Origin of the sequence: Novipirellula aureliae (genome assembly GCF_007860185.1) — a bacterium.
GTDB lineage: Bacteria > Planctomycetota > Planctomycetia > Pirellulales > Pirellulaceae > Novipirellula_A > Novipirellula_A aureliae.
In genome coordinates, this window is sequence record NZ_SJPY01000003.1 from 230,687 (window position 1) to 461,372 (window position 230,686).

General features: G+C 52.8%; 170 protein-coding genes, 1 tRNA gene and 1 pseudogene (2 of these 172 cut by a window edge). 94 read left to right on the plus strand and 78 right to left on the minus strand.

Annotated features, from left to right (window positions below; all coding sequences use genetic code 11):
- From infB to Q31b_RS10200, 7 genes are all read left to right on the plus strand, one after another.
- A protein-coding gene (gene infB / locus Q31b_RS10170) for a translation initiation factor IF-2 (protein WP_146599585.1) crosses the window boundary here: on the plus strand, positions 1 to 1,014 show its final stretch. The gene continues 2,154 nt to the left of window position 1, outside the view; only the last 1,014 of its 3,168 coding nucleotides appear in the window; its start codon lies beyond the left edge, outside the window; it ends in the stop codon at positions 1,012 to 1,014.
- A gap of 55 nt (positions 1,015 to 1,069) precedes the next feature.
- On the plus strand, positions 1,070 to 1,504 hold the full coding sequence (gene rbfA / locus Q31b_RS10175) for a 30S ribosome-binding factor RbfA (RefSeq protein WP_146599586.1): 435 nt from the start codon (positions 1,070 to 1,072) through the stop codon (positions 1,502 to 1,504).
- Between the two features lie 114 nt (positions 1,505 to 1,618).
- The gene (locus Q31b_RS10180; protein WP_146599587.1) at positions 1,619 to 2,722 is read left to right on the plus strand and encodes a hypothetical protein; all 1,104 of its coding nucleotides are present in this window, start codon (positions 1,619 to 1,621) and stop codon (positions 2,720 to 2,722) included.
- 17 nt (positions 2,723 to 2,739) lie between these two features.
- Positions 2,740 to 3,483 (plus strand): YebC/PmpR family DNA-binding transcriptional regulator, encoded by a 744-nt coding sequence (locus Q31b_RS10185; RefSeq protein ID WP_146599588.1) that lies wholly within the window; start codon positions 2,740 to 2,742, stop codon positions 3,481 to 3,483.
- 302 nt (positions 3,484 to 3,785) lie between these two features.
- A complete protein-coding gene (locus tag Q31b_RS10190) occupies positions 3,786 to 5,096 on the plus strand; it encodes a putative sugar nucleotidyl transferase (protein ID WP_146599589.1) in 1,311 nt (436 codons plus the stop codon).
- A 46-nt stretch (positions 5,097 to 5,142) separates the two neighbouring features.
- The gene (argC, locus tag Q31b_RS10195; protein WP_146599590.1) at positions 5,143 to 6,159 is read left to right on the plus strand and encodes an N-acetyl-gamma-glutamyl-phosphate reductase; all 1,017 of its coding nucleotides are present in this window, start codon (positions 5,143 to 5,145) and stop codon (positions 6,157 to 6,159) included.
- A 38-nt stretch (positions 6,160 to 6,197) separates the two neighbouring features.
- Positions 6,198 to 6,653, plus strand: a complete 456-nt coding sequence (locus tag Q31b_RS10200) for a YaiI/YqxD family protein (protein ID WP_146599591.1) — start codon at positions 6,198 to 6,200, stop codon at positions 6,651 to 6,653.
- A gap of 67 nt (positions 6,654 to 6,720) precedes the next feature.
- Here the strand turns inward: Q31b_RS10200 and Q31b_RS10205 are convergent, their stop codons facing one another.
- A complete protein-coding gene (locus Q31b_RS10205; protein ID WP_146599592.1) occupies positions 6,721 to 6,984 on the minus strand; it encodes a hypothetical protein in 264 nt (87 codons plus the stop codon).
- Between the two features lie 137 nt (positions 6,985 to 7,121).
- On the opposite strand from Q31b_RS10205, the gene Q31b_RS10210 reads away from it, so the two are divergent.
- Both Q31b_RS10210 and Q31b_RS10215 read left to right on the plus strand, forming a co-directional pair.
- The gene (locus Q31b_RS10210) at positions 7,122 to 7,946 is read left to right on the plus strand and encodes a hypothetical protein (RefSeq protein ID WP_146599593.1); all 825 of its coding nucleotides are present in this window, start codon (positions 7,122 to 7,124) and stop codon (positions 7,944 to 7,946) included.
- Positions 7,947 to 8,114: 168 nt separating this feature from the next.
- Positions 8,115 to 9,203 carry a methyltransferase domain-containing protein gene (locus Q31b_RS10215; protein WP_146599594.1) on the plus strand — a complete coding sequence of 363 codons (1,089 nt, stop codon included), beginning with the start codon at positions 8,115 to 8,117 and terminating at the stop codon, positions 9,201 to 9,203.
- 91 nt (positions 9,204 to 9,294) lie between these two features.
- Here Q31b_RS10215 and Q31b_RS10220 read toward each other — a convergent pair whose 3' ends face one another.
- Positions 9,295 to 10,437 carry an EAL domain-containing protein gene (locus tag Q31b_RS10220; RefSeq protein WP_146599595.1) on the minus strand — a complete coding sequence of 381 codons (1,143 nt, stop codon included), beginning with the start codon at positions 10,435 to 10,437 and terminating at the stop codon, positions 9,295 to 9,297.
- 696 nt (positions 10,438 to 11,133) lie between these two features.
- Between Q31b_RS10220 and Q31b_RS10230 the strand changes: the two genes are divergently transcribed.
- The 4 genes from Q31b_RS10230 to Q31b_RS10245 all read left to right on the plus strand — a co-directional run bounded on the left by Q31b_RS10230 (position 11,134) and on the right by Q31b_RS10245 (position 17,466).
- Positions 11,134 to 12,459: an AAA family ATPase gene (locus tag Q31b_RS10230; protein WP_146599596.1), complete on the plus strand. Its 1,326-nt coding sequence runs from the start codon at positions 11,134 to 11,136 to the stop codon at positions 12,457 to 12,459.
- A gap of 67 nt (positions 12,460 to 12,526) precedes the next feature.
- Positions 12,527 to 15,811: a protein kinase domain-containing protein gene (locus Q31b_RS10235; RefSeq protein WP_146599597.1), complete on the plus strand. Its 3,285-nt coding sequence runs from the start codon at positions 12,527 to 12,529 to the stop codon at positions 15,809 to 15,811.
- A gap of 145 nt (positions 15,812 to 15,956) precedes the next feature.
- The gene (locus tag Q31b_RS29485; RefSeq protein ID WP_315860388.1) at positions 15,957 to 17,051 is read left to right on the plus strand and encodes a hypothetical protein; all 1,095 of its coding nucleotides are present in this window, start codon (positions 15,957 to 15,959) and stop codon (positions 17,049 to 17,051) included.
- Between the two features lie 25 nt (positions 17,052 to 17,076).
- Entirely contained in the window at positions 17,077 to 17,466 is a 390-nt protein-coding gene (locus Q31b_RS10245) for a DUF3859 domain-containing protein (protein ID WP_146599598.1), read from the plus strand.
- Positions 17,467 to 17,723: 257 nt separating this feature from the next.
- Here Q31b_RS10245 and Q31b_RS10250 read toward each other — a convergent pair whose 3' ends face one another.
- On the minus strand, positions 17,724 to 18,281 hold the full coding sequence (locus Q31b_RS10250) for a hypothetical protein (protein WP_146599599.1): 558 nt from the start codon (positions 18,279 to 18,281) through the stop codon (positions 17,724 to 17,726).
- A 496-nt stretch (positions 18,282 to 18,777) separates the two neighbouring features.
- On the opposite strand from Q31b_RS10250, the gene Q31b_RS10255 reads away from it, so the two are divergent.
- The 4 genes from Q31b_RS10255 to Q31b_RS10270 all read left to right on the plus strand — a co-directional run bounded on the left by Q31b_RS10255 (position 18,778) and on the right by Q31b_RS10270 (position 28,182).
- On the plus strand, positions 18,778 to 19,806 hold the full coding sequence (locus Q31b_RS10255; RefSeq protein WP_146599600.1) for a glutamine synthetase beta-grasp domain-containing protein: 1,029 nt from the start codon (positions 18,778 to 18,780) through the stop codon (positions 19,804 to 19,806).
- Between the two features lie 498 nt (positions 19,807 to 20,304).
- Entirely contained in the window at positions 20,305 to 25,533 is a 5,229-nt protein-coding gene (locus Q31b_RS10260) for an Ig-like domain-containing protein (protein ID WP_146599601.1), read from the plus strand.
- A 233-nt stretch (positions 25,534 to 25,766) separates the two neighbouring features.
- Positions 25,767 to 26,087, plus strand: coding sequence for an HU family DNA-binding protein (locus tag Q31b_RS10265; protein WP_146599602.1), 321 nt, complete (start codon positions 25,767 to 25,769; stop codon positions 26,085 to 26,087).
- Between the two features lie 235 nt (positions 26,088 to 26,322).
- Positions 26,323 to 28,182 (plus strand): Xaa-Pro dipeptidyl-peptidase, encoded by a 1,860-nt coding sequence (locus Q31b_RS10270; RefSeq protein WP_146599603.1) that lies wholly within the window; start codon positions 26,323 to 26,325, stop codon positions 28,180 to 28,182.
- A gap of 233 nt (positions 28,183 to 28,415) precedes the next feature.
- Here the strand turns inward: Q31b_RS10270 and Q31b_RS10275 are convergent, their stop codons facing one another.
- Positions 28,416 to 29,462: a transaldolase family protein gene (locus Q31b_RS10275; protein ID WP_146599604.1), complete on the minus strand. Its 1,047-nt coding sequence runs from the start codon at positions 29,460 to 29,462 to the stop codon at positions 28,416 to 28,418.
- A 193-nt stretch (positions 29,463 to 29,655) separates the two neighbouring features.
- Between Q31b_RS10275 and Q31b_RS10280 the strand changes: the two genes are divergently transcribed.
- Positions 29,656 to 29,744, plus strand: a tRNA-Ser gene (locus Q31b_RS10280).
- 134 nt (positions 29,745 to 29,878) lie between these two features.
- A complete protein-coding gene (locus Q31b_RS10285) occupies positions 29,879 to 31,165 on the plus strand; it encodes a leucine-rich repeat domain-containing protein (RefSeq protein ID WP_197171314.1) in 1,287 nt (428 codons plus the stop codon).
- 46 nt (positions 31,166 to 31,211) lie between these two features.
- Here Q31b_RS10285 and Q31b_RS10290 read toward each other — a convergent pair whose 3' ends face one another.
- Positions 31,212 to 32,180, minus strand: coding sequence for an AEC family transporter (locus Q31b_RS10290; RefSeq protein WP_146599606.1), 969 nt, complete (start codon positions 32,178 to 32,180; stop codon positions 31,212 to 31,214).
- A 165-nt stretch (positions 32,181 to 32,345) separates the two neighbouring features.
- Between Q31b_RS10290 and Q31b_RS10295 the strand changes: the two genes are divergently transcribed.
- The 3 genes from Q31b_RS10295 to Q31b_RS10305 all read left to right on the plus strand — a co-directional run bounded on the left by Q31b_RS10295 (position 32,346) and on the right by Q31b_RS10305 (position 36,944).
- Complete coding sequence (locus tag Q31b_RS10295; protein ID WP_146599607.1) at positions 32,346 to 33,524, plus strand: tRNA-uridine aminocarboxypropyltransferase; 1,179 nt, start codon at positions 32,346 to 32,348, stop codon at positions 33,522 to 33,524.
- A gap of 69 nt (positions 33,525 to 33,593) precedes the next feature.
- Positions 33,594 to 36,062 carry a family 78 glycoside hydrolase catalytic domain gene (locus Q31b_RS10300; protein ID WP_146599608.1) on the plus strand — a complete coding sequence of 823 codons (2,469 nt, stop codon included), beginning with the start codon at positions 33,594 to 33,596 and terminating at the stop codon, positions 36,060 to 36,062.
- A 225-nt stretch (positions 36,063 to 36,287) separates the two neighbouring features.
- Positions 36,288 to 36,944, plus strand: coding sequence for an RsmD family RNA methyltransferase (locus tag Q31b_RS10305; RefSeq protein ID WP_231617453.1), 657 nt, complete (start codon positions 36,288 to 36,290; stop codon positions 36,942 to 36,944).
- Between the two features lie 42 nt (positions 36,945 to 36,986).
- On the opposite strand, the gene Q31b_RS10310 is transcribed toward Q31b_RS10305, so the two are convergent.
- The 4 genes from Q31b_RS10310 to Q31b_RS28125 form a co-directional block, all read right to left on the minus strand.
- Entirely contained in the window at positions 36,987 to 38,408 is a 1,422-nt protein-coding gene (locus Q31b_RS10310; protein ID WP_146599610.1) for an aldehyde dehydrogenase family protein, read from the minus strand.
- Positions 38,409 to 38,412: 4 nt separating this feature from the next.
- Positions 38,413 to 39,546: a hypothetical protein gene (locus tag Q31b_RS10315; RefSeq protein ID WP_146599611.1), complete on the minus strand. Its 1,134-nt coding sequence runs from the start codon at positions 39,544 to 39,546 to the stop codon at positions 38,413 to 38,415.
- Positions 39,547 to 39,824: 278 nt separating this feature from the next.
- The gene (locus Q31b_RS28120) at positions 39,825 to 41,066 is read right to left on the minus strand and encodes a carboxypeptidase-like regulatory domain-containing protein (RefSeq protein WP_197171316.1); all 1,242 of its coding nucleotides are present in this window, start codon (positions 41,064 to 41,066) and stop codon (positions 39,825 to 39,827) included.
- 688 nt (positions 41,067 to 41,754) lie between these two features.
- Complete coding sequence (locus Q31b_RS28125; protein ID WP_197171318.1) at positions 41,755 to 43,083, minus strand: MSCRAMM family protein; 1,329 nt, start codon at positions 43,081 to 43,083, stop codon at positions 41,755 to 41,757.
- A gap of 418 nt (positions 43,084 to 43,501) precedes the next feature.
- Between Q31b_RS28125 and Q31b_RS10335 the strand changes: the two genes are divergently transcribed.
- From Q31b_RS10335 to Q31b_RS10345, 3 genes are all read left to right on the plus strand, one after another.
- The gene (locus Q31b_RS10335; protein ID WP_146599612.1) at positions 43,502 to 44,827 is read left to right on the plus strand and encodes a beta-ketoacyl-[acyl-carrier-protein] synthase family protein; all 1,326 of its coding nucleotides are present in this window, start codon (positions 43,502 to 43,504) and stop codon (positions 44,825 to 44,827) included.
- 117 nt (positions 44,828 to 44,944) lie between these two features.
- Positions 44,945 to 45,202: an acyl carrier protein gene (locus Q31b_RS10340; RefSeq protein ID WP_146599613.1), complete on the plus strand. Its 258-nt coding sequence runs from the start codon at positions 44,945 to 44,947 to the stop codon at positions 45,200 to 45,202.
- A gap of 6 nt (positions 45,203 to 45,208) precedes the next feature.
- Complete coding sequence (locus tag Q31b_RS10345; protein ID WP_146599614.1) at positions 45,209 to 46,603, plus strand: phytoene desaturase family protein; 1,395 nt, start codon at positions 45,209 to 45,211, stop codon at positions 46,601 to 46,603.
- Positions 46,604 to 46,859: 256 nt separating this feature from the next.
- Here Q31b_RS10345 and Q31b_RS10350 read toward each other — a convergent pair whose 3' ends face one another.
- The 6 genes from Q31b_RS10350 to Q31b_RS10375 all read right to left on the minus strand — a co-directional run bounded on the left by Q31b_RS10350 (position 46,860) and on the right by Q31b_RS10375 (position 55,881).
- On the minus strand, positions 46,860 to 47,093 hold the full coding sequence (locus tag Q31b_RS10350) for a hypothetical protein (RefSeq protein WP_146599615.1): 234 nt from the start codon (positions 47,091 to 47,093) through the stop codon (positions 46,860 to 46,862).
- Positions 47,094 to 47,126: 33 nt separating this feature from the next.
- Positions 47,127 to 49,904, minus strand: a complete 2,778-nt coding sequence (locus Q31b_RS28940) for a TlpA family protein disulfide reductase (protein WP_231617454.1) — start codon at positions 49,902 to 49,904, stop codon at positions 47,127 to 47,129.
- Positions 49,901 to 50,962 (minus strand): squalene--hopene cyclase, encoded by a 1,062-nt coding sequence (locus Q31b_RS10360; RefSeq protein ID WP_231617455.1) that lies wholly within the window; start codon positions 50,960 to 50,962, stop codon positions 49,901 to 49,903. Before Q31b_RS10360 ends, Q31b_RS28940 begins: the two co-directional genes overlap by 4 nt.
- Positions 50,955 to 51,743 carry a hypothetical protein gene (locus Q31b_RS10365; protein ID WP_146599616.1) on the minus strand — a complete coding sequence of 263 codons (789 nt, stop codon included), beginning with the start codon at positions 51,741 to 51,743 and terminating at the stop codon, positions 50,955 to 50,957. Before Q31b_RS10365 ends, Q31b_RS10360 begins: the two co-directional genes overlap by 8 nt.
- Positions 51,740 to 52,540, minus strand: a complete 801-nt coding sequence (locus Q31b_RS10370; RefSeq protein ID WP_146599617.1) for a hypothetical protein — start codon at positions 52,538 to 52,540, stop codon at positions 51,740 to 51,742. The genes Q31b_RS10365 and Q31b_RS10370 overlap by 4 nt, the downstream gene beginning before the upstream one ends.
- 128 nt (positions 52,541 to 52,668) lie before the next feature.
- Positions 52,669 to 55,881 (minus strand): hypothetical protein, encoded by a 3,213-nt coding sequence (locus tag Q31b_RS10375; protein ID WP_146599618.1) that lies wholly within the window; start codon positions 55,879 to 55,881, stop codon positions 52,669 to 52,671.
- A 568-nt stretch (positions 55,882 to 56,449) separates the two neighbouring features.
- Between Q31b_RS10375 and Q31b_RS10380 the strand changes: the two genes are divergently transcribed.
- A complete protein-coding gene (locus Q31b_RS10380; RefSeq protein ID WP_146599619.1) occupies positions 56,450 to 56,698 on the plus strand; it encodes a hypothetical protein in 249 nt (82 codons plus the stop codon).
- Positions 56,699 to 56,768: 70 nt separating this feature from the next.
- Here the strand turns inward: Q31b_RS10380 and rfbA are convergent, their stop codons facing one another.
- From rfbA to nusG, 5 genes are all read right to left on the minus strand, one after another.
- Positions 56,769 to 57,632 (minus strand): glucose-1-phosphate thymidylyltransferase RfbA, encoded by an 864-nt coding sequence (rfbA, locus tag Q31b_RS10385; RefSeq protein WP_146599620.1) that lies wholly within the window; start codon positions 57,630 to 57,632, stop codon positions 56,769 to 56,771.
- A gap of 48 nt (positions 57,633 to 57,680) precedes the next feature.
- Positions 57,681 to 58,559 carry a sugar nucleotide-binding protein gene (locus Q31b_RS10390; protein WP_146599621.1) on the minus strand — a complete coding sequence of 293 codons (879 nt, stop codon included), beginning with the start codon at positions 58,557 to 58,559 and terminating at the stop codon, positions 57,681 to 57,683.
- Complete coding sequence (locus tag Q31b_RS10395; RefSeq protein ID WP_146599622.1) at positions 58,556 to 59,956, minus strand: nucleotide sugar dehydrogenase; 1,401 nt, start codon at positions 59,954 to 59,956, stop codon at positions 58,556 to 58,558. Before Q31b_RS10395 ends, Q31b_RS10390 begins: the two co-directional genes overlap by 4 nt.
- Before the next feature lie 177 nt (positions 59,957 to 60,133).
- Positions 60,134 to 61,177 carry a GDP-mannose 4,6-dehydratase gene (locus tag Q31b_RS10400; protein ID WP_146599623.1) on the minus strand — a complete coding sequence of 348 codons (1,044 nt, stop codon included), beginning with the start codon at positions 61,175 to 61,177 and terminating at the stop codon, positions 60,134 to 60,136.
- Between the two features lie 38 nt (positions 61,178 to 61,215).
- Entirely contained in the window at positions 61,216 to 61,782 is a 567-nt protein-coding gene (gene nusG, locus Q31b_RS10405; RefSeq protein WP_146599624.1) for a transcription termination/antitermination protein NusG, read from the minus strand.
- Positions 61,783 to 61,868: 86 nt separating this feature from the next.
- Here nusG and yidD point away from each other — a divergent pair, with 86 nt between their 5' ends.
- From yidD to Q31b_RS10425, 4 genes are all read left to right on the plus strand, one after another.
- Positions 61,869 to 62,180, plus strand: a complete 312-nt coding sequence (gene yidD, locus Q31b_RS29795; protein WP_146599625.1) for a membrane protein insertion efficiency factor YidD — start codon at positions 61,869 to 61,871, stop codon at positions 62,178 to 62,180.
- A 103-nt stretch (positions 62,181 to 62,283) separates the two neighbouring features.
- The gene (locus tag Q31b_RS10415) at positions 62,284 to 64,758 is read left to right on the plus strand and encodes a DEAD/DEAH box helicase (protein ID WP_146599626.1); all 2,475 of its coding nucleotides are present in this window, start codon (positions 62,284 to 62,286) and stop codon (positions 64,756 to 64,758) included.
- A gap of 1 nt (position 64,759) precedes the next feature.
- Positions 64,760 to 65,824: a tetraacyldisaccharide 4'-kinase gene (gene lpxK / locus Q31b_RS10420; RefSeq protein ID WP_146599627.1), complete on the plus strand. Its 1,065-nt coding sequence runs from the start codon at positions 64,760 to 64,762 to the stop codon at positions 65,822 to 65,824.
- A complete protein-coding gene (locus Q31b_RS10425) occupies positions 65,808 to 66,515 on the plus strand; it encodes a tRNA (adenine(22)-N(1))-methyltransferase (protein ID WP_146599628.1) in 708 nt (235 codons plus the stop codon). The genes lpxK and Q31b_RS10425 overlap by 17 nt, the downstream gene beginning before the upstream one ends.
- Here the strand turns inward: Q31b_RS10425 and Q31b_RS10430 are convergent.
- Both Q31b_RS10430 and Q31b_RS10435 read right to left on the minus strand, forming a co-directional pair.
- On the minus strand, positions 66,494 to 66,826 hold the full coding sequence (locus tag Q31b_RS10430; protein ID WP_146599629.1) for a Uma2 family endonuclease: 333 nt from the start codon (positions 66,824 to 66,826) through the stop codon (positions 66,494 to 66,496). The two genes, Q31b_RS10425 and Q31b_RS10430, sit on opposite strands and share 22 nt — an antisense overlap.
- Before the next feature lie 115 nt (positions 66,827 to 66,941).
- Positions 66,942 to 67,544: a hypothetical protein gene (locus tag Q31b_RS10435; RefSeq protein ID WP_146599630.1), complete on the minus strand. Its 603-nt coding sequence runs from the start codon at positions 67,542 to 67,544 to the stop codon at positions 66,942 to 66,944.
- A 256-nt stretch (positions 67,545 to 67,800) separates the two neighbouring features.
- Here Q31b_RS10435 and Q31b_RS10440 point away from each other — a divergent pair, with 256 nt between their 5' ends.
- Positions 67,801 to 68,784, plus strand: coding sequence for a Gfo/Idh/MocA family protein (locus Q31b_RS10440; RefSeq protein WP_231617456.1), 984 nt, complete (start codon positions 67,801 to 67,803; stop codon positions 68,782 to 68,784).
- Positions 68,785 to 68,795: 11 nt separating this feature from the next.
- On the opposite strand, the gene Q31b_RS10445 is transcribed toward Q31b_RS10440, so the two are convergent.
- The gene (locus Q31b_RS10445; protein ID WP_146599632.1) at positions 68,796 to 70,937 is read right to left on the minus strand and encodes a sulfatase-like hydrolase/transferase; all 2,142 of its coding nucleotides are present in this window, start codon (positions 70,935 to 70,937) and stop codon (positions 68,796 to 68,798) included.
- 352 nt (positions 70,938 to 71,289) lie between these two features.
- The gene (locus Q31b_RS10450; protein WP_146599633.1) at positions 71,290 to 72,027 is read right to left on the minus strand and encodes a hypothetical protein; all 738 of its coding nucleotides are present in this window, start codon (positions 72,025 to 72,027) and stop codon (positions 71,290 to 71,292) included.
- Between the two features lie 313 nt (positions 72,028 to 72,340).
- Here Q31b_RS10450 and Q31b_RS10455 point away from each other — a divergent pair, with 313 nt between their 5' ends.
- From Q31b_RS10455 to Q31b_RS10475, 4 genes are all read left to right on the plus strand, one after another.
- Complete coding sequence (locus Q31b_RS10455) at positions 72,341 to 73,480, plus strand: type IV pilus twitching motility protein PilT (RefSeq protein ID WP_197171424.1); 1,140 nt, start codon at positions 72,341 to 72,343, stop codon at positions 73,478 to 73,480.
- A gap of 98 nt (positions 73,481 to 73,578) precedes the next feature.
- A complete protein-coding gene (locus Q31b_RS10460; RefSeq protein ID WP_146599635.1) occupies positions 73,579 to 74,913 on the plus strand; it encodes an ATPase, T2SS/T4P/T4SS family in 1,335 nt (444 codons plus the stop codon).
- Between the two features lie 1,445 nt (positions 74,914 to 76,358).
- Complete coding sequence (locus Q31b_RS10470) at positions 76,359 to 77,777, plus strand: efflux RND transporter periplasmic adaptor subunit (protein ID WP_146599636.1); 1,419 nt, start codon at positions 76,359 to 76,361, stop codon at positions 77,775 to 77,777.
- A 118-nt stretch (positions 77,778 to 77,895) separates the two neighbouring features.
- Complete coding sequence (locus Q31b_RS10475; RefSeq protein ID WP_146599637.1) at positions 77,896 to 81,015, plus strand: efflux RND transporter permease subunit; 3,120 nt, start codon at positions 77,896 to 77,898, stop codon at positions 81,013 to 81,015.
- Between the two features lie 275 nt (positions 81,016 to 81,290).
- Here Q31b_RS10475 and Q31b_RS10480 read toward each other — a convergent pair whose 3' ends face one another.
- The 3 genes from Q31b_RS10480 to Q31b_RS10490 form a co-directional block, all read right to left on the minus strand.
- Complete coding sequence (locus tag Q31b_RS10480; RefSeq protein ID WP_231617457.1) at positions 81,291 to 82,457, minus strand: RNase H family protein; 1,167 nt, start codon at positions 82,455 to 82,457, stop codon at positions 81,291 to 81,293.
- Between the two features lie 112 nt (positions 82,458 to 82,569).
- The gene (locus tag Q31b_RS10485; protein ID WP_146599638.1) at positions 82,570 to 83,280 is read right to left on the minus strand and encodes a carboxylesterase family protein; all 711 of its coding nucleotides are present in this window, start codon (positions 83,278 to 83,280) and stop codon (positions 82,570 to 82,572) included.
- A 551-nt stretch (positions 83,281 to 83,831) separates the two neighbouring features.
- Positions 83,832 to 85,136 carry a hypothetical protein gene (locus Q31b_RS10490; RefSeq protein WP_146599639.1) on the minus strand — a complete coding sequence of 435 codons (1,305 nt, stop codon included), beginning with the start codon at positions 85,134 to 85,136 and terminating at the stop codon, positions 83,832 to 83,834.
- Positions 85,137 to 85,165: 29 nt separating this feature from the next.
- Here Q31b_RS10490 and Q31b_RS10495 point away from each other — a divergent pair, with 29 nt between their 5' ends.
- Positions 85,166 to 86,212 (plus strand): extracellular solute-binding protein, encoded by a 1,047-nt coding sequence (locus Q31b_RS10495; protein WP_146599976.1) that lies wholly within the window; start codon positions 85,166 to 85,168, stop codon positions 86,210 to 86,212.
- 265 nt (positions 86,213 to 86,477) lie between these two features.
- On the opposite strand, the gene Q31b_RS28130 is transcribed toward Q31b_RS10495, so the two are convergent.
- Positions 86,478 to 86,621 (minus strand): hypothetical protein, encoded by a 144-nt coding sequence (locus tag Q31b_RS28130; RefSeq protein ID WP_197171322.1) that lies wholly within the window; start codon positions 86,619 to 86,621, stop codon positions 86,478 to 86,480.
- On the opposite strand from Q31b_RS28130, the gene pgsB reads away from it, so the two are divergent.
- The 5 genes from pgsB to Q31b_RS10520 all read left to right on the plus strand — a co-directional run bounded on the left by pgsB (position 86,620) and on the right by Q31b_RS10520 (position 91,406).
- Positions 86,620 to 87,870: a poly-gamma-glutamate synthase PgsB gene (gene pgsB / locus Q31b_RS10500; RefSeq protein ID WP_146599640.1), complete on the plus strand. Its 1,251-nt coding sequence runs from the start codon at positions 86,620 to 86,622 to the stop codon at positions 87,868 to 87,870. The two genes, Q31b_RS28130 and pgsB, sit on opposite strands and share 2 nt — an antisense overlap.
- Entirely contained in the window at positions 87,870 to 88,334 is a 465-nt protein-coding gene (gene pgsC / locus Q31b_RS10505) for a poly-gamma-glutamate biosynthesis protein PgsC (protein ID WP_146599641.1), read from the plus strand. Before pgsB ends, pgsC begins: the two co-directional genes overlap by 1 nt.
- Positions 88,331 to 89,530, plus strand: coding sequence for a poly-gamma-glutamate system protein (pgsW, locus tag Q31b_RS10510; protein WP_197171324.1), 1,200 nt, complete (start codon positions 88,331 to 88,333; stop codon positions 89,528 to 89,530). The genes pgsC and pgsW overlap by 4 nt, the downstream gene beginning before the upstream one ends.
- A 198-nt stretch (positions 89,531 to 89,728) precedes the next feature.
- Complete coding sequence (locus tag Q31b_RS10515) at positions 89,729 to 90,847, plus strand: hypothetical protein (RefSeq protein WP_146599643.1); 1,119 nt, start codon at positions 89,729 to 89,731, stop codon at positions 90,845 to 90,847.
- 19 nt (positions 90,848 to 90,866) lie between these two features.
- Positions 90,867 to 91,406 (plus strand): hypothetical protein, encoded by a 540-nt coding sequence (locus tag Q31b_RS10520; protein WP_146599644.1) that lies wholly within the window; start codon positions 90,867 to 90,869, stop codon positions 91,404 to 91,406.
- 56 nt (positions 91,407 to 91,462) lie between these two features.
- Here Q31b_RS10520 and Q31b_RS10525 read toward each other — a convergent pair whose 3' ends face one another.
- The gene (locus tag Q31b_RS10525) at positions 91,463 to 91,879 is read right to left on the minus strand and encodes an ExbD/TolR family protein (RefSeq protein ID WP_146599645.1); all 417 of its coding nucleotides are present in this window, start codon (positions 91,877 to 91,879) and stop codon (positions 91,463 to 91,465) included.
- Positions 91,880 to 91,894: 15 nt separating this feature from the next.
- Entirely contained in the window at positions 91,895 to 93,958 is a 2,064-nt protein-coding gene (locus tag Q31b_RS10530) for a S46 family peptidase (RefSeq protein WP_390622316.1), read from the minus strand.
- 199 nt (positions 93,959 to 94,157) lie between these two features.
- On the opposite strand from Q31b_RS10530, the gene Q31b_RS10535 reads away from it, so the two are divergent.
- The 3 genes from Q31b_RS10535 (at position 94,158) to Q31b_RS10545 (ending at position 98,472) form a co-directional block, all read left to right on the plus strand.
- A complete protein-coding gene (locus Q31b_RS10535) occupies positions 94,158 to 95,993 on the plus strand; it encodes a hypothetical protein (protein WP_146599646.1) in 1,836 nt (611 codons plus the stop codon).
- A gap of 287 nt (positions 95,994 to 96,280) precedes the next feature.
- Positions 96,281 to 97,513: an HD domain-containing phosphohydrolase gene (locus Q31b_RS10540; protein ID WP_146599647.1), complete on the plus strand. Its 1,233-nt coding sequence runs from the start codon at positions 96,281 to 96,283 to the stop codon at positions 97,511 to 97,513.
- The gene (locus Q31b_RS10545) at positions 97,504 to 98,472 is read left to right on the plus strand and encodes a hypothetical protein (protein WP_146599648.1); all 969 of its coding nucleotides are present in this window, start codon (positions 97,504 to 97,506) and stop codon (positions 98,470 to 98,472) included. The genes Q31b_RS10540 and Q31b_RS10545 overlap by 10 nt, the downstream gene beginning before the upstream one ends.
- 172 nt (positions 98,473 to 98,644) lie before the next feature.
- On the opposite strand, the gene Q31b_RS10550 is transcribed toward Q31b_RS10545, so the two are convergent.
- Positions 98,645 to 99,487, minus strand: a complete 843-nt coding sequence (locus Q31b_RS10550; protein ID WP_146599649.1) for a PPK2 family polyphosphate kinase — start codon at positions 99,485 to 99,487, stop codon at positions 98,645 to 98,647.
- Between the two features lie 214 nt (positions 99,488 to 99,701).
- On the opposite strand from Q31b_RS10550, the gene Q31b_RS10555 reads away from it, so the two are divergent.
- The 18 genes from Q31b_RS10555 (at position 99,702) to rpsI (ending at position 119,035) form a co-directional block, all read left to right on the plus strand.
- Complete coding sequence (locus Q31b_RS10555) at positions 99,702 to 100,130, plus strand: type II secretion system protein GspG (protein ID WP_231617459.1); 429 nt, start codon at positions 99,702 to 99,704, stop codon at positions 100,128 to 100,130.
- Positions 100,131 to 100,301: 171 nt separating this feature from the next.
- Positions 100,302 to 100,928, plus strand: coding sequence for a pilus assembly FimT family protein (locus tag Q31b_RS10560; protein WP_231617460.1), 627 nt, complete (start codon positions 100,302 to 100,304; stop codon positions 100,926 to 100,928).
- The gene (locus Q31b_RS10565; RefSeq protein ID WP_146599652.1) at positions 100,925 to 101,410 is read left to right on the plus strand and encodes a prepilin-type N-terminal cleavage/methylation domain-containing protein; all 486 of its coding nucleotides are present in this window, start codon (positions 100,925 to 100,927) and stop codon (positions 101,408 to 101,410) included. The genes Q31b_RS10560 and Q31b_RS10565 overlap by 4 nt, the downstream gene beginning before the upstream one ends.
- A 2-nt stretch (positions 101,411 to 101,412) precedes the next feature.
- Positions 101,413 to 102,414, plus strand: a complete 1,002-nt coding sequence (locus Q31b_RS10570; protein WP_146599653.1) for a prepilin-type cleavage/methylation domain-containing protein — start codon at positions 101,413 to 101,415, stop codon at positions 102,412 to 102,414.
- A complete protein-coding gene (locus Q31b_RS10575; RefSeq protein ID WP_146599654.1) occupies positions 102,411 to 104,051 on the plus strand; it encodes a type II secretion system protein GspK in 1,641 nt (546 codons plus the stop codon). The genes Q31b_RS10570 and Q31b_RS10575 overlap by 4 nt, the downstream gene beginning before the upstream one ends.
- Before the next feature lie 131 nt (positions 104,052 to 104,182).
- The gene (pilM, locus tag Q31b_RS10580; RefSeq protein WP_146599655.1) at positions 104,183 to 105,727 is read left to right on the plus strand and encodes a type IV pilus biogenesis protein PilM; all 1,545 of its coding nucleotides are present in this window, start codon (positions 104,183 to 104,185) and stop codon (positions 105,725 to 105,727) included.
- On the plus strand, positions 105,724 to 107,088 hold the full coding sequence (locus Q31b_RS10585) for a cadherin repeat domain-containing protein (RefSeq protein ID WP_146599656.1): 1,365 nt from the start codon (positions 105,724 to 105,726) through the stop codon (positions 107,086 to 107,088). Before pilM ends, Q31b_RS10585 begins: the two co-directional genes overlap by 4 nt.
- The gene (locus Q31b_RS10590) at positions 107,088 to 107,873 is read left to right on the plus strand and encodes a lipoate--protein ligase family protein (protein ID WP_146599657.1); all 786 of its coding nucleotides are present in this window, start codon (positions 107,088 to 107,090) and stop codon (positions 107,871 to 107,873) included. Before Q31b_RS10585 ends, Q31b_RS10590 begins: the two co-directional genes overlap by 1 nt.
- Before the next feature lie 76 nt (positions 107,874 to 107,949).
- The gene (locus Q31b_RS10595) at positions 107,950 to 109,224 is read left to right on the plus strand and encodes a PDZ domain-containing protein (protein ID WP_146599658.1); all 1,275 of its coding nucleotides are present in this window, start codon (positions 107,950 to 107,952) and stop codon (positions 109,222 to 109,224) included.
- Between the two features lie 91 nt (positions 109,225 to 109,315).
- Positions 109,316 to 109,588: a DNA gyrase inhibitor YacG gene (locus Q31b_RS10600; protein ID WP_261343850.1), complete on the plus strand. Its 273-nt coding sequence runs from the start codon at positions 109,316 to 109,318 to the stop codon at positions 109,586 to 109,588.
- Between the two features lie 155 nt (positions 109,589 to 109,743).
- Positions 109,744 to 110,223 carry a transcription elongation factor GreA gene (gene greA, locus Q31b_RS10605; protein ID WP_146599659.1) on the plus strand — a complete coding sequence of 160 codons (480 nt, stop codon included), beginning with the start codon at positions 109,744 to 109,746 and terminating at the stop codon, positions 110,221 to 110,223.
- An 11-nt stretch (positions 110,224 to 110,234) separates the two neighbouring features.
- Entirely contained in the window at positions 110,235 to 110,933 is a 699-nt protein-coding gene (locus Q31b_RS10610) for a hypothetical protein (protein WP_146599660.1), read from the plus strand.
- A 95-nt stretch (positions 110,934 to 111,028) separates the two neighbouring features.
- The gene (locus Q31b_RS10615; protein ID WP_315860392.1) at positions 111,029 to 112,576 is read left to right on the plus strand and encodes a phytoene desaturase; all 1,548 of its coding nucleotides are present in this window, start codon (positions 111,029 to 111,031) and stop codon (positions 112,574 to 112,576) included.
- 87 nt (positions 112,577 to 112,663) lie between these two features.
- Entirely contained in the window at positions 112,664 to 115,078 is a 2,415-nt protein-coding gene (locus tag Q31b_RS10620; RefSeq protein ID WP_146599661.1) for a polyketide synthase, read from the plus strand.
- A gap of 59 nt (positions 115,079 to 115,137) precedes the next feature.
- Positions 115,138 to 116,712 carry a hypothetical protein gene (locus tag Q31b_RS10625; protein WP_231617462.1) on the plus strand — a complete coding sequence of 525 codons (1,575 nt, stop codon included), beginning with the start codon at positions 115,138 to 115,140 and terminating at the stop codon, positions 116,710 to 116,712.
- Between the two features lie 18 nt (positions 116,713 to 116,730).
- Entirely contained in the window at positions 116,731 to 117,897 is a 1,167-nt protein-coding gene (locus tag Q31b_RS10630; RefSeq protein WP_231617463.1) for a hypothetical protein, read from the plus strand.
- 171 nt (positions 117,898 to 118,068) lie between these two features.
- Positions 118,069 to 118,506 (plus strand): 50S ribosomal protein L13, encoded by a 438-nt coding sequence (gene rplM, locus Q31b_RS10635; RefSeq protein WP_146599662.1) that lies wholly within the window; start codon positions 118,069 to 118,071, stop codon positions 118,504 to 118,506.
- A 115-nt stretch (positions 118,507 to 118,621) separates the two neighbouring features.
- On the plus strand, positions 118,622 to 119,035 hold the full coding sequence (gene rpsI, locus Q31b_RS10640; RefSeq protein WP_146599663.1) for a 30S ribosomal protein S9: 414 nt from the start codon (positions 118,622 to 118,624) through the stop codon (positions 119,033 to 119,035).
- A 28-nt stretch (positions 119,036 to 119,063) separates the two neighbouring features.
- Here the strand turns inward: rpsI and Q31b_RS10645 are convergent, their stop codons facing one another.
- The 7 genes from Q31b_RS10645 to Q31b_RS10680 form a co-directional block, all read right to left on the minus strand.
- Entirely contained in the window at positions 119,064 to 119,288 is a 225-nt protein-coding gene (locus Q31b_RS10645; RefSeq protein WP_146599664.1) for a hypothetical protein, read from the minus strand.
- Between the two features lie 59 nt (positions 119,289 to 119,347).
- On the minus strand, positions 119,348 to 120,916 hold the full coding sequence (locus Q31b_RS10650) for a proprotein convertase P-domain-containing protein (protein WP_231617464.1): 1,569 nt from the start codon (positions 120,914 to 120,916) through the stop codon (positions 119,348 to 119,350).
- Positions 120,917 to 120,934: 18 nt separating this feature from the next.
- Positions 120,935 to 123,814, minus strand: a complete 2,880-nt coding sequence (locus Q31b_RS10655; RefSeq protein WP_231617465.1) for a secretin N-terminal domain-containing protein — start codon at positions 123,812 to 123,814, stop codon at positions 120,935 to 120,937.
- 630 nt (positions 123,815 to 124,444) lie between these two features.
- Positions 124,445 to 126,937 (minus strand): sodium-translocating pyrophosphatase, encoded by a 2,493-nt coding sequence (locus Q31b_RS10665; RefSeq protein ID WP_146599667.1) that lies wholly within the window; start codon positions 126,935 to 126,937, stop codon positions 124,445 to 124,447.
- Between the two features lie 241 nt (positions 126,938 to 127,178).
- Positions 127,179 to 127,997: a hypothetical protein gene (locus Q31b_RS10670; protein WP_231617466.1), complete on the minus strand. Its 819-nt coding sequence runs from the start codon at positions 127,995 to 127,997 to the stop codon at positions 127,179 to 127,181.
- A gap of 411 nt (positions 127,998 to 128,408) precedes the next feature.
- Positions 128,409 to 129,236: a ParA family protein gene (locus Q31b_RS10675; protein ID WP_146599668.1), complete on the minus strand. Its 828-nt coding sequence runs from the start codon at positions 129,234 to 129,236 to the stop codon at positions 128,409 to 128,411.
- Positions 129,237 to 129,265: 29 nt separating this feature from the next.
- Positions 129,266 to 129,661 carry a hypothetical protein gene (locus Q31b_RS10680; protein ID WP_231617467.1) on the minus strand — a complete coding sequence of 132 codons (396 nt, stop codon included), beginning with the start codon at positions 129,659 to 129,661 and terminating at the stop codon, positions 129,266 to 129,268.
- Between the two features lie 728 nt (positions 129,662 to 130,389).
- On the opposite strand from Q31b_RS10680, the gene Q31b_RS10685 reads away from it, so the two are divergent.
- Both Q31b_RS10685 and Q31b_RS10690 read left to right on the plus strand, forming a co-directional pair.
- Positions 130,390 to 134,274 carry a S1 RNA-binding domain-containing protein gene (locus Q31b_RS10685; protein ID WP_146599669.1) on the plus strand — a complete coding sequence of 1,295 codons (3,885 nt, stop codon included), beginning with the start codon at positions 130,390 to 130,392 and terminating at the stop codon, positions 134,272 to 134,274.
- Positions 134,275 to 134,277: 3 nt separating this feature from the next.
- Positions 134,278 to 134,769: a hypothetical protein gene (locus Q31b_RS10690; RefSeq protein ID WP_146599670.1), complete on the plus strand. Its 492-nt coding sequence runs from the start codon at positions 134,278 to 134,280 to the stop codon at positions 134,767 to 134,769.
- A gap of 304 nt (positions 134,770 to 135,073) precedes the next feature.
- On the opposite strand, the gene Q31b_RS10695 is transcribed toward Q31b_RS10690, so the two are convergent.
- Positions 135,074 to 136,342, minus strand: coding sequence for a S1C family serine protease (locus Q31b_RS10695; RefSeq protein WP_231617468.1), 1,269 nt, complete (start codon positions 136,340 to 136,342; stop codon positions 135,074 to 135,076).
- A 262-nt stretch (positions 136,343 to 136,604) separates the two neighbouring features.
- Here Q31b_RS10695 and Q31b_RS10700 point away from each other — a divergent pair, with 262 nt between their 5' ends.
- Positions 136,605 to 137,885 (plus strand): thymidine phosphorylase, encoded by a 1,281-nt coding sequence (locus tag Q31b_RS10700; protein ID WP_146599672.1) that lies wholly within the window; start codon positions 136,605 to 136,607, stop codon positions 137,883 to 137,885.
- A 302-nt stretch (positions 137,886 to 138,187) separates the two neighbouring features.
- On the opposite strand, the gene Q31b_RS10705 is transcribed toward Q31b_RS10700, so the two are convergent.
- Entirely contained in the window at positions 138,188 to 138,667 is a 480-nt protein-coding gene (locus tag Q31b_RS10705) for a DUF1569 domain-containing protein (RefSeq protein WP_197171328.1), read from the minus strand.
- A 217-nt stretch (positions 138,668 to 138,884) separates the two neighbouring features.
- Between Q31b_RS10705 and Q31b_RS10710 the strand changes: the two genes are divergently transcribed.
- Complete coding sequence (locus Q31b_RS10710; RefSeq protein ID WP_146599674.1) at positions 138,885 to 141,059, plus strand: Tex family protein; 2,175 nt, start codon at positions 138,885 to 138,887, stop codon at positions 141,057 to 141,059.
- Here the strand turns inward: Q31b_RS10710 and thiL are convergent.
- The gene (gene thiL, locus Q31b_RS10715) at positions 141,056 to 141,970 is read right to left on the minus strand and encodes a thiamine-phosphate kinase (protein ID WP_146599675.1); all 915 of its coding nucleotides are present in this window, start codon (positions 141,968 to 141,970) and stop codon (positions 141,056 to 141,058) included. The two genes, Q31b_RS10710 and thiL, sit on opposite strands and share 4 nt — an antisense overlap.
- 316 nt (positions 141,971 to 142,286) lie before the next feature.
- On the opposite strand from thiL, the pseudogene Q31b_RS10720 reads away from it, so the two are divergent.
- Positions 142,287 to 142,445, plus strand: a pseudogene (locus tag Q31b_RS10720) (aldehyde dehydrogenase family protein); the annotation flags it as partial.
- A 230-nt stretch (positions 142,446 to 142,675) separates the two neighbouring features.
- Positions 142,676 to 144,109: a DUF58 domain-containing protein gene (locus Q31b_RS10725; RefSeq protein WP_146599677.1), complete on the plus strand. Its 1,434-nt coding sequence runs from the start codon at positions 142,676 to 142,678 to the stop codon at positions 144,107 to 144,109.
- A 4-nt stretch (positions 144,110 to 144,113) separates the two neighbouring features.
- On the opposite strand, the gene Q31b_RS10730 is transcribed toward Q31b_RS10725, so the two are convergent.
- From Q31b_RS10730 to Q31b_RS28135, 4 genes are all read right to left on the minus strand, one after another.
- Positions 144,114 to 144,980, minus strand: a complete 867-nt coding sequence (locus tag Q31b_RS10730) for a hypothetical protein (protein ID WP_146599678.1) — start codon at positions 144,978 to 144,980, stop codon at positions 144,114 to 144,116.
- A gap of 285 nt (positions 144,981 to 145,265) precedes the next feature.
- Positions 145,266 to 146,957: an outer membrane protein assembly factor BamB family protein gene (locus Q31b_RS10735; protein ID WP_146599679.1), complete on the minus strand. Its 1,692-nt coding sequence runs from the start codon at positions 146,955 to 146,957 to the stop codon at positions 145,266 to 145,268.
- 43 nt (positions 146,958 to 147,000) lie between these two features.
- Positions 147,001 to 147,921: a diacylglycerol/lipid kinase family protein gene (locus Q31b_RS10740; protein ID WP_231617469.1), complete on the minus strand. Its 921-nt coding sequence runs from the start codon at positions 147,919 to 147,921 to the stop codon at positions 147,001 to 147,003.
- Between the two features lie 34 nt (positions 147,922 to 147,955).
- Positions 147,956 to 148,159 carry a hypothetical protein gene (locus tag Q31b_RS28135; protein WP_197171434.1) on the minus strand — a complete coding sequence of 68 codons (204 nt, stop codon included), beginning with the start codon at positions 148,157 to 148,159 and terminating at the stop codon, positions 147,956 to 147,958.
- Between Q31b_RS28135 and Q31b_RS10745 the strand changes: the two genes are divergently transcribed.
- Positions 148,158 to 148,562, plus strand: coding sequence for a hypothetical protein (locus tag Q31b_RS10745; RefSeq protein ID WP_231617470.1), 405 nt, complete (start codon positions 148,158 to 148,160; stop codon positions 148,560 to 148,562). The two genes, Q31b_RS28135 and Q31b_RS10745, sit on opposite strands and share 2 nt — an antisense overlap.
- 28 nt (positions 148,563 to 148,590) lie before the next feature.
- Here the strand turns inward: Q31b_RS10745 and Q31b_RS10750 are convergent, their stop codons facing one another.
- The 8 genes from Q31b_RS10750 to Q31b_RS10785 all read right to left on the minus strand — a co-directional run bounded on the left by Q31b_RS10750 (position 148,591) and on the right by Q31b_RS10785 (position 156,954).
- A complete protein-coding gene (locus Q31b_RS10750) occupies positions 148,591 to 149,826 on the minus strand; it encodes a sensor histidine kinase (RefSeq protein ID WP_146599681.1) in 1,236 nt (411 codons plus the stop codon).
- A 69-nt stretch (positions 149,827 to 149,895) separates the two neighbouring features.
- Positions 149,896 to 150,480: a response regulator gene (locus tag Q31b_RS10755; protein WP_197171330.1), complete on the minus strand. Its 585-nt coding sequence runs from the start codon at positions 150,478 to 150,480 to the stop codon at positions 149,896 to 149,898.
- 538 nt (positions 150,481 to 151,018) lie between these two features.
- Positions 151,019 to 152,200 carry a DUF1559 domain-containing protein gene (locus Q31b_RS10760; protein WP_146599683.1) on the minus strand — a complete coding sequence of 394 codons (1,182 nt, stop codon included), beginning with the start codon at positions 152,198 to 152,200 and terminating at the stop codon, positions 151,019 to 151,021.
- Between the two features lie 14 nt (positions 152,201 to 152,214).
- Positions 152,215 to 152,394: a hypothetical protein gene (locus Q31b_RS10765; protein WP_146599684.1), complete on the minus strand. Its 180-nt coding sequence runs from the start codon at positions 152,392 to 152,394 to the stop codon at positions 152,215 to 152,217.
- Between the two features lie 81 nt (positions 152,395 to 152,475).
- Positions 152,476 to 153,144 (minus strand): DUF2306 domain-containing protein, encoded by a 669-nt coding sequence (locus tag Q31b_RS10770; RefSeq protein WP_146599685.1) that lies wholly within the window; start codon positions 153,142 to 153,144, stop codon positions 152,476 to 152,478.
- A gap of 21 nt (positions 153,145 to 153,165) precedes the next feature.
- Positions 153,166 to 154,449, minus strand: coding sequence for a prepilin peptidase (locus Q31b_RS10775; protein ID WP_197171332.1), 1,284 nt, complete (start codon positions 154,447 to 154,449; stop codon positions 153,166 to 153,168).
- 238 nt (positions 154,450 to 154,687) lie between these two features.
- Positions 154,688 to 155,197 carry a hypothetical protein gene (locus tag Q31b_RS10780; protein ID WP_146599686.1) on the minus strand — a complete coding sequence of 170 codons (510 nt, stop codon included), beginning with the start codon at positions 155,195 to 155,197 and terminating at the stop codon, positions 154,688 to 154,690.
- A gap of 104 nt (positions 155,198 to 155,301) precedes the next feature.
- A complete protein-coding gene (locus Q31b_RS10785; RefSeq protein WP_146599687.1) occupies positions 155,302 to 156,954 on the minus strand; it encodes a serine/threonine-protein kinase in 1,653 nt (550 codons plus the stop codon).
- A 60-nt stretch (positions 156,955 to 157,014) separates the two neighbouring features.
- Between Q31b_RS10785 and Q31b_RS10790 the strand changes: the two genes are divergently transcribed.
- Genes Q31b_RS10790 through Q31b_RS10805 form a run of 4 tightly spaced genes read left to right on the plus strand, consistent with a single transcriptional unit; the run spans position 157,015 to position 161,613 of the window.
- Positions 157,015 to 158,082, plus strand: a complete 1,068-nt coding sequence (locus tag Q31b_RS10790) for a glycosyltransferase family 2 protein (protein WP_146599688.1) — start codon at positions 157,015 to 157,017, stop codon at positions 158,080 to 158,082.
- 6 nt (positions 158,083 to 158,088) lie between these two features.
- On the plus strand, positions 158,089 to 159,774 hold the full coding sequence (locus tag Q31b_RS10795; protein ID WP_146599689.1) for an ArnT family glycosyltransferase: 1,686 nt from the start codon (positions 158,089 to 158,091) through the stop codon (positions 159,772 to 159,774).
- A 31-nt stretch (positions 159,775 to 159,805) separates the two neighbouring features.
- Positions 159,806 to 160,945 carry an LptF/LptG family permease gene (locus tag Q31b_RS10800; protein ID WP_146599690.1) on the plus strand — a complete coding sequence of 380 codons (1,140 nt, stop codon included), beginning with the start codon at positions 159,806 to 159,808 and terminating at the stop codon, positions 160,943 to 160,945.
- Entirely contained in the window at positions 160,942 to 161,613 is a 672-nt protein-coding gene (locus Q31b_RS10805) for a TIGR04283 family arsenosugar biosynthesis glycosyltransferase (protein ID WP_146599691.1), read from the plus strand. The genes Q31b_RS10800 and Q31b_RS10805 overlap by 4 nt, the downstream gene beginning before the upstream one ends.
- A gap of 110 nt (positions 161,614 to 161,723) precedes the next feature.
- Here Q31b_RS10805 and Q31b_RS10810 read toward each other — a convergent pair whose 3' ends face one another.
- Together Q31b_RS10810 and Q31b_RS10815 are read right to left on the minus strand one after the other, a co-directional pair.
- Entirely contained in the window at positions 161,724 to 162,971 is a 1,248-nt protein-coding gene (locus Q31b_RS10810; RefSeq protein WP_146599692.1) for a glycosyltransferase 87 family protein, read from the minus strand.
- Between the two features lie 68 nt (positions 162,972 to 163,039).
- On the minus strand, positions 163,040 to 164,050 hold the full coding sequence (locus Q31b_RS10815; RefSeq protein WP_146599693.1) for a glycosyltransferase: 1,011 nt from the start codon (positions 164,048 to 164,050) through the stop codon (positions 163,040 to 163,042).
- 89 nt (positions 164,051 to 164,139) lie between these two features.
- Here Q31b_RS10815 and Q31b_RS10820 point away from each other — a divergent pair, with 89 nt between their 5' ends.
- Entirely contained in the window at positions 164,140 to 164,355 is a 216-nt protein-coding gene (locus tag Q31b_RS10820) for a hypothetical protein (RefSeq protein ID WP_146599694.1), read from the plus strand.
- Positions 164,356 to 164,367: 12 nt separating this feature from the next.
- Here the strand turns inward: Q31b_RS10820 and Q31b_RS10825 are convergent, their stop codons facing one another.
- Positions 164,368 to 166,002: a DUF1559 family PulG-like putative transporter gene (locus Q31b_RS10825; RefSeq protein WP_197171334.1), complete on the minus strand. Its 1,635-nt coding sequence runs from the start codon at positions 166,000 to 166,002 to the stop codon at positions 164,368 to 164,370.
- Positions 166,003 to 166,127: 125 nt separating this feature from the next.
- Between Q31b_RS10825 and Q31b_RS10830 the strand changes: the two genes are divergently transcribed.
- The 8 genes from Q31b_RS10830 to Q31b_RS10865 all read left to right on the plus strand — a co-directional run bounded on the left by Q31b_RS10830 (position 166,128) and on the right by Q31b_RS10865 (position 178,328).
- Complete coding sequence (locus Q31b_RS10830; protein WP_146599696.1) at positions 166,128 to 167,144, plus strand: AAA family ATPase; 1,017 nt, start codon at positions 166,128 to 166,130, stop codon at positions 167,142 to 167,144.
- 6 nt (positions 167,145 to 167,150) lie between these two features.
- A complete protein-coding gene (locus Q31b_RS10835) occupies positions 167,151 to 168,062 on the plus strand; it encodes a DUF58 domain-containing protein (protein WP_146599697.1) in 912 nt (303 codons plus the stop codon).
- A complete protein-coding gene (locus Q31b_RS10840; protein WP_146599698.1) occupies positions 168,059 to 170,164 on the plus strand; it encodes a BatA domain-containing protein in 2,106 nt (701 codons plus the stop codon). The genes Q31b_RS10835 and Q31b_RS10840 overlap by 4 nt, the downstream gene beginning before the upstream one ends.
- A 56-nt stretch (positions 170,165 to 170,220) precedes the next feature.
- A complete protein-coding gene (locus Q31b_RS10845; protein ID WP_231617521.1) occupies positions 170,221 to 172,431 on the plus strand; it encodes a hypothetical protein in 2,211 nt (736 codons plus the stop codon).
- A 211-nt stretch (positions 172,432 to 172,642) separates the two neighbouring features.
- Entirely contained in the window at positions 172,643 to 173,488 is an 846-nt protein-coding gene (locus tag Q31b_RS10850; protein ID WP_146599699.1) for a hypothetical protein, read from the plus strand.
- Positions 173,489 to 174,357: 869 nt separating this feature from the next.
- Entirely contained in the window at positions 174,358 to 175,572 is a 1,215-nt protein-coding gene (locus Q31b_RS10855; RefSeq protein ID WP_231617471.1) for a DUF1559 family PulG-like putative transporter, read from the plus strand.
- Positions 175,573 to 175,716: 144 nt separating this feature from the next.
- The gene (locus Q31b_RS10860; protein WP_146599701.1) at positions 175,717 to 176,976 is read left to right on the plus strand and encodes a DUF1559 family PulG-like putative transporter; all 1,260 of its coding nucleotides are present in this window, start codon (positions 175,717 to 175,719) and stop codon (positions 176,974 to 176,976) included.
- A gap of 149 nt (positions 176,977 to 177,125) precedes the next feature.
- Entirely contained in the window at positions 177,126 to 178,328 is a 1,203-nt protein-coding gene (locus Q31b_RS10865; RefSeq protein WP_146599702.1) for a DUF1573 domain-containing protein, read from the plus strand.
- 30 nt (positions 178,329 to 178,358) lie between these two features.
- Here the strand turns inward: Q31b_RS10865 and Q31b_RS10870 are convergent, their stop codons facing one another.
- Entirely contained in the window at positions 178,359 to 178,772 is a 414-nt protein-coding gene (locus tag Q31b_RS10870) for a hypothetical protein (protein ID WP_146599703.1), read from the minus strand.
- Between the two features lie 89 nt (positions 178,773 to 178,861).
- Here Q31b_RS10870 and Q31b_RS10875 point away from each other — a divergent pair, with 89 nt between their 5' ends.
- Complete coding sequence (locus Q31b_RS10875) at positions 178,862 to 179,728, plus strand: alpha/beta hydrolase (protein ID WP_146599704.1); 867 nt, start codon at positions 178,862 to 178,864, stop codon at positions 179,726 to 179,728.
- A 306-nt stretch (positions 179,729 to 180,034) separates the two neighbouring features.
- On the opposite strand, the gene Q31b_RS10880 is transcribed toward Q31b_RS10875, so the two are convergent.
- The 5 genes from Q31b_RS10880 to Q31b_RS10900 form a co-directional block, all read right to left on the minus strand.
- Positions 180,035 to 180,607, minus strand: coding sequence for a thioredoxin family protein (locus Q31b_RS10880; protein WP_146599705.1), 573 nt, complete (start codon positions 180,605 to 180,607; stop codon positions 180,035 to 180,037).
- A 274-nt stretch (positions 180,608 to 180,881) separates the two neighbouring features.
- Entirely contained in the window at positions 180,882 to 184,217 is a 3,336-nt protein-coding gene (locus Q31b_RS10885; RefSeq protein WP_146599706.1) for an efflux RND transporter permease subunit, read from the minus strand.
- A complete protein-coding gene (locus Q31b_RS10890; protein ID WP_146599707.1) occupies positions 184,207 to 185,316 on the minus strand; it encodes an efflux RND transporter periplasmic adaptor subunit in 1,110 nt (369 codons plus the stop codon). The genes Q31b_RS10885 and Q31b_RS10890 overlap by 11 nt, the downstream gene beginning before the upstream one ends.
- Positions 185,317 to 185,322: 6 nt before the next feature.
- Positions 185,323 to 186,444, minus strand: coding sequence for an FAD-dependent oxidoreductase (locus tag Q31b_RS10895; RefSeq protein WP_146599708.1), 1,122 nt, complete (start codon positions 186,442 to 186,444; stop codon positions 185,323 to 185,325).
- A gap of 17 nt (positions 186,445 to 186,461) precedes the next feature.
- On the minus strand, positions 186,462 to 187,058 hold the full coding sequence (locus tag Q31b_RS10900) for a rhodanese-like domain-containing protein (RefSeq protein ID WP_231617472.1): 597 nt from the start codon (positions 187,056 to 187,058) through the stop codon (positions 186,462 to 186,464).
- Positions 187,059 to 187,264: 206 nt separating this feature from the next.
- On the opposite strand from Q31b_RS10900, the gene Q31b_RS10905 reads away from it, so the two are divergent.
- Positions 187,265 to 188,770, plus strand: coding sequence for a serine/threonine-protein kinase (locus tag Q31b_RS10905; protein ID WP_146599709.1), 1,506 nt, complete (start codon positions 187,265 to 187,267; stop codon positions 188,768 to 188,770).
- A gap of 96 nt (positions 188,771 to 188,866) precedes the next feature.
- Here Q31b_RS10905 and Q31b_RS10910 read toward each other — a convergent pair whose 3' ends face one another.
- The 3 genes from Q31b_RS10910 to Q31b_RS10920 form a co-directional block, all read right to left on the minus strand.
- Positions 188,867 to 189,133 (minus strand): hypothetical protein, encoded by a 267-nt coding sequence (locus tag Q31b_RS10910; RefSeq protein WP_146599710.1) that lies wholly within the window; start codon positions 189,131 to 189,133, stop codon positions 188,867 to 188,869.
- 116 nt (positions 189,134 to 189,249) lie between these two features.
- Complete coding sequence (locus Q31b_RS10915; RefSeq protein WP_146599711.1) at positions 189,250 to 191,739, minus strand: UvrD-helicase domain-containing protein; 2,490 nt, start codon at positions 191,737 to 191,739, stop codon at positions 189,250 to 189,252.
- Positions 191,740 to 191,920: 181 nt separating this feature from the next.
- Positions 191,921 to 194,848 (minus strand): PD-(D/E)XK nuclease family protein, encoded by a 2,928-nt coding sequence (locus Q31b_RS10920; RefSeq protein WP_146599712.1) that lies wholly within the window; start codon positions 194,846 to 194,848, stop codon positions 191,921 to 191,923.
- 525 nt (positions 194,849 to 195,373) lie between these two features.
- Here Q31b_RS10920 and Q31b_RS10925 point away from each other — a divergent pair.
- The 4 genes from Q31b_RS10925 (at position 195,374) to Q31b_RS10940 (ending at position 201,154) form a co-directional block, all read left to right on the plus strand.
- A complete protein-coding gene (locus Q31b_RS10925; protein WP_146599713.1) occupies positions 195,374 to 196,189 on the plus strand; it encodes a TIGR03546 family protein in 816 nt (271 codons plus the stop codon).
- Positions 196,186 to 197,943, plus strand: a complete 1,758-nt coding sequence (locus Q31b_RS10930; protein WP_146599714.1) for a TIGR03545 family protein — start codon at positions 196,186 to 196,188, stop codon at positions 197,941 to 197,943. The genes Q31b_RS10925 and Q31b_RS10930 overlap by 4 nt, the downstream gene beginning before the upstream one ends.
- Before the next feature lie 301 nt (positions 197,944 to 198,244).
- Positions 198,245 to 198,580 (plus strand): hypothetical protein, encoded by a 336-nt coding sequence (locus tag Q31b_RS10935; RefSeq protein ID WP_146599715.1) that lies wholly within the window; start codon positions 198,245 to 198,247, stop codon positions 198,578 to 198,580.
- Positions 198,581 to 198,853: 273 nt separating this feature from the next.
- Positions 198,854 to 201,154 carry a SulP family inorganic anion transporter gene (locus Q31b_RS10940; protein ID WP_146599716.1) on the plus strand — a complete coding sequence of 767 codons (2,301 nt, stop codon included), beginning with the start codon at positions 198,854 to 198,856 and terminating at the stop codon, positions 201,152 to 201,154.
- Between the two features lie 71 nt (positions 201,155 to 201,225).
- Here the strand turns inward: Q31b_RS10940 and Q31b_RS10945 are convergent, their stop codons facing one another.
- On the minus strand, positions 201,226 to 201,732 hold the full coding sequence (locus Q31b_RS10945) for a cell division protein FtsH (protein ID WP_146599717.1): 507 nt from the start codon (positions 201,730 to 201,732) through the stop codon (positions 201,226 to 201,228).
- 292 nt (positions 201,733 to 202,024) lie between these two features.
- Between Q31b_RS10945 and Q31b_RS10950 the strand changes: the two genes are divergently transcribed.
- A complete protein-coding gene (locus Q31b_RS10950; RefSeq protein WP_146599718.1) occupies positions 202,025 to 202,792 on the plus strand; it encodes a hypothetical protein in 768 nt (255 codons plus the stop codon).
- Between the two features lie 297 nt (positions 202,793 to 203,089).
- Complete coding sequence (locus Q31b_RS10955; protein WP_146599719.1) at positions 203,090 to 204,157, plus strand: glycosyltransferase family 9 protein; 1,068 nt, start codon at positions 203,090 to 203,092, stop codon at positions 204,155 to 204,157.
- A gap of 47 nt (positions 204,158 to 204,204) precedes the next feature.
- Here Q31b_RS10955 and Q31b_RS10960 read toward each other — a convergent pair whose 3' ends face one another.
- Complete coding sequence (locus Q31b_RS10960) at positions 204,205 to 204,975, minus strand: FkbM family methyltransferase (protein WP_146599720.1); 771 nt, start codon at positions 204,973 to 204,975, stop codon at positions 204,205 to 204,207.
- Positions 204,976 to 205,076: 101 nt separating this feature from the next.
- Here Q31b_RS10960 and Q31b_RS10965 point away from each other — a divergent pair, with 101 nt between their 5' ends.
- The gene (locus Q31b_RS10965; RefSeq protein ID WP_146599721.1) at positions 205,077 to 206,252 is read left to right on the plus strand and encodes a hypothetical protein; all 1,176 of its coding nucleotides are present in this window, start codon (positions 205,077 to 205,079) and stop codon (positions 206,250 to 206,252) included.
- A 73-nt stretch (positions 206,253 to 206,325) separates the two neighbouring features.
- On the opposite strand, the gene Q31b_RS10970 is transcribed toward Q31b_RS10965, so the two are convergent.
- Together Q31b_RS10970 and Q31b_RS10975 are read right to left on the minus strand one after the other, a co-directional pair.
- Positions 206,326 to 213,291: a DUF1275 domain-containing protein gene (locus Q31b_RS10970; protein ID WP_146599722.1), complete on the minus strand. Its 6,966-nt coding sequence runs from the start codon at positions 213,289 to 213,291 to the stop codon at positions 206,326 to 206,328.
- Positions 213,288 to 216,869 (minus strand): hypothetical protein, encoded by a 3,582-nt coding sequence (locus Q31b_RS10975; RefSeq protein WP_146599723.1) that lies wholly within the window; start codon positions 216,867 to 216,869, stop codon positions 213,288 to 213,290. The genes Q31b_RS10970 and Q31b_RS10975 overlap by 4 nt, the downstream gene beginning before the upstream one ends.
- Positions 216,870 to 217,268: 399 nt before the next feature.
- Here Q31b_RS10975 and Q31b_RS10980 point away from each other — a divergent pair, with 399 nt between their 5' ends.
- From Q31b_RS10980 to Q31b_RS10990, 3 genes are all read left to right on the plus strand, one after another.
- Positions 217,269 to 218,387 carry a DUF1207 domain-containing protein gene (locus Q31b_RS10980; RefSeq protein ID WP_146599724.1) on the plus strand — a complete coding sequence of 373 codons (1,119 nt, stop codon included), beginning with the start codon at positions 217,269 to 217,271 and terminating at the stop codon, positions 218,385 to 218,387.
- Positions 218,388 to 218,830: 443 nt separating this feature from the next.
- Entirely contained in the window at positions 218,831 to 220,258 is a 1,428-nt protein-coding gene (locus tag Q31b_RS10985; RefSeq protein WP_146599725.1) for a 4Fe-4S dicluster domain-containing protein, read from the plus strand.
- Complete coding sequence (locus Q31b_RS10990) at positions 220,258 to 220,812, plus strand: BMC domain-containing protein (RefSeq protein ID WP_146599726.1); 555 nt, start codon at positions 220,258 to 220,260, stop codon at positions 220,810 to 220,812. The genes Q31b_RS10985 and Q31b_RS10990 overlap by 1 nt, the downstream gene beginning before the upstream one ends.
- Positions 220,813 to 221,093: 281 nt before the next feature.
- On the opposite strand, the gene Q31b_RS10995 is transcribed toward Q31b_RS10990, so the two are convergent.
- The 9 genes from Q31b_RS10995 to Q31b_RS11035 all read right to left on the minus strand — a co-directional run.
- A complete protein-coding gene (locus tag Q31b_RS10995) occupies positions 221,094 to 223,919 on the minus strand; it encodes a tetratricopeptide repeat protein (RefSeq protein WP_146599727.1) in 2,826 nt (941 codons plus the stop codon).
- Positions 223,920 to 224,318: 399 nt separating this feature from the next.
- Positions 224,319 to 224,966, minus strand: a complete 648-nt coding sequence (locus Q31b_RS11000) for a bL17 family ribosomal protein (RefSeq protein WP_146599728.1) — start codon at positions 224,964 to 224,966, stop codon at positions 224,319 to 224,321.
- A gap of 70 nt (positions 224,967 to 225,036) precedes the next feature.
- Positions 225,037 to 226,032, minus strand: a complete 996-nt coding sequence (locus Q31b_RS11005; protein ID WP_146599729.1) for a DNA-directed RNA polymerase subunit alpha — start codon at positions 226,030 to 226,032, stop codon at positions 225,037 to 225,039.
- Between the two features lie 169 nt (positions 226,033 to 226,201).
- Positions 226,202 to 226,585: a 30S ribosomal protein S11 gene (gene rpsK / locus Q31b_RS11010; RefSeq protein WP_146599730.1), complete on the minus strand. Its 384-nt coding sequence runs from the start codon at positions 226,583 to 226,585 to the stop codon at positions 226,202 to 226,204.
- A 60-nt stretch (positions 226,586 to 226,645) separates the two neighbouring features.
- Positions 226,646 to 227,017 (minus strand): 30S ribosomal protein S13, encoded by a 372-nt coding sequence (gene rpsM, locus Q31b_RS11015; protein WP_146599989.1) that lies wholly within the window; start codon positions 227,015 to 227,017, stop codon positions 226,646 to 226,648.
- Positions 227,018 to 227,200: 183 nt separating this feature from the next.
- Positions 227,201 to 227,698 carry a dihydrofolate reductase gene (locus tag Q31b_RS11020; RefSeq protein ID WP_146599731.1) on the minus strand — a complete coding sequence of 166 codons (498 nt, stop codon included), beginning with the start codon at positions 227,696 to 227,698 and terminating at the stop codon, positions 227,201 to 227,203.
- Positions 227,695 to 228,489, minus strand: a complete 795-nt coding sequence (locus Q31b_RS11025) for a thymidylate synthase (protein ID WP_146599732.1) — start codon at positions 228,487 to 228,489, stop codon at positions 227,695 to 227,697. The genes Q31b_RS11020 and Q31b_RS11025 overlap by 4 nt, the downstream gene beginning before the upstream one ends.
- Positions 228,490 to 228,608: 119 nt before the next feature.
- Entirely contained in the window at positions 228,609 to 229,913 is a 1,305-nt protein-coding gene (locus Q31b_RS11030) for a cytochrome c (RefSeq protein ID WP_146599733.1), read from the minus strand.
- Positions 229,914 to 230,150: 237 nt separating this feature from the next.
- On the minus strand, positions 230,151 to 230,686 hold the 3' portion of the coding sequence (locus Q31b_RS11035) for a TIGR00282 family metallophosphoesterase (RefSeq protein ID WP_146599990.1). Its footprint extends 250 nt past the window's final position; only the last 536 of its 786 coding nucleotides appear in the window; the start codon falls outside the window, past its right edge — the gene reads right to left on this strand; its stop codon occupies positions 230,151 to 230,153.

Here is a 230,686-nt window from a genome sequence, read left to right on the forward strand (position 1 = left end):
AACCGCCACGCGATGGGTGTTTGCATTGAAGCGGAACAACAAGGCGACCGCGGTGTCGTTTCGAAGTTTGTCGTTCAAAATGGAACCCTGCGTGTCGGCGACGTCGTCGTCTGCGGACCGGCTCATGGCCGAGTCCGAGCGATGCGAGACACGCTGACAGACAAGGAAATCAAGGAAGCGGGTCCAAGTACCCCGGTCAACATCATTGGTCTCGACCAAGTGCCAGGTGCCGGGGACCGTTTTCACGTCCTCGACGATATCACCAAAGCACGTGAAATCGCCGAAAGCCGCGAAGCGACCAGCAACCGCGAAAGTCTATCGGGTTCGTCGACCAAGGTATCGTTTGAGAATTTCCAGGAATTGTTGGCGGGCGGGACGCTCGGGAAATCCGAAGACAAAGTACGCTTAAACGTCATTGTGCGTGCAGACGTCAAAGGTTCGCTCGAGGCCATCGACAAAGAATTGGCGAAGTTCGAGCACCCCGAGGTCGATATCCGCGTCTTGCAGCGAAGTGTTGGCGGTGTGACGTTGGCCGATACAACCCTCGCGTCTGCATCGGATGCAGTCATCTTGGCGTTCAACGTCATCCCCGACGAACAAGCCCGGGCGATGGCAGATGAGCGAGGTGTGCAGATCCGTCGCTATGAAGTGATCTATAAGATGACCGACGACATCAAAGCGATGATCGAAGGACGGTTAAAACCTGAAGAAAGAATCGTCGAACTTGGTCGCGCCTTGGTCAAACAAGTCTTCTCGATCAGTCGAGTCGGTACGATCGCCGGTTGCTATGTCGCTCAAGGCGTTTTCCAACGGGGTTGCCGAGTCCGTATCAACCGAGATGGCCGGAAAATTGGTGACTACCCACTCGATTCACTCAAACGGGTCAAGGAAGATGTGAAAGAGGTGCCGCGTGGTATGGAATGCGGCATTCGGTTGTACGGGTTCAACGACATCAAACAAGATGATGTCTTGGAAGCGTACAAAATTGAAGAGGTCGCCCGAACGTTAGATTAACGGACGTGTCGGATTCCTGTGTTCACTCAATACCTTTCACCTTTTCTTTTTTCGAATGTCAAACCGACGATTACTTAAAGCCGCCGAAGCAATCCGCGAGGTTGTTGCTTCGGCCATCCTGACGGAGATTCGTGACCCGCGTGTTCACGATGTGACGGTCATCAATGTCCAGGTCACTCCCGATATGCGCGAAGCCAAGGTCGCCGTGAGCGTGATGGGCAATGAAGCCCAGCAACAATTGGCGATTCGTGGCCTACAGAATTCGGCTGGCTTCTTGCAGAGCAAGATCGCCAAGCGGATCGAGGCTCGCTACACGCCCAAGTTGTCATTTACACTCGATAAAGGTATTCAAAATGCCCTGGTCGTTGGTGAGCTATTGGCGCAGATTAAACGTGAAAAAGAGGAAAACGGGCAGCCGAGCGACCCGGTAGATGTAAGCATGGATGAGAACCGCACCGACGAGACCGAAGGTGAAAACGTTGATACGTAATCGCCATCGCGGTTCGCTAGCGAACTCCCGTTCTCGATGCCATTGCCATCTCTAATTCTGCGACGAGTCTCGCTTGTCCCTTTAAACCACTTACATCCCATTGATGCACTTCCGATGTCAGCACCCAATCGTTCTACACTGATCAACAAACTTTTTACTGCCTTAAAAAAGCACTACACACCGACTCCTCCGCAACCGGCACGCCCACTTTTAGAGCACCTCATCTACGCATCGCTCCTGCAGGACGCTCCTGCGGATTTGGCCGATGAAGGGATGGCAAAGTGCGAGCAGGACTTTTTCGATTGGAACGAAGTGCGAGTGACGACGGTTAGTGAGTTGAGTCAAGTGCTCGGCCGTTTGCCCGATGCGAACAAGGCGGCTCAGCGGGTAAAAAGCAATTTGCAATCGGTGTTCGAAGAATTCTACACGTTCGACATCGATCATCTGAAGAAAGAAAATCTTGGTAAGGCGGTCGCCAAATTTGAAAAGATGCCAGGCGTGACCCCATTCGTCCTCAGCTACACCGTTCAGCACGGATTGGGTGGGCACTCGATCCCTGTTGATTATTCCGCAATGGTTATTTTGATGGTGACCGAGATTGCCTCCCAGCCCGAAGCAGCGGGTGGCAAGGTACCAGGGCTCGAACGTGCTATCTCCAAGAGTAAAGGGATTGAATTCTCCGACCTGCTTCATCAGGCCGCCGTCGAATTGAGCGTCAACACGAAGAGTAAAAAGGCACGCAGTTTGGTCGACGAAGTTGCTAAGGGATCCAGCAAAAGACTTGACGAATGGTTGAGTGGAAAAAAAGAGCAAAAGAAACGCGTTGCAGCGCGCAAAGCGGCTGCAGCCGAGGCAGCCGAAGAAGAAGCCGAACAAGTGCTCGCGGACGCAAAAACGGCGGGAAAAGCGGATCCGAAAGCCAAGACCAAGAAAAGCTCCAAGAGCTCCGCCAACCAAAAGACGGTCGCGCCCGCTTCCAAGACTGAAGCCCAAAAAACGAAGCCGCCAACTCCCCCGAGCGATAAAGTCACAACATCCACGTCGACAGCAAAAAAGAAAACGTCAAAGAAAAAACCGGTTGCTTCAGCAAAAGAAAAAAAACCGGCTAAGAAGTCGAGCAAAGCTGCGTCGAAGTCAATCAAGCCGGATACTTCTTCGGAAGCGAGTTCTAAGAAAAAAACCGGGAATCGAAAACTAACCAAACGTAAACCGCGATAAAGCAAACAGAAGAGTATATGGCAGGTCATTCAAAGTGGGCGAACATCCAACATCGCAAAGGACGCGTCGATGCCCAACGCGGAAAGCTGTGGAGCAAATTAAGCAAGGCGATCATCGTTGCTGCGAAGTCGGGTGGCGGTGACCCGGACGCTAATCTTCGTTTGCGGAAAGCAATCGACGATGCAAAATCGGTCAGTATGCCCAAAGACAATATCCAAAGGGCAATCAAACGGGGTACCGGTGAGATCGCTGGTGGTGACCTCGAAGAACTGCTCTACGAAGGCTACGGGCCAGGTGGTGTCGCCGTTATGTGCGAAGTCCTAACCGATAACCGAAATCGCACAGCGCCCGAACTGAGAACCATGTTCGGCAAATTTGGTGGCAATCTCGGTAGCTCCGGATGCGTTTCCTACCTCTTTGATCGCAAGGGACTTTTTGTCTTGGAAGCGGCATCGGTGGACGAAGAAAAAGTGACCGAGATCGCACTTGAAAATGGTGGCGATGATGTCGAAGTGACCGATGATGGGAAAATCCAAGTCACCTGCGCACCCGACGCGTTCGATGCGCTTCGCGATGCGTTTGAGGCGGCGGAGTTGACAACCGAAATGGCCGCCATTAACCAGATCCCTCAAACCACCGTCGAGGTCGAAGGGTCGGTCGCCAAGTCGGTACTGAGACTTCTCGAAGCTCTCGATGAGCATGATGACGTGCAAAACGTCAGCACCAATTTGGATATCACCGACGAAATGTTCGAGGATTGATGGGCTCGGCCCCTGCAACACCGACGTTAACCTTTCCAAACTTTGAGGTCGTGCCGTTCGTAACTCCAGCTAAGTCAACGACTGAACCACCTCCCACAAACGAAGAGGTCGTGCCGCTTTTCAGTGCAACATGGCTAACAACATACAACCTCCCTCAAGCGAAGCTTGGGAGAGGTCGAACGCGGCGTTAAACCACACAACCGCTTCGCCGGGAGGGTGAAGTCAATGCCTTCCGCTCAACGTGGCATACACGGTTCTGACGATCATGTCTCCTCCCTTATCCTCTTATTGAACCGATTTCTATGCAGATCATTTGCTTCGAAGATAACCGTGTCCTTCATCTCGCACCGATTACCCAATCGCGACCTGCATACGCAGTGACCTGTGCGAGCCTGAGGCTGATCGATCGCTTGAGTCTATTGGTGAAAGGGCCGTCGTCCGGTGGCGGACTATCCGGCAATACCTTATTGGGCGATGTCCGCGATTTTCTTGCGGACATTCAAAAACTTGACTATCAAATCGATCCCGTGGCAAAGCGAGTCGACGGAAGTTGGAAAATCGATGATGACGGTATCCTCCTAGTCAATGCTCGTTTGGTCCCGCGACTGGAATTGGACGAAATCTTAAAGGAAGTTGCTGCAGAAACGCGTTCCTTATGCATGGTCGACGATGCCGATGGATCGGTCTTGATCGCTCGCTGGACCGCAGCCGACTTGGCAGCAAAACGTTCGCTGCTGACGTCGGAAACCGATGAGTCGTTTACCGAGTTGCTCGTCAAAGAATCGGAACGACTGCAACGGTCGCCTTACTCTCCATCGGCATTTCATTGGCCGCATGAAATCGTATCGTGGCACATGAATGAAATGCGCGACTCCGTCGAGTGGCGAGTCGCCAACGGGAATTACAAACAATTGTCAGATGGCGTGTTTGTCGCTGACGGCGTTTCGCTTGGCGACTACCTTTCGATCAACGTTGAAAATGGTCCTATCGTCTTGGAATCTAACGTGAAAGTTGGGCCCTTCTGCTATCTCGAAGGACCGCTGTACGCAGGCGCAAACACCAAAGTGATCGAGCATTCGGCAATCAAAGATGGGGTCTCACTCGGGCACACCGTCAAAATTGGCGGCGAAGTGGAAGCATCGGTGATCGAACCGTACACCAATAAACAACATCATGGATTCCTGGGGCATAGCTACCTTGGTAGCTGGATCAACCTCGGTGCAGGTACATGCAACAGTGATCTAAAGAATACGTACGGCAAGATCAATATGGAGTATGGAAACGAAAAAATAGCAACCGGCATGCAGTTCGTCGGCTGTTTTATTGGCGACTATTCGAAATCGGCAATCAATACCAGTATCTTTACGGGAAAGACGATTGGTGTATGCAGCATGCTCTACGGTTTCGTCACTTCGAACGTTCCTAGTTTTGTCAATTACGCCCGCTTGTTTGGTCAAACGGCGTTATTACCCACCGATGTGATGATCGCCACCCAATCGAAAATGTTTGCACGGCGGAAGGTTCAACAACGAGAATGCGACAAACAGCTAATTCTTGACATGTACAATCTATCAGCGTTTGAAAGGGAAACTCCCGAAAACGAAATGCTTTAAAGCCTGAAAAACAATAACGTTTACATCTAACCACCAGTCCACAAATATGAAAATCAAAGTCGGCATCATTGGTGCGACCGGCTACACCGCTTTGGAAGTTGCTCGCCTACTACAGTCCCATCCAAACGCAGAGATTGTTGCCGCGACAAGTCGCGCGGAAGACGGGAAATCTTTGGCGGAAATTCATCCCTCTTTGGCTGGCCGGCTCGACGTGCCGATCGAAATGCTCGATGCTCAGCGGATCGCAAAGAAGTGCGATGTCGTGATGTCATGCTTGCCGCACGGTGCGTCCGCCGAAACCTGTAAACAATTGGTCGAACAGGGTACGAGAGTCGTCGATTTCAGTGCCGATTTTCGTTTGTCCAACCGCGAACTCTATGAAAAATGGTATGGCGTAACACATCCTTGGCCTGAGCGGATCGGCAAGACCGTTTACGGGTTACCCGAATTCTACGCCGACGCGATTCGTGATGCCGACTTGGTTGCCAACCCCGGGTGCTACCCGACGTCCGTCATCCTGCCACTGGCTCCGTTGATCGCGGACGGTTTGATCGAGGCCGATGACATCATTGTCGACAGCAAAAGTGGTGTCAGCGGCGCAGGACGTTCGGCGAAGGTCGCAACGTTGTACTGTGAAGTCAACGAATCGATCGCAGCTTACGGAGTTGGCGCACATCGTCATCAACCCGAGATGGCCGACTTGGTTCATCGGATTGGTGGCAAGGCCATCTCGTTATTATTCACGCCCCATTTGACGCCCATGGATCGAGGAATCTTGTCGACCATTTATGTGCGGCCAAGTGCAAAGGCAACGGCAGCGGATTTGCTGAAACGATGGGAATCACAATACGCGGATTGCCCCTTCGTCACGCCAGTGCCGCATCTACCTTCAACCAAGCATGTCGCAGGAACCAATTACGTCCAAATGACAGCTCGTGACGCAGGCGGCCGTATCGTGCTCGTTTGTGCGATCGACAACCTAGCGAAAGGAGCCAGCGGAGCGGCGATTCAAAACATGAACGTGATGTTCGGGCTCGATCAAACCACCGGTTTGCTGCAATAGTGGATCGTCATCCTCGCTGAGACACGGGATCATAAAAGATGAAGATTTGGGTCGACGCCGACGCGGCACCAACGGATGTCAAGGAAATTGTGTTTCGTGCCGCAAAGCGATTGAATGTCGCTACGGTATTGGTAGCGAATCGACCGATCGCAATCCCTCCATCGGCAACCACCGTCTCGGTCGTCGTCGTCCGCGAGGGTGCCGACCAAGCGGATCGTTACATTCACAACAAAAGTAACGCAGGCGATATCGCTATCACCGCTGATTTGCCGCTAGCTGGGCTGCTCGTTGAAAAAGGACTGTTCGTCATCGACCCACGCGGTGATGAGTATTCGCCCGATACGATTGCGACCCGACTATCGATGCGCAATTTCATGGATGATTTGCGTGGGGAGGGGATGGTCGTCGGCCGCAGCCATCCTTACAGCGACACGGATAAGAAAGCATTTGCATCAACTTTCGACCGCTTGTTGACCAAGGCGACCAGAAAGTAATTCGGTCAACACGCCAAGCAGCGCCAGCCGATAACATTCCGCGACCGCGAACGATACAGTTTGCCAATCAATGATCGTCAACCGCCGCGGTCGGGATAGCTTCCTCAGCGACCATGCTGACAATCCCACCTCGAATGGGATAGACCTCCGCCCCGTCACAAACCATCAAAGCGGCATCGATTGGCTGAGTAATCTTTTGGTCACCCAAGTCGCGTAGTTCACCACGTTTCACGGCTTCGTTAAGCTTGCTAACGAGCGATTCGGGTGCCAATTGCATCGTTCGGCGACTACGCGGGCAGCGTAGCAATTTCAGTAATTCCTTGTCGATCATTGAATTGTCTCAGCTAGAGGGGATAGGATTCCGAAATAAACAATAGGGGCATCGTATCGTACTAAGAATTCGAGTGCGGACGAAGCTAACTTTTTCGAAGTTCTTTTCGCTTATCCGCTAATCTGCGAGGAATTGCCGTGAAAACTCAATGCTTTTTTGAGTCGACCCAACTGGCTTTAGCAAAGTTTGCAGTATTCTTGTATTTTTTTCCCCTGCTCTTGTTTTACGCGTTTGATCCACTCGCCGCTGCAGCGCAAACGGGAAGCGGTTACTACACCAATCCTGAAACCGGCATCGTTTACCGTCAAGTCACCAAGACGATCGAGCGACCTGTGGTTGAAACCAAAGTCAACAAGCGAGAGCAGACGATCTATCGCCCCGAAACGGTAACCGAAACGAAGCCGGAGACACGAACCGTCTACACACCTGTCGTCGAATACGCTTGGGAGCCACGGATGGAAGGACGATGGAATCCGTTCAAACCACCCGTGGTTGCGTATCACCATGTCCCGCGAACGCGTTGGGAAAGTCGAAACGAAGTCGTTCACCGCCGTAGCAGCCGGACTCAATGGGTTGCCGAAACGCGAACCGTCGAAGTTCCTCAGCAAATCGTACGGATGGAGCGAGAGCAGAAGATTGATTACGAACCGATTGGCCGCGTCGCATCGCCGCCGACGAGCACCGAGTCAGCGATCGCATCGCGGCTTCGACCACTCGATCCCAACACTCCCATCACACCGTTAGCAAACGCGATTGCGCAATCGCCAACCTATTTGCCACCACGGATCGCGGCGTCGACGGTCGGGCAAATGCAAAGTGATCCGCCTCGCTCACCAAGCCAAATGGGTATGCCCGCTAGCGACATGTCAACGGGCTCGAGCGGCGGCTACCAATCCACGTTGCCGCCATCATCGAGCGGCAACGGAATCGCTAGCCTACCAAGCTTACCACTTTGGCGTTAAATTCTAGGGCGGTGTTTTCTAGTGTTAGAAACCTAAAGTTCCATCCGGTCGCATGCGACCGGAAAGTGAGCCGACAGCCCGCTAGCGCCATCGGCTCACATGCTATCATCTGCCGTCGCTTCGCGACGACCGAATCAACCAATAACACCGATAAGAACAATACTCTTCATGTCACCTGAAATCGAAAGCGTCGTCGCATCACGTTACTCGGCGGCCGCCGAGGCGGTCGAACCCGCCCTGTGTTGCCCTGTCGACTACGACACACGCTATTTGAAAGCGATACCTCAAGAAGTGATCGACCGGGATTACGGTTGCGGTGATCCTTCGCGGTACGTTCACGATGGTGAAACGGTACTAGATCTGGGTAGCGGTGGCGGGAAAATCTGCTTCATTGCCTCCCAGGTCGTTGGTCCATCCGGGCGTGTGATCGGCGTCGACATGAACGACAAAATGCTCACTCTCGCTCGAGAAAGTCAAAGTGCGGTTGTCAAGAATATCGGCTATGACAATGTAAAATTTCTGAAAGGCCGTATCCAGGATTTGGCAATCGACCGAGACAAGGTGGACGAATTTCTCAAAGCGAAGCCAATCAGCGATGAGGTATCGCTGCGCGAGTTTGAATCGCATATTAGTAAGATGCGTCGTGAAGCACCGATGATCGCGGACAACTCGATCGATGTCGTCGTATCGAATTGTGTTTTGAACTTGGTAGACACCCACGAGAAAGCACAGTTATTCGAAGAGATATTCCGAGTTTTGCGAATCGGTGGCCGGGCGGTCATCAGTGACATCGTCAGCGATCGAGAGATTCCCGATCACCTGCAAAAGGATCCGGATCTTTGGAGCGGATGTATCTCCGGCGCTTTTCAAGATACCGATTTTTTAAACGCGTTCACAAGTGCCGGTTTCTATGCTACGGAAATGGTCGTACTGCAACGGGAACCATGGCAAGTCGTCGAGGGAATCGAGTTTCGTTCGGCAACGGTCATCGCCTACAAACCAGACCTTTCCGAACCAAGCGACGAAGCATTGGATGAAGCAGAACCGTGCATGGTCATCTATCGAGGTCCCTTCGCGGCCGCACGTGACGAATTCGGAACCGAGTACTGGCGTGCGGAACCGGCCGAAGTGGATCGCCGAACGTTTGAGCGGATCGCAAACGGCCCTTATGCAGATCAGTTTGTCTGCATCGAGAGCGATGGAAAGCAGAGAATCAAGCAACCGCGTTCTTTGCCGGTGGCAACGAAATGCTGCTGAGAGAGAGCTCGAGTGAGCAGTACTTGTTGTGAGCAGTACTTGTTGTGAGCAGTACTTGTTGTGAGCAGTGCCTCTTGCCGAGCACCGGTCATCAGGCGGGCGTTGGACGTCCGTAATAATATCCTTGACCGAGATGGAATCCGAGATCGACACAAGCGTTGGACTCCGCTTCGGTTTCCACGCCTTCGGCCAATGCGAGAATATCGAGATCACAAACCATATTGACTAGGTTGGACAACATTTTTCGTCGGACCACGTCCGCTTGATCGATACCGCGAATCAGTGAAATGTCGAACTTGACAATATTGGGACGCGCTTCGATGAGTTCGGCTAGCCTGGCTTGGCCAGAACCAAAGTCGTCGTAAGCCAATTTGATATTAAGATCTTTGAGCGCCGCGACAAGGTTTTTCATCACCTTGGGGTCGGTCACGGTCGACTCGTGTATTTCTAAGACAATATTTGCATTGCCTGCCATTTCTCGCATTTGGCCAAGCGACTCGATGAGCCCCTCGTGGTGGTCGATTTCTTTAGGATGGGTGTTGACGAATAGTTGTGGGTTATCGCTGAATTCGCGTCCGATACGAATCCCTTCCCAACGCAAAAGTTGGCTCAATTCCACCTCCAAGCTGAGTTGCTCGGCAGCTTGAAACATTGCCCCGACCGACTCCAGTCCAAACACACTGCCACGGCCTAAAATTTCATGCCCAATGATCAAGCGTTGAGCCGACTCGTTCGCTTCACACGACAAATCAATGATGGTTTGAAAATGAGGTCTGACAAGTCGTTCAGCCATGAGGCGGTCGAATTGTACCAACGCCAATGCTTGGTCACAAATGTTTTCGGCGTAGGTCCCATTGGTCGCGGACGTGGCCGATTGGCGATAGATCCGAAAAGGGGCCTCGGCAAAATGGATCAATTCATCTTCGCTGATTTGCACGGACTCGTGAGGTGTAACCCGTCGACCATTGATATAGGTGCCGTTAGTGCTTCCAAGATCCTTCAGCCAAAGGCTTCCCTGATGGATACTGAGCGAGGCATGTTGTCCACTGACGGTGCGAAATTGAAGTCTCAACGAGACGCCTGGCTTTCGGCCGATCACGTAGGGTTCATCATCGATCGGCAGGTGGATAATCGTCTCGCCCGGCTGGGTCGGCCCAGACAAAAACCAAACGTCGTCCACAGGCGTGGAACTACGTCGCAAACGATTTAACGTTGAATTGTCGATCGGGGGCATGGGCTATGGACTCGCTAGACAAAAAGATGGTTTTCCAAACAAATCTAGGTTGTATTTGCGAGTATGTGAACAAAACATCCATTTTTTGGACACTTCTTCGTGAACGCCATCGCCGATTGCCGCAAAACGTTTGAAAAGGCTGCGTTTTCGTCCTTGTTCTTGAGTGTCTGGGAGTAGGGGTACGAGTACGGGTACGGGTACGGGTAGGGGTAGGGGTAGGAGTAGGGGTACGAGTAGGGGTACGAGTAGGAGTAGGAGTAGGAGTAGGAGTACGAGTACGAGTACGAGTACGGGTACGGGTACGGGTACGGGTACGGGTACGGGTACGGGTACGGGTAGGAGTAGGAGTAGGAGTAGGAGTAGGAGTAGGAGTAGGAGTAGGAGTAGGAGTACGAGTACGAGTACGAGTACGAGTACGAGTACGGGTACGGGTACGGGTACGGGTACGGGTACGGGTACGGGTACGGGTACGGGTACGGGTACTATTTCCTGGGGCGAGTGTTCATGAGGCGATTGGTTAGACAAACAACGTTCGACAAACGACTTTTGTTTCTCCTGGCAAAATTCTCGAAGATTGCTGAAGCTTGTATGAATTTGCAAGCTAGGTTTGGACGGAAGTCTACCAATCGAAATCCGTCTTCTGGTGGAGGTCGTGCTTCCGAACGTCAATCATTCCGCAAAACCAAATCAATCGTTATGAACGCTATCGCCACGGACACTCAATCGTTTGAGCCGAGCTTGTTTGGGGGACTCTTCTCCGATGACACGTTTTGGCCGACACAGCCTCGTGACATGGCTGAAACGGGGCTAAGCGAAGCCTTTGTCGAAGGCTTGCTTCTAAAGATTTTATTGGTGGCTGGAACCTTAAGTGGGCGGAACTGTTCTGAAAGGATTGGGATACCGTTTCGCATCATCGAACCTATGTTGGGCTTATTGCGAACTCGCAAAATGGTCGCCCACGTTCGTCCTGCCCCGTTCAACGATTATTACTATTCGCTCACGGACGCAGGTCAAAAAAATGCGCAAACTCAGATGCAGCAGTGCAGCTACGCCGGTGTTGCACCGGTGCCATTAACAGACTACGTCCTTAGCGTCGAAGCTCAAGCGGCCGGATTGGAGCCGATTGATCGCGACCAACTTCGTGCGGCGTTATGCGATATCTCTTATCAAGAAGAGCTGCTCGATCATCTCGGACCGGCCGTGAACAGCAATACGGGAATGTTCTTGTTCGGACCTCCTGGAAATGGAAAAACGACCATTGCACGCTGTTTGACGCAATGTCTTGGTCAAGAAATCTGGATTCCCCATGCCATTCTCGATGACGGCAACTTAATCAAACTTCAAGACGACGCCTTCCATCGCCCCGCACCGGTTCCAGACGTGGATGGAGAAATTTTAAAAGGTCAAGAATGGGACCATCGCTGGATTCGCATCCGGCGGCCGACCGTTGTTGTTGGTGGCGAATTGGTCATGGAAAACCTCGAGGTTCGTCATGACTCACGATCGAACATCTGTGAAGCACCCTTGCAGATGAAAAGCAATTGCGGATGTTTGCTGATTGACGACTTTGGAAGGCAACGCATTGCACCTGAGGAACTATTGAATCGATGGATCATACCACTCGAGAATAAAATTGATTACTTGACGCTTCCGACAGGAAAGAAAGTTCAAATCCCGTTCGAACAACTGATTATATTTTCTACCAATATCGACCCCAGTTCTTTAGTGGATGAAGCATTCTTGCGAAGAGTTCCCTACAAGATATTTGTATCGGATCCGACTCGCGAAGAGTACCGGAGATTGATGCAAGGCGTGATCGATAAGCTGGGGTTCCCCGAAACCCCGCAAGCCGCCGATTACCTGTTCGCCTTTTACGAAAAGAGTGGCCGCAACATGCGCCGTTGTCACCCTCGCGACTTGTTGACTCAAGTGGCAAATTTCTGCAAGTATCGAAGAATACCGTTCGTGCTCAGTCCCGAGTATCTCGACAAAGCCTGCAATAGCTATTTCAACAAGTTGTAGTTAGCGGTGTCGTCAATGACATTTCTCCATTTCTATTCCGTCCAATGTTCCCAAGTTGCTTGTAGCGATGACCACGACGAAACAACGAAGAATCTGCACCGGCTATGAACCGATCCCCGGATATCGTCTGGAGAAATTCATCGGGAAAGGCGGTTTTGGGGAGGTGTGGCGCAGCAACGCTCCGGGCGGGATTAAGAAAGCGGTCAAGTTTGTCTTTGGTGCGCATGATGAACAACGCGCGGAACGAGAGCTGAAGAGTCTCGAACGAATCAAGAGTGTTAGACACCCGTTTCTATTGACGCTCGAGCGTTTTGGGATTGTGGATGACCAATTGGTTGTCGTCACGGAATTAGCCGATGGTTCTTTGGAGGACGTGTTTCGTGAGCATCGTGATCGTGGTTCGTGTGGCATTCCACGCGATAAGTTGCTCTCTCATTTGCATGATGCCGCAGACGCCCTCGATTACTTGCACCAGGAGTACCAGCTCCAGCATTTAGACATCAAACCGGGCAATTTGCTAATCGTGGGTGGTCATGTAAAGGTCGCCGACTTTGGCCTATTGAAGGATCTCCGCGATGCCGATTGTAGCATCGTGGGTGGTTTGACTCCGGCATACGCACCGCCGGAAGTGTTCGATGGTCGCCCGAGTCTCCATAGTGATCAATACAGTTTGGCGGTGATGTACCAGGAACTGCTGACGGGAACTCGCCCCTTTACAGGCCGGACGATTGCCCAACTAGCGACCCAGCACGTTCACAATGCCCCCGACCTGGAGCCATTGCCTCCAAGTGATCGGCCAGCCGCCGCTCGTGCACTCGAGAAAAACCCAGACCGGCGATTTGCGAACTGCCGAAGTTTCATCGAAGCGATGATGGCATCGCCCAACAAGCCTATCACGATTCGAAGTCACGATAGCGAACTCGCGAGCGATGAAACCGATGCTAATTTTCACGCGGCGATGAACCCGAAATCGGTCGCGGACCTACCGTCGCTTGGTGACGGGAAAGTGGGCAGACGCGTTCAAACGATTTCGAAAGTACTGCTAGTTTCCCTGGGCGGAGTGGGTGCCGAGGTGCTTCAGGATCTGAGAGGTCGTATTGCGAGTTTACATTCCGCAAGTCCAATCGAGCTTCATTCGATCCTAATCGACACGGACTCGGCCACCATCGACGCAGGAAGGATTGCCAACAGTATCGATGCTCTGCCACGTTCCGAACTCGTCCACATCCCGCTTCGACCTCCGCAGCAGTATCGCGAATCCATTTCAAACCATCGCTTGCAGACATTGTCACGTCGTTGGATCTACAATATCCCGCGTTCGTTACAAACCGAGGGAATGCGTCCGCTTGGACGGCTGGCGCTCGTGGATCACGGATCCAAGGTGATCGAAGCGATAAGCCGAGCGGTAACCAGATTAAAAGCGGATGGAAACAATAACGAAAACCTAAAAGTCTTCGTTGTTGGATCGCTCTCGGGTGGCACAGGAGGCGGAATCTACATCGATGTTGTGCATTTGCTGCGTGACGTGCTCGACAAAAATGGGATGGAACAAGCGACGATATTGTCAATGTTGGCATTGAAAGGGCTCGTTCATCACCCCAGTCTATCCTTGGCCCATCACGATGCCCATTCCGCCTTGCTGGAGATCAATCACTTCATGCAGCCCGGAAATGGTTATCCAGGTGACATTGGTGCCGGTTGGCCAAGTGTTCCAGCCGCTCGAACGCCGCTGAAGGATGCTTACTTGATTGCCAGCAATGAGTTGGATAGCAACGCGCCATGCCCAGTTCAAATCATTGGGGACTACCTGTGGACCGATACCACCGGCGCGGGTGCACTCCTAGAGCAAGCAAGGCAAACCGATTTGGATCCATCCAAATCAACAATCGATCAACCGCAATTGCGTTCGGTAGGCATTGTTCCACTCGGCGTTTTACGTCGTCCGGAAGAAGAAATATTGACTCCGGCAACGGCTCGCCACTTGCTATTGACATGGTTGGGGCATCCTGCGGAAGCGAAACTCAAAGCGAACGATCTGTTCCGTCGCTTGCTACGGCGGTGCCGATTCGACAGCGACGACTTGATGAAGCTCCTATCGAGTGAGTTTGAGTCGGAGCAGTCCCCCGGTACGATGGAGATCGTTAGCCGATGTAGCCAGCTTCACACATCGGAGAATGAAGAAAGTGATCTTCTGCAATTGGGGGAGATGGTAACCGGGTGGGCTTTCGAGATACTCGACCGGCCTCACATCGCCGAGTGGATTAACGACATCACACTCCGATTGACGCGAGAATTATCAACTCGCTTTACCCATGAGCGGCTCGATGTAACAACAGCACTTGAAACGCTTCAATGCTTGAGGCAGTTCGTGGAAAGCGAAGTGAGTCGACTTCGCACCCATGCTGAATCGATGAATGAGAGCGTATTGGAGGCAGATTTGAAATTGCCTCCTGAAAGCACTTCCTACTATGAAATTGCGAATCGACTGATTGAGTCAATGGTCTACCGTTTGGCATCAGAATTGGCGAGCCAATTCGCCAAATCGATCATTCGCTTGAGCGAAAAACTACGCGATTTGGCGACGACCTTCGCCGTGGTCATTTCAACTCTTTCGGAAGGTCGCGACGCGACACAGAATCCATGGGATGCGATGCCAGAGCCGATCGCATCGCAGTATCACGACATCGTTTTGGAACTTCATAAAGAACTCGTATCATCCGTCATTGTTCGATCACTTCCCGAAGGTAGGATGTTGCCCGATCCAACGGCGTTAATGCAGCGGTTGACCGAAGCTGCATCGCCATTAATAGGACGGACCTTGGCGCTCGGTGGGGCATCGTCGGCAGCATCCTGCACGCTTGGATCACTTGAATCGTTCGACCAGGCAACCCAAATGATGGACCGAGGCACGAACGCCTCGCTCGAGAGGATCAACAACAGTCGGACCGAATCGGCTCCACTCTCCTCGACAACCGGGACCAGTCTTGGCATAAAAAAATGCGGAATTCAAGGCGAAGAACCACAACCTGTCACCTCGATGGCGACGGCAATGCAAATGGTCCGTCCTGGACTTTTGGATTATGGCGGAGTCCAACGATTGATATTGTCCGTCGGAACACATAGCGAACAAGTACGACTTGAAGCCGAACTAAGACAATATCATTCAGGCGAGTTGACCGTAATGGTCATTCCTGGAACAACCGCAAAATTGATTCACGAGGCACAGCAAATCGATTTATGTGAAGTCATTGCCAGACTATCGACACTGAATGCGAGCAATGCCCAGTTAAGCAGTCGGCTGATGACTCGGTCGGACATCCATTGGCGAAAATGCGAACGACCGAGAAGGTAGTTTCAGTAGGCGAGTCTTTCCGAGCTTCGCCTTTTTCAGTGTCTTGGAGAGACGTCAATGCGTTGGAGTTGCACTCGAAGCGAGAACGGTTCATATTATGAAGTGGTTTCGTGAATATTCCACTCCACCTCTCCGGACACTCACAATGAAATGGTTTCCCGGCGTTTTCGTACTCCTGATACTCACCGCTTTTCATGCAGACGTTCAAACTTGCATCGCCAACGAAGCGGCGGAAGATGCGAAGAAGACGACTGCAGAACCGCGTGAGCAGCGAATTGCAAACTATTTAACGGGCGCCAAATTTATTGGCCATTTCACGGTCGACGGTGCAACCGCAAAAGACTTAAAACCTGAACACTACACCATTTCAAAGTGCGAGAAATTACCAACCGGTTCGATGTACCGATTGACCGTTCGCATTAGGTACGGCAACATCGACAGCGAAGTCCCGATTGATCTGAAAATTGTCTGGGCTGAAAACACGCCGGTTATCTCTGTTGAAAGTCTCACCATCCCTGGCTTGGGAACCTTTGCGACTCGAGTCGTTATCCATCAAGGTCGCTATGCCGGCACGTGGCAACACGATGAAAAAGGAGGTCACTTGTTTGGGCGGATAGAAACGGCAAGCGAGCGAGAATCGAATGATACCGACTCGGAGGATGTGGTTGTCTTTGAAGAGGATTTCGAAGATGGCTTGGACGCTTGGGAAATTCTCGATCCCGACTCTTGGAAACAGTCAACAAAGAATGGCAACACAACATTCGAAATCACCGCGAGATATGGCAAATACAAGCCTCCCGTTCGCAGTCCTCTACATGTTGCATTGATCAAGGATTTGCAGCTTTCCGATTTTGACATCACGTTCAAAGTTCACAGCACATTGGACACAGGGAACCATCGTGACTGCTGCGTGTTCTTCGCTTATCAGGATGACCATCATTTCTATTATGTTCATCTGGGAGCTAGACCCGATCCCAATAGCGGTCAAATCATGATCGTCAACGAAGCGTCACGGCGAAATCTAACCAACAATGAAACGCCTACCCCGTGGGACAACCGTTGGCATGTCGTACGATTGGTACGCAATTCACAATCAGGTTTGATTGCTATCTACTTTGATGACATGCAGACCCCGCATATCCAGGTGACGGACAAGACATTTACAACCGGTCGCATCGGAATTGGTTCCTTTGATGACATGAATGAATTCGATGACATCGTTGTTCGAAAACGAAAATAGATTTCCGGGAAAGTGAACCAACAGCATGGCGAAACGAAAAGCGGAAGTGACGATGCGCACCTTTGGAATCTATTCGCACTGGGATCCGCAATCGAAAGAGCTACCCGCATTTCGTGAATCGACGACCCGCATCGAAGCGATCGTCGGCGTGGAATTTGGTTTCGTCATTCATCTCGAAGGAGCGAAGAATCAGCTTCTACAATACTGCATCGACCATCCGGGAATTCTAGATGCGGATGGCAACCGACGTCCACCGTTCGATGGCAGCATCTATGTCAAACAGAACGTTTGGAATTTCTATCTAGGTGACACCATCTGGGAACCGATCAAAGACAAAGTCGGTAATTGGCACTTGTCGGCAAGCCTGGACGGAAAGGTGGTAGCGGAAAAGACGTTCGAACTGTTTGAACGGTGATCCACCGGCTAGGCCGTGCTCGCCCGCAGGCGAGGTTGTTGTCACGATCAGTGATCGTTGTTGGTTGACGGTTTTGGTTTCTTCTCCGCATACGAATGGTGCGGCTACGATCAGTGTCTGCAATGCCTGACCGTCTCTATTTGGCCACCAATCAAAACGCGACGGGCAAACGCATGTTCCTACCGATGAGGAAAAAAACATATCGAAGTAGGTTGAGCTGTTTTTGAAGAGTTAGGCAACTACGCCAAGAACACTTCCTAAGATCCTTGCATTTCAAATTCTTCGACGATGGTCGGGTCGTCAATTGAACTTTCGATTGCGGCATCGGCGTTGTCCGCAGGGATCAGTTGGTGACGATCGCCGTTGGGCAAAATCAACTCAGCTGAACGCAGTGCGTAGGTTTCACCGGGAACCGACTTGTCTTGTTGGACCACCAAAACGCCAGTCCCTTTATCGCCTGCGATATCAAACGCAATCGCATCCGGTTTTTCCTCGATGGCTGCAGCCGTTTGCGAGTAGTTCATTTTAATCGAAGCGATCTCGCCAATATGTTCCTGGATCGTAGGATCCTCGGCCACCTGATTCTTAATTTGGTCACCGATCATGCCTTGGGCCATTTGGAACAGGTAGTACCCACCACCGCAGCAGACGAGACCACCGACGATGGTCAAAACGCCCAATGTCCCCAAGACCCAGAGCCATGGATTGCTTTTCTTTGGCGGCAATTGATGTGGCGGCAGTTGGCCGGAAGAGAAAGTGGATTGTGGATTGCGTGGAGCAGCGTTGGGATTGTGAAAAGGTTCGTCGGAATTCATCGAGAGACAACTATCCTGGGTTCAAAAGGGTGCAGACTAAGCCTAAACAATAGTAAAGCGTCCATCACGCATTGGCACTAGCTCCGTTCGCTCACAAAATCGAGAAAAGATGGTAGCAAAAACAGCGTCGGAGCATTTACCGACCGCTAGCTTACAAAAGAGCTCTGCGTAAAAAGCTAATTTGGGGGCAGATCCGTGCCAAGCCAGCAGGTAACGGGGCAAGTTCCCACGTAAAGAGGCTAGGGGGAAAGCCCGAAAAAGTGGTGTCTTTATATTTGCTGAATTTTTGGATATCCTAATGCGTAGTCTAAGGCGGGTGATACGGATTCCTTGTTTTGGATAAGGAAGCTCAGGAGCGGATTCGCGGTAGGATTGCCGCGTCTTTTCTTGATGCAGGGTGTGGTAGGTAGACACCGGTTGAAATGTTGAAGGGGCTGCGATTCGGTTTCGTTGTCCGTTCAAAACTCTCACGTGATTCACAAGGGGAATCGATTACATGACAAAGTGCAAGTTAGAGTACATCTGGCTCGACGGTTACCAACCCACCCAGAGCCTTCGTAGTAAAACGATGGTTGTTGAAGATTTTAGCGGCAAGGTCGAAGACGCAAAAATGTGGGCTTTCGACGGCTCCTCGACCGAGCAAGCCCCGGGCGGAAGCAGCGACTGCCTACTTCAGCCCGTATTCGCCTGTCCCGATCCGGGTCGAATTGGCGGAAACAGCTACCTCATCATGTGCGAGGTTCTCGATTCCGAGGGCAACCCACATCGCACCAACGGTCGCGCAACGATCAAAGACAAGGATGACGATTTCTGGTTCGGTTTTGAGCAAGAGTACACCATCTGGAACCCTGATCTCAATAAGCCGATCGGTTTCCCAGTCGAAGGCTTCCCCGGTCCGCAAGGGCCTTACTATTGCAGCGTCGGCCACGGCAAAGCGGTTGGGCGTGAAATCGTCGAAAAGCACTTGCAGATGTGCCTCGATGCCGGTTTGAACGTGGAAGGCATCAACGCCGAAGTCATGATGGGGCAGTGGGAATTTCAAATCTTCGCCAAGGGTGCCCAGCGTGCAGGCGATGAAATTTGGATTGCTCGCTATTTGCTAGAACGAGTCGCCGAAGAGTACGAAATGAGTATCAATTGGCACTGCAAACCGGTCCAAGGTGACTGGAACGGTAGCGGCATGCACGCCAACTTTAGCAACACCACGCTGCGGACTTGCGGCAGCCAAGAGGTCTACGAAACGATTTGCAAGGCGTTTGAACCTCGTATCAAGCACCATATCGACGTCTACGGTGCGGACAACGATCAACGATTGACGGGTCTTCACGAAACGCAATCGATCGACAAGTTCAGCTACGGCGTTTCTGACCGCGGTGCATCGATCCGTATCCCCATCACCACCGTTAAGAACGGATGGAAGGGCTGGTTGGAAGATCGTCGTCCTGCGTCGAACGCAGACCCCTACATGGTCGCCAGTGCCATCATCACGACGGTCAAGAGTGCAACGGTCCCTGCGTCCGCGTAAGCACACAGCAAACCAAGTTTTGAAAGAAGCCCACGACACGAAAGTGATCGTGGGTTTTTTTTCGTTTTTTCGTTTTTTCGATCTTTTTTCGTTTTTTTGATCCTCGCGTAGCAAATGTCGCTCGGCTCTCCGAGCGACATGACGCAAATTGCATCGATTCCCTCATTTCAGGGACTTCTCGTGATTTATTTTTTTGAAAATCCCGTGAATAGATATAATAGGGAACAAATCCGGCAAGTTTTCCGTCCTAGTTCAATAACGCATTTAACTCTTTTCTCAAGCACTCGCTTCGATTTCTGGCGATTTGGCCACTGGAGGCCTGCGTCTGTATGGGCTCCGCCCGTTTGAGGTCGACTTGGTAAACCTTGCGGGTTGTGCCGTTTTTATTTGTCGCAGCGTTTATAGGTGGTCGACGAAGGAGAGAAGACAGGCTGCCTTGTCGTTGATTTGATCAGAAATCCCATCAGATAACCCTCACGTTAAGTTTTGAGAGACCCCATGCCGCGCAATCCCGAGACCCCCTCGACTGCCGCTAATTCGCAAGGAAAATCGACCAAGAGCCGCCGTAGCGTGCTTGGCCGACTGATTCATCGGCTCGGTTTTAATGCCCAGATGCCGCAATCGGCGGACCGTGGACGACTGCTGCTCGAATCGCTCGAACCTCGGCAACTGATGGCAGGCGATACACCACTTCTGTTTACCGATGGTTCGGTGGCGGTCGACTCTTCACCGGCACTTGCCAGTATTAGCTCGATGACCGGTTCGCAGATCACGCAAGCGGGTGGTGCCGAAGGGGAACAGGTTGCGGAAGGGGAAGCCCAGCCTGATCTGGTGCAATTTGCGAAGGATTTAGCACAGTCGGGAGCCGTTTTTTATGGTGCCAGTTGGTGCAGTTCCTGTTCTTCCCAGAAGGCTCTTTTCGAAGACGGCAAAGACAACTTACCATTTGTCGAAGTCACCAACCCGGATCGTACGCCAAACAGCATCGCAACGACCGAGGGCATTACCGTCTATCCGACTTGGATTCTGGGCAACGACAAACGGCTCGAGGGAGTTCAAACGCTTGAAACGCTAAGCAGTGAGAGTGGCGTCCCGATCCCGCTGAGCGACCAGCCCATCTTTGAAGGGATTGGTAACCAAACGGTCCAAATTGGAGCGCCGTTGCATATCCCGGTCGACGCTTACGATCCCGATGGTGGCCCGCTAACCGTTTCGGTCTCGGTCGACAATCCCGACCTGCTTGAAGCGGTCGTCCTTCAAGGCAACCGATCGATTCGCATCGACATGGAAACCTACGGCGACATGGTATTCGAATTGTTCGAACAGCGAGCGCCGGCGGCCACCGGGCGTATCATCGAACTGGCGAATTCGAGTTTCTACGATGGAATCCTCTTTCACCGCGTGATCGACAATTTCGTGCTGCAAGCGGGCGATCCAGGTGCGGACAACCCTGCGACCGCTGGTACGGGCGGATCGGACCTGGGGGATTTCGATGACCAATTTCATTCCGAACTCGTTCACACCGGTTCCGGCGTCTTGTCATACGCCAAAGCGGGCGATGACACCAACGATTCTCAGTTCTTCATTACCGAAGGCGCTCAGCGGTTCCTCGATTTCAACCACATGGTTTTTGGACAATTGGTCGAAGGCGAGGATGTCCGCGAAGCGATTAGCAGTCATGCGACGAGCAGTAGTCGACCAACATCGGACATTCGAATCAACTCAATCGATGTTTTTGACGACACCGAGAACTCGGTGGTGATGCTCAAGGCCAAAGGTAACTCGACCGGAACCACCAATGTCACCATGACGGTTACCGATCAAGATGGCAACACGTATTCGGAGACGTTCGCCGTTGCGGTCACTCAAGACAACTCGAATAGCCAACCCTTCTTGGGCGCGGTTACCGATCCAGCCGTGACCCAGACGGGGAACGCTGCAAACCTTCAGCTAACGAGTACGGATGTTGAGGGGGATGTGGTCAATTACTTCATTGAATCCGTTAGCACTCCCAATGTTGGCACCATTTCGGTAACGCCCGACACGAACCAAAGTTCGAGCACGTATGGACAAAGCCAAGTTCTAATCAGCCCCTCAACCGGCTTCAGCGGTCCAGTTCAAATTCAGCTTCAAGCGATGGAAGCGGGAGCGACCTACTTTGCGAATTTGCAGACCAGTGCCACCGACGCATCGATCACGATCGATGCGGCTAGCGGATTACTGACCGTCACGCCGACCACCGGTTCGACGGCTTCCATCCGAGTTGCTGTCGGGGGCATCAGTAGCAGCAATAGTTTGGTCGATCTCTTTGCGACAGGGATCACGAACTCGTCGATGGGAAGCGCCACGGTCAATGCGACCTCAGGGTTGGTGACGACAAATGCTGCCTCTGGATTTACCGGAACGATGAGCGTCACCACAGGCGTAGCACCGGGTGTTGGTATCAGCGGCCATGCGTTTGCCGATCGAGACACGCAGCAGGTGGCGTTTGCTTTCCAAAACAATGTGGTCGCGCCGCCAACAGCGGTTGATTTGGCTGCAGCAAGTGATTCCGGCGTCAGCAATTCGGATAACATCACTTCGGCAGCCTCCTTGTCGTTTACGGTGAGTGGCACGATCGATGGGGCCACTGTCGAACTCGTCGACACGAATACAGGAGAGGTGATCGGGACGGGGGCAGGGACGGGCTCGACCATCACGATCGTGACAAGCAACATTGCCGCGCAGGTGGATGGAACCTACAACATTGCTGCACGACAACGTATCGGTTCGACCAATAGTGCGCAAACGACGCCTATCCTAGTAACCTACGACACGACCATGCCTGCCTCCGTTATCGCAACGGCGGTAACCCAAGCCAACGTCGGCCGGCAGTACACAACCGATTTGAGCAGCCCCGAAGAGGGCAATGGATTGGTTTACGGGTTAAGTGACTCGCCGACTGGAGCGACGATTAACGCGGCAACGGGTGAAATCACGTGGACACCGACAACCACTCAGACAGGCGTGCAGGCCTTTTCATTAACGCTGACCGACCTTGCGGGAAACACGCGGAATGAAACGCTGAACGTCACGGTCGCAGGCGAACCGGATGCGGAGATCAAATTGACGATCACCGATTTGCAGGGGCAGCCCGTTACGAAGTTGCAAGTTGGACAACAGTTCTTACTCAACCTGATCGGCGTTGATGCACGTGACGAAGAATCGCGAGCCGGGATCTTTGCGGCGTTTGCGGATATCTTGTATGACAACTCATTCATCCAGCCTGCATCAGGGGCGACAATAACGTTTACCGACCGTTTCCCGACCGTTCAGAACGGCGTCTTCTCCAACGGACTCATCGATGAGATTGGAGCGGCAACCGATCGCTTGACCCCCAGTGAATTGGAAGATAGCCTGATTGCGACGGTACGAATGGAGGCCCTCAAAACGGGATCGGTAACGATTCGGTCGGAACCAGCCGACGCGTCGGGTAGCGAAGTGCTGCTGTACGGCCAAAACGACCGGATCTCTGCGGACGCGGTCGCTTATGGATCGGTTACCGTCGCGATTGGACAGAACTTCACCGTCGCCAACGACACGTTTACGGTTGCCGAGGATTCGGCTCCGGGAACGTTTGATGTGCTTGCCAATGATCAAATCATTTCCGGCACTGGCACGCTGACGTTGATGTCAGTGACTCAGCCCACGAGTGGTGCCGCATTGAACATTACCAATGGCAAGGTCGGCTATCTGCTCGACCCAGACTTTAGTGGTGAATTCGAATTCACCTATCGGGTCCGCGATGACGAAGGGATTCAGGAAACGGCGACGGTGACCGTAACCGTCACACCAACCAACGATCCACCCGAAGGCGTGGACGACACGTTCAACGTCGACCAAGGATCGCGCAACAACACCTTTGATGTTCTTGCGAATGACACCAGTGGCGGTGAGCCAAGTGAGACATTAAGCGTATCGACCGTCAGTACATCGACTTCGGGCGCTACGATTACGATCGCTGCCGACGGCAAGTCGATCGTCTACACCCCTCCAGCGTCGTTCACAGGGACAGACACCTTTACTTACACCGTGTCGGACGGCAGCTTAACCGATGTGGTGGATGTGATCGTGACGGTTGCTCCGGCCGACCCACCGCCGACTGCAGTCGATGATTCGTTCACCGTCGTTGAAGATGCTGCCGAGGCTGCCTTTGATGTGCTCGCTAACGATACGCGTGATGCGTCAAATGAAGCATTCGTGATCGACTCGATTCAAACGCCTAGTCAGGGCGGAACGGTTCGCAAAAGCGATGACGGGACCCAGTTCTTTTATACACCCAAAGCGAACTTCAATGGCACCGAACAAGTAACCTACACCATCCGTGATACCGGCGGTGGTCTATCGGTCGCAACGGTCACGTTTACGGTAACAGCCGTTAACGATGCTCCGCCCGTTGCTAACTCAACGGTCAACATCAACCGTGGTGGTAGTGAAAAGGTGGTTTTGGAAATCGGCGATTTGCCAGCCAACGTCGACTCAGGGGAAACGCTAACGTTTTCGAATTTGGGAACACCGACCGCAGGTGGCACCGTGAGAATCGACTCCGCCACCGGATCGATTTTCTATACACCCTCGTCAGCGGACTTCACAGGTACCGACACCTTTACCTATACCGTCAACGACGGATCGTCGTTGACCAGCAGTGGAACGATTACGATCGAGGTATCGAACTTCACCGAACGTGATTTGACATTGCTTTTTGATGAAGCTGGTGTCCAGGCTGCACAGATCTCTGGGATTATGCTTCGCGGTACCGATGAACTCGGAGGGATCGTCGAATTGCCTTTGAGCGTGGTGGATGGAAAGGCAGTGTTCGAAAATATTTTGCCAGGCAACTACACCGTCGACCTGCCCTCCATTCCATTCTTCTCCAATACATCAAGTGCACAGCAGATAGCGGTCACGAGTTTACCCGAAGAGGGTGATGCTTCCGTCAACGTGTCGATCGGAACGTTACTACCAAGTTATATCTCGATTCGCGACTGGCTGGGGTCAACACCTCGAAAGTCATTGTTGCTAGCTGTCGAACCAGGTCAAACGAGCGTTTTGTCACTACCTTCTGCGGCAACCGACACCATCGTCGATGCTTCGGCTGATTTGGATAGCAGTGGCCAGGAATTGACGATTCGTGGAACTCGTACGGTCACGAATTCTTCGACGAGTGAGACCACAACGCAGTCGATCGAAACGACGTTACCGACGGAGAATGATCGCCGCGTGCAATCGCGAGGGCAGGCTGGCCAGATGCGGTTGTATCGAGTGAGTGTCGAAGCGGACGAGACAAGTTTCCAAACGGTCACCAGCGACTCGTCGACCGCCAGCACGGCAACCACGACGGCGGAGGGTGAAAGCGTTGATGCCGTGAGTGCGTTTGCCCCACAATCGGTCACACTTGGTGGCGTGCAGGCGGAGGGCGAATCTTTGGCCGCTTCCTCCGTTTCGCTAGCGGACGTGTTTGTGCCCGATGCGGTCAATCCCGAATGGGTCAAGACCTCGTCGTCGAGCGACCCTTCAGCAAGCGAGGGGGGGACGGACCGAGTGGCAGCGGTCGATGATGCGATGCAGGATGTGGCGTCCGAGTTGTCGAGCTACTCGAAGTCGGCAGACGCGGTGGCTGAGAACTCCATCACAGCCGACATGCTCTCGGGTGACGCGATTGACGCGGCAATTTCAGACGCGATTTAGGGGGATCGAGACTCCTAAACTGGGCAAAAAACGAGCAAAATGTCATCAAATCGGTGGCAAATCGGCTCGAGCGAGCTGTTTTTACGGAAAACACTGTAAAACGTTGCCTTTTTGCCCCAAAGGCGGGTTGCGTTTACGGTGGTTTGGACATAACACTTTGCCGATACGAAACTGCGAGCAACGAAGCTCGAAACCAAACCAGTCACACTTTCAAACGCAAAGGTTGTCGCACAATGGCAAAAGCCGCACCCGTAAAGGCTCCGACGAAGACTCAAATTTTGGCTAACATCGCTGAGCAAACTGAATTAACCAAGAAGGACGTTGCTGCTGTTTTCGATGCATTGACTGTCGAAATCGAGAAGTCCTTAGCAAAGGGAGGCCCTGGCCAATTCGCAATCCCGGGCCTTTGCAAGATTGTCTTGAAAGACGTTGAAGCGAAGCCCAAGCGAAAGGGTCGCAACCCTGCCAACGGAGAGGAAATCTGGCTCAACCCAAAGCCAGCGAGCAAGAAGCTTTCCATTCGTCCGTTGAAGGGCTTGAAAGAAATGATCTAACGATCTTTTCGGAAGCTCGGTTACTGCGATAACCGACTTGACTTACAGCGAAGCCTCGTGTGAAAGCACGAGGTTTTTTCGTTGATGTCCCACACGCCTCAACCCTAATCCCGTTTTGCTGGCTTCAATTCACTACCGTACGGAAACCAAGGCACTTATTTCTTGCATCGACCCGCCGTCTCATCTATCCTCTAGATGACAGGATCACAACAAATTTCAACTTGAAGACGCATCCATGAAAGACGGTTTCCTCCCAACCACGCATCAACGACTCGTTCTTGCCTTCCTCGCCTTGCCGCTTACTTTTTCCGCTCAGGTCATCGCCGCGGATGAGAAGCCGGCGGTCCCTGTGTTCAAAGATGGTGAAGCACAAATCGTCGAGGGATTTAAAGATCCCGACTATTGGATTCGTCATGATTTATGGGTGGAGACAGAATTCGATTCCGATGGCGATGGAAAGCTCGATCGGATGCACGTCGACGTGACGCGTCCTCGGCAAACCGAGAACGACGGATTGAAGTTGCCGGTTGTCTACAACAGTAGTCCTTACTTTGCGGGAACGGGCGCAGACGAGCCAGAGAATTTCTGGAATGTGCGACAAGAACTTGGCGAGAAACCGCCTGAGCGGAAACCTTTTCCTGCGACCAAGCGAACGGGGATGCGGCCAATCATCTCCAAAAGACACATCAAGGATTGGGTCCCGCGTGGTTACATCGTCGTGCACTCCTCTTCGCCTGGGACGGGCCTTTCCGAAGGCTGCCCAACGGTGGGTGGTGACAATGAATCGTTAGCTCCTAAGGCGGTTATCGATTGGCTTTGTGGGCGTGGCAAGGGCTTTACGACGCCCGATGGCGATCAACCCGTTACGGCCTATTGGTGTACCGGTAAAGTTGGCATGACCGGAACGTCCTACAATGGCACCATTCCATTAGCTGCAGCGACCACCGGTGTCGACGGGCTCGAAGCAATCATCCCAGTCGCCCCCAATACGTCCTATTACCACTACTACCGGTCGAATGGGTTGGTCCGACACCCATACGGTTATTTGGGCGAGGATATTGATTTCTTGTACGACTACATTCACAGCAGCAGCGGACCGCGCCGTAGCTATTGCGATTGCAACGTTCGAGATAAAGAGATGCTGGGACAGTTCGATCGCGAGAACGGTGACTACAATGAATTTTGGGCCGGCCGCGATTACCTAAACGACCTTGAACCTTTCAAGGCAGCGCTCTTGATGTCGCATGGCTTCAATGATTGGAACGTTGTGCCTGAGCATAGTTTTCGAATTTACGAAGCGGTGAAGGCCAAAGGTGTACCGGCACAAATTTTCTATCACCAGGGTGGCCATGGCGGACCGCCGCCGATAAAGCTCATGAACCGTTGGTTCACTCGCTATTTGCATGGCATTGAGAACGACGTCGAAAAGGATCCTCGGGCGTGGATTGTTCGCGAAGAGGACGAGCAAGATAAACCGACCGCCTACGACGACTATCCCAACCCAGCGGCATCGCCAGTGGACTTTCACCTCGGACGCGGCGCGCCGCAGCAAGGCACTTTGTGGACCACGAAGATCGAGAACCAAGGCACCGAAACCATTGTCGATAACTTTTCGTTCAGTGGTGCCTCGCTCGCACAAGCGGAGTTCACCGACCATCGTTTGATGTTTGTCACTCCAACGTTGACCAAGCCAGTCCATTTGTCGGGAACCCCTAAGATCACGATTAGATTGGCGTGTGATAAGCCTGCCGCTAACTTGTCGGTTTGGCTGGTTTCACTGCCGTGGAATGGAAAGGAGCATGCAAAGATTACCGACAACATTATCACTCGCGGATGGGCGGATCCACAAAACTACCGTTCGATGACCGAGAGTGAACCACTTGAACCAGGCCGATTTTATGAACTGACGTTTCCACTCCAACCTGATGATCAAGTGATTCCCGAAGGCCAGCAGATTGGGCTTATGATCTTTTCGAGTGATCGAGACTTTACGCTCCACCCCAATCCAGGTACCAAGCTAACGATCGACCTTGATGCCACGAAGATCATGCTGCCAATCGTCGGCGGCGTGGAAGAATTCAATCGTTCGTTGTAGATCGAATTAGCACTGGATCTTGCGGAAGATTCTTCCGCATCAGGGATCTTTAACAAGATCCACGACTGCCAACCCTCATTCTCAACCCTGACAAAGTACGAGACGCGAAAACGGTAACCTGAGCCAATCGGTGGGCGCTATCCAGTGGGCGCTATCAGCATCCAGTGGGCGCTATCAGCATCCAGTGGGCGCTATCAGCTCAGAGAGCTGGGCGACCTGGCAGCTTCGCCGTCTTACGCTAGTTCTTCACGTTTTTTGGCGATCAAACGGAGCAATGCCTGTTGCGGTTTGATAAACTTATCGACCCCTTCGGCCAACAGGAACTCGTGCATTGCTGCGACATCAAGCTTTTCATCAATTTCCGCTTGGACGGCTTGGCTTGGCATTTGATCGAGGGTGTGGGAAAACGTGATCCCACTTTTTTGCACCGCTTCGTTTAGTTCCGGTGGATTGGTTTGAATATCGCTACCAGCGATTGCTTCGACATATTTTGTCGGAGAATCGCTGGGGTCTTTCGTACCGGTACTAGCAAAGATCAGTTCCTGCTGCAGCGGCAACCCCTTATCGGCCCAAAACGACTGATTCAATTTCCAAATTCGTTTTGCGTTTAGCAGCCCAACTTGGCCTTGCGCCTCGCTGGACAACGATTCCAAATGTTTACTTGTGAAAACATCGATACGAGAGATAAAAATACTGTAAACGCTCTTAAAGCGATTGAGGTCCGAACGTCTCTGAGCCCCACGCCAAATGGCATCGCGGGATCGGGTGTATTGATCTTCGGTAAACATGAGCGTCACGTTAAGCGTCACGCCTGCGGCAGCGAGTTCTTCAAGGGCATCGATTCCAGCCTCGGTTGCTGGTACTTTGATCATCCGGTTTGTGTGACCTTTGGCCCAGCGTTTACCAAGTTCGATGTATTTCGCGGTTCGCTCGGCCGTCGAAAGCGGTCCGTCTGGATCTTCGAGCAGGGGATCGAGTTCAAAGCTAACCCAACCTTCATTTCCGCCGCTGCGTTTGTAGATTGGCAAAAACTTTTCTTCCGCTTCACTGACGAGTTGGTCTGTCAGTTGCCAGGCGATCGCTTCGTCATCGAGCCCGCTTTTTAACAAGCTTTCGACTTCGGCATTCCGGCTGCCCGAATCGATGATCGCGCTAATAATCGCAGGATTGCTGGTCGCCCCCGTTGCTCCCCACCCGAGACTCTTGTCGACCTCCGCTGGTTCGACGGAGTCGAGAAACAATTTAGTGCCAGTTTTGAGAAGTGTTTCGAGTGGTGACATATTTGTTATTGGGATAGAGGACAATTGGACGAGCCGTTTGGGCGATCGCCATCATTTTCAATGAAGCGGGCTGATGCTGCCGCCTCAACTGGTTGCGAAATCGATAGGACGCCCGCAGAACTTAGCTTAGCCGGAAAGATGCCGACTCACTACCAGTTGCATCGATTTAGAATTTGCTTAGAATTTCGGCAACGGACGGTTGGTCGAGTCTGGTTTAAGGCACCGGTTTTGAAAACCGGCGTGCGCGAAAGCGTACCGGGGGTTCGAATCCCTCACCGTCCGCCTTTAGCGTAAAGCGTTTCCCTCCTCAAGCTCTTGACTTGAAAATGAATACCACGCCCCGGCAATCGCAATATGTGGGCCACCTCCGCTCTCTTTCGAGCTCGTATCGATGGGTAACCCTTACCACCATTCTTGTGCTTTTCTGTAACGGCTGCGGCAAAAACGAGTCCGGCTCAAAAGTGGCCGACGAAGGAAAGCAGACAAGCCAACGCGTTCAGTCTGTTGCCCAAGTCCTCAACGACAATCCCGACGATGTCGCAGCTCTGCGTGAAGCAGGTCATCTCTTACAAACGAACAAGGTCGGTAATGTCACCGAGTTGACGATCGCTAGTAGTGAAAGCGTCGCGGATTTGCTTCCGCATTTATCGGGGCTTCCCAATGTGGAAGTGGCTCGTTTTACGGGACCGGGCATTGTAGATGAAGGCATGTCGGCGATCGAAGAATGGAAAAATATCAAACGGCTCGATTTGAGCGAATCAGCGATCACCGATAGGACTCTCGAATCAGTCGGAAAACTGGATTCGTTAGAAGTATTGATCCTGCGGCGAACCGCGGTTAGCCAGGCGGGGCTGGCAAAGTTAAGCAAGTTAAAAAAATTGCGCGCAATCGATTTACGAAACACCAACGTTGAAGACGAAGCGATGACCGAACTTGCAAAACTGACCTCGCTATCCGATATCCAATTGGAAAAATCGAAAATTACGGACAAAGGCGTTTTGGAATTATCAGAGTTGCCACTGAAGTCGTTCAATGCAAATGCATGCACACCCTTGAGCAACAAAACTCTCGAAGTCCTTGGCGGAATGGAAAGCCTTGAATCGATCCAACTCGACACCACCAGGATCGACGATCGAGGCATGCCTTCTTTGAAAAACCTTGCGAAACTGAAGCGACTTCGAATTCGCAACACCGATGTCACAGGAGCTGGTTTTCAGGCAATTGCCGGTCTGAAAAATATAGAGCGTTTCGAATTGCGAGACAGTTCGGTAGATGACGAGGCACTCGATGTGATCTCTTCGCTACCCAAAGTGACTTATCTCGACTTATCCGAATGCCGCCTCATCTCCGCCGAAGGCCTCAAAAGGATCGGCAAATTGACCGGCCTTGAGTACCTCGGCCTTTGGAGCACAGCCACGGATGACGAAGTAGTTGCTGCGTTTAGTGAGCTGTCCAATTTAAAGACACTCGACTTGAAGAGCACCCGGATTAGCGATGAGGCGATCGAGACGCTGCTAAAACTACAAAGCCTTGAAGACCTGAATGTCGCTGGAACTCGACTAACGGACGATGGATTCCGTCAACTTGCAGCATTACCAAATTTGAAGGTGCTGAATGTTGCGAACACTTCAATTGGTTTCGATGTCATTGATGACCTGATTGAAAAGTACCCCAACTTGCAAATCGCCGAATCGGACCTCTAGGCATTCCTCCAAACCTAAACGGAAACCTGAATTCAAGGCACTTATATCAAAGGGCCAAGCACCATTTTGCGACCCCTAGCCAAATTGGTACAAGAAGGATGCCTGCCAACGAAGTTGGTAGAACAACTCGCAATGCCGTGGAAGTGTCGCGGTTGTAGAGTCGCACAAGAACGATCGGAAAGACCGCGGCAGGCATCGCAGCCTCTAACATGACCACCATTCGCATGTCGTCCGTCATCTGCTTCGTCCACAAGCCCACGGCGATTGCAATCCCAAGCATGAGAAGAGGCAGCAACAGCTGGCGTACTGCAATGGCCGAAAGGATCACGGGTGTCGATCCCTTCCATTGGCAATCCTTCACGTAGTCGACAAGGATTGCACCGCTAAGAATCAAACCCATCGGGACTGCGCATCGACTGACCATGTGCAGTGCCCCGGTCAGTGACACAGGGATCCACTGATTGGCACCGAACGAGCAAACGAGGAAAGAGATGGCTACTGCAATTACCGGAGCCGTCAAAATGGCTTTGTGCCAACTCGTTGTCCCACCGATTACATAGATCCCCACGCTCCACAACGCCATGTCCACTCCGACATTGTGCAAAATAAGATCAACCACTGCTTCGGGATAGAATTGGGTTGCCAGGGGCAGCGGTATGAAACCGTAGTTGCAAATCCCCGCACACAATGCAAACGTCCGCTGTTTCGAATCGGTATCGAGGCCTACTCTCGCACCAAAGCGTCGCGCCAATTTCCATGACAAAACAAACCCCAATGTCGTAAAACCAAACCCAAATAGAGGCGGGAACCATGCCGACGAAATCGAATGCTCGGAACCACCGAGTAAAATCCGGTCAGCGAACAATGCAGGAATCAGTATTTTCGCAGTCAGATTCGCGAGTGACACGTCGGCTTCTTCGTTGACCCAGCCCAGCAGGCGGCAGATGCCGCCGATGCCAATCACAAGAAAGACGCCCAATAGACTTGCAATGATTGGCCAGAGCTCGGAAAACATGACAATGAATGATTGCGAATTGGAAATGAGTTAAATTCGTTTTCAAAAGTAGACCGCGAAATGACCTGGCCGACTAGCATACGCGTGGCACAGGCTTCTAGCCTATGATTCACTAGGCGGACAGCAGGATTTTTTAGACCCGACGCGTAAGCGAGGAACACTCCAATCGAATCACATGAACACTTATCGTCTACATCATCTCGTTGTTTTGTTTGCTTCCGTCCGCGCGACCAGTGTTTTTGCAAAACGATTCCTAGCATCGAGAACAAAACCAACGTCTTAATTCTCCAGCATCGTCGCGAACGATTCCACCGCTTCAATACGGCACGAATCGTCAAGGAGTCGCTTCAACGAGTTCGTTTGATTTGTGAGCACAATACCGATTTGGCCAGACACGTTGAATCGTTAACACTTTCGCAGCGAGCAGGGATTCTTTACCCGAGTGACGATGCGAGATTGCTTGAAAATCTATCACCGAGTGAGCGTCCCGATCAATTGATCATTCTCGACGGAACGTGGCATCACGCGAAAACGATGATGCGAGATATCCCCCGATTGAGAAGACTGCCACGATTTCGCCTAGCTCCTGCATCACCGGGACGCTACCGTATTCGCCGCGAACCGAACGCGTTTGCGCTCTCAACACTCGAAGCAACCCTATCAGCGTTACAAGCACTTGAGCCTGAACTCGAGAGACTTGATCAATTAATGATGGTGTTCGACAAAATGGTTGACCGCCAAATTCAATACACTCAACCCAACAGCCAAACGGATTGGCGACGCAATCAAAAACGTCGTGCTGGATCGGCAAACGTGCCACGGATATTAGCAGACGACTTGAAGAACGTGGTGGTTGCTTATGGTGAACAAGAGCGGGTTGAAAAGCTTCGCGGACGAGCAAGACGACTTCAAAAACCAAAACCCGTCTTTTGGACCGCTCAGCGATGTGTGACCGGCGAAGTGTTCCGAGTGGCGATCAGATCGAACTGTCTGAACGAGGCCGATTTTGCCGATCGCTTAGGCATTGGCAAAGAGCAACTTGAAAATGCGGTGTCGCTCGAAACCTTTATCTCGATGTGGCACTCTTTTTTACGGCCTTTGGACAAGGTTGCCGTTTACCATCCCTCAACGGCCAAGTTGTTGCGAAACGCGAGCAATGATTTGAATACAGATTACATTCTGAAATCGGTCCATCTTGCCGACCGTATCGCCGGAGGAACCTTGGATGACTTCATTGCTGCGCATCAATTGCCGACAAGTCCCCGCGATGATAGCCGAGCGTCACAGCGTCTTGCCAACCTTGTCGCATTTGCGGAGTATCTATCGAATCAATATGGCGGATGACTTCAAAGCCCAAGCCAGCTAGACTAGGTAGCTTCGTATTGTAGCCTTCCCGCCTCACGAGCATCTATCATGAACCCTCGCACCTTGCTTGCCTTTATTGCCTGTTCCTTCGCGTGCGCATCGTCCCATGCCTTGGACCCATCGATATCCTCGCTACTGCGTCCACAACTATCCGAAGACGGAAAAACAGAGTTTGAAGCAATGCTCAGTCGTGGTTACAAGCCACTCTTCAATGGTCAGGATTTATCAGGCTGGCGAAACCCCTATCCACACGGTGAAGCAGAGGTCGTCGATGGTGAAATTCATTTGAAGGGAAACAATAAGTTTTTCTTGGTTACTGACAAGACGTATTCGGACTTTCGGATCAGCGTTGAAATCCATCTCCCCGAGGGGCCTGCGAATTCGGGAGTGATGTTTCGATGTCATGTCGATCCCGAAAAAGAAAAGATGGTGTACGGCTACCAAGCCGAATGTGATGGATCGGAACGTCGCTGGTCAGGCGGCCTGTTTGACGAGTCGCGGCGTGGTTGGATATGGCCGAGTACCCCAGGGCGTTCGGAACCGAAATTCCTAAAACATGAAAAGGAATCGAAAGCTGCTTTTGCTACGCCCACGATTCGTGATGCTCTCAACCGCAATGGATGGAATCGTTTTGAGATCACTTGTTTTCAAAACCAAATAACGATTGAACTCAATGGTGTAAAAACGGTGCAGTGGAAAGATACAATGGATGCAAGCGGTTTCATTGCCATTCAGCACCACGGTGAAAAAGGACAGACGTATCGATTCCGCAATCTGTTCATTAAAGAACTACCCAACATCGTCGCCACCGAAGCGGTTGAAATTATTGAGCAATCGCCGGTTCACGTTACGAAGATCGATAAAGATTTCACGCTCGTCGATTTCGGCAAAGTGGCGTACGGCAACATCGCCGTCACGCTGCCCAAGTCAGCCCCCTTTCAAGGGACAATGCACTTTGGTGAAAAATTGAGCAAGGGTCGAATCGATCGTAATCCACCTGGAACGGTTCGCTATGGAAAAAGCGAATACACAACCGAAAAAGCAGAGTCGGATAAGTTCATCATCCCGGCACCCGTGAATGTGAAAAATATCGAACAAACGGGCAACCATCCTCCCGCGGTCTTGACGCCGAACGAATGGATGCCGGTCATGCCGTTTCGATGGGTGGAAGTTGAGGGCTGGCCCGAAGAATTGAAGCCTGAATCGATCGTTCGCAGGGCAGCGTTCGCGAAAGGATTTGATGACAATGCCAGCTCGTTTGAATGCTCTGAACCTCTTCTGAATCGGATTTGGGAACTATGTAAATACAGTATCAAAGCGACCACATTCGCGGGCGTATACGTCGATGGCGACCGCGAAAGGATTCCATACGAAGCCGATGCTTATTTAAATCAGCTAAGCCATTACGCGGTCGATGATGACGTACAAATGGCGGCTCGGACTTTTGATTGGCTGATCGAAAATAGCACATGGCCCACCGAATGGGCACCGCACATGGTCTTGATGGCTCATGCCGAGTGGATCGACAAAGCGGATGGAAAGTGGTTGTCTCAACGATACGAGTCATTGAAAATGAAGACGCTGCTCGACCGTAGCGGACCGGATGGGCTGGTTCGCAGCAATCAATCGCAGCAGCAGAGAGACGACATTGTTGATTGGCCTAGGGGTGAGCGTGATCATTACGTGTTCACGGAAATCAACACGGTCGTCAATGCGTTTCACATTGAAGCCATGAAGAAGATGGCTGTGATGGCCCGTGCGGTGGGTAAGGAAAAAGACGCAGAACGATTTGAAGGTCGTGTCGAGCTTGCGACATCAGCGTTCCAGAAAAATTTGTTCAATGAGTCGACCGGCCTTTTTCGCGATGGCGTGGGAACGGACCATAGCAGCGTTCATGCCAATTTCTTTCCTCTCGCATTTGGAATTGTCCCTGTCGACAAAGTCGATGGCATCGTCGATTGGCTTTCGAAACAGCCGATGCGATGCTCCGTTTATGCGGCTCAGTATCTACTCGATGCACTATTCACGCATGGTGCTGACCAAAAAGCGATCGACTTGATCTTGGCTCCAAACGACCGAAGCTGGAAACACATGGTTGAAAGCGGAACAACCATTACTTGGGAAGCATGGGATTTGAAGTACAAGCCCAATCAGGATTGGAATCACGCCTGGGGAGCCGCTCCAGCGAATCTGCTTCCGCGATATGTGCTCGGCGTTCAGCCTGCATCGCCGGGATGGACGCGGGCGACGATTCGTCCTCACGTGGGTAACCTCTCATATGCCAGAGGAAAAATCCCGACTCCGTTTGGTCCGATCACGCTGGATTGGAGGAACGAGTCAACGTTCCAACTTGATGTGAATCTGCCACCAGGAATCGAAGCGGATCTCGAGGTTCCTGCGCCGGAAAATTCGACACGGGTGCTCGTCAACGGCAAACGGGTAGAAGCGTCTCAGAGGAACGACCGTTGGATTCTCAATAAAGCCGTCACCGGGAATGTTCAAGTGAACGTCGAGTAGTTGAGGCTCCCTAGCGGTACGTCAAGGTCTCGTTTTAGGGTAGTGGACGACCAACCCTGACTTTTGATATGGACAAAGCACTAGCGTCGAATGGGAACAAGCGTTGGAAATATTCCGGAACGAGTTCCGACAACAAACGAATTTAGATGGATCGTGTTTTTCGCGATTGCTGGTTAAAATGTTGGCATGAACCATCAAGAACAGGGCAAACGCAAAAGGGCTTCCGTGAAACGTCCTAAAAATTCGGCGAAAAATGGCCGAGCAAAACCAACACCGACGAAGTTGCGGGTAATCGGCGGCGATATGCGCGGTCGGCCGATTGAGTATCACGGCGAAGAGTTCACTCGCCCAATGAAGGATAACATTCGCGAGAACCTCTTCAACATCCTCGGACGTGCCGTTCGCGGCGCAATCTGTTTTGACATGTTCGCGGGAACGGGGGCGTTGGCGATCGAATCGCTCAGCCGGGGAGCGATATCAGCGGTTGCGATTGAGCAATCCAACCGAGCGGCAAGCTACATCCGCAAGACGACAGAATCGCTTTCGATTGAATCGAAGGTCAAGATCTTGGTGGGCGATGCATTTCGTTGGAGCGAACAGGTGCTAATTCCACCCGCCGATCCCGATGACCCTTTGATTGGTGTTCCATGGATCGTGTTTGTCTGCCCGCCCTATATCCTCTGGGAAGAGGAACTGGGGAAGCTAAATCAGATCATCAATCGAGTTTTGACAAACGCGCCGCCTGGAAGCGTACTCGTGGTCGAAGCCGAAAAGAAGTTTGATATCGAGTCGCTGCCCAAGGGGGAGTGGGACGTGAGGGTCTACGGAAACACGCAGTTGGCCTTTATCGAGCCCGCAATGACCTGCGGCATGCGGTTATAAAATCAGCTAACATCGCGTCGCGGCAAAGGAACGATCGCACCCTCAAAACTCGGCGATTTGGTAGGCTCGAGAGCGGAACAAGAAATCAATCAAATTACCTTCATGTGGTTGCAACCAATTGAGCCGATTTGTTGGTATCGGGCCAACATTCAATCGATCGATATCGGTACTATTTCCCGCCGCTTTGATTAGCGACTCATCTCGGCTTAAAAGCGTGCCTACCAACGTCGAACCAATGCGGCCAAGCATTTCGGACTGCGGGCATTTGATGACCGAAACAAATGGGAACATGTATTCCTTGGTCGCGACTTGGCGATCAGGCGAATCAGCGTGCACGACCATTGGACGCAAATACGCACAATACTCTCGCTCGATTAATTTTTCCCCATACTCGGCCGTCATATCGATCACGCCGTTCTCCGCTAAATCCTGTTTGACCATCGCGTCGGTTCCTGTTGCCATGGCGGCGACGGTAAATGCGGCCAACTCTGCTTGCGGATCGCTTGGGGGGCGGACATCGATCGGTCCAATACGTTCGGCGATCGCTTTGGCAATCGCTTCGGTATGTCGACTCGCCCAAATCCCCGAGCAGTTGATACAACTTCGTCCAGAATTACTGAGGACACTTTCGACCATCATGTCGAGATGGGATTCCCAATCATCAACGACATCGTCCCCAATAAGGATTTTTGAGAACCCCGGCCCATGCGCTTGGACGCGAGGATTACCAGCATGCTGATCAACGGTATGGGCACTTCCAAAAATCATACTGCGTTTGGATTTCGCCATGATCGCACCCCCGACATCGTGATCACCAGGATAGAGCGAGAACGCTTCGGCGGGGATGCCGGCTTCGATAAACGCCGAGATCATGCGATAGGGGGTCCATGGTTCCTGGGAACCCGGCTTTAGGACGAGTCCGATTTGCAGTGGCACCGCGGGCAGCCAAAGTGTGTGTACGCCGGGCGAGTTATTGGGCAGAATGGCACCCAGGACAGGTGTCTGCACCTGATAGCTAACCGTCACGCCGCGTCCCTCTTCGCCGTAACCTTTCGATAAAATCGATAGGTCCAAGCCACGCGTCAAACACTCTAAAATATGTCCAATGTTCTTTAGAACGAAACTATTCTTGGCCATGTTCGAACGGCACATATGCTCGGGCAATCCCGTGCTAGCCGATTGCTGGTGAACAAAATCGTCAACACTCTGGGTGGAATCTCCAACCTTTAAGTCACCCTGTTCGAATAAATTGGCAGCTTTCTGACAGCGAGCAATCAAATCGTGCGGTGTTAGTTGAAGCAAAGCGTCGCGGGCCTTTTGCGCTTGGCGCATATCACGCCCCACGATACCACTACCAACGGTTCCAACCTTGGCAATCGGTTGGCCGGTGTCAAAATGAACAACTTCTTTGAAGTCAAGCGAATCATAGGGTTTCCCCCATCGCAAAGGGCTTAAAGTAATCATGGGCTTAGTAGACTCCGACCGTCGTGGCGCTGGCTAGTTGGTGGAACGGTCGTACGCCGCTAACCCCGTCCCAAGGATAGAGATCAAATGGTGCTTCTCGTTCGCCTTCGTCGCGTTCCATAAATCCAGGCACAAAGAACTCATCGGTCAAGGTATACAGCTTGACTCGCCCGGTCTCTCCATAGCCAACCACTTGATCATAATCATCAAACTGGACGACTTCGGTAGCGGCACGCGGTTGCGGGGCATAATAGGAAATCTTGTAACCGTCTTCAGCACGAATCGGCTTGCTGCAGGCCAATCCCATCAGCGTGTTTCCATAGGTTGGCGTCATGTAAATGCCGCTCTCTTGGGGAGCGCCACCAAAGAGTTCTTCGACACAAAACCGAGTCCATTGAGGTGTGAATTCGGTCCCGCCAGAGAAAATACCGGTGATCCCGACCTCGGAAATACTGGTCCCCTTTTCCTCGAGCGCTTCGCAGAGAGCTTCGAGTAGTTTTGGCGTCGCAAACATGCACTTCACATCGTGGCCAGCCGTCAGGATCGTAACCGCTTGATCGATGCAATGTTTTTTGTATTCCTCGAGATGCTCCATCCAGCCTTTCTTGATCAACTTGACGACCCAGCGTGGATCAAGATCGATACAGAAACAGATACCACCACGGTGCTGTGCTAAGTGTTCAACCGCCAACCTCAACCGCCGCGGACCGCTGGGACCAAGCATGAGCCAATTGGAGCCCGTTGGAAAATATGTTTCAGGTAGCGTGCTGCTAAACAGTTCGTAGTCCTTCCAATGGTCTTCGATAACCATACGGCTCTTGGGAACCCCGGTCGTGCCTCCTGTTTCGAAGACGTATACCGGCTTGCCAGCGTGCCCCTGCGGAACCCAGCGTTGAATTGGCCCTCCGCGAAGCCATTCATCCTCAAATAGCGGGAACTTCTTCAAATCATCAAACGATTTGATGTCCGTTAATGGATCAAAGTTCAATTCTCGTTTTTTCTCTAGCCAAAACGGGCTGCCGGTATCGTCATGGAAATGCCAATGGACGGTTCGCAGCGTATGCTCGTTTAGCGCATCCCTGGCAGCATCAACTTGCGGAATCATATCGGAATTGACTTTTTGATCGGCTTCGGGCATTGACGTGGTCTCGGAGTGATTCGGAAAAAGCGTTTGGATTTTCCAGTCTGTTTTAAACGTCGAAAACGGAAATTGGAAGACAGCGACCGTCACCTTTCACGATATCCCCAAAATTCGCTGCATCGACATAATACCGTATTGGCAAGCTTAGGGTGCTGCACCAAAAAAATCTCGCCATAAAAAAAACCACCGCGAAAACGCAGTGGCTTTTCAAAGTTGTCAAGCACGTTTAAAAGACCGCAAAGAAAGGCGATCGTCAAGGTGCGAGTGGATATTGGCTACAGTGACGAAGGGGATGCAGGAGGAGGAACAATGATCGTCTGGTTGTCATCGTCATCGTCGCTTGTCGCGGCAATGATCCCAGCAATTCCCGCTACACCCGCCAATGCACCGATTCCACCGCCGCCGAAACCACCACCACCGCCGCCACCGTAACCACCGCCGCCGCCGTAACCGCCACCACTCACGCCAAGTGGATCACCATATCCGACCGGGGCGGATTCAACCAATCCTTCATCGAGAAGGATCACACCATCGTCTTCGGTATCGTCAAATTGGATACCGTCTGGACTTGGTGCGACCTGCATCGAGAGCATCGGACTAGGTGCCTGCAGCAAACTGCTAGCAAGTCCGACAAGATGTTCCTGGTCGCTGCCTAGGTTCGCCCCATCGAATCGAAGACCGTTTGCCGGCGAGTTCGCCGCAAAGCCATCTTCCACTAGCTCAAAGCCAGCAAAACCGACGCCTGCAGCACCCACAGCCATGATCCCGTAATTCCCAGCTGGCAAATTCTCAACACGGAACAATCCTTGGTTGTCGGTAAGACTGCGAGCAAGCACTTCCTCGTTTCTGACGATGAAAACGTTCATCATCCCGGCGGGAACCAATTCATTTTTCCAAGTTCCAGCCGCCAAAACGAGTCCGGTTAACCCGCCGTCAACACGTTGCACCTGACTGTATTGATTGCTTACCACTCGCTGGGCCAACTTGCGAAATCCAGTAATGGGAAGCGATGCAGCCGGTTGGTTTTTTAACGGCGACATATAGCGGATCAGGGCCGACTTAAGCACGGTCCAATCAACATTTGCCGCAGCCAATTCGACCTTGCTCGGAAAGTCTGCACCTTCAACTTTGCTGGCATCGAGTACGTGCATGGCGCTGCAAGCATAAACGCCGTCAGCTTGTGCGGTCATCGAATAGACCCCCGCGCCAACATTCTCAATGGCAAACTCACCCATCTCATTTGCTTGAGCATGCACCACCTCACCCGATTGCCCACGCAACGCGATCATGGCATTCGACACACCCGTTATTTGATTGTTGCCCGATGGCAGAATCACCCGACCTACCAATAACCCAGGCTGCTTTGGACAAACCCATTGATTAAACGTCAATGGGGTTTCCATGCGAACACCAGCAGACAGCGTTTCGTCCGTTGGTGTTACATCTTGCGCCTGCGCAGACGACAGACAACCAAAGGAAACTGCCAAAAGCAGCCAACTGGAAAACAGAAGTCTCATAATAGTGGCCTTAGTTCTAGAGCGATCAAAAAATGATTGGGTGGTTATATTTGTTCGCGAAGTTCCGCGAATCTGTGACAAACAGGAAAGTTGGGCAATGCACCCGACCTAATGATAAGTGAACGAAGAACGAAACTCAAGCATTGATTCTCACATTTTAACTTGCATTTTTCTTTTTATGCTATCATCAACGTTTTCGCTAAGATTTGCCCCCATTTAGGGCCTGAAAGAGAAGCTTTAGGGCCTGAAAGAGAAGCGTCCTGGGCTTTGTCACCGCTTTATTTTAGCCCGGATGATTCATTAGCCGTTTTGGCGATAGCGGCCTGCTGATTTAATCGTTTAACGCTTAGCCGAAGGCGTCAGCTTTTCCAAAAGCGGTCGCCTATGGCTTGGCGTTAAATAATAAGTCGAGTCAAACCGATTAAATCAGCAGGCCGATAGCCACGGCTGCATGATTTGTCGTGTGAACCGTGGCTAACGGGCTGTCGATTTAATCGTTTAACGCTTAGCCGAAGGCGTCAGCTTTTCTATAAGCGGTCGCCTATGGCTTGGCGTTAAACAATCAGTCGAGTCAAACCGATTAAATCGACAGCCCGTGAACGAGCCGGCTTATGAACGAGCCGGCTTATGAACGAGACGGCTTATGAACGAGACGGCCACGGACTACGGGCGACTGCAAGGCGATCGTCTAGGGAGAAGCTGGGGATGCCGGTGGAGGAACAACAATCGGCCGATAGTCGTCGTCGTCATCGTCACTCGTTGCGGCGATAATGCCAGCGATACCGGCTAAACCAGCGAGTGCACCGAGCCCACCGCCGCCGCCGAATCCACCGCCACCTCCGCCACCGTAGCCGCCACCGCCGCCGCCATAGCCGCCACCGCCGTAGCCACCCGCTCCGAGCGGATCGCCGAAACCGCCTGCGAATGGATCGACAATGGAACCATCCGCAGCAATCGCGCCCTCTGCTCCGCAGCCACAATCGCATCCGTCCATCATCTGTTCGCCACCACAGCAATCGCCCGCAACCAAGGGTGCTTCTTCGACGATGATCTCATCGACACACTGAATGACTTCGGGGCAAGGAGCCACTTGCATCTGGAACGAGTGGCAATGGCGTCGCTGCAGATGTCGACCAAAAAGACCGACAAGTTGTTCCGACGGATCGCCTTCGGTCGTCTGGCCCAATGGTTGGTCTTCGAGCGGGGCAGCTTCGGTCAATTCGAAACCGGCGAGTCCAACGCCAGCGGAACCGACAGCTAACAGGGAATACTCACCCGCAGGCAAGTCGTTCACTTGAAATTCCCCTTCTTCGTCCGTCACGCTTCGAGCGACCGTTTCCCCATCTTTAACGATAAATACGTTGATCAGATCCGCGGCGGCCAAATCATTTTCCTGCGTTCCCGCCAACATGATCACGCCTTTCATACCACCATTGATGCGTTCGACGCGGAAGTATTCGCTGCTAACCACTCGCTTAGCCAGTGTGTCAAAATGCGAGTCCGGCAGGGCAGATGCCAATTGGTTGCTGGCCGGTGGGACGTAACGGACGATCGCCGTTTTCACCATGGTGTAGTCAACGTTTGCGGCGGACAGTTCGACCGAGTTGGGGAAGTTTGCACCATCCACCTTCTCCACATCGAGCACGTGCATTGCACAGCAGGCAAAGACGCCGTCGGCCTTGGCCGTCATCGAATAAACACCGGACGAGACGTTTTCGACGCGAAACTCTCCCGCCTCATTCGTCTGGCCGTGAATCGTCTCTCCCTCGTAGCGACGAAGAGCGATGGCTGCGTTCCCCACTGCCTTGGCATCGCCGTTGGCCGAGGGCAGAACCACGCGGCCAACCAAGACGCCTGGCTCATCTGGGCAAACCCATTGGCTTAAGGTGAGAGGGGTAACGACACCCGCACCTGTTGGCGACGCATCGCTTTGAATCTCGCCAACATCTGCCGATGCGGGCGACAAACAACACACGGATGCCAGTAGAAAAAGCCAACTTGCAAAAAGTAACCTCATGCTAAAACCTTGTTGTAAATGATTCGGTAGACAGCTTGGTGGAAATGTCGCATTCGGACCTGTTTTTAAGTGAACAAAATACTAACTGAACAAATAAAAAAACTCAACCATTTGACTTGGAAAAATCGGAATCTTCATCAAATCCAGTTCATTCTCTCTGAGAGAGGTGCGAAAAACCCCAGACGTGAACCGGCATCCTGGACGAGTGGCCTCAGCTTGGAAGGCGAAAAAGACGGGAAAGTTCCCGCAAAAGACAATCATGATTTCATAAAAAATCGCTGGATTTTGTTTTCCGTCTGCGGTTCCATGCCGAATCACTCACTCAACACCGATCATCCCGTTGCCAATTCTAGCTGAAATCGCTAGCCTTTTCGGAGCATGGCCTGCTGTTTCCCAATCGAGCGGACAGCGGTCCTTGATGACTATCTCTCACGCTCCTTCCCTTTCCATTTTTTCGGCCATTGCCAACGTGATTGCCTCGAACCAAATCGCTCCGAATCTTGCTTCCCAGTTGCCCGCGGAGCAGCGCATCGTCATTACGGGCATCGGCTTGACTTCGCCCAATGGCAATGATTGGGAGTCGTACCGCCAGGCGCTGCTAGAACATCGCAGCGGGGTTCAGCCCTACGAGATCCGCTATTTTGGCAAAACGTTGGCCGGGCTCTGTGATTTTGACACCAAACGTTATCAGACCAAGAAGGATTTGCGGCGGGGAACGCGAGCTGGCAGCGTCGGCATCTATGCTGCGAGTGAAGCGATTGCCCACAGCGGTCTCGATTGGGAGAACGTCGATCGTTCTCGAGTTGGCATCTATATCGGTGTGACCGAACATGGCAACGTCGAAACCGAGAACGAAATCTACATCATCAAAGGCTTTGATTACGACACCAGTTGTTGGTCGCATCACCACAATCCACGCACCGTAGCGAACAATCCGGCCGGTGAAATCGCATTGAGCTTAGGGATCACCGGGCCGCACTATACGATCGGTGCCGCCTGCGCCGCTGGCAACGCCGGACTGATCCAAGGTGCGCAAATGCTTCGGCTTGGCGAATGCGATCTGGCCATTGCGGGAGGCACGAGCGAAAGTGTTCATACGTTTGGAATCTTTGCAAGTTTTAATAGCCAAAATGCCTTGGCGACGCATGACGATCCGGCCCGCGCATCACGTCCATTTGACAAAGACCGAAATGGAATCGTGGTTTCCGAAGGGGGCTGCATCTACACGCTCGAACGATTGAGCGACGCCAAGGCTCGCGGTGCTGAAATCTATGGTGAATTGGTGGGCTACGCCATCAATACGGACGCGACCGATTTCGTGTTGCCCAACCCTGAGCGGCAAGCTCAATGCGTGCGGTTGGCCCTAAAGCGAGCCGGATTGGAAGCGAATCAAATCGATCTCATCAGCACTCACGCAACGGGAACCAATAGCGGAGATATTCAAGAGTGCAAGGCGCTGCGGGAAGTTTTCGGGCAAGTAAGCACGGTTCATATTAACAACACAAAGAGTTATATTGGCCACGCGATGGGGGCTGCTGGTGCCCTCGAACTCGCCGGTAACCTACCCTCTTTCAAGGACAAGGTCGTTCACCCGACAATCAACGTCGATGAACTCGACCCCGAATGTGACTTGCAAGGCTTGGTGATCAATGAAGCGAGACAGGTTCCCCGAGTCGACTATATTTTAAATAATTCATTCGGCATGCTGGGGATCAATTCGGTCGTCATTATCGGTCGATTTTGATTCTGCGGTCCACTTCCTACCACTAGACATCAACGATTCGTACTGGTTTGTCGCTAAACTGAGTGGACGTAACAATCCACGAATCGATCCTTTTTGAAATTTGAGTTAACTGAGCAAATGACGCCCGCTGAAATCCGAGAAGAAATCCTCGACATCCTCGAAGACATCTCGCCCGACGATGACATGGAAAACCTTGATGACGATCAATCATTCCGTGAACAACTCGAACTCGACAGCATGGACTTTCTGGATATTGTGATGGAGCTTCGTAAGCGCCACCGCGTACAAATTCCTGAAGAGGATTACGGGAATTTGGCTAGTATGAATTCGACGGTAGCTTACCTTGAACCAAAAATGAAGGACATCGTGAAGTAGTCCACTTTGTACGACACCATCATTATCGGCGCGGGAATGAGTGGCTTGGCAGCCGGTATTCGGTTGGCTCATTTCGATCAACGCGTCTGTATTCTCGAACGTCACTACACCATTGGTGGCCTTAACTCGTTCTATCGGCTTGGGGGTCGAGATTACGATGTGGGGCTTCACGCAATGACCAACTTTGCCAAAAAAGGGACGAAAAAGGGACCGCTCGCGAAACTCATTCGCCAACTTCGGTTTCGCTGGGAAGATTTTAAGATGGCAGAGCAAATCGGTTCCTCGATCCGATTTCCTGGCGTGTCCCTCGACTTCAATAACGATTTCGCACTGCTCGAACAAGAGATCACTGAAGCCTTTCCTGGCCAGATCGATGGGTTTCGCAAACTCTGTAGTGAACTGCTCGACTACAGCGACATGGACGGCCAAGACCCTAGCTTTATGCGCTCGGCTCGCGAAGTCATGGCGATTCACCTAAGTGATCCACTGCTGATCGAGATGCTGCTGTGCCCGTTGATGTGGTATGGAAATGCTCGCGAAGAGGATATGGATTTTGGCCAGTTTTCCATCATGTTTCGAGCCTGCTATCTAGAAGGTTTCGGACGCCCCTTCAAAGGCGTTCGGGTCATCTTGAAAAACCTGGTACGCAAGTTCCGAGGACTGGGGGGCGAACTAAAACTGCGGAGCGGGGTGTCTCGGATCCATGTCGAGAATGGCCAAGCGGTCGGAGTGGTACTCGATGATGGTACCGAAATCCAAGGCAAACGGATCTTGTCTTCAGCCGGAAACGTCGAAACGCTCCGACTGTGTGACGACATTAGTGAAGTGGATGTTGCCCGAGCAGGAAAATTATCATTCATCGAATCGATTTCGATCCTCGATCGGATGCCCAAAGATCTTGGCTTTGACCGCACGATTGTGTTTTACAACGATAGCAATCGTTTTCATTGGCAACGACCCGAACATTCACTTTGCGATGTGCGCACCGGCGTGATTTGCTCACCCAACAATTATGTGTTTGACGCTGAGGAAGGGGAACTACCGGATGGCGTGATTCGCATCACGACGTTAGCCAACCATGATCGGTGGTGCGAGCTTCCCGAAGCAAAATACAATGCGGAAAAAGCGATCCAGTACGATGCGGCAATCGAATCATCGGTCCGTTTCATGCCCGATTTCCGTCGCCACGTTATCGATACGGATGTCTTTACACCAAAAACGATTCGCCGGTTTACTTGGCATGACAACGGTGCTGTCTACGGTGCCCCGGACAAGCAACTCGACGGCACAACACACCTATCGAATCTGTTCTTGTGTGGAACCGATCAAGGCTTCGTCGGTATTGTCGGTGCAATTCTAAGCGGCATCAGCATGGCAAACCGTCACTGTATGCACCCTTAAAGTCGCTCCGTTGCCTCCCGTCCTCCATCAAGCGAAACTTGACGGGGAAACATTTTCAGTAACCGTTCACGCCCTTCGGCCATGAATGGCTACATTTTCTTTTAAGCCCTTTGTGCTCTTTTGTAGCAGCAATAAAGCTAGCCCGGATCTCGCCAACGAATGGCAAAAACGCGAACGCAAATGGTCGCGGAGAATTGCTTCCCAGCAGAGCCCTATCCGCCGGTCAAGTCTTTGCGTGGTAATCGGGTCAATTGCATCAAGCAACTGCTTGCTGACTTAATTCGGATCGCTTTCGGCGACGCTCTTCTCGATCCGCCGCGAGCTTCCTGTCACGCTCGGTAATAACCTTTTTCTCTTTCCCTGCGAGTTTTGCGTACGGCGTCACATACTCCGTCACTGCACGACGAGCGTCGTCGATGTTACAAATCCCAGTAAGGCGAATCCAATCACACTTGGTCGTTCGGTGGTAGCGTTCGATTTCACCGGCCATGCATCGTTAGCTGAAGACCTTTAGAGTGACAAATCATGTGCCGTCTGGCGAAGCCAAGCAATCAGTGATCGCGTTTTCGAGATTCTCGGCTAAGCCCGATCCACCACCCACAAACACTTTCTGAACGTTTCCGTTGCGGTCGATCACAACGGTTTGCGGAATCGCGTTGGCTTGATACCGCTGGCCCGCGACACCATCAATATCGAGAGCGACGAGCGGGTCGATTTTCAATCGTTCGAGTATCGGTTTAATCGTTGCTGGACTTTCTTGCAAATTGACCGCGACGAGTATGACTTCATCCGAATCGAATTTTGATGCGGTTGCTTCGATCGTGGGCATCGCTTGTAGGCAAGGACCGCACCACGTCGCCCAGAAATCGAGCACGACAACTTTTCCTTTTTGCTCTGACAACGCGAAAGTTGTTCCATCGAGAAGCTGTAGCTTAAACTCGGGGGCGGTTTCTCCTACCAAAGGACTGGCCGTTCCACGATCCCCTCCGCCGCCTTCAATGATCTCTGGCTCCGGTGCATCGGTTAGTTCCCAAAGTGAACTCGACTTTGGCAATGCCTCTTTCCAGGCAGCATCACCGAAAAACAATTCGTCGATTCGGGCAAATTGAATTCGCGTTTCATCAAGAAAGGGATTCGCTCCGACAATCTCCAACTCCGTCACCTGTTCAGGCACAATCCCCAATTGATGTCCATTGAACAATTTCGCTTTGACATACAAGCCATCGGGGCGTTGTTCAGTTTCACGGTCTTCTCCACGCGTCCCGAGCCAAATGATTTGGGCTACGTGTTGACGCTCGATCGTAATCGTTTCTAGTCGGGTTTCGATCGTCAACGTTTGTTCATCCAGCGCGATGAATCGGCATCGCAAGACATCGCCGTTGACGCCAATGAGTAGATGCGTCGGCGGGTTGCGTTTTCGCATCCTGGGAACCATCAATAAACGCTCTCGTTCGATCTCTTCGAGTGTCGGTTCGTATTGCCCGGATTGCAGGCGAACGCTTTCGATTATTTCGGATGGGATTTTTGTAACGGCTGACATTTCGGACTTGAAATGCACGTTTGTTTCATCGATCCGAGAAACCGACGCAGGGATGACTTCGCCCGTTCGTAGCGAGAGCGACGGCGGAGTTTTGGATTGAGTGGCCGGGTTGTTGCCAAATGCGCGTACAAAAAAGCCAAAGACTCCTTGAGGTGGACGAACGGGACGTGGCGGCGATTGCGGCGGCTCAGTCTTGACAATCGGCGTGGTCGAGCGAATGACGTAACGTCCTGAAAAATCGTCTAGCATGTCTGCGGGGCTTGCACCCATCGGCTCAAATCGCATCGCACCGGTTGAGTCATTGGCTGACTCGTTAGCTGACGTTGGGACGAACCGTCCCCGTAGATTGGTCCCTTCAGCGATCAAGCGGCGTCGTTCCAATCGCGAACTTGTGTTCGCATTCCGAGTCGTGACGGTTTGATTCAATGTGCGCAGATCCGATAGCGCTAAAGTCGTCGGATCGAGAGATACGTTGGGGTGGAATTGAAGGCGTCCATCGATCACACCAAGGTACCGCCCCGCTAATCGTTGCCCCTTGAACGTGCTCAGACGAAACGTGGTTTCCGACACCTCTGTACTGAGCTCGGGTGGTGTTTGACTTTGAGCGAATTCCACTTGGAGAATGTCGGACGACTTGATCCGCTGCTGTCTTTCTTCCTCCCCCTCTCGTTGGAACATCCAATATTCGTCGTCAACGCTGATCCAGTTGCCGATCAAGATCGAATCGTCTGTCAATGAAACCAACACGGGCACCGGGTTCAATGCAATATCGGGCCATGAATGGAGTGCGTGGGACTTAAACGTCGGTGACTTCAGGACTTGGATGGAATCAACCCGCACTTGACCACGAATGTTGTGGACGCGAAGCCCGGTACAACTTCGATCGGATGTGCTGTTTTGTTTCGGCAACGTAAGTTGTCCGAGCATCAAGCCAGCTTCGGAATAGATTTCCGCACGCTGGTTCGGTTGGTCGAGTCGTACCATCACTCTCAATTGCCCCGCCATCGATTCGACGTTTCCGAGTAAGACGATGTCGGCGACCGCGTCGGATTCCCAAAGGGCGACCACTTGATCTTGCCAAACTTCAATGCGAAACGCCTTTTTTGATGACTCGTCGGGTTTCTTTGGATCGACACCGAGTGCGATGACGAAGTTTGGTGTCTCTTGCCAAGACACTTCGAGTTGAATGTCGGCGATCTCTGGCAACGGAACATCGCCAACGATCGAAGCCCCCAACTCGCTCGTTGTGAGCGTCCCTCCCAAATCGGTCCAATTTCCCTCGGCTTTCCATGAAGCGATGTCACGAGGACCTTGATAGACCACCGCCTCACCGTTGTTCCATGCGGAAAGAGCGAGAATGTGTGATCGTTTAATGGAAAGGTCACCGATATCACTGGTTCGAATTTGAATCCATTCGTCGTCGATATCGATGATGTCGCCATATAGTCGCTCACCTTGGACCAGTTCGATGCCGAAGGCACCCTCGGCGATTTGCTTTTGGTCCGTGCGGGGCTGCGAAATCCGCTTGACCAATGCGGCTTCAAACTTGAATGGCTGCGCAAATCCGGGATGCTGCCACGCTAGGTTGGAAGCATCGGCATCGGCAAGCGAACCGGCAACCGTATCACCGCTGACCGTTTCCAGATTCCCGCCGGATCCGTGACACGGACCTGTACCGCAACCCAACCAGACCAGGCTGACCACCATCAGACGGGTGATCCGACGATTTAGGTTTCCAGCTATCCAAACCATGTTCATCATCGCTCGTAGATTGGAAGGAATCGGAAATTCAAGGCCATCGCCAACAGTGCCAACGGGGTGTCGACGCTAGGCCCCAAACCACCGTCAAAGCTGCCATTGTCACCCTGTGACGCTTTCAATTCACGGATGAGAAGTGTGTTCCATTTTTTCCACGCTTCGATATCGCCTTGAAAGAGTGCTTGGGCTTGGTAGTATTGCCCATACCTTAAGTAGGCATGTGAAGTTTCCTCCAGTTGGTTTGTCAGAGCATGGAGGGTGTTTTTGAACTCGGGCATATCCTTACGCCGCGCGACGGCATAGACGAGCGTTCCAATCGATATTCTGGCGATTGAGTTATCGAACCCGCCGAGTCCCGAGTAAGCGACTTGACCGGAATCGCTGGTCATCGATTTGAAATAGGCGACGCCGCGGTCGATCGCTTCGTCAGGAACTTCGATTCCAGCATTACGAGCGGCAAGCAGTCCCACCATCACCGCACCGCTAACCGAAGTGTCGGCATCGTTGGCATCGGGTCCATAACGCCATCCGCCATAACGATTTTTCTTCTGACTCGTCACGGCCGCTCGCACAGCCAACTCCAACGCTTGGCCTAGCGATCGCTGTTTTCCGCCGGCTGCGGCGGGCCAAAGGTTGCGTTCATCAATCGCACCGTACGCTTCGGCGAGTGCTAACATCGCGAAGCCATGATTGTACATACTGGTGTGACCCGCGTTACGTCCGGCCAGTATCCCGGTGCTCGCATCTTGACCATCGACAATGCTCCGTAGACCGCGACGAATATTGGAACTATAGATCCCGAAATTGGGATCCTCGCCCGACGCTAAAAACGCCATCACGCACATGCCCGTAATGCCGGTGCCCCCGTACCCGCCGTCGCCCCAATCGCCATCGGCGGTTTGGGATTTAGCCAAGTAACGAAGCCCCTTTTCATAGGTCTCGCGGACATCCCGAGGAACCGCCTCACCAAGTTGGATCGTCGGATACTGGGCCAACGAATACTGGGCCAAGGCAGGCAGCAAAAAAAACAACGACCATAGAATAAATCGGTATCTACTCATCGTTTAGCAACCCTTCTCTGATCAGCATCTGTTTGTTGCCGTCCGCACCGAACCGTTTGCCCCGCTCCAGTAACGCCTTTGCTTGGACTTCGTCAAAATAATCCTTGATCTGTTGTTCCGGAATTTGAGCAAAGTGGTACTCCAGCAGCATCGATGCTCGGTTGTGAGTGGTATCGAACGGGGGGATGTTTTCGAGGCAGTATTGCATGAGAAAGTCTCTTTGCTTCTCGCTAAATAGCAACGAGCGTCCCAAAGTAGCGATGTTCACTCGAATCACCGTTTCGGTATTTTGCTTGAGCAACCGCTGACGTTCGGCTTCGACTTTGGTCAATTGTTCAGCGTTTAAGGCGGTACTTACCACTTTTTGAACAAACGATTGATCACCGAACAGCCCCACACTCCATTCTCTACCGAGTGGGGACGCAATTTGATACGCTTCGTTGATGACTTGGTTGTCGTTGACGTCCGACGTTGACAAAGCCATGAACTTATCCCGAGCGAGATCCAATCGATCGAGGAAGCGTTTAATATCAACTTGGCCAGCGAGTCGGATTTTCTGTTTCTGAGCTTCGCTTAAAGGAATTTGCAGCTCAAGTCGAATCAACTCTGACTCAAGGCTATTCTCCAGCGACTTCATGCCCGCGTCCAATCCATTTTGACCTTGAAAAACCCATTGATAGAACAGTTGTAGCGTAATCTGGTTGCGTTGGGCCGATGCGTGCCGTGGCATCAACATCAAGCCAACCAGGACGAAAAGGAGAAACAATGCGAGCCTTCTCATTTGATCCATTGCTCCTTGATGGTCGCTTGCTGGCCTTGGCTGAGATGCGAACCGAGATTGGCCATCTGCTTTTTGAGTGTTACCCAAATCTTTTTTTGCATCACCGTCAGTTCGGGTAGCACATGGGCATCCGGGATTTCAGGAATATATCTGGGGTTCTGGGTATAGATTTGCAACGATACGACGTCGATAGCCTTCCAATCCTTCGCTAGATTGCCTTTGATTGCTTCGCGTTGGTCGTGGCTTAAGGGGAGCTTCTTCTCGATTAGGTCGACAACGAATTTAATCGCCGTATCCCGCTCGAATTTCGCCCGTGCATCGGCTTCGCGAACATAACGTTGGAATTGTTCATCGCTTAATACCTCTTCGGCATATCGCTTTGCATCACTGCGGACACGTTTATACGGATTGCCACGAATCATTTCTCCACTAGGCCCGTAAAACATTTCTTCGTTTGGAAAAAAACGGTTTTGGTCCCCGATCATGTCAGCCATTCCCAGATAGGCGTCTGTCGCCTTGGCGACCAAGTCGTTCATCGACTTTTCATCGAGCGAACCAACTCGCTGAATGAAAGACAATTCTTGATTGACGAGCGGCTTAAAGCATTCGACCTTGCGAGGATCAACCGCGTCGTTGTCCGGCTCGTTCGGCTCTGCCAACGGTGCTTCGGCTGCCATTTCGACGACTTCCACTTGAGCATGGAGTGCTTCGGTGAGTGAGAGCGATAGCACGATCGAAACCGTTGCGTTCGACAATAAACGTAGGACACGGATTGCCTCGGAGGATTTTATTGGCATGACTCGGGTGTCGAAATTTGGTTGCATGTAAAGTTGATTGTGTTGGAGCCCAGGCTTTGATTCACATATTTTTACGCTTATGGAACCTCCCCCCAGCTTCGCTTGGGAGAGGTGCATAAGTCGTATCACTAGCTTCCTCCCAAGCGATTGAAATACTGATCGAGTCCATGCCTGAATTCTTCTGGTAAGGCACTACCGGTTTCGCCGGTGGTTTGCGAGACGCCTTTATCCTCGCGGACCTCTTTGGCATTCCTACCTTGGCCGATCAATGCGAGTGCCGAATCGCTGGTTGTCCCAAAGCCGCCGCCGCCAGGACTCGACCCGCCACCGCCACCACCTTTGGGGTTGATTCGTTTGGATCTTAGCAGCAACTCAATCACTTCGGTTTCCGCCGCAATCGCATTTGCTCCGGTGTCGGGCGATCGGAGAATCCCCGTCGTCTCGCCCATGACCTGATCGACTTGAGCTAAGAGGCCCAATTCTTTGGCGAAGTGTTTTTCAGCATCCTCCAGCTCACCAATTCGCTCGATCACCTTCACCACTCGCTCGTTCAATACCGTTTGGTTGTCGGACAACATCTCCGCAGTCTCTCGATGTTCCTGCGGTTCAATGGCTGGTTTGGATTGTTCGGCCACTCGCGTTTCGTCGCGCAGACTGACTTCGCCTTCGAGAATTTGTAGCACTTCCAATACGATCGAGGGCGGCAAACTTTCGGGCGATTTACCGCCTGGGCACTGGCCGCTACAAGCGGGGTCGACGAGCGTTTCAGCCCAGCGGTCCATCGTGTCGGCCCAGTATTCGGTCTGGGCGATCGATACGCCCTGTTGAACCGGAATTTCGCCGGCAAGTTCTCGCAGCGAACCGAGCACGTCCGCTTCTTTCATCTCGTCAAGAACGAGCTTGAACTGAGCGAACCGACGTCGTTCGAAATAGGCGGCCAGGTCATCCATGATGTAGGAGATATTCAGTACGCCCGCTTCCTGGGTCTCGCTGAGTTGACCGAGGACTTCACGCGTTGGTTTCTCGACTTTGGCTTTCGATTGGCCAAATGCCGATTGAAGCTGGGTCGTCAACTTGCCAGCCATTTGGTTCTGCTCTCGCGAAGCTGCCTTGAGTCGCTTCACCAAAGTGCTGCCTTCGAGGTTGGCGAGGACCGAGTTGAGTTCGTCGGCGATCTTGTCAAACTCGGCCAGCAAGTCTTCTTGTTCCACGACCGCTTGATCGAGACTCTCTTGCTGATTCGCTGGCGGCGAGTCGTCGTCCGGCTTCTGCCCTTTCCCCATCACCGTCGTTACCGGCAAGCGAAGCGCGGGACTGCTTGGTTTTTTTGGCGATCCCGCCCCAGCGATTTCCTCGTCAGGTGAATTCATGGACGATTCCCGGTCGGCAAGCGAAGGAGCGGATCGCAATTTCGGAGGCTTGCCGTCCGCTGCTGGACTTGGCGATCCTGGTTTCGCATCACGCATTTGGCCAGCGATCGATTTGGCCGACTCGCTGAGTAAATCCGCGACCGAAGGCATGCGATGATTGGCAAGGTCATCGAGGATGCCGAGCATTTCGGCCCAACGTTCTAAATGTCCGACGCCGATTTCAGGATTCTTGGATGCCGTGCGAAGTAGATCGGCACCGGCGACCCCAAGCCGCTCCAAGCGGCGACCGTTTGCGTTTTCCGCTGCTGATTGACGCTGGACCTCACGACGCCGATCGCTGGTGGATAGCTCGTCACTTGAAAGCGATCGCAGCTCTTTATTCTTTTCAAACAGTTGGCGTTCGCGGTCTCGCACCTCCAATGCTTGGCGATGCCATTTGCTCAATTGTTCGGTCATCCAAATCGCGTGTTGGTCAGGCGTCAGAACATAGAGGATGTGGGGCGGCGAGTAGACTCGTTCACGCCCTGGTTTGTAGTCTTCCGCCCAAGCAAACAACTCGATCGGTTGCGGTTCGACTCCTAACGATTTCGCAGAAAACGTACCGATCGCATCAATGCTACCGGCGTGGTGGTCACCCGCGATTAGCGGTCGCTCACCCTGCGCCGGCTCCGCCACCACTCCCATCGGCAAACCACGCCACATCATACCGACCCGTCTCACTCCGAAATCGTCGCTGGCGCGAACCGTGAACGTGACCGTTTCCGAATCCAGGATCACCGCCATCCGCTCGAGTCCGTCACAGATCAAGGTCGGGCTTTCGTCATCGATCGCATTGATTGAAAGAGTGAACGGTTCACGGCCATCAAGTCCCTGCTCATCCTTCCAAGAGAATTCCAATTGAGGCGTCATGTCCACATTCACCGGATCGGAAGCCAGTTCCGCTCCGCGGGGGACACTCGGCGTTTGGTTCACGGTGCCCGACGCCAGCGGACGGTTGGCAATCGCGGTGAACGTCGCTTCGCTGCCGCGAACGATCGACACGTTACCCGAACGAGAATCCATTCGCTCGATCTCTTCATGGCCAAGGTATTGCGGTAGCGAAATCTCGGCCAAAACGGACGTCAATTCAGGACGCAAGGTCGGTTTGAGTGTCATCGTTTCGGTCACGTCGCCAACCATCAACGTCATCGGTGCATCGACAATTTGCGGTGGAACGACGAACCGATATTCGCGGTCCAACAAATCAGCCGTAATCGGTGGCTGGTTGCCAATTTGCAATTTCGCTCGCTCGGGATGCCAGACGGTTGACGAAGTCAATCGCACCGCCAACGGTGCCGCTTCGCCATGGGCAACGACCACGTTGGATGGCAGATCGTCAATGCGTGTGAACGTATAACGCGGCACGTCTCGCCACGGCATCAAAAGTCGGGCACCCGCATTGGCCGAAGCCGCCGGATAGAAACTCGCCACCGCCACACACACAGCCACAAGGATTGATGCGATGCCACCCCAAAGACGATGATGCGTCGTGGGAACGGCAGCACACAGATTACGTTTTTCCGCATCCGCAGCCACTTGTTGCATCGCAGCTTGGCAAAGCGCCGGTGAGCGGGCTTGTTCCGACTCGCTGTTGGACAGTTCGATCACACCAAGCAATTGATCGCCTACCGCTGGCATTTTTTTGCCGAGCAGTTTTGCCAGCGGTTCGAGCGTCCGGTTTTTCCACACCCAACGATAAAGTGTCCAAGGCACGATCGCCATCACCGCAATCGTTGCCAACAACGAAGCGAAACGTAAACCGCCCGGCATTCCACCCCAGCGATCGACCAGATAGACCGCCAAAAACGCCGTCGTGATTGCACATGCCGCAATCGCGAACGCTTCGATCAACTTCAAACTCCAGACCCGACCGCGAAAACGCAGCAGTTGTGCTTTCAGCGATGGAGGAATCGTTAACTGTTTCGAAATCATATCAAGCCAACTCCTTTACGACTGCTTAGAGCGTCAAAAAATACAACTTTCGCATCTGACTCACCTGAAATGAGAATGGCGTCGTCGGGAGAAAGTTCTGCAATCCAATCCTGTATTCGACGATACCGTTGTCTTCATGGGTGCTGCAACCAGCCTGCATTGATGTTTAGCGTAGCCGATAGTTCTTTTTCCATGCACGTTTTTCTTGCCAAGAATTCAGGAATTCTGAGATTTTTCTATAGTGGAACTGTACTTTGTTTCCCGTGAAGCGTTTCCCTTCGCCAGCAGACAGCTACCGCTCAAATTAGACAGAATGATGAGCAAGAGCAGTCCAAGATGGAACGGCACACAGAGCGAGGCGGGTCCGCATTGTCGGTTGGTGGTCCGTTTTACCGTCGCTTTTCATGATGTTTGATTCCCTTACCAACTAGGTCATCATGGATGAGAAGTGATTGGTGCTGCGTCCATCTCAAAAATTAGGGTTGGTCGTAGTGGACGAGACCTTGACGCACGACAAGCCTCACATTCCAGGATCACCAAACTGGCCCCTGAGGAACTTGAAGCGATTGTGGAAACAGGACCAGTATCGATTCGCATGAACGACGGACGTTCTTATGAAGTACCTAGCCGCGAGCCTGTTCGGATTGGTCAAATGTCTGCGATCATGCTTCACAAAGGCGAAGAGGGCAAGTGGCGAAACATCACCTTGCCGTTGGTCACGCTGAACCCAAACACTCCATTGGCCGCTGAAAGCCAATGTTGGAAAGCGAGTCGTCGATATGCCAGGTTATGGTTTCTGTCACACCGTTATGATTAGTGTCGATCATTCGGCCGCCCGCTTCAAAAGTCCAGATGTCGATGAACGCATTATTGAGCGCAGTCTGCGCTCAGGATCGGGCTACCGTTTCCAGGTAATTTCGATAATCATTTTGGTATTCCGCTGCGAGTGTAAGCAATTGCTCTTTGTCGATGAACTTGTTCAGATAGGCGATTTCTTCCAAGCAGGCGATCTTCAGGCCTTGGCGTTTCTCGACCGCAGCGACAAAATTACAGGCATCGAGCAGCGAATCTTTCGTTCCGGTATCAAGCCAAGCAAAGCCTCGAGAAAACAACTCGACTGTCAAATCACCTCGCTGCAAATACGCTCGATTGACATCGGAAATTTCCAATTCACCACGTGCGGAAGGCTTTAGTTGCTGCGCAATGCTGATAACCGTGTTGTCATAGAAATACAAACCGGGAATCGCATAAAACGACTTGGGATGCGTAGGTTTCTCTTCGATTGAAATCACTCGCCCGTCACGGTCAAACTCGACCACGCCGTAACGCTCGGGATCGGTCACACGATAGCCGAACACGGTCGCGCCCGTTTTTTTCTCAGCAGCGAGAGACAGCGTTTTTCGAAACCCTTGACCATAAAAAATATTATCTCCAAGCACCAATGCGACACGATCGTCGGCAACAAAATCCGCACCAATGAGAAACGCCTGGGCAAGTCCTTCTGGCTTTGGCTGCGCAGCATATTCCAGACGGATTCCCCATTGCGATCCATCGCCGAGCAACCGCTTGAAAGCGGGCACATCCTGAGGCGTCGAGATTAGCAAAACCTCTCGTATGCCCGCTAGCATCAGCGTCGAAAGCGGGTAGTAAACCATCGGCTTGTCATAGATCGGTATCAACTGCTTACTGACCGCACGGGTGATCGGATGCAACCGACTTCCCGAACCACCTGCCAAAATTATTCCCTTCATGATCGATCGTTCCTCGGAAGTTATTCGGGTCTATCCGTGACGAGGTGACTAAAATTCGGTGTCAGGCAGCCAAGCACGAAGCGAACTTTCAATCGCATCGGCTACCGGCGTGAGTTTGATTCCGGTCGCCAGTATTTTGCTGCTATCGAGAACACAATTCGAACGTGGTGTCTTAGCGGCGGCGCGCATGAAATGATCTTCGTCTTCGAAATATCGAAACGTCTTGTCAAGATGCCGTATTCGTTTGATCAATTCAACCACTTGGCGAGTCGTCACGCTGCCAGGGTTGGTGATGTGATAAATCCCTGGTTCCACTCGCTTTTCCCAGCATTGATAGGCGGCATTCGCAAACTCGCCTAAGTGCGATATCGAATTGGTCGCATCGAGTAATTGATTGTATCGCATCAACTTGCTGAGATAATTTCTTGGCGAATCACGATGGTCGAACGGAATGCGAAGTCGCCAGATGTAACAATTGGAGGCCCCCGCAAGAACTTCTTCGCCGAGTGCTTTGGAGCCGCTATAAAAGCTGCAATCGCCAGACCGAAAGCAGAAATTGGGCGGGTCGGTTTCCCGAAAACCGCTGCCGTCCTTGCGTGAACCGGAGTAGATACAGCCCGATGAAACGTGTCCCCATGTCGTCGCGGTCGCTTCACAAGCTTCGCGAATTATGCCTGGAAGAACCGCATTGCCCGCCAAACAATCGGCTTTAAAAAACTCGCAGGCATCCACATTTGGTTTGCCCGTGTAGCCCGCTGCATTGATCAAAAAATCAGGCTTCAAATCTCGCAGATAGCGAATCAACGTGTCACGGTTGGTGTAATCGACCTGGGTTCTCGAAACGCCCTGGAAATCAATTCCATTGGTTTCGAAGTAGCGTGCGAATTCGCTGCCCACATACCCGCTACTCCCAAGTAAGACTATCATCCCCCGATACCACTCTTTCCTATTCCAATCGTTTCAAAACCAACCTCATCTAGCATAGCACGGTTGAGGACGTTGCGTCCATCAAAGACAAAAGCCGGTGCTTTCATTGTTTCGATGATCTTCTTGAAATCGAGCGATTTAAACTCGTCCCATTCTGTCAAAACGGCAATCGCGTGCGCTTCCTCCGCAGCCGCCTCGGCGGAGTGGACAACCGTCACATTGTTTTCGACCAACTTACGATCGATGTCACTTACCGTGCCTGACAAGTCGCCCATTGCGGCGAGCAAATCGAATCGCATTTTGTCTTCGGGGACCTGGGGATCGTAGATCGCCAAGCGAGCTCGTTCGCGAAGTAGATCGCGGCATACGTAAATCGCAGCGCTTTCGCGAGTGTCGTTGGTGTCCTTCTTAAAAGCGAAACCCCAAATGGCAATTTTTTTGTCGCTGACGGTGCTGAACATCGTGCGACAAATGCCCTCGGCGAAGCGACGTTTTTGGTAGTCATTCATGATAACCACTTGCTCCCAATATGCAGCGACCTCACGAAGTCCAAAGTGTTCGCACAGATAGACCAAGTTGAGAATATCTTTTTGGAAACAGCTTCCTCCGAAACCGACCGACGCTTTCAAAAACTTGGGTCCAATGCGTGAGTCCATGCCAATCGCTCGAGCGACTTCATCGACATCCGCCTCGGTAGCCTCACAGAGTGCCGAAATGGCATTGATGCTCGAAACCCGCTGAGCCAAAAATGCGTTAGCCGTCAATTTCGACAGTTCGCTGCTCCAAAGATTCGTTTTCAGTATTTGTGTTTTGGGAACCCAGCGAGCGTAGACGTCCGACAAGGCTTCGATCGCGGCTTCCGATTCGCCACCAATCAGCACTCGGTCAGGGTTCAGCAGATCCTCGATGGCGGTTCCTTCTGCCAAAAACTCGGGATTACTGAGCACGTCAAAAGTCGCCCCCTGATTCGCGGAGCTAAGGATTCTCTTCACCGCTTCGGCCGTACGAACTGGCAACGTCGATTTTTCGACGACGATTTTGTGTCCTTGGGCCACCTCGGCGATTCGCCGAGCACACTTCTCAATAAACTCCAAGTTCGCAGCTCGTCCCGCTCCGACCCCAAACGTCTTTGTCGGCGTATTGACGGCAATAAAGATCATGTCGGCTTCGGCTATCGCTTTGTCGACATCGGTTGAAAAGGTCAAGTTTCGACCTCGAGCCTCTTTGACGACTTCGTCGAGGCCAGGCTCGTAGATCGGCAATTCGTCCGAGTTCCAAGCGTCAATTCGGGCCTGGTTCAAATCAACCACATGCACCGGGATATCGGGGCACTGCTTGGCAATCATCGCCATCGTCGGTCCGCCAACATAACCCGCTCCGATACAGCAAATCTTCATGAATCGTCCGTTTTTCTTTAATTTTGAATGTGAGTGATGGATCGCGTCGCCTGGGTTTCCAGCCTCGGGGCAATGTGCCTCCAGGAATGTGGCCCCAGGAATGTGGCCCCAGGCTGGAAGCCTAGGCTACGAAGGTAATCCAGTGCATCGATTTGTAAAGCGAAAGTGGTTATCGGGCTATAAGAATCTTTCGTTTTCATTGGGTTTTGACGTTAGCCGACTTAAATCGTGCTCTACCATTCGACGAGCCAACTCAGGCAACCGTGTCGTTGCCGTCCAGCCCAATTTTTCCCTCGCTTTGTCTGCGTTTCCAACCAATCGACTGACTTCCGAAGGCCGCATGAACGCTTTGTCCTGACGCAAATAGTCACGCCAATCGAGTTTGACGGCCTCAAACGAGGCGGCCAAAAAATCTTCCACTCGATGACTTTCCCCGGTTGCCAAGATGTAATCATCTGCGGAATCCTGTTGTAACATCCGCCACATGCCCTCGACGTAATCCGCTGCATATCCCCAGTCCCGCTGGGTCTCGATCGATCCAAGCGTCAAATGGTCTTGGATTCCCAGTGAGATTGCCGCTGCCGCCTTGGTGATCTTTCGCGTCACGAACGATTCACCTCGCCTTGGCGATTCGTGGTTGTAACAAATCGCGTTGCAGGCAAACAGTTCGAACGATTCGCGGTAGAGCGTTACCATCTGAGTCGCGAAGGCTTTGGCGATGCCATACGGGGTGACTGGCCGCATCGGCGTCAATTCGTTTTGCGGTGAATCATCAGGACGCCCGAAGATCTCGCTACTGCTGATGTGTAGCATACGGGGGCGTTTTTCCAGGTCACGCAGAATTTCAAGCAGTTTTAACGTTCCCATCGCCGTGAATTGGCAGGTCGTTTCAGGGATCTCGAAACTTGCCCCCACATGGCTCTGGCCCGCCAAATGGTAGACTTCGTCCGGTTTTGAGCGAGTCAGAATGCGGCGAATCGTGGTGATATCATCCAAGTCCGCATAGTGCAAAAACATCCGACGGTTGTAGATTTCAGCGTTGTGGTACAAGTGATCCAAACGCGTGCGGACGGTACTGCTATTGCGGCGTACCAACCCGTGAACCGTATAGCCTTTTTCGAGCAGCAATTCGGCTAAATACGAACCATCTTGCCCGGTAATCCCGGTGATCAGGGCCGATTTATTCCGTGTCGATTCGTTTGGAAACTGCTTCGATTCCATCGTTTTTCAAATGACTCTTCGAGGGACTAGACGAGGGACTAGACGATCAACTCGAGTTGGCAATCATCAAGTTTGACGCTCACACCTTGCTCCATAAACCGCACCGCGACAAGCAGTCGTGTTTCATTCTCGCGGCGGAGCACCGTGCCCTCATAGCCATTAAAAGCACCACTACGAATCCGAACATTTTGGCCTGATGTTAAGCGGCTTTCGATCGTCAGCGGGACGCCCATCGCCACGAGATCGCGAATTTGACGCAAGTCCGCTACCAGTTTATCCACTTCCGTAATCTCGGCTGCCTTGATGACACAACCGCTGCAAATCGATTGATAACGTGCTTCATCGTCCTGGTCGTGTTGGCAACAAACGAACACGTAGCTGGAAAACAGCATCGAAAAAGTCGTTCGAACGCGACCGGAGGGCGACCGTTTACGGTCGGGGATTTGAGGCCCATAATGCCAAACGCCGTGCTTGCGAAGATGTCGCATCAACATCTTTTCCTGCCGCGATTTGGTATACATCAACCACCACCGTTGCGACGAAACCTCCTCGCGATCGAGCAAGTCGAGGGGCAAACAATCCCCTTCGGGTGGTAAAATAGGCATCCAATTGGCTCTGATTTTCTCGGGAATTTAGCTAACAGCTCGCACCATTAAAGATTATGACGCCCCTAACCATAAAGTAAAATAGGATGATCGGCACCGACAACTGCGAAGATCGAGACAAAGTGGACCAAGAGGCTCAAAAAACCAGCAATACCGCCGAGGCGAAGCCCCGCTGGATCATTCACCGCTTTGCTATCGCGCTGGTTGTGGCAATGATTCGCTTCTATCAAACCGCGATTAGTCCCATGTTGGGCCCAAGTTGCCGATTCACGCCGACATGCAGCCAATATGCCAAGGAGGCCATCGAACGGTACGGCATCTTGCGTGGCGGTTACCGAGCGACTCGGCGTCTGTTGCGATGCCATCCCTTCCACCCAGGCGGGTACGACCCGCCATGACAGGACACCTGATGTTGGGACTCCCTGCTTTTCGGAAATTGCTAAGCCCCGACGGTGAGACGAAGTCGACCAACTCGTCCACGAGTGTTACAACATTGGCACTATGACGCAATCGAACGAAATACCTGACCGCGATACATTGGCATCCGAGTACTTTGAGCGGATCCCTTTTCAGCCTTACCCGGTTCAAGAAGAAGCATTGTTGGCTTTTTTCACCAACGAACAAGGGGTACTCGTGTGTGCTCCAACGGGAACCGGCAAAACGCTGATTGCCGAAGCCGCTGTCTACGAAGCGTTGCGGACGGGCAAGAGGATGTATTACACGACCCCTCTGATCGCATTGACCGATCAAAAGCTCGACGAGCTTCGTGAGTCAGCCGTGCGATGGGGATTCCCCGCCGACCAAGTCGGTTTGGTTACCGGAAATCGCCGCGTCAACCCCGATGCTCCGGTGTTGGTCGTTGTCGCCGAAATCCTGCTCAATCGATTATTGAATCCTGAGAACTTTGACTTCGCCGATGTCTCTTCGGTCGTGATGGATGAGTTTCATTGTTTCAACGATCCTGAACGCGGGATTGTTTGGGAATTGACACTCGGTATGTTGCCCGCCCACATCCGCACCATGCTACTGAGTGCGACCGTCGGCAACGCGGTCGAATTTACGTCTTGGTTGTATCGAGCCCACAACCGTCGGCTGCAGTTAGTGGTTGGGACGGAACGTAAAGTGCCGCTACAATACGAGTGGATCGAAGACGATATTTTGGCCGACTTTGCGGAAAAGATCGCGGCGGGCGACGAAGTCTCACGGCGGACGCCCGCATTACTGTTTTGCTTTAGCCGATCGCAGTGTTGGACCACTGCCGAACTGCTGAAAGGCAAAAAGCTCATCGATAAACATCGGCAAGCAGAACTGGCTGATTATTTGAACGATGCCGACATGAGCGAAGGGGCGGGACCGAAGTTAAAGGCGATTTTAATGCGCGGCGTCGGGGTCCACCACGCGGGCGTGCTGCCGCGTTACCGCCGAATCGTCGAAGAACTTTTCCAGCGCAAGTTGCTTAGCTTTTGTGTCTGTACCGAAACGCTGGCTGCGGGAATCAATTTGCCAGCACGAAGCGTGGTATTGCCGAGTTTGCTCAAAGGTCCACGTGACAAGAAAAAACTTGTCGATGCGGCATCGGCTCAGCAGATTTTTGGTCGCGCCGGCCGTCCCCAATTTGATGATCGTGGTTACGTTTTTTCACTCGCTCACGAAGACGATGTGAAGATCAATCGTTGGCGAGAAAAATTTGACTCGATCCCTGAAGACACGAAAGACCCAGGGTTGCTGAAGGCGAAAAAGCAACTCAAAAAGAAAATGCCCAAACGGCGTAGCGGTGAATCGTACTGGACCGCAGGCCAATTTGAGCAGTTGCAACAAGCTGCATCCGCGAACTTGTCGAGTCGTGGACGGTTGCCGTGGCGGTTGCTCGCCTACCTGCTCGGTGAAAACCCCGCACTCCAGCCGATCCGTGATTTGGTCGGGCGACGCCTTCTGCCTCCCAAGGGGATCGAGGAAGCCCAACGCGACTTGAATCGAATGTTGATTACGTTATGGTCAGCCGGCTATATCGAACTCGATCCCAAACCGCGAGCCGCGCAACCGAAACCAGTCGGTCCAAAGTCAAGGGAGCAAGAGGTTTCAAAACAAGCCGAAGTTCCGCCGCCGACTGCAGGCGTGTTCGGCGAATTGCTCGATCAAATGCGTGAGGACGATTCCGCGAAAAAGCCGGACGAGGAAGAAACGAACCAAGATCCTGAACTGATCGAAAGCCGCGGCTATGAAGTCGACGACTATCGCCCCGAGTTTGCTCGGCCAACCGACCGCTTGGAACGTTTGGTCCACCTTCGCAGCATCAATCCTCTGTTCGGCGTCTACATCGCCGATCAATTGGCCATCGCCGATCCGAACGAGCGGATTGCCGTCCTGGAAAGCGTTTTGGAAGTACCTGGAACCGTGGCCCGGTTTACAAGAATGCCATCCTACGAAGACATGCCTGCGGGCACCTTGGCGACGACGCGGCTTGATCCGATGCTACTACAATCCGGCCTGGCAACGGCGGAGGAACTCGGCGGCAAAAGCGACGAAGAGGAGGAAGAGGTCCGCGACCGAGGCTTTGGGCGGGTGATGTTCGAAGAACCCAAGGTGTGGCCGCTAACCATCGGTGAAAAATTGCTACGGTTGTTCCGCGACGCCTTTCCTCGCGTTCACAACGTCAACGTTCGGCCCGTTTGGATCGTTGGCGAACTATTGGAGTTCGGCGGCGATTTCAACAAGTATGTGACGGCTCGTAAACTGCAAAAAGAAGAAGGAATTCTGTTTCGTCACTGCTTGCGAATGATACTACTTCTCGACGAGATGGCGAACGTTCCTCCGCTCGAATCCACGGTGGAAACCTGGGAATATCCACTTGATGATCTGGCCGACCTGTTAACCGAAACCTGCCGGAAAATCGACCCGCAAAGCACCGATGAGATGTTGGCGGCCCCCAAGTCTCCCGTTGACGATCTGGTTGGGTTAGGACGTAGGAATTCATAGCATGGCATTCGATTTTCGATCGATCATGAGTGGAAAACGTAGAGATCCGTTGGCTATTTTGATCCGCAGCGGCCTGTCGATCGCCAGTGGTTTCTATGGGATCGCGACCTCGTTTCGCAACCGACGATTCGACCGCGGCAAGACAGAGATTCACCGCTGCGGTATTCCCGTGGTTAGCGTTGGCAATCTGACGACGGGAGGGACAGGAAAAACGCCCGCGGTTTGCTGCTTGGCAAAATGGTTTCGTGCCAAGGGAGTTCGCGTCGCGATTGTCAGCCGTGGCTACGGACGAGGCGAGAACGACTTTAACGATGAAGCGTTGGAACTTCATGCTAGGCTTCCCGATGTTCCGCACGTCCAAGATCCCGATCGAGTGGAAGCGGCCCGAATTGCAGTCGAAGAACTCGAAGCCGAGCTTGTCTTGATGGACGACGGGTTTCAACATCGCCGACTTCACCGCGATCTGGATGTTGTGCTCATCGATGCGACGGAGCCGTTTGGCTATGGCCGATTGCTGCCGCGAGGTCTGCTGCGTGAGTCGATCACAGGCCTACGCCGAGCCAACTTGGTTCTCCTCACGCGATCGGATTCCGTCGATTCACAAACACTCGATAACATTGAAAGGGATATCCGAAACGTGAATCCGTCGGTGCCGGTGATTCGTAGTTCGCATCGCCCCACGAAACTCCTTGAGTACCCCGATTGCGAACTTCCACTTTCGATGCTGGATGGGACCGAAATCGCAGTCGTCTCGGCGATTGGAAATCCAGCGGCATTCCATGAGTCGCTGCGGAAATGTGGAGCCGTGATCGTCGATACAATGGACCTTCCCGACCACGATGGCTTCTCGCCCGAGACCGTGCAATCGATCCGTCAATGGATAAGCGGACTTGGCGATTCCGCTACGATGGTTGTCTGTACCCATAAAGATCTCGTCAAGCTCAGTACCGACCGGCTCGCGGGCATTCAGGTGACTGCGTTAATTATCGAGCTCCGCATTGAATCGGAAATGCAGACTTTCGAAGCGATACTCGGCGGGGATTGGCGAGATGCCGCGACTAGATGATCGACTAAAGACCGTCGCTCGACAAATCGTCCATCAGGCGAACCAGCGAAATACGCATGTCGATATCGGATCCGACCATGGGCATCTGCTCAAAGCACTCCTAGCAGCTGGGCGCATCGATTATGGAATCGCCATCGAAAACAAGAGAGTCCCGTTTCAGAACTCGACGAAAACGCTTCGTGGAATGAAAGCGGATGTCCGCTTCGCTGATGGACTTTCCGGATTACAAGTCGATGAAGCGGATAGTTTGAGTATTTGTGGGATGGGAGGCGAATCGATGGTCAAGATACTGGCTTTCCATCCCGATCGTGTGCCCAAACTTGTCATCCTACAACCCAATCGACGAGCCGACTTGGTGCGGCGTTGGGCGATGCAAAATGGCTATGCTTTGATCGATGAGCAGATTGCCGTTGGGCATTGGCGGTATGTGATTTTGCGTTTTGAAAAAAACGATTCAGCCCGAGACGCTTGCTATGAAAGTGTCGATTTCGAAGCCGCTTTGCTATTTGGCCCGCATCTCATTGAACGCTGGCAGACGGAGTTTGTTGTCGGGTTACAGGAAGAGTATTCCTATCTGAAACAGCTCAAGCCGATCGCAGGCAATGCCAAGAAACGTCTCGATGCGATCGAGCGGATTTTATCGAGTTCGCCTGCCGTGGATTTGCCGCGTCAACCCAATCGTGCAAGGTGACGTGATGTCGAGCAGACCCCAAACAGACCAGCGACGTTGAAGGTTGCATCCGGCTTTGCGATGGGTGAGACGTTATCGCCGCCGTTCGCCGTGCGTTGCCAACCATAATGGCCGTCGGCAGCCACCTCACGCAGGATGTGGTTACATGGAACTTGAACATCGACAACCCAGTGCTCTTGGATGCCCGCTTCAGCGTACAGGTCGGCTTTCTTGATTCGATCGGATCGCAAGCTTGAATCCGACACCTCGATCGCCAGCAACGTGCCCTCGCCACTTGGATGTTGGTCATCCATTGTAGCTGAATCGTTCATCCTCCAACTCAGAGTAAAGCATACCCCAACGAAAAAAGCTCACTCCGAAAATTCGGAATGAGCTTTTTCGTTTTTTAGAAATCAACGCCTCGATCTCAAGAGACGAAGATTGTCGTTACGGAACCATCGATGGCGAGGCTGGCGTACCCGGCTCATCGTCATCATCGGAAATGGCCAAAGGAATTGCGATCGCTGCACCGAGGCCGGCAAGTAAACCCAATCGTGGTCCACCGCCTGCAATCGCTCCGCCACCGCCGCCACTCATGAATCCACTGCTGCCACCGCTCGACATTGGCGTGAAGCCAGATTCCGCCACGCCGACCATTCCCATATCCATCATGGGAGGGTCCATCACCGAACTCCCCATACAATCGGGGCAATTCGCCAACTGGTGGGCACTGCATTTGAGTGACCGACGAATCTCAAGCAGTTGATCGCGAACGACCAGAATGTCTGCTTGATTTTCGGGCTTCGCATCGAGCATCTCGTCCAGTTTCGCGATGGCCGAATCGATACGAGCGATTTTTTCTTCACAAGCAACCGACTCGTCGGCCGAGAATTCTCGTAATTCTGACACAATCGTTGCCAGATCGAAGCTCAATTCCGCTTCAACGGCCTCGCTCTTAGCTTCAACAGGAGTGTCCGCCTGTACAGACCCCGTTACGGACAATGCCATCAACGAAGCAAATGTAAGAGAGAAAAATCGGTGAATTCGCATGGAGTTAACCCTGAAGAGAGTGTTTATTGGCAATGAAATTGGCTCATCGCATTTTTCATTCTGTTAATGGACATCGATTCCCAAGAACCGGTTACCAAACGAAGTCTACTAGACAAGTTCCGACATTCAACCAAAAACTCCCCAGTTTGCCCATTTTACCTTGTCGGCAAGTGTCTTCGGTGATCGCGTTTGATCGGCTATCATCCATCTATCGGCAGTCGGAACCGATTTTCACGCACAATTAAAGGTTAAAACATTGAGTGACATATTGGATGAGGTTCGTTTTGGTGTGATCGGCACAGGCCGGATAACCCGCCGTTTGGTGGCTGACATACAGTCAACCGATGGGGCAAAGGTAACTGCGATTGCCAGCCGGACTTCGGAGCGTGCTCGCTGGTACGCCGACCAATACGGAATTCCCAACGGGATTGAGGGCTATGCAAAGATGCTCGCTCGAGACGATGTGGATGCCGTTTACATTTCGCTACCGCCTTCGATGCACGGCGAATGGTCGATCGCGTCAGCGAACGCTAAAAAGCATGTCCTGTGTGAAAAACCGCTGACGGTGTCGCTTGCCGAATCGGAGGCGATTGATCAAGCCTGCAGTGAAAACGGGGTTCGATGGCTTGATGCAACCGGTTGGTTGCACCATGAGCGGAGCGAAACGTTTGCGCGTTGGATCCAGGAAGAGAAGTTCGGAAAACTTGGGCACATCAGTGCATCGGTATCGTTTTACCAGCCGTTCCAATCGGGCGATCATCGGCTCGATCCAGCGCTCGGTGGTGGCTGCGTACTCGATTTGGGCTGGTATGCTGGAGGCTTCGCTCGCTTCGCGGCAGGCCAGCTGCCGGAGGCGGTATTTGCCGAACAAGTGGTCATCGATGGTGCTGCTCAAAAATTGACAGCACTGCTATGGTTTGCGAACAACCTGACCGCTACGCTCTCGTGCGGCTACGATACCGCAACACGAAAATGGTTCGAAGTTGCTGGCAGCGAGTCGTCATTGATCTGTGATGATTTCACCCGTCCTTGGAACGACCGGCCGGCCAGATGTTGGATTCACGATGCGGCAGGTTCCGTTGAGCAGCACTCGTTCGAGGGTCACCAAGAACGTCGCATGATTCGCAAGTTGATCGGTACCGAACCACTCGCTGCACTGCACCGACAAGCGCTCGACACCCAACAAATCATTGAAGCGATGCAAACGTCGATTGAGCAAAAAACAAAGGTGACGTTGTAGGCTGTTCCTCCTTACCGTTGTTTGCCACGGAACAGGGATGAATCTGGAATGCTCTGCTTCGACGTTCCTGGTCCCGACCATTGCAGCTTCAAGATTGGCTTGTCTTGTGCGGTTCGATAGTAGAGGGTAAACGGATGGAGCCCTTTCTTGAGTAAGATAGATCCGCTCGCTTCCGATCCGTCGTGATTGAAATCGTCATCAATCACTTGTGACTCATGGATGCGGAGGTGAGTTCCAGCATCCGAGGTGGCGTAGAAAGACCATTGACCATCGCTAGGAACCTTGAGAAGACCACGGTAACACAGCCCGGCGTCATAGGATCTTGGTAAATCGCTGGCCACATCGATCGTGGCAACCTGTTTTGTGCTAAGCGGTTTGAGTTCAGCAAATTGGGGAACCCAATTCCAGCGGCCTTCGTAGGCATCGACTTGGACGCCACTGGTCACCTCGAGCTTGACCGCAGGAACGAGCTCCGCATCGTAAGGGCGAGACTCCACCTTGTCAGAACTGGGGTCGAATGGATCATCTTTTTCAATTTGACGGGCGCCGAGGACACGGTCCTTCATCCTCTGTTGCAAGCTCGCAAAGTAAGCAGGTCGATCATTGTTCTCTTTGCGAAACAAATCGTTTGCTTCCGCCAAATCATTGTGGACATCGTAAATTTGAAAATCGTCTGCATGCGAGCGAATACCGTTGCGAATACCTTTGTAGCCATCGATGAAGATGACTTGTTGGTTCCCACGAGGATCCCCGGCATGGTGGGTGAATTCGGGATACTTCGGAGCCTGGCCGTTATGATTGAATTCGGTGTACACAATCCCGTCACGTTTTTCTCCGACACCGGTCAGTAGCGGCACGAGGGAAACACCGTCACACCGTGCGGGCGTCACATGCCCGGCCAAATCGCAGAAGGTCGCCATCCAGTCTTGGAACTGTGAGGGTGTGTTGTTCGTTTGCCCAGGTGCGATTTGGTTCGGCCACCACGCGAACGTGGGTTGCCGCATGCCACCTTCGTAGCAATCGCGTTTGGTACCCTCAAACGGTCCAAATGAATCAAATGCATTGGCTTCATACTTGCCTCCTGAAATGTAATTTTCGGCATGTGGCCCGTTGTCGGCGGTAAAGATGACGAGCGTGTTATCGTCGATCTTTAAATCCCGAAGCGTTGCAAGCAGGTCACCAACGCAATCGTCCATGCGGCGAACGAGTGTAGCGAAACGAACCTCTTCATCGGTCCAGCCCTTGCCGACATAATCGGGATGTCGCCACGAATCGACTTCCCCTCGCGCCGTATTGATCATCTGTCCCGGCTTGCCAATCCACTGAACCCCACCGCTCGTACCAACGCCTGGCGGATAGGATGACGTTGGCAATTGCAGAGCCGCGTGCGGGGTGTCATATGCAAGGAAAAGAAAAAATGCTTGTTCGGCCTTGGTTGCCTGGTGATCAACGAGCCATTTCTTCGCACGTGCAGTGAACAAGTCAGGGGTGAAACACTTGTCGAGATCGGCTGAAATCTCTTGATCGTTTTCGTAGAGCTCCCTGGGGCTCCGATGGTTTTTCGAATCGCCGATCGGCCAATTGTTGGCGGGGTAGTGTTGATGCCCATCAACATGGCGAACATAACCATGAAAGAAATCGAACCCGCGCTTGGTAGGATAGGCCGACCATTGGGTTGGAGATTTGCCAGAGCCCTGCATGCCATACTTCCCAATCAACGCCGTAGCATAGCCGGCTTGCGCCAGAGTCGTTGCGAGCGTGTGATTGTGCTCAAGAGCATTATCGAAATCGGTATTTCGAATGGTGCAGTGCCCCTGATGAACCCCGCTGAACAAGGAACCTCGTGCCGGTGCACACACAGGCGCAGCGGTGTAGTGCTGGTTCAGAATCAACCCTTCGTGGGCCATTCGATCCAAGTTGGGGGTAGCAAATCGTTTGCTTCCTGAGATCGAGTTTTGCCACAGGACGCCCAGGTCACCATAGCCGAGATCATCCGCCAAGATGAAGAGAAGGTTCGGGCGATCAGGTGGCGTCTCGGAGGCGGTATCCTCAGCAACGCCAAACCGAGTGAAACACGGTCCAAAACCGAAAAACGCGACGCAAAACGTCACCAAGAAAAAAGAAAATACTGGTTTGGAGTTTCGCTGGCTCATCGCTCTTTCCCGTTCGTAGCATTCGTTTCGACCGTCTGAGCAACATGGTAACTCGGTCGCCAACGCAATGCCACCATCGGCAATGCCACCATCGGCAATGCCACCATCAGCATCGACTCATTCTACTTTCGACGTCACGGATAGAGAGTTCTGATGGGGCGATGCTTTCGGTGACCAGGTGCCGCCAATACACTGCCGATACACTGCCTTGTCACCGCTTGATTTTAGGCTTGGCAGAATAGTGGCGGGGGCATCTTTCCCCAGTAAGGCAGCGGCTGGAAGCCACAGTCACGAAAGCTGCTTACCCTCCTTCTTCGTGGTCACAAAGCCAAGGCCTCCATAGCACGAGGCCTCAATAGGTTGTTCCAGGCCGACGCCATGGCAGATTGTCATCACCCATTGAAGGTGCATCGCCAACGGGCTCGGTAGAGGGGCCTGGCAGCGTCGATGTTGGTGGTTGCTCAAATCGCTGGGCGGCCTGGAAATTGGGGTTTGGAGCCATTTCAACCGCGGGGACCGGTGCATTGTAGCCTTGGCTTACCGTCGGCTGCACGGCTTGCATTGGGGGCGAATAAGTCGGCAACGTCGCTGTGGCCGAACCCGTCAAGTCGTTCACCTGCATCCCATTAAAGCGAAGGCCCGAAGCGACCGACTGATTTAAATTAGAAGCGTTACTGGTCGGCGAATTTGTATTCGTCTCGGTCCATCCCACCGTGGCGATGCCTGAACCGATTGGCGTTTGACTCCCCGCGAACCCCGAAGCGGACGAATTTCCGGCAAACGGTTGGCTGTTAAAACCATTCGAAGAAGAGGCTGGACCGATGCTTGAAGTTTGACCGTAGGGTACAAATGCTCCCGCTTGGGTATTCGCTGAATTACTTGGTGGCGGTGGAACACGCGTGGGAGCACTTAGTGACCCCATCGCGGCGGACGCATTCGCAGACGAGGCACCAATCGGGCTCAGGCCGACGGGGGCCAGCGGTCCGATAGGAGTTAAGGGGCTGCCAGCGGTCGAGCTGCTCGTTTGCCGGCAACCAGCAACGGCGAATACGAGCAGGAAGGTGCAGGCTGCGAAGCGTGTTTTTCGCATTTCGAGTACCGAAGAGTCGAAGGAAATCGGGCAAATTTGAATGGATACTCGAGCTTTAACAAAAATCTACAAATTTCGGAAATAGCGATCGCAACGTTATTTGCTAATTATTCTATCGTTTGTTCAAACATTCCTGCCTACACGGCGACCGTTTCTTCACGACGGTTTACAATGGTGCCAGCAGACCTAGCCTTCTCCTTTTTGACTTGCCAGGATTATCAAGGAATTATCGATGTCCAGTAGTAAAAAACCTTCTAAATCAAGCCCGATTCCGCCATCAGCGATCTCGGCGGCCGAGGACAATCGGTCCGTGATGATGGCTCGGCTCAAGGCGAGCTTGCTACATGAAAAGAAAGAACTCGAAGTCGACAAAATCTTCCGGGCACTCGTAAAACTCGAGGGCTCTGACTTGCACCTTAAGGTTGGCCAGCCACCGATGGTCCGTGTGGGGGGAGAGCTGAAAGCCCTCAACCGACCGCCAATCAATAACGAAGAAATGGTCGACCTGCTGATTCCAATGATGGACGAACGCAACCTAGCGATTTTCGAAGCCGAGGGGGGAGCTGACTTTTCACACCTGTGTCATGTGGATGGCACCCAGTGGCGTTTCCGTGTCAACACGCTCAAATCGCTTGGCAACATCGGCTTGGTGGCTCGACGCATCAGTAACTGGATCCCCGATTTCCGTGGTCTCTATCTTCCTGATTCCATCGAGACCCTTTGCCATTTCGATCAAGGCATGGTCCTATTGGCGGGGGTGACCGGTTCGGGGAAAAGTACGACGATCGGATCGATGCTGAACTATATCAATAGTATATACCGGAAACACATTTTGACGTTGGAAGATCCGATCGAGTTTATTTTTACCGAAGACAAGTGTTTGATTAATCAGCGAGAAGTTGGACAAGACGTCAAGGACTTTTCGATTGGCATGAAGCACGCGGTTCGTGAAGACCCCGACATCATTTTGGTCGGCGAACTTCGCGATGAAGAAACGTTTATGACCGCAATTCATGCCGCGGAAACGGGTCACCTGGTCTTTGGCACGATTCACGCGGCGAGTGCCGCGACAACCATCGGCCGTATTTTGGACTTGTTCCCCGAAGAGATGCACAATGCGATCCGCTCGGCGATCGCCTTCAATATGAAGGGGATCGTGGCTCAGAAACTGTTGCGCAGCATCAAGCCAGGCGTCTCGCGGGTACCCACTTGCGAGGTGATGACGTTCACCCCGATGATTCGAAAATTGGTGCTCGAAGGGCAAGACAACAAGTTGCCCGACGCCATTCGGATCGGTGCCGAGGATGGCATGCAAGATTTTACGATGAGCTTGAAAGGCTTGATTGATGACGAATTGATTGATCGCCCCACCGCGTTTGCGGTCGCCCCAAACAAAGACTTGCTCAAGATGGCACTCAAGGGCATCGACGTGAAAGCACCAGGAATCATCTAATGGTTCGCTGGTTTGGGTCTTGCTAAAGATCCTCGCAAACGTTTTGCATAGCAGATTACAATAAACAAAAACTTTACTTAGAGAACTGTGAAGCCCTGATGGCCGAAGAAATTGAACTCCAATTATGGCAAACCGTTCAGCCGGTTGAATTTATTCCCGAAGTCAAGGATCGAAACGAAGCGCAAGCTTTGCTGATCTCAACGAGACAAGGCGCCGGATACCAAATCGCTGGAGGACAACTCTCCCATGCGATCCAATCGCGAGCGACCCATGTGCTAATGGATTTTTCCCAAAATGCCTGTGCGATCCGTTACCAAGTCGACGGTAATTGGGAACAACTTCCGCCGCTCGACCGCGAAACGGGCGATGCGATGTTGTACGCTCTTAAACAATTGTGTTTGCTGAACCCTGCCGATCGACGTAGTGCTCAAACGGGCAAGATGAAACTAAAGTTGGCCAAGGACAAGTATCGGCTGACGATGCAATCGCAAGGGGTTCCAACCGGCGAGCGTGTCTTGACGAAGATCGAAGCCGAAAAGATTCCGTTTGAGAACTTGGCCGACCTTGGCATGAGAGATAAAATGATCTCCGAGCTGAAGGAACAACTCAATGCACCAGGCAATCTGGTCGTCATCACCGCCCCGAAGAGCGAAGGTTTGACCACGTCCTGGGATGTCGTCATGGGAGCAGCCGATAAGTTTGTACGCGACTTTCAAGCCATTGAAGATCAAGCGACACCCGAGCCCGAAATCATCAACGTTAGCTCAAACTATTACGGTGGCGATACCGGGATAACCCAACTCGATTTGCTAAAACGCATGATCTTGAAGGAACCCGACGTCTTCGTCTTTCCCGAATTGCCTCAGCCTGAATCGTTACAGTTGGCACTTCAGCAAGTTGCCAAGTTGGAAAAGAGTATTTACACACGATTCGTTTCTGACAATGCGATGAATGGACTCGTTCAATTGCTCAACAAGTACAAGGACTCGGCAAAAGAAATCGCGGGTGCGATCGGTTGCGTTCTGAACCAACGATTGGTTCGACGACTTTGTGACAATTGTAAAGTCGGTTTTGAGCCACCACCAAAACTACTGGCCCAACTTGGCATTCCAGCAGGCCGCGTCGCGATGTTGTACCAACCCTTCGTACCTCCGCCAATCGAACAGCAGGTCGACGAGAATGGACGCCCGGCACCAATCGAACCCTGCCACGCATGTGCCGGTCGCGGCTACATGGGGCGAATCGCTATTTTCGAATTGCTGAGACCCGGCAAAGAATTGCGGGCCGCTGTGTTGAAGACGCGTGATACGGGACAACTCTACAATATCGCCAAACAGGAAGGTCATCGAGGCATTCAATCGGAAGCCGTGTTGACAGTCGCGAGAGGCTTAACAAGTTTGGACGAACTGAAACGAGTTTTCTCAAAACGGTAACCTACGGTTTGTCGATTTAGTGATCGACCGTTTTCGCTCCGTTTCCATTCGATCGAAATGTCCGCTTGTACGTTCCCATCCGCATGCCACTCCTTGTCAAAACGGGTACTGGCATCACATCGCGTTTTGATTTGCGAGAGCGTGGGGAACTTCGCAGGGGGTAGCAAGATGGGGGTAGCAAGATGGAGACTAGCCCGGATTATTCATGGGCTCGCATAAGGTTTCGATAACTCCCATGCAGCAAAGCGTTTGCGTTCATTGGTCGAAAAACAGTCTGCGCATTAGCCGTTTTGGCGCTAGCGGGCTGTCGATTTAATCGTTTAACGCTTAGCCGAAGGCGTCAGCTTTTCCATAATCGGTCGCCTATGGCTTGGCGTTAAACAATAAGTCGAGTCAAACCGATTAAATCAGCAGGCCGCTAGCGGGCTGTCGATTTAATCGTTTAACGCTTAGCCGAAGGCGTCAGCTTTTCCAAAAGCGGTCGCCTATGGCTTGGCGTTAAACAATAAGTCGAGTCAAACCGATTAAATCAGCAGGCCGCTAGCGGGCTGTCGATTTAATCGTTTAACGCTTAGCCGAAGGCGTCAGCTTTTCCATAATCGGTCGCCTATGGCTTGGCGTTAAACAATCAGTCGAGTCAAACCGATTAAATCGACAGGCCGCTAGCGTCCTGCGGCTGATGCTTTTGGTAAACTCGTTGGGGAAGCATCGTTTCAAATGAGGGGGCAATCTGTCATGAATCATGACGATCCGATCGCGTTCTTCGTCACGTGGACGGTCTATGGAACTCATCTCCAAGGTGATTTTCGGGGCTGGCGGCGTCGGGGCGCTGGCCAACAAACTCCACAACCATTGCTCGCGGCGTGGCACGCCGATCGGCTGAAACATCCGATCGTTTTCCTATCCGCAACAATGAGAAAAGTTGTTGAGACTCAGTGCCGAAAACACCGTGAACATCGCGGATGGAAACTCTGGGCTGTCAACGCACGCACCAATCACGTGCATGCCGTCGTGACTGCTGCGGGATACAGGGGCAGAACAGTTCGCGATCAGCTGAAGGCGAGCTGAAGGCGAATTGTACTCGTGGATTATGAGAGCAATGGGACCAGTTTTTTGATCGCCCAGTTTGGACAGTCGGCGGCGATTGGGAGTGCATTCACAGCGCGGATGATCTCGAAGAAGTGATACGATACGTGCAGGATGCACAGGATCGAAAGCATCTCGAATAGTGGGTTGCTATAATCCGGGCTAGGAGGCCATCAATACGGGGGAGAGAGGGGGGGGACTAGCAAAACCGCCCCATTCCCCTATTCCTCTTGGCCCTAACGACCGGCGATTGTCGCATTGACAAAAGAGGGAATCACTCTCGCCAGCGGATCGTACGTGAAAGTCTTCCACGATTCGCGAAGGAACTAACGAATGGTCAATCAGAAAAGAACAGCAATATGTCGAAGCAGCGATGGAAGACTTGGCGAAAACGATTGATGGTGGTTCCACCGATCGTTTTGGCGATCGTTGTCTATGCATGGCTCGTCAAGCATTCTCCTCCGTTGCAAAAACAAGCGGAGAACGAGTCCGCTCGAATTCTAGAAACCATGGTGGTCCCGCGCCTTGACGTTCGCCCGAAAGTCAGCGGATTCGGGACGGCCAAGTTCGCTCGGTCTTGGAGAGCGGTCACGCAGGTCGAGGGCCGGATTAACAAAATCCATCCCGAGCTGCGTCCTGGAGCGATGATTCAAGCTGGCGAACTGTTGTTGGAGATCGACGATTCCGACTATCGCTCCCGAGTGGCTGAATTGAACGCGACGATTGACCAGCAAGACGCTGAGATTCAACGACTTGAACAATCGATCCAAAACAACCAGAAGAGTCTCTCCATCGAAAACGAGGCCTTGGCGATCTTGCAGCGAGAATACGAACGCGAACAAACGCTCCATTCCCAGCAGGCCGGTTCAGGTGCTTCGATCGACTCGAAACGTCGTGAATGGTTGAGTCAGCAAAAAGTGGTGCAAGATTTGATAAACAACACAGCGTTGGTTGCGCCTCAGATCAAAGCATTGCAGGCAGCCAAACGTCAATTGGCCGTCCAAATAGAACAGGCCCAACGCGATATCGAAAGGACGAAAATCACCGCTCCCTTCCGAATGCGAGTGGGAGAGGTTCAGTTGGAGGTCGGGCAATTTGTCGGCGTAGGCGAAACGCTTTTCATGGGCTATAGCGATGCCGAAGTAGAGGTTGAGGTTCAATTGCCGTTGCTGGACATTCATCGGTTGTTTGTTTCGCAGTCCGAGGGTGTTCCATCCCAACCTGAATTCGACAGCGAGGATTTCCAGCAAGTCTTTTCGTTTGACGCTTTGGTCAAAGTCGCTGGCGTGGAAAGTCCAGTGTTGTACCCAGGGCGATTTCTGCGGGTCCGTGAAATCGTCGATTCACAGACAAAAATGGTGGGGTTCGTGGTTGGCGTGGAAAACGTTTTACCGCCTGATCAAGAAGTCCCCACGCCGCCGTTGCTCGAAGGTGCGTTTTGCGATGTTGACGTTTTTGGAAAGACTCTCGCCGATCAGGTGGTGATCCCGCGAAGTGTGATTCGCAATGATTCGGTTTACCTGGTCGACGAACAAAACCGATTGGCGATGAGAACGGTCAAAGTCAGGTTCACTCAGGACGACTATGCGGTGATCGCATCGGGGCTTGAGGGTGGCGAAACGCTTGTCATCGCAAATCCATCCCCCGCGATCATCGGAATGCTAGTCGACCCGATCGAGTCCCTCGAGAGGACGGAAAGCCTTGTCCATTCGGTTACCTCCGACGCGCAATCGAAGCGTTTCAATGGGGAAAGCATGCGACCGCAGACCAGCCCATGAAACTCATCATAACGCATTGCCATTGTTCGCTCGTTTGTCGAAGTACCGTTTTCCGTCTTCGTCTTGAAGCAAACGCACCGTCGGCCCTTCGACCTTGTTTGGTATTGGACTCCTTTTCATGCTAGAAAAATTCGTCAATCACCGAACGTTGGCAAACCTTCTAATGCTGACCTTTATCGGCTTGGGGCTTTACGCCATCCCTAAGCTCCAGAAGGAAACGTTTCCGAACTTCGACAGTTCGGAAGTGCAAGTTGTAATGACGTATCGTGGCGCCTCTGCAGAAGACGTCGAACAGGGAATCTGCTTGCCAATCGAAGATGCGCTCGACGGCGTGCAAAACATCAAAAAGGTTACCTGTTCAGCCCAAGAAGGCAGTGCGTCGATTGTCGTCGAGATTGACGAGGGTGCCGATATTGCCACGGCGCTCCGTGACATTGAAACCGAAGTGGAAGCGATTTCGGACCTCCCCGAGGGAGCAGAAGACCTGATCATTACCGAGCTGAATCGCTCCGACTCGGTCATGACGATTGCCGTGACCGGCCCAATCGACGAGGATTCGCTGAAAGATTACTGCGAAGGCTTCAAGCAACAGATACAGCGGTTGCCGGGTGTTTCGCTAGTGGAAATCCAAGGTTTCTCGGATCGGCAACTTCGCGTTGAATTGGATGCCGAGGCGCTGCGACGTCTCGGGCTATCCGCTGAAATGGTTGCCCAAGCCGTGCGAAGTCAAAACCTGGACGTCCCGGTTGGCATGATCGAGTCCAAGGAAGAGGACTTGCTATTGCGATTTGTCGAACAAAAACAACGGCCGGAAGAGATCGAAGAGATTGTCATTCACGGTGTCCCCGGTCGCGCCGAAATTCGCATCCGTGATATCGGGCGAGTGGTCGATGGATTCGCGGACGCCGAGCAGAAAGCTTGGCTCGATGGCAAACGAGCGGGCATCATTCAAGTCAACAAAACACGATCCCAAGACACGACCAAGATCGCTGAAGTCGTTCGTGATTTTGTCAAAAAGGAGCAACAACGCCAACCACAATTGCGGATCGCCATCACTGACGATTTTTCGGAACTGATCATGCAGCGATTGGCCCTGTTGGCAAAAAATGCGTGGCAAGGCATCGCTTTGGTTTTCCTGATGATGTGGATGTTCTTTAATCTACGGCTTTCCTTTTGGGTCGTGATGAGTTTGCCGGTGTCATTCATGGGTGCATTCTTCATGCTGCCAATGCTCGGACAAAGTCTCAACATGATGTCGTCGGTCGCGATTTTGATGGCGACCGGGATCCTCATGGACGACGGAATCGTGATCGCCGAGAACATTGCACGACACGTATCGCTCGGCAAGAATTCCATGCGGGCTGCCGTCGACGGGGTCTCCGAGGTAGCCGGCGGAGTGATCTCCTCGTTCTTGACGACTTGCTGTGTGCTGGGCCCCCTGTTTGTATTGGAGGGACATATCGGCAAAGTCCTTCGTTTGATTCCCATCGTGCTGCTGACCACGCTGGTCATCAGTCTTATCGAAGCGTTTCTCATTCTTCCCGCTCACCTTGGACACGCGCTGAAGCATTTTGATATCGAAAAAAGCGATGGACTGCGAGGCAAGATTGATAGCGCCGTCGATTGGGTTCGTGAAAGCGTGTTCGGCAGCGTGATCGATTGGGCGGTGCATTGGCGGTACCTTTCGATTGGCTTGTCCATTGCCACCTTCATTCTGGCCTTGGCGATGGTCGCTGGTGGAATTGTGAATTTTACTCCCTTCCCAAATTTGGAAGGAGACATGGTCGAGGCCAGGATCCTGATGCCGCAGGGAACTCCGCTAGCCAAGACCGCAGAGATCGTTCGGCATATCAACGACGCAGCCACACGGGCAAACCGACGGTTTCCAGATCAACCCGAGGGCAAGGATCTCGTGCAAACGGTGATCTCAAAGTTCAATGAAAACCGTGATGCGGGCGAAACCGGTCCCCACGTCGCGACGGTGTCGATCCGGATGCTCCAACCCGACGAGCGAAAGACTTCGACGGCGGAGTTCATCCGAGCATTACGCGAAGAAGTGGGGCAAGTTCCCAATGCGATTTCGGTGACCGTCGCCGAAGCGACAATGGGACCAGCCGGTCGCGCCGTGGAAGTGCTGTTCAAGAGCGACGACTTAAACGCGGCTCAAGCCGCCGCCATCGAGTCACAACAGTGGCTGGCCCAATTTAGCGGTGTCTACAACTTCAACATCGACCTGCGACCGGGAAAGCAAGAGATCCGTTTGCATCTGAAACCCGATGCGGTGGCGTTGGGACTGAACGTCCAAGCAATGGCAAGCCAACTCAGCACCGCTTTCCAGGGCACAAAGATTAGCGATATTCAGACAGGAGTCGATCAGTATGAAATCAATGTCCAGCTCGCACCCGAGAGCCGAAACACGCTGGAGTCGTTTTACGACTTTCAGTTCGTCCTTGCGGGCGGTGCCCAGGTTCCATTGCAATCCGTCGCCGATTTGGAAATGACCTACGGTTGGTCCAAAATCTCCCGCGTCGATGGTTGGCGGACCGTAACATTGATCGCCGATACCGACACCGAACTGGTCAACACCACGAACCTGATGCGTGCGTTTCAAACAGACTTCCTCCCGCAATTGAATTCCAAGTTCAACGGCGTGACAGTCACCCTGGGTGGCGAAGCAGAACGTTCAAGTGAAACAGGATCGTCCATGGCGTCTCTGTTTCTTCTGGGCCTGTTTGGCGTCTATGCAATTCTGTGTTTCCAGTTTGAGAGTTGGTTAGAACCGTTCGTCGTGATGGCGGCGATTCCGATGTCGCTAATCGGCATGATCTTTGGGCACATGTTGATGGGCATGGAAATCTGCATGCCCAGCCTGATCGGCTTTGTTTCGCTGGCGGGTATTGTGGTTAACGACTCGATTCTGTTGGTGCTGTTTCTAAAAAAGGAACGATCGGAAGGAAAGCCGAGCCACGACTCCGCTCGCAACGCTAGCCGCCTTCGTTTTCGAGCCATCATGTTGACGAGCTTGACCACGATGGTTGGCTTGCTGCCACTGACCCTCGAAAAAAGCACGCAAGCACAGGTGCTGATACCGACGGCGGTTTCCATCGTTTTTGGACTAATGAGTTCGACCGTTTTGGTCCTGATCGTCATCCCCTGTATCTACGTTGTCCTCTGCGATTTGGGGATGATCAAGTCGGATGACCACGACGCAAGTTCAACGCACGGTCTCGCCGACTGAAGAAAGAAAATAAAAACGATTTGAGCAAGGGCTGGGTCTGGGTGCTCAGAACCAGGGCGTGTCAGCAATCTGTATCGAGCAAGTAAAACCGGTTCTCCTACCGTCCTTTCAGGACTTCAAATGCAACGGATTCGCGACCCCGGACTCGCATCCGGGGCTTGAACCTACCGTGGCTTCGCCACTAAATCAGAATCCGTCCTTCACATTTCAAAAAGCCCCTCGCCAAACTGCGTTTGAGGAGAGCGAAGAATGGTGCGATCCGCGAGAAGTGTCAATCATTTTGCAGGTTTGTCTGGAGTGGGAAAAATCTTTGCCTCTTCCACATGATAGATGCGTTGGCATGCCTCGCAGTAGAGATACCACTGATACCAGAAAGCTGCACCGGGCCGATGTTTTTTGGTCTCGCGACGAATCAAAGGGGTTTGGCACTTACGACAAAGGTCACCCACCTTTTTGAGCTTTGAACTTGTCGTCATGAGCGTCGCCGCGTTCACCACCGCTTTCGCAGCTTCGGCTGGAACTTTCTGCTTTTCCGAAAACCCTTCATCGACTCGTAATTCGTGACCATGGATCGCTTCACTAGCGAGCGCATCGCAGCGTTCGTTGTCGGCAATACCTGCATGTCCTTTGACCCACACCAACTCAACCTCATGTCTCAAGTAGGCATCAAGAAATCGCTTCCATAGATCGACATTCTGTACCTTCTTGCCCCGCCATTTCTTCGCAGCTAGCCGAAACAACATACCCAAGTTGACGTAGTCAATTACGTAGCGGGAATCGCTGTGCAAACGAACGCGGCAAGCCGCCTTGAGTGCCTCCAATCCCTTGATCGCCGCCAACAGCTCCATTCGATTGTTACTTGTCCACCGAAACCCTTCGCTGATTTCCTTGTAAAAGTCTCCGCTCCTCAGCACGACTCCATACCCGCCAACTCCTGGATTCGGTTCCGCTCCACCGTCGGTGAAGATAACCACCCGTTTTGATGTGGCTTTTTCATTTTGTGACGGGAAGAATGTAAGATTGATTTGTGGAATGCGAGCGAATGCGGATAGAAAACGCAGCTTGAAATCGGCACTCCCATTCTTCAAATCCGCCTGGAACTGAGGAATGGCAACCGACTTGATTCCCATTCGTAGGACATGCTCGGTCAATTGACCGATTCCCGATTCGAAAAATGCAATTCGAGCTTTACCACTGGGGTGAACTCGCGTTGCCAAGAAGAAAACACAACGGGGCACTTGACCGGGGCGCTCGAGCGTCAGCAGCCGACCGGGTTCGACGTGGCCCTCGTCAAAGAATTTTCGAAACGATAGATAAACGTCGGGCAGACAACGTTGGATCGCATGATGCAGATCACCTACAAGATTACCGAGACAATCGACTTCGATGAGCAATGCATCGGCTTGGATTTTTGTCAGTTCATCGTCGCTGTAGTGAATCATCGAGAGTCGATTATTCTAAACTTCACAACAGTAAGCTAGCCCCCTTTTCGCCATGTCACCATTCGTTTGTCCCGACAGCCGACTCTTTAGCGTTTCCTCCGCGAAGCGTCCATTAGCGTTTTTGCTGCAACAGCCACGAATAGAATTCGGGGTCTTTGTAGGTCTTCGTCCATGAATCATGCCCCGCTTCAGGATAAATCGTCAGCTTGACGTCCTCGGCTCCCACTCGCTTCATTGCATCGATCATGCTTTCGGATTCTGCCAGCGGAACGACAGGGTCTTTTCCTCCATGAAATGCCCAAACGGGAAGTTTTTTGAGAGCGTCTTTTCTTGATCCGGCGGCAAGGACCACCGAAAGTCGCTCGCCTCCGCCACAAATAGGGGCGATCGCTGCAAACCGTTCAGGATTCGAAATCCCCAGACTCCATGTGCCGAAACCGCCCATGCTTAGTCCCGTCAGGTAGATTCGGTCGGTATCGATGTTATGCTTTGAAAGGATCTCGTCCAGCAGTCCATTGAGTTCTGCGACATCCCACGTTTCATTTTTTGGGCATTGAGGTGAAACCAGCACGAAGGGGAAATCCGGATCGGACTCCACCTGCTTCGGCGGTCCGTGAACCTTGACCCGTTCAAGGTCATTGCCACGTTCGCCCGCTCCGTGCAGAAACAAAATCATCGGCCAACCGTCGGCTCGCTCGGCATCGTAATCCTTTGGCAAAAACAACAGGTAATCCAATTCCTGTTTCAATTCGATCGTGCGACTGAATTTTTGAGCTGTCTGAACGACTTGCTTCGGCTCTTCCGCGGCGGAAAAAGAACTCATAACGACCATCGTGATACAAAGGACCAGATTCGGGATCGGGATCATAGCGGAGTGAAACGGATCGAAGAACATCGGGGTAGGCTCGGGTGTTGGCAGGTAAGGGCGTCAACCATCTGGAGAAAACGCCCCCAGAATCGATAATCGATTTTATCGTCATTTATCGCAACCGTCGATGAGTGTTACAACATTGGCACGATGACACCATCGAACGAAATGCATGCCCCCCGATAGACTGGCGTCCGAGTACTTTGAGCGGAGCCCTTTTCATCACTTATCCGCCAGCCCGATGGGCTGGGTTAAGTAATCGATGGAGCTTTGCCCCTGATTTTGCGATTCGTACAGAGACGACTCGCTAGAAGCCTAGGCTATGTTGATCGCGGCCCTAACAGGAAAAAATCCAAAACCTATAAATCGACGTCCTGAGAGACACCGCTATAGGAAAGCGAATTCATTCACAGGCTAGTGCTTCAACCAGATTAAACATTAGGGTTGGTCGTAGTGGACGAGACCTTGATGCAGCACGAGGAGCAAAAGGCGACGATGGCTAAGCCTTAGCGGAGCTCGCGGATGGTGACACTGTATCCGCCTTCGTTATCACCTCTTTCACCGACAGCGTCGTTGATCTTTAAAACGAGCCACGATTCTTTCTCACAACGAATCCGCTGGGTCGATTCGACGGATACGATCTTTAGCGGCTCGTCGCTTCTGCCGCCACTCGACCTTATCGGAACGAAGCAGGCGACACATTGACCGAGTGGTTTGCCGTCGACGTAGCGAATTGTAACGCCGCCAGGCTCACTGAGCCACGATTTTTCAGCTTGTTTGGCAATCGTACATCGTCCGCTGGCACTGATTTGAAACTCGGTTTGTGGTGGCACTCGAATTCCGACACTCTGCCATCCTCGTGTCGCATCCAAGTTTCGTTCTAATACCGCACCGTTCCAGAGAGGATCGGACATGCTGAGCCCCACTCGGTTGCGATCCCATTCGAAGCCGTAATTCAGATCGCTGCATAAGAGTCGCCAGCGAGCCGAGAGAACGGGCCACTGTGGCAACAGACGTTGATAGAATTGGCGAGTAAAGTTGATACTGGTGTCACGTCCTCCGCGCGCAGCCGATAGGTAGGCTGCTTTGTACTCGGGGTACTCACACAACATCATCACGACTGCCCAGCACCATGCGTAACTTTCTGCGTTGGCTTCGAGGTTACCTTGATAGCGCATCACCGTTTCGATGCTAGGTATCGCATTTTCGTTTCGTCGCTTTTCGATCAATGAGATGCGTCCCCAGTAGGGAACAGACTCTTTGTTCTTTGGTAGGACCCCAACGACCACCGATTCACCACTGGATCGATGCGTGCCCAGTAGCTCGGCGGTTCCTTCCGCAAACCAAGACGGCCCGGTGCCACCGAAACCGTGGATCACGAGAGCGTGGACCCCTTCGTGGAGCAGCAGATGGCGAGTATAATAGGCGCTTGGTTGCAGCATGACCCAGACGGTATCGCGATAGGCGAATCCTTGCGTGAACGAGGGAACCCGCTGCGGCAAAAGTCCTGCCGCGACGAACGCCGCTCTGTCTTGCATAACATAGGCGTTGATGCTCCAATCGTTGAGGGCTTGGTCGGGAAGTTCGAAAAATGCTTTCCATGCGGCAACGGCGGTATCGAACGATTCGACGAGCTGCATCGCATCGAGCTGCGAGGCGGAAACATCGGTTGTCAGCGTAATGTGGCGACCGCGAGTCGTTTGGAACTCCGCAGCCGTGGTATCATGGCTAACGGCCAAACCTGTAAACCAAATTACGTTAGCGTGCCACAACAATGCGACAAAGAAAGCTTGAAGTCTTGATCCGTTCATCCCTGCAGTTTACTCGGTATTGCTCGGCGATGTCGATAACGATGTCAATGACAGTGGCGTTTCTAAGCACCCTCACTCTCATTTCGGCGTCGGGCTGTGTCTCGCGGACAGAGCAAGACGTCGTCGTCTATTCGGCACTTGATGAAGAATTTGCGACACCGATTCTTCATGCCTTTGAAAGATCGACCGAAACGGCCGAAGGAAATGCCGTCAACGTGGTAGGCAAGTTTGATGTCGAATCGACAAAAACAGTTGGTCTAGTGACACGCATCATTGCTGAAAAAGACAAACCGGTATGCGATCTGTTTTGGAACAATGAGATCATGCACACCGTACGGCTACAGAAACTGGGCCTCTTAAAACCACGATCGTGGGCGGTTGAAGCAGGGTGGCCCAAGAACATGATCGCCAGTGATGGAACGTGGTGCGGTTTTGCAGCGCGAGCACGCGTGTTGATCCTAAACACCGATCGGATTCCAGACTCCGCCAACTACCCAACTTCCGTCTCCGAACTATCCGATCCAAAGTGGAAAGGGCAATGTGCATTCGCTCGCCCTTTGTTTGGAACGACGGCGACTCATTTTGCGGTACTGCGAGAGAAGAACGGGCGAGAGGAAACGCTGGAAGAACTTCGCCGCATCAAGGAAAACGCCGTCACCTTGTCAGGCAACAAACAAGTTGCGTTGGCAGTATCGGCAGGCACCGTCAGTTGGGGATTGACCGATACGGACGATGCGATCATTGAAAAGGATCGTGGCCGACCAATTGCTATCGTTTTTCCCGACCAATTGCCTGAACAAATCGGGACGCTGCGTATTCCTAATACCGTCGCCGTTTTGAACAATGCACCGCATCCCGTTGCAGCCGAGCTTCTAGCCGACTACATCGTATCGCCATCGACAGAAGACCGGCTGGCGATGGGAGACAGCAGCCAACTACCGATTTCGAAAGCAAGCGATTTTCCTCCGCGAGTCATGCCGACGACTCCGGTACGCTGGATGGATGTCAATTTTGAAGCTGCCGCCGATGGATGGGAAGAGTGGGCCCAAGAAGTATTGGCGATTTTTTCGCCATGATGACCGGCCAGAACGACTCTGAACTTTATTCAAAATCAGCAAAAAAAGATCTTAACGACGCCTTGAAACCTGGCACAAGAAATGTATATGGTGCAACTCTTGTCTGAGTGACCTTTCGCTTCCAAACCACCTTTTGGTCCGGTTGGAGCGCAGGGATCGCGATTCCCCTTTTCTATCTAAGCTATTCACGCCGCGTTTCGCGGTCTTTGCGCCGTTTTATCGCTGCTTCGTCGTCCGTTTCACAAAATGACTCACGTTCCTCGTCTCAGCGTGTGTTTACGGATCGACTTCGAAGTTGCCAATAGCGTTTGTAAAACATTCCATCGATTTGGAAGTTTTTACAATCCGAAACACCAGCGTGAATGACTTGACTTTTCAAGAAACTATTCGCAGATAAAGGAGTTGTCATGCTGAGTACTCTTTGTATTGCAGGCGGAGCCGTCGCACTTTCAGCCGTAGGGGTTGCCGAATCTTGGTGGCATACCCGAAATCTGAATCGCATTCCCATTCGGATCCACGTCAACGGAACACGCGGCAAATCAAGTGTGACGCGGTTAATCGCAGCGGGACTTCGCGCTGGAGGTGTTCGCACTTGTGCAAAAACCACCGGCACCGTTCCTCGAATGATTTTCCCAGATGGCAGTGAAGCATCCGTGTTTCGTCCCTCCCGTGCCAACATCTTGGAGCAACGACGGGTCGTCCGCGCTGCTGCTCAGCTCGGATGCGACGCATTGGTGGTCGAGTGCATGGCTTTGCAGCCCGAACTGCAATCGATTTGTGAACTGAAGCTGGTCAAGTCGACTCATGGGGTGATCACCAACGCACGAGCGGACCACTTGGACGTCATGGGACCAAATGTGATGGGTGTCGCCCAAGCCTTGTCGGGAACCGTCCCTGTTGGCGGAACGGTATACGCCGCCGAACAACAGTGTGGGCCGCGATCGGTGATCGAAGCGGCGGCGAAGAATCGAGGCTCAAACATGGTTTCGATTCTGGATGATGCCGTCGCGGATGTCACTTGGGAAGAACTGGGAAAGTTCTCGCATATCGAACATCCTGATAACGTTGCCTTATCGCTGAAGGTTTGTGCTGATTTGGGTGTCGACCGTGCAACGGCACTTGCGGGAATGTGGTCGGCAACGGCGGACCCAGGCGTGATGCGAATGTTCCACGTCGCCGATGCCGGCCAAGACATGACGTTTGTCAACGCTTTCGCAGCGAACGATCCGGAATCGACGGGGCACAGTTGGAACTCCGTGGTCGACCGCTATGAATCGGTCGAACGCCGGATCGCGTTGTTCAATTGTCGCGAAGATCGTGCCGATCGTTCACTACAATTGGCGGACGCATGCGTTCGGTGGCGTCCAGCGGATCACTATGTCTTGTCGGGAACGGGTACCGAAATCTTTGCTCGCCGAGCGTTTCAACAAGGGATTTCAAAAGATCGTTTGACGTGTGCCGATTCGCAGCCTGCAGCCAAAGTGATGGACGTTCTCAAAGGACATTCAGGTCGTTCGTCGATGGTAATGGGAATGGGCAATATCGCGGGCCCCGGCATGGAACTGCTCGACTACTTCAAACGAATCCAAGTGGTTCAAGAGAAACAAGCTCAAGAATCGAATCGTTCGTATGACCTCGTATGCCAAGGAGCGGCTTAATGGATCCTACACTTATCGCAATCGCTGTCGGCTTAATCGTCAGCCTTGTCGTTACGGAAGTCCTCGGCCTCAGCGTCGGAGGCATGATCGTTCCCGGCTATATCGCTCTGTCACTGCATCAACCGATCGCCGTTGTCTTCACGGTCTTGGCCGCGGCGATGACTTGGTGGATCGTTCGCCGGATATCTCAACATGCGATCGTGTTCGGTCGCCGCCGTGTCGTGATTACCATATTGGTGGGATTTGCAATTGGCATGACAATTCGATCGATTGCCGCCGCGGTGCTGGTTTCGGGGGCCCCCGAAGCGATGACGCCGATGGTCATGATCGGTTTTATCATCCCAGGGCTGATCGCACTGTGGTTCGAAAGGCAAGGGTTTATCGAAACCTTATCGCCGATGCTTTCGGCGGCGGTGATGGTCCGGTTATGCTTAATTCTCATTGGTATGGAGACCTTTTCATGAGCATTCAAAACACAAATACAGCCGCTGCACAGCGGCAACCGTCCCAAGTGATGTACTGGAGACCGAAGCAGATCTCACGCAAATGGCTGACCTTCTCGATGCTCGTTTCTCTTTTTGGAATGATGTTAGTGGAATCGCTGCCTCGAAAGATTGCACCCGAACACAGCGAGACGTTGAAGGCGGCGTCGCTGAAGGCGAACGAGGCGTTTCGCTTGATCGGTACGGCTCGAAAAGAACAAGGGCATAAGGTAATCGAAAAGCTCGATCCACAAGCTTCACACTTGATTGGCCCCTCGATGTCGATGGTAACCAGTAAACTGGGATCACTGGAGTCGAAACAAACATCAATCAATCCGAACTTTTCAGCCGTTGTCGTCCAATGGCTACGCGATGCCGGTGTGAAACCAGGCGACAAGGTGGCGATTGGTGCGAGTGGTTCATGGCCAGCGTTAAACATCGCAGTCTATTCAGCTTGCGAGACAATGCAGCTAAGGCCGACCATTGTGTTGTCGGCGGCATCGAGTCAATATGGCGCCAATTCACCCGACATGATGTGGCTCGACATGGAACGCCTTCTGAATGAAGCAAAGATTTTCAGTTTTCGCGCCGAAGCCGTATCGAGAGGCGGGCTCTACGACCAAGCATCCGGCATGACGGAACAGACAAAGCAACTCCTCTTTGAGGCTGGCGACCGAAATGGTGTCCCGCGTTTATCCGGCGACACTTTGCGGGATTCGATTCGTGAGCGGATGGTGATCTACGACCATAATGAGTCGAGTGCCACTTATGCTGCCTACATCAATGTCGGAGGCGGATCGGCATCGATCGGTGGGTCGACCGGGCACGAGCTATGGCCAGGAGGACTTTACAGCGAAATGCCCGAAAGCGATGAGATTCCTGATTGCGTTGCCACACGAATGCTCTCGAAAGGGATTCCGCTGATCAACGTTGGCAATGTCAAATCGGTCGCCAAGCGTTACGCAATGCCAATCGCCCCGATCACGCTACCGCGGGTTGGCGAGGGAAATGTGTATTCCCAAGGGGTCTACCGAACTTGGTTGGTAGCGTTCGTGCTTGCACTCAGTTGGATCACAATGACCATCACCGTCGCTCCCGAAAGGTCACTCCGCTTTGTGCAAAAATTACGAGGCCATAACCACCCCCGTATCCCCGAGCAAGTGGAGTGGATGGTGTAATAGACGGTTCGACTTGGTGCCACCTCCAACGGGCTTGTCCGCAATAGCGTGAAGCTTTCTCCTGTCGAGACAAGCTCGGAGGATGGGGCAAGAAGACAAATTGGTAGAAAAAAATGATTCAGGAATGGGTCCGATCTGTGTATAACTTAGAAAGGCTTCCAATCCACACCTACCAATCGATCTTGAAGGTCGTTTCCGTTGAAAACGTCAACGCATCATGACGGCGGGTCGCATCGCCCACTCGTCGAACCCCCCGTTTTGGCAATTCCCATGGGGCGAGTGGCAGGATGCTCGCTCTACTTTTCCTATTCGCTCTTGATCGCGCTGGGGATTGTCGTTGGTATTGTTGCTACGTTCGCGGGCAATGCGGGAAACAAAGACCTGGCGTTTGCATCGACCATTGCTGTGGTCATCTGGGCAATCGGCTGTTTTTTTCAAGCGGCCGCCTACCGTCTTGGGCTGGGAGCGAATCATCACTTTATTGAAATCGGGCTGATTGGAACACGCTGGTCGAGTGGCAAGATGTCGGCAAAGCGAACCCTGCAAACCAGCGTGATGACCGTTTCGGTGATGTTGGCTATCGGTAGCAGTCTATTGTTGGCGTCACGCTGGAGTCGCGATCGATTCGATCCATTCGACGTCACACAATCCGACGTCAGAACCGGTCAGCTGGAGCATTATTTTGCAATCCCAGGATTTGATTTGGAATCACCCGGGGCATTGCTCGAGTTAGCGGGTTGGTTGTTTCTAATCCAAATCGCTGTCCAAATGTTCCCTTTGCCAAGATCGCTCGGTCGCCATCTGCTGGCATCCGCCGTCTTAAGTCTTGGCATGAAAGAGCGGGGGAGCGAGGTGAGATGGATTCACCGGGGATTGATCCTATCTGCGGTCTTTACGGCTTTGTTTGCATTCGCGATGCTGCGAAGCAACACCCCCCTTTTTGTTCCTCGTTGGCCCCTGCTGCTACTCGTTTCCATCTGGCTGGTTCGAACGTCGAGAATGTCAAGCGTTCAGAATCTGGTCAATGCGTTTTCGATCACGGCCGATGAGGAAGCGAGCGAATTTGGCATTGATGAGGCGGGCGAAAGCGGCCGAGAATCGTTTCACGATTCGATAGGTTCCAAGGCAAGATCATGGATCTCGCGACGGAAACTTCGCCGTGCGTTGACGCAAGAGCACCAAGAGGCGGTTGATGCCAGCAAGTTAGACGCTATCCTTGAACGGTTGCATCGTGACGGAGTCGAAGGTCTTAGCCGCGACGACCAAGACGTGCTACGCCGCGTGAGCGAAGCTTTAAAAAAAGCCAAACAACGTTAACAAAACAAGGCATCTATCTGTGTCGACCAAGCCGACGATCGAAATCAATAAACTGATGAACCAATTTTATGATTGGCCATCTGACGAATCCGAAGTCGGCCAGATCCAGTTGGTCGACAAGGTTCCTCCACCCTACGACCAACTGCTGGACCATCACAGTCACATGACGGTGACCGTAGAAACGTTTCATGGCGAAAAAGTGGATGTCGATGTCCTCCGGGCAAAACGCGATGCATGTTGGTATCAGCGAGAGATCACGTTGCTGACGCAACAGACAAAGCGTCCCGTTTTATACGGCATGGTCCGCCTGAATGTTGACTTACTCAATGAAGAATCATGGCGACGAATTGAGAGCAGACAAACGCCTCTCGGTCGTGTCCTGATTGAGAACAATCTATTGTGTCGTGTCGAATTGTGTGCGTTATGGCAAGTTCAAGTCGGCCCCAAATTGAGTTTGCTCATGCAGCGAGAGATCGGTGATACGATCTACGGACGGACAGCGTTAATCTATTGCAACGGAGATCCTGCGATCGAGCTGTTGGAGATCGTGCCCGCATAAACTGTTTTCTGCTGGGCTTTCGTCCGAGTGATCTAAACAGAAGTGCTCGGTCGGCTTCACCTTTTCTCGCGAACGGAAATGGTGACATCGGAGATGCCTGCTAGCGCAACTTCTCGCAGGATTGGCTCAATGCGTTCATACAAAACCTTGCCATCGGTCCGCAAACGAACCGATGCCCCTGAAACGCTGCGAGAGGAGTGTTGCTGTAAGATCGTTGGTAGCATTGCCTCATCGATCACAATGCCGCCGACCCGCCAATTAGCATCCGCGTCGACCGTGATCGTCAGCGAATCACGCTCGTAGTCGAGCGGCAAAAAGCTACTAGCGGTTGGCAGATCGACTGCCAACCGATTCTCCTGTCTGGCCAAATGACTTGAGACCAGGAAGAAGATAATCAGCAAGAAAACAACGTCAATCATCGGTGTCATGTTGGCACCGACTTCGCTTCGCTGAGAGACGTTAGGAACTTTCATCGGTTGCCGGAAACCTTATTTGCCAATCGAATCGGCAAGCTCACCTGCGTTGTAGATGGAGCGTAACGCCTCCAAGATCCCGACGCCCGAAACACTCACGGCTCGGGATTGTTCGTCGCTGTACAAGTAATCGCTCGTCAGACTTTGGATATTGCCGTCGAAGATCAACCCCACCAATTCGCCATTGCGATCAACCACTGGCGAACCGCTGTTACCACCGATGATGTCGGCGGTGCAGACAAAGTTGAGTTGGGTTTGCAGATCAATTGTATCTTTCGCCTTCATCCATGATTGCGGCAAATCGAAATCAGCTTGTCCTTTGTGCGATGCAGCATGCTGAAACGCACCCGCGAAGTTTGTCGTTGGTTTGATCATCTTTCCGTCTTCGACGTAGCCTTTGACGGTACCGAAGGCCAACCGCAATGTGAACGTTGCGTCCGGATAGCCGCTGGTTCCTTCCATTGCGGTAATCGCCTCGGCAACCTGAGCGTAGGCTTGTCGCTCGCGTTCTTCGATTGCTTCGTTTTGTTCGCGGACCGAACGGTACTCGGGTTCGATGAGAAGGGCGAGGCGAATCATTGCATCATCGCTACTGTCGATCGCTGCTTGGCCGCCATCGATTGTCTCTTTTCGGTATTCGACGCTGTCAAGATTCGTGCCTTCGATCAACGCAGCGGCGCGCTCGCGAGGTGCTTTTCCATCGAGAATTTTTTGGACCAACTCATCATCGGCTCCGCGAGAGATAATCAGTCGTGAGATTTCGTCCGACAATTTTGCCAGTTCCAGGTCACGATAGATTGGCGCGGTGCTCAACAGCTCTTGCATCAACGATTCACGCGACGAATCGGTAAACTCGCGTAATCGCAACTCATTGGCTTTCGCGTCCTCACCCGCAAGTAGTACGGTTTGCAGAGCGAGACCGAAGAGCGTGCTGCGAAGGCTCACGCTTCGATCGATCATCTCTCGTTTCACGTCCTGAATTTCTTCGATCTCGGTCCAAGCGGATGCCAAGTGCTGAAGTTCGGGGTTCTTCTTCAGCTCGGCAAGTAGTTTTTCTTGACGCTGGGTCTTTTGGGCGATCGTTTGTGGATCCTGGAGTCCGCCAAGCATCCCTGAATACGCTTTACGTGCGTTTTGAATACCGAACAATTCGTCCCGAGCTCGGCGTGCTTGCTCGGTCCCTTCGAGCCCGAATTGTTGCATCAAAATCTCCTTGCGTCGTAGAAAATCGAGCACATAGGGAATCCGTTCGTCTCGGAGATACTCTAACGCCTCGACCGTAAAAATACGTTGGGTTCGGCCAGGGTTGCCGCTAACGAATACCAACTCGCCTTCGGAAAGCGGATTCTTGTTCCAGCTTAAAAAATGCTCGAGCTTTGCTGGCTTGCCCTCCTCGTAGACTCGCATGATCGTCGCGTCGAGATTGTAACGCGGGTATTCAAAGTTATCGGCGTCACCACCAAAAAACGCGGCCTCGGTTTCAGGAGCCCAAACGAGGCGCACATCGGTGTATTTTTTATAGCAGTACAGATGATACTTGGCACCACCATAAAGCGTGACGACATCGCTTCGAAGGCCCGTTTGCTCAAACGACTCCTTCTCAATCGTTGAAATGATGGCTCGTCGTTGCTTCACCGCGTCTTCGTCGGATGCATCTTCCTTGACACCCGCTTTGACGCGGGCGGTCACGTCCTCGATCGACACGAGCTGATTCAATTCCAAATCGGGTGCCTTCAATTCTTGATCGAGCGTTTTCGCTAAGTAGCCGTTCTCGATCAAATTCATCTCAGGGGTGCTGAGTTTGTGCAGCGTATCGCTGGCAACATGATGATTGGTCAAAACCAAACCGTCACTGGAGATGAACGATCCGGATCCACCGCTATTGAAACGCACCGACGAGAGTCGCAAATGATCGGCCCAATCGCCAGAAGGCTCGAATTGATAGCGTTCCTTCAACTGGTTTGCTGGCAAATCATTAAAAAGGTACATGCCTTCATCGCCAGACACCTTTGCTGGCAAACAGGCCATCGAAGTAAACATAAGCATTGCGCAAGTAAGCGTTCGTCGGGTGGTATTCATCGGGTGGGAACCTAAGGGAACGGTTGTGTGTGCAACCATTTTTAGAGGGCCAATCAAACTTTAGCAAGATCCTCTCTTTACCTGCTTAGCGTTTTATCGCTATCATCACCGCTATTATCTACGCGTCGATCCTTCCTGCTTGGCAAAAACAGGTCGTTTTGGGGCGAATTTTCAATGCAAATGATCAAGGATTGAGGCAATGGGCGGAGTCCCTGTGCTAATACTAGCAGCGGCAATCGGAGTCACCTACGGTTGGCAACCGGATGGAAACCACGGCGTCGAATACATCATCCAAGTGCCTGAGGACCAGCTCGACAGGTTGAAGGAATCGGGCGAAATTAGCAGCCGAATTGACCCGGAAGTCCAAGGCCACGTTTCGCGAGTCGTCATTCGTGTCGGCAACGGCCCTCTCCCACGAAACACCCCATCGACAATCGCTAGATCGAGTCACAATCAAGCCCTGCCGTACGCCGTAGCAGACCGATCGGCCGACCAAGATTTGGTGCCGATCCCTGAGATGAGTGATCCTTCTATCTTGCGCCCAATCGGTTCGGCCGACTCAATGGCTGCAAACCAGCAGAGAACGAACTCCGAAACCGCATCGATGATGAAACCCGATGTGAACGATCCGCTCTCCGGCTCTGGGATGGGATTGCCACCCTCGTTACGAGAAGCTGCCGATGCGATGAAATCATCCTTCGGGATACCAGCAAATGGCCGAGCCAATGCCCCCTCGATGAACCCGGCATCGAGTGACAACGTCACACCGCCAAGCAATGAACCGCCTTCCTTCACAGGTGGTCCCTACTCAGGTGCCCCTTATGCAAGTGGCCCCACGACCGACCCCACCGATCCATCGGGGACCGCCACAAATAGCCCCTGGTATGGTTTGAACAAGAACACATCAACGAACTCCAACGGCAATCCGAACTCCAACGGCAATCCGAGCCCCAACAGCAATTCAACCGCAAACAGTGCAACGATTCAATCATCGCAGGCCAGTTCGGCTTCGCGCAGTGGCGAAGGCATGGGCTTAGGAACGACCCCCAACTTTGGTCGACCGCCATACGGTGTCGGCGTACCGCAAACGAATCCCCCATCAAACTTGAATACTCCGCCAAACCAAAATTCCGGTGGCGCGGCATCCTCCGCCTATGCTCAACAACAAAGGCAACAAGAATTATTGAAACAACAAGCGCAGGTGCGTCAACAAGAGTTCGAGCGGCAGCAGGCGTATCAACAACAACTTGCACAGCAACAACTTGCACAGCAGCAACAGCAGCAGTATCCGCAGCAACAAAACGAGCAAGCCGCGCGAGGTTCTAGCACCAGTTCAACGCCCACTTACGGGCAATCGTTTACGCCGGAGCCAGGTCAAGGCAGCACGCTGAGCGTTACAGGCACGCCGTCAATTCAAACGCCTCCTAGCTTTGGAAACTATTCGCCAACATCGCCTATCGTTGATCCGGATCTAACAGCCCGCGATGCTGCACGTCTGCCACCCGGCGGCTACTCTTTTAACACCTCGGGACAAGCGGTTGATCGCCAAGGCCGGGTACTCGATCGTTATGGACGCATAGCAACGACGCAGGGAGTAACGCAGAACCAACGCCCAGAACAGCTACGCCCAGAACAGCTACGCCCCGAATCCGTCCGTCCCGAATACTCGCAGACGGATTACTCACCGAGCGATTACCCGCCAAACAATTACTCGCCTAACGATTACGCACCGAGCGTCAAGGTACCCACCACTCAAAATCGTGACTATCCACTCAGCGGCACAAGCGAAGTGCGTTCCGCATCGGATCGTTTTGAAAAGCCAACGGGCAGCGAGTCTGCGGAACCGGTACCGCCCGGCCGCTCCACGCCGGAACCGCGGCGTGTGGCTGCCCAGCCGCTATTCAATGGGATGTTGCTAATCTCGATCATTGGAAATCTCTACTTGGCGTTTTGGCTGAAGAATCTGCGACACCAATTCCGCGATCTCGTTGCCGCCCGACGGTCCAACCAAACGTCAACCTCCTCGATTGCCTAGCGTTTTGCCACCGCTTGATTTCAGGCTTGGCAAAAGCGTGGTGGGGCATCTTGCACAGTCAGCTGCGGCTAGAAGCCACAGCCACGAAAAATTTCGCTACAACCGCTGCGATCGGAACCTCCCTTCAAGGCCTAGCGATCGATTCTCGGTTTCTCGTTAGAACCATCGGCACGAACTCCCTTGGTGCTGTATTGTTCAGCACTCTCGCCTTTTTTTGCGCATGCTATCAAGTGGATAGCGGAAAGCCGCATGCGGGAAGATTGACCGCCTTCGGGACTCTGAGGCTCATGCAACTTGACACAACGCTAACGAATCCTGCGATGAACGTCGATCCGGCGTATTCGTGTTCGAACGCTAGCGTCACTTCACCGCTTGAACAAGAGGTTGACTGTTTGACGGAAGCCTTGAGCTTCAAGTATGAAGAGCTTTCGCTGATTCGCGAATTCTGTCAGCGTCTTGATCTCGGCAAAAAAACCAGCACGATCTGTCGTTTGCTGTTATCCGAACTGCACGGCTGTATCCAGGCCACCACGTTGGCGATCGAGCTCGACGCTGCCGATGATGGCGATCGCGATGACGCTTATGGTGCCGAGGCAATTGAACTCGACCAGGGAGCTGCGGAGCTGCATCTTCATGGTGACGAAATCGAAGCGTCGCGATTACGCTGGATCGTCGATGCGGCTATCCGGCAACGCAATCGAGTACAGGGCATCCGCGAACAGGAAGATTGCAAACATGAAGATTCGCAGTCATCAACGATCACGATCGCCAATCACCTCTGTCTCGATGGTGAACTCTACAATGCAATTGTGGTACCGATTGAACGAGGCGGTCAAACGCTTGGCCGGATGATTGCCATTCGATGGCAAAACGAGGACGAATTTGGAACGACCGAAGCGGACTTGATGCGATCGACTTCGATGATGCTCGGCATTCACTTGGTCAACCAACGGCAATACGACGAGATGCAGTTGATGTTCGAGGGGACGATTCAATCGCTCGTTTCCGCCCTCGATGCCAAAGACGCCTACACTTGTGGTCACAGTTCTCGCGTCGCCGAATTGGCTGTACGATTAGCTGGCCGACTCGGCTATGACGAGGAGTCACTACAGCGAATTCAGATGGCGGGTGTGCTTCACGACATCGGAAAAATTGGGGTCGAAGATTCGGTCCTCCGCAAACCGGGGAAGTTGACCGACGACGAGTTTGAACAGATAAAAATTCATCCCGTACTCGGCTTTGAAATTCTCAAAGGAATTCGTCCGTTTCGAAAAATCCTGCCCGCGGTACGTCATCACCATGAATCGTGGGACGGCAGCGGATACCCGGACGGATTGAAGGGGGACGCGATTCCACGTGATGCTCAAGTGCTAGCGGTTGCCGACGCCTTTGACGCCATGACCAGCAACCGGCCTTACCGTGATGGAATGCCGATTGAGCGGGTGCTGAAAATATTCGCCGAAGGTCGTGGAACCCAGTGGGCTAGTGACGTCGTCGATGAGCTAATGTTGTGTTATTGATCGCGGTCGATGAAGCAGGCTATGGGCCGAAGTTGGGACCGCTGGTAATCGCCGCGACCGCTTGGAAGGTACCAGACGATCTCGACGGCGTTCTATCGGATTGTTTCGAACCGCTGCGAACGGCGAACAAGTATGGCAATCTGAATTTGGTCATTGACGACTCGAAGAAAGTCTTTCAGTCCAAAGGCAGCCGTTCGATGCAAACCTTGGCGGCCATCGCCAGAATCTGTAGCATCTGGTGCGGCCACAACTTTGACACGGTCGGTCAATGGCTTCGCGAAATTGCCGCGGATGACTATCAAAACATCGTGCAAACCGATTGGCTCGCGCCGCTTGAAAACCAAACGATCCATGAGCCCTCCTTTTCATGCGATCCGACGCCTGCGACCGACGTGATAACCAAGTGGCGTTCAAAAGGCTCCGTACTCCACAGCGTCAAAGCACGCATTTTAACCGCGTCGACTTTTAACCGAGAAATTCAAAAAGGCCAGAACAAATCCGACCTGCTTTCGGATTCTTCGTTGCAACTGATTGCATCGGCCATTGCTCAGTACCCCAATGAGAAAGAGGTCGACGTTTATTGCGACCGACATGGAGGCAGACGCTACTACGGGGCCGCGCTACAGCACCAATTTGCAGGCTCACTGCTTCGTGTGATCTCCGAAACCAAGCAAGAAAGTCAATACGAATTAGCGTCCGGCTTGCATACGATTCGCATCCGGTTTACCGTCAAAGGCGATTCATTCACGCCCGTCGCCCTGTCGTCATTGCACGCAAAGTACCTGCGGGAATTGTGCATGGGATCTTTGAACGACTATTTCAAAGAGCATGCGAATCCGGGAACATCGATCAAACCAACCGCTGGCTATCCTGTCGATGCCGAGCGATTCCTGCATGACGTTGCGGACATTATCAAGCGTCAAAACATCGATCGAAACGCATTGGTTCGCAGTCGCTAGGGAGCACACCGAAGCGACCAACGTTGCGGGACCAGAGAAGCTCAAAATTCGTTTTTCAGGTACAAATGCGCTATGTTGTTTTCATTCTTGCTTAGTCGCGATCGCGACGACAGGTATTGAAAGCCAAGCGAAATACGGAGTGATGAACACCTGCCGTCGCTTTACGACTCACCTATGTCTTTTCTAACTCTGCTTTTTCACGTTCATAGAGGCGGCGGATTTTATCTAGGTCAACGTCGACCGGCGGTAATTGCGGGCTCATCTCTTTCATGGTCTCGTAGACAATGCTTCCCACCGCCGCGTCGCGGTACCATTTTTTATCGGCGGGAATAATAAACCACGGAGCATGTTTCGGGCTACATTCTTTGAATACATCCTCATACGCTTCGAGGTAGGCGGGACGTTTGTCACGCGACTCGTAATCACCGGCGTTTAACTTCCAGTGTTTTTCGGGTCGGTCGAGACGCTCCTTGAACCGTTCGAGCTGTTCCTCGGGGCTGATGTGAAGATAGAATTTCAAGATGCGAGTGCCATTGGCCGCCAGCAAATTCTCGAAATGGTTGATCATGTCATACCGCTTGCTCCAGACTTCCTTGGGGGCCAATTTTTCGACGCGAACGGCCAAGATATCTTCGTAGTGGGAGCGATTGAAAACCGAAATCATCCCCGTCGCGGGGGTACACTTGTGGACTCGCCACAGGAAGTCGTGTGATTTTTCCAGTGGGGTTGGCACCTTAAAGGGGTAAGTCCGCACACCTTGGGGGTTCATTCGCCCGAGCATTTTGCGGATCAAGCCGTCTTTGCCCGCTGCATCGGGAGCTTGCAAAACGATCAAGAGTGACTGTTTCGCTTCGACAAATAGCCGGTATTGCATCTCCCGAAGTTTTTCAATGATCTCCTCACAATAGTTCCGAGCGTCGTCTTTCCCCTCAAACGGGCCATCTGGCACGGTCTTCATCGAAGCCAATTTAATCGAAGCGCCGGGCTTCACGAGATGCTTTTTGAGAAGGTCCATAGGAAGTAAATCTTGAGGTTGAAGGGCAAATCAGACGAGAGAACCGATCATCCTGAAGGACTTTTCAAATAGCGGCCCTGTAGAACGGATCGGAACCTTTAAGTGTTTGATGGGTTAGTATACAGTATAACGATGGGGTCGGTTTTTTCGACCAACCCCCTACTATTTCGCCCCCCACATCGCCCCATCCGTTTCGAATACAAGAAGAATGGAAATGACTCGATCTACTAAAAAACGAACTCGCCGTGTCCATAAGAACAGCGGTTTTACCCTACTTGAGCTTCTCTTAGTTCTGTCCATTCTGGTCGTGATTGGCGGATTCGTGGTTGGTAATTTGGTTGGTGTATCCAAAGAGGCCAACGAAGACGCCACCCGGGCTCAGATTGGGCTGTTGAAACCGGTGATTCAGCGGTATCAACTCAAGATGAACTCGCTGCCCGAAAACCTCGAAGCGCTTCGTGACGGGCCTAGTGATGCGGATAAAAAGGAAAAATGGAGTGGAGCGTATATCGATTCCATTCCCAATGATGCTTGGAACAATCCGTTTGAATACTCTGTCACAGGTGACACGTACGAGATTCGCAGTAGCGGAAACGATGGCCAAGCCAACACCGATGATGACATCATTGTCACCGGTCCATAGTGAGACCGCGTGCCCAACGGGCCGCGCGTCTGATCACGGATGAGTCCCGTTGACCGCACGGTTTTGCGTTTAGTGGTAGCGGGCCTCGTCGGCCGTTTCGATCCGCATCGAGAGTCTTGACGACTTCCGCTACCAATTATCACCGGAGGTCTTACCGACTTCCGCTACCCGTTGCCGAGTCTCACTTTGTATCGCCGAACCTTTGCCTTCACCCTATTTGAACTGCTGCTCGTCCTCGCGATCCTGTCTGCGATCGCGGCGGTCACGATCCCCAACCTCGGTTTGTTGATGGGCGAGCAGAAGCTGACTCGCGCCAGCGAGCAGCTTCGAATCGAATTGACGCGTACCCGCGTCGATGCGATGAGAGCCGGGCAGATGATGATGCTCCAATGGGACCCCGATTTAGGCACACTGAAGCTCAAGCCGTTCTTTTCAGCCGTCGCGTCCGTCGACAGCAATAACGGTTCTGCCAACTCGCAATCCACTTTGCTAACTGGCGGTAACCAAGCGAGCGTCACGGCCGCTCCTGTCTACGACCCCGAGGCCGAAGAAACGATTGAGTTACCGGAAGGCGTTACTGTCGAGGTGATCGCTGTCACTCCGACCGCGCGGTCAACCATCGCGGAACAGGAGATGGTTGGTGAGCTGGTGACGGGAACAAGCCCGATCCTGTTTTACTCCGATGGAACGACAAGCAATGCGGTAATCATTCTGGCTCATCCGACAATCGGTCGCGTGGCAGTCAAATTGCGGGGCATTACCGGCGACGTAACGATCGACGAGGTGATGCCGCTATGAGAACCAACTTTCATCGCAATGGCTTTACGCTCCTTGAAATTTTGTTAGCCCTCGCGATCCTCGGTGGCTCGTTAGCCATCCTGGGCACCATTGCCAGAACCGGAACGTCCGCTGCACGTGAATCGAGAGATTTGGCGGTCGCTCGCATTTTGTGCCAAACCAAGTTGACGGAAATACTTTTGGAAAATATCTCACCACAACCGGTCGTCGATATCCCGATCACATCAGCCGATTCAGGTTCGATGTCGCCATTTTCGTACTCCGTTGAAGTGATGCCAGCACCGCTTGACGGGATGTTGGCCATTCGAGTGACGGTCGTCGCGGCGAACCCAGATGGTGGTTCCGCATTGGCAACCTATTCGCTCTCGCGATGGATGATCGATCCTGATTTGGGGCTCGAAGCGTTGGAAGCAGCGGAAGCGGCGGAAGCAGAAGCGGCGGCGGAAGCGGCCCTAACATCAGCTACTGGCGGGGGGATTTGATTTTGAAACGCTCAGCATTCACTCTTATCGAAGTCTTGTTGACGCTGTCGATGTCGGTGGTCTTGATGCTGCTCATTGGCGGCGCGATCCAGTTCTACAGCGTGACATTGAACGTGAGCGATATGGACATTCGCCAAGTCCATTTAGCAACTTCGCTGATGCAAATGATTGAAGATGATCTTCGCAGCACGGTGCATCCGCAACCATTCGACGCGTCGGCATTGGAAAGCATGCTACAGGCAACCGCATCCCAGGGAGGCGATTCGCAGCAGGCATCGTCAGAGGAAGATCTATCAGCCGCTGGCATTACCGGTGACGACGAACTCGATGTTTCCGTTGATTCTGATGTTTCCGTTGATTCGACGGTGCCCGATCTGTTAACGGATACATCCGTGTTAGCCGTTCCAGGATTGATTGGCAACCAATATCAAATTCAGATCGATGTTAGCTGCCTGCCTCGGCTTGAAGAATACCTGCCCATCATTGATCAAACCACTTCGGATCTGGACGATATCCCCAGCGACATTAAAACGGTCAGCTATTTTGTCCAGCCCGCTGGGACGATCGGCGGTGTGACCGATTCGCTCAGTCGTTTGTTGATCGCTGCCAATTCGGGCCAAGCGACGGAAGACGAGTCGGGAGCCGGCGGCCTCGTTCGCCGCTCGCTCGATCGCCACGTGACTTTGGAAGCGATCGACAACGGGTCGATCATGACCCTTAACCAGACGGGCGAGTTATTGGCACCGGAGATCACCGCGATTGAATTTAGCTACTGGGATGGAACTCTCTGGCAGTTGCAATGGAACAGTGACGAAATGGGACAATTGCCTGCGGCGGTGAAAGTGCAATTGACGATGCTCGATCCGGCCTCTGCCATGACGGCCGAATCGGATTCCAGCGATCCAGCGAACTTGCGAGTGATCTCGCACATCATCCGTTTGCCGATGTCGCAGCCTGTTGAGACAAGCGAAGAAGAAACTGTCTTATCGGAGACCGGTTTATGATTGCCAAAGGTCGTAGCTTGCGTCCGCAACGACGCGGTTTTTTTCTGATTCTCGTATTGGTCGTGGTCGCGGTTTGCACGATGGCCGTTTACTCGTTCACCGAGTTGATGGTCGCCTACGAAGATTCCACCTACTTGTCAGCGGATTTGGTCCAAGCTCGCGTCAACGTGGAATCGGGCGTCGATACCACCCGGCTACTGCTGAGCAAACCTCCGGCGACGCGATTGGATTACGGCGGCGTCTTCAACAATCCGTCAATGTTTCAAGCCGTCAACGTCTCGATGGGGACGGATAACGCGACCGCTTCAAGTTTCACAATCGTCGCAACCGGCTTAACCGAAACGGGCAGCTACGGTGGCATTCGATTTGGGCTGCAAAACGAATCGGCGAGATTGAACCTGAACGCCCTCACTGCCTTAGAAGAAAACTCCGACGCGATCCTTTCGACCTTGTTGGTCACAGATGAAGAATCGGAAGAATCGGAAGAGACGGAGATCGACAACATTGCCGTTTCGCTGTTGATGTCACTTCCCGGCATGTCGCTTGAAATCGCCGACGCCATCTTGGATTGGCTCGATGAAGACGATGAACCTAGAATGTATGGTGCCGAATTAGAAAGCTATACAAGTTTGCCGACACCCTATTCGCCAACCAATGGTCCCCTTTTGAGTGTTGAAGAGCTGCTATTGGTTCGCGGCATCACGCCTGCACTGTTATTCGGTGCCGATGCAAATCGCAATGGCGTGCTCGACGCGGATGAGCAAGCACACTACGGGGTTGGCATTGAAACACCGGGGGTGTTGGGTTGGGCCGCCTTCCTAACCGTCTCCGGCGCCGAAGGAAACAAAACGCGTGACGGACTCGCTCGCGTGAACGTCAACCAAGACGACATGGAACTTTTGTACGAAGAGTTGCTTGAGGCGATCGGAGACGAAACCTACGCCAGTTACATCGTTGCTTATCGAATAGGTGGTACAGCGCCGAACGCCGAAGCGTCGGGCGAAGCACCGGAGGGTGCCGACGGTGGCGTTTGGTCGATCGAAATGATGGATCAGGTTGACTTGACTGGCGAGGCGAGCAACCCGATCAACCAAGTGCTCGATTTGGTTGGGTCAACCGTGACACTCGGTAATGGCGACAATGCTCGCACATACGCATCGCCATTTCTGGAGGATCCCGTTTCGATGGCACTGTATTTGCCGGTCCTAATGGATGTGATTGCAACTCAGGATAGCGAGACAATACCGGGGCGAATTAACTTGAACGAATGCCCCGCTGAACTACTCTACGGTATACCGTTTTTAGACGAAGAAACGATCCAAGCGATTATTGAATTGCGATCCACCGAATCGGATGACCCAAACCGAAACTTTGCGACTTGGCCATTGGTCGAAGGGATTGTAACGATTGAACAGATGCGTAGTTTAACACCTTTGTTAACGGGTGGCGGTGATGTTTATCGCGCCCAAATTATCGGATTCTTCGAAGATTCTGGAATATCGAGTCGTAGCGAAGTTATCATTGATGCAACGACCGTGAATCCAAAAGTCATTTCGTGGCAAAACCTCAGCCATCTTGGTCGAGGATTTGAACAAAGTGTGCTAGGTAGTCGAACCATGATGAATACAGATTTTTAGCTCGTTGAGCCACGTGCCGTTCGGGGCACACGGTTGAACGAAAAGTGACGCGCGGCCCGCTGGGCAGGCGGTTGAACCAAAAGTGACATGCGGCCTGCTGGGCACGCGGTTAGACGGAAAAATAGAATAACATGCCTAAGAAAATAGCCATTGACTGGGACGAGTCCGAGCTTCGAGTGGTTGCTGCAAACAGCAACGGTTCCAAGGTTTCGATCATTGGGGCTGATGTCGTCCCCTTGAATGACTCCGACGTCTATTCGTGTTTGCGACATTACGTGTCCGAACACGGTTTTGATAAAGCGGAGACGGTCGTCGTGATCGGTCGCGGCAAAGCCGAACTACGCGAACTTCAATTGCCGCCCGTTCCGGATGAAGAACTGCCGGATATGGTTCGTTTTCAATCGATCCGAAACTTTGCTTCGGCCGGTGACAATGCGACGATCGACTACTTGATCACATCGCGAAACGAATCGGGAGTGAAAGCGATTGCGGCGGCAGTTTCACCAAAGCAATTGACGGAAGTAACGGAAGTCTGCCAAGCGGCGGCGTTAGAACCATCGCAAATTGTCCTGCGTCCTCTTGCCGCTGCGGCCTTGTTTTTGCAAACCGACAAGCCGAACCAAACAAGCGGTGACACGGTATTGATTGACCTACTCAACGATGATGCAGAGATCACGCTGATACGCGATGGAGGCGTGATCTTCGTCCGCACCGTCCGCATGCCCGCATCGCAGACAGCTCAAGCGAAATCACTTGTCAATGAACTGCGTCGCAGCCTGCTAGCGTGCGGTGCCACCCAATCACTCTCTCGAATCGTTCTGTGGGGGCGTGAATCCGTTCATCGTGAACAGATCGAACATATTGCGACATCGATGGAGGTTGATGTCCAGGTCGTGAACCCATTCGATCTGGTCGACATCGAAGCGCCGACCAAATCCAAACTACCTGATCACATCGGTCGACTGGCTCCACTGGTGGGACTCCTGGTCTGTGATGGTGCTCATACGAGTCAGCTCATCGATTTCCTGAACCCTCGAAGACGCGAGGAAGTCAAACCCAATCATCGGCGAACGGCCATCTTGATTGGTATTCCCGTCGCAATCTTGGCGGGTTCCCTGTTTTGGGCTTATCAAAACCTTCGTAGTCTTGATTCGCAAATCGAACGACTGACCACCATCACGACGGAGACAAAGGAGCCTGTGACCGAGGCGTTAGAAAAGATCGCCAAGGTGCGTAGGATCGACCAATTCCTTGATTCGCAACCCGTTTGGCTCGATGAACTTCGCCAAATCGCGGTCCGTCTCCCCCCCTCGGACAAAGTGATGCTCAAGTCGGTCACGGCAGCAAGTGATCCTAGAACGGGGGTCGGAACGCTGACCCTCGCTGGCTCGGCAATCGACCCCAGCGTGATCGAAAAACTCGAGGAGGCCATTCGCGACGACGACCACCGTGTGATCGGCGAAGGGGCCAGTGAGCAGAACAGTAAAGACGCTTACCGCTGGGTCTTTACCGAAAAGGTAACGATTGAGCCTGATTATTCTCGCAACAAACGTTACGAAGGTATCAAAAAAGCATCGCAAACCGAAACGAGTGACAAAACCGAACAAAAACCGGAAGCGTCAAATAACAAGTCAGCAAGCGGCCAGACGCAACCCAAATTGGAGGTCCAGTCATGAGCAAACGTGAACGAATATTGTCGATGGCCGTAGGTAGCCTCTTACTGCTTTTCGTCGTGCAGTGGGGGATTAACAAATATCGGGCGGCAGTGCGTACAAGAACAAATCTCATTACGCAACTACGCGAAGAAAATGCGGAGCAGCAACAAACATTGCTAGAAGGTGCCTATGCAGAAAACCAAATGGACGAGTACATCGCTCGTTCGTTACCGAGTAACCGCGAGCGAGCTCAAAGCGATTACCAAAGCTGGTTACTTGAAATGCTAGGCAGCGTTTCGGTGAGCGATCCGCGAGTCAATCCGACCACCGTGACTCCATCAGGAGATTTGTACAATCGTTTTTCTTATAGCGTCGATGGAGGAACCGATCTGCCTAGTTTGGTTGGCCTGTTGCACTCGTTCTATTCGAAGGACTACCTGCATGGCATCAGCAAAATGACGATCAATCCTGCACGCGATCGATCGGGCATGCTGGATGTAAAAATGAGTATCGATGTACTGGCTTTATCCGCAGCACCCAGCGATACCAAGCCAGTCGCGAGTCATTCTTGGCGGACCGAGCCAGACGTTTCGGTATACCTTGATCCAATCTTAAATCGAAACTTTTATGAACCGCCGAACCAGGCGCCTGTCTTCGATGGCAGAAAGACGATTGAAGCGATCGTTGGAAAAAGTTCGACCACTCCGCTGACCTTCAAGGACCCTGAAGGCCACCGATTGAGATATGAATTGATTTCGAAATCGGATCAGAAAGGCACACTTGAGCAAGTCATTGGACAATCCACCGTCAAGCTTGATCCCAGAACAGGCACGGTCTCGATCCGCAGTAATGAGAAACGCGAGTTCAATTTACTGGTGCGTGCCGTCGACGATGGGTATCCAAGCCGAGTGTCTGAACAAACGCTAACGGTCCGAATTGTTGATCCCCCCCCGCCGCCGAAGCCGGTCGAGAAATTCAAGTTTGACGATGCGAAACAAACCGTCTTGACCGCACTGGTGCAAGGCCGCCAGAACTGGACAGCATGGCTAAACATTCGCACCCGTGGTGAAACCCTAAAATTGGCGGTCGGCGATACATTCGACATCGGAAGCCTAAAGGGATCCGTGGTGGAAGTGACCCCGAAGTACGTCGTTCTAGAAAGCGATGGCAAGCGTTTCGAACTGACGCCAGCCGGCATCTTGGCGGAGGCAGCAAAAACGGCAAAGAGTATTCCTCAAGCACAAATGGATCCATCCATCAAGCCATCAGACGAGGAGGGAGTAGCGGAGGAAACGGAGATAGAAGAAGCGACAAGTGAGGAAGGAGCCATCCTGGACGAAGAGGCGGTGATAATCAATCAAACGGTCGCTGAATCGCGGTAATGAAGTTGAAGTCAACGACGGCTCGCGTGATGGCATTGGCCGCTGAATCCCCGCCGATGAATATGGCGATTGATCAAGCGGTCTTAGAATCGGTTGATCGGGATCCAGTGCCCACGCTTCGGCTTTACACATGGAGTGAGCCGACCTTGTCGCTCGGCTATTTCCAATCGATCTCCGACCGCCAGCTACACCCCGAGAGTCATTCGTTGGCAGTCGTCCGACGCGCGACGGGAGGCGGGGCGATCGTCCATCACCATGAATTGACCTACAGCTTTGTTTGGCCCTTGAAGAAGTCATCGACGGGTGCCAGATCCGAATTGTATCGCGAAACGCACTTGGCGATCGTCGAAACACTGGCCAATTTTGGTATCAAGGCATCACGCTTCGCCGATCGCCCAACCGATCGCCTAACCGATCAACTAGCCGATCAGGGGGCCAAAACAAAGGAACCGTTCCTCTGCTTTAGACGCCGTACGAACGAAGATTTGATCGTCAACGGTTACAAAATCGTCGGTAGTGCCCAGCGGACGGCTCGGCGGACCGTACTGCAGCATGGAAGTGTGCTGTTGAGTGTCAGTGCCCATGCTCCGCAACTGCCAGGCGTGCACGAACTACTTGGAAAGAAAATTTCGGTCGAAGAGGTCGCCAACGTTTTCTCCGAGAAAATCGCTGATCGGTTTGCGGTTCAGTTTGAGCCCTATTCGCTTGATTCTCACACAATGGAAGCTTCCCGAGCGATTGCCGCCAACCGTTTCGCGAACGCAAACTGGACTCAAAAACGCTAGAAGTCGTGACACATTCGGCTTTTTGTTTTAGAGTAGGGATAGGAACCTGGAGCCTTCTCCCTTCAAAGGAAAAACCATGCCGAAATGGTCCTCATCATTTGTAATGCTTCTTCTCTTTTCGATCAGCGTTTTTATCGACATTGACGCTGCGGAGGCTCAATTGTTTCCGCGTTTGCGTGCGAGAATTGACCAGCGAATGAACCAACCGCGCGCGACGGTTCCACAGTCTCAACCTGGGCAAAGTCAACCTGGGCAAGACCCACAACTCGGCAATTCGCAATCGATGCCGAATCGCCAATCGTCACTCCGGCCAGCTACGCCGTTGACGGGACAGGACGTTTCCAAGCAGTATTCGGCATCAATCGGTGTCGACGTTCTTCCAACGAGATCGCCGGCAAATGGATTGCGAGTCGAAGGGTTCTCCGACGGGTCGCTTGCCGAACGCGCTGGGTTGAAGAAAGGGGATGTGATTGTTGCGATTGATTCCGAGGCGACCCCCTCAGTCGCTGCGGTAGCGGAGATCCTTCGACCCAAACGTGCAGGCGAAACGGTGGTTGTCCGAGTCGTACGTGATCGCCTCGCCGGCAACCTGACGATTCCACTGATTGCCCGAACGAACTTCGCCAAGCCAGAGCCCCGGCAACGAACGGGCGAACCGACGTTGGCAGCACCACTTGCTGAATCGTCCACCCCCCCCGCCTCCGATCATCCACTTGCGGGAATCGGAATCGAAGTCGAAGACTCACCGGTAGCTCGAGGTGTCGAAGTCACACGAGTTCCGGCCGAATCCGATGCTCGTCGTGAAGGGCTAAGAGTTGGTGACCGAATCGTTTCGCTCGATGGTGTGATCATCCATTCGAAAAAGTCGTTTTATGAGCAATTGACCCAGCGAAATTTGACCCAACGAAACCGGGAGCCGTTAGCAAAGTTGCAAGTCGTCCGGCAAAACCGGCTTTTATCGGTGCCCCTGCCAACCGAGAAGCAAATCGCGATTTCAGGTTCAGCACAGAAACCGTCGCCCCAAAAGGAACTCCAACAAGAACCCGAACGATCTGTTTTGGAACCGAATTTGCTTGGAAAGGGAATCGGGGCAGCGTTTGGAAGCTTGTTCGGAGGTAGCGACACGAAGCAACCTGAAGGCAAGCCGGATCAGCAGCCCAAAAGGCCTTCCGACGAATTTGCACTGGAAGATGGAAACGGGGGAAACGAAGCCCCCGACGCAAGCGGTTCAATCGAGCAGGCTGGTTTCGAGCAGGCCGGTTTCGAGCAGGCCGGTTTCGAGCAGATTGAAACTCCACAACCCTCCCTCGAACTTCCCCGCGACATCCCGCAGCCGCGAGCGTTTGAATAAGTCCAATTGCATGCCCCGGCTGGCTGCGTGTGTCCGAACCCACGGCCCACTTGGGCACGCGTTTTAACGCCCCCCCCTCGCACGCTAAAAAATGAAACAACCCTCAACCAGTCAACAAGCATCCAACATGAAACCATCGCAGTCAAAAGTAACCTGTTCGACTTGTGGCCAGGTTTTCATTTTCGAAAAGAGCAAAGCACCACCGTTCTGTTCCGAGCGATGCCAAATGATTGACTTGGGGCGTTGGTTGGACGAAGAGATTTCGATTCCGTTCGAGGGGGAAGCCGGAAACGTTCCGGTCGAATACCGCGATGAAGACGGTAAAGTTGAAAAGGACGAGAGGAGCCAGGATTCTCATGTTTAGCTCACGACACCTTTACAGCCGAGTCTAGAAAGATAATACTACCAGTTGACGATTTTTGAAAACCTTTCCCTCACGGCTGCGGGAAAGGTTTTCTTTTTGTTACGAACATCTCTGTTTTTTAAACCAGAACCCCATCGAAATGAGGATTTCCGACCATGGCTGATACAGTGCCGATGACGCGGGAGGGCTACAACAAAATCAAAGCGGAAATCAAGCGTCTTGAAACGGAAGTGTTGCCAGTGATCACCGACAAGATTGCCGAAGCTCGCGCCGAGGGCGACTTGAAAGAAAACGCTGAGTATCATGCCCAACGTGAAAACCAGGGGATGACGATGGCCAAAGTGAATGAACTAAAAGACAAGATCGCTCGTGCCTCCATCGTCGATCCGGCTTCATTGCCAAAAGATGAGGTGGTGTTCGGGTGCACCGTTACCGTCGAGGATTTAGCGTATGGTGATGAAGAACAGTTCACTTTGGTCGGGGCGGGAGAAGAGGATTACGACGCCGGAAAAATATTGATTACAAGTCCGTTCGGCCAAGGTCTGATAGGCAAAAAAGTAGGTGAAACCGCTGAGATTGAAGCTCCAGCGGGGAAATTGAAATTCAAAATCTTGAAGATTGAACTCGACTTCTAGGCTGTCATTCCATGTCAGAATCCAAATCGGCCGATCCCGAAGCGGCACACACGGTAGCGGACGATCCCGGCCCAGGCTGGTTGCCCGCGATTCTGGCGGCGACGATGCTGATGGCAATCGTAGGATTCATCACATGCGGCGTGTCGACTTACTTCTTATTTCAAAAGAGAGGTGAACTGGCCGTGCGGACATTGGATGGAAACCTCATCCCAACCATCGAGCAAAGCCGGATTGAACCTGACCAAAAGGCCGAATTGGTCGAAAGACTCAAAGAGTTCTCAGCGGAGATCGCACGTGGAAACGTCGAAAATTGGCAAGCCGCGGGTGTGATGCAGCGGTTGCAACGAATCCCGATTTACCAGTGGGGTGAACTGTCGGCAGTCGAAGCGTTTGCCCGATCGAATTGGGAAGGCGAAGAACAAGCGAATGCACTTAAACAGATTTCGCGGCTGAGACGAAGCGTCGAACTCGCACAATCCACGGTCTTTGATGTCGAAGATGTGTTGACGCCAGTGCACCAGACGGATGATGGTGCCTACGGGCGATCGCTGATCACACCATTGACGACCAAGGCGGTTGCCGACGTCGTCAAGCGAGCAACGCTTGTCGCCGATCGGTCCGAGGTGCCCGACGAACCATTTGAAACGATTCGCATCGACGTCATCGTCCAGCGAGAGATCGAGAAGGGGATCGCGGAAGGATCGTACTAGTGCTGCTAAAGTAGGAAGTTGAACCAACAAATTTGCCGGCGGTTTTTCCGGCGGTCTACTTGCCAAGCTTTCGATGAGAACCTGCATTGTCCACGCTGCAAACCGAAGATAGCAAAGACGCATCCTCAAGCGTCCGCATTCCCCGCAAACCGAGGTCAAGAAAGAAAGTCATCATCATCGGCGCGGGTCCGGGTGGACTGGCCTCGGCAATGCAATTGGCTCGCGCCGGATGTGACGTGACCGTGCTGGAGAAACAGTCACAAGTTGGTGGCCGGACCTCAGCGATCGAGCGACAGGGTTATCGGTTTGATTGTGGGCCGACGTTCTTTTTGTACCCTCGTGTCTTATCGGAAATCTTTGAATCGGTTGGTTACGACTTGATGGAAGAGGTGCCGATGGTGCGACTCGACCCCCAGTACCGATTGACGTTCGGTGCGGGCGGACAACTTGACTGTAGTGCGAATATCGAGGCAATGGATCGTCAGATCGCAGAGTTTTCCACCGACGATATCGGCTCGTTTGCTCGCTACCTGAAAGACAACCGAGTCAAGTTAGATAAGTTCCGTCCCATTTTGGAATCGCCCTTCCATTCGATCTGGGATTTGTTGCGCCCGTCGATGTTGTCGGCGCTTCCCTACCTGCATCCCAACCGATCGCTTGGTCAAGATTTACAACGCTACTTCTCCGACCCTCGTTTGGTCATTGCGTTTGGATTTCAAGCAAAGTATTTGGGCATGTCGCCGTTCAAATGTCCAAGTTTGTTTAGCATTCTTTCGTTCTTGGAGTATGAGTATGGCGTCTGGCATCCGATCGGCGGCTGTAGCCGAGTGAGTGAGCGGATGGCGGAGATCGCCGGATCGATGGGAGTGAAGATTCGCCTCAGCGAGCCTGTCACCGGTGTCGACATTGTTCAAGGACGGTTGCAAGCGGTGGAAACCGATGACGGTCGCTACGAAGCGGATGCGTTTGTTGTCAACGCTGACTTCGCGGACTGGATCACCCAAGCGATTCCCAACGACCTACGAAAACGATGGACAAACGAAAAGATTCAGAAAAAGAAGTTTTCCTGCAGCACCTTCATGCTCTACCTCGGCATCGAAGGAACCTATGAAGACTTGCCGCATCACAGCATTTACATTAGCAAGGATTATGAGAAAAATCTGGTCGAGATTGAACACGAGCATGTGCTCAGCGAAGCCCCTTCCTTTTATGTTCAAAATGCTTGCGTGACCGACCCGACCTTGGCACCGCCAGGGTGTAGTACGCTATACGTTTTGGTTCCGGTCACACACCAGCATCAAAATGTCGACTGGGCCGCCGAGTCGGATCGCTTCCGCGACTTGACACTTGATCGACTGGCCGAGATAGGATTGTCGGACGTTCGAGACCGTATTCGTGTCGAACACCGAATCACACCAAACGAGTGGGAAAGCGACTATTCGGTCTATCGCGGGGCAACCTTCAATTTGGCACATCACTTATCACAAATGCTGAATTTCCGTCCTAAGAACCGATTTGACGAAGTCGACGGAGTTTATCTGGTCGGCGGTGGAACTCATCCCGGCAGCGGTTTACCGGTAATTTTCGAGTCAAGCCGAATCTCATGCAAACTACTGCTCGCCGATTTGGGCGTCGAACCGTAGCAGCGTCTCACCGAGACAGCGTCTCTCCGAGACAATGTGATATACTATTCACAACAATGCCTCCTTATCCCAACATGTGATTGTTTGATGGAAAATCCGTCGTCCTCTACCTCTGGTACCGACTCGTCGCTTGATCCGAAGCTCCGCGAACTGATCGACTCGCTTCGTTATCAGATCCGCCGTTATGTCGTGATCGACGCGGTTTTGGCGATCGTTGCCGTGATTCTGTCAGCCTTTTGGCTTGGCTTGGTTTTGGATTACGGGCCAGTGTTGCTGGGCGGTACCGAGATGCCTCCGTTGGCACGATTGTTTTTGCTAATCATGGTTGCAGGCACCGTGCTTGCGATTGCAGCTAAACTACTGGTGGGACGGTTACGTCGACCGTTACCCGATGATTCCTTGGCTTTGCTTATGGAACGCCAATTTCCCAAATTAGGCGGTCGCTTGGTCACCAGCGTCCAGCTAAAACGGAGAGACCGACAGGGCGATTCCCACTCCACTCGACTACTCGACCGAGTCCACCGCGAAGCGGCTGAGAGCATTTCCGAGGTGGAAATGGGACGCGTGCTTACATGGAAACCGATTCGTCGCAAAGCGATGTTGGTTGCACCGTTGGCATTGTGCGCATTGATCTTTTTAGTCATCAGCCCCAATGCCTTCGGCCGTGCGGCGAGTCGGTTGACGCTACTTTCGAACGACCCGTGGCCTCGGCGCGCTCAACTGGAAATGGTCGGGGTGGAGTTGCCCATCATCACAGCGACCGAAGACGACGCTTTGCCATCGCAGTTGATTCCCTTCGAAGACAAACAAATCCGACTCCCCAAAGGCAGTAGCGGTACACTGCGAATTCGTGCGAAAGCGGAGGATGCGGAAGTGCCTGTCGTTTGTACGGTCTATTACCACAGTGATGACGGAACGAAAGGCCAATCGAACATGCGACGAATCGGTAGAGTCGTGGATGGCTACCAATCGTTCGTTCTCGATGGGCCGCCCCTATCGGGGCTGAGTGAATCGATGACCGTGAGTGTTCGAGGACTCGATGATCGGCTTGACGATTTCCGAATCGAAGCGGTACCGCCACCGGTGATCACCCAAATGGAAGTCGCGGTTCGGTACCCTGATTATCTGCGTGAAGCTGGAGCACCGGATTCCGCCGACATGCAAACCGATTACCAATCAGGACTGCGGCTCCGCGAGGGTAGTTCGGTAGAGCTACGAGTCATTAGCAACGTTCCACTCGGCGACTCAGAAGTCGTTCTACGTCGCGAATCGGGCGAGTCCGAGCAAATCGAGTGGAATGCGAAGGATGACGGACCTCCGAACCGAATACTCATCGAGGATTTCCGGCATGCAACCGCGATTCGGATCGTCCCCAGGGATTTGGATGGCATCTCGGCACAAGCACCCTATCGCTATTTCCTAGGAGTCATTACCGACGAAAAACCCGAAGTGCAACTTCGACTCGATGGCATCGGATCGGCAGTTACCCCCATCGCTCGACTCCCACTTAACGTCGTTGCATTGGACGATTACGGAATCGAAACACTTCAGGTCACGGTGACACCGCTGCTTGAAAACCAATTGCTTGATAACGAGTCGCAACCTGAATTAGCCGAGAACGAACAGAAGCCCGACGTGGATGCTGCGTCAGCCAGTGTGCCCATTTCGGTTGATCGCGAAGGCCATGGCGAATCGGTAATCGATTTGCGAGACTCTGCAACCGATGGCCGTTTGCCCGAACTGAAGCCTGGCCAGACGATCAACGTGTTCGCCGAAGCAACGGACGCCTATGATTTGGGAGAACCACACCAAACCCGTAGCGAGATTTATCGATTGCAAGTCGTAACGCCTGAGAAGTTGCTAGCACTCCTCGAGCGACAAGAATTGGCAATGCGATCTCGTTTAGAGCAAACGCTCGATGAAACACGCAATCTCCGAGATACGCTCGACCTACTTCGTTCGCGAGGATTCGACCAAGCTCCGACACAGACGGACGCAGACAACACGACGGTGTCAGACGCCCAAAAAGCCGATCAGCTTCGAGCGAAACAGGTCGAACGGTTGCGGATTCAGCAAACGGGATTGCAAGCAAACAAGACCAGTGAGGAACTGACGGGGATCGCCGAGTCGCTCGACGATTTGCTGCAAGAAATGGTCAACAATCGAGTCGATTCGGCGGACCGACGCGAACGGATTGGCGAAGGGGTGCGTGACCCGCTGAGGAGAATCGTTGCCGGGCCACTCGATCGACTCAAAGAACAGATTAAGGGCATCGAAGCATCACTTGATGACGGCGAAGAAGCGGCTCGGCAAACAGCCCATGCAGTGCAAACAGCCGAAGAGGTGCTACTGCAATTGACGGCCGTCTTGGAAAAGATGCTTGACCTGGAAAGCTACAATGAAATACTCGACATTGTCCGACAATTAATTGAAGACGAAAAAGCGTTGCTCGACGAAACAAAGATAGAGCAAAAGAAACGGGTCATGGATCTGTTTAAATAGTGTCCTCCAAAAGGGTCAGCCCCTTTTCCGAAAAAGCCTAATTAGCGGTAGCAAATCAAATGCTCAAATCACTTCTTTCGACGATGCTGTTGTTTGCGGTTACGGTCACGGTCATCGCGATTCCTAGCCGACCCGTTTCCGCTCAAGAGAGCAACCTACCCGATCGGCAATCGGCGATTGTCCAAAGGTACGAGCGACTCGAAGAACTACTGCTTCGTTTGGCAGAGATGGAGGCAGCCGAGAACCCCGAGCGGGCTGCGTTACTCAAGCGTGCAGCTCGTCAATCACGCGACCAATTTGTGCTCGACAAATTAAAATCAGCATCCGGTGCCCTTCGCGAAAAACGGTTTCAGGAAGCGGTCGACAATCAAGCCAACGCCACCCAAGGACTCGAAGGGCTGCTGCAATTATTGATGAGTGAGGATCGATCGAAACGAATCCGCGACGAAAAAGAACGGATCGCTAATTTGATCAAGGATTTGAAACGGGTCGAACGGGCCGAACGTAGCACGCGAGCGAGGACTGAAAATGGCGCCGACATGGAGGAGGTTCAAAAGGAACAAGAAGCGATCACCGACCGCAGTGAATCGCTCCGAGATGAACTAGCCGAAAAGGATCCTTCCGATCCGTCGGATAAAGAACAAGATCCGTCCGATCAAGAATCACAGCCCAACGACCAAAAGCCCAACGACCAGAAGCCCAGCGACCAGAAGCCCAGCGACCAAAAGCCCAGCGACCAGAAGCCCAGCGACCAAGAGCCCAGCGAGCAAGAAGCCGAACAGCAACCCCCTCCGCCTCCTCAAAGCCCACAGCAGCTTGCGGAGCAGCAATTGCAGAAGGCAATTGAGAAGATGCAACAAGCCGAACAGGAACTGAAAGAGGGCGAACGTGAGAAAACGGTTGAAAAGCAGCGAGAAGCTGAAGAGGACCTGCGTCAAGCCATCGACAGACTTGAGCGGATATTGCGTCAGCTACGCGAGGAAGAAATGCTGCGTGAATTGGCAAAAATCGAGGCAAGACTGCGAAAAATGGCGGCGATGCAGTCCAAAGTTCTCGACGATACCATCACACTAGCCGCAACCCCGAAATCGCAACGAAACCGCCAAACCGACTTGAAGGCGGGAAATTTGGCGTTCGAAGAGAAGAAAATTACGCTCGAAGCAGACCGAGCCATGTTATTATTGCGTGAAGAAGGATCGAGCGTTGCCTTTCCGGAAGTGGTTTCTCAAATCCGCTTGGACACCACCCATGTCGCCGAGCGATTGGGACAGACGAAAATTGATGCGGTCACCCAAGGGATCCAGCAAGACATTTTGTCGGCGCTCGAAGAAATGATCGAAGCGTTGCAAAAGGCACAAAGGGACCTCGAAAAGAAGCAGCAAGAGCAGCAGCAACAGGGGGAGGGACAACCGGGGGGACAGCAAGAACCGCCGCTCGTCGAAGCGTTGGCGGAACTAAAGTTGCTGCGTACGATGGAGACACGAGTCAAATCGACCACCACACGCTATTCAGAACTGATCGAATCGGGTGAATCGTCGACCGAAGAAGTCATTCCGTTGCTCCAAGACTTGTCGGAACGGCAAAATCGCTTGTATCAGATCACACGTGACCTGGTACTCAAACGAAACCAATAATCAAAACGGGAAATGCCAATGACTGTTTATCATGCATCAAAAGCAGAGCAAATGCCTGTTTCTCAGGCAAACGACGCTCGTTGTCTGGCAACGACGGTAAGCAAATTGGCAGACCAGCGAAGAAAAATTGCCATTTCTGTTTTTGTTTGGCTAGCAATGGTCTCGGTCTCCATTTCACTTGCCTTCGGAGAGGAAACGTTCGAACGGCAGGCGAGTTGGCAGCGGCACGACGTCGATGAAATGGCTCGAATGCTGAGGACATCGTTGGACGCGATCGGCATTTTGCCTGGCGAAATTGACTTAGCATCGGAGCAATTCATCGGAGCAATCGAGAAACAGGATATGGATCCGCTCGACGCCTTGATCACTTCGCTGCGACCCATTTTGCCCGCAGTCGAGAATCTGGTGATCACGACGCAGTCGAGTCTGGTCAAGGCAGGAGCGAGTGTGGATCCGAGTTCGTCGACATATGGAGAAATCGAATCACTCCCGAAATCGCTACGAATGAGCGTCCGCACTTGGCTGGGTCGCGAATTGGTCCGTGCTCGATTGTACGATGAGGCCTTACCGGTGATCGCTGAAGTCGATCCGGCCGAATCGATCGACCCAGCATCCGCCCTGTTTTTCCGGGGGGTTTGTTACCACACGTTGCTTATGAAAAAGGAAGCGCTCGCGGATTTACGTCGCTTGTTGGAGAACGAGGCGGATAGCCCGATACGATTCGTCAGAACGGCGAAGATGATGGTAGCCGATATCCAACCATTGAAGGACGATTCCCTCGACGAGATCTCGCGTTTGATGACCGACGTTTCTCGCCGCTTGGACTTGGGGCGAGCGAATGAAGAGGTCGAAAAACGGGAACAGCAAATTATTGACAAGCTGACTAAGATCATCGACAAGATCGAGAAAGATCAACAGCAACAGCAGCAGCAGCAACAACAGTCTGCGGACGGCAAGAACAGCCAAGGCGACCAGCAAGGCAGCCCGATGAATGAAAGTCGCATTGCCGGGGCCGCGGGGAACGGTGACGTTGATTTGAAGAAGATGAAGGATGGAAATGGGTGGGGCAATTTACCGCCTGCCGAGCGTCAACAGGCGATTCAGCAGATCAGTCGCGATTTACCCACTCACTACCGCGAAGCAATCGAGGCCTATTTTCGAAAAATGGCGACCGAAGGCAGCTGAATTTGTTAGCAAAATCGCCACGATTTTGCCCCTTCAGCCCTTGCCTTTGCAGCGATAGGTCTCTAAATTCCTTCGTTCCAGCGCATCGGTTTTGCGCTCAAGATTTTTCTGACCCTTCAAATTGTTCCCAATACTTAGAAGATTAAGCTAGTGGTTGCTCAACGAACATTCATGGCGAAGGCCGATCAAGTCACCAAGAAATGGCATGTTGTTGATGCTAGCGACGAAGTGCTAGGTCGTTTGGCAACGGACATTGCCACCGTTTTGATGGGAAAACATCGCCCCGAGTACACGCCTCACGTCGATTGTGGCGATTTTGTCATCGTCGTCAACGCTGAAAAGGTGGCAATGACAGGTCGGAAAATGGATGATCGCCACTACACGTGGTACACGGGCCATCCAGGATTGCGATTGGAATCTTACGCCGATCGTCAACAACGCAAGCCTGAAGACCTGATTTTTCATGCTGTGCGGCGAATGCTACCCAAGAATAAATTGGCAACGCAAATGTTGTCCAAATTGAAGATCTACGCGGGCCCCGAACATCCCCATTCGGCCCAGCAACCGACCGAGTTCAAGCGAACCGGCAAGAAAGCCGGCAAAAACTAAGGTCGGCAAAACCAGGGCCGGCAAGGGCTTACGGGCAGTTCTCGCTCCACAATGCGGAATGACGATCACTGCCTTCAATCAACATACATTCTCTCTCCATTAAAATTTAGAAATTATGGTCGCTGTAAAGAAGGACAAAATCAACGGTGATTCGCTCGGAACCGGGCGCCGCAAGAGCAGTGTTGCTCGAGTTCGCGTTCGTGCGGGAAGCGGAAACATCACCGTCAACTCGAAGCCCATGACCGAGTACTTTGTCAACGCTCAAGATCAAGCCAGTATCCTGGCGACACTAAGTGCCGTCGAATTGACCGACAAAGTCGATGTGCTCGTCCGTGTCGGCGGTGGCGGTATGACGGGCCAAAGTGGTGCGGTTCGCATGGGCCTCGCTCGAGCTCTCGTCAGTTACGATGAAGCACTGCATGATCCACTTCGTGAAGGTAGCTACCTAACGCGAGATTCGCGTATGAAGGAACGAAAGAAACCGGGTCTTCGCGGAGCACGCCGAGGCGTCCAGTTCAGCAAGCGTTAACTCCACGCGATTTTGCTCCATTCAACATTCAAGGCAAGCCAACACGGCTTGCCTTTTTTTTCGTCGCTGGTAGCCCAAGCTTTTGGATCTTTGCTGAAACAACCGCCAGAAACAACCGCCAGAAACAACCGCCAGAAACAACCGCCAGAAACAACCGCCAGAAACAACCGCCAGAAACAACCGCCAGAAACAACCGCCAGAAACATCCGCCTGAAACATCCGTTTGGCGAATCAAAATCACAATCAATGGCATGGTGGTTTAAGGACAACGCGGAATACCACGCGTTGATACGAAACCGGGGCAACCTTCTGCTATGGCTGCGGATCGCTCGCCACTTCCGCACCAGGAAATTGCTCTTGAGGTTCGACCAGTAACGCCCAGTGGTGCAACATACCAAACCGGTCGTTACGCGTTCCACTGATCACTAATTGCCAAACACCCTTCACGCTCTGGCCTCGAAAATAGCTCAAGCTTGGTTGTCTCTTCAACGCGCCCTCGGGAATAAACGTTCCTTCGAAGGGAGGTCTTGCTTTGGTGATTGGATAACGAGAATCATCATCAAAGACGGTATCGTTGAAGTGATCGTCACTGCCGCCGACGCCCGTAAACAACTCAATCCGCTGGCCGTCGGGTCCCATCAAGTAGCCATCGAGCGAGGAAACGTTGGTATGGGTAATTGACAATTGGACTTTCAAATTACCAATCGGATAATCCTCGTCAACCACGATTTCAGAGATGGTTGACTTGCGGGGCGCCAAGACTTCGGCTTGCCCACTAACGTAACTGCCGCCGACCATTGCTTTGGAGCGAACGACTTCGAATGTTGTCAGGAGGCCATCGTCATTCATGTCCAGTTGCGTAAACTCGTCCATCAGTTCCTCGGTCCACTCTTCGGTGAATTCGGACATGGAAACTTGGCCGTCTCGATCGAGATCGCGTTCGTAGAACCAAGTTGGCAAGCCTTGGGCGATATCACCTGCTTCGTCTTGGAGCATCGTGAAGTGAGCATTCAGCTCCTCACGAGACAACGTTCCATCGCGATTGGCATCGATGCGGCTTATTGGAATCCCAAGGCTAGTCGTTTCCGCAGGATCGAGTTGCCCGTTCTTGTTCAGATCAAAACGGCCCAGCACCGACGAGGTTAAGTAGTAGCGGTCTCTTTGTTCCCACCAATTTCTTCGGTTTTGTGACTTGGGATTGTCGTTGGCTGGTGCGATGCCATTACCGACCCGAATCGCTTTTTTGATAAGTTCGCCTGAATCATTGGAGACCAAACGGCGACGTGCGTAGCGTTGCGCCAATTCCAAGCGGTTTAGTTTGCCATCGCGATTGCTGTCTTGTTCAAAGGGATCACGGTGCGTCCATTTTGCTCGTTGTGCTTCGTCGCGGTCAATCGAACCATCCCGGTTTCGGTCGTAGCGCCGCAAGGTTCCATCGGCTTCATCTAAATCCGCTTGCGTGTAGGGATAGATGGCCCCCGCCAATCCAAACTCTGGTATCAGCGGTTCATCTGGCTCCGCTCCAAAAGACAGCACACCGCCTTGGTTCTCAATGACGATTCGATCATCTTTGACGCCGTTTTGAAAAGCATGGTAAATTCTAGCGGCTTCTTGCCATTTCTCGATTCCGTTTGGGCGATCGAGTGACAACCGGCGAGTTTTTCCGATCCGCTCCAGATACGGGCGTGCCAACGGAGTGATCTCATCGGGATCGATTTTCCCATTTTGGTTTCGATCGAGACGCTCGAGTGAGTCTCGCAGGCCGGATTGGCCGTAGAGCATGGTAGCTTGAAGCATCAACACGGCGGCGACGACGGCCCGAGGCAAATACAAACGGAGCACATGGACGCGTCGTGTAGCGGAATGAATGTAAAGAATCATAACAGTTTTGTGGCTAAATCAACGTCGATTGTCGCGGCTGGAATTGTTGCGAGAGGGGTTACGGTCACGCGATGAATTGCGATTGCTGCGAGGCACGGGTTCGCCCAGCAAGACCTGCTGCATCAATTCACCAAAGACTTCAGAATTAATCGGCGTGATGACTTCGATGGCCCGTTCGCCTCGCGCATCGATTGTTTCAGCAAGCTGTTTTACTTCTTGAAACAAGGCGTCGGGGGCGGTCACGATCAAGGAGTTACTTTGTGCGTGGGTTGCCAAGGTGATCTTCGGCTCTAAATCGCGAGCTGCCTTCGATGCAGGGACGTTTCGAGCTGGTTTGCCGCCATTCCGTTGGTTGTTTGCATTTTGGTTGTTTTGGGATCTCATCGCCGCCTGTGCTGAACCTGCCGATCCCGACTTGCCATCGTTGATCCGCCCTGCGAACGCTTCACGCACCGCATCGGCGACTTCCTTGACATCCGTGTTGACCAATTCAATGACGTGTGACGAGCCATAGGTTTCGATCGATGTGAGGCTTTGGTCCTTATCAATGATTCGCAGATAGTTCTCGATCAATTCAATTTCTGCCGAGTTGCCTTGGGCGATCAATCGGTTTAAACGAGGGTCGGAGACGACGGTAATCGAACCTGACGTCATCGTCGTTGTCCCGTCATTGGATCGGACCAAACTGCCTAGAAGGGACGAAGAAGAGCTTCTTGAAACATAACCGTTCACCAGACCTGACGTGGACGCTTCTTTAGCCGACTCGCCTCCATCAAGTAGTTCACCAAGCATTTGCAGTGCGTCGTCCGATTTGGTGTGTTTTAGATAGAAAACGATGGGTGGCGACGCGACCGAATGGACTGGCCCCGACAGTGTTTTCAGATATTGCTCGAATCGGTCGAGAGCTTCGGTATCTTCGGATTCCAAGATTAGCCCTCGCGTGCTGACTTGGCATTGAATGGGTGAACCATTTCGGTTCGGCAAGGATGTCAACGTGCGAGTCTCCGAGGGTGATTGTATACCGTAGAACCGGTCAAGCTGATGCTCGGCATCCCCCTCCATCGCATCAGCGTTTTCGTCGTTGGGGTTGGTCAGGGAAGGATCCTCGCCGACGACCCGTTCGAAGACATGTTCATCGGTCATGCTGGCTGGCGAAAGCAAGACAATCGGGTTCGTGCCTCGCCAAAATTTCGCAGCGGTTTTCACCAACCGTTCGGCTTCGCTACCTTGCAGGGGAAAGACCCGCATGGTGTCGTTATTCTGCAGAGATCCGTTTTGCTCGAGTCCCGCTACGATCGCCTTGATTTGATCGATTTGATGCTTCTTCGCTCGCACGAACAAACGCATGTTTGCGGGGTCCGCATCGATTTTGGGAGCATCGGGGTCAATCTGTTTAGGGTCATCAAACTCATCGGGTAAATCGAGCATCCCCTCGATCAAACCGATGGCAACGTAGGGGTCAACGGTGTGCAGGGGAATCACTTCGAACGCTGCCTCCGAGGCTTGCATTTGGGCAACGGTTTGGGCGATTTCCTTTTGCACCGTGGGGGTAGCCAGCGCCACGATACTGCCGGCCGATTCGTCGATCGAAAGTCGGACGGTTTGTCCGGCGAGTAGTGTTTGCAGCACATTGTAGATCGTTTGCAGATTGCCACCTTCGACAAAGTGGGTGCGGAACTCCATCGCAGCGTTTGTTTCTTGAGGATCTTGTTTGGGTTGGTCGATCGCTTCAACCAACCCCTCAATCAAATTCACTTTATCTTCGACGCCCGTCACGAACAGATTCTTACCCGCCAGATCGGAGGACAAACTGACGTCGATCCCTATCATTTCGCCCGTCGCCAAACCGAGGTGAGGCCGAGCAACCGTCAAGATGTCTTCGGTCGTGCAATGCTGAAGCGAAAAGCTCTTTACGATGGTTCCGTTCGTCATCTCTTCTTGTTTGAAGGCTTTTAGAATTGCCAGCACGCTACGCAGTTTCGACACGGTGTCGGTCAAAATCAATTGATTGGTTTGCGAAAGAACCTTGGGTTCCATCATTAGCTGCAACGTTTTGATTTCACGAACCGCATCTTCGGCATCCCTCTCTCCCAACGGGAACAAGCATTTGACGACATCGTGATCGCCAAGGGGTGTGTCACCATCGATTGCAGACAATTGCTCAGCCGTGACGAACTTTGCCAATACATCCAGTTGCTGCATGCTTCGCGGATCCGCCAAATTGATGACCGACAATAAGTCGCCACTTCGCACGAGTGTAAAACCCTCGGCTAGCAGAAACAGGTTGATTCGATCGATCGCTGCTTGAACGGTAAACGCATTCGGGTCGGAATAAGTAAAGCTTCCCGGCGGCAAATCTCCGACGTGGAGTGCGAGGTCGGCTTCGTCGGTTATCCAACGAACGACTTCTCGCCAAGGAGTGCCTTCAAAAGAAAACCGGACCAAGCCTGGAGCCAATTCAGGGAGTGCTTTCTTCGAAGCCTCAGCGGTTTCGAAGGCAGCGGTTTCGGAAACAGCGGTTGCGGAAACAGCGGTTTCGGAAACAGCGGTTTCGGAAACAGCGGTTGCGATAACTTCAGAATCGCCCGTCTGGACCGGAATCGGTTGGCGGGGTAGATCCTGCTGAGCGAAAGCAGAACGCGTGCGAACCATCGGTCCGGCCACGAGCAGGCCAACAAGGAACAGGAAATAAGATTGACGCCAGCGGTGGGTGTGCAGGTGAAACATTGGATCAATGCCAGTATACATCGCAACGGGAGGGAGGATTTGGGAGGGGGGGTGGGGAGCGAACGAGAGCAATTTCAGGTGAGACTCTCGTTCGGAGCTTAAACCATAGTATAGCAGATAACCGAAACCAATACGACCCTTTTCGGTAAAGTCCAGCGTAAAAGGATCCATCCAAGGCTCTCTGATTTGCTTCGACACGCGGCTCGCGAGTGCTTTGTCACCGCTTGATTCTAGCCCGGATTATTCATTAGCCGTGTTGGCGATAGCGGGCTGTCGATTTAATCGTTTAACGCTTAGCCGAAGGCGTTAGCTTTTCCGTAAGCGGTCGCCTATGGCTTGGCGTTAAACAATAAGTCGAGTCAAACCGATTAAATCGACAGCCCGATAGCCACGGCTGCGTGATTTGTCGTGTGAACCGTGGCTAACGGCCTGCTGATTTAATCGTTTAACGCTTAGCCGAAGGCGTTAGCTTTTTCGTAAGCGGTCGCCTATGGCTTGGCGTTAAACAATAAGTCGAGTCAAACCGATTAAATCGACAGCCCGCTAACGCCAAAACGGCTAATACGCAGACTGTTTTTCGAGCAATGAACGTAAGCGTTTTAAGGCGTAGACGTTAGCAAAACAATTTGCAAGCCCATGAATCATCCGGGCTAGGCATGGCAGAAGAGAGGTTGGGGCATCTTGCCCCCGTAAGCTGTGGCTGGAAGCCACAGCCACGAAAGCTGCTTACCGATAGCAAATACAGGGAACCCGAAGGTTTCATCTGGAAAAAGCACGAGGAACGCGGTACCCAAGGAGACTCTAAAGCGCGTAACGAACGATCAAGCCCGCAGCGACGACACTGACGATGCTCATCAACTTGATAAGGATATTCAGGCTCGGGCCGCTGGTGTCTTTGAATGGGTCGCCGACCGTATCACCGACAACCGTTGCTTTGTGCGCTTCGGTGCCCTTGCCTCCATGATGGCCTGCTTCGACATACTTCTTGGCATTGTCCCAGCTACCACCGCTGTTGGCCATGAAAATTGCCAAACAGAATCCACTCGTCAAACAACCGGCCAGCAAGCCAAGCACACCCGCCACTCCGAGCAAGAGCCCGGTAACGATCGGCATCAGGAGCCCGAGCAGGCTCGGTAGAATCATTTCTCGCTGGGCGGCTTTGGTGCTGATTTCGATGGGGCGTTGGTAGTCTGGTTTCGAAGACCCGTCCAAAATGCCGGGATCTTCGGTAAATTGGCGACGAACCTCCAGCATCATTTCCTGAGCCGCTCGTCCAACCGACTTCATCGTCATGGCACAAAACAAGAACGTGCTCATCGCGCCCAGGAAAATCCCCATCAAGACGCGAGGATTGATGATGTTGCCGTCAAAGAATGTCAGAAAGTTTCGCAGTGATGCGGTGGAAACGTCGACCAAGGGCGCTCGGCAACCACGAATAATGTAATTACTCGCTAGCTCAGCGTCAGCCGCTTCGCCTTCGAGCGGCTCAAGGGGCGTGAGCACGACCTGTTCATCAATCGCCAAACCGTCTTCAATTTGCGTCCAAGATTCGGGAGCCCGTTTGCCGGGTTCGGGCATGACGAGATAAGAGGTGACCGAATCGCCGTTCTTTTGGTACACCAACTTGTCGGACAACTTATAGAACCCGTCGGCTTGCGACTGCGTCACCTGGTCACCTGCCCAGCGGTGCATTCCATCACGGACCCCTTCGACCGACGCTGCAAAGAGAGCGAGTGCGGTTAATGCGGCTGACCCAATGGCAAAGCCTTTGCCCGTTGCTGCGGTCGTGTTCCCTAGACTGTCGAGTGCATCGGTACGCTCGCGAACGTAAGGTTCCAATCCGGCCATCTCGGCATTGCCGCCCGCGTTGTCCGCGATTGGCCCGTACGCATCGGTGGCCAGCGTGATTCCGAGAGTGCTAAGCATTCCAACGGCAGCAATGCCAACGCCATACAATCCGATAGGGAACGATTGATCATTATCAAAGTCGAACCCACTTGCAAAACCGAACGAGGCGAACATGCCTAGGCAGATGATAAAGACAGGAAACCAAACGCTATACATTCCATCGGCAATCCCGCCAATTATGATGGTGGCGGGGCCTGTTTCGGCCTGTGCTGCCAACCGCTGGGTCGGACTGTACTCGTCGCTGGTGGAGTACTCGGTCCATTTACCGATTAACCATCCAGCCAACAATCCGACAATGATACTGAACGAAACGCCCGGCAAAAAGCCAAACCATGTCGTCTGAGGGACCGTGGGGATAAGTAGCGATGTAATCAAGATGGAAGCGACGATGATCAGCAGCGTCGTTCGATTGATGCCGCGATCGAGAGCCTTTAGCAGTGATTTTTGAGAAGCATTGTCATCGGTTCGCACCGCATAGATGCCCACGATCGATAGCAGGATTCCAATGGCGGCAATCGCGATCGGCAGCATCATTGCGCGGAGTTGCGCCTGTTCGACCTCCATCCCTTCGGGCACCATGGATCCGCTAGCAAACGCCGCCACGCCGAGCGCACACGCCGCTAAGATGGAACCGCAATAGGATTCGTACAAATCGGCCCCCATCCCGGCGACGTCACCGACATTGTCGCCCACATTGTCGGCAATCGTGGCTGGGTTGAGTGGCGAATCCTCTTTCAGACTCTGTTCGACTTTGCCCACCAAGTCGGCTCCAACGTCTGCCGCTTTTGTAAAAATACCGCCGCCGACGCGGGCGAACAATGCTTGGGCACTGGCCCCCATTCCGAACGATAGCATCGTAACCGAAAGCTCAGACAAGCTGAACGTGTGTTCGGGATCGGCAAATGCAGGAACGCCCCAGTACAACACGCCGAACCACATACAGATATAGAGCAGCCCCATGCCGACGACGGTCAACCCCATCACCGCACCACTTCGAAAAGCGATTTGCAACCCGTCGTTGAGCGAATTGATGGCCGCATTTGCCGTGCGACTGCTCGCTTGGGTCGCCGTTCGCATTCCAAACCAACCGCATAATCCGCTGAACAGGCCGCCTGTTAAGAAAGCGATCGGCATAAATCCGCTTTGGACCTTTAACTGGAACGCAGCAAACGCCAAAACCGCGGTGACTAGGACGAAAACAATCGATACCACCTTGTTCTGCTGATTCAAATAGGCCCCCGCCCCGTCGCGGACGCTTTGGGCGATGCTTTTCATTTCGTCGTTGCCTTCACTCGCCAACATCATTTGGCGGTAAAAATGAAATGCCCAAAACAGACCAATGACCGATGCGACCACAGCACCAAACCAAACAACTAGCACGAGCATCTATTTTTCTTTCGAAGCGAAACTAAGGAAATAAGCCAACCACAAGGGCATATGCTGACACGGTATCAGAGTTTAACGGCAACCATCGCGACATGCTAACCCTCACTGGGAAAAAAAGTCATCGGCAAATTCGATTCTAGAATGCATACATTTTGTGAACCGACGGCACGAGCCGCGGGTGTTGAAAAAACGTCCTTCCCCGCAGAACCCGCAGCGTCGGTTCCGGTTTTCAGACGCAGCACTAGTGAGAGAGAACGGCCATCGAAAAGCCGTAGTACCAGGCATCCGCGTCGCGGCCTTCGGTGGTGATCATGTACCTGCCAAATCCACTCAAGCGAATTCGGGGCGTCCACCAGAAATGGATACCGGCTTCGGGATAAACGGCAGCCATCGCACCGTCAAACCCGGATTCCTGTTCGTCACGAAAGTCGATGGCCCCGTCATTATTTTGGTCGACCCATTCGTCGGCATCGTCCGCTCCAACATTCGCAACCCCCGCAAACAATCCCAGTCCGGCGAAAGGTGCCAACCGCGTTGGCGTTTGCAGCCGGAATCCTGTCTCGGCACCGAGGAAGTAGTCCGTGTCACTGAATGCCAAGACCAGGCCCACGCGATTGGTCAGATAGGATTTCCAGTAACCAGTGTAACCGCATTCCAAGCTGGCCAACGCCGATTCTGCATTGGAAAAGTCCGTGATCCCTGCTGAAAAGTACCCACCAGCGGCGTTGTCGATAAAACGCGCATCGGAGGCTTGTTTGATCTTTCCAAACACATTCGTTTTGGGAACGCCGTTGGCATACTTTACGGCATATTCAGGGTCGTCCATCGCCCACCTCGATTTTGTCAAACCAGTCGGCAGATTGATATCGGGGACCAAGTCGATGACTAACCGATCATCCGTTTCGGGCGGCAGTTCGTCGAGTCCCTCACCAAGCGGTCGATACGCGATCGCATCGGTCGCAATGGGTTCTTCCGCAGACGAGAAATTGAGTTGCGAAACGTTCAAGACGCAGAGCACGCCCAAGCAAACAACCGCCGAAAGCACTGGTGATGAACCCATACTGGTCGATCGTTGCAGCTTGGGTTTGGCGGGGGCCATGCGGATCAGTGAGCTTTGGTTGGGGTACAGCTTGTAGACGACTCGGTAAGATGCGGAAATCGGCAAAAAACATTGGTAATTTGCACGCTATTATTCCCAATTCTTCCTAGCCCGGATGATTCATGGGCTTGCAAATTGTTTTGCTAACGTCTACGCCTTAAAGCGTTTACGTTCATTGCTCGAAAAACAGTCTGCGTATTAGCCGTTTTGGCGTTAGCGGGCTGTCGATTTAATCGTTTAACGCTTAGCCGAAGGCGTCAGCTTTTCCATAAGCGGTCGCCTATGGCTTGGCGTTAAACAATTGGCGTTAAACAATCAGTCGAGTCAAACCGATTAAATCGACAGCCCGTTAGCCACGGTTCACACGACAAATCACGCAGCCGCCTTCATCGGAGTGTTGGTGGCGCGAGAGGCTGTTTGCGCGATCACCTCTTCGGCCAAAGCGTTGTAGTCAGCGGCACCGTTGCTTTCAGGGGAATACTGGAAGATCGATTGCCCGAAACTTGGTGCCTCGGCCAAGCGGATGTTTCGCCGCACTCGAGTGTCAAAGAATTTGGCGCTACGAAAGAATTCTCTTGACCCTTTACTGGCCTCAAAGAAGTCGGTGATATCGGTACTGACCTCAGCCGCCAAGCGGGTATTGGAATCGTACATGCAAAGCATGACACCCGAAAGTTTTAGTTTCTCATTGAGGCGTCTCGACACCACCTCCACCGTTCGCAGCAGTTTACTCAATCCATGCAACGCCAAAAAATGTGGTTGGAGCGGCAGAAAGACTTCATTGACGGCGACGAGGGCGTTGACGGTCAGCACGCCGAGACTTGGCGGGCAATCGAGAATCAGATAATCGAGTGGTTCGTCATCGTCTTCGAGTTTATCTCGCAGAATCATTTCGCGGCCAACTTCTCCTGCCAATTCGAGTTCGGCGGCGGCGAGGTCCAGATTGGAGGGAATGACGGACAATCGGTCGCTCACACGACGGCGGGCTTGGGCGATCGTCGCTTCACTGCAAAGCACCTCGTACATGCTCACTTCCCCATCAATCGCCGTGATCCCAAGGTGCAACGATGCGTGGGCCTGTGGGTCGAGGTCCGCTAGGCAGACACGGTATCCCTTGTCTGCCAAGGCAGCGGCGAGGTTGACCGACGAGGTGGTTTTGCCGACGCCACCCTTTTGATTGATTACAGCGATCGAACGCATGGTCTCATTCCTTTTTCCTGTAGCGGTGTTCACGCAGCGTCGCGGCGACGCATGTGTTGATACGCTAGTAACACTTCATAGAGGTCGGTGTCGATACGAACTTGATCCTCGTCGAAATCTTCGAGCCAACCGAGGTTCGATTCGGCGGCATCGATTAGCAGTGGGACGATCTGTTTGAGCGATACGGAGACCGTTTTGGCCGCCGAAACCCCTGCGAGACGATCGAGCTCTCGTTCTTGTCGATGTGTGGTGGTGCGCCGAGTGGGACGGGTTTGCTGAGGCGTGGTCGATATTGCGCTGCTAAAATCCGCGGACGAATTGGGACGGTAGGAAATGACTCGGTAATTCGATTCGGGCATCAGTTTTACAGAAATCCTATAACTTTGCTGCAATAGACGCTCCAAATAGAGCAACCTATGAGGCATCAAGACTTGGGAGGGTTCAGAGAACTAGCTTCTTTTTCCGTTCTCGTGCAAGACGAGATATCGAAAAGATCAGACAAGGATTCTCTCCTACTTGCATTGATCGACTTTACCGGTTAGGAAGCTTGAGTCGATTTTAAGTTTTTTGACGATTGCTGCTGCAATTGCATCGATTTTGCTTCACTCGGCTTCGTGGCAATGTCGCTCCGCTCTCCAAGCCGAGTGCGCAATATCACTCAGCACGCCAAATATCGCTCAGCACGCCAAGCTGACCGCCTCTACCGATTGGCACGGTCCAACTTTTGGAGCTCATGCAAAAACGCCTCCCGCGCAGAATCGAGAGCGGCAATCGCCGCGAAACGCCACGAATCGAGGTGTCAATGGTAAAAACACGCCAAGAAATGCTTGTCCCCAAGCTGCCAGCCTCGGACAGGATGGTGAGAGGCTCGCGGCTCTCGATTCCAAGCGATAAGAGGAGACGGAAGCCTCCCGTCATCCGTTGCATGGCGGGAGCCTTGTAACGAGCGAAATAGCCGCTCGCACCGTTCGGAAGGGGTACAAATGGGTAAAGAGTCCTCAAATGCGGAGGATAAACGTCCCTGTACAGCGACCGTAGGTTGACATTTCGCTGATCTCGCGCTATCTTCGCACGCCGCGGTAAGCCGAATTTTTTCGGCAAGTCAAATGGCCGCCAAAGTAGCACCCGATCCAATGAATGAGACCGACTCGCCATGACTGTCGATCTAGAAGCAATTGCCCAACGCGGGCGTTGCGAAGAATCTAACCTCCGTCTCGCTCTGCCTCTCATCGAGCAGGGTTATGAACCTCCTTTTCTTGCACGCTACCGGCGTGACGAACTTGGCGGTCTTGACGAGCCCGTGTTGTGGGCTCTCGCCGAGTCGCTGAAGAACGAAAAATCGCTCGCCGCCCGCCGGGCGGAATTGATTGCCGATTGGCAGGCAACGCCATTAGCCGATCCAGCACTCGGCCGCGCGATTGAAAAAGCGGGCAGCAAACGGATGCTGCAACGGCTCACTCGGAGAATCAAGTTAGAGTCGAACGAGGCGGTCGATGGCGGTACGCTGCTAGCCCTGCGCGTGCTCAATCCTCAAAAAGACGATACGGACGATTTCCAAAAACTAGCCGAAAGTGTCGAAGGGATCGAAAATCACGAGGAAGCAATCGACAAACTCGAAGAATCCCTCGCCCGGCGACTCGCCGGTGATCCAAGAATGATCAACGCGGCGGTCCAGTGGCTCAGTAAACATGCCCGGATTCATGTCGCCGAAATAAGTGACCCGCATATCAGTGGTAATGCGGACGCATCCGGGGGGGCTTCCGAAAAGGATTCCGACGACTCGTCGACGGATTCGGCAAGTCGCTACCCAACCGCCAAAGCAATGAGCGGAAACGCCGAACCAGCGGCTCAAGCCACAGCCGAATCACCAACGTCGGAAACGCCAACAGAGGAAAGCCCCGCAGCCGACGCGTCAATTGCCGCAGCGCCCGCTGTCGCTGTCCCCGCGTCGGACGGTGCCGCTGCGATCGAAACGGTCCACGGCCAGGAATTGCCGACCAAGTCGGATGTTTCGCCTGAAACGGCTGGAACACAAAACGCAGCCGAGACACCAGCAACCGAGACACCAGCAACCGAGACACCGGCAACCGAGACACCGGCAACCGAGACACCGGCAGCCGAGACACCGGCAGCCGAGACACCGGCAGCTGAGACACCGGCAGCTGAGACACCGGCAGCCGAGACACCAGCAACCGAGACACCAGCAGCCGAGACACCGGCAACGGAGACACCGGCAGCTGCAGCAAATGCGGGTGGGGAGACGGCGATTGGTTTTGATGTCGACAATCCGTCCATTGAAACGCCAAAGAAGAAGAAAAAGAAGGGCAAGGAGAAGGTAAAGGAAGCGGCTCCGAAAAAGCCGAAGAAGGTCTCGCCTCGGCAGCGGCGTCGACGTTGGTTGATGAGCGTGCTCAAGCCACTCGAAGGCAAACAGATCAATGCGAACAAGCTCAGTTCTTTCCAAACGGTCATGCTTGCCCGCGCCCTTCGCAGCCAGGTTGCACAGTGTTCGTTCGAATACGATGCCAACAAATTAGTCGCCGAATTGCAGCGAACCGCTGGGCGAATCAACAGCAAACTGGGGGATACGCTCGAGCATATTGTCGTCGAGAACGAAGCCGACATTCGTAGTGCCGCTGAAGCCGCATGGTGGGATGAGTTACAAGAACGTGCCTCAGGACGGTTGCTTGGAATCGCCGCGGACCACCTGCGTTCGCAAGTCAATCGTGGCGGAATCGAAGCAAAGGTTATTTTGGCGATCGATGCCGTTGGCCCACGAACCGCCGCCGCTTCGATTGTCGCTGCGGACGGTCGTTTGCTTCATTACGAAGATTTGCCGTGCCAATTATCAGCACCAAGCCGTTCGCAAGCCGTATTGCGAATGGGCGAGTTGATACACTCGCACCATGTCGATCTGATTGTGATTAGCAACGGCCCGTCGCGTCGAGGATGCTTGTTGGCGGTCGGCGAACTGATCAAACAGTCGCCCGAAAACTCGATCCACTGGACATTGGCCGACCGTAGCGGTGCGGACACCTACGCCGGAAGTGCGATAGCCGACCAAGAAATGCGATCGACACCTCGCCGTTTTCGAGCCGCGTCGTGGATCGCTTTCTCGGTGGTCCAGCCAGCGCAAGCCATTGCGAAGGTCGATCCGTTAAAGCTACGTCTCGGGTCGTTCCAACGCGAATTGTCGGACCAGGCTTTATTAGAGGTCTTGGACGACGTTATCGTCAGCGGTGCTTCGCGTGGCGGAGTCGATGTCAATTCCGCGCCAACCTCTTGGCTGTCGCGTTTGCCAGGTGTTTCCGAAACGGTCGCGGCATCGATCGACGCGACGCGTCGCGAATCATTGTTTCACTCACGGCAACAGCTAAGCGAACTTGAACAGTGGGATGATGCGTCCGCCGTTCGTCAAGCGATGCCGTTCTTGCGAGTTTTTGGCAGTGACGAGCCGCTCGATAGCACTTTGATTCACCCCGATGATTACCCGCTGGCAAAAAAATTGGCCAGTGCCTTGGGATTGGAGATGCCTCCAGCAACACCGCCCGGCTATCAACCGCCCGATTTTAGTGAAGAGGGGGCGTCGCCAGCCAATAAGCCGGTCGACCTGAGTAGCGAGCCAAAGGTAGAGCCCCGAGTGGTTGAAGACTTCTCCTCAACCGACCCGTCCAGCGACGCCGACGGAGCAAAACCTTTTGGCGAAGTGAGCGAGACCAACGCCGAGGAAACAAGCGACACCCAGGCAACAAGCGACGCCGAGGCAACCTCCGTCGAATCGCCCATCGAACCAACGGCAAGCCAACCTACTGCCGAGGCGGAAACTTCCACTGAACCAGACGCATCTGCTGAGCAAAGCGATGCTTCAAAGCCGGCGGAATGGGTGGAACCGTCCGCTGAACAATCGGATACGGCGAAGCCATCGGCGGTGCCAGCAGCAACCAACGGTCCGGTCGACAATACGTTTCGTCAGGTCAAACCTGAAAAAGCGAAGGTCGACAAGTGCGTCAAAGAATGGCAAATCGGGTACCGTAAGGCCTACCAAATCGTCCGCTGGCTTTGTGATCCATTTGGTGAAGGGGACGCAAACGAAGCGGATTCGCATGGCGTACTGACATCCGTCCCATCGCTTAAATCGCTGAAGCCAGGCGACCAAGTTATCGGCGTTGCAGTCGGTGTCATGCCGTTTGGAGTGTTTGTCGAACTGGCCCCCGATTGCAGTGGATTGATTCACGTCAGCAAGGTATCGGATCGGTTTGTCGAAGATTTACATGAAGCGATTCAGGTTGGTGATGTGGTCACGACCTGGGTGACGGGAATCGATGAGAAACGACGTCGCGTTGCTCTTAGCGCGATCTCACCAGAGAGAGAAGCGGAGTTGGCGGAGCAGCGTGCGCAGCAAGGACCACGCGGTCGAAGCGGAGGTCCACCACGCGGCAAATCGCAAGCACGTGGCGGTCGCCCTGCGAATGCGGGCGGACGCAGTGACGGCGGTGGCGGAAGAGGTCCGAACGCAAGCCATGAGGGACGCGGAGGCGGCGGCAAAGCAGGGCCTTCACGCGGCGGATCGGATCGCTCCGGTTCAGGCCGCTCCGGTTCAGGCCGCTCCGGCTCGGGTCGTGGACGCGACCATCGTGGCGGTGGTCGGGACAACCGATCGGGACGCGGGCAACGACAACCAGAATCGTATCGAGTTACCAGCAGCAAAGCGGTTGAGCCGATATCGGATGCGATGAAACAAGGCGAAGAACCGCTGCGTTCTTTCGGTGATTTGATGCAGTTTTTCAAAAAGCCCGAACCCGCAAAGCCCGAACCCGCTGCAGAAAAACCGAAGCAGGAAAGCGGACCGAACCCCGCTGAAGGTGCGAGTGAACCGCTGCCCGAAAACACAAAGCCACCCGAAAACACTACCGCTGCAGCTTCGGCCCCACCACCAAGTGAGGTCCAATCGGGCGATAACCAGCCGAGCGACTCGGTTAAAGAGTCGGCCTCCGAGACGACCGAAACACCTGCCCCCTCCACCGACACCCCCGCTTAGAGCATGAGTGACGATTTCAACGCCAGGCTAGAATCGGCAATCGAACGGGGCAAGAATCTTGCTTCACGAAAGGCGTCTGCCGAGCGTCAACAAGAGATGACGACCGAGGAGATGAAGCGGCTACATGGGTCGCTGCGTCTTTCCTTGTCCGAACGGATCGAGCAAGCGATTCACCGAGTCGCCGACCATTTCCCAGGGTTCCGTACCGAATCGCTATTCGGCGAAGGAGGTTGGGGGTCCGCCTGTTATCGAGACGATTTGAGAATCGAAGCTGGCAAACGCAGCAACCAATACAGTCGGCTGGAAATCGCGATTCCTGGCTACAGCGACTTGCAAGTCCTTGAGCTGCGAGGAAAGGCCACCATCATGAATCGCGAGCTGTTCAACCGCAATCACTTCGTTCCAATCGCCGAAGCGAGCGAAGAGGCATTTGAACGGCTGATCGACGCTTGGGCAATCGAATACGCGGAAGTTTATGCTGCGAAAAGCAGCTAATTTGGCGCCGCCGTGGCGTCCAGCCCGGGACGGCCTCGTGCTTTGTCCCAACTGGGAATTGAGCGGTAGGACTCTTTCGTGGCTGTGGCCTCCAGCGGCAGCTTACTGGGGCAAGATGCCCCAGCCACGCTTTTGCCAAGCCTAACCCGGCTAATCCGCAGACTGTTTTTCGAGCAATGAACGTAAACGCTTGAAGGCGTAGACGTTAGCAAAACAATTTGCAAGCCCATGAATCATCCGGGCTAGACGCCAGTATCCCCCCATTTTGGTAATGGCCCAGTTTGTTAATGGCCCAGTTTGGCAGCTACTCCGCTGCTTCTTCGTCTTGCGTTGCTGTTCCACCATCCTCTTCCGGCTCGCTGCCTTCCACGTTGTCGGATTCGTCTTCACCGCCCAGTGTGGGGTCTTCGAGTGTGGCCAATTCAACAAACAGTGTCATCTCTTCGCCATCGCGGTAGATTAAAACGCTCTGAGTGGAACCGACGGGTTTTCGTTCAACCACCTCTTGCAGGGAACTTGGTTTCAGGACCCTTTCGTCTGCGAATTTCAGGATCACATCCATCGGTTTCATTCCAGCCCGATCGGCTGCTGAACCGTCGATAATCTGATAGACGAGAACGCCGAGTCCGGTTGGTAGGTTTAGTTTTTTGGCATTTTTGGGATTCAACTCGGCTAAGCGAATTCCCATCGCCGCCCGGCGGACCTTGCCATGGGCAGCCAATTCGTCGGCGATCCATTTTGCTTGATTGATCGGGATGGCAAAGCCGATACCTTGGTAGCCACCGTTGCGAGTCGCGATGGCTGTACTAATCGCAACGGCACTGCCATTGAGATCGACCAGCGGGCCACCTGAGTTTCCAGGATTGATGGCGGCATCGGTTTGCAACAACCGTCCGCGTCGGATTCGTTGTAGAGTGCGGTTCTTTGCACTAATGATTCCAGCACTGACGGTCGCTTCGAGCCGGAAAGGACTTCCGATCGCAAGCACCCAATCACCAATATCGAGCTGATCCGAATCGCCCAAATTTGCAGCCGGGAATCCTTCTTCTCGTTCAATGCGTACGATCGCAATATCGCTATCAGGGTCGCCTTGAACTTCACTTGCTTCGATTTCGGTTTCATCGGACAATTGCACGACTACCTTTTTTGCACCAGCAATCACATGGTTGTTGGTAATGATCAATCCATCGGGCGAAACGATAACGCCAGAGCCTAAACCGGTGAGGGGCATCGAGTCACCATCCACACTCTGCTGCTGTGGCGGCGACGGCCCTGGTTGATTGGGGTCTTCGGACTCCTGGGTACTGGGCTGTTCAATATTTTGACCATAGGAATAGACCGTCACGACCGCAGGAGTGGCATGGCGTGCCGCAACGCGGAAAGCCTTCGACAGGGCACGGGGGCCAGCCTGCAGAAGTGCCGATTCAATTTTCTTGTCGATAACCGAATCAAGCGTTTCGTCCGCATCGGCTCTCGCGGCTGTCACAAGCAGAGTCGCAAACAAGAGGCAAGCGATTGAAAGCAAACGAAGAGGCGAGGGGTGACACGACGATGTTCTTAAATCTATTTTCATTGTCTTCATAGTTTTTTAATCGTGATATTGCTTGTTTCTTTCAGGCCGAAGGACCAGCGATTTACCTAATCCAGCACGCTGGGCTAGGCAGACGGGGCTTTGCCTCCGATCAAATCGCTAAACCTCAAAACATACGCGCCAGGCTAGGATAAGAATACCTAACACTCGCCCAATATAACGACTAAACTCGGATAGTGCTTAGGCCCCCCTTTTATTATCACCGTCCCTGAAGCCGAACAAAACACGTGAACTCGAATAAAAGATGATACCTGCAACTTTAATCGCAAAAAAACGGGACGCAAAACCGCTGCTCGATGAAGAAATTCGTTTTCTAGTCGAGGGATATTGCAGGGGTGAGGTGGCTGATTACCAAATGTCGGCTCTGGCGATGGCGATTTGCATTCAAAAAATGAACCAACGGGAAATTGCAACCTTGACCGACGCGATGGTCCACTCGGGAACCTGTTTGCCGCGTTGCACCGATCGGCCGCGAGTCGACAAGCATAGCACCGGCGGTTTGGGTGACAAGGTTTCGTTAATATTAGCACCGCTGTTGGCGACCTTGGATGTCGATGTGCCAATGATCAGCGGGCGTGGACTAGGGCTGACCGGCGGAACCCTTGATAAGCTGGAGTCGATTCACGGTTTTCAAACGGAAATGTCGATTGAGCAGTCGAGTGAATTGCTAAAACAGGTTGGCTGCTTCATGATTGGTGCCAACGAGAAAATCGCTCCCGCCGACCAAAAACTGTACTCCCTTCGTGACGTCACGGGGTCGGTCGAGTCGGTCGCGCTGATCACCGCAAGTATCTTGAGCAAAAAGATTGCCGCGACGCTCGATGCATTAGTTCTCGACGTGAAAGTCGGCAGCGGCGCGTTTATGAAAACGATGGACGATGCGACTGAATTGGCAAACTCCATTATCGATGTCGGTAAGTTGTCCGATTTGCCAGTGACGGTGATCCTGTCGGATATGAGTCAACCACTTGGTCTCGGCGTTGGCAATGCCATCGAGGTAAACGAGAGTGTTGAGGTGCTGCGCGGCGAAGGCCCACGCGAGGTTCGCGACTTGACGATCGAACTTTGTGCGGATGTGCTCGTTAAGGTGAATCGATTTGAAAATCGTGATTCGGCAATCGCCGCATTGGTCGATCAGTTGGACTCGGGAGCCGCCTATGAAAGGTTCGAGCAAATGGTTTCTGCACAAGGAGGTAGGCTTGAGTTCCCTCTGAGTCTGGCTCAATCGCACTCGGTAATCGCTCCTCACGAAGGTTGGGTCGAGTCGGTCAATTGTGAATTGATTGGAAAGACGATTGTCGAGATGAAGGGAGGTCGATCTCGCAAAGGAGACAAGATCGATCACACCGTTGGAATGGAAATGCACCTTCGCGTCGGGGATGAAGTGAAGGTTGGTGACCGGATCGCAACCCTCTATTGTCCACCTCAGCAATTGGCTGATCGATTGGAACGGCTAACCAATATAATCTCCATCACTGAGAAGCCCCCCCAACGTCCACCGTTGATCGTGATGCGAGTTTCTTAAAGCGCATCGTGGTCGAGCGGCTTTTGTGCGTTTGTTTCCCAAGCGTTTACGCTTGTCCTACCTCTCCCGGCGAAGCTGGGGGAGGTCGAGCGATGCCATGAAGGCATACGCGAGGGAGGGGGCTCGCAGGATTTACATCGTGTTGGCCCCTCCCGAACGGCGGCTCGATCCGCCGCGTTCGGGCTCCCCCAAACGAAGTCTGGGAGAGCAGGTTAAGTTGTTGACTTAGCTGAATTTTAAGCCGCACGGCCTCGTGTGCACGGGAGGCGGGATCCTGGGAACAAGGGTTTCGACGTAAACACTCATGAAATGACAACCGGATGAACAAAACTCAGGTGCAAGGCTGCGTGCCGGCAAACAAGTTGATCGGCTTCTGCTTGGTTGAGCTTGCCGAAGAAAGGATGTATTTCGAGAGGTCCGTTGGTTTTGTAGTTCTCAACCGATTCCTCCAAGTACTTTATCGCCTCGGAAACTTCGAACTCCTTATTGGGCCAGAAAAAAGCTTCTCCCTTTGCAGGCAACTTGATGCCTGGTTTGAGCGGTTTCGCATTGATCACCATTCGCTTCATCAAAGGCATCAATAACCTCATAAACAACGGCGGACTCGGAGCGATGAGTTGGCCTGTTGCCACGTCATGGCTGAGGGCCAGATGGTGGAGAATCTGCCCAAACGAATGACTACCGCACGCGCGAACTTCGCCCGCTGCCAACCGCCGCGCATCAGCGACAATTTCATCAACGTTACTAAATGTCAATTCACGTCGTTCAACAGAATCGGCCATCGCAGGTCTCTCTTTCGTTAGCGTTTGGACTATTGGATGGTACATTGCCTGCACAACAGGGAATACTAGCATGTTGGGTGTAACAGGTGTTGGGATTTGCCCATTGCGATCTCAATTCATCCCCAAACAACTGGATGTAGACGAAACGCGTAGCGGTTGACACAATGTTTGGCACACGTGCCGATTGGCTTTTGCGTCCTTACCGAGAACGATAGACATGAGTCCTGCTGCTAATTCCACCAACGATCTTGAATCGGTTATTTGTGAAGCGATCTCGAAAGATCTCTCGATTCCACTTCGTCAAATTCATTCCGTGGTCGAGTTACTCGGCGCAGGCAACACGATTCCCTTTATCGCCCGTTATCGCAAGGAAGCCACCGGCGGACTCGACGAGATAGCACTCCGAGCGATCGAGGATGCACTCGAAAAAGCGAAAGCACTTTCCGCACGGAAAACAACCGTGCTACAGTCGATCGCCGAACAGGGGTTGTTGACCGCTGAACTACGGCATCGGATCGAGCATTGTCGCGACATGCGAACTCTCGAAGCGATCTATCTGCCGTACAAACCCAAACGGCGAACTCGCGCGACGATTGCACGCGAAAAAGGACTCGGCCCACTTGCTGATCTGCTGCTCAGTCAAGCGAATTTATCGGGTTCCAAGAACGACACGCTTCAATCGTTTGTCAGCCCCGAAAAAGAAGTTCCCGATGCCGATGCAGCCCTGCAAGGAGCACTCGACATCGTGGCGGAACAATGGTCCGAAGATGTTGACACGCGGCAATGGTTGACCAAGCAAGTGTTCTCGTCAGGCAAGATTAGCTCCCAAGTCAAACGAGGCAAGAAAGAAGAAGCCAGCAAGTTCGAACTCTATATCGATCACCGTGAACCCGCCAGTCGGATACCCTCGCATCGCGTGTTGGCTATGCTTCGTGGCGAGAGTGAAGGCGTGCTTCGCGTTGGAGTCGAGCTAGACGATTCACAGACGGTGTCTCAACTAAAATCGAAATGGGTGACCAACCCCAGCTTTGAATTCTATCACGAGCTGTGTGCGACCGTTCAAGATTGTTATGACCGATTGCTAATGCCTGCGACAACGTCATCGGTCCTGAGTGCTCTTAAAGAGAAAGCGGATGAAGAAGCGATTGCCGTGTTCGGAAAAAATTTGCACGAGCTACTGATGTCTGCTCCGGCGGGCCCACGTGTCACGCTGGGCATCGACCCTGGTTTTCGCACGGGATGCAAAGTTGCCATCGTCGATGGAACGGGTAAGTTTCTGACAAACACAACGATTTATCCGACCGCACCGAAGAACGATACCGCTGGGGCAGGCCGCAAACTACTCGAACTGATCAACAAGCACGACGTTGAATTGATTGCGATTGGAAATGGTACAGCGTCTCGTGAAACCGACGCATTTGTTGGCAATCTGATCCGCGAACATAAGTTAAACATTACCAAAGTAATGATTAGTGAATCGGGTGCTTCGATCTATTCGGCAAGTGAATTGGCATCGAAAGAATTTCCTGACTTAGATATTACCGTTCGCGGTGCAATCAGTATCGCTCGGCGATTGCAGGATCCGCTGGCGGAACTCGTCAAGACCGATCCAAAATCGATTGGCGTCGGCCAGTATCAACACGACGTCAATCAAACCCAGCTTCGTAAATGCCTCGATCGAACCGTCGAATCGTGCGTCAACCGAGTCGGCGTCGATTTGAACATGGCATCGGTTCCGCTGTTGTCGTATGTCGCCGGAATCGGCCCGAAATTGGCCGAGAACATCGTCCAATACCGAGATCAAAACGGTCAGTTCCGTAGTCGTAAAGAATTGACGAAAGTCGCAAAACTGGGCAAGAAAGCGTTCGAACAGGCGGCTGGTTTTTTACGCATTCGCGGGGGTGAAGAACCACTTGATAATTCGGCGGTGCATCCAGAAAGCTACGGTGTCGTCAGTCGTATGGCAAAACAACTCGGTGCGGATTCGAAGACGCTCGTCGGCAACGCCACGCTAAGCCAAAAACTAAACCCTTCCGATTTTGTCAGCGATCAGTTTGGGATGCCAACGATTGTCGACATTATTGCCGAATTGGCCAAACCGGGCCGCGATCCGCGAAGTGAGTTTCGTGCCGTTCAGTTTGATGACAATGTCAATTCGATGCAGGATCTAAAGCCCGGAATGGTTCTTGAGGGAGTCATTACGAACGTCACCCACTTCGGTGCCTTTATCGATATTGGTGTTCATCAAGACGGCTTGATTCACATTTCGCAATTGGCAAACGAATATGTCAAAGACCCGAGCGACGTGGTCGCGGTGGGCGATGTGACCAAGGTCAAAGTGCTTGAGATCGATAGGGATCGAAAACGGATCTCGGTGACGCGAAAGTTCTAATGCATGTAGCCTTGCGGTGACAAGCGGACCAATTTCGTGCCGTCGCGCTTCCACAGCCCAGTACGACTGGTTGTGTTACCGATTTGGCTCAGTTCGCATTCGAAGTTCATCGCCAAAACCTTATCGGCATCCGATTGGCTCATCGTCAGGATCAGCTCAAAATCTTCGCCATCGCTCCAAGCATGTTCGAATGGAGTTTGTCCCGTTTGTTCGGCTAGCTGAATCGCGTCGTCATGAATCGGGATTTGCGAAGCCCATAATTCAACCCCCACGCCACTGGCAGCACACAGCCGATCAAGATCGAGAGACAATCCGTCGCTGATGTCGATGGCCGCATGCACATCGGCCACATTGCGTAGTTCGCTGGCGAGCTGAACGCGAGGCGAAGGACGCAGATGTCGACCAAGAAGACTACCTCCGACTGCTCCGCTCACCAGCACCGCGTCTCCGGCGATCGCTCCGCTGCGCAGCCACGGTGTACCGCTCGGTACATGACCGAGTAGCGTGACGCTAATCGAAAGCGGCCCATCATACGTCGAAATGTCACCGCCTGCGATTGCGATATGGAACGACTCGGCGGCTTCAAGAATGCCTTCGTAAACCTCCCCTGCGATGCGGGTGGCGTTGTGTTTGGGCAGAGCAAGTGTGACGAGAGCCGAGGTGGGGACCGCGCCCATTGCGGCGATATCGCTGAGGTTGATCGCCATCGATTTGTAACCGATATCGGAGAACGAATGCTCAGCAGAAACAAAGTCGACGCCATCAATGATTTGATCGGTACATGCGATGAACGGACCATTTGGTGTGCTGCTGGCCAGTTCGATAACGGCAGCATCATCGCCGATTCCCACCGCGACTTGAGGAAGCGAACGACATCGACCGCGGAGGTAAGCAAGAAAGGACTGTTCCATGAAATGAGCGTGTCTGTAAGAGGGAAGCCTGGTAACGAGTTGCACAATCTAGCCTTTTTTTGACTTCTTTCCATCCGGCGCAGCGAACGACATTTGCAAACGCTCTACAATACAGATGCGAGTCCCCTCGCAAAATCCGTTTCTTTTCCTCTTTTCTGAAGGCGAGTATCCCATGTCAGCGACATTGTCTTCTCAGACTCCCAACATCAAAATCCGCAAAACCGAGTGATTGTCGACGGCTCATGATTTTGCCAGGCGTGTTCGGGCCGGACAGGCGTGTTCGGGCCGGACAGGCGTGTTCGGGCCAGACAGGCGTGTTCGGGCGGGAACGGTTTGGGTAAACTGTTATGATGTCTTTGTTGCCGCTGCTCCGTTCGGTGGTTTCAAGATGAGTGGTCATGACCGCGAATTGGTCGAAGAGGGCTTCCGGGCGTACACTGAAAACAAGACGGTGTCGTTGGAGCCCAGGCTTTAGCCGATCCGCGCCTTAGTGAGCCGACGGCGCTAGCCGCGGGTTCCGAACGTTTCATTAAAATACCCGCGGCTAGCGGGCTGTCGATTTAATCGGTTTGACTCGACTGATTGTTTAACGCCAAGCCATAGGCGACCGCTTATGGAAAAGCTGACGTCTTCGGCTAAGCGTTAAGCGATCAAATCGACAGCCCGCTAGCACCGTCGGTTCACATCGATTTACAGCACCCAATCGTGAACGATACCATCAACCAAGTCGCTAAGAACGAATTTCAATGGCTTGCTCAGCTACCATGGTTGATCTTGGGGTTGATTGCGTTGCCGCTTGTTGTGGCAGCGCTTCGCGGAAAGATTTATCCGACTCGAGTGTGGATTATTTTGTTGGGCGCAGCGGTGGTGTGCAGCGTGTTAAACGTTTTTGTCCCAGCGATGATCGTGGTGGTTTGGTTGATCGATGGAGCGATATTGACGGTCGCGGTAATCGATTTTCTGCTCGTCTATTTGTCGACAAATCGAGGCATTACGGTTTCCAGGAATCTGCCGCGCACTTGTTCGCTCGGTGTTCCGGTCGCCAGTGAGTTGACGGTCGAAAATCGCTCTTTGTTGACGTTGCGAGGAGCGGTCTGCGACGATTTGCCAGAGTTTTTCAATGGGACCCCACCCGAGCATGCGCTGCGTTTGCCACCTTTGGCTCGGATGACCGCCCACCGTAAACTGACGCCCAATCGTCGCGGTGCATTCGAACTGGAAAACGTTTATCTGCGTTTTACCAGTCCTTTGAAATTGTGGGTTCGGCACCTCTGTTTACCGCTTTGCAATCAATTAAATGTTTATCCTGACATGAAGCAATTGTCGGACTACGCGCTGCTTGCTCGTACGGATCGGCTCAGTTTGATTGGCGTTCGGCGGACGCGTCGGATCGGTCAAGACAGTGATTTTGAGCGGTTACGTGACTACAGCCGTGATGATAATTATCGACATATTGATTGGCGGTCGACGGCGCGGCGAAACAAGTTAACGGTTCGTCAGTTCCAAAGTGACCAAAGTCAACGCGTTGTCTTTTTGCTCGATTGTGGCCGGATGATGACGAACGAGCGAGACGGCTACTCGCTTCTCGATCACGCCCTCAACTCGGTCTTGATGATGTCGTATGTTGCACTTAGGCAAGGCGACTCAGTCGGTCTGCTCTGTTTCTCGGACACGATCCACGCTTACATCCCGCCTCGTGGAGGCACAAGTCAGATGAACCGGCTCATTCAAGCAGGCTTTGACCAGTTTCCGAGGTTGGTGGAATCACGATACGATCAAGCATTTCTCTATCTGTCGGGGCATTGCAAACGCCGATCGTTGGTTGTTTTGACCACCAACGTGATTGATGAAGTCAACGCGGGCGCAGTCGTAGACTACTTGGCTAACTTAGCGGGACATCACCTGCCGCTTGGCGTTTTGCTACGAGACCGCGAAATGTTTGACGCGGCGGATTCGCCTTCGGAGGAACCGTTCGAGATGTACCGGTCGGCTGCCGCCGCGGATATTCTGCTTTGGCGTCATCAAGTGTTGAAGGATTTGGAGCATCGCGGGGTCCTTGTCGTCGATGCATTCCCCGATGAACTAACCGCTCCGCTCGTGAATCAGTACTTAGAAATCAAAGCGAAGCATTTGTTGTAGAGCCCTATCGGTAGATTGAACCTTGTTCGCTACTCGCACTGCCGGGATAGCCAGCTGCTCCCTGAGTACTGCCCGGTGCATAGCCGCGGTTGCTACCCGCTGTGGTGGGTGAAGGCGTTGCATTGGCGGAATCGGTTGGCATGGCACTTGGTGCTCCCAAGGTTGCCGCAGTGTGCGTTTCAGGCTGAGTGGCAGCCGGTGGCGACTGGGCAGCCGGTGGCGACTGGGCAGCAATCTCGGCTTTCATCGAATCGGGTAGCGAGAAGCCAGTGAATCCCGAATTGGTCGGTGAGTTGACAGGCTCGGAAGCCATTGGCGATGTGGGCGTGTTTGACGTTGCCGAATCCGACAGCGACGGAGGTGCGAATGCGGTTGCGGTCGTGTAGTCGGCAGCAGATGCCGGGCTGGTGGCGGCTGTTTGCATCGCAGGCGTGTTCGCAGACGTCTTTGGGGTTTGAGCGATGCTGCTTGAGCTTGGTCCCGACTCGGTTGTTTTGGGCGTAAACGTTTTCTTCCCAAATTGGTAACCTGACGTGGTTGCTCCCGATGGACTCGCGCTTGCATAAGACGCTGGAGTCGATCCGCCCGTCGGGTTGTAACCGTTTGCTTGTGCAGCGCCCATGTTGGCGGAGGCCGTCGTCGCATATCCAGGGGAGATATCCAAACCTGCGATCTGGTTTGGAGCTGTCTGAGTGGGGTCCCCCAACGTTGCGATGCTCTTCGGAGCCGCCGTGCCGCCTGCGACCGACGCGATCGCTTCGGGGGTAGCCGACGCGCTCGGCGGTGCGGGGTAAGTGGTCGTTGGGCCAGTGCCTGCGAGTGCTTCGGCGGACGGCTCACTACGCCGAGCGAACAGACTTAGCGGTCGCATACTGCTCCGACACCCTAGTTGCAAGCAAATCACGGTAGCGCATGTTGCAATGAGTATGCGTCTAAGCAGCACATTTGGATTGGTGAAAAATATATGGAGCATCCTTGCCTACCTCGATCCGGAATTATCAGAATAAACGATATCCTTTCGTTTATTCGGACAATTTTGCTTCGTAAATGAACTCGAACTGACGAAGAAGGAGCATTTGTCGGTTTTGTCGCCAAAAACGCCTTCCCTATTCGACCGTAGGACGAGCGGCAATTCATTGTCAAGACCGATTCTTCTTCACTTGTTTGTCGATTCGACATTTCGGTCGGGGAGCAGAAAACAGACAACTTCGCGATCGTTACGAACGAGCAAGTGACGTCCTGCGACCGTTGGAATGTTCCATGTTTTTGAATGGAGCGCAGGCAACCGGCACAAAACTCGATAAGTTTCCGGGTCGGCATCCACGAACAAAACCTCACCCGCTTCGGATTGGACGACAATCGTGTCCTCACAAATGAGGATTTGTCCTTGAGCGGATCGATCGCTGCGTGGTTGCTGCCACAGCCGTTTTCGGTCCTCGATCCGAACCGCCTGAAGCGATCCGTCGCTGAGTGCGAAGGCAGTATCACCGAGCACGCATGCATGGGTGAACTTCGTTTTTAAAATCCGGCTCGAAGACCAAATCGCGGCGGCTTCCAAGGGGGTCGGATCGCCGTCCTCGGTCATCGTCACTCGCACCAAAGCGCTACCGCCTCCGTAACCTTTACCGATAATGAATTGGTCATCCCCGGCAGGCACGACGGATGAGCAATTTGCAGCTGCGTTCGATTGTCCTGGCCAATCGAACGACCAAAGCACTCCACCGCCGTCAATTTCGTGCCCGGAAACGCTTGATTCATTGACCGAAACGACTTGACGTATTCCTGCGAGAGTCATCACGACCGGTGATGCGTAACTGATCTGGTCCGTTCCTCCAGCCCAGCGAACGTCGCCTGATTCCGCATCCAGTGCAATTAAGGAACGACCTCGCTTTGCAAGTTCCGATGGCTGAGCCAGTCCGTCTCCCGACGGAGCACCAAAGGGAACGATGCAAAGGTCATCGACCAATAATGGCGACGCAGCACGCCCCCACACAATAGCGGCTTCCGACGTCGGCTGGTCCCAACCGGCTAGCTCTAAGAGATCGGCCTGCCAAAGGATCTCACCCGTTTCCAAGTCCAAGCACCACAAACGCCCCGTGCCGCCAAGAGCATAGACTCGGTTTCCATGAATCGTTGGAGTGCTACGAGGGCCAATACCGCCTAGCGGGTTTTCATGACGCGTCTCCGCGTCGACAATCCACTTTAACTGGCCATCGCCAAGTCGATAGCAGGAGACACATTCGGTCGCACCCCGTTGCTCGAGGGTAACGGCGGAATCGCCCTCGATTGCAAACGCTGACCATCCTTCGCCGATCCCATGATCCCACAATACATCGACGTCCGCCGCCGATGTGGGGATCGCAAAGTGCCGCTTTGCGATCACGCCTGTCCGATCATTGCCCAGGAATCCAAGCGATGATTCCAACGCTCGCTCCCCCGCCGTCACGCTCGCCGAAACGGTTTCAGCATCCGAGTTCCATTGAATTGCAACCGGCTTCATTCGTTCGTCACCCCAAAACCTAGGCTTGAACTGGGGCATCACTTCACCGCTAAACCCATCGAAGCGATACAACCCGGCAAAGGTAAGGAGACCAGCCAGAGCGACCAGTGGCACCAACCAGCGTTTGCCCACCGAAACACCAAACTGGTGGAAGCGGTAAGCGACAACCACCATGCCGATCAAAGCGATAGCATAACAGATAAAATTGGCGATTTGATGATCGAACCGGGGGGCCGCCCATTGAACCAGCAGGATCAGAATCGCAGCGATGGATGCCGCCACAATCGCTTGACGAGGTCGTTTCGTTTGGAAGGACGGGACGCTCTTTTTTTGTAATTCAGTGGACATGGATATTCGATGGAGTGAGAAAGCAGGTCTGAAATCGCCTCACTCATACTGGCAATCGCAGCTTCAATCGTCCAGGCTCCGTTTCGATGGTCAGTGGCAAACGTCCGACGTAATCTCCATCGAGTTGATACGGAACGCGGTGATCGGAGGTGATCGTGATTCTAGTCAAACGCTCGCGAGTGACATCGGCATACTGTAGATGCCGGCCAGTGATCACGCCAGCGACGTAGCGAAGTCCGCTCGCGATGCTACCCCCTGCGAACGAAATCAAATCGAGTTTGCCATCATTGTCGATGGCATCGGGTTCGATTTTAAGGCCTGCCGCATAGCAGGGTAAGTTGAACGCCATCGCCCAATGGACTTGTCGATCCGGTCCTTCGTCGCTGGTAATCATCAGCTTGGGGAACGAGTATTTTCGAATCGCTCGGTAAATCGGTCGAGCGTAACTGAGGCGATGGATGTGCCCTCGGCGTCGGAGATGAACGTCGCGAACGACCTCCGCATCAAAACCACATGATGCCATCACCAAGAACAATCGACCGTTTGCTCTTCCTGCATCCATTTGGTGATCGACCCCGTGAACGATGGTGTGGAACGTGTCGTTCGCATGGGGTGAGTAGCCGTAATTCCGGGCCAGCAAGTTCTCGGTCCCGAACGGCATGACCACCATCGGAACAGAGGGGGGGGTTAAGTCAGCCGCCAAACGGACCGTGCCATCGCCGCCAGCGGCGACGGCGATGGTTGACGGATGATTGCTGTTTGCGTTCGATGACCGGATTCGTTCACGAAACTCCAATGTCGAATCGGTAATGAACACCTGGTAATTCGCCTGGAAAAGTCGCTCGTGGAGCTGCGGCAAGGATTCCCGGTGCCGTCCACTGCCAGCTTTGGGACTGGTTAAAACGACGATCCTAGATGGGGCCGGCAATGGTTGCGATTGGCTTTGGTCGTTTTTTTCTGGCACCGCTTGGTTCGTCTCTTATTTGTAAGCTATCGTTTTAATGATCCGAAATCTTTACGATGGTTGCCCATTGAACAGGCGAATCATGCACCGGATCGACCGCTACGACCGTTAGAGCCTGTAGGCGAAGAATCACTTTGCCTCGAATCAGTTTACTCGAAAAAACTTTACCCGATAATCCAAGAGACAATGCCGTGAGTTTCGTTCGTCGATACTGGGCAGCCACTTTAATCATTGCCATGGTTGCGCTTCACGCAGCCATTATCGGCTACGTCCGCAGCCGCGTTTCCGGCCTACAAACGGTCGAGACAAACACGATCGACATGGGCCGCTATCGTTTCCAGCCGGTCGAGGACAAATCCAAGGTCTATCAATTCCACTTGCATGTTGTGGTCGATCCGGTAAAGAAGCAAAAGTGTCAAGATCGAATTACCGAGCGAACGATGGAAATCCATGAGGAGTCGGAATTACTACTACGCCAAGTTGATCCGACGTGGCTCTCCGACCCCGAGCAACGCCAAATCCGCGACCGCTTGATGGACATCATCCGCAAACATCTCGAAGAGCCGATCATTCAGCGAGTTTTGATCACCAATTGGCTCGAGCTACCCGTCTCGGCCGCTTTGCCAAACGTAACGAATTAAAAGGCTCCCAGCCCCAGCGGTACTCAGCCTATGTCAAGCGAATGGTAGCGACGCAGCCGATCGGGCCGCCTGCAAGTGTGATTTCAGCGTGATGGAGTTTCGCAATGCGGTACGCTCGGCATAAGCCAAGTCCCAACCCGCGTCCCGCCTCACGGCCACTGAAGTACGGATCAAATGCGTGCTCTCGAGCCAACCGGCTCAATCCAGGACCACTATCGGCAACGTGAATGAGGGTGCAATTGGTTTCGCGGACTAGCGATACCACGATCGTTCCGTCGCTTCCAATCGCTTCAATCGCGTTGCGGATCAATACTCGAATCGCTTCCCCAATCATCTCGGGATCAATCAACAGGGTCGTCGCATCGGGGGGGATGTCCGTTTCAAGCCGAATGGATAAGCGATCGATTTCTTCGGAAAACTCGGCTGACACGCTGAAGACCAATGCCGAAACATCAAAGCGTTCGAGGTTCGTTTTTGGCGGATTGGCATAAAACATTAGGTCCGCGATCATCTCATGAGCACGGTAAACCTGATCGACGATTCTGCTCAACGTTTGCTGCTTCGACGGATCGTCTTCCTGTTGCTGTAGCTGCTGAGCCCGCGTCGAAATGTTGGCCAACGGATTGTTGATTTCATGACTCAGTCCATAAGTCAACTGTTTCAACGCCGCTAATTTGCTCTTGTGAAGGCGACGATCAAAAGAACGCTCTAAACTTTGCAAATGTTGCATTTTGCGGGCAAGTTGCTGAAGAGAATCCGAGCACGATTCGATCGAAGGCCGATGTTGAGTGTTCGAATCAAACGTGATCACAGGCCATTGCGCGGACCATTTCGGTGGAACGGCTTTGCCCGTTGCTTCAAGCCACAATGATGCTGCTTCCAGCCAACGCTCACAGCGCAGCGTTCGAAAATAGCTGTCGAGTTCGCGAAATTGATCGAGATGGGATTGATCCAATTTGGGTGAACCGAGAAACGCATCACCCTCTGCGAATAACCCCGCTGCATTTGTACAGAACCATGTCGCCAGCTGGGAAACTGAAATTTCCACAGGGCGATTCTGCGAGCCTCGATAGGATAGTCCTGCATAGATCAACAACGGAGGATCTTGTTGAAATTGATCCACCGTTTTAGCAATAAGAGATGCGTCCGCGGTGAGTGGATCACCACTGCGGAGCAAAATGAACATCAGCAATTCGGTCGTACGGGCCGAACGTGGTAACCACCATCGATCCGAGTCGAAGCGCAGGCATGGAAGCAAACGCATCGTCAAGTTTCCTTTTCGAACGGACCTGGATCTGCGAAATGATCCTAATGGAGCAAAGCACCCAACCGACTAGGCTGGGCTTCGTTCCATCTCCAATAGATCACACGAACGAATGATTAAATCATCGATGGCAAACGGCTTTTGCATGAAGTCGTTCGCCCCCGCTGCCTTCAAACCGTCCACCTTACTGTGTTCCACCATCCCCGAGATGCACAAGATCTTGACCATGTCCATCGACGGATCATTACGAACTCGCTGGCATACTTCTTTCCCGTTAATGTCGGGAAGCATGACATCGAGAATCACTAGATCGGGGCGAAACTCTTTCACGCCCATCCCCGCATCGAAACCGTTGTTGGCGGTGCGAATATCAAACCGTCCATCGCGTTCAAATCCATCACTGATCAACTCCACCAAATCTTGGTCATCATCGACGATAAGAAGTTTCTTCTTACCCGATTCAAGAGCATCGGTGGGAATTCCATTGTCCCGCATAAACAAATAGAGATGTTCACGCGGAATGCGCCTGAACTTACTGCCGGGAACTCGAAATCCCTTCAGCGACCCGTTGTCGAAACAACGTATGATCGTTTGCTGGCTGACCTTACAAATCTTGGCCGCTTCGCCTGTTGTGAAAACCGTTTTATTGGTCATGGCAGAAACCATCCTCCCTGCATGACTAGCCTTTTCCAAATGGTAAAATTTGTCACTACAAAAATCACTGTGTCAAACACAGATCTCCCCATACCGACAGACCACAATGATTTCTTGCTAGCAAACCATTTGCTAGAAAGATCGTGAATTAGCGATGCGAATCCGCTGCATAGCTAACCCAAACAATCACCGCAACCTTCTATTAGCAAACTTCCTGTTCTACCGCACTAGCACTTTACCGCACTAAACTGTGCAAAGAACATAAGCGTCAGGAAGCTCCAAGCCGCCCCGCTTTACCAAGATTGCCTCATTCACGGATTCTATCGAATCGCCGGCACAGGTCAAGGTGGATTTCGTTACCCAATCCCCTCATGCTGTGGAAAAGAGTAAGAAAAGTCGCTCTGCTCTCCGAGCGGAAAGCGTTTTCGGCCTGAGGATCGATCGTTGGACCGAGTCAATCGGTGGCCCCCGTTCCGCTCGGAGAGCCGAATGAGATTGAGGCCGAGTCGGCATAAGGCGTCTATTTTCTCAAGCTGCCTTAGAATTCGAATTTTTTACTGTCTTCAGCCGCTCGCGTCCCTAGGGCTCCCCACAACCCATACGGACTTTGAGATCCGGGTGCCCTTGGCCCAGCCCGACCAAGCATGACGGTGCCAACTTCAAAATCACTTGCTTCGATGCTGTCGGTGATAAACTTCACGGCTCCGTCCGCCATCAAGACGTGAGTACCTCCTTGATGCCGACTCGAGGTTGGCAGCATTCCGATCCCTGTATCTCCGCCTGCTAAACAAAGGGTTTGATTGGGGGGCAAGATGGTATTAAAGCTGGTGTAAAGCCCAGCACCATCGGCCCAACGAAATCCACGTCGCTGATCATCAAAGCTCTGTTTTTTTGCCACCGAGGATCCCCAAAATTGTGGGCGTGTCGGGTCGATATCGTCCATACAAAGTTGGGGTGTCTCGTGAATCGCCAGCCACGAATTGGCAAGCGAGGCCATCGTGCTAATGTCACGGTCCCCTAAATCGGTGGCGATCTCACCCGCCAGGATCGTGTTTGCCAAACCGTCGAGGATCTCTTTGAATTTGGTCGATTGCCGAGGGATGAAAACCCCTCGTCCCGACACATCGACTTGAGCTTGCCGGTCGCGCGTCCACGTTGACGTTTCGGTATTAAACCGAGTGGCACCCGTATTGAGCCAATGCGTTGCATCCCCGATGCAAGCGACGTAGTTGGTGCGTCCATGAGCGGGCAGCCCCGTCCCCGGATCGGATGGGCAACGAAGGGTCGGGATCTCGGTTTGCCATGGATCGTACCCGCGAGTCCAAGGAGCAGGACCCATCGCTGAAAAGCCGTCACGATGATCCCCAATCTCTTCTGGCGTCGAGATCGTTTCCCAAAGCCGTTGTTGTTCAAAGAACGGCGTCAGCGCTACCAAGAAGCTAAGCCGATAGCGGTTGTTGCCGGGTGCCGCCGTGCCACCGGAATCCGAGTTCAAATCAAATGTCCCACCCATCTGCATCGGCAGCGTGTCATACGAAGAGTGATAGTTATGAACCGCCAAGCCGATCTGTTTGAAGTTGTTCGAGCAACTCATGCGGCGAGCGGCTCCCCTTGAACTTCGGACCGATGGAAGTAATAACCCGAGCAAGATGCCAATCATGCCGATAACGACAAGTAGTTCGATAAGCGTCAAGCCATCCCGTTTTTGATTTTGCATGATTTGTCTCGTTCGAACTATTCGGGTTGCCCCTTGGAAAGCGTTTCCATTTCATGGTCGTAAGCGGCATAGTCTTCTACAGATGAAAACTCAGCCTTTGCAGTATCGACTCGGTCAAGGGTCACCCGTTGGCAGCCAACAAGAGCAGTCAGAGAGACGATCAAGATAAGCGACGTACACAATGATTTAAAAAACACTCGAATCGTACCTTCGGTAAGCGGTGGATGCCGGGTCGGCGTCGTTTAGAAGGAAAACGACCTGAAGAGAGCCTACGTCTCTCACCTTATTTTGACGCTTTGCCGCTTCACAAGCAAGCGATTTTGGACAAAGCCTTGATAAATCAGTAAAGGAATCATCCAACTCACCCATGCATTGAATCGATAGAACCCATCCGATTCCCAATCCAACACGATCGCTGTTCCCGAAATCAGTCGCAGAATCAAAGGTGAGATCAGCAGTAGAAAACTGCGAATCGCCCAACGCTGGTGTGCAGCGAACTGTTTCTGACGCGCAAACCAAACGGTTGCTCCGACAGCGATCGCCGTAACCACGGTTTGTACCACGAAGCCAGCGGCTGCAATCTTTCCTGCGTACGCTTGGCTGGCCATCCATAGACCACTTGGCAATACCGCACCGATCACCAGGACAGCCAACGCTTTTCCGAGCCAACGATGAAGCCTACGGTAACGCTGTCGTCCTCCGCTAAACACCAAGAACATCGCGACGACGATCCCCAAGGGACTCGTCACAATATGCACGTAAAAGGCTGCTCGGTAAAACCCAAAGAACGTGTAGCGGCGGCCACTCAAAAATGCAGACGCATTAAAATCGGGTGGAAAGTAGTACCGGTATTCGAATAGGATTCCAAGCAGAACGCGAACGAGTAAGATAAAAACTCCGAACCGAACGATTCGCAAAAGCCAATCGTTTTGGGAGCGATTCTTCATTGTTGATGCTACTCGGCAAAGCTACCTGGCAAAAACGGCCTGTTTGATGTGTCGCCAAACAAACAACATGACTCCCATTAATCCTAACATTGCCAGGCACAGCCAAAGGATAAAGGCCCCCAGGGCTGATAGATTTGGCATCAGCCATTGGTTGCTCACCGCGTCCCACCCGACCACGGTCATGGCGGTACCCGCACACAAATAGGGGCCAAACGGAATTCGCGGTTGCCGGGTCACGATGTATTGAAACAGTACGATCGCAATCGCAGCAAAGGGTGCCAAAAAGAACGCGATCACCGCTGCTTGCCAGCCCACGAATGCACCGATCATTGCCATCAGTGTCACATCGCCGAAGCCCATCGCTTCGACTCCCATCGCACTCGAAGCAATGATTCGTATCGCCCAAATCACGCCTCCGCCAACCGCCAAACCAATCAGCGAGGAGAGCAGGCCGAGCCAATTGGACCCACCGATGCAGTAGACGATCGAGATCACGACCACGCCAACGGCCCATATACCGAGCAGCAATTTCCAGGTCGAATGACGCACCAATCCAGCACAAAAGAATTCAATCGCCTTGGCCATTCCACGGCGCAGAATCAGTCGCCGATCGGCCAATGCAAAGCACCAACCACTCCAAATCAATAGCCCGGTCATCAACCCGGTGCGGGTCCACCATTTTGGATCGACCGGCGTCCATGGCATTTGAAAAGTCGTTTGCAAAAACTGCTTCGGTTCGACGCCGACGGGAAACGCTGTCGGCATGAAACCGTTGATCGTCAGCGCTGCAAACACGAGTGCAAACAAGGTTCCGGGGATGGTGATCTGATCAGGGATCGTTTGCTCATCAAAATCGATAAAGGTTGCCGCGACCATTAAAAACAACAGCACCGCATGGCAGAAGAAAATCGTATGCCCCCAGCCTTGAAAGCTGGTCAATACAGCAGCCGCTTTGGCACCAGCCAATTGATCGAGCGGTAGCAATCCGCCAACTTGCGTTTCGTACCAATAGAGTAGCGGCAAAGCGATTGCTAAACCCGTTTCAATCAACAGCGGACGAATCCAGAATCCACGCCCGTGCAGCGACGATTCACGTGACAACGTAAACCAGCCCAAGATGGGAACTCGATCGATCGGTCGCCGAGGCGGAGCTTTTTCGCTAGGCTTGGCCCAAGGATCGATCGGGCGAGGGAACCAGCACCAAGTGTAAATCACGTAATTCGCGACCGCTCCACCGACAATCCCCAGGATCGCTAGTAAAACGAATCGAAATGGTATGGGTAGTCCGATCCAGAAATTGATCACAATGATTGCTGGGGATAAAGTGAGGGTTGAAATGGATTACGAGCCTGTCGATTCCCAGGTTTTCTTAGCCCCGAGGACGGCACATTCGGCTGGTTGTGTCGGCCTCCGGCCTGATTGATGGAAAAAAATCAGAAGCCTTTAAAAACACCGATTAGAAATCATCGAGAACGCACCCTCATCGTAACAGAATTTGCACACGGTTACGGCAACATCCCTTTCTTTCCCGCTCACCGTTCGTTCAACGAATCTGCAAGTACTCTCGGAAACTGGACGGATTCAATTCCATTTCATCCGGCGAGGTTGATTCGATCAGGGGTGCGATGAAGGATTCTTCTTCCATCGGCTCAATTTCGATCAGTTCGTCCACTTCCATCGACTCGTCCGCGTCGGTTTGCTCGATGGGAGTTCTCGCGCCGACTCGCAATGCTTCCCATGGCTTGGGATAGAAGTATTGTGGCACGATGCGTCCGTGATGATGGTCGTAGTCGCAACGTTGGTCCGCGTGTTCCCAAGTGATCGCTTCCTGGCTCGAAGGTGCAATGAGGTTAGCGATCTTGCCACCTACATACGTCGGTCGATTGTAACGGCGACGGTACGATTCCGGTAACCGATTCCCGACTGGCCCGATGACGTCAATACGTGGATAGACGGGATGGCTTAGCCCGCTAGGTTGATGGGCGTCGGCAGCGGTGTGGTAACAAGCGGTAGAGGCAAAGACAAGCAAACTGAGGGTAAATAAGCGTGACATGAGGACGGCCGTTTTGGCAATGGCAGAAAGTATCTAAAGACGAACGATATTCATCTATCGGCATCGACAAGCGGGACGAGTGATTGAATAACGGATTGTACCGATTATTGGGTTAATGACGAATGATCCGGTCCCCGCCGCGTTCGGTAATGCCATCCCAAGACAATCAAGTTCGTCAACCAAGCGGTACCGAAGATCAAGGGTGCAAGGGGTAGCCAAAAACCTGCAGCCACCGCGCTGAGCAGAAATGCGAAACCAAGAATCGCCGAACCACCCCACACGTGTCCGCCCATTGCAATGAAACCAAAGCCGCTCAGAGCCGACGCGATCGGAAACAACAGTCGTTCATCCAAATCGCTCAACACTAGCAAACCGTTCATCGTAGCTAAGGTCGCCAGATACCCGATCCAAATTGACCAGACCGGTCGATCGGCAATCGTTCGCGGCAGCACTTGTCCTCGCCTCGCCCAATAGATCGCGGCGAAGATGAGCAATAGCATCGCGGTACGTGGAAGCCAATAGGAAATGGTCGTCGGATACGCAAACCGGTCGAGCGCATAGATCGCGGCATGTGCCACAAAGATGATGATGCCGATTCCAATCAGCGTCCTGCCCCAGGACTCGAAATAGGTCTGATGCTGGTCGCGGTGGATTTCCCGGACGACGCGGCCGAGAATGTTGCTGCTGGTTGCACTGATCTGCTCGCCCGTCAGGTAACGCTCTAAATCATCAGCCAGCTCTTCCGCCGTTGGGTATCGCATTGCCGGTTCATACTGCATCGCCTTGAGACAGATCGTCTCCAGGTCAGTGGGCACCTCTCGGCAAATCAATCGAGGAGGCACCGGTTCATCTTGTAGCACTGCCCGCAGTACTTCGGCGGTTGATGCTCCTTCATGCGGTGGTTGCCCCGTTAGAACGGCGTAGAGGATTGCTCCGAGTGAATAGATGTCGGATGCCTCGGTTACTTCACAGCACCCACTTGCCTGTTCTGGACTCATGTAATGCGGCGTTCCAAGAACTTGTCCGGTTCGCGTCAACATCGCTCCTTCTCGGTGCCATTTCGCCAATCCAAAATCGGCTACGAGCGGGCGTCCATCATCGCTCAACAGAATGTTCTCGGGTTTCAAATCGCGATGAACAATTCCCGATCGATGGGCATAATCGACCGCGCGAGAAATATCGCGAACGATTCGAGCGGCTTCCATATTGTGACAACATCGACCGTCCACCTTTTGCTGGAGGGTCGCCCCATCGACCATCGTCATGGAAAAGTATTCGTAACCCTCCCAAGAACCGATGTCATGAATCGCGATGATATTGGGATGGTGCAACCGAGCGGCCGCTTCCGCTTCGATCCGAAATCGACCTCGTTCCTCGTCGTCCGCCAATACCCCGCTACTAATCAGTTTGAGTGCCACCGTCCGCCCGAGCTTCTCTTGCTTCGCACGATAGACGATCCCCATGCCGCCACGAGCGATTTCCGATTCGATCAAGTAGGGTCCGATGCGGACGCCCAACAACGGTTTGCTAGCAATCGACGACGGTTCTTGGCCCGTCATCCAAACGTGATTTCGAAAAAAACTTTTTAGTTCTTCGGCGAGCTGGGGGTAGCGAGCGATGTACTCATCAGGGTTGGCCGTGACGCCTTTTTCCTGTTTTTCAACATATTCCGCCAACACCCGCTCTAACAAAGCGGATTCTTTATTCGCAGGAAGTGTTTCGGGAGGCGATGAGAAAGGTCTGGACGGCAAGTTCATCGCTTCAGTATACCCGGTTTTTCTATTGTAACAAAACCATTACGACAGCCTGAACCTACCATGCCAAAGCCCACCATCGATTTGTCGGTCGTGATTCCGCTTTACAACGAAGAAGAATCGGTTGGTCCGCTTCTTTCCGCCGTTCGAGACGCATTTGTCGACCAATCGTTGATCTACGAATTGGTACTTGTCGACGACGGCAGCACCGATCAAACGTATACCGCAGCGATTCAAGCGAGCGAATCGACTGAGATGAGTGTTCGTATTGTCTCGTTACAGCGCAACTTTGGTCAAACGGCCGCGATGCAAGCCGGTATTGACGCGGCGAACGGATCTTTGATCGCGACCCTCGATGGTGATCTGCAGAACGATCCGGCTGATATTCCGAAAATGGTCGAGCATCTCAAATCGAACGGGCTCGATCTATTGGTTGGACGCCGTAAGAAACGTCAAGACGGACTCTTCCTGCGGCTCATTCCTTCCTGGATCGCCAACCGTCTGATCGCCAAAGTAACGGGAGTCCGCATTCACGATTACGGATGCAGTTTGAAGATCTACCGTGCATCGGTAATCAAGCAGGTCAATTTGATGGGCGAAATGCACCGATTCATTCCTGCCTGGGTGGCGGCGGTGACTCACCCGTCGCGGATTGGCGAGATCGATGTCAATCACAAAGCTCGCGAATTCGGGACATCGAAGTATGGTATTTCGAGGACGATTCGAGTCGTTCTCGATTTGTTGTCCGTTCTGTTCTTCATGCGATACCGAGCGCGTCCTGGACACTTCTTCGGCAGCGTTGGTTTGGTCGTCGGGGCGATCGGTTCAGTGATGCTAGGAACCGTTTTTGTCGAGAAGTTTGTCTTTGGGCATGATATCGGTTCTCGTCCAATGCTTTTGATGGGAGCGGTGGCGATGCTATCGTCCCTACAACTAATCTGTTTCGGGGTGATGGCCGAAATGATCGCTCGTTTGTCAAATCAATCCAATCGCCAAGATAGTTACTTTGTGCGTCACCAATACTCCAGCGATACCTCTCACAGCAAACCAGGCAGCAGCGTGAGTACCGAGTATGTCATCCCGATCACGATTGCCAGTGATCACCCAGCCAATGACCGAAAGGCAGGTTAGCAAAGCATGGCGGATTGGATCACACGACACCGATACCGGTTTCTCATCGTCATCGGAAGCTACTTCTGCTTCCAGGTGATCCTGCGTGCTGTCTTATCGAGTTCGCTCGACTACGACGAGTCGGAGCAAGTGTTTTTGTCTCAGTGGACGCTCTGGGGTTACAACAGCCAGCCACCGCTGTACACGTGGATGCAAAAGGTTGTTTTCAAGCTTTTCGGTTACAATCCGTTTTCTCTCGCACTACTAAAAAACGTCCTGCTGTTTCTGACCTACGTTTCGGTTTACGCTCTCGTTCACAAGGAGACGGGTGACCCGAGGCAAGCGGTTGTCGCTTCGCTTGGTATGTTGATGATCCCACAAATTTCGTGGGAAAGTCATCGCGATTTGTCACATACCGTCGCGGTCACATTTGCGACCGCGGCGCTGGTCTATTGCGTGATTGCACTCGAAAAAGACAAGCGGACGTTTTGGTACATTGCGATCGGTTTGGTTTGCGCATTCGGGATACTAAGTAAATACAACTTTGCGATCATCATTTTGGCGGTGGTCGCTGCGGTCTTGACGATTCCCGCATTCCGGCGAAATTTGCTGGACTATCGAATTGGATGGTCATTTGCAATTGCAGCAATCCTCGTTGCTCCTCATGTCTATTGGATGATTGAACATCGCAGTTTGGTATCCCAAAAAACGATCGCAACTTTGAGCGGAGAATCAACCCATAGCTATCTGCAAAATGTATCGGTTGGTTTGAAGGCCCTATTCGTTTCGGCCTTCGCAAGTTGTTGTTTATTGTGTCTATCTCTGTTTGCGATCGCCTATCGTTCATCGCTTTGGGAAAAGGTCATCCAAGCCAGGGAAAATTATCGTCAACCGGTGCAGGTTATCCAAACGAGAACGGCCGCCTCGGATACAACGATCTTGATTGGACGAATCTTTCTCGTCGTGACGGCTATCTTGGTTTTATTCGTCTTGTCAGGCAATGTCTTGGAGTTCAAAAACCGCTGGATTCAGCCGTTCGTTTGTTTACTGCCCGCTTATCTGGTATTGCGTTTTCGAGACAGTGGGTTCGTGGATCGAGTGGCGATGAACCGAGTGGTTTTGACAGGTTTTCTATTGATGGCGACGATCCTAATCGGAATCGCGGTGCGGCCGACGGCATCCCCAAGGTGGGGAAAGTACAGTTTGCTAAACATCCCTTTTAGGGCATTTTGTGAAACCATTCGGCAACAAGAGGGCGCCGATCCACCGATTATCTTGGCCGCGAACATGAGAATCGCAGGCAACCTCAAACGCCACTTCCCTGAGTCACTGGTTTTATCGGCCAGCTCAAATTACATTCTTGGACTCGAGTCCGTCAGCAAACGAATTCGACGTGATGGTCAGCACGCCATTGTTGTTACCGACACATCCTCACCCCTTTCGCAACAAACGCTACAGTGGTTGACGACAAAGCTTGTCGCGTTGGATCATATCCAATTCAATTGGGAGTCGATCCAGCATCCATACTACTATGACGTGACGGATAAAATGGCGATGCTAGAGTATGCACACCTTGCCGAATCATCGTACGAAGTGGCTGGTTTCGGTGTAGGCGAAATTCCAGTCGTTCCTTCGTCGAGTGATCGCCCCAAGGATGGAGATGTTCCGCATCTTTCCAACCGCCCGGTACCCAGCGACAGCACGTTAAAATAACACGCCACTGCAACCTTATGAGTTATTGATCGTGACAAAGATTGACCGATACATTCTGATCCTCTTTTTGCGGACCGTTCTGGTTTGCTTCTTGTCGATTGGCGGCATCTTTGTCGTGTTTCATGCCTTCACAAGTCTCGATGATTTGGTTCGTCAAGGGCAAACCGATGGCGGACTGATTCGCGTGATGGTCCGTTACTACGGACCGTACATGCTTCTGCTGTTCGATTGGACTGGAACGATCATTGTTCTGATGTCACTGTTGTTTACAACCGGCTGGCTACGGCGGACAGGCGAATTAACCGCCACGTTGTCGGCTGGGATTTCGCATGGTCGAATTTTACGACCCATGCTGATTGCCTCACTATTGATCATTCTCGTCCAAGTCGTCAACCGAGAATTCATTCTGCCGGGTTACCGTGATTCGTTGGCGATGAAGACCGATGAGATCGATAACGAAACGCCTCAGCCGATGTTGCCATGCGACGACCGAGTCAACGGCATTTTGATAGAAGGCGTGTCGATTTTGCCGCGTAGCAAAAAAATCCTAAAACCGAGTTTCCGGCTCGAGGGTGATTTCCAGGGATTCGGGGATCTCATCGTCGCGGAATCGGCCCAATGGACCGAGGCGACCGCGGAGCATCCGTGCGGCTATTTTGTCAACAAAATTGTCCGACCGGAAAAAATCGACACTTTAGCCTCCACAGGTACAACGGATCGCACGATTCTCTACACGCATCATGACCAAGAATGGCTCGCATCGAAACAGTGTTTCATTGCGACGACGATTAACGCGGAGTTATTGCAAGCCGACCAATCGACGTCTCGTTTGGTGTCGCTCCCCGAGTTGGCCGCTCGCGTGAAAAACCCAGCGGTTCATAGTAGTGCGTCGGTCCAAGTATTGCTCCACGAGCGGCTCGTTCGTCCGCCTCTCGATTACGCCTTGATCCTTCTCGGTCTACCGATTGTGATCAACCGAAAAAATCGAAACCTGTTTGTCATGATCGGTGTTGCGATTGGTACGGTTTTGTTTTTCTTTATGATCAAATCGGTTTCTGGAGGATTGGGTGGAGCAGGCTACTTGCTCTCACCATCGATGGCAGCTTGGGTGCCGCTATTGGTGTTGGGACCGGTTGCTTACGTCCGTCTTCGAGATATTCAAACGATATGAAACCATCACAGATTTCGGTTGTGATTCCAACGCTCAACGAAGAATCCGTTGTTGCCGATGCGGTCCGATCCGCAATCGAAGCAGGGGCTACCGAAGTGATTGTTTCAGATGGGGGTAGTCGCGACCAAACGATACCGAATGCCACCGCAGCAGGTGCATCCAAAATCATTCGCTCGCTGCCAGGTCGAGGCATCCAATTGAACGCAGGTGCGGTGTTTGCCAGCCACGAGGTTGTGTTGTTCCTGCATGCGGATTGCCGATTGAGTGAAGCGTCTCTGTTGCAGATTTGCGAATCTTCTGAAGTGGTCTGGGGAGCGTTCGTACAACAAATTGAAGCGAAGGGTTTGGGGTATCGTTTGTTGGAAAAAGGGAACGCAATGCGAGTCAAATACCGCTGGTTGCCGTTCGGGGATCAAGCGATTTTTGTCCGCCGAGCAACGTACAAGGAACAGGGGGGATTTGAGGAGATCTCATTGATGGAGGACCTCGCTTTCTCGAAATGGATGCGAAAGATTGCAAAGCCGGTGCTGCTACCAGGACCCGTTTCCATGAGTCCCCGGCACTGGGAAAAACGTGGCATCGTTCGACAAACCGCCTTCAATCTTTGGCTGCAATTGTCCTACGCCTGCGGTGTCTCCCCCGATCGCCTCGCTAAACGCTATCGTTGAAACCGAGGCAATCCGATTGCCGTTCGCTCCGCGCCGCAAGCATCCCACCCTGAGGGGCTCTATCGTTGGGATCAAGCAAACAATGGCTCATCCAGCAAACTGCCTGAGTTTCACCGAGAGCAAGATGGAAGATCGTCCGCATCTTGCTGCGTCTGTTTCATTTCGCTCAAAAATTCGATAGCGAGCATGGCAGTCAAGACGCAGCAGCAAAGTGGGGCGAGCCAATTCGCCGAGCCGTCCGCGGGCGTGAAGTGCTTGCCAATTTCATGGCTGCCCATGGTTAAAATCAGCAAGCCGAACGCAAACCAACCGGCGATGCGGCGAGATTCCAGTTCTGCCTTCGCGATATACCACCCGTACAAGGGGCCAATCAATGCATATGTGCTGTTTTCGGTTCGAGGATTGAACAACATCAAATAGATTCCGGTCCATGCAAACAGCCATAGCACTTGCCGAGATCGTGAGAGATTTCGGGTTGCAGCCATCACGATTACCAAAACGACCAAAGCAGCGGCAGCACGAATCGGATGCAAGAACTGCGATGGAATGTCGATCCCGAACTGTGACAGCATGCTAAACGGTTGCGCCCAGTAAGCGATGACCTCGGCATTCGATGCCGTTCGCAGCATGGCAACGCAATCGACGTATTGCTGCCAAACGTAGGTCGGCGATTGCAGAACGAATGGAGCGGCCAACGCGAGGATGCCGCCAAATAGCAGCGGCTTTCGAGTTTTTGGCGTGACGACGAACAAGAGCATCGGCAATACAATCGCCAGCGGTTTGACACAGATCGCTAGGACTGCCAAAGCCGCACACAGGGGATAACGCTCTCGATACCAACAGTCGAGACAAAGTAACATGATCGCCGTCATTAGGAGCGTGGATTGCCCGATCCGCAAACAACTCAGTCCTAGCATGGACGTGGCTAAAGCGATTCGCCAATCGATCCGGTTCGTCGATGCGGAGACTCCGCAAGAATCTCTCCAGTCGGAAAAAATAACGGAACTGAGCCGCATCGTTGCCCATGCCAACATCGACCATGAGAACAACCGCCACAGCAGATCGCCGAAAAGAGGCCATCCACTTATCGCTGATGCGAAGGCATAAGGCGTATGGAGAATTGCCGCTTGAGGCAGATAGAGAAAACCGTGCCCCGAGTCCTTTGAATGCTCGTAAAGTGACTCACCGCCAACCCATCGCTCGGCAGCTCGCTCATAGTGAAAAGAAACCGATCGCTCGGGATTGTTTACGAACGCGATCATCCCCAGGGCTAGCGCCGTCGCATAAATGAAAATGGGTAGCCCATGGATCAACCGCGTTTTCCCGAGGCGGCTGATCGAAGATGTCTGTTTTGTCATAAGACCACGATGGATAGAGATAAAGAAACGATTTCAAAATCACAAACGATGTCGCGGGCAGCGAGCGGCTACGCAGACTTACGAAGCTTGGGGACGACCGGACGGGAGGCGGGAGCGGACGAGTTTTCTTGCTCTGCGATGAAGTCCGTTTCCATCGGAGGGAAGGACAGTATCGTGGGTTCGGGTACCGTTTCGCGCTCAAACGGACTACGGACCCCCAAACGGTACATTGCTGCGATTCGCAGTAGTTCCAAGGGCGCCAGCAGGAAAGTACTCAGGCGAAGTTTCGAGCCAGCGACTTCATCCCAGCGGTCGAGCGGATATTCAAACAGCGTGGTCGCAGTCGGCTCGGAGAAACGAGAGGCCTGGCGTAAATCCGAGATCGGCGGCAGCGTTAACCGAGCGAGTAATTCCACGTCGAACAGCCAGCGACTCATGAAAGGCTCAGCGAGAATTTGGCGTAGTCGTGAATCGACACGAAACAGTTTTGCCCCGCATTGGGTATCGCGAATTCGCGTTCCCAGAAGGATTGATGCCATGAGCGCGAACACGTGACCGCAGAGCCGTCGCAGTGGGGTACGGTCGATGAAGCGTCCCTGCAACCGCATCCGGCTGCCGACAACCACCGCCACATCTTTACGGCGACGCCCGACCTCGATCAGCCGAGGGATTTCGTCGAGTGGCGTTGCAAGATCAGCGTCGAAGTAGCCGAGAAAACCCATTGCGGTTGAGGGCACCGAGGATGCTTCGCGGTCGACGCGCGCGTGAGAGAGAGGCTTGAGGGCGTGCAGCATACCGATTCGAACCGCTTCCCCTTTGCCACGATTCCGATCGAGCGACAATACCTCGACGCGATCCCGGGGAGCACGGCGACGCAGTTGGACAAGTGTTTGCAAAGTTTGGTCGCTGCTGCCGTCGTCAACAAACAGAAAGCGAATGTCGGAATGCCTGTTCGCAAAATCGATAAACGCATCGCACTCAAGACGTTCTGCTTCGTTGAAACAGGGGACGACCAGCGTCGTCACGGTTGCCTTCATTCGTCGTTCCTCTGACGCCGTCAACAAGATACCGTTCTCCATGGGACGAAGAAGAAAAAAAGGAGGGCAAATTACCGTTCACGTACGCGCATGTGTCCAAAAACACTCTCGTATCAAATGGAGGTTTATGTTTGCAAGGCTGCTTCCCCCCCCAAATTAGCCGGTTGGCCTATGGGCCTGCGGGCCTGGGCTTCACTGCTTTGCAAGCAAAAGAAACCTTGTTTCCCGAAACCTTGTTTCCCGAAAACTGGTTTCCCGAATTGGCGGAAGCCGATGGAGGGAAAGACGGGAAATCGGTGAAGACAACGAAGGAGCACCCCAGCGGCCGTCATGCGTCGTTGCGGTAAGAGCCTTGGGGGTTAAAAATTCACGATTTCTTGTCCGGCGCGAGTTAGCAAGGCTTTGAACATCTTTGCATCAAATCCCTTTTTGATAAATTTGACTGCGCCATCGGCCATTCCGATGTAAAAGCCGTTGTCATTTTCACGCGTAAAATGGTTGAGAGGATCTGCCATATCAATGACAACGTCTTCAGGCTTGGACCACGGTACCGCTTGGTCGGGATTGACTTCGGCGATCAGAATGCTGTTACTCAGCCCATCAAGAAACTGCCTGAAACTTACGTTCTCTTTCTCCAACAGGCCACGGTCCTTCCCGACGATGGCATGGATGACGGTCATCCCTGCTTCTAGCTTGACCCCCTTGGCTTCGAATGCTGCCGGTAGTCGTTTCGATAGTGGCAAGTTGTGCTCGCTGTCCCACGGTTCGTCGAAGTGGAATTCTTCGTAAAGAGCTTGTTCCTCGATGAACGGTAAAATCTTCACACGCCAACTTAGAAGTGGGTTACCATCAGGATCCGTGATTGCTGCGGCGGGTAGTTCTCGGAACGCGGAATGATGATTGTGCATCGCCAACATGACCTGTTTCATGTTGTTCGATGTGTTTGTCGTTTTGAATGGCAACCGCATGTGTTGCAAATAGGGCGTCATCAAACCGATAGCGTAGCCGAGCGAGGTGCTTGCGACACCTGACTCCAAGTCGATAGCAACGCGGTCTGCATCACGATGCGGATGCAGTGCCGCAGCGAGTTTGTCGCTCATTCGTTGCCCATACGATTCGACGGCATCTTTCATTAAGTCCGAGGCGGATTCGTTAACCAACGTGCGAGTCACCTCCGCCATTGCCAACTCGGTTGCGGCCTTCAAAGAATCGTTCAATATCAGCTCGATACGTTCGGCGGCGCCGATGTCGACTCCATGAATCGTCAATTGCATTCGCACCGATTCACGATCAAAGTTGGCGTACAGATGAACGGATTCGGTCAATTCAGGGATGATAGCGAGCGGCTGTAAGTCGGGTGCAAGGGATGGGGCTGCTTGCGTCATCAACTCGGTGAGTTGTGGGCGTAGTTCGGCATGCGAATAAATGATGTTGAGCCCGTCGGTTTTCTCGACTTGTTCGGCGATCCGAGCTAGTGCGCCCGCAGCGCCATCGCTGGTGAGCATCGGTTCGAGGTACGATTGCATACCTAGGTAGATGACTCGCTCGTTGACTTGATGAAAAACGGAAAAGGGTTCGACGTCGGTTCGATAAACTTGACGGGTGCCAACCATACTGGGCTGTGAACCGCCCATCGCATTGACGAGCGACTCAGCGTCGATTTCCGTTTTCGATTCGATAATGGTGCCTAGCCAAGGTTCGTCGTTTTGGTTGATGCGAATCGCGATCGTAACCCGTTCGATCTGGCGGGCATCCATCCCGAAGGACTCGAGACCGAGCACGCCGACGATGTCGACCGGGAACCGTTCGAGTCCTGGATTCGCTAGGATTTCCGCTGGCGAAAAACAGAGAAGCAGGGTCGCATCGGCGGGAATGTGTTTCGTGGAGATGACCGAGGGCGTGTCGGTCGCTTCCTCCGCAAACCCAATCGGATGGATGAAGATTAACACGAGAACGAAGAGTAGCCAGAGTACTCGAATAGGGAATGAACGCATGGGGGAAAGTCTCATGGGTTGAAGTGGCGTGAGCCCCCTTATGCTACACGCAGCTAGTTGCCACCGCAATTCTGGGGGGGTATACTGATTTTCGCGATACTCTTATCTCTCCCTGGAATCGAGCTATGTCCCAAGTGGTTTCTGAATCCGTAGCGTCTTTAAGTGATGACGATGTTCAAGCGGTCGATCGGCTCGGGCAAGCTCATGGTCGACTCCTCGCGGAACTTGCGAAAGTCATCGTTGGCCAAAAGGACACGATCGACCAATTGCTCGTTTGTCTATTTGCTCGTCGTCACGCATTGTTGATGGGGGTTCCGGGGTTAGCGAAAACACTGCTCGTTAGCAAGTTAGCCGAAACGATGTCGCTGGATTTTTCGCGAATCCAGTTCACGCCGGACCTAATGCCGATGGACATTACAGGCACGGACATTTTGCAGGACAGCGGTAACGGGCGGCGGACATTCGAGTTTGCTCATGGACCGATCTTTGCCAACATCATCTTAGCGGACGAGATCAACCGTGCTCCGCCCAAGACCCAAGCGGCGATGCTCGAAGCGATGCAAGAAAAACGGATCACGGTGGTCGGCAAAGGTTTCGACTTGCCGCCCCCGTTTATGGTTCTGGCGACTCAGAACCCGGTCGAGCAAGAAGGCACCTATCCGCTACCGGAAGCACAACTCGACCGGTTCATGTCGCTGATCGAGCTTGATTATCCGTCGGAAGCGGAAGAGATCGCGATCGCACGAACGACGACGGGTGGAAGTTTGCCACAGCTCGAGCATTTGATGACCGCCGAGGATATCATCGCCCATCAAGATTTGGTCCGCCGAATTCCAGTGCCCGATCATATTTACACTGACGCCGCAAGACTGGTTCGCAAGACGCGCCCGAGCGGTGGAACGGCACCCGAGTGGCTATTGCCGTTGGTGTCATGGGGAGCCGGTCCGCGCGCGGTCCAGGATCTGATTCTCGGTGCCAAGTCACGAGCGGCTTTGCAAGGATCGTATATGGTTCGCAGTGAGGATATGCAGTTCGTCGCTCAACCGGTGTTGACGCATCGGATCATCACGACGTTTGCGGCCCAAGCCGAAGGGCTTGCAGCACGCGATATCGTCGGACGATTGATCGACGAGGAGTTTTAATCTTCCATGTGGAACGAACAAGCGTCCCGTGATTTCCTCGATCCGACAATTCTAGCGGGGTTGGCCGGGATGCCGTTAATGGCCCGGCGTCCGATGCGAGGGGCGGTTTCCGGCAAACACACCAGCCCGAATCGTGGTGCGAGCGTTGAGTTCGCAGAGTACCGAAAGTACGTTCCTGGCGACGACCTGCGGCGACTCGATTGGCGGGCTCACGGACGAAGCGATCGCTATTATGTCAAAGAGTTTGAAGCGGATACGAATTTGCGATGTTGCTTGGTGGTCGACACGAGTGGCTCGATGGGGTTTGGCTCCGGTTCGCTGACGAAACTCGATTACGCCCGGCGGATTGCCGCAGCAGTCGGATACTTGGCGGTACAACAGGGCGATGCGGTCGGATTATCGTGTTTGGCAGCAGGGATCGTCGAGCATTTGCCACCACGTCGTAACCCGTCGCACCTGCGAGCGGTTTTTGATGTTCTCGAGCGGGTACGGCCAACGGGTGAAACCGAGCTTGTCGATGTGCTGCATGAGTTAGCGGAGACGACTCAGCAAGCGGCGCTGGTGATTGTGATCTCCGATTTCTTTGATGATCCCGAACGACTCAAAAGCTGTTTCGAGCATCTGCGATTTCGCAAGCATGACGTTTCGCTTTTTCATCTGCTCGACCCAAAAGAAATCAGCTTTGACTTTCAACGCCCGACCCGGTTCTTGGATATGGAAGGAGGCACGTCGATCTTCGCCGATACGGGCGAGATAGCAGATCGATACCTTTCGGCAATCCACGAGTATCTCGAACAGATGCACGACGTGGTGATGCAAACGAATACCGATTACATGCGGGTCACGATCGATGAGCCCTATCAGGATGCCCTCACCCGGTTTCTGACGCGGCGTGCGACGGCCAGGAGTGTGCGATGAGTTTCTTGCAACCTTGGATGCTCATCGCTTTGCCGTTCGCGGCGCTTCCGATTCTTATCCACCTGATCAACCAGCGTCGTTATCAAACGACGGATTGGGCGGCGATGCGGTTTCTATTGGCTGCAAACCGAATGACACGCGGCTACGCCAAAATCCGTCAATGGGCAATCTTAGCAATGCGGACAATCGCGATTGCGGCGTTGGTGTTTGCGATCGGACGACCGCTCGCCAGTGGTTCACTCGGTGGGGGGCTATTTAGCTCGATCACGGGCGGTTCGGCTAGCACGATCGTCCTGGTCGATCGCTCACCATCGATGCAACAACAAGTCGGCGGCGCGTCGCTGTCTAAACTCGAAATGGGAGTCGGCCAATTAACCGAGACGCTAACGACCCTTGGGACCGAACGACTCGTTTTGTTTGACAGCGTGGAATTGACTCCTCGCGAATTGACGTCACCCGCCGAACTGCTTCAACTACCGCAAACGGGACCATCGGATGCGTCGGCAGATCTACCTGCGATGCTGATGGCGGCTCAAGACTACATCGCTGCAAACAAGCTTGGACAAACCGAGATTTGGATCGTTTCGGACCTGCGAGCTCATGATTGGAATCCCGGTGATGCTCGCTGGACTTCTTTGCGAGATTCGTTTGTCGAGTACGCGGACTTGGTTCGCTTTCGCTTGCTGGAATTCCCCCACGTCGATTCCGATAACCACAGCGTTCGCGTGTCCGACGTGCGATTGGACTCGCAAGAAAACGCATCGCGAGTCGCGATGACGATCGATATTTCCGGTAGCGATGTGACCAATCGCGACGATAAGATTCCGGTCACGATCGAACTCGACGGTTCACGCACGGTCGTGGATGTCGATGCCAATGGTTCGCTCAGCCAGTTAAAGGACCACCAAATCGAATTACCTCGTGGGACCGAGCGTGGTTGGGGGAAGGTTTCGATTCCAGCCGACACGCTGGCTGCTGACAACGTCTTCTATTTCACGTATGACAAACCAGCACCGCGACGAACCGTGATCGTCACCGAGCATGATGAATTCGCGCGAGTTCTTTCGCTCGCAGCGGAGATCAGCTCCGAAGAGAACGTGCCGAGCATGGCCGAAGTCGTTGCTCCCGCATCAGTATCGACAGTGCTTTGGCACGATGTTTCGCTCGTGCTTTGGCAAGGAGACGTGCCGGTTGATCAGGCCGCTAAGCTTCAAGCGTTTGTCGAGCGAGGCGGCAGCGTCATCTTCTTTCCCGCCCCAACGTTCGAATTGACAACCGAGTCCGAGCCCATTCCTTTTCCAGGGGATGTTTGTTTCGGTCAGTGGAATGAGCCTTCATCGCCGATCTCGGTTTCGACATGGCGCGGCGAAGCGGATCTGTTGGCGGCAACGTTGAACGGTGGTTCGCTGCCGGTGGGCCAGTTGCAAGTGCATCGCTACGCATCGATCGAGGGTGATGCAACTCCGCTTGCAACGCTGGACAACCGAGAGCCTTTGATTGTCCGCATTCCCACCCCACGAGGCGGTGTCTATGCGTGCGCAACGACCCCATGTGCTGCCGACTCGTCGCTCGCTGCCGATGGCGTCGTGCTCTACGTGATGATCCAACGAGCACTCGCCGTCGGTGCTCGGTCACTTCGCGGAGCAAATGTTCGGATTGCAGGCGAATCGACCGACGAATCGCTGCTAGGCTCGGCGATGCAATTGGATGGGCCAGAGGATCGTCTGTCGACCGAAAAGAACTCTACCGCTGGCGTCTATCAAACGGATGATCGTTGGTGGGCTGTGAATCGCGATCAAAACGAAGATGGGAACTCGGTCGTCGACGACGCCAAACTAGCCGAACTGTTCAACGGATTGCAAATGGAACGATTGAACCAGGGCGGCCAATCGACATCCTCCCTAGTCGAAGAGGTTTGGCGTGCCTTCTTGATTGCCACACTGATTGCATTGATCATCGAAGCGGTGCTTTGTCTACCGCGCCAAGTAGCGGCGAATGGCCCACGATCGTCGGTGCCAGTGAGTGGACAGGTGGCGAGTGGACAGGTAGCGAGTGGGCAAGTGGCGAGCGGGCAAGTGGCGAGCGGGCAGGTGGCGACATGAACGTAACCTCCTCGCTGACTTTCGCTTGGACAACCTGGACCGCTGCGATCGCGATCATGGCGGTGGCCGCAACGGTCACACTGGGGTGGATCGCCTGCCGCCGGACTCGCTGGCGACGTTCAACGATCTTGCTTGAAACGCTTCGGGTTCTAGCGGTCGCGTTGGCGGCGGTGCTGCTCGGTGGGCCTCAATGGGTCCAGCAATATCGGCCCGAGAGTAAGCCGGTTGTCGCCGTTCTCTGGGACGATTCAGCCAGTATGACGACTCACGATGTGGCGCGCAGCGGAGTCGCCGCAACCAGTGCAACGTCGCGGGGCGAAGCGATCGAACGATTGACACTCCCCGAAACTTGGTCCACGATCGCCGACCGCGCCGAGATCCTAATCCAACCATTCGCCGAGGCAGAACAATTGGCTGCATCGGATAATACCGTGAACGAAATTTCCAACCGGCATGGTGATCCAGACGCCGATGATTTCAATGAGGCAGGGACGGATCTCGCGAGTCCACTCGTCAACGTCGCGAACAAGAACAAGCATTTACTTGGCATCATCTTGGCGTCTGACGGTGATTGGAATATGGGAGCGGCACCCGTCCAAGCGGCAAGTCGATTGCGGTTACTCGGTGTGCCTGTGTTCTCGTTTCCGGTCGGCAGCAAAACACGATTACCAGACGTCGAACTACTGAGTTTCGATGTACCGACGTTCGCGGTCTCGGGTAAACGAGTACGAATCCCTTTCTCGATCGATAGCTCGCTGCCACGCGATCATGGTGTGACCGTGACGATGAAGTCAGCAAGTGGCGATGAGGTCAGCAAAGACATTCGTATTGCGGCGATGGGCCGGACCAATGAATCGATTGACTGGTTGCCGACCGAACTGGGCGACGAGACCTTGTCGCTTTCGATTCCTCGGCAAGCCGACGAAATTCGTGATGACAACAATTCATCTTCTGCACCAATTCAAATTCGCCAAGAGCGGTTGCGTGTGCTAGTGATCGAATCGCTGCCAAGGTGGGAGTATCGCTACCTTCGCAATGCGTTATCTCGAGATCCGGGTGTCGAGGTTTCGTGCTTGCTCTTTCACCCTGGACTCGACAAACGTGGTGGTGGAAATTCCGATTACATCAAGGAATTCCCCGCAACCAAGGAGGAATTAGCCCGATACGACGTGATCTTTTTGGGAGACGTTGGAACCGATGAGGGACAATTGACACCCGAGCAATGCGATTGGCTCGCTGGATTGGTACGAGAACAAGCGAGCGGGTTGGTATTCTTACCCGGTTGGCTTGGACATCAATTTAGTCTTCTCGAAACGGAACTTGCCGACTTGATTCCGGTGTTGCTCGAAGAGGGGCAACCGGGCGGCTGGGGTTCACGAACACCTCAGCATTTCGAACTGACACAGACCGGTCGCCGCAGTCTGCTCACCAAACTTGCAGATACTCAGGACGAGAACTTAGAGGTTTGGGAGAACTTGCCTGGCTTCCAATGGTATGCACCTGTCTTGGCTGCCAAACCGGGAACCGAAACGTTAGCGGTTCACCAAGAAATGAGTAATCAATATGGCCGCTTGCCGCTGCTAGTAACTCGTAGTGTCGGTGCGGGAAAGGTCCTCTTCATGGCGACCGATGGAGCATGGCGTTGGCGGAAAGGGGTCGAGGATCTGTATCACTATCGGTTCTGGGGGCAAGTCGTCCGTTGGATGGCTTACCAACGAAACATGGTTCAAGGCGAAACGATGCGGCTCTACTATTCGCCTGAGCAACCACAAGAGCGTCAAACGATCACCTTCAATGCCAACGTGATGGAAACGAGTGGTGAACCACTCAGTGGTGGTAACGTGACGCTGATGATTGAGCCACCATCGGGTGCAGCTACGAGCGTTCACTTTGAAGCCACTGGCGATGCGTGGGGCGCCTTCAGTGGTCGTTTCACCCCGCGTCAAGCAGGCGAGCATCGTTTGACGCTACAGTGCAAAGAGACGGGCAAAACGCTGGAAAGCAAGATTGTCGTACAAGGCGTTGCACTTGAGCAGGTCGGTAAACCGGCGCGGCCGGATGTGCTGGAGGAAATTTCGCGTGTCACGCGGGGGCAAACGCTCTCGCTCGACCGCGTTGACGATTGTTTGCAATTGTTATCGGCAATGCCCGACCCGCCCCCGGCCATACGACGCATCCCGCTTTGGAGTCACCCGTTGGTTGTCGGTTCCTTTATTCTGCTACTAGGTATTTTCTGGGTCGGTCGTAAAGGAGTTGGCTTGATATGATTACGAAACGGTTGACGATTCCCCATCGCTTAGAGCACAACGGTTGCGTTTTCACGGGCGTGTTTGGAGTCTGAAGTTGATCGAAACGTTCCCAAGGATGGTCACGGGGCTTTTTTCGAGTAAACTTAGAGATCGAGTTCGCCCTGGTAGAATAACCGTTTTTTTGCCAATTCGAATTAGATGACCCCTCCATTTTAGAAAAGAGTATTCGATGAAAAAACAACTCTACCTATCGCTCGCTGCGGTACTCGCTCTATCCGCGACGCTGCAAAACGCGAGCCAAGCGGCAGAAGTGGTTGCGTTTTGGGGATTCGCAGATGACTATGATTTTGAAGGGACGGGTGTGGGAGGGGCAAATCCGTCGAAAATCAATTTTGCGGCTGAGGTGAACAACACTCCCGGCGCTGCAAACCTACAAGCTTATCTTGGTATTCCAGATGAGCTGGACCCAAATGGCGGGGGTGGCTCAAGAGCCTACACCTCACCAACAAGTGGCATTACCTACGCTCCAACAAGGACTGTCAAATGGGATGATCTAAAGGGCGGTGGTGACTCCTTTGACATCGGTGGAGTGGACACATTTATGGTTGATAAGCTGGACGGGGATGGCCCATTGGCCAATGACTTCGGCAACGACGCATTGATGTACATCACGTTCGACGGTACGGGATTCAAGGATTTTGAATTCCGCTTTGACATCGAAGCGACTCCAGACGATCTTGCTGACTCGTTCGATGTTTTCTACCGTGTGGGTGGAAGTGGAACTTGGTTCCGAGATCCGAGTCAGAACAACATCTCGCTATCGTTTCAAGATTATGATGTTGTCGATCCTGATAATCAGTTTGCCCTAAGTGGTCAGATTTCGCTTTCCTCGAGCTTGAACAATCAAGCCTCGATCGAGCTGATCATCAACGACTTTGCCGAAAACGGTAACAACGAGATGGAGATCGATAACTTCGAAATCATCGGGTCAGCGGTACCGGAGCCAGGTTCCTTCGCATGTCTGGCTGCCTGCACAGGTCTAAGCCTGATTGTTCGCCGGCGCAAGACTCGCTAACCCATCGGGGAGCGTCCAAAGATCGCGAAGACAGTGGCGAAAATGACAACAGGCGAAGTTCGTGAAGCTGCGAGTGATGGATCAAGTCGCTCAAGAGATTTCCGAAGCCTACAGCCAAGTGGATTTTCGCGGCTAGCCGATCGCGACCACCCAGCGTGCTATCCAGATTACCGATGCACCGAAAACATTCTTTTTGCCCTGCGGTGTCTGAAAAACCTACCCTTCGGTACTTGGGATTGATGAATCAACCCACGAATTCTTCTGATTCTTCTGAACAGCCAACAAAATAAACAAATGTCGTTGCCGGTAGTGGATCTCGTTAAAGATCCCATGCGTCAGGATCTTTAACAGGATCCACTACCATCATCGTGCATGCTTTCTGAACTCGATCAGTCGTCCAATTTCTGCGATGAAGTTTGGATGAAGCGAGCCATTACGTTTTGTCTTTCCAAGACGCATCTCCACGGCTGGCTGACTGTCTCAAGGTGGCAAGTTTCACCGTTGGACCTTCTTTAATACTTGCTTCGAAGCCCACCAAAAACGCGGGTAGCGTCTGACCGTTTTGCCCGCGATTCCATCGTTTGTGAGCAAATGGTTAAGGCTTTATGTGTTTACAGATTCGCTATTGATCTCACTCAATTTGGTGTTTCAATACCGCCGACATCCAAGCGATGAGCAGAAACAAACGCAATGTCAAAGAACGTCGAACAATCGGTGAGGCAAGAACCATCAACCTTCACCAAATCCTAACGAGGAGTCAATAGAGGGTTCACGTTTCACCGTTCTACTTCGCTCGTTCTGGCTGCGTATCGATTTCCCCCTTTCAAGCGAGAATGACCTTGGCAATTAAGCCGAAAAACCAACGAAGCATGAGACGCCGACGAAGTGGTTTCACGCTTGTAGAAATGCTTGTGGTGATTTCCATCATTGGCGTTTTGGCATCGTTGCTTCTACCTGCGATCAACAAAGCTCGTGCTGCTGCACGCGGATCGCAGTGCCAAAACAACCTTCGTCAATTCGGCGTTGGTCTAGCGGCCCGAGCTGTCAGTTCGCCTGATCGGTCGTATTGCTCGGGCGACTTCAATTTCGAACGAGATGGCGTTCCAACTGAATACGGCTGGGTTTCTGACCTCGTCGATCGCGGCATCTTAGTAGGTGAAATGCGTTGTCCAGGAAACCCTGCGACTTCATCGGTTGCAATTCAACAAGTTCTAACCATGGATATCAACGACATCTCGTTGGCGTCCGATGCCTCTTGTGCCGCATGCACTCGTTGCATGGACGGCCGACGAATGGGAAGCGAGCCCTATGTCAATGCGATGGGCGATCGGGTTGCCAATGTCGCCTACGAGATTGTCGAAAATGGATTGGTCGATCCGGTTGCACGAGCATCCGTCATCAGCAAAAAAATGATCCAGGAAGGCTACAACACGAACTACGCCGGCAGTTGGTTCTTGTTCCGTAGTGAATTTCGACTCGATTCCGACGGCAACCCAAACTTTGACGATTCAGCATGTGCAGTTGCATTTTCGGGTGCTTCGACTCGTCCGGCAATGAAAAGTTGGCTTGGAGACAAGAAGAGCCGGTACATGACTCGCGGCCCCCTCACGACTCGGCAAGTCGATTCGGCCCGCGCCCCCTCAAGTACCATCCCGCTTTTGTGCGATGCGGGGGCGATCGGATATCTCGATGTCGAGGTCGACGGCACCGTCCCTTACCAGTCTCCATTTACCGTTTCGATGGTCGGCCAACCGGTTGCAACGGTTGCAGGTAGCCATGGAGCGCAGTTCGAAGTGCCCAGCTTTAACAAGGGAAAACCTCGTGACGGCGTCAACGGTTGGCTTCGCGCATGGGGCCACAATACGAAACAAGATTATCGCGGGATGGCTCCGCTGCACATGGGAGTCGCTTATGCCTTGATGGCGGATGGCTCCGTCCAAGCGATCGAAGATTCCAACGGAGACGGGTTCATCAACAACGGCTTCCCGCAGCATCCTGATTTTTGGACGAGCGATGAGATGGAAGTTGGAGATTTGAATTTGGCCAGCTACTACTCGCTAATGAGCAAAGGAAAAGAGAACTAAATTGACGACGACGCTTGATTCTTTCACCGGAGGTCCATGAAACAGAGAAATCCCCCCACGAAATTTTACAGACATCCCGCCTTACACACGAAGTTTGGATGTGTTTTCCAAACTTACCCATAAATCCATGTTAGGAAACAAAAAATGAAGAAGAAACAAAACGGTTTTACCCTGATCGAAATGCTTGTCGTGATTTCGATCATCGCTATTTTGGCCGCGCTGGCACTGCCTGCGTTGGCGAAGGCACGCGAAGCGGCTCGTCGTAGCCAATGCTCAAACAATTTGCGTCAATTCGGTATCGGATTGCTGACTTACGCAGAACGAGATCAACTCGGTCGCCTCTGTACTGGTGCAAGCGATTACCGTCGCGATGGTTGCATGGATACCTATGGTTGGGTTGCTGACCTTGTCAACTCCGGCCTTGCTATGCCTTCGGATATGCTTTGCCCAAGCAACGGTGGCAAAGGTAGTGAAAAATTGAATGACTTAGTTGGAACCGACACCACCGACGGAAAAGGGACCACCGTCAGACGTCTCAACACGGGGCAATGCAAACAAATTTTTGGTGCAACTCCAACACTGACTGCAAATTCGGAGGAACGCGCATCACACATCGGTACACAATTCCTCGAAAAGGGCTACAACACCAATTATGCCGCCGGTTACCACCTCGTGCGAAACTCACCGCTTACCAGCGGAACGGGCTCTAACATCGTGTTGAACACACGCAGTTCAGTCCAAACGGACTTCAAGCAACGTGAAGGTACCATGGGACCGATCCAACTCTCGGTCCTTGATGGCAGCCGTATCCCATCTTCGAGCATCGCTCTTTTGGGTGACGCGGGCCCTGGTGACATCGACGAAGCAGTGTTGACGGTCTCGATCACTGGCAGCAACGGTGAAGAACTGCTGCCACAAGGTATGATCTTAACCGAAGCGTTCAACGATGGCCCAGCTTATGTGAACAGCGCAGGTTCCATTTCTTTGGCGAAACAAGATGCTGCGGGACTTTCAGACGTTTCGCTTCCAATCGGCGTTCAAATGGCTTGTGAAAAAGGGAATGCAACCATCAATAGCTGCTTCGACTTTACCCTCCAAGTTGGTCCGACCGGAAAAGGTGGTAATAACCTCTACCTGCAGGACACACGTGACTGGTATGCCCTTCACGGTGGAATCGCCAATATCTTGATGGCCGACGGTTCCGTCAAACAGTTCTACGATGGCAATAATGGCGATGGCTATTTGAATCCAGGCTTCCAGTTCTACACTACGACGAATACGAGTGGCGAAGCACCTGATTCACAAGTCAGCGGATTCGCTGACAGCGAAGTTGAGATTGCTCCGAATGAAATGTTCACCGGGTTGTTCATCGACGAAATGATCTTGAAGGGCACCTTCGAATAAGAACACCGCGTACTGCTGACACCATCACCAGATTTGATGGTGCTAGCTGCGGGTTCCAATGATAAATCGATCGCCCAGAGTTTTGCTCTGGGCGTTCTGCTGAATGACGTACGACCTGAAATACTTTGCTTTCGATCTAATAGACATCAATGACCTATTCAACCGCTCAGAAAATAGCTTGGCTACTCGCTGCGTCCGCAATGATGATCGGCGTCGCTGTTGCGGTCGGTTCCGTTGTGACCTACAAACCCTACGGTGTTCCCGATCATCGCCGCGAAGAGTACGACCAAATTGTTCGTGATCTACAAGAGAAACATTCGGAGATTGCCCAATCGAAACGGAATCGCAACGCTATTGCTTTTGCTGAACAAACCGAATTTGACTTCGGACTCATCGATCCGGGGACCGAAGGAGCCGAGCACGAATTTGTGATTCGTAATCGTGGCATTGGACCGTTGGTATTGAGCGATGGAGGCAGTAGTTGTAAATGCACCGTCGCGGAAATTGCCGACCCAATCATACCGTCTGGCGAAAGCCGAAACGTTAAGTTGGTTTGGAATGTTGGCAGCGATATCACCGACAATTACGAACAACAAGCGATCATCCAAACGAATGACCCGCAGCGTCCCGAAATTGAGTTGACCGTACGCGGTAAAGTACGATCGAAGTGGGCGATGCATAGCGATAACTTAACACAACTAAGGGGAATACCTGGAAAACCAATCGAAGCATCCTGTGTCATCTACAGCCAATTGTTCGAGGATTTTATTGTGCTCGATACCGAGACTTCCGTGCCGAATATTGCCGTCTCCGTCGAAGCGATGAGCGAGATGGATCGAGTCGGTTTTCATGCCAGATCAGGATACGAATTGCGTTTCAAGTATCGCGCAGCTTCCGAAAACTCACGCCGTTTTGATGAACTGGTACGCGTCAATGTTTTCGATGTTGAAAGCGAAGAAGTCCGCTGGATCGAAGTTCCTCTCTCTGGCACGTTCGGCGAACCCGTTGTGTTTCTCGGCCCCGCGATCGACATCGGCTCGGGACTCGATCTGGGGACCGTCGAAACGGGTTCAAAAAAGACATGGTCCTTCTTAGCACGTTTTCGTACCGAACAGGAGGTATCGGAAGCTTATGTAAAAGATGTCAAGCCGGATGGTCTGATTGCGAAGATTGAGCCCAGCAAGCGTGTTAAGAACACCTTTCGTGTCACGCTCAGCCTAGCAAGCGAGATCGACCCGCAAAGGTTCCGATTCGACAAACAGGGTTACGTCGAAGTCGCAGACCGAGCCAATCCAAAGCAAAGCAATTGGATGCCACTACACGGCGAAATTATTCTGCCGCCTCGGAGGTAGGAAGCCCAGGTAGGAAGCCTGGCAACGAGATTAAGTTCTCGCTTCCACGCCGAACATCGTCTTCACCGATGGACGCATCAGTACCAGGATCGTCAAAACCCCCAGGACGGTGCCAAAAGGCATCAACATGCATTCGATGCCGGCGATGACGAGACAGTACATATAGCCACTTCGCCGTGCGAGCTTACGACCAGTGATCGCGATCGCGATCGCAAACGCAAGGCCTATCAGCATCATGGCCAAGGGGATGAGGATAAAGAACCACCCCAGGAACGCGGGCGGCGGTGTGCCACTATCGGGAACATCAAAGGCTCCCGATACGATTCCAATGCCGATCACCAAGTGCAAAATCGGGAAAAGGGAGAAGAGACCAACCATGCCAGCGACTACGTAATGAAAAATCGTTAGTAGGTTAAGCTGCTCAGCGTCTTGGTTGGTTTCCATGGTTCGATCCACCGCTAGATTGACTATGTAGTAGGAAAGGCGATTCGTTGGTATCCTTGAGCCTGACAGACTCAACAAGGGAAATCAAGATGAGCGAAGCCCCCCCATCCAACAATCGCCCCCGAAAGAGGTTACTCTATTCGGTCGGGAGAATCATTGCACTTTCCTATCTCGCTGTTTTGGTTGCACTCGTCGCCATGGAGACTCGATTGGTCTACCCCGGCGCCTTCATGGATGCTGACCGACAACTCGCCTTGGACTTGGATCCTGACATCACAACAGTAGTCTGTACCGCTGCCGATGGCGTCCAAACCAAAGGGCGACTTGTCGAGAAGCCGGATGCGGAACAGGTGGTGCTGTTTCTACATGGCAATGGAACAAAAGCAATTTGGCAAGACAGTCACATCGAATCGATTAGTCGTGACTTGAACGCCCATGTCTTGGCAGCCGAGTTCCGCGGTTTCGCCGGCGACGACCACACTCCAAGCGAAGCGGGAATTATCGCTGATTCCATTGGAGCGCGCGACTATCTTTGTGCACGGTACGATCTTGCCCCAAGTGGAATCATCGTCTACGGCGAATCGCTCGGCGGTGGATGTGCCGCAGCGGTTGCTGCCAAAGGCGGTGCAAAGGTGTTGATCCTAGAGCGGACATTTGATCGGTTGGTCGACATTTCTGCTGATATGTATCCCTGGGTGCCCGTGAAATTGCTGATGCGAAACCGTTTCGATTCCGTGGCCCGGTTATCGGATTACGACGGGCCGTTCATTCAATTACATGGAGACGCGGATACCCTGATTCCGATAGAGAACGGACGCAACCTATTCCAATCGGTTCCTACGACAGACAAGGTTTGGATCGAAATGCAAGGCATCGGTCATAACGACTCGTTGCCGCCATCTGCGAGAGCTCAATTGAAGGCAGCGGTGAAAAGCATCGTCGGCATAAACGGTTAGGCTGAGCCATTGAAAGGTGTGGCAATGAAAAATGCGGCCTGCGCAGCCCTTGCTTCTGCGAGGCTTGTCCCGGTTTTCACAGTGGGTGTTTTTCCTGCTTCCGTCCGGCTTGTCCGGGCGGAGCAACAAGTGGCAGCTACCAGGAACGCAAAATCCCACGCTCGCCCCACCCCCACCAATCGCCTCCGACGATTGGTGGGGGTGGGGCGAATTTCTTTCAGCCGTGCGGTTTGTAGCCGCCACTTGTTTCCTCCGCCGAGACAAGCTCGACGGAAGGATGTTTCAGGCAGTCCATTCCGCAACAAACTATTGCATCCAATTGACTAGGTCTTTTTTACTGGCCATGCCGGTTTGGCGATGAACCAATTGCCCATTCTTCACCACCATCAAGGTTGGCAATGCAGACACTTGCAACTGCTCAGCCAACTCGGGATGCTGGTCCACATTGACCTTGACGATCAACGCCTGTTTTTGTGCTGCGGTTGATTCCAGGTCCCGTAGTATTTTTCCTTGACTACGACACGGGCCACACCAATCGGCATAGAAATCCAAGATAATGGTGCCAGACGCCGTCGCGATGGCTTCATCCAAATCACTGCTGGCGGGCAAATCGATTAACGACGGGGTGGGCGGTTGTGGCGTCGTCATCGAACCTACCAACGTTTCGCTCGGTTCGATGTACGTCGTCTGCCCGACGGTTGGCATCGCGGCTGGCTCAGAGGCAACGTCTTGTTTCACGACGGCGTTTTGTTCCTGAGCTGAATCGTATCCGCGCGGAGATTCTTGATCCAGAATCGCTGACGTGCCACCCGCACAACCGATCACTGCGGACAGAACGAAAAGCGAACTAGAAAAGAGAACGAACGAATAGGTTTTCATGGGCTTGCCCTTTGGTGTTTGTCATTTCATGGCAGCGGCGGCCATCCGAATCGGTTGAATTGCCTCTGCCTTGTTGAGATGGACAAACCAAATATTGATCCGCCAAAGATCTGGCTTGTAACGGCACGTTCTGTCCGTTACATGAGCCGACGATGCACAACGCCACCAACCATTTCAAGGATTTTGCAAACCATCAGGACCATTTCATTCGTTTGTCTTTCAAGGCAGTTTTTCGGTAGAGGACCTTGCTAAAGATCCTGATGTGGTGGGATCTTCAAGAAGATCCACTACGGGGAGGGGAAGTCTTCGCTGCATTTTGATAAAGGATCCAGTACGCGGCGGGGATAACGATCAACGTGAAGACGGTCGATGTGACAATGCCGAAAATGATTGCCCAGGCAAGTCCCGAAAAGACGGGGTCAAGCGTGATCACCCAGTTTGCCAAAAGCGTTGTGCAGGCGGTCAGTAGAATCGGTCGAGTGCGGACCGCGACGCTGCGAATGATCGACTCGCGCAAATCGTGTCCTTCCTCCAATGCCAAGTGGATAAAGTCGATCAGGACGACCGAGTTGCGAACAACGATACCCGCCAAAGCGATCATCCCGATCATTGCGGTCGCCGTGACAAAGACAGGGTTGGGATGACCGCCCACGGGTTGGTTCATGATCGCGTTGAGCCCCCAAAAGCCAGGCATGATGCCGATCATGGAAAGCGGAATCGCGGACATGATCAATAACGGCAACGTTCGTGAACCGGTTTGGAACATCAGCACGACAAAGATACCAATCAAGGCGGCTCCAAAAGCAAGCCCGAGATCACGAAAGACATCGAGCGTAATATCCCATTCCCCCTCGCCAGCCCACTCGACGTGATAGCCATTGGGAACGCCCCAAGGCACACCGCCGCCGAGCGATAGCCATGAACGCTTGGAAAGAGGCCGTGGCGATGCGTCCGAGTCAACGCCCCGAACGTCGCTCGCTCGATCCCACTCGACATCCACGATCGCGTCCGCAGGAGGTCGTCCAGCGACTTCTGCATAGACGTAAACGACTCGCTTGAGATTCTTGTGATAGATCGATTTGTCCTCGATCGTTTCGCGGAATTGACCGAGGGACCCCAATTGCACCGCTTGGCCGCTCTCGCCTTGAATATAGATCTGCTTAAGCTCCGCCAATGAGGAGCGGTTCGCCCTCGGTAGACGTAGCTCGATCCATAGCGGTTCGACCTCGTCGGGTGTATGTAGAACAGTAGCTTTATGCCCGCTAAGTACCGTTTGAACGGTATCGGCGACTGTCTGAGTTGAAATCTCTGATAACGCAGCCTTTGACTTGTCGGTTTCGAAAACAAAGCGAATTTGGTCGTCTTCGGCGCTCGTGTCTAAATCGACAACGCCTGGTTCAAAACTCAGACGCTGCATCACGTCGCGAGCGACATCGATCTGCGCCGCATAATCGCCATCGGGCGGACCATAGACCTCCGCCGTGATCGTTGCCATAACAGGCGGCCCCGGCGGTACTTCGACCAACTTGATGTTTGCATCCATTGACTCAGCAAGCGTCGAAATTTCGTCACGAATGCGAAGGAGAATTTCATGGGATTGCTGAACTCGCTGTTCTTTGGCTAGCAAGTTCACCCGGATGTCGGCAACGTTCGATCCTTCACGCAGATAATAGTGCCGAACCATTCCGTTGAAGTCCATCGGTGAGGCTTCCCCAACGAAAATTTCGTAGTCCTTGACTTCCGATAGCCCCCCCAAGTAGGCACCGAGCCGCCGCGAAACCACATCGGTTTGTTCCAACGTCGTTCCTTCGGGCATATCAATGACAATCTGGAATTCGTTCTTGTTGTCATAGGGCAGCATCTTTACAGGCACCCAACGCATCACCGGCGGGATCAACGCGGCGAAAAAAAGACCGGCAATGGTGAACAGGACTCCCCAAGCCGCGAGCCGTCCCCGCAGAATCGGGCCGAGTATCCCGCGCGACATGCGGTAGAGAGGTTTCGTCGTCAAGTCGTAGGACGGTCCGCTTTCCGATTCGTTATTGATCTGCCGGAGTGACACCATCGCCAACCACGGCGTGATCAAGAACGCGACAAAGGTCGATACCGTCACCGTCAAAGGCACGTTGAGTGCCATCGGCGCCATGTACGGCCCCATCATCCCCGTGATGAATGCCAACGGAAGAAAACTGACAATGATTGCCAACGTCGATAGAATCAACGCCGGACGCACCTCTTGAACCGCTCGTAAGACCGACGGACGCGGGGGCAGTACCTTCATGGTGAAATAGCGAGCGATATTCTCGACGTCGGTGATCGGATCGTCGACCAGCAGTCCAAGTGCCAGGATCAGAGCGAACATGGTCACGCGATTGATTGAATAACCGACCAACAAATTGATAAATAAAGTCAGGCTATAGCAAACCGGAATCGCAATCGCAATCACCAACGCTGGACGCCAACCCATCGTCAATCCGATCAATCCGATCACCGTCAGCACGGCAACGGCCAGCCCTTCAATCAATTCGTTCACTTTTTCGTTGGCGGTTTCACCATAATTGCGAGTGATCCGGAATTGCATTCCGTCAGGCAGATGTGATGCTGTCAATTCGGCTAGTCTTGCCTCGACCGACTCGGCGACGGCGACCGCGTTGGAGCCTTTCCGTTTCGCAATGGAAAGATGAACCGCTGGATAGAGCCCTGTCTTTTCCCCCTGCACCGCATCAGCCGATCCAAAGCCGATCCAGCTGTAGCCCACGGGTTCCGCAGGTCCATCCACGAGACTGGCAATGTTTTTCAAATAGACCGGTCGGCCACCCGAGACATTCACGACAAGCTCATTCAAGTCGTCAACACCACGGATGAACGTCCCGGTTTCAACGTTGAACATCGTGTTTTGTTGTTCGAAACTCCCGTTGCGAGCCGTCACGTTGCTGACCTGCAAAGCCTGGGCGACCTGAAGGGGGGATGTTGAATGAGCCGCTAAACGCTGGGCATCGAGGTTGACCGTAATTCGTCGCGGACGCCCACCGATCACGTCAACACGGTTTGCACCCGGTATGGCTTGTAGATCTTGTTGGACTTGCTCGGCAATCCGACGCAAATGATGATCGCCATATCGATTCGGTTGGTCCGACCACAATGTCGCAATCACAATCGGCACATCGTCGACTTCGATCGGTTTGACCACCCATGATTCGATTGCCGGAGGAATCAAGTCAACCGAGGAGTTGATCTTGTTGTAAATTTTGACCAGCGAGTCCTCGCGGTCTTCTCCTACAAAAAAACGTACGGTGACAACGCATTGTCCCGGTTGGGACGTCGAGTAAACGAACTCGACGCCATCGATTTGGTTCAGTAGTTTTTCAAGCCGATAGGTGACTTGCCGCTCGACCTCCTCTGCCGACAAGCCAGGTGCGATGGCAAATACGTCAGCCATCGGCACGACGATTTGGGGTTCTTCTTCGCGTGGCGTCAATGTCAATGCTGCTGCGCCGAGCATTAACGACACCAGGATTAACAGGATCGCGACATCACCACGCAGAAACAATTCCACAATGCGTGTCATTAAGGGAACATCATTCGGTTTCAAGTCGGTGCTATTGGACATCGGTTTCGCTCCCACTTTGAAGCAACACGCGTTCGCCTGCTTCTAATCCGCTGAGCACTTCTTGTCGCCCTGGCATGCCAAGTTGTCCAATTTTGACCAGCCGTCGTTCGATGGTGCCATCGGCAAGGATGACGTCAACAAAATCCAATTGACCGACCTCGATCAGGGCCTTGGTATTGAGGCACAAATACCGTCGCTCGCCCGCCGGGATTCGCAACCGTCCAAACATGCCCTCGTAGAGATCGTCGGACTTCGGCAGAGATGCTTTGACCAAGAACGATCGGCTCGGGGCATCCGCTTGTGGGACAATTTCATCAACGGTCGCGGTGTACTCACGACCGATCGAGTCGACGTAGACCTTCAATTCATCGCCGACTCGCATCTTAACTGCCAATTGCTCCATCACCGGTGCCTCAAGTCGCATCGAAGTGGCGTCGTAGAGTGTAAGGATTGGCGATCCTGGTTGGGCGATATCGCCTGGTTCCGCCGATCGATCGACAATCCGTCCGTTCTTCGCGGCCTTGATGGTTGTGTACGAGAGCATCGTTTCGAGCTCGGAAACCAATTGTTGAGCACGTGATTCTTCGGCCCTTGCGACCCGCAAGTTTCGTGTTGCATCATCAAATTCAGAACCTGAAACCGCGTTTTGCCGCTTGAGCGATTCGATTCGCTCGTACTGTTTCTCAGCTTGGTTGCGATTCGCGATTGCAGCATCAAGTGAGCGTTTGGCTTGATCGAGCCTTGATTGATACTCCTTGTCATCAAGTTGAACAAGCGTTTGCCCTTCAACAACTTCATCGCCTGCCGCCACCGTGATCTCATTGATCGTTGCCATGATTTTGGAAGACACGACGGTACGGCTCGATGCTTTAAGCGTTCCAATTGCTTCTTCGATCGTCGTCTTGCGGATCTCATGAACGACGTCAGTCGGCTCGTTGGTGATTCGCCGCAGCGTTCGGTCGGTGTGTCCCGGTTGCACCTTTTCCTCGAACATCCCCGACATCCAACCGATGGCCAGTACCAGAGCAAGGAGGCCGACGCCAACCATGGAGACTCGTAGCAATCCTTGTGACCATGTCTTCAGTTTTTTGAGATTCATCGCTATTTACCTAAATGACTCTACGAATTTCTGGTCGATCCACATTTTTAACTTCCAACACCAACGGGCATGAGCCGTGAACCATTTGTATTCGAGGAGAGCCCTACCATCACCCGTGTTGAGAATTTTCAGAAAATTGGACTGAGGCTCGAACGAATGCAAAGGACTGCCCTGGAGATAGGCACGCAGATTATGCTCAAGGATGGGACATTGTCGTACCGCGTACACGCCCGCTTTGGGTGAAGGTGATTTGAGGATCGTTCCCGAATCACCCACCGCGAAGATGCGTGGGTCTGATAGTGATTGAAGTGTCTCGCTCGTGGCAATGAAACCACGATCATCCAATGTGAGGCCAAGACGCTTTAAAACCGGTGGTGCTGCTGCGCCGGTAGCCCAAATCACACATTCCGTTTCATGAGAGACGCCATCGTCCGTTACGATAGACTGATGATCCACCTCAATCACGCGGTGCCCATAATGAACTTTGATCCCGCGAATATTGAGTAGCTTTTCGATACGTCGAACGCTGCGTCGGGTCATACCGCCCGCGAGAGAATCGTCACTTGTGAAGATTGCGATTTCGACGTTACGCTGCATGGCTCGTTTTCGAATTTGTTCTTGCAGGCAAAACGCGATTTCAACGCTGGCGACTCCACCGCCGACAATCGTTATTCGAACGTTAGAGTTGCTGGTTCGATCTAGCGACTGCAGTCGTTTTTCAAGCCGCTCCAAAAACGTTTGCATGGGCTTGATCGGCACAAAGGACTCCACTCCGGAGTATTGATTTGCACCGGCCGGGATGGAACCGACGCCAATCGACAGAGCGTCAAACGAGATCGGGCTGCCGTTACGAACAAGCAATTGACCTGCATCCAAATCGATGCCGCAGGTGTCGGCGATCACTAACTCGGCGTGACTTCGAGCACAAAGCGACGCAAGATCAATCCGCATCTCATCGTCACTAAATTGCCACCCCAGTGTACCGGGCAACATGCCTGAATAGGTTGCCGACCCGAAGTTGCTAATGCAAACCAAGTCACAATCAGGAATCGGATCGTCGGCCCATTGCTTGACGACGTGAGCGTTGGTGTGGCCGACCCCCAGCAAAACGATTCGCTTGCGATTCATCGGAGCTTTCGCATCACTCAGCGAGTGACCTGTTCGTATTTTTCGGGAATGCGATACTTGTCGCTGGAAGTGTGGACTCGGTTCGTCGGTTTACCATCAAGCGTGACCAATGGCAAACCAGCATCGACCCACTTCAATATGCTGCCACGGTAGTTCTTGACCTTGACCCCTTCGCTGGCAAGTTTTTTTGCATAGGCGCCGCTGCGACCGCCGACGGTGCAATACGGTATCACCAGTTTGCCACGATAGTTGGCAATGTCCTTTTCATATTGAGCTTTCGTGATAGCCCCCGGGATGATCGAAACGTTGACTTCCGCCTCGGATCGGACATCGACAACGACAAAATTCGAATCAAGTATTTTTTTTCCGGACTGGTTCGCCTCGTCGACTAATCGTTGTCGTTCTGAGAGCATCTTGTGCAGAGTGCTGGTCTCAAGCGTTTCCACCTTCACCCCACCGCCAAACAACCCCCCAAATTGGGAGAAAGCATTGGTGGAAGCGGAGCATACCAAGAGAAGGCTCGCGACCAGAAAGCGATTCGTTTTCATATTTGCGTTGGGGCTTGCGTTTCGCGGTACATCGACCATGTTGGCATGCCGATGGGGAACCATCATGTCAATATATCGCAAGGTGGCGACATGTCAATTGCATTTGATGTTATTTCGCATCGATTGTCGTACAGGGCTGTTAGCGGTGCGACCGGCATCCCATTCGTCGAGATTAGAGAAAAGGCTGGTAGGGCAAGCGCAAAATTGGTTTTTTGATGTAGACTATGCTTTTGCTTATCTCTTCCAGCAGTGCACGTTTTTACACATATCCAATGAGTTCGATTACTCCTGAACAATTAGTCTCGCGGATCAAAGACCTGGGGCTTGCCGACCCTCGTGTGATTGACCGCGTTCGTGGTGAGCAAGCTGGCGGTGAAATCTCGCTCGCTAGCACCATCGATGCGATGCAACGTGCTGGAGTGGTCACGACGCTGCAGATTGAAAAGATTTTACGTGGTGATCGGTCGGGCTATTATTATGGCGAATACAAGGTTTTGTATCTGATCGGGGCCGGTACATTTGCAAGGGTTTATCGGGCTTCCAAAGATGGAAAAGTCTTTGCCGTGAAAGTACTCCGCAAGCGGTTTCGTGATGAACCGAAGGAGCTTGAGCAGTTTCTTCGCGAAGGACGGATGGGGTTAAAACTTCGTCATCCAAACATCGTGAGTATTTTTGAAGTGGTTCCCGACGTTCGGAATCCCTTTTTGGTCATGGAATTTGTCGAGGGCCAAACGCTACGTGAATTGGTCAAGCTGCGGGGAAGATTGCCAGCTGATTTGTCATTAAAGCTAGCAAACGAGATTTGTTCCGCACTCGCCCATGCGGCCTCATTGGGGATTTCGCATCGTGACTTGAAGTTATCGAACGTGTTGATTTCGACCGATGGTCGGGCCAAATTGGTCGACTTTGGACTCGCAGCCCTGGCGGACCGAAATAACCCGGAGCAGGTAGCGGATTGTCCCAACGCCCGAGCGATCGATTATGCAGCTCTCGAACGTGGAACAGGCGTTCGTAAAGACGACCCTCGAAGTGACGTGTTCTTTGCCGGAAATATGCTCTATCACATGCTCGCAGGCACGCCAGCTCTCACTGAAACCAGAGACCGGTTGCAACGGCTCAACATCAGCCGCTTTAGCGACATCGAGCCGTTGCCCAATTTGGTCCCGGATGTTCCGGGGGTTGCCAATCAGGTGGTGCAGAAGGCGATGCGGTTCAATGTTGACCAGCGTTATCAATCGGCGGCCGAGATGCAGGCCGAAATCAGAAAAGCGATTGCGATTTTGGAGAAAGGAGACACGAGCGCCGCGGGGGGGGAATATTACCAACCGATGGCCGAGCACACCGACGACGATGAGATTCCATCGAATGAGGGCGAAGGATTTGTTGTCATGTATGTCGAATCGAAAGCGACTTTGCAAAACGCCGTTCGGGATCGCTTGAAAGCGCGTGGGTATCGTGTCTTAATCATTCAAGACCCACGCCGCGCCTTATCGCGTTTTGGTGGAGACGAGGAACCGCCCGCCGACGTCGTGATTTTCGGAGCTTCCGACCTGGGGGCGGAAGCCATTGAAGCCCACAACCAATTTGCCGAGAACGAAGCGACCGCACACATCCCCACCATCTTGCTAATCGATCGTCGCCAAACCACTCTGATCGCCGAAGCGATACGAGGTGAAAAACGAAAGATGCTGGGGTTGCCTCTCAAGGTGCGTGAGCTGCGAACCGCACTGGCACTTGTACTCTCGGGCGTCCAACGCCGACCACTTGGGACGTACTAGAGACCCGTAGCCGAGTCTCTCCGAGACTTGCTGTCTTCGGCAACCCGATTCCTCGGCGTCTTGGAGAGACGCCGCTACGGTTGTCGACAGACATCGCTACGCGTTTTGCCGCCAAGAGCGATAGCGAATTGGGATCAAGTACGAATAAACGATCGTCACGACGCCGCCGCTGAGCAGTGCCCACGGCATCCAATCCTTGGGCCGAAACTCTTTGGCGGCATTGCCGGTCACACTGCTCGTGTCGACCATGCCCACGGTTCGAACCGTATCAGGATCATAGAGTGTTGCAGAATCAATGAACAAGAATTCGATACCTAGGATGATCGCCATCACTCCCAGGGCAACAAAAAGGGTGCGCCACATTACGATATCACCTCAAACTTGAAAAACGAAACATCCCTACTCTGGTATCGGAATCGCCCCGGTCTGACAATTCCAATTCGGCACCTCGTTTTACAATCGATACATTCGTTATTGCATCAAAGCCAATCGGAGTGTCCCGATTCAAACAAAACCGATTCACCTTGAGTCGGGTCAGTATCACAGCCGGTGGCATGATAGAGGAGTGAAGCCGCGGTCTTGTTCTCAAATTCTGTTTTGCGACTCGGTTGGATCATTATATACAGTCCCTGCTTTGCTCGTGTGATCGCAACGTACAACAAACAGAGGGCTTCGGTCATCGCACTATCGCCTTGACTACCAAAGGCGTGTTGCCAACGAGGAGTCAGGAAATGCCAAAAGTCTTGGCCGATATAGCGAGAAATTCCTGTCGGGGGTTCGCTAATGGATCGTTCGTCGGCGACGCAGTTTCCGCTCGATTGCGTCAGTGCACCATCGAGCTGTGGTAAGACAACGGCATCGAATTCCAAGCCTTTCGCTTGGTGGACCGTCATGACTCGAACGGGTGCCTGTTGAGGGCGTTCGACCCGCTTTTCTTGGACCAGTCGCACGAAGTCGCGTAGCCGAGGCTGCGGATGGTTCTCATAAGCAATCGCCAACCGCGTCAACTGTTTCAGCCGAAGAGCATCGCGTGGGCTGCACATTGGGACCAAGACCGCACAAAGCGATTCAACCGTTTCGGCAATCCCCACCTGTTCGACTCGTCTACGAATGGAATCGGGCGATAGTGACGGATCGAGAGCGAGTAGTGTTTGCGAGATTGCAAAGTTCCAACGCCCATCACCGGGGTGCTCGGACATCATCAGTGCGGACAATATCGACTCGACCGCTGGTGAATCGGTTAGCGGGTTGCCGCCCTCCTGACTGACGTTCACGCCCCGCGATTCGAGCATGAAGATTAGCCGCACCACAGCGAAATTGGTCCTGGTCAAAACACCGATCGTTTTCCCTTTGGCCTTGCCAGCGATTTCGGCAATTAAGTTCGCGGCATCTTCAAAACAAGCATCATCGTTGGCGTTTTTGTCACCCTCTTCGATTTTTCGACAAGTTTGAATTCGCACATAACCCTTAAGCGACTTTTTGTTGGCTTTGTGTTCGGGAAAGTTTTTTGCAAACCGGCGAACCGCCATCGCTTCGTGAGCCGATTTGTCGGATGGATCCTTAGGATCGCCTTGGCTGGCCATGGGGTGACGGTCAAGACGTTTGAAAATCAGATTAACAAATTCGATCAGATCAGGACTGCTGCGAAAACTCTCATCTTGATTCGCCGTTTCAATTCCATCAATTTGCTGAGTCACCGCATCAAAGATCTCCGCGACCCCCCCCCGCCATCCATAGATCGCTTGTTTTGTGTCACCGACACAAAAAAACGAGCGTGGAGCTTTTTCAAGATTGAGTTCATTGTTCAATGCGGAGGCGGCGCAAGTCCGCTGCGCTAACGGACGCAGCACCTGCCATTGGGATGGCGATGTATCTTGAAATTCATCGAGCAACAAATGGTCGATCGCACCATCCATTCGGTTCATCAAAGCCTGCTGGTCAATGGAAGAAAATAGTTTTCCTAGACGAACGGCAACGTCTTCAAAGCTAAGCACTCGTGCGGACTGCTTAAGTTGATTGACGTGGTAGTCATAAGCATGCAGTATCTGACTCGTTGCTTCGTTCTGAGCTTGAAGTAATCCAACAAGCTCCGTCCGCACGGCTGCATAAACGATATCGAGAGCATCATCGATCCCGTCGGGAAGTTTCGAACGACCGAATTTGACTTCGCTTCCCGTTCGCCGTGCCTTGGCAATGTTTTTGATCAGCGTATCGCCAATGATCGATCCAAAATCGCGTGCCTGAGTTGCATCAGCAAACGCTTGTAGTTTCGCCGCTACCGTTTTCTGCTTCGGTTTCGGAAGCCGAAGCTCGCCGGCGACACGCGTTAACTCTTTTGCGTCGGGCTGTTTGGGGGCAACCATTTTTGACCAAGCATCATCGCTGCTACGACGATGGATCGAGTAGGCGGCATCGACAACCTGAATCAATTCTCGTTGGATCGAGCGTTTGATCTCCCCTTTGCCAAGCATTGTCAACATCGTCGTCATCTCGCCGGGGTTCAAAATCGAGACGACTTGATTGATCGCTCGCTCCTTGATCCAAGTTTCTTCGATTTCGTCCGTCAATCGCCAAGCAGGTGGCAAACTCAATTCAAAGGGAAACGAACGAGCGAGTTGAGTAAACAAACTGTCGAGTGTGCATATCTTTAACCGGTGTAAATTGCGAACCAACTTATGGAGTAGTTGCCGGCATCTGCGATGCTGCAGTCCTTCCAGGCCAACTTGAGCGCGAAGGGCCTCGAGAGCATCGGCATTGGTATCGTCACCGGCTTCCGCTAGAACCTCAAGCAGACGCGTCAGTATTTCACCTGCGGCTTTGCGGGTGAACGTGGTCGCAAGAATCGTCTCCGGTGGAGAATCCTGCAACAAGATGCGCAGCAATCGTGCAGTCAATTGATATGTTTTTCCGGTTCCTGCCGAAGCACGAACAAGAGTCGGAGCCAATGCGTTTTCGGTTGTTTGATTCATTGAAGTATTTATGACTGGCTTGTCGAATTACCAAAACCCCTTGTCCTCAGGCTCCCGCCTGGAGAATACGAATGAAGAGAGACTACCAGTCTCCCCTCGCGGAACATCGCGCCGCTGGTTCGACGCTCCCCAATCCAGTTTGTCCCCCATCCAGTTTGCGGAGTGGTAGGTTGACAACCCACTACATCGCCCCCGTTTGCAGTATCATTGCATAGTCATCAAATTCGATCGGCTCTTGCGAGGGTTCGAAGTCACCGTCGCGTATGCGGCGGACACAATCGAGAATCAACAATCGAGCCTTTTCCATCAACGCCTCGTCAAATTCAGCGACGTTGATTTTGGTCTCGGCATCCTTATCGCTAACGTTGAAATACCCCAGTTCGACTTCGTTGACATTCGCATCGATCCCTAGATACGGAATCATCATCCGGTAGAGCGGCAACTGCAAATCGATCCACTCGTAGCCGTCGTCTGTTTTTTTCAGGTGTTTCTTTTCCGGTTTGTGCCCATGAGTTTTGTAGTCGAGGATCGCCCAGCGTCCCGTTGCGGGATGATAATCGATTCGATCCAACCGACCTCGTAATCCCATCTGGAAACCGTCGACCTCAATACAGGCCCCCATCTTCTTGTCATCGACCGGGGCTTCAGATCGTTCAATTCGCCAGCCCGCGGCAATCCGTTTCGCTTGTTCGACAGCAACGGCAGCCAACCGTCGCTCGGCTTGACGGATTTGCAACGTGACCGCAGTCGATACGCTCGACCCATAATGCTCGTCCGCGTAGGCGTGTAGGTGGTGATGTAGCAATCCTTCGATCTTATCTGGGTCGGCTTCGTCTCGGTCGGGTGAATCACCAAAACGTTCGAGTGCCCCGTGAACCAAATCACCGAACTGATTTGCCGCCAATTCGCTCGATGAATCATCGAGCGGCTTGAGTTTCAGCACATGACGCAAATAGAAACGATAGGGACAAGCCAAATAGTCACGAAAAGCCGTCACGCTCATCGCTTTGACAACGCATTCTCCATCCGCTGCGATGGGCAATTTCGGGATTGGCAGGGATTCGTTGGTCGCAGCGTCATCCCACGCATGCTTGATCGCAACGCTTGGTCTTTCTGCCTTTATCATCTTACGAATTCGACGAGCAACGTCGATATCGGAAGCCGCCGCCAAAAGTCGGCTCGGTGGTGTCGGGGTGCCATCGGCACTCGTTCGCCCAACAATGAACCGAATCGTTTTGCGAGTCGAAAGGAGTAGTTGCAGATTGTAAACATCGCGGGCGTAGCGGCGATCGTTGTCCGACATGCGAAGCTGAGTACGAAGCGTGCCAGGCAAGAACGCATCACTCGTAACCGCCCCGGGAACAAACGGGTGATTGAGTCCCACCAAGACCAACGCTTCAGAATCATCGAGTGGCAAATCGAGCCACCCCAGAATTTTCACATCTCCTTCGCGGGGCGGTTCGGAGACACGCAATTCCGATATCCGACTGGCGATCATCTGTAATGCATCCGCACCGTGGACTTCAAAGTCCAAGGACGCGTTCACTTCCGAGAAACGCTTCAATAGCCGGTTGACGGAGTCCAGTGCCAATGACGTTCGCGAGGACGCCTGCGGCTTGCTTTGCACCTCCGTTTTCGCTCCGTTTGATGCCGCCTCGGCGCACGTCGCCCTCCCGGCGAAACCGGGGAGCATCGGAGAGCGAGCCGTCCGCGAGCTTTCCTTGGAGGCCCGTCCGGTCATTTCGGGCGTTTGATACAAAGCGTCAAGCCAGTCGCTGATCGTCTCGCACCAGCGAGCCAGTGGACGTATTTGGTTCTTGTCCGCAAACGGAGCCAACCATTGTTCCACCCTCTTTGCCACGGCAATCGCCTGCGGATAGTTCTTGAGGGCTACCGGTGGCAATTCGGAATCAAGCTCGATCGGGTAGTGGTTGCTTAGCAATTGATCGAGTTCGGTCAGCCAATTGGATTTCGAAGCGTTCTCGTTCGGAATCACATCAGTCAACCAATCGTAGACGTCCGCATGACGGACCAAGGTTGCTAGTGATTGCCACGTGGGTCGATTCTGAAATGCGGCGGCCAAACGAACCAAGCGGCCGATCGCCGTTCGGTTCACCGTCCAACCCGCATGACGAAACGTTTCAATACCCGAGCCGCGAAGTTCGAATTCAACGGGGCCAATTTGTGAATCATCGGTCACGCCAATCGTCATGCTCGATGCAGGATAGTCGGTCTTCCAAACCGTCAAGTTCTCGGCAACCGCCGTTGCCTGATCGGCGATGTCGCCAGCGGGAAGCAACGTTTCATCTTGGAGAGGTAGAATGTGATCGGTCCATTCATTGGTCACCAGACAGCCGAGTGAATCAAAACGTTTCGCTTCGGCCCGTGGTGCTGCGATGAACGATAGAATACTTCCCTGCATCGATTCGAGCATCGCGATTTGCAACTTACTCAAATCGCTGGTCCCGATCAAACAAATCGCTTTGTCGGATTTGCATTCATTGTTTTCAAACGCCAAGCGTCGTTCGTGATGTGGATCCGATAATCCAGCCCGCTGCAGCGCTTTTAAATAGCTTTCGCAGAGACTCGACAAAAGTTTCCATCGTTGTTGATCGCTCGGCGACTCGGAAACGTTGGCAACATCTAGAAACGTTAATCGATTGCTAGCTAGATCCTCGTGCAAACCACGCAACGTTGCCGCTAACTCCATCCAAGAATCAATCTCTTCCGAAGCGGGTAGCGTTGGGACGAGCGGCGACAGCTCGGTTGCAGGAGTATTGGCGAGCACCCCCGACCAAGCCAACGTTTGCTCGAATTCGATCGCCAATGGTCGTTTCGGACGGTAAAGTTTCTCGGGCAATTGACCCACCGTCAAACATTCGGGCTTGCGAAGCTTCCAGCCAGAGTCAGCCGATTTAGCCGCAAGCAACTTTTCGAAGCGATCCAGAGCGTAGGAGGTTGGCAGAACGCAGATCCAATCGGACAAGTTGAGCTCGCCAGAGGAGCTGGAATTCGAAAAACGCTTGCCGAGAACATGGGCAACCTGGGGAAGCAGCGGCTTTTCCCAGCCAACAAATTCGAGCTCAATTTTTGGAAGGATCGGTTTCACGGCATTCTTCGTGTTGTATGGCAAAGGGAATAGTGGTTACTAGTGGTGCGTCACCGCTTGATTGTCACCGCTTGATTTTAGGTCTGGCGAAAGAGTGGCTGGGGCACCTTGCCCCAGTAAGCTGGGGCGGGAAGCCACAGCCACGAAAGATGCTTACCCTCATTCTTCTTCGTTGTGACAAAAGGACTCGTTGCCTCATCCACTACCCTTAAACGAGACCTTGACGCACCACGAGGCAAACCAAAGGGCGGTTGGCCCGAACGGCTGGCAACGGATTCGTGTTGAACGGACAACCGAACCGATTGCTAACAAGCCTATCCTCGTAGCCAACGTTGACAAGTCTGGTCCATTGCAGAAAAAAATTTCGGAAATGATTGAAAATACTCAAATGGCCTGAGAATGAGGAATTGAAGTCGATGAGAAAATTTAACGATTGTACTGAATGTTCCGGCGGTCTTTGGCCGATAACGATAAGGAATATGGAGTCCCAGGGAAGCTACCCTGTGCGCATGGAGGCGCACCGCAATGATCATCTGGTCCATCAAACTATTTAGTAACGTTCGCAAAGCGATTGCCGGCCGCCAACATCCTCACCAACTCGCATGGGCAGTTGCCTTAGGGGCTTTGTTGGGTGTTGTGCCGCATGGGAATTTGGTCGCTGTGTTCCTACTGATCTTTCTGCTTTCGGTACGAGTCAACCATGCGATGGCAGGTCTCGTCACGATTGGTGTCTCGTTTATCGCGACGCGTCTCGATCCCTCATCACACGAAGTTGGCCAATACGTCCTGACGCATCCGTTGATCGCTCCAAAGATCTCAGCGGCTTGGGAGTTGCCTTTGGCACCTTGGACACAGCTCAACAATACGGTCGTGATGGGCAGTTTTATTATAGGCCTGGCCGCATTGCTACCGATCTTCGTCCTAACCTATCCGGTTTTTCGTTTGCTTGCCAACCGTGCAAGGCGGAAAGCTGAATTCCTTGAGGCGAACATCGATACGGTAGACGAAGTGCCGGTCAAGACCGCTGGAAAATCAGTAATACTGGATTCCGGGCATGCCCAACCATCGCCTCCCCACTCGAAAAAAACATCAACGCAATCATCACCGAAATCAAGCGATTTCCAACCGCTCGATTCCACCGTCGCAAAGAAGACAGCGGTCGAAACACGTATTGATGTGATTCGAGTCCGGCAGAATGCGGAAACGACGTCGACCGCATCGAATGACCATACATCCGCATCCACGTCGGGTGCGGGTAAGACCGATCAGCAACCGATGGACGAAGCGCTCAACTACCTACTTCGTCAATTGCGCACCTCTCAGAAAAAGGACGCAGCATGATTCGCTGGAGTTTCCTCATCACTCGAACCATCATCGTCATCGCAATCGTTATGTTGTTGCGTTGGGGCTTAGGACCGGTCGCCGGGTTTGTTACCGTCAAGAGTCTCGAAACGGCCATAGGTGCTAAAGTGGACCTGGGCAGTACCGAAGTTGGTTTGTTTCCACCAAGCATTGTTTACACGGACTTGCAAGTCAGCGATCCACGCGATGGACGTGACATGCAGAACGCATTTCGTGCCGAGTCGATGGAGTTTACCCTCGACGGCGATGCATTGCTCCATCGCCGTTGGGTTGCCCGCGAAGGCAAGATCACCGGTATTCAAATCGGTTCGAAGCGAGAAAGTTCGGGCAAACTTGACCCGGTCGACGAGCTGCCTGCCGAAGCGTCTAGCGGCCCGTCGATGCTTAGCAAACTACTATCGGCGACCACCGATCGATTATCCGATGAAGCGAGCAACCTGACAGAAAATCTGGAGACGGTTCGTCGTAGCCAAGAGATCCGCGATCGTTGGGATTCAGAGTACAATTCACTCGTTGTCCGCGCTCGCAATTTAGAGAAACAGATTCGCACCGTTCGCGACGAAGCTCGCGGGATCGACAACCCTCTTCGAGATTGGCCCCAATTACAGCGAACTCTTGAACAAGCACGCCAAGCACGAAGTGAATTGATGGCGGTGCGACAGGCGATCGACTCGCTGCCCGAACAACTGCAAAGTGATCTGGCGTCGCTCGATGAGGCCAAGAAGATCGACATGGCTAAGGTCGAGCAGTATCTGCCCGATGGATTGGAAAACTCAGATAACTTTGGGGTTGACCTACTGAAACGGTCTGTTGGCAAACAGGTTGCCGAGATTCGTGGCTATCTTGACAGCGGACGGAAAATTGCCAACTACACCGTTGTGGCTCCTCAGTCGGATCGTATTCGCGGCGAAGATATCGACGTGGTCGGTGACCGGCGATTGCCTGACGTGTTGGTTCGTCATTGCGAGGTGTCCGGTTTTCTTCGTGCTGACGGCGATACCTATGAACTGAAAGGCTTCGTTGAGAACATGACGCCGACGCCCCGACTCCTAAGAGAGCCTGGCAAGGTCGTGCTGCAACTCGAAGGCCCCGAGGTCGTTCGCGTCGAGTACGTGCGTGACCGTCGTCGTGGTGCCGATGTCGACATGTTGACATTGCACTGGCCACAAACCGAAGCGAAGCCAATGCGTTTGGGCAACGACGAAGACGCTGGTCTGCGAGTTTCGGGAGGCCAACGAGAACTATGGGTCCAACTTCGTTGCGAAGGCGATCAAGTACAAGGTCGATTCGTTAGCAAGCAAACAGGTTTGAATATGCAGTTGGCGGTGAATCCAAAATACGCTGACTCCGCCGCTGCCAAATCGGTTCAGGCGAGCCTTGATGCGGTTGATCGCATTGAGGTCGACGCAAACTTTCATGGTAAGTGGGACGACTTGGCGCTCGATCTGCATTCCAATCTAGGGCAGGTCTTTCATCGGGCGACCGAAGATGCGTTTCGAAACCAATTGGCTGAGTCACAAGCCAAACTAAAGGCCAAAGTCGATCAAGCACATTTGGAACAAACCGTTGCACTACGAGAGTGGTTGTCGACTCAGCAAAGCGAAGCTCGCTCGCTATTGGCGAGTGCCGATAAGTCGATCGAAGAGATGAGCCAAAAAGTGATGAACGAAGTTGGCGACGCCGATGTCTATCTAGGAAAACTACGCGGTGCGTTGCAGAAAAACCTGCGATAGCACGCTCAAGCCTTAGGACGCAGGGCAGAGACACTGTTCAAAATTACACGTAGGCATTCACGACAGATGTCGCATCGTTACTCGACAACGTTACTCGACAACGTTGCTTGAACGCAGCCCAATCGAAGGAAACCTGCAGAGGAGGTCCGCCGGTAATTGCGGGAAATGGGTTAGGGTTCAATGCTACGCTCGTCACCCGCCGCAAGCAGATTCTTCGAAACTTGTCTTGCCGGATGGCGAAGGGATGTTAGAATCCATCTACGTATCGACTACTCGTTTAGTTTCTCAGGTCAACGCCCTCGTGAATTTAACGTCGGAAGCCAGGCAGATTACTCCGCTCAAATGGATGGTGCGTGTCATCATTCTAGCGGTGTTTTCGTTGGCGGGTTTCGGTGTCACGACGGTAGCCGCTCGGACCACACTCGCTAGCGAAGTTCTTGTCGAAACAAAGGAGGTCCAGGAACGACTCCCCAGTTCCGTGGTACAGCGTGTACGAGCTTTCCAGCTGAACAAGCGTTGTCCTCCAGCATCGGCTGTTTATGATACTCAGCGTCGTGTCGAACGCACCATCGCAGGGCCGCTACCGATCGTCGGGCATCGCCTCGCCAATGGTTTTCTTGCGCCTATTCGCTGTTAGGCGACACTCGGTTTTCTTTCTCTCAACCGAATTCTCTTATGGCAACTTCGCCATAACCGTAGCCTAGGCTTCCTGCCTGGGGACCAGATCCTTTCCAGGCTAGAAGTCTAGGCTACGTCAAAAATCAAACGACGCAAGAACTCATTCAGCGATGTTTAGCGGTGGGTTACTGCGCACCCTCGTAGCAGATCGCTCGCTACGTCCACTCGTTCACTGTTTTCAGAGAACTTGCAACGACGACCACTCACCTTCCTTTATACCCATAGACCATCCATGACTCAAAAAACTCCACTTGTTTCCCCTTCAACGATTTTTCGTGACCTCGTCGCGGGTCTCGTCGTTTTTCTTGTCGCGTTACCGCTCTGCTTAGGCATCGCACTTGCTTCTGGCGCAGATCTGTTTTCGGGTCTGATCTCAGGAGTCGTTGGCGGATTAGTCGTCGCGGTGATTAGCGGTTCGCACACCAGTGTCAGTGGCCCGGCAGCAGGCTTGACGGCGATCGTCGCGGCCCAGATCGCGGTGCTCGGTTCCTTCGAAGCATTCCTATTGTCCGTCGCCATTGCAGGACTGATTCAAATCGGATTCGGAGTCGCTCGCGGCGGTGCCCTCTCGGCATTCTTCCCATCGAGCGTCATTAAAGGATTGCTGGTGGCAATCGGAATCATCTTGATTCTGAAACAAGTCCCGCATGTTTTCGGTCATGATGCGGACCCAGAAGGCGATATGGCATTCTTTCAACCCGACGGCGAGAATACCTTTTCAGAACTGTTGACCGTCGTTGCTGGCAATATCCACCTCGGGGCAATGGTCATTGGCTTACTGTCGGTTGCGTTCTTGGTTGTTTGGGACCGGATTGCTGTTTTGAAAAAATCACTCGTCCCCGCCCCGTTGGTAGTCGTCTTGTTGGGGGTCGGTCTCAGCATTGGATTCAGCGGTAGGGGAGAGAATTGGTCGATCGGGACGAGTCATTTGGTGCAGATTCCAGTCGCGGAGAGCCTATCGGAATTCGTGGGTTTCCTACGACTACCTGATTTTTCTCAGTTGTTGAATCCTGCCGTCTACATCGGAGCGATTACGATTGCGGTAGTTGCGTCACTAGAGACGCTCTTGAACCTCGAGGCGGTAGACAAGATCGACCCTGCTAAACGCAATTCGCCCCCTAGCCGCGAATTGATAGCACAAGGTTGCGGAAACCTCGTTTGTGGCATGATCGGTGGCCTGCCAGTCACCTCGGTCATCGTCCGCGGCAGCGTCAACGTCGGCTCGGGCGGAAAAACAAAGTTAGCAGCGATTTTTCATGGTGCATTGATTCTGCTGAGCATCGCATTGCTGCCAAGCGTTTTGAACATGATCCCCTTGTCTGCCCTTGCCGCGATCCTGCTGGTGACGGGCTTTAAGCTTGCGAGCCCTTCGATCTTCAAGCAAATGTGGAACGGCGGCCGCCACCAGTTTCTACCGTTTATCATCACGGTCGTTGCTATCGTCATGACCGACTTGCTGATTGGCATCATGGTTGGTCTATGCATCAGTGTCCTGTTTATTTTGAGCAGTAATCTGCGCCGTCCCATTCGCAGGATCGTGGAAACGCACTTGGGAGGAGATTTGATGCACATCGAACTTGCCAACCAAGTCAGTTTCTTAAACCGAGCGGCGATTGACCGAATTCTGAACGAAGCAAAACCTGGAACTCAATTGTTGGTCGATGCGTCAGAGTCCGATTTTATCGATCCTGACGTATTGAGCTTGATTCGTGAATTCAAGGATGACGTTGCTCCGGCAAGAGGGATTTCGGTCAGTTTGAAAGGTTTTGCCAAGCAATACAAACTGGAGGATGAAGTCCAGTTCGCGGACTATTCTAGCCGTGAGTTGCAAGATCAGATGACAGCGGATCAAGTACTCGACATCCTCCGCGCAGGCAATCAACGGTTTGTCGACGGCAAGCGATTGAATCGTGATTTGGGCCGTCAAGTGAATGCAACCGCCGCAGGCCAAAGTCCTCTGGCAGCGGTTCTCAGTTGCATCGATTCGCGAGTGCCGGCGGAGCTGATTTTCGATGTAGGAGTAGGTGACATTTTTAGCGCTCGAGTGGCTGGAAATGTCGTCGGAACCAAGTCGCTTGGAAGCCTCGAATACGCGGTCGGTGTCGCTGGTGTGAAGCTGCTTGTCGTGCTCGGACACACGCGTTGCGGTGCAGTAACCTCGTCGGTCGAATTGATTTCGACGGGACAAAATGCAATGTCAGCCACGGGGTGTCAGCATCTACAAGCGATCGTCGACGAGATCGCACCGAGTATGCCAGAATTCCGATCGCTTTCTATCGATTCGTTAACGCCAACGGAGGTGGAGGCGTTGGTGGATGATGTCGCTAGACGAAACGTCCAGCACACTGCCGATCAAATCCTGTCGCGGAGCGAAGTCATTCGTAGTGCGGTTGCGCAAGGGCGAGCAAAAGTGGTTGGCGCAATGTACGATGTGAGGTCGGGGAAGATCGAATTCCTTAAAAACGGTGACGACCATGAGAGTAGGATGAAAGTGTCCGGTACCAATGGCGTTGTCCATGATGGTCGCCGTTGAAAACGTCCACTGCGCCGTATCGAATAAAGCAAGCCTTCACTTGCTCGATTCTTGATTCACGGAAACCGATTCTACTGCGATGCCGCCTTAACACTTTGTTCGAAGAGGTGTTTGGCGGCTCGCCCGCTGATGGTCGTTTTGGCAATCAGTTCGGCCGCGATCGAATCGATGGCTTGGGCATGACCTCTTTCGAAGAGTACGTGCTCAGTCTTACTAAGTAACCGTTTTTCGAGCCGTTCGAGTTGGCGAAGTGTGCTTGCGCGTGAGGCTAAAATCGAGCGAACCAGGCGTAAATCCTGAGCCGCTCCTCGGTCACAGTATTCCCCCGTGAACCTCGCCTCAGCCACCATGCCTGAGAGCAGAATCAGTGCGTCGTCTTCAAGGGCGTCTTTCGCTTTTCTCGAACGTCCCTTCTTTAGCTCGCAAATGCCTAGTCTCGATTCGCCATGAGCCGTTCGACGAGGGGAAATCGTCACCTTTTGAATCGATCGTCCAAGAGACAACGCCATCACCGCATGCCCTGCCTCGTGATAGGCGGTCGCGACCAATTCTGCCTCCGCTGGTGATAATGACTGCATGAGTTCTTTCGGCCGATTTTTGTCAGTGAGCGTTACAGATCAGTGAGCGTTACAGAGTCGTGCGGAAACGGTTTCTGTCAAAGGGGTGTTGGAATCTAGGTTTTCGCCGGTTTCATCGACTCACGAACTCACCCAGAGGATGCGTCCGTACACCTTCTGCACTGCAGAATCGCTATTCCCTTGATCGCTATTTTGTCGTAGCCTGAATCGTTATGGAAGTTGTTCAAGGATTTTGATCGTAAAATGGCTGTGACCGCAAACAGCGGCGATTACAAACGGCAGGGAGCCTGAGATGGTAGCAAACATACTGTGTATTAAGTGGGGAAAGAAGTACGGCAGCGAGTACGTCAATCGCTTGCTGAGCGGAACTTGCCAGCATTTATCAATACCGTTTCGCTTCGTTTGCCTTACCGATGACGCGACGGGGATCGATTCTCAAGTCGAGGTCCATCCCCTGCCGGTAACTCCGTTTGACGAAAATGCTTTCGATGCTCGCAAAGGCGGCGAAACATGGCGTAAGGTAGGGTTGTTTCAGCCCAACTTGGCAAACCTTCAAGGCGACACGCTGTTCTTGGATCTGGATGTCGTTTTGACAGGATCGCTCGACGATTTTTTTACCTACCAACCAGAATCCTTCTGCGTCATCCATGATTGGTTGGAAAAGCGTAGGGCTTGGATGCCAGGTCGTGATGGACGAGTGGGAAACACCTCGGTTTTCCGATTCAATCCCGAAAAACACGCTCGCGTCTACCATCATTTCTGTGATCATCAGTCCGAAGTGTTAGAGGAATTTCGTATTGAACAGCAATACGTGAGTCGAACCTTGATCGATGATTTGGCGTTTTGGCCGAGTGATTGGGTTTGCAGTTTCAAACGCAGTTGCCGACCTACTTTTCCGATGAATCTGATCCGCAGTCCCTACCAACCTAGCGACATGCGTGTGTTGGCGTTTCATGGCTATCCGTTGCCCGACCAAGCAATCGCTGGCTATTCGGCGGGACCGTTCAAGTCGACTCGTCCCGCAACCTGGTTGAAAGACTATTGGACCGACGCAGCCTAGTGCTTTGTCACAACGAAGAATGAAAACAAGATTCTTTCGTGGCTGTGGCTTCCAGCCGCAGCATACGAGGGCAACATGTCCCTCTCCACGATTCCGCCAAGCCTAACATCAAGCGGTGACAAAGCACGACTGGTTGGTCTAAATCCAATCTTCAGTGTGTGATCGTGGACGGGGTTACAATTCCCCTTCAATGCCGCGCCGAAACGACTCGAAACCTTGTCCACGACTCGAAACCTTGTCCACGACTCGATGGATCCGTATCTCATAACTGTAGAATGCATACGAAGGAGTTGAGGAATGCAAAATGACACGACGTCCAAGCGTGGTGGACCAAGAATCTTGATTGGTCAGCTCAGTCCGATTGGCGATGCGATTTTGACGTTACCGGTTGCATGCGCGTTGCGTTGTGAATTTCCAGATGCATACATCGGGTGGGTCGTTGAGAAGTTGGCGGCGCCGATTGTTTGTGGACATCCAGCGATTGATGCCGTCGTTCAGCTACCGCAGAAATGGTATCGTTCTGCCGGTGCGATTCGAAATGCCACCGCAAAGCTACGTCCCCATGAATTTGAGATTGCGATCGACTGCCAGGGTGCTACAAAATCGGCTCTCGCCGGGCGGATTTCCGGTGCGAAACAACGCATCGGGTACGCGGGAAGGTACAGTAACCCCATCGGCCGCTGGATGAACAACGTGCGAGTGGAACCCGCTTTTCGACATTTAACCGACCGCTCACTCGAACTACTCACACCACTTGGAATCCATTCGCCCGACATTCGATGGGATTTACCGATACCGGAAACGGCGGCCTTGTGGGCAAATCGCTGGCGACGGTCGATGAAACATCCTCGCTTAGCCGTGCTCAATCCCGGAGGGACTTGGAGATCGAAATTATGGGAAGTCGATCGATTCGCATCGACCGCCAAATACCTGCGAGACCGATATCAGTACAAGAGCGTTGTCGTTTGGGGCTCTGAATCCGAAAAGGAAATGGCGCTTCGAATTGTGGCTCGCTCGGATGATGCTTCAAGGTTGGCTCCCGACACGGATTTGTATCATCTGGCGGCCCTCATCCGTACGGCAAATTTGTATATCAGCGGTGATACTGGCCCGCTACATATGGCGGTTGCCGTCGGTACACCAGCGATCGGTTTGTACGGAGCCACCCGCCCCGGTGATAGTGGTCCGTACGGTCAGATTGCATTGCAAAGAGCCTACGAGCGAGGTTCACATCAACACCGCCGCCGCGCCGATAATTCCGCGATGCGTGCGATCGGAGTCGAGCATGTGTGCCAAGCAATTGACGAAATGGAAGCACGAGCAGCGATGGGACAACGAGCAGCGATGGGACAACGAGCAGCTTAGACAACGAGACAGAATGCTGGGGAATGGCGTTGGTTTTGCCCACGCGTTTACGAACGCCAAGCCATCACTTGCGTTTGGCTCGCCCCGACTCGCTTTTGCCAATCATCGAGATGCGGTGGCAAGGCGTGCTGGTCGAATCGGGATTCCGCTTCCATCGTAAACCCAGCAAGCTTGAGTTGTTGTTCGATCGCGTCGACGGAATTGCGAGCGAGGCTGTCACGCGTTTCATGGATCTCGACATAGATTGCCTCGACCGTTTCAAGTTCCGCTGCAATCTCCGTTAGCACCTGTTGTTCAGCACCTTCGATGTCGAGTTTCAAAAAACTGACGACCCTCCCTTTCAAGTAGGGTGACAAGCGTTTGCAGACCACTTGCACTTCTCCGCTTTGATTGGATGCCGCTAGCTCGCTGCGGTCACCCCAGGCGGGGTCGATCGAATTGCCACGTGCGTCCCCCTGTTTTGCGAGGTCGCCATACAAGGTGGTGTGGCCATTGTGATCAGCAAGCGCGGCGTTGACGCAGCGAACGCCAGGAATATCGTTCGCGTCAATGTTTTTTTGCAAAATATTGAAGGTGTGTGGATTGGGCTCGAAACAAAGTATTTCGCAACCGGGCCAGCGACGTTTCCATTCCAAAACGGATACACCTATGTTTGCTCCGCAATCGACAATGAACGGACGGTCGTGTTGGGGAGTAAAAAATGAAGGGAAGTCGTCGATTTGGCGGACCATCGACTCGGCCGCGTCACGATTTTGATAAAAAAGTTTGTAGCCACGAAATTTGAGCATGATGTTACCGGTCGTTTCAAATAATTGCATCGTACGCTTGTTCGAGGATCGTGCAAGCTTCGGTTCCGGGGTCGCCGATAAGTCTACTCACGCTCTGATTACTATTTCTTCACGCGATTTTGGAAACATCCATGCCCTTTCTTTCTGGCAACCTGGGGTTTGAACGGTTTAGCATCGAAGGCTTCGATTCGACGGAATTCACCGACGAACATATCGAACAACTTACCAAAAATGCCGCTGGTAACGTTGAAACCGCTTCGGAAGAGAACGTTCATGTTGGTTTCCTAGGTGGTGCTCATCTGTTCGATCAGGAATTTGATCTTGGGAAAAATGTGATCAACGATGCCGTCCATGTGGGTGTGCGAATTGATACAAACCAAATCCCTTCAGCGATCCGCAAAGCATGGTTGGAGATCGAACTGCTGGGGTACGCCAAAGACAGCCCGAGTGGTGTGCCATCGAAATCGCAGCGAAAGGATGCCAAGGAGGCGGTTGAACAGCGATGCGCCGTGGAAGCGGCTAGCGGCAAGTATCGGAAGATGCAGTCTTTTCCAATGCTGTGGGATTGTCGCCAAGACCTTCTTTACTTTGGCGGTACGGCTGGCAAAGCAAGTGGCTATTGTATCGATTTGCTTGAGCGAGTTTTCGAAATTGAACTCCGCCATATGAGTGCAGGCACGATTGCAAAGAATTGGGCCACTGCGTCTGACAAGGTCGCTGAAATGGACGATTGTATGCATGCCAACTTTGTCGACTCGTGTGTTTTCAACAGTCTGATTTGGGATAACGAGCATTCACAATTGCCTGATTTTTTGGGGAACGAGTTTTTGCTTTGGTTGTGGTGGAAGTTAGAAAATGGAACCGACGCGTTGACCTTGGCCGACGACAGCGAAGTGACGGTGATGATGACGAAGACGCTATCGTTGGAATGCCCACTTGGCGAAAACGGAAAAGAAACCATTTCCGCTGAGTTCCCAACCAGCTTAGCAGAAGCAACCGAAGCGATTCGTAGTGGAAAAATACCTCGAAAAACGGGCCTAACCTTGATTCGCGAAGGCCGACAATTCGACTTGGTTTTGCAAGCCGAAACGTTTGGAATCAGCGGCGCCAAAATCCATCTCGATGAAGAGGAAGACTTCGATGTGAACGATCGCATCGATGCGATTCGAACGTTGAGCGAAACAGTCGACTTGATGTTTCACGTCTTCTGCGAATGCCGCGTCAGCGAACGATGGAACGAAGACCATGAGGGAATTCGCGATTGGTTGACGAGCCAACATAAAGCAAAACAGCGAGTCGCAGCCTAGTGGTTCGGTTGTCATCCATTCAACTTCCTTTTAACCCACGAATTCTTGGGAGGAACCATTTTTGTAAATCCGCTCATGACAATCGCTTTCGCGTTCGTCGATTTGGAAAAACGGGCAGCGAAATGGAAACCAGTAGCAGACTCGCCGCAATCGGGGGAGGGGCAACAAAGAAACCGCAAAGGGACAGCAAACTCAACCAGAAGGCAGGATGAGATGCGACGGGGTCGATAAACCGACGAAGTGGATAGAACACGACCACTAAAGCCACGACGGCAAGCATCGCGATTGCATAGATGAGTAAAGTCCAGAGCTGGGTTTCATCGCTATCACTTGGGCGTACACTCGATTGCCGTGATTGAGACGTCAGTGGCTTAATCTCGTTGACGACGAATCCTTCAAAATGAGACCGGCTCGTCAACCGCGGAATGGTTTCAGACGGATCAACCCCATAGCGGTCGACATGCGTTCGCATTTGGCGGTGCAAGAGTTGCCATTCGCTTTCGCTGTTTGACGCGTTTTGCCAGTCCACAGGGAATCCGGCCTCGCTTGCTAACTCTTGATAGCGGGCAACGATAGGGCGGAGCCATAATCTTGTTTCACTCGTCGGGCGTTCCGCTAGCGTATCGGCTGATTCGATGACCATCTTATTCAGCGCAGAGGCCAAAGAGAAATTTCGCTCCTCAATCATTCCTTTCGTTTTGGTTGAGCCTGACTCTCGTTTCCTGGCTGTGTCAGATACGTCTTGCGTGTCCAAGCAATAGTGGGAAAACCAGTGAGTCGCGACTGGCATATCCAATAGTTCAGGAATGTAATTTCCACGCTGTGCCTCTTCCCTAGGAATCTCGACGAGCACTTCAACCGATTGTGACAATCGGCTAAGCGCCAGCGGGATTTGGACCACGTTTTTTTCTGGCTCTTGAGCAGAGGTAGGCCCCTTGAGCTGCTTCGCGGTAACCGCTTGATGTGCACTCAATGCCGCTAGGCATATCGCATCATCAGGTAGTTCGATCCGTACATCCGCGACCGTTCCGGGAACGATTTCCCAGCGAGTGAGTACGAAAACCTGGGATCGATTCGAGTAGACTCGGGTGTCGGCGACGAGCGCTTTCGCTACCACATTTTTTTGTTGTATTGGTGCCAACTCGATCGACCACCTTGGACCATTCGCAACGAAATATGCCTGCGATCCCTCCTGGCTAAATCGATGATCCCAAATCATTTGACCACTCAACGCATCTTTTTCTAATGAACGAACGTTGCTCGAACGCCAACGAATTGGATCATTCGTCAACCGAGTTGGAACAGAGATGTAGGCGGTACGTTCGCCTTGGCCCAGAATCTCGATTCGGGGAACACTGACCCTCGTTTTATCCGCGGCCTGTAGCATTCCTGAGATCGTAATCTGTCGGCTTTCTTGAATGCTCTCATCGCAGGCAATGCGAATGAGTTGAGTCGAAATATCACTAGCAGGTTGGCGTGACCAGCGGACAGCCGAATTGACTTCCAGTCGTTCGCACCAACGGGTTGGAATTTGAAAGTCAAGGTAAGCGGGAAGTTCACCAGAAGGAAGCTGGATATCCGATTGCATGCTCCACCGTCCTTCGTTCCAGTACAACGAAATTCGCTGCTCGGCATCAAATGGTGTCGCTCGCTCAACCGCTTGAAATCTCATTCCCGAAACCCATTCCTCTTCATTGGCGGATTCCAAATTCAATGGATCCGATTCAATACGATAGGCAGCAAAGGGTATCCAGCCGCGACTCAAAAAACCGGTCTCGCCCGGCACATCGATTTGAGTGATTGGCTTGGGAAGAGACGATGGCGAGACGATGTCAATCGATTGATCTCGCGTCAATGTATAACGGTCGAGCGTCACCATTCCTGGGTTGAGGTGCAGTCGAGGCAATCGAAAACGCCCTTGTTTGCCAATATCGGTCGTTGCAATCGCTTGAACCTGAGAAACATTGCGATCCGATAGATCGCTGAGCAGCACTTTCGTCCGGCCGTCATCCGAAATGACTTTCGGTTCGGTTGGTTGGCCGTCGATGATGAGCGAACGCAGGGAAACACGTTTTGGTAAGGTAAGAATCCAACGCTGTACGGTTTCATTCGTCGGAAAAACGTCGGCTTGATAACGAATTTCCATCAAGCCGCCCGAGATATGTAGTCGATGCGTTTGATCGATCATTGGATCGGACTCAGTGATTTTGAGCAGCTGGAAAGTGGGGATTTGCCCTACCGCTACAAAGGTTCGGTCGGGCGTTTGTCCACGATACCCTGACCAAGCCGCGACAAACTGATCGTCCGTCAATGCGTCAAATGGCTCTCGCGCTAATGGCACGACTCGCAAACTGGGATCGCTGTTGATCGCGATCCAAGCAGGCGGGCTCGAGGACTGAACCGGTGGCACCACGTCAGGAATCACGATGGCTATTGCATCCTCCGCGTTTCCCGACTCGCTAATCCGTGAAGCTAGAGTCCAAAGCAAGTCGATCGTCCCTGGACGATCCACCCTTGCGGAGAGCGTCACTTCACGACGGGTTGGGCTTTGTAAGTTGGTTTGTTCGATTTGCCACTGAGTCGACAATAGTGTTGGCATTAACGAGTCTCGGATCGTTAGCGTCACAGTGTCCCCGGCAGAAACGGCGAAGGCCGGTTCCACTTGGCATTCGACCATTGTTTGTTTTAAACCCGCGTGCAACCAGTAGCGTCGGCGGAGCGGTCTCAATCCCGCGACGGTTGCAGACCGGATGTATTGCAACTCTGCCGACAGCTCGCTTACCGCTCCAACATCAGCCGTCCAAAGTTGCAATTGGCGTTGAGAAACAACCTCCCCGAAGGCCTTCTCAAATCGGACCCTTTCAACATTCCCACTGCCTTCGATTGTGAACCGAGAGGCCGCCACTGGTGGTACCGGCAGACTCACCTTTGCGCGGTTATCACCGCGAATGAAATTAGGGATCAAGGTTATTCTTAATTGCATTCGTCGTTCACCAGGTACATTGACGAGCGTTTGCAAGCTAGATGTACGATTCACAGCATCAGGAATAGCCGGTTCGGAATGGATCGAGCTTAATCCCATCGATCCCGATGCAGCCGAAACATCAAATGCAGATCGACCGATCGTTGATTCCGTGCCCATGGATTCCATGCTCGCATTTTTGGAAGTAAATCGATTGTCCGATTGGATTCCAGGTATGCGCACGTCCGGCGTGAACTGTAGAATTCGATTTTGATCATTTTGAACCCACTCGATACGGCGGATGAATTCCGGTGCGATCGGCAATCGAATTCGGTCGGTCGGTCGGTCGGTTCGAACAAAAAAGTCAGCAACAATCAATGGATTGTTGGGACGGGTTGTGTCTTCGGAAGATTCAATTCGCATTCGATAATTGACCGATTCGAAGATCACATCCGCTGGCTCTGAGTCATTCTCGGCCGCAAGGACTTGCCGCTTTGTTTTTCCGGAGAGATAGACTTTGTCACCGATCATGCTTCCCGCTGCGTCAACAGGTATCAAAAGATCGATCACCTCGTCGGCGCTGGATTCTGGTTTCGAGGTGGCGGTCGCGTAGGACGCATCCGGTTCGGGCGAGCGATTCTCCTGAGCTATCGCGGGTGCAAGGTCAACCAAAAAGCAAACGGCAATGAAGAGGAGAGAACGAACGACCGAAGCAGAGAGATCATGGGAATCGTGCTTCGAACGATCGGTCATCGATAACGAATGGCCTGCTTCTTGAGAGTCTGCTTTTGTTGACGACGCACCATGTCCATGCCATCGAAAACTGCTGACCATCAATGCTGCAGAAATTGACGGAACGATCATCCATCCAACAACGATTATTTGCCATGGCCACCAAAGCAAGGCGATAGCAATATAGAGGACGATAGCAAAGACCACGATCGAGAGTGAGCGACGCGAGACCCACCACGTGAAGGCAAACAAGATGATTGCAACCAAGCTTCCGAACGCTAACGCAACGTCTCGACGCACAAAATGAACCCGCTGGCCGTCCTCTACTCGCAACATTCCTTCGCCCCATCCAGGTTTGGGTTGCAAGGCCAGAGGCATAAAGGAATCGGATGAAGGCGCGACGAAGGACTCCGATTGCAAAGTGACGCCAGAGACATCAACCTCCGGAATGGTGCATCGCCGAAGCCAACCCGAATGGGTCTGTTGCCGTATCCATATCAGTCGAAACTCGCCTGGCTTGTCTAGGACCGATGGTTCGATTTGCACCGTGCCATTGAGCGAGGTCGGCAACTCGATGCTCTTTCCGTTTTGCTCTGCCGATATCAATTGGAAATCGGCATCGGTGTGAACCGAGATCGGTTTCATCGATGAAACAAAAAGGTCCACTTCAAGACGATCGGAGCCTTGAATGGAAGCGATCAAGCGAACCGTTTTTTTCCAAACCATCGTTGGGTTGGGATCGGTTTTCGCTTTGCTGATGATGATCTTTGGTTGATCGGATGGATTGTAACGAATTTTGGTCGTCAGCCTGGATGCTTGCCGTTGCATCGGCGGTTCGTCGGGATTCGCAAGATAGCTTGTTTCGGACGGCTCACTCAATTCGTCAGCCGTCGGTTCGGCAAAAGTAAGATCATCGAGTTGGAAATGGTTTTCGACGGGCACCCGTAAAACCGTATTCGGTTTATCCGACAAACGCAATCCGCTTCCGAGATAGGCGTCCGCTGCTTGACTCGTTGCATTCGAAACGACGGGTAATTGAACCGATAGCTGCTCAGGCATGGCGTAATGGCGACGACCAATCAATCGTTGGCCTCGAAGACTTCGGTCCGACAGGTCGATGGTGTAAATCCCTTCCGATTCCGCCTCCGTTAGTTCGACGTCCACTGCCGACAAGCTGACTGCTTTGTTTGAGTCATCCGAATGGAGCATCCAATGCAACGGCGGTCGCTTCAACGCCGGCCCACTTTGAATAACGACTTTTTCGGGTGACTGATTGGCTGAAACCATCTCGACGAAAAACGTCTCATCGATCTGAGCATTCTCCTCAAGCAGTACCAATGTCGTCGAAACATCAAACGCGATACTCAGTGGTTTAAGAATTAGCGTTGGCGTCTGGCCGGTATCACAGGACAAATAGATGGTTGCTTTGTCAATCGAATCAAAAAAAACTTGAAACTCTTGAGGTAGACTCGACCGCTTCATTTGTTGACTCAGTAGAGTCATTTGGCTCGACCAATCCAAATCACTCGGCGGGTCCGCCGAAACAAACAACGCTCCTTGCAGATCACGAAGTCGGATAAACCAAGAAGGTGGGATGACAATGTCGGCACCGACGTTACTCGTCCGCCGAATCCCAGTCGCTCGCAGTACAAACTCGGAATCAAACACGTCGGCAGCCTCGGGCCAGATCCAAACTTGTGAACGGTTGGAAGTTGCTGACGGGCTTTCAATTGCCCTGCCTGAAACCGGCAATAAAAGAGATTGCAATGTCCAATCCGGTTGTAGTTCTAGGCAAATTGGTTCAATTCGCTGAGGGTCAACTCGAACCCGGATTTCGGCGACCGCGGTCACACTCGGTTCATCAACGGATGCCGCCGAGATCGACAGTTTCATCGCGGTCGTTACGTCACGCAGCGCAGATTCACTTGCAATTCGAATCCTCGACCAAGGTTTTATTTGATCGGAGGATGCCGATACGATTGGCGTACCCTTTGCGATCAGTGTATGCGTCAATTCGCTCGTAGCCGATTCGCTTTTGAGATGCCAACCATCGGGGAGGTCCCAGTCGATAACCCGGAGCGGTGCGAACGTGGTCAACTGAACTTGGCTAGTGACTTCGGACGTTACGATCGGATCGGCAACAAAGAGGGGGATCGGTAGATCACACCAACCCTGTTCCAATTCCCAAATGGTTTGTCCCGAAATTGTCAGTGAAACGAACGAGTCGTTGGACCGCGTTGATCGAATATCCGCATTGACTGTGATCTCCTCAAGGTTTCCTTCGATTTCCCTTGTGGTAAATGGAGTTTCGACTCCATCAAGTTTGACCGACGTGATGATGCTATCACGAACTTGGATCGGCGGAATTCGCGTCGCTGCATTGAGTTGCAACGAGGCCTGATTGGTCCAAGTGGTCCGGGTCGTGTCGACATCGTAGCGTGTAAAGGAACTTCGCACCAACAACGCCACCTCACTCGATTCACTTTTCGTCGGGGTGGCGGTTAGCTGTAGACGACTGAGACCGCCAGCTTCGATGATGTAGTAAGCGTCCTCTTGATTGTTTTCGGCGGTTATGAATTCAGGCGGACATTCCTCTAACCGGCGAAGCACACCGCCAGCGGTTTCGAAAGCGAATGAGTTGGGGGCCTTCAGTACGAAACGAGTCTGCGGCGAGGGAGGGATTTGCAAATCAAACGTTTTACTTCCTCCTTCACTTTCGCATTGCAAACTCCATGAAAACGACAAGGTGGAATCGCCATCAACCATTGCCACGAGGCTGCCGTCCGCTGAGGTTCCCAAGCGTGGCAGCGGAGCATTTTCGGCTTCGACTACCATCGGAGCGCTGTCGTGAAGTGCCAAATTGGTTCTGCCGATTGGATGCTGCACCGGACGATCGGTATCACAGCGAATGGTCCATCGCGATTCCCGACTGATTAAGAGTTCGCCATCGAACTCCATTGGATAGAGCGACTCCGTTAATTGGCAATCGCTGGCCACCGTCTCCGTTCCCCGGATTTTTTGAAATGACTGAAGAAGCCGTGAGATCGAGATAGGCTGAAAGTCGCTTGGGACGAGTTGGGCAAGCTGAGAATGGTAGAGGGAAACCGGACGAAGCCGTTTCCCTTTGGGAACATTTTGTAGTAGCGAATCAATAGGCCCCCATTGAATCGCTTCGTCGTCCAAAGGAGGGTCGTCACTTTCGACTGTTTGGGCAGGTGCCCCCGCTTCGCTCACGCTCGCCGAGTCGGTTGGCTCCTCTTGACCGCGGGCCACGTCGCCCGCCAACGCTAGGAAAAGGAATTGGGTGACAATTAGCACGAAGGCAAAGAGGGTTGGGTGTCTCACGGTGCCACCTTATCGATTCGTGACGATGCCGCTAATGATCGCGTCGCGCTAAGCGATTTGCCTTCGGCCGATGGAGACTCTTCCTTGTCCTGTTGAGACGATAAATCAGACCGACGAACCCGCCGATTCGATAGAGCGCTAATGGGATCGGGAGATTGGACGAGGCTGCGAATCGCCAACATCACGACAACCAACACCAAAGCGATTAAACCAAGTTGCCCCATTAATACAGCGGCATCGGGAGCGATGATCAGGATGCCCGCAAAGAGGACCGCCGCGATGACGGCAGAGAAGGGATGACGTGTTCGTGGCACAAACGTAAACAACATGCCGAGCACGAGAACCATCGATGCCGTGACCATCCATAATATCGTTCGCGAGACAAAAATCGCACGAAATGCTCTAGCGTCTACGCCCTGGTATAAATAGCGATTGCCAGCCGGCACTTCCGCTAGACTTCCTTCGCCAACCCAATAGGCGAGCGACTGGGATGTCTGGGTTGGTTCACGGTAAAGACGCAAACGATCGAAAACCCATGCCATCGAGCGTTCCAAGGACGGTGTCGCCCAGAGAATATGTCGGTCGCTCGGCGAATAGATTTCCCAAAAAATCCGTCCTACTCCGATTGGCAATTCAATCGATGGTTCAATTTGCTCGAAGATTATTGCTGTGCCCTTCGATGTTCCCGTTGCATCCGCTGCATCGATTGGAATCCACACTCGCAAATCCAGGTGGTGGGAAGAGTCATCGGTTGGCAAAGTAATGACCAGTTCATTTTTCTCGCGACGGACGCCGACACTTTGCGAGTCAACCGATGCTTCCACGGAAATCGGGTAGTCGCCACGTGGAATCCCGATTCTCAATTCGCCTCGACCATGAACCTCGGCCAATAACTGTTCCATCCGTGTCGCTTCACCGACCGCCGTACGCAAAACCGCTTTGGCGATAAACGTGTTTTCCTGGTTATCGGTTCGCGATCGCAATCGAACCAAAATCGGTTGTCGTGGCAATGCGTCAAACACCATCATGTTTTCGGATTCACCCAATCCGCGATCGAACTCCGTTGGTTGGGTTTCGACTTGCAGTAAATCGGTCAACATGTCCCCTTGGAGTGCCACACGCATCAATCCTTCGTACGTCATGTCGACGGCGATGGGGCGAGGGGTTGCGATGGGTTCGATACGGTCGATCGATAACTCGTCGCGACTTGACTCGATCCTCAAGGGGCTGCTGATGTTCCAACGCAACGTCATCATTCCACTCGACAACTGGTCCGAAATCAAGACAAATTGATCTCCTCCAACACCTTGCAATACAGCTGGTTGGTTGTTGACGGTCACCGTCCAAGAGGGCGTTCCTGGTCCGCGATCAAGAAGATCATTGTTGCCGGTTTCGGTCGGAGCATCAGCCTCTGGTTGTGACTCCGAATAGGTCTGCGATTCACTTTCGGGCGGAGGCGGAGCTGCAAGCAAACGGTTTGCATTGGTTAGTGGCAGCAAACTCGAATCCGTGTTTTGATTCTGTGATATTTGAGAAACGGGAGGTGCGTTAAGATCCGAATCGGGTGAACGCTCCTTCAACAAAGCTGGTTCTTGATCACGATCCAAGACGGACGTGATCTGTATGGGTAGGCGTCCTTGTAAATCCAGCGACGATGTCAACACCCAATCCCAGGTCGTTGTCAACTTGTCGGCTTCGATCGCGATCGTGGCATCTCCTGACAAGGAGATACGGGGCGACTTTTCGACCACCCATCCCACCAATTCTGCGGTAGCATCTGCTGGAATCACTCGGTAGCGAGTCATTGTGGATTCGGCGAATCCCGAATTTTCAATTCGAAGGGCACGATCAAGATTCTTGGATGCCTCTAAGTCGACGACCAACGAGGAACGCCCGCGATTGTTTAAATAGACGAGGGAGGACTGGATCTGCATGGTCTCGTCCAAGTCGGCAATACGAGGAATCTGGAGCTGCATACTCAAGGGACCAGCTGCGAGATCATGTTCGGCGACAACTCGGATCGGAGACGGATCTTCGCTGTTGTTGGACTCCAGAAAGATCTCGTAGTACGGTAGATTCGCCAAGGCTTCAATTCGCTCGCCCGTCTCGAGATTTTCGATCGACCTAAGACGCCAATCACCAAGCGATAATTTCAGCATCGTTCCTTCGCTGACACGTCCGCTCGGCAAAATCCGATACTCCATTCTGGCGACCGAGTCGTGAAGGGATATTTCGGATTCCGTCGATAACCTTAACTGCCGATGAGTCGTCGCCAGCCAAATGGGTAACTCGAACGCCGCTCGATCATATCGAAAGAAGTAAGAACGCCCGTTCTCTTCATTGGGCTGCGACAAAATACTATGCACCCAAGGACGCGATCGCCAACGCAATCGAAACTCATCACCGGTAACAATTTGGACCTCACCGCGCTGTCGAAGCGCTCCGATAATCTCGGGAACACGAAATGAAAGTGGGCTGGACCCGGTCGGATCGTTGGTCGTTAATTGCAGCTGGAAATTCAAATCGATTCGCTGCTGTGAATCCTGTTTGGGAATCTGCAACTCGATGACATCGCCCTCGGGAGAAGCGATCGGGCCAACAAATTGGGCTTCTTGGCCTCCCGAACCTAACGTTGGCGTACCAAATAGGACCGCATTTTTAGGTAAGCGAATTCTTAATTCATCGGCTGTCCCTCTAACACTACGGACAATCATTTGACAATTAACGAGGGGTTGGTCTTGAGGAGAATCCCATTGGACCACAATTCGGCTGTTGTCGATTTCCAAGAGCGTGCTGCCATCGGAATCCCGATCGAGATTTCCCCAGCGAAGCGTGAAATCACCCCCTCCGCTTTCAATCGAAAAACGCGTGGATGTTTTCTTGTTCCCTTTGACCTGAATCACCTCATCACCGCGTCCAACAATCTCACCGGTCACGTTTGGCTCATTGACGATCATGTTGATTTGGGAGGGAACGTCGGGAAGCTGAAAGCGGATCGTTCTCGGGGGTCCCGAAGTGATTCGTGCCGACACCTTCATCTTCACAACGACCTCTTGCTCCTCGGTCGCTTTGACCAGTAGCACATGCCCTCCCTCACTCGCCGACCCGGTAAGGCGGTAGTCACTCAGTCCGATGACTTCGGGCGGTCCAAGCGGATGAAAGTTGCTCATCCCAATTGGCACTGCGACCATCCGCCCGTCATTCGGTTGAATCGTAAACCGAAGAACCAGTTCAAATTCGGCACGGGTCGTCGTTGTGGAGCCAACGAGCTGAAGCGATTGGAAACTGTAACCTTGGCTGCGAGATTCGATTCCAGCATCCAAACTCTTTAGCCGATCAATCTCTTCAAACGACATCGCTGGCATCAAGACAGGCGTGCCAGATTCGTCGAGGAATAAAAAACCTTTGACTGGCAAATTGTCGCTATTTTTCGAAGTGGGAACCGCCGTGGATGGGCTTAGTCGGCTACCATTGTCGGGCGGAAAGGTCCCTGGAGCTTGGCCAAAGAGGCTCGCATTGCCCGCCATCATCAGAACCACAAAGGTCGTAAACGCTAAGCAACTCGTCCATACACCCACCCACGATGCGGCACCAAAGCAACACCTAGGTGAATGTCGGGAATATGGGTAGCAAAATCGAGTCACGAAAAGTACGATGAGCGGCGTGAATGGAGGAGATGAGTACAGTTTACGCAAACTACGTAACCCGCAAAAGTAATTGGCCGGCAATCGACGGTTTATTCGCCAGGAAAAAGTTGTTCATCCTCCTTTTCATTCTATTCGATACGACCGTCTTTATAATACGGTCCCAACAGTGAAACCGATCGTATAAGTCAGTACTATTCTAAGCCCTGTCTCATTATTAACGGTTTTTATGCCGATAAAAAATGGCAGCGAAGTTAGTGTCACCACGTTCATGTAACAGCAGATAGTGGCCAAAAGTCTTTAACATTTGAGTCATGTTTTTTGGGCGTCGTAATGACCTTGTCTTCCAACCGATCTCATTTCCGGCGAAGTGAACTTGCCTGGCCTGGCCGGTTGGTAGTCTTTTTGGCAACGGTTTTGACCGTGATTGTGTGTTCGGGTCCCTCGTCTGCCCAAGAAACGTCTGCCCAAGAAACGTCTGCCCAAGAAACTTTGTCGATCCCCCTGTCCGCTCCCATTGGCTTGGGGCTGATCGACGACCCCTCATTTGAAGCGCCCGCATTCCAGGATCCAGCGTTTCAAAATCCGCTGACCGATGAAAGCACTTATTTGCAGCAAAGCCAAATTGGCGTGACGAGTCACGATTCGGCACACGAATATTTCAACCACGGTTGTCCGGCGCAGACAACTCCTTGGGAATGGTCTTTGCTGCCCAATGGACTGCTTTGGCACTCCTACCTAGCGGGGCTTCACGAACCAAGAATCTCGACCGTTTTTTTGGGCGACGACGATGAAAACGGTTACTGGGACGCGACACTCGGAGGACGAATTGGCTTGCTCCGTTATGGAACGCCTCAAAGTGTTGGCGGACAAGGATGGCAATGGGACGTGGAAGGCGGCGTGATCACGCGGCTAAATATTTTGGAATCCGAAGATGTCGACTCGATGGATTACCGCTTCGGAACGATCCTCACGACCCGTCAAGGCCAATGGGGGGCGAAGCTTGGCTATTTCCACATCAGTTCTCATGTTGGCGACGAATATGTTGTGCGAAATCCAAGCTATGAACGTATCAACTATGTGACGGAATCACTGGTCGGAGGCCTCAGCTACTATCCAAATCCGCTGTGGCGATTCTACGGAGAGATGGCGATTGCGGTGAAGCGATCGGGTGGCGCGGAACCGCTGCAATTTCAAACGGGATTGGAATACATCGCCCAACCAAGAACAAGAACGTCGGGCAGCCCCTTCACCGCAATGAACATCGATCTTCGTGAAGCCGTCGATTTCGATCCGTCCGTCAGTATCCAAACCGGTTGGCAATGGCAAGGTACTTATAGCGAACGCCGTTTTCGAACCGGTCTACAGTACTTCCATGGGCCGAGTAGCCAATTCCAATTTTTCCGCCACGTCGAACACCACCTCGGCTTCGGCGTATGGTACGACTATTGAGCGTTGCTATTGAGCGTTGCTATTGAACGTTGCTATTGAACGTTGCTATTGAGCATTGCCGAAACGCTTGCCGAGTTTCGCTACAAAAAATCACATCCTCTTCGGGACGCCTATCGTTTGCTGTCGTTCAAAAGTGTCAGTCATTCCTTTGACCACCTTACCGAATAATTCACCCGGCGGTTTGAGCGGAACCGGCCGTGATATGGTGGCTTGCCGGATTCGTGTTTCGTCCGGAAATTCATATTACGAGCGATTTTTGAAGTGCATTGTTTGATCCCATGCGGAACTCCGCGTAAAATGGGGCCGCACGTGTTTGACAACGTCTCAAACTGCGATCAAACTGGGCATGTCCGAAAAGGGGTCTGACCCTTTCCTGACAAGCGGAAAACGATTGAAAAACGAACGTCCTCCAAAGGGTCAGGCCCCTTTTCGGACAAAGCCTGTTGTCCTTTTACCGGGCGGATATTCCTGATAATAAACAGGATTGGGATGAGACGATTAAGATGGGCGTAACCACCGTAGCGAAACAAGAATTGCTTCAGCAAATTAGGGCAGCAGGGGTCATCGGCGCCGGTGGTGCCGGTTTCCCGACCTACAAAAAGCTCGATGCTTCCGTCGAACATGTGATTGCGAACGGAGCGGAATGTGAGCCGCTTCTGCAGAAAGATCGCGAGGCGATGCTGCAACGCCAAGACGCTTTTTTCCGCGGTTTGCAGATTGTCCGTGATCTGACCGATGCCACGACCGTTACGGTCGCGGTGAAAAAGAAAAACGAAGATGTGATTGAGCGATTCCAAGCGGATTTGCAAGCAAATCACTTTGAGAATCTTGTCTACCCCGATGTTTATCCGGCTGGCGATGAGTACATCTTGGTTTACGAGATTTCTGGACGACTGATTCCGCCCGGTGGTATTCCGCTGCATGTTGGCTGTGTGGTCGATAACGTAGAAACGATCGTCAATGTCGCGCACGCGGTCGCAGGACGCCCCGTTGTCGAAAAGTTCGTGACGGTTTGCGGCGCCGTTGCCGAACCAATCACGACGGTCGTGCCGGTCGGTGTTTCGATCGCTGATTGCCTCCAGCTTGCCGGTGGATTAACAGTGGATGACCCGTTGATTCTAACCGGCGGTATTATGATGGGCGGCGTCACCACCGATCTTTCTACTCCGGTGGGAAAAAACATGGGCGGCATCATTGCACTCCCGCGTGATCACTACTTGGCAAAACGCAAAACTCAGTCGCAGGAAACTTACACGCGTATCGGCCATGGGCAATGCGACCAATGTTCGCTTTGTACCGAGCTTTGTCCTCGATACATTATGGGCTACCCCATCGAACCACATAAAGTAATGCGCACTCTGCTGATGACGGGCGAGTCGAAACAACGCGGTAGTCTGTGGGCCCAATACTGCTGCGAATGCAATGTCTGCTCGATGATCGCTTGTCCCGAATCGCTCGATCCAAAGAACATTTGCGTGGATGCTAAGAAGGTGCTACGTGAAAACAAACTTGGACGATCCGAGGAAGAATTGGATGTGTTATTTCGAGATGTCCATCCAGCTCGTAAAGGACGTGAGATTCCTATTCCGACACTGATTCGGCGACTCGGACTTGCTCCCTACAATCGCAAAGCGCCCTTTGTCAACTTTGATCATTGGCGCCCCCGTCGGGTCGTGATCCCTCTGAACTCTCATATTGGAGCACCGGCAAAACCGGTTGTCTCGGTCGGTAGCACGGTTCGCCGTGGCGACATTGTCGGTATGGTTGAAGAGCAGCAGATGGGTTGTCCAGCACACGCCAGCATGGACGGTCAAGTAACGGCCGTAACCTCAGACAGTATCGAAATCACAGCTCAACCAATGGTAAATTGATGGAAAACGGTAAAGCAATTGGCATCGTCGAAACATCCAGCATCGCGCGAGGATTCATGATCGCTGATACCGTGCTCAAATCGGCAAACGTAAAAATCATTGTGAATCGGACCATTTGCCCAGGAAAATACATGGTATTGATCGGCGGAAATGTCGATGCAGTGACCTCGGCAATCGAAGCGGGGGTGAAAGCCGGCGCCCATACCGTGGTCGACCATTTCGTGATCCCCAATGTTCATCCGTCCGTTTTTCCGGCCATTAGTGGTGTCAGTCAATTGCCCGAGCTCAAAGCCCTGGGCGTGATCGAGGCGTTCAGCGTGGCGTCGGTCATTGAAGCAGCCGATGCCGCCGTCAAGGCGACCCAGGTCCAACTTATCACGATCCACCTTGCGATGGCGATCGGCGGGAAGGGCTGGGTTTCACTAACCGGCGATGTTGCCTCCGTGAACGAGGCGGTCGAAGTTGGCGGAGCCGTCATCGAACGAAAAGGATTGCTAGTCGACAAGGTGGTGATTTCAGCTCCTCGTCCTGAAATCATTCAAGAGTTTGTCTAAAAACCCGATCGGCCCCCGGTGTACGAAAAAAACTTTGGTGTGTTCCCCCAACCAAAGCTTTCATTCAATCAGCAAGTTAGGTTAGCGTTCTATTCGGCACTATTCTTCTCATTTTGCTGCCCTCTTCGGCTCCGTTTCCCGGTCCTCCATCCTACCGTGGAGCCTTCGTCATCGGAGCAGGCAGCTATGAATGGCGTGGACTCAAGGAATTTTGGGACGTGAAACCTCTTATCGTCCTACCTCCATTTTCCTACCAAAACTCAAATGATATGCAGGGGTATTTACTCAAGTTCGGCAGCGTACTTTTTGATTTGCTCGTGGAGGTGCCATTGCCCGGGGTCGTCGAGAATGCATGCTCGCTCGATTTGAAGGGCCTCGGTTTTCCTCCCTTGTTGATAGAGGATTTCTGCAAGCGTATCTCTGAATATGGCGCTGTCAGGTTCAAAGTAAACGGCTTGTTCGGCCATCTTTGCTGCTTCACTTAGCCGCTTCTTGTTCATCGCAGCAACCCAGGCCAAGTTGTTTGCTGCTGTTGTGTCGAAGGGGTAGGTCTCGACGTACTGGCTTCCGAATTTCCACGTTCGCTCGAACGCCTGCTCAGCCACCTCTTCCATCCCTTCTTTCTCTCTCATCAATGGCAGCAAACGTTCAGCAACGTCAACGTCCATTGGATTGAGTGCGTAGATTCGCTCGAAATGGGTCTTGACTTGTTCGACGTCATTTTCTTGGATCGCCGCTTCGAGGAACCAGCGTCGGACGAAAACGGGCAGGGAAATATAGGCGAGCGGATGGTAGTTGTTCGAATCGGACGTCGCGCCGACCGCCAAGTCAAACCACCTCGCCGCCTCGCCTGGTTCGGTCTCTCGGACCAGCGTTGCATAGTCTCTAGCGACGTCGTACAAATCGGATGTTTCAGCACTACCGAGGGCGGTCATCGCAATCAATACTTGGTAAGCACTCAAGATCATTTCATCATCGCTGACCTCAGCCAGTTCATGGAGCATTATTTTTCGCTGTCCCGTTGAGGGCGAGCAAAGCATCAGGCGGATTTGCTGCTTCAATTTGGCTGCCCTTTCATCGTAGCCCTGCCTCCTAGCGAGTACCCACTGCGCCACGGTCGCCTTGATCGCCAGTTCCATCTCATCCGAATTCCGGCGTATCGTATTGGACAACGACGACCGGTCTAGAAGACCGCTCCAAACTTGTTCAAAAGCGACGTTGGCCAAGTCCGCACGATCATGGTTTTTTAGCTCTTCTGCGGCCATGCTCTGCGCTTGAATGTCACCTCGCATTCGTAGGAGGTCCAGTACCCGAGATGCCAATCGACTTTGATCATGAATCGAAAAGAAGGAAGCAAAAGACGTATTCAATTGGCGAGACATAAACTGACGCGCTAAAACCCTTCCTGCGTTCGGCGAAAATGTATCATGGCCTAACACCATTTCATTGAATAGCTTTTCGAAATCCTCATCGCTGCCGAACTCGTCAACCGTTTCGCCAATTCCGAGTAAGAATGCAATTTCAATCCGCCTGTCAAACGATATTGAAGGCAACAATTTTTCGAGTGAACCGGTCAACGCCAGCCATAAACCGATGTCCATATCGTTCATCGATAGAATAAGAAAACGACGAGACGTACTCGAAATTTCGCGTTCGCCCGGTCGGACGGCCAAGCGGGGCATCCACGCTTCTTGATTCGACATTGCCAATGCTTGCAAAACGTATTCGCGAATTTGGATCGAGCCAATCGATATCGGGCTGTCGGCTAACTCAGAGGCAATTTGCCAAGCATCCGACTCACGTCCGACATGGAGCAAGCATCGCATCAGCGTCAGTAAGCGGGTCATTTGAGGATGAATGGAAGAGTCATCGCTGGTGATTTGCAGATGGATCGCCGTTTCGATCCAAGCCGAAAGCTTTGCATCAATTTGTTCATAGGGATACTCAAGAATATCGAAAGCGAGATCGGTGCGAGCGGAAGCAATCGCTAACATCGCAGCCCCTTCCACGTCGATCGGCCGCAACATCGCGATCGCCTCGTCCACAAACCCGTGACTGGCCAAACACTTCCACCCGATGCTGATCGCCGACATGTCTTCGGATTCTGTCGTCAATGCCTTTCTCGCTTGATCAACCAATGGGACGTCGCCACTTCGATCTGCTGCAATCAATACGTCACACCAAGCCGCTGTTGCCTCGGTCGAATGAGCGTCCGCTCTTTTTGCAGTCGCCAATGCATCGGATGCAATCGCTTGCCACCTGCCCAGAAGCATTCGGGAGGCGCGAATCATTGTGGGATCGCCACTTTGGATCGCCCGTGCGATCGCTTCCTCATTTCGGCCGAGAGCGAACAAGACGGTCACTTCGGCTTGCTGCCTTTGTGCCAAAGTCCAGTACTTTGACGAACTGGGTAGCAGCGTGTTGTCGTCGACTTCCAACCCAAGTTCTCGCATCAAATCGATTCGGCATACTGCCATCTCTTTTGAATCCGCACACAAATCAACGAGAGCCAACAGATCGAGTGCTGAGTCATCCGCTTGTGCCGCCCGAACGAAGATCGGAAACCGCTTCGTCAATCGAGCTGATAGTCGTTTGTGTAGCAGATCACGATCGGCGGCATTGGCTGATTCTTCGATCGCGACGACAACCGAGCCGAATTGCCCCAGTTCCACTAGCTCCTCCAAAACGGCCGGGTCATCGGCGGAGTCGAGCAAGCGAGCAATCTGTGGCGGCGTATCGGGTAGGGATCCTCGCCGCCATTGACGCAGCACCCACCGTGCTCGCTCGGCCACCTCGGGGTCTGGATGATTTACCGCATTCATGATCGCTTGTCGCGATTGATCGCGAAGCCGCCACAAACGAACGGTCGCCGCCTGCCGGCGGCCATAATCGTCATCCGCCAATTGCTCGATCGAGAAAGATTCAGGAGAACCTTCAACAGAGGTTTCCGCTGCGGTGGCGTGGGGGCTTGGCAGACAGGCTAACACCAACAAACAAAATAGAATGGCCCGCCACGGCCTAGAAACGAGTCGCTTCGACGCGATGCCTGCTGAGCACGTGCTTGAACGGTAGCATCCAAAGAAGTATTTCCAAAAAAGCTTGTTCATATCATTGGATCGAAATTGGAAGAGAGACCGATCGCCTGTTTACCATGGAGCGATTTCCATGGAGCGATGATTTCCCATTAGAATCGGTAACGCTGATCGTCCTACCATTCTAACAAAGAAGTCGAGAACCGCCTCATGTCGTTCCTCGCTTTCCCAAACACTCTTTTGCCATTCTAGCGGTAGCGATCGCTTTTTTCAGCGAATTTCAGTCCGATCACGTAAAGACGAACCAATCCGGTTGGTACGATTGTGTGAATTGTTTGCGAGAATTGTTTCGTTGGCGAGTGGACCTCGTGCTCGCCGGAGGATGCAACGCAAAGGCTCCGCCCCCCCCAAAAAAAAACGACGACCTGCACTCACTGCAAATCGTCGCTTTGTATAAGATGAAGAGCGAACTCTCTATTGGTCGTCTTCTGAGCTATCGGCGGCAGGAGCGCCAGCGGTTACGGGCTCTTCTGCGGATTCCTCGCTTTGCGATGAGGCATCGTCTTCGAACGATGGTCGTTCTGCTTTGCGTTTGACACGGTCGTTCTTGCCTACGAATTCAAGAATCGCACGAGCACCGGCGTCACCCAAACGGGGTGTCGCAAGTTTCAGAATTCGAGTGTATCCACCGGGCCGATCGACAAAACGTTCGGCAATCGTGTCGAACAAGATACTTGTTGCTTGGCGGTCACCGATGAGCTGCACGACACGCCTTTGAGCGGCGACGACAGGAGCGCGAGCGGCGGCCCACTTTTTCCATTCATCGCTCTTTCGCCACTCTTTGTAAGCATCTGTACCACGCTCGGCTTGCGTTGCGTACTTCTTTGCTTCCTCAGCGTGTGGCAAGCTTTTCTTGGCGATCGTGATACATTTTTCGACGAGCGGCCGGACCTCTTTCGCTTTGTGTAGCGTCGTGATAATCCGTCCCTTTACCTTCGGAGCGTTTTCGTCGTATTCAGCGTCGCGTTCGGTCAAGAACAATGCACTTGTCAAGTTCTTGAGTAACGCCTTGCGGTGGCTTGGGCTTCGACCGAGTACGCGGCCTTTTCTGCGGTGTCGCATGGCGGAGATTCCGTCTAATGGTTAAATGATCTATAAGTTTTGTTGTTGCACAATCGCTTCGAACATCCGCTTAGAACATCGGCTGGTTCGGCACTCTCATGCCTAAATGCAACCCGTACTGAGCGAGTTTTTCACGCACTTCATTGAGTGTTGTGTCCCCGAAGTTTCGCACTTCGAGTAGTTGATCTTCGGTTCGTTGTACCAAATCACGAATCGTTTGGATGCCTTCGCTTTCGAGACAATTGTTGGCTCGAACCGATAATCGCATTTCAGCAAGTGTCATGTTCAATTTCGACTCAAGCTGTGCTTCCGGTGACCCCGTTCCGCCACGTGCGGCCGAGAAAATACTCGGTCCAAGTTCGCGGTATTGGACAAATGGATTGAGGTGCTTGCGAAGAATCTTTGCCGCTTCGACAAGCGACAACTCTGGATTCACGCTGCCGTCCGTCCAAATTTCCAGGTTCAACCGGTCAAAGTTCGTCTTTTGGCCGACTCGAGTCTCTTCCACTTCATAACGGACACGGGTGATCGGACTAAACACGGCGTCGATCGGAATAATGCCGATCTCGTGGTCGACACTACTGTGCTCGGTACTTGGCACGTAACCACGACCGTTTTCGACAACCATTTCCATCATGAAAGGGGTGTCTTCGGTGAGCGTCGCAATCACGTGATCTTTGTTGATGATTTCAACATCCGAATCGGTTTCGATGTCCGCACCGGTGATCACGCCTGCGGTGTCACGTTCAACGGTGATCACGCGAGTCGCTTCACTGTGGTTACGAACGACCAAACTTTTGACGTTCAAGACGATCTCGGTGACGTCCTCCATCACTCCAGGAATCGAAGTGAATTCGTGCTGTGCACCACGGATCTTGATTTGGGTGACAGCACTGCCCATTAGGCTGCTCAAAAGAACTCGCCGCAGGCTATTGCCAACGCTCGCACCAAAACCGCGTTCGAACGGTTCAGCGGAAAATTTCCCGTAGGTGGATGTGAGGGTATCGCGATCGACTTCAAGCGTACTGGGTAATTCCATACCACGCCATCGAATGTGCATCGACATGGGACCTCGATATAAGTTATATGTTTAAATTGGACAGGTGTGACCAAACGGCAAAACCGTTTGGGTTTCGTTGATGTCGGTCGCCGGCAGCTAACCACGAAAAACCATTCGAATCGCCGCTGACAGTGGCTCAACAGTGGCTTAGACGCGGCGGCTTCAACACGGCGGCTTAGACGCGGCGCTTCTTGCGAGGACGACAACCGTTGTGCGGAATCGGTGTGACCTCTTCGATCAACTTGACATTCAAGCCTGCAGCTTGAAGGGCGGTGATCGCACTTTCGCGGCCACTACCAGGCCCCTTGACGCGAACTTCGCAATCACGCATGCCGAACTTTGTCGCTTTCTCAGCTGCTTGTTGTGCAGCACATTGGCCAGCAAACGGTGTGCTTTTACGACTCCCCTTGAAACCGCTCGTTCCCGCAGTCGCCCAACACAACGTGTCACCCTTGGGATCGGTGATCGTGACGGTTGTGTTGTTGAAGGTCGCGTGGATGTGAGCGATTCCGCTGGTCACGTTGCGTCGAATTCGTTTTTTCTTATTGGTCTTTGCCACTGCAAAGTCTCGATCAAAAAATGGAGGTTGGTTTGAATGTCAATACGTTGATCAGGAAGCTTAACGCAAATCCTTGACGCCCTTCTTGCCGGCAACCGTCTTGCGAGGGCCTTTCCGGGTACGAGCGTTTGTCTTCGTGCGTTGACCACGCACTGGCAAACTCACGCGGTGGCGAATGCCCCGATAACAACGGACTTCACGAAGCCGGTTGATGTTTTGGGTGACGAAACGACGTAATGGACCTTCGACCGCGTAATCGCGTTCGAGAAGGGCCGCAATGCGACTCAGCTCTTCTTCGCTCAACTCCGCAGCAGAGCGAGCAGGGTCGATGTCGAGTTTGTCACAAACCTCGCGAGCCGTAAACAAGCCGATGCCATATAAATAGGTCAGCGAATACTGGATTTGCTTGTCGTTTGGTATGTCGACGCCCATCAATCGGGGCATAGCGGAACTCCTGAGGTAACGATCCGAGGTACATGCAATGTAAAGGAAACTTGGTTTTAGAAGCTAATCACGCCGATCAATAAATGACGCGGCGTGACGGCTATCAAAGCGGAACTATAGCGAACGGTCCCCTATTTGCTCAATGGGCACGCCGCGACGGTTTCGATTTTTCTAAGATTTTTTTCTTCTAAGCTTCACAAATTCGGTCGCAAAGTCATCTTTTTGCGACGCGGGTAGCGTAGTGTGTTCGATTTCTTCGAATTCGCCAAGGTCAATTGTCAAAAAAGTGTCTCCCGCAACCGATGCCAAAACACGAGTAAGCCAAATTTCGCTACAAAAAGGAATCAGTTGCCGATAGATCTCCGCTCCGCCGACAACAAACCTTTTCGGATCGGTAGCGCTTAGCCGAATCGCATGCTCCGGTGACTCGGCTATCACCACCCCCTTGAAACCCCAATCTTGGTTTCGCGTCACAACGATCGTTTTGCGACCTGGCAATGGCCGCCCGATCGAATCAAACGTTTTTCGTCCCATAATCAGCGTGCCACCCATCGTCAGCCGCTTGAACCGCTGTAGGTCGCTGCTAAGCCGCCACGGCATGTCGCCATCTTTTCCAATCACGCCGGATGGGGTCATCGCAACCATTGCGACGAGCGGAAAGTCGTTCATACCGCAATCGGCGCCTTGATTCGAGGGTGGGGATCGTAATCGGACAATTCAAAATCGGCAAACTGAAAACCATCGATTGACTTCGGTTTTGAGCGAATGTTCATTCTGGGCAAGGGCTTGGGATGCCGTGTTAATTGCTCGCGCGCCTGATCAAAATGATTTCTGTACAAATGAACATCCCCCAAGGTGTGGACGAACTCGCCTGGCTCTAACCCCGTCACTTTAGCCATCATCATCGTCAACAGCCCATAGCTGGCAATGTTAAACGGTACCCCCAAGAACAGGTCAGCACTTCGCTGATACAGCTGACACGACAACTTGTTGCCGGCAACATAAAACTGGAATAGCAAATGGCATGGGGGCAAAGCCATTTCACTGACTTCGCCCACATTCCAAGCCGAAACAATGAGTCGCCTCGAGTGCGGGTTTTCAACAATCTGTTTTTGGACTTCCGCGATTTGGTCGATCGTATGGCCGTCCGCACACGCCCAACTTCGCCACTGCTTTCCATAGACGGGCCCTAGGTTCCCATCAGCATCGGCCCACTCGTCCCAGATCGTGACACCGTTTTGTTGGAGCCACTTGACGTTCGTGTCACCTCTCAAAAACCAGAGAAGCTCGTAGATAATGGAACGAAGATGCAGTTTCTTGGTCGTTAGCAGCGGAAACCCGCCCTCCAGATCAAACCGTATTTGCTTGCCAAACAAGCCTCGCGTACCGACGCCGGTACGATCATCACGGTCCGTCCCATGATGGAGGACTTCGTCGAGAAGTTGTAGATAGTTTCGCATCGGGTTGGAATGGTCACAGGGGGTTGGGAGGGAAAGGACCAGGCAATGAACCAGGCCGTCAATCAGGCCGTGGAACAGGCAATGAAACAGGCCGTAAAAAACAATAAAAGCTTAGGCCACTACATCGAGACCACACTCTCTTGTAGGACCGGGTCGGAATCGGGATCGTGGTCAGCCGCCTGCAATGAGCGGATGTAGTTGATCAGGTTCCAAACGTCCTTCTTCTCAAATTCGCCTTCGACGAACGTTGCTGCCGGCATCGGTGTTCCGTCGATGCCTTGGGTGATCCTTCGATAAAGATCTTCCGAATTCGCCCCGCCGTGGAAAATCCCCTCTGCAAAATTACGGGGGATCGCGTTGAGCGGCGGCAACGCCCCGCGTGCAAGCAGCGGAAGCAGCGAATCGCGGTCCTCAGGTTTCAAGCCAATTCGGCTTGTCCAATCCTTGGTCCAGTCATCGTAATCGGTCGTTTGCCCATCGCCCAAGCCTTGTTCACCGTGGCATGTGCTGCACGACGCAATCTTTCCAACAAACAGCTTTTTGCCTGTTTCCACCGAAGCTAACAATGCCTCCGCTTTTTCGCCTTTTAGCATTTCGTCATATTCTTTGCGGCTATTGGGGACGGGCAATTCCGCAGGCGGTTTGGGGACGTCGATTACGTCACCCTCTGCTTCAAGCCACGAATCGGCGATGCCCGAAGCAAGATCGACAGCATATCCCCATTGTTCTTCAAAGACCTCTTTGTCCTCAGGTTTCTCACTGGTGGCCAAGTCAGGATTGATGATTCGGTCGCCAGCTTCGAGGTCTAACTCGAAAATGGCGTCATCGATCAACGCCCGCTCTAGCTCGCCGCGCCAAGACAAATAGATGACATAATCGGTCAGCGATTGAATATCTTCCTCATCGAGTTCTGGGATTTTGTTCATTGCCGTCCCCGCGATCCCGTTTCGGATCGAGCGAGCAATATCCTCTTCGGTTGGCTTCGAACCTCGCGGAGTCGACTTGAACTTAAAAATCCCCATGCGGTAATCTCGGGGGTACGGATTCAAGATTGCCGCCGTCGTTCCTCGTCCATTGCCGGTCACACCGTGGCACAATGCACAATGGGTGCGGTAAAGTCCACGCCCTTCCTCACCAACGGGGCCTGACGCCCGAACCAACCGGTCGAGCGTAACGAGCGATGCCAAATCATCGTCTTCGGCGGCAAAGTCGGGCAACTTGGGGTCGTTGGGCGTACCAAACATTTTGTCGACCACCCATGTCGTATCCTTGGAGGCTTGGTCCATCGAAAACCCCTCTTGGATTTGGTACTTCATCGAATGGACCATATTGGGCTCAAACGAAACGGGAACTTCTTCGCGGCAACCCGATAGCCCAACGCAAGCAAGCGTGGCAAATCCGAACAGCAGACAAGTGCGTAGCATGACAATTCCTCAAAAAAACGGGTAAGAAGCTTCGCCGCGATGTTGCTCCGGTCTCCGAACAGGCCGCGTCGATCGATTGGCGAGGTTCAACTTTCGATCCGCAGTCGCAGACGCCCCCCCGCTCCGAGAGCGGAGCAACAATCGCCTCGAAACAACACGAACGCGGCGATCCATGACGACCAGCATAGCATTCGATGAACCGATTTCCTATCAGCATCGCCACTAATGACAACGAATCTAATGACAACGAATCTTCTGCTCAAACCGCTCGATCGATATTGCCCGCCCTCCCTCGTCCGTTTCGACCATTGCTCCACAAAGTCGCACGTCCTTGGTGGCAACATGAAAGTGAGTCGGTTCGGCGGTTCGCGTCGTTAAGGTGACGCGATCAATGTCGCGGCCAATAATACTCTGGTAGGCCCCCGACATTCCAACATCGCACTGGAATGCGGTCCCGCCAGGGAAAACGGTTGCGTCGGCGGTCGGCACGTGAGTGTGAGTCCCCAGGACCGCCGAAACTCGGCCATCGAGATACCGTCCAATGGTTTGTTTATCGCTGGTTGCTTCGGCATGAATATCAACGAGGATATGTTTGGTTTGGTCTCCAATTTCGTTCAGGACACGGTCGATCGCATCAAACGGACAATCGACAGGCTTCATGAAGACTCGCCCTAGCAAGGAAACGATCGCCAATTTTTCGCCGCTGGAGGTTGTGATGACCGTCCAGCATCGCCCCGGTGCGTCTCGCGGGTAGTTTGCGGGCTTGACAATGC

Excerpts from the sequence above, each read along its gene's own strand:
- Q31b_RS10880 (WP_146599705.1), bottom strand. The coding sequence starts at position 180,607 with ATGAAAACCTATTCGTTCGTTCTCTTTTCTAGTTCGCTTTTCGTTCTG.
- Q31b_RS10690 (WP_146599670.1), top strand. The coding sequence starts at position 134,278 with ATGAGTGACGATTTCAACGCCAGGCTAGAATCGGCAATCGAACGGGGC.
- rplM (WP_146599662.1), top strand. The coding sequence starts at position 118,069 with ATGGCGAAGGCCGATCAAGTCACCAAGAAATGGCATGTTGTTGATGCT.
- rpsM (WP_146599989.1), bottom strand. The coding sequence starts at position 227,017 with ATGGGCGTCGACATACCAAACGACAAGCAAATCCAGTATTCGCTGACC.
- Q31b_RS10980 (WP_146599724.1), top strand. The coding sequence starts at position 217,269 with ATGACCTTGTCTTCCAACCGATCTCATTTCCGGCGAAGTGAACTTGCC.
- Q31b_RS10965 (WP_146599721.1), top strand. The coding sequence starts at position 205,077 with ATGCCCTTTCTTTCTGGCAACCTGGGGTTTGAACGGTTTAGCATCGAA.
- nusG (WP_146599624.1), bottom strand. The coding sequence starts at position 61,782 with ATGCCTATTTTACCACCCGAAGGGGATTGTTTGCCCCTCGACTTGCTC.
- Q31b_RS10815 (WP_146599693.1), bottom strand. The coding sequence starts at position 164,050 with ATGGAGAACGGTATCTTGTTGACGGCGTCAGAGGAACGACGAATGAAG.
- Q31b_RS10365 (WP_146599616.1), bottom strand. The coding sequence starts at position 51,743 with ATGAGAAGGCTCGCATTGTTTCTCCTTTTCGTCCTGGTTGGCTTGATG.
- Q31b_RS10930 (WP_146599714.1), top strand. The coding sequence starts at position 196,186 with ATGATTCGCTGGAGTTTCCTCATCACTCGAACCATCATCGTCATCGCA.
- Q31b_RS10360 (WP_231617455.1), bottom strand. The coding sequence starts at position 50,962 with ATGAGTAGATACCGATTTATTCTATGGTCGTTGTTTTTTTTGCTGCCT.
- Q31b_RS10675 (WP_146599668.1), bottom strand. The coding sequence starts at position 129,236 with ATGCGTTCGATCGCTGTAATCAATCAAAAGGGTGGCGTCGGCAAAACC.
- lpxK (WP_146599627.1), top strand. The coding sequence starts at position 64,760 with ATGGCATTCGATTTTCGATCGATCATGAGTGGAAAACGTAGAGATCCG.
- Q31b_RS10450 (WP_146599633.1), bottom strand. The coding sequence starts at position 72,027 with ATGCGAAAAACACGCTTCGCAGCCTGCACCTTCCTGCTCGTATTCGCC.
- Q31b_RS28940 (WP_231617454.1), bottom strand. The coding sequence starts at position 49,904 with ATGATGAACATGGTTTGGATAGCTGGAAACCTAAATCGTCGGATCACC.
- Q31b_RS10300 (WP_146599608.1), top strand. The coding sequence starts at position 33,594 with ATGAACCCTCGCACCTTGCTTGCCTTTATTGCCTGTTCCTTCGCGTGC.
- Q31b_RS10825 (WP_197171334.1), bottom strand. The coding sequence starts at position 166,002 with ATGCGTTCATTCCCTATTCGAGTACTCTGGCTACTCTTCGTTCTCGTG.
- Q31b_RS10535 (WP_146599646.1), top strand. The coding sequence starts at position 94,158 with ATGGGCGGAGTCCCTGTGCTAATACTAGCAGCGGCAATCGGAGTCACC.
- Q31b_RS10995 (WP_146599727.1), bottom strand. The coding sequence starts at position 223,919 with ATGAACAAGCTTTTTTGGAAATACTTCTTTGGATGCTACCGTTCAAGC.
- Q31b_RS10730 (WP_146599678.1), bottom strand. The coding sequence starts at position 144,980 with ATGCGACCGCTAAGTCTGTTCGCTCGGCGTAGTGAGCCGTCCGCCGAA.
- Q31b_RS10780 (WP_146599686.1), bottom strand. The coding sequence starts at position 155,197 with ATGTCACGCTTATTTACCCTCAGTTTGCTTGTCTTTGCCTCTACCGCT.
- Q31b_RS10445 (WP_146599632.1), bottom strand. The coding sequence starts at position 70,937 with ATGAGCCAGCGAAACTCCAAACCAGTATTTTCTTTTTTCTTGGTGACG.
- Q31b_RS10470 (WP_146599636.1), top strand. The coding sequence starts at position 76,359 with ATGTCGAAGCAGCGATGGAAGACTTGGCGAAAACGATTGATGGTGGTT.
- Q31b_RS10275 (WP_146599604.1), bottom strand. The coding sequence starts at position 29,462 with ATGTCACCACTCGAAACACTTCTCAAAACTGGCACTAAATTGTTTCTC.
- Q31b_RS10215 (WP_146599594.1), top strand. The coding sequence starts at position 8,115 with ATGTCACCTGAAATCGAAAGCGTCGTCGCATCACGTTACTCGGCGGCC.
- Q31b_RS10205 (WP_146599592.1), bottom strand. The coding sequence starts at position 6,984 with ATGATCGACAAGGAATTACTGAAATTGCTACGCTGCCCGCGTAGTCGC.
- Q31b_RS10705 (WP_197171328.1), bottom strand. The coding sequence starts at position 138,667 with ATGGCCGATTCTGTTGAACGACGTGAATTGACATTTAGTAACGTTGAT.
- Q31b_RS10905 (WP_146599709.1), top strand. The coding sequence starts at position 187,265 with ATGAGTTCGATTACTCCTGAACAATTAGTCTCGCGGATCAAAGACCTG.
- Q31b_RS10845 (WP_231617521.1), top strand. The coding sequence starts at position 170,221 with ATGGCGGTGGCCGCAACGGTCACACTGGGGTGGATCGCCTGCCGCCGG.
- Q31b_RS11005 (WP_146599729.1), bottom strand. The coding sequence starts at position 226,032 with ATGTCGATGCACATTCGATGGCGTGGTATGGAATTACCCAGTACGCTT.
- Q31b_RS10310 (WP_146599610.1), bottom strand. The coding sequence starts at position 38,408 with ATGATTACTTTAAGCCCTTTGCGATGGGGGAAACCCTATGATTCGCTT.
- Q31b_RS10650 (WP_231617464.1), bottom strand. The coding sequence starts at position 120,916 with ATGATTCTTTACATTCATTCCGCTACACGACGCGTCCATGTGCTCCGT.
- Q31b_RS10900 (WP_231617472.1), bottom strand. The coding sequence starts at position 187,058 with ATGATGGTTCCCCATCGGCATGCCAACATGGTCGATGTACCGCGAAAC.
- Q31b_RS10890 (WP_146599707.1), bottom strand. The coding sequence starts at position 185,316 with ATGAATCTCAAAAAACTGAAGACATGGTCACAAGGATTGCTACGAGTC.
- Q31b_RS10630 (WP_231617463.1), top strand. The coding sequence starts at position 116,731 with ATGACTGTTTATCATGCATCAAAAGCAGAGCAAATGCCTGTTTCTCAG.
- Q31b_RS29485 (WP_315860388.1), top strand. The coding sequence starts at position 15,957 with ATGAAATGGTTTCCCGGCGTTTTCGTACTCCTGATACTCACCGCTTTT.
- Q31b_RS10855 (WP_231617471.1), top strand. The coding sequence starts at position 174,358 with ATGAGACGCCGACGAAGTGGTTTCACGCTTGTAGAAATGCTTGTGGTG.
- Q31b_RS10270 (WP_146599603.1), top strand. The coding sequence starts at position 26,323 with ATGAAAGACGGTTTCCTCCCAACCACGCATCAACGACTCGTTCTTGCC.
- argC (WP_146599590.1), top strand. The coding sequence starts at position 5,143 with ATGAAAATCAAAGTCGGCATCATTGGTGCGACCGGCTACACCGCTTTG.
- Q31b_RS28135 (WP_197171434.1), bottom strand. The coding sequence starts at position 148,159 with ATGGCAATGATTAAAGTGGCTGCCCAGTATCGACGAACGAAACTCACG.
- Q31b_RS10260 (WP_146599601.1), top strand. The coding sequence starts at position 20,305 with ATGCCGCGCAATCCCGAGACCCCCTCGACTGCCGCTAATTCGCAAGGA.
- Q31b_RS10315 (WP_146599611.1), bottom strand. The coding sequence starts at position 39,546 with ATGCCCGAAGCCGATCAAAAAGTCAATTCCGATATGATTCCGCAAGTT.
- Q31b_RS10665 (WP_146599667.1), bottom strand. The coding sequence starts at position 126,937 with ATGCTCGTGCTAGTTGTTTGGTTTGGTGCTGTGGTCGCATCGGTCATT.
- Q31b_RS11020 (WP_146599731.1), bottom strand. The coding sequence starts at position 227,698 with ATGAACGACTTTCCGCTCGTCGCAATGGTTGCGATGACCCCATCCGGC.
- Q31b_RS10480 (WP_231617457.1), bottom strand. The coding sequence starts at position 82,457 with ATGATTCACTACAGCGACGATGAACTGACAAAAATCCAAGCCGATGCA.
- rfbA (WP_146599620.1), bottom strand. The coding sequence starts at position 57,632 with ATGAAGGGAATAATTTTGGCAGGTGGTTCGGGAAGTCGGTTGCATCCG.
- Q31b_RS10680 (WP_231617467.1), bottom strand. The coding sequence starts at position 129,661 with ATGCCTCATAGGTTGCTCTATTTGGAGCGTCTATTGCAGCAAAGTTAT.
- Q31b_RS10400 (WP_146599623.1), bottom strand. The coding sequence starts at position 61,177 with ATGGAATCGAAGCAGTTTCCAAACGAATCGACACGGAATAAATCGGCC.
- Q31b_RS10645 (WP_146599664.1), bottom strand. The coding sequence starts at position 119,288 with ATGCCATTGATTGTGATTTTGATTCGCCAAACGGATGTTTCAGGCGGA.
- Q31b_RS10335 (WP_146599612.1), top strand. The coding sequence starts at position 43,502 with ATGACTATCTCTCACGCTCCTTCCCTTTCCATTTTTTCGGCCATTGCC.
- Q31b_RS10575 (WP_146599654.1), top strand. The coding sequence starts at position 102,411 with ATGATTGCCAAAGGTCGTAGCTTGCGTCCGCAACGACGCGGTTTTTTT.
- Q31b_RS28125 (WP_197171318.1), bottom strand. The coding sequence starts at position 43,083 with ATGAGGTTACTTTTTGCAAGTTGGCTTTTTCTACTGGCATCCGTGTGT.
- Q31b_RS10735 (WP_146599679.1), bottom strand. The coding sequence starts at position 146,957 with ATGTCCACTGAATTACAAAAAAAGAGCGTCCCGTCCTTCCAAACGAAA.
- Q31b_RS10590 (WP_146599657.1), top strand. The coding sequence starts at position 107,088 with ATGAAGTTGAAGTCAACGACGGCTCGCGTGATGGCATTGGCCGCTGAA.
- Q31b_RS10795 (WP_146599689.1), top strand. The coding sequence starts at position 158,089 with ATGGCGGATTGGATCACACGACACCGATACCGGTTTCTCATCGTCATC.
- Q31b_RS10655 (WP_231617465.1), bottom strand. The coding sequence starts at position 123,814 with ATGGATCCTTTTACGCTGGACTTTACCGAAAAGGGTCGTATTGGTTTC.
- thiL (WP_146599675.1), bottom strand. The coding sequence starts at position 141,970 with ATGGAACAGTCCTTTCTTGCTTACCTCCGCGGTCGATGTCGTTCGCTT.
- Q31b_RS10595 (WP_146599658.1), top strand. The coding sequence starts at position 107,950 with ATGCCGAAATGGTCCTCATCATTTGTAATGCTTCTTCTCTTTTCGATC.
- Q31b_RS10940 (WP_146599716.1), top strand. The coding sequence starts at position 198,854 with ATGACTCAAAAAACTCCACTTGTTTCCCCTTCAACGATTTTTCGTGAC.
- Q31b_RS10425 (WP_146599628.1), top strand. The coding sequence starts at position 65,808 with ATGCCGCGACTAGATGATCGACTAAAGACCGTCGCTCGACAAATCGTC.
- Q31b_RS10245 (WP_146599598.1), top strand. The coding sequence starts at position 17,077 with ATGGCGAAACGAAAAGCGGAAGTGACGATGCGCACCTTTGGAATCTAT.
- Q31b_RS10700 (WP_146599672.1), top strand. The coding sequence starts at position 136,605 with ATGATACCTGCAACTTTAATCGCAAAAAAACGGGACGCAAAACCGCTG.
- Q31b_RS10265 (WP_146599602.1), top strand. The coding sequence starts at position 25,767 with ATGGCAAAAGCCGCACCCGTAAAGGCTCCGACGAAGACTCAAATTTTG.
- Q31b_RS10910 (WP_146599710.1), bottom strand. The coding sequence starts at position 189,133 with ATGTGGCGCACCCTTTTTGTTGCCCTGGGAGTGATGGCGATCATCCTA.
- Q31b_RS10555 (WP_231617459.1), top strand. The coding sequence starts at position 99,702 with ATGACTCGATCTACTAAAAAACGAACTCGCCGTGTCCATAAGAACAGC.
- Q31b_RS10885 (WP_146599706.1), bottom strand. The coding sequence starts at position 184,217 with ATGTCCAATAGCACCGACTTGAAACCGAATGATGTTCCCTTAATGACA.
- Q31b_RS10990 (WP_146599726.1), top strand. The coding sequence starts at position 220,258 with ATGGAAAACGGTAAAGCAATTGGCATCGTCGAAACATCCAGCATCGCG.
- Q31b_RS11030 (WP_146599733.1), bottom strand. The coding sequence starts at position 229,913 with ATGCTACGCACTTGTCTGCTGTTCGGATTTGCCACGCTTGCTTGCGTT.
- Q31b_RS10430 (WP_146599629.1), bottom strand. The coding sequence starts at position 66,826 with ATGAACGATTCAGCTACAATGGATGACCAACATCCAAGTGGCGAGGGC.
- pgsB (WP_146599640.1), top strand. The coding sequence starts at position 86,620 with ATGCTGAGTACTCTTTGTATTGCAGGCGGAGCCGTCGCACTTTCAGCC.
- Q31b_RS10830 (WP_146599696.1), top strand. The coding sequence starts at position 166,128 with ATGTCCCAAGTGGTTTCTGAATCCGTAGCGTCTTTAAGTGATGACGAT.
- Q31b_RS10490 (WP_146599639.1), bottom strand. The coding sequence starts at position 85,136 with ATGAACGGATCAAGACTTCAAGCTTTCTTTGTCGCATTGTTGTGGCAC.
- Q31b_RS10915 (WP_146599711.1), bottom strand. The coding sequence starts at position 191,739 with ATGAATCAAACAACCGAAAACGCATTGGCTCCGACTCTTGTTCGTGCT.
- Q31b_RS10685 (WP_146599669.1), top strand. The coding sequence starts at position 130,390 with ATGACTGTCGATCTAGAAGCAATTGCCCAACGCGGGCGTTGCGAAGAA.
- Q31b_RS10190 (WP_146599589.1), top strand. The coding sequence starts at position 3,786 with ATGCAGATCATTTGCTTCGAAGATAACCGTGTCCTTCATCTCGCACCG.
- Q31b_RS10620 (WP_146599661.1), top strand. The coding sequence starts at position 112,664 with ATGGAAAATCCGTCGTCCTCTACCTCTGGTACCGACTCGTCGCTTGAT.
- Q31b_RS10745 (WP_231617470.1), top strand. The coding sequence starts at position 148,158 with ATGGTTGCGCTTCACGCAGCCATTATCGGCTACGTCCGCAGCCGCGTT.
- Q31b_RS10925 (WP_146599713.1), top strand. The coding sequence starts at position 195,374 with ATGATCATCTGGTCCATCAAACTATTTAGTAACGTTCGCAAAGCGATT.
- Q31b_RS10585 (WP_146599656.1), top strand. The coding sequence starts at position 105,724 with ATGAGCAAACGTGAACGAATATTGTCGATGGCCGTAGGTAGCCTCTTA.
- Q31b_RS10530 (WP_390622316.1), bottom strand. The coding sequence starts at position 93,958 with ATGAATACCACCCGACGAACGCTTACTTGCGCAATGCTTATGTTTACT.
- Q31b_RS10565 (WP_146599652.1), top strand. The coding sequence starts at position 100,925 with ATGAGAACCAACTTTCATCGCAATGGCTTTACGCTCCTTGAAATTTTG.
- Q31b_RS10350 (WP_146599615.1), bottom strand. The coding sequence starts at position 47,093 with ATGGCCGGTGAAATCGAACGCTACCACCGAACGACCAAGTGTGATTGG.
- greA (WP_146599659.1), top strand. The coding sequence starts at position 109,744 with ATGGCTGATACAGTGCCGATGACGCGGGAGGGCTACAACAAAATCAAA.
- Q31b_RS28130 (WP_197171322.1), bottom strand. The coding sequence starts at position 86,621 with ATGACAACTCCTTTATCTGCGAATAGTTTCTTGAAAAGTCAAGTCATT.
- Q31b_RS10710 (WP_146599674.1), top strand. The coding sequence starts at position 138,885 with ATGAGTCCTGCTGCTAATTCCACCAACGATCTTGAATCGGTTATTTGT.
- Q31b_RS10235 (WP_146599597.1), top strand. The coding sequence starts at position 12,527 with ATGACCACGACGAAACAACGAAGAATCTGCACCGGCTATGAACCGATC.
- Q31b_RS10945 (WP_146599717.1), bottom strand. The coding sequence starts at position 201,732 with ATGCAGTCATTATCACCAGCGGAGGCAGAATTGGTCGCGACCGCCTAT.
- Q31b_RS10785 (WP_146599687.1), bottom strand. The coding sequence starts at position 156,954 with ATGAACTTGCCGTCCAGACCTTTCTCATCGCCTCCCGAAACACTTCCT.
- Q31b_RS10870 (WP_146599703.1), bottom strand. The coding sequence starts at position 178,772 with ATGGAAACCAACCAAGACGCTGAGCAGCTTAACCTACTAACGATTTTT.
- Q31b_RS10370 (WP_146599617.1), bottom strand. The coding sequence starts at position 52,540 with ATGCCAATAAAATCCTCCGAGGCAATCCGTGTCCTACGTTTATTGTCG.
- rbfA (WP_146599586.1), top strand. The coding sequence starts at position 1,070 with ATGTCAAACCGACGATTACTTAAAGCCGCCGAAGCAATCCGCGAGGTT.
- Q31b_RS10790 (WP_146599688.1), top strand. The coding sequence starts at position 157,015 with ATGCCAAAGCCCACCATCGATTTGTCGGTCGTGATTCCGCTTTACAAC.
- Q31b_RS10180 (WP_146599587.1), top strand. The coding sequence starts at position 1,619 with ATGTCAGCACCCAATCGTTCTACACTGATCAACAAACTTTTTACTGCC.
- Q31b_RS10695 (WP_231617468.1), bottom strand. The coding sequence starts at position 136,342 with ATGAAAATAGATTTAAGAACATCGTCGTGTCACCCCTCGCCTCTTCGT.
- Q31b_RS10835 (WP_146599697.1), top strand. The coding sequence starts at position 167,151 with ATGTGGAACGAACAAGCGTCCCGTGATTTCCTCGATCCGACAATTCTA.
- Q31b_RS10525 (WP_146599645.1), bottom strand. The coding sequence starts at position 91,879 with ATGAAAGTTCCTAACGTCTCTCAGCGAAGCGAAGTCGGTGCCAACATG.
- Q31b_RS10875 (WP_146599704.1), top strand. The coding sequence starts at position 178,862 with ATGAGCGAAGCCCCCCCATCCAACAATCGCCCCCGAAAGAGGTTACTC.
- Q31b_RS10415 (WP_146599626.1), top strand. The coding sequence starts at position 62,284 with ATGACGCAATCGAACGAAATACCTGACCGCGATACATTGGCATCCGAG.
- Q31b_RS10600 (WP_261343850.1), top strand. The coding sequence starts at position 109,316 with ATGAAACAACCCTCAACCAGTCAACAAGCATCCAACATGAAACCATCG.
- Q31b_RS10840 (WP_146599698.1), top strand. The coding sequence starts at position 168,059 with ATGAGTTTCTTGCAACCTTGGATGCTCATCGCTTTGCCGTTCGCGGCG.
- Q31b_RS10185 (WP_146599588.1), top strand. The coding sequence starts at position 2,740 with ATGGCAGGTCATTCAAAGTGGGCGAACATCCAACATCGCAAAGGACGC.
- Q31b_RS10950 (WP_146599718.1), top strand. The coding sequence starts at position 202,025 with ATGGTAGCAAACATACTGTGTATTAAGTGGGGAAAGAAGTACGGCAGC.
- pgsW (WP_197171324.1), top strand. The coding sequence starts at position 88,331 with ATGAGCATTCAAAACACAAATACAGCCGCTGCACAGCGGCAACCGTCC.
- Q31b_RS10375 (WP_146599618.1), bottom strand. The coding sequence starts at position 55,881 with ATGATTTCGAAACAGTTAACGATTCCTCCATCGCTGAAAGCACAACTG.
- Q31b_RS11025 (WP_146599732.1), bottom strand. The coding sequence starts at position 228,489 with ATGCGAAACTATCTACAACTTCTCGACGAAGTCCTCCATCATGGGACG.
- Q31b_RS10865 (WP_146599702.1), top strand. The coding sequence starts at position 177,126 with ATGACCTATTCAACCGCTCAGAAAATAGCTTGGCTACTCGCTGCGTCC.
- Q31b_RS10200 (WP_146599591.1), top strand. The coding sequence starts at position 6,198 with ATGAAGATTTGGGTCGACGCCGACGCGGCACCAACGGATGTCAAGGAA.
- Q31b_RS10805 (WP_146599691.1), top strand. The coding sequence starts at position 160,942 with ATGAAACCATCACAGATTTCGGTTGTGATTCCAACGCTCAACGAAGAA.
- Q31b_RS10670 (WP_231617466.1), bottom strand. The coding sequence starts at position 127,997 with ATGGGTTCATCACCAGTGCTTTCGGCGGTTGTTTGCTTGGGCGTGCTC.
- Q31b_RS10625 (WP_231617462.1), top strand. The coding sequence starts at position 115,138 with ATGCTCAAATCACTTCTTTCGACGATGCTGTTGTTTGCGGTTACGGTC.
- pgsC (WP_146599641.1), top strand. The coding sequence starts at position 87,870 with ATGGATCCTACACTTATCGCAATCGCTGTCGGCTTAATCGTCAGCCTT.
- pilM (WP_146599655.1), top strand. The coding sequence starts at position 104,183 with ATGCCTAAGAAAATAGCCATTGACTGGGACGAGTCCGAGCTTCGAGTG.
- Q31b_RS10550 (WP_146599649.1), bottom strand. The coding sequence starts at position 99,487 with ATGGACCTTCTCAAAAAGCATCTCGTGAAGCCCGGCGCTTCGATTAAA.
- Q31b_RS10290 (WP_146599606.1), bottom strand. The coding sequence starts at position 32,180 with ATGTTTTCCGAGCTCTGGCCAATCATTGCAAGTCTATTGGGCGTCTTT.
- Q31b_RS10340 (WP_146599613.1), top strand. The coding sequence starts at position 44,945 with ATGACGCCCGCTGAAATCCGAGAAGAAATCCTCGACATCCTCGAAGAC.
- Q31b_RS10955 (WP_146599719.1), top strand. The coding sequence starts at position 203,090 with ATGCAAAATGACACGACGTCCAAGCGTGGTGGACCAAGAATCTTGATT.
- Q31b_RS10460 (WP_146599635.1), top strand. The coding sequence starts at position 73,579 with ATGGCCGAAGAAATTGAACTCCAATTATGGCAAACCGTTCAGCCGGTT.
- Q31b_RS10475 (WP_146599637.1), top strand. The coding sequence starts at position 77,896 with ATGCTAGAAAAATTCGTCAATCACCGAACGTTGGCAAACCTTCTAATG.
- yidD (WP_146599625.1), top strand. The coding sequence starts at position 61,869 with ATGATCGGCACCGACAACTGCGAAGATCGAGACAAAGTGGACCAAGAG.
- Q31b_RS10390 (WP_146599621.1), bottom strand. The coding sequence starts at position 58,559 with ATGATAGTCTTACTTGGGAGTAGCGGGTATGTGGGCAGCGAATTCGCA.
- Q31b_RS10850 (WP_146599699.1), top strand. The coding sequence starts at position 172,643 with ATGAAAAAACAACTCTACCTATCGCTCGCTGCGGTACTCGCTCTATCC.
- Q31b_RS10755 (WP_197171330.1), bottom strand. The coding sequence starts at position 150,480 with ATGACCAATAAAACGGTTTTCACAACAGGCGAAGCGGCCAAGATTTGT.
- Q31b_RS10435 (WP_146599630.1), bottom strand. The coding sequence starts at position 67,544 with ATGCGAATTCACCGATTTTTCTCTCTTACATTTGCTTCGTTGATGGCA.
- Q31b_RS10495 (WP_146599976.1), top strand. The coding sequence starts at position 85,166 with ATGTCGATAACGATGTCAATGACAGTGGCGTTTCTAAGCACCCTCACT.
- Q31b_RS10895 (WP_146599708.1), bottom strand. The coding sequence starts at position 186,444 with ATGAATCGCAAGCGAATCGTTTTGCTGGGGGTCGGCCACACCAACGCT.
- Q31b_RS10255 (WP_146599600.1), top strand. The coding sequence starts at position 18,778 with ATGACAAAGTGCAAGTTAGAGTACATCTGGCTCGACGGTTACCAACCC.
- Q31b_RS10750 (WP_146599681.1), bottom strand. The coding sequence starts at position 149,826 with ATGCGTTTGCTTCCATGCCTGCGCTTCGACTCGGATCGATGGTGGTTA.
- Q31b_RS28120 (WP_197171316.1), bottom strand. The coding sequence starts at position 41,066 with ATGAGACTTCTGTTTTCCAGTTGGCTGCTTTTGGCAGTTTCCTTTGGT.
- Q31b_RS11000 (WP_146599728.1), bottom strand. The coding sequence starts at position 224,966 with ATGCGACACCGCAGAAAAGGCCGCGTACTCGGTCGAAGCCCAAGCCAC.
- Q31b_RS10455 (WP_197171424.1), top strand. The coding sequence starts at position 72,341 with ATGATGGCTCGGCTCAAGGCGAGCTTGCTACATGAAAAGAAAGAACTC.
- Q31b_RS10230 (WP_146599596.1), top strand. The coding sequence starts at position 11,134 with ATGAACGCTATCGCCACGGACACTCAATCGTTTGAGCCGAGCTTGTTT.
- Q31b_RS10540 (WP_146599647.1), top strand. The coding sequence starts at position 96,281 with ATGCAACTTGACACAACGCTAACGAATCCTGCGATGAACGTCGATCCG.
- Q31b_RS10770 (WP_146599685.1), bottom strand. The coding sequence starts at position 153,144 with ATGAAGAATCGCTCCCAAAACGATTGGCTTTTGCGAATCGTTCGGTTC.
- Q31b_RS10250 (WP_146599599.1), bottom strand. The coding sequence starts at position 18,281 with ATGAATTCCGACGAACCTTTTCACAATCCCAACGCTGCTCCACGCAAT.
- Q31b_RS10485 (WP_146599638.1), bottom strand. The coding sequence starts at position 83,280 with ATGAGTTCTTTTTCCGCCGCGGAAGAGCCGAAGCAAGTCGTTCAGACA.
- Q31b_RS10960 (WP_146599720.1), bottom strand. The coding sequence starts at position 204,975 with ATGCAATTATTTGAAACGACCGGTAACATCATGCTCAAATTTCGTGGC.
- Q31b_RS10220 (WP_146599595.1), bottom strand. The coding sequence starts at position 10,437 with ATGCCCCCGATCGACAATTCAACGTTAAATCGTTTGCGACGTAGTTCC.
- Q31b_RS10610 (WP_146599660.1), top strand. The coding sequence starts at position 110,235 with ATGTCAGAATCCAAATCGGCCGATCCCGAAGCGGCACACACGGTAGCG.
- Q31b_RS10810 (WP_146599692.1), bottom strand. The coding sequence starts at position 162,971 with ATGACAAAACAGACATCTTCGATCAGCCGCCTCGGGAAAACGCGGTTG.
- rpsI (WP_146599663.1), top strand. The coding sequence starts at position 118,622 with ATGGTCGCTGTAAAGAAGGACAAAATCAACGGTGATTCGCTCGGAACC.
- Q31b_RS10860 (WP_146599701.1), top strand. The coding sequence starts at position 175,717 with ATGAAGAAGAAACAAAACGGTTTTACCCTGATCGAAATGCTTGTCGTG.
- Q31b_RS10395 (WP_146599622.1), bottom strand. The coding sequence starts at position 59,956 with ATGAAGATTTGCTGTATCGGAGCGGGTTATGTTGGCGGACCGACGATG.